The 194,834-nt window shown below is 72.3% G+C and carries 158 protein-coding genes and 2 pseudogenes; 85 read left to right on the forward strand and 75 right to left on the reverse strand.

All coding sequences use genetic code 11. From position 1 onward, the window contains the following. Positions 1-6 precede the first annotated feature (6 nt). Positions 7-873 carry a GntR family transcriptional regulator gene (locus tag ACGF0D_RS04830; protein WP_392878402.1) on the reverse strand — a complete coding sequence of 289 codons (867 nt, stop codon included), beginning with the start codon at positions 871-873 and terminating at the stop codon, positions 7-9. Between the two features lie 341 nt (positions 874-1,214). Between ACGF0D_RS04830 and ACGF0D_RS04835 the strand changes: the two genes are divergently transcribed. The 11 genes from ACGF0D_RS04835 (at position 1,215) to ACGF0D_RS04885 (ending at position 10,158) form a co-directional block, all read left to right on the forward strand. After that, complete coding sequence (locus ACGF0D_RS04835; RefSeq protein ID WP_392878404.1) at positions 1,215-2,384, forward strand: ABC transporter substrate-binding protein; 1,170 nt, start codon at positions 1,215-1,217, stop codon at positions 2,382-2,384. Between the two features lie 43 nt (positions 2,385-2,427). Continuing rightward, a complete protein-coding gene (locus ACGF0D_RS04840; RefSeq protein ID WP_392878406.1) occupies positions 2,428-3,408 on the forward strand; it encodes an ABC transporter permease in 981 nt (326 codons plus the stop codon). Beyond that, positions 3,396-4,241, forward strand: a complete 846-nt coding sequence (locus tag ACGF0D_RS04845; protein ID WP_392913996.1) for an ABC transporter permease — start codon at positions 3,396-3,398, stop codon at positions 4,239-4,241. The genes ACGF0D_RS04840 and ACGF0D_RS04845 overlap by 13 nt, the downstream gene beginning before the upstream one ends. Before the next feature lie 21 nt (positions 4,242-4,262). Next, entirely contained in the window at positions 4,263-5,348 is a 1,086-nt protein-coding gene (locus ACGF0D_RS04850; RefSeq protein ID WP_392913997.1) for an ABC transporter ATP-binding protein, read from the forward strand. A gap of 72 nt (positions 5,349-5,420) precedes the next feature. Continuing rightward, entirely contained in the window at positions 5,421-6,137 is a 717-nt protein-coding gene (locus ACGF0D_RS04855; protein ID WP_392878412.1) for an HAD family hydrolase, read from the forward strand. A 1-nt stretch (position 6,138) separates the two neighbouring features. Beyond that, positions 6,139-6,462, forward strand: a complete 324-nt coding sequence (locus ACGF0D_RS04860) for a DMT family transporter (RefSeq protein ID WP_392878414.1) — start codon at positions 6,139-6,141, stop codon at positions 6,460-6,462. A 128-nt stretch (positions 6,463-6,590) separates the two neighbouring features. Next, on the forward strand, positions 6,591-7,082 hold the full coding sequence (locus ACGF0D_RS04865; RefSeq protein ID WP_392913998.1) for a hypothetical protein: 492 nt from the start codon (positions 6,591-6,593) through the stop codon (positions 7,080-7,082). Between the two features lie 170 nt (positions 7,083-7,252). Continuing rightward, positions 7,253-7,549: a hypothetical protein gene (locus tag ACGF0D_RS04870; RefSeq protein ID WP_392878418.1), complete on the forward strand. Its 297-nt coding sequence runs from the start codon at positions 7,253-7,255 to the stop codon at positions 7,547-7,549. Next, positions 7,546-8,868: a putative T7SS-secreted protein gene (locus tag ACGF0D_RS04875; protein ID WP_392913999.1), complete on the forward strand. Its 1,323-nt coding sequence runs from the start codon at positions 7,546-7,548 to the stop codon at positions 8,866-8,868. The genes ACGF0D_RS04870 and ACGF0D_RS04875 overlap by 4 nt, the downstream gene beginning before the upstream one ends. Beyond that, on the forward strand, positions 8,861-9,532 hold the full coding sequence (locus ACGF0D_RS04880; RefSeq protein ID WP_392914000.1) for a hypothetical protein: 672 nt from the start codon (positions 8,861-8,863) through the stop codon (positions 9,530-9,532). The genes ACGF0D_RS04875 and ACGF0D_RS04880 overlap by 8 nt, the downstream gene beginning before the upstream one ends. Further along, on the forward strand, positions 9,529-10,158 hold the full coding sequence (locus ACGF0D_RS04885) for a hypothetical protein (protein ID WP_392914001.1): 630 nt from the start codon (positions 9,529-9,531) through the stop codon (positions 10,156-10,158). The genes ACGF0D_RS04880 and ACGF0D_RS04885 overlap by 4 nt, the downstream gene beginning before the upstream one ends. Before the next feature lie 99 nt (positions 10,159-10,257). Here ACGF0D_RS04885 and ACGF0D_RS04890 read toward each other — a convergent pair whose 3' ends face one another. The 4 genes from ACGF0D_RS04890 to ACGF0D_RS04905 all read right to left on the reverse strand — a co-directional run bounded on the left by ACGF0D_RS04890 (position 10,258) and on the right by ACGF0D_RS04905 (position 13,678). Further along, complete coding sequence (locus ACGF0D_RS04890; RefSeq protein ID WP_392914002.1) at positions 10,258-10,932, reverse strand: phosphonatase-like hydrolase; 675 nt, start codon at positions 10,930-10,932, stop codon at positions 10,258-10,260. 11 nt (positions 10,933-10,943) lie between these two features. Then, positions 10,944-12,065 (reverse strand): TIGR03364 family FAD-dependent oxidoreductase, encoded by a 1,122-nt coding sequence (locus tag ACGF0D_RS04895; RefSeq protein ID WP_392914003.1) that lies wholly within the window; start codon positions 12,063-12,065, stop codon positions 10,944-10,946. Between the two features lie 276 nt (positions 12,066-12,341). Next, positions 12,342-13,010: a phosphatase PAP2 family protein gene (locus tag ACGF0D_RS04900; RefSeq protein WP_392914092.1), complete on the reverse strand. Its 669-nt coding sequence runs from the start codon at positions 13,008-13,010 to the stop codon at positions 12,342-12,344. Continuing rightward, complete coding sequence (locus tag ACGF0D_RS04905) at positions 13,010-13,678, reverse strand: DedA family protein (protein ID WP_392914004.1); 669 nt, start codon at positions 13,676-13,678, stop codon at positions 13,010-13,012. Before ACGF0D_RS04905 ends, ACGF0D_RS04900 begins: the two co-directional genes overlap by 1 nt. Before the next feature lie 115 nt (positions 13,679-13,793). Here ACGF0D_RS04905 and ACGF0D_RS04910 point away from each other — a divergent pair, with 115 nt between their 5' ends. From ACGF0D_RS04910 to ACGF0D_RS04920, 3 genes are all read left to right on the forward strand, one after another. Further along, the gene (locus tag ACGF0D_RS04910; RefSeq protein WP_392878431.1) at positions 13,794-14,222 is read left to right on the forward strand and encodes a BlaI/MecI/CopY family transcriptional regulator; all 429 of its coding nucleotides are present in this window, start codon (positions 13,794-13,796) and stop codon (positions 14,220-14,222) included. After that, complete coding sequence (locus ACGF0D_RS04915) at positions 14,219-15,490, forward strand: M48 family metalloprotease (protein ID WP_392914005.1); 1,272 nt, start codon at positions 14,219-14,221, stop codon at positions 15,488-15,490. The genes ACGF0D_RS04910 and ACGF0D_RS04915 overlap by 4 nt, the downstream gene beginning before the upstream one ends. Positions 15,491-15,682: 192 nt before the next feature. Beyond that, positions 15,683-17,119, forward strand: a complete 1,437-nt coding sequence (locus ACGF0D_RS04920) for a GAF domain-containing protein (protein ID WP_392878435.1) — start codon at positions 15,683-15,685, stop codon at positions 17,117-17,119. A gap of 34 nt (positions 17,120-17,153) precedes the next feature. Here ACGF0D_RS04920 and ACGF0D_RS04925 read toward each other — a convergent pair whose 3' ends face one another. Further along, positions 17,154-17,657 (reverse strand): SsgA family sporulation/cell division regulator, encoded by a 504-nt coding sequence (locus ACGF0D_RS04925; RefSeq protein WP_392878437.1) that lies wholly within the window; start codon positions 17,655-17,657, stop codon positions 17,154-17,156. Between the two features lie 327 nt (positions 17,658-17,984). Between ACGF0D_RS04925 and ACGF0D_RS04930 the strand changes: the two genes are divergently transcribed. The 4 genes from ACGF0D_RS04930 (at position 17,985) to ACGF0D_RS04945 (ending at position 22,394) form a co-directional block, all read left to right on the forward strand. Then, positions 17,985-19,274 (forward strand): hypothetical protein, encoded by a 1,290-nt coding sequence (locus tag ACGF0D_RS04930; protein ID WP_392914006.1) that lies wholly within the window; start codon positions 17,985-17,987, stop codon positions 19,272-19,274. Between the two features lie 172 nt (positions 19,275-19,446). After that, on the forward strand, positions 19,447-20,757 hold the full coding sequence (locus ACGF0D_RS04935; protein ID WP_392914093.1) for a TerD family protein: 1,311 nt from the start codon (positions 19,447-19,449) through the stop codon (positions 20,755-20,757). Positions 20,758-20,881: 124 nt separating this feature from the next. After that, entirely contained in the window at positions 20,882-21,847 is a 966-nt protein-coding gene (locus ACGF0D_RS04940) for an SGNH/GDSL hydrolase family protein (protein ID WP_392914007.1), read from the forward strand. Positions 21,848-21,905: 58 nt separating this feature from the next. After that, a complete protein-coding gene (locus ACGF0D_RS04945; RefSeq protein WP_392914094.1) occupies positions 21,906-22,394 on the forward strand; it encodes a GNAT family N-acetyltransferase in 489 nt (162 codons plus the stop codon). Between the two features lie 5 nt (positions 22,395-22,399). On the opposite strand, the gene ACGF0D_RS04950 is transcribed toward ACGF0D_RS04945, so the two are convergent. After that, positions 22,400-23,092 (reverse strand): RraA family protein, encoded by a 693-nt coding sequence (locus tag ACGF0D_RS04950; RefSeq protein WP_392914008.1) that lies wholly within the window; start codon positions 23,090-23,092, stop codon positions 22,400-22,402. Between the two features lie 149 nt (positions 23,093-23,241). On the opposite strand from ACGF0D_RS04950, the gene ACGF0D_RS04955 reads away from it, so the two are divergent. Beyond that, on the forward strand, positions 23,242-23,835 hold the full coding sequence (locus tag ACGF0D_RS04955) for a Uma2 family endonuclease (RefSeq protein WP_392914009.1): 594 nt from the start codon (positions 23,242-23,244) through the stop codon (positions 23,833-23,835). A 66-nt stretch (positions 23,836-23,901) separates the two neighbouring features. On the opposite strand, the gene ACGF0D_RS04960 is transcribed toward ACGF0D_RS04955, so the two are convergent. After that, on the reverse strand, positions 23,902-24,831 hold the full coding sequence (locus ACGF0D_RS04960) for a proline dehydrogenase family protein (RefSeq protein ID WP_392878447.1): 930 nt from the start codon (positions 24,829-24,831) through the stop codon (positions 23,902-23,904). 212 nt (positions 24,832-25,043) lie between these two features. Continuing rightward, positions 25,044-26,672, reverse strand: a complete 1,629-nt coding sequence (gene pruA / locus ACGF0D_RS04965; protein ID WP_392878449.1) for an L-glutamate gamma-semialdehyde dehydrogenase — start codon at positions 26,670-26,672, stop codon at positions 25,044-25,046. A gap of 486 nt (positions 26,673-27,158) precedes the next feature. Here pruA and ACGF0D_RS04970 point away from each other — a divergent pair, with 486 nt between their 5' ends. Next, positions 27,159-28,760, forward strand: coding sequence for a PucR family transcriptional regulator (locus tag ACGF0D_RS04970; protein ID WP_392878451.1), 1,602 nt, complete (start codon positions 27,159-27,161; stop codon positions 28,758-28,760). A 53-nt stretch (positions 28,761-28,813) separates the two neighbouring features. On the opposite strand, the gene ACGF0D_RS04975 is transcribed toward ACGF0D_RS04970, so the two are convergent. Further along, a complete protein-coding gene (locus tag ACGF0D_RS04975) occupies positions 28,814-30,304 on the reverse strand; it encodes an alkaline phosphatase PhoX (RefSeq protein WP_392878453.1) in 1,491 nt (496 codons plus the stop codon). Between the two features lie 227 nt (positions 30,305-30,531). After that, on the reverse strand, positions 30,532-31,860 hold the full coding sequence (locus tag ACGF0D_RS04980) for a hypothetical protein (protein WP_392914010.1): 1,329 nt from the start codon (positions 31,858-31,860) through the stop codon (positions 30,532-30,534). Between the two features lie 136 nt (positions 31,861-31,996). On the opposite strand from ACGF0D_RS04980, the gene ACGF0D_RS04985 reads away from it, so the two are divergent. Beyond that, positions 31,997-32,470 (forward strand): VOC family protein, encoded by a 474-nt coding sequence (locus ACGF0D_RS04985; RefSeq protein ID WP_392878456.1) that lies wholly within the window; start codon positions 31,997-31,999, stop codon positions 32,468-32,470. A gap of 56 nt (positions 32,471-32,526) precedes the next feature. On the opposite strand, the gene ACGF0D_RS04990 is transcribed toward ACGF0D_RS04985, so the two are convergent. Next, entirely contained in the window at positions 32,527-34,176 is a 1,650-nt protein-coding gene (locus tag ACGF0D_RS04990) for a hypothetical protein (protein ID WP_392914011.1), read from the reverse strand. Positions 34,177-34,535: 359 nt separating this feature from the next. Here ACGF0D_RS04990 and ACGF0D_RS04995 point away from each other — a divergent pair, with 359 nt between their 5' ends. Together ACGF0D_RS04995 and ACGF0D_RS05000 are read left to right on the forward strand one after the other, a co-directional pair. Then, complete coding sequence (locus ACGF0D_RS04995; protein ID WP_392914012.1) at positions 34,536-35,870, forward strand: MFS transporter; 1,335 nt, start codon at positions 34,536-34,538, stop codon at positions 35,868-35,870. A 412-nt stretch (positions 35,871-36,282) separates the two neighbouring features. Further along, a complete protein-coding gene (locus ACGF0D_RS05000; protein WP_392914013.1) occupies positions 36,283-36,759 on the forward strand; it encodes a GNAT family N-acetyltransferase in 477 nt (158 codons plus the stop codon). Positions 36,760-36,821: 62 nt separating this feature from the next. On the opposite strand, the gene alaS is transcribed toward ACGF0D_RS05000, so the two are convergent. Beyond that, positions 36,822-39,482, reverse strand: a complete 2,661-nt coding sequence (gene alaS, locus ACGF0D_RS05005) for an alanine--tRNA ligase (RefSeq protein ID WP_392914014.1) — start codon at positions 39,480-39,482, stop codon at positions 36,822-36,824. An 832-nt stretch (positions 39,483-40,314) separates the two neighbouring features. Beyond that, positions 40,315-40,788 carry an NUDIX domain-containing protein gene (locus ACGF0D_RS05010; RefSeq protein ID WP_392914015.1) on the reverse strand — a complete coding sequence of 158 codons (474 nt, stop codon included), beginning with the start codon at positions 40,786-40,788 and terminating at the stop codon, positions 40,315-40,317. Positions 40,789-41,064: 276 nt separating this feature from the next. On the opposite strand from ACGF0D_RS05010, the gene ACGF0D_RS05015 reads away from it, so the two are divergent. After that, positions 41,065-42,093, forward strand: a complete 1,029-nt coding sequence (locus ACGF0D_RS05015) for an NAD-dependent epimerase/dehydratase family protein (protein WP_392914016.1) — start codon at positions 41,065-41,067, stop codon at positions 42,091-42,093. On the opposite strand, the gene ACGF0D_RS05020 is transcribed toward ACGF0D_RS05015, so the two are convergent. Next, positions 42,090-43,430 (reverse strand): hypothetical protein, encoded by a 1,341-nt coding sequence (locus tag ACGF0D_RS05020; protein WP_392914017.1) that lies wholly within the window; start codon positions 43,428-43,430, stop codon positions 42,090-42,092. The two genes, ACGF0D_RS05015 and ACGF0D_RS05020, sit on opposite strands and share 4 nt — an antisense overlap. Positions 43,431-43,682: 252 nt before the next feature. Here ACGF0D_RS05020 and ACGF0D_RS05025 point away from each other — a divergent pair, with 252 nt between their 5' ends. From ACGF0D_RS05025 to ACGF0D_RS05055, 7 genes are all read left to right on the forward strand, one after another. Further along, positions 43,683-44,129, forward strand: coding sequence for an ATP-binding protein (locus ACGF0D_RS05025; protein WP_392914018.1), 447 nt, complete (start codon positions 43,683-43,685; stop codon positions 44,127-44,129). A 28-nt stretch (positions 44,130-44,157) separates the two neighbouring features. Next, the gene (gene fxlM / locus ACGF0D_RS05030) at positions 44,158-45,384 is read left to right on the forward strand and encodes a methyltransferase, FxLD system (protein WP_392914019.1); all 1,227 of its coding nucleotides are present in this window, start codon (positions 44,158-44,160) and stop codon (positions 45,382-45,384) included. 64 nt (positions 45,385-45,448) lie between these two features. Next, a complete protein-coding gene (locus tag ACGF0D_RS05035; RefSeq protein ID WP_392914020.1) occupies positions 45,449-45,595 on the forward strand; it encodes an FxLD family lanthipeptide in 147 nt (48 codons plus the stop codon). 86 nt (positions 45,596-45,681) lie between these two features. Next, positions 45,682-48,744 (forward strand): lantibiotic dehydratase, encoded by a 3,063-nt coding sequence (locus ACGF0D_RS05040; RefSeq protein ID WP_392914021.1) that lies wholly within the window; start codon positions 45,682-45,684, stop codon positions 48,742-48,744. Beyond that, positions 48,741-49,919: a lanthionine synthetase C family protein gene (locus ACGF0D_RS05045; protein WP_392914022.1), complete on the forward strand. Its 1,179-nt coding sequence runs from the start codon at positions 48,741-48,743 to the stop codon at positions 49,917-49,919. Before ACGF0D_RS05040 ends, ACGF0D_RS05045 begins: the two co-directional genes overlap by 4 nt. 7 nt (positions 49,920-49,926) lie before the next feature. Beyond that, positions 49,927-50,907, forward strand: coding sequence for a thiopeptide-type bacteriocin biosynthesis protein (locus ACGF0D_RS05050; RefSeq protein ID WP_392914023.1), 981 nt, complete (start codon positions 49,927-49,929; stop codon positions 50,905-50,907). A gap of 106 nt (positions 50,908-51,013) precedes the next feature. Further along, entirely contained in the window at positions 51,014-51,868 is an 855-nt protein-coding gene (locus ACGF0D_RS05055) for a hypothetical protein (RefSeq protein ID WP_392914024.1), read from the forward strand. A 192-nt stretch (positions 51,869-52,060) separates the two neighbouring features. Here the strand turns inward: ACGF0D_RS05055 and ACGF0D_RS05060 are convergent, their stop codons facing one another. Then, positions 52,061-52,720 (reverse strand): Uma2 family endonuclease, encoded by a 660-nt coding sequence (locus ACGF0D_RS05060; RefSeq protein ID WP_392914025.1) that lies wholly within the window; start codon positions 52,718-52,720, stop codon positions 52,061-52,063. A 328-nt stretch (positions 52,721-53,048) separates the two neighbouring features. Here ACGF0D_RS05060 and ACGF0D_RS05065 point away from each other — a divergent pair, with 328 nt between their 5' ends. After that, the gene (locus tag ACGF0D_RS05065; RefSeq protein ID WP_392914026.1) at positions 53,049-53,510 is read left to right on the forward strand and encodes an NUDIX domain-containing protein; all 462 of its coding nucleotides are present in this window, start codon (positions 53,049-53,051) and stop codon (positions 53,508-53,510) included. 226 nt (positions 53,511-53,736) lie between these two features. Here ACGF0D_RS05065 and ACGF0D_RS05070 read toward each other — a convergent pair whose 3' ends face one another. The 8 genes from ACGF0D_RS05070 to ACGF0D_RS05105 are packed head-to-tail and all read right to left on the reverse strand — an operon-like array spanning position 53,737 to position 60,537. Then, positions 53,737-54,135: a metal-sulfur cluster assembly factor gene (locus tag ACGF0D_RS05070; protein ID WP_392878480.1), complete on the reverse strand. Its 399-nt coding sequence runs from the start codon at positions 54,133-54,135 to the stop codon at positions 53,737-53,739. Between the two features lie 22 nt (positions 54,136-54,157). Next, the gene (gene sufU / locus ACGF0D_RS05075; RefSeq protein WP_380455912.1) at positions 54,158-54,610 is read right to left on the reverse strand and encodes a Fe-S cluster assembly sulfur transfer protein SufU; all 453 of its coding nucleotides are present in this window, start codon (positions 54,608-54,610) and stop codon (positions 54,158-54,160) included. 20 nt (positions 54,611-54,630) lie between these two features. Continuing rightward, positions 54,631-55,890, reverse strand: a complete 1,260-nt coding sequence (locus tag ACGF0D_RS05080; protein ID WP_392914027.1) for a cysteine desulfurase — start codon at positions 55,888-55,890, stop codon at positions 54,631-54,633. After that, on the reverse strand, positions 55,887-56,651 hold the full coding sequence (sufC, locus tag ACGF0D_RS05085; protein WP_392878485.1) for a Fe-S cluster assembly ATPase SufC: 765 nt from the start codon (positions 56,649-56,651) through the stop codon (positions 55,887-55,889). Before sufC ends, ACGF0D_RS05080 begins: the two co-directional genes overlap by 4 nt. A 6-nt stretch (positions 56,652-56,657) precedes the next feature. Then, entirely contained in the window at positions 56,658-56,975 is a 318-nt protein-coding gene (locus tag ACGF0D_RS05090) for a bifunctional 3-phenylpropionate/cinnamic acid dioxygenase ferredoxin subunit (RefSeq protein ID WP_063349526.1), read from the reverse strand. A gap of 5 nt (positions 56,976-56,980) precedes the next feature. Then, a complete protein-coding gene (gene sufD / locus ACGF0D_RS05095; protein WP_392878488.1) occupies positions 56,981-58,213 on the reverse strand; it encodes a Fe-S cluster assembly protein SufD in 1,233 nt (410 codons plus the stop codon). A 56-nt stretch (positions 58,214-58,269) separates the two neighbouring features. Beyond that, complete coding sequence (gene sufB, locus ACGF0D_RS05100; protein ID WP_392878490.1) at positions 58,270-59,685, reverse strand: Fe-S cluster assembly protein SufB; 1,416 nt, start codon at positions 59,683-59,685, stop codon at positions 58,270-58,272. Positions 59,686-59,694: 9 nt separating this feature from the next. Continuing rightward, on the reverse strand, positions 59,695-60,537 hold the full coding sequence (locus ACGF0D_RS05105) for a helix-turn-helix transcriptional regulator (protein WP_392878493.1): 843 nt from the start codon (positions 60,535-60,537) through the stop codon (positions 59,695-59,697). A gap of 163 nt (positions 60,538-60,700) precedes the next feature. Here ACGF0D_RS05105 and ACGF0D_RS05110 point away from each other — a divergent pair, with 163 nt between their 5' ends. Next, the gene (locus tag ACGF0D_RS05110; protein ID WP_392914028.1) at positions 60,701-61,627 is read left to right on the forward strand and encodes an ABC transporter ATP-binding protein; all 927 of its coding nucleotides are present in this window, start codon (positions 60,701-60,703) and stop codon (positions 61,625-61,627) included. A gap of 20 nt (positions 61,628-61,647) precedes the next feature. Next, positions 61,648-62,424, forward strand: coding sequence for an ABC transporter permease (locus ACGF0D_RS05115; protein ID WP_392878851.1), 777 nt, complete (start codon positions 61,648-61,650; stop codon positions 62,422-62,424). Positions 62,425-62,500: 76 nt separating this feature from the next. Here the strand turns inward: ACGF0D_RS05115 and ACGF0D_RS05120 are convergent, their stop codons facing one another. Continuing rightward, positions 62,501-63,190: an LAETG motif-containing sortase-dependent surface protein gene (locus ACGF0D_RS05120; protein WP_392914029.1), complete on the reverse strand. Its 690-nt coding sequence runs from the start codon at positions 63,188-63,190 to the stop codon at positions 62,501-62,503. A 321-nt stretch (positions 63,191-63,511) separates the two neighbouring features. Continuing rightward, positions 63,512-64,855 carry a choice-of-anchor A family protein gene (locus ACGF0D_RS05125; protein WP_392914030.1) on the reverse strand — a complete coding sequence of 448 codons (1,344 nt, stop codon included), beginning with the start codon at positions 64,853-64,855 and terminating at the stop codon, positions 63,512-63,514. Positions 64,856-65,108: 253 nt separating this feature from the next. Between ACGF0D_RS05125 and ACGF0D_RS05130 the strand changes: the two genes are divergently transcribed. After that, on the forward strand, positions 65,109-66,080 hold the full coding sequence (locus tag ACGF0D_RS05130; protein ID WP_392878504.1) for a heme A synthase: 972 nt from the start codon (positions 65,109-65,111) through the stop codon (positions 66,078-66,080). Positions 66,081-66,164: 84 nt separating this feature from the next. On the opposite strand, the gene ACGF0D_RS05135 is transcribed toward ACGF0D_RS05130, so the two are convergent. Further along, positions 66,165-66,503, reverse strand: coding sequence for a hypothetical protein (locus tag ACGF0D_RS05135; protein WP_392914031.1), 339 nt, complete (start codon positions 66,501-66,503; stop codon positions 66,165-66,167). Positions 66,504-66,652: 149 nt separating this feature from the next. Between ACGF0D_RS05135 and ACGF0D_RS05140 the strand changes: the two genes are divergently transcribed. Continuing rightward, complete coding sequence (locus ACGF0D_RS05140; RefSeq protein ID WP_392914032.1) at positions 66,653-67,294, forward strand: DUF2461 domain-containing protein; 642 nt, start codon at positions 66,653-66,655, stop codon at positions 67,292-67,294. Between the two features lie 50 nt (positions 67,295-67,344). On the opposite strand, the gene ACGF0D_RS05145 is transcribed toward ACGF0D_RS05140, so the two are convergent. Continuing rightward, the gene (locus ACGF0D_RS05145) at positions 67,345-68,292 is read right to left on the reverse strand and encodes a heme o synthase (RefSeq protein WP_392878511.1); all 948 of its coding nucleotides are present in this window, start codon (positions 68,290-68,292) and stop codon (positions 67,345-67,347) included. Positions 68,293-68,765: 473 nt separating this feature from the next. Here ACGF0D_RS05145 and tkt point away from each other — a divergent pair, with 473 nt between their 5' ends. From tkt to pgl, 5 genes are all read left to right on the forward strand, one after another. Next, on the forward strand, positions 68,766-70,865 hold the full coding sequence (gene tkt / locus ACGF0D_RS05150) for a transketolase (protein WP_392914033.1): 2,100 nt from the start codon (positions 68,766-68,768) through the stop codon (positions 70,863-70,865). Between the two features lie 89 nt (positions 70,866-70,954). Then, positions 70,955-72,097: a transaldolase gene (tal, locus tag ACGF0D_RS05155; protein WP_392914034.1), complete on the forward strand. Its 1,143-nt coding sequence runs from the start codon at positions 70,955-70,957 to the stop codon at positions 72,095-72,097. Positions 72,098-72,158: 61 nt separating this feature from the next. Next, positions 72,159-73,715 (forward strand): glucose-6-phosphate dehydrogenase, encoded by a 1,557-nt coding sequence (gene zwf, locus ACGF0D_RS05160; protein ID WP_392914095.1) that lies wholly within the window; start codon positions 72,159-72,161, stop codon positions 73,713-73,715. Next, positions 73,712-74,821: a glucose-6-phosphate dehydrogenase assembly protein OpcA gene (gene opcA / locus ACGF0D_RS05165; protein WP_392878518.1), complete on the forward strand. Its 1,110-nt coding sequence runs from the start codon at positions 73,712-73,714 to the stop codon at positions 74,819-74,821. Before zwf ends, opcA begins: the two co-directional genes overlap by 4 nt. Continuing rightward, the gene (gene pgl, locus ACGF0D_RS05170; protein WP_392878520.1) at positions 74,818-75,606 is read left to right on the forward strand and encodes a 6-phosphogluconolactonase; all 789 of its coding nucleotides are present in this window, start codon (positions 74,818-74,820) and stop codon (positions 75,604-75,606) included. The genes opcA and pgl overlap by 4 nt, the downstream gene beginning before the upstream one ends. 89 nt (positions 75,607-75,695) lie before the next feature. On the opposite strand, the gene ACGF0D_RS05175 is transcribed toward pgl, so the two are convergent. The 11 genes from ACGF0D_RS05175 to uvrA form a co-directional block, all read right to left on the reverse strand. After that, a complete protein-coding gene (locus ACGF0D_RS05175) occupies positions 75,696-75,983 on the reverse strand; it encodes an RNA polymerase-binding protein RbpA (RefSeq protein ID WP_223245297.1) in 288 nt (95 codons plus the stop codon). Positions 75,984-76,188: 205 nt separating this feature from the next. Next, a complete protein-coding gene (secG, locus tag ACGF0D_RS05180) occupies positions 76,189-76,425 on the reverse strand; it encodes a preprotein translocase subunit SecG (RefSeq protein WP_392878522.1) in 237 nt (78 codons plus the stop codon). A gap of 87 nt (positions 76,426-76,512) precedes the next feature. Next, on the reverse strand, positions 76,513-77,298 hold the full coding sequence (gene tpiA / locus ACGF0D_RS05185) for a triose-phosphate isomerase (RefSeq protein ID WP_392878524.1): 786 nt from the start codon (positions 77,296-77,298) through the stop codon (positions 76,513-76,515). A gap of 5 nt (positions 77,299-77,303) precedes the next feature. Beyond that, the gene (locus ACGF0D_RS05190) at positions 77,304-78,515 is read right to left on the reverse strand and encodes a phosphoglycerate kinase (RefSeq protein ID WP_392878526.1); all 1,212 of its coding nucleotides are present in this window, start codon (positions 78,513-78,515) and stop codon (positions 77,304-77,306) included. Between the two features lie 154 nt (positions 78,516-78,669). Continuing rightward, entirely contained in the window at positions 78,670-79,677 is a 1,008-nt protein-coding gene (gap, locus tag ACGF0D_RS05195; protein WP_392878528.1) for a type I glyceraldehyde-3-phosphate dehydrogenase, read from the reverse strand. A 371-nt stretch (positions 79,678-80,048) separates the two neighbouring features. Further along, on the reverse strand, positions 80,049-81,029 hold the full coding sequence (gene whiA / locus ACGF0D_RS05200; RefSeq protein WP_360340925.1) for a DNA-binding protein WhiA: 981 nt from the start codon (positions 81,027-81,029) through the stop codon (positions 80,049-80,051). After that, complete coding sequence (gene yvcK, locus ACGF0D_RS05205) at positions 81,020-82,117, reverse strand: uridine diphosphate-N-acetylglucosamine-binding protein YvcK (RefSeq protein WP_392878855.1); 1,098 nt, start codon at positions 82,115-82,117, stop codon at positions 81,020-81,022. The genes whiA and yvcK overlap by 10 nt, the downstream gene beginning before the upstream one ends. 63 nt (positions 82,118-82,180) lie before the next feature. Beyond that, complete coding sequence (gene rapZ, locus ACGF0D_RS05210) at positions 82,181-83,065, reverse strand: RNase adapter RapZ (RefSeq protein WP_380455137.1); 885 nt, start codon at positions 83,063-83,065, stop codon at positions 82,181-82,183. 118 nt (positions 83,066-83,183) lie between these two features. Then, the gene (gene uvrC / locus ACGF0D_RS05215; protein ID WP_392914035.1) at positions 83,184-85,235 is read right to left on the reverse strand and encodes an excinuclease ABC subunit UvrC; all 2,052 of its coding nucleotides are present in this window, start codon (positions 85,233-85,235) and stop codon (positions 83,184-83,186) included. An 84-nt stretch (positions 85,236-85,319) separates the two neighbouring features. Beyond that, positions 85,320-85,757: a Rieske (2Fe-2S) protein gene (locus tag ACGF0D_RS05220; protein ID WP_392878535.1), complete on the reverse strand. Its 438-nt coding sequence runs from the start codon at positions 85,755-85,757 to the stop codon at positions 85,320-85,322. A 126-nt stretch (positions 85,758-85,883) separates the two neighbouring features. Further along, positions 85,884-88,796 (reverse strand): excinuclease ABC subunit UvrA, encoded by a 2,913-nt coding sequence (uvrA, locus tag ACGF0D_RS05225; RefSeq protein ID WP_392914036.1) that lies wholly within the window; start codon positions 88,794-88,796, stop codon positions 85,884-85,886. Positions 88,797-89,065: 269 nt separating this feature from the next. On the opposite strand from uvrA, the gene ACGF0D_RS05230 reads away from it, so the two are divergent. Together ACGF0D_RS05230 and ACGF0D_RS05235 are read left to right on the forward strand one after the other, a co-directional pair. Then, positions 89,066-89,818, forward strand: coding sequence for a maleylpyruvate isomerase family mycothiol-dependent enzyme (locus ACGF0D_RS05230; RefSeq protein ID WP_392878541.1), 753 nt, complete (start codon positions 89,066-89,068; stop codon positions 89,816-89,818). Positions 89,819-89,863: 45 nt separating this feature from the next. Next, a complete protein-coding gene (locus ACGF0D_RS05235) occupies positions 89,864-90,517 on the forward strand; it encodes an MBL fold metallo-hydrolase (protein ID WP_392878544.1) in 654 nt (217 codons plus the stop codon). Positions 90,518-90,601: 84 nt separating this feature from the next. Here the strand turns inward: ACGF0D_RS05235 and ACGF0D_RS05240 are convergent, their stop codons facing one another. The 4 genes from ACGF0D_RS05240 to zapE form a co-directional block, all read right to left on the reverse strand. Further along, a complete protein-coding gene (locus ACGF0D_RS05240) occupies positions 90,602-91,582 on the reverse strand; it encodes a TerC family protein (protein WP_392914037.1) in 981 nt (326 codons plus the stop codon). Positions 91,583-91,773: 191 nt separating this feature from the next. Further along, complete coding sequence (locus ACGF0D_RS05245; protein WP_392878548.1) at positions 91,774-92,352, reverse strand: TerD family protein; 579 nt, start codon at positions 92,350-92,352, stop codon at positions 91,774-91,776. Between the two features lie 266 nt (positions 92,353-92,618). Next, on the reverse strand, positions 92,619-94,709 hold the full coding sequence (gene uvrB / locus ACGF0D_RS05250) for an excinuclease ABC subunit UvrB (protein WP_392914038.1): 2,091 nt from the start codon (positions 94,707-94,709) through the stop codon (positions 92,619-92,621). A 36-nt stretch (positions 94,710-94,745) separates the two neighbouring features. Continuing rightward, complete coding sequence (zapE, locus tag ACGF0D_RS05255; protein ID WP_392878857.1) at positions 94,746-95,789, reverse strand: cell division protein ZapE; 1,044 nt, start codon at positions 95,787-95,789, stop codon at positions 94,746-94,748. A gap of 171 nt (positions 95,790-95,960) precedes the next feature. Between zapE and ACGF0D_RS05260 the strand changes: the two genes are divergently transcribed. From ACGF0D_RS05260 to msrB, 4 genes are all read left to right on the forward strand, one after another. After that, on the forward strand, positions 95,961-96,746 hold the full coding sequence (locus ACGF0D_RS05260) for a pyrimidine reductase family protein (protein WP_392914039.1): 786 nt from the start codon (positions 95,961-95,963) through the stop codon (positions 96,744-96,746). Between the two features lie 57 nt (positions 96,747-96,803). Then, entirely contained in the window at positions 96,804-97,265 is a 462-nt protein-coding gene (locus ACGF0D_RS05265; RefSeq protein WP_392878555.1) for an indole-3-glycerol phosphate synthase, read from the forward strand. Between the two features lie 111 nt (positions 97,266-97,376). Further along, positions 97,377-98,807, forward strand: a complete 1,431-nt coding sequence (gene murC / locus ACGF0D_RS05270; RefSeq protein ID WP_392878557.1) for a UDP-N-acetylmuramate--L-alanine ligase — start codon at positions 97,377-97,379, stop codon at positions 98,805-98,807. A gap of 56 nt (positions 98,808-98,863) precedes the next feature. Then, positions 98,864-99,268 (forward strand): peptide-methionine (R)-S-oxide reductase MsrB, encoded by a 405-nt coding sequence (gene msrB, locus ACGF0D_RS05275; protein WP_392878559.1) that lies wholly within the window; start codon positions 98,864-98,866, stop codon positions 99,266-99,268. Between the two features lie 48 nt (positions 99,269-99,316). Here the strand turns inward: msrB and ACGF0D_RS05280 are convergent, their stop codons facing one another. The 7 genes from ACGF0D_RS05280 to ACGF0D_RS05310 all read right to left on the reverse strand — a co-directional run bounded on the left by ACGF0D_RS05280 (position 99,317) and on the right by ACGF0D_RS05310 (position 105,863). Beyond that, positions 99,317-100,510: a cytochrome P450 gene (locus tag ACGF0D_RS05280; RefSeq protein ID WP_392878561.1), complete on the reverse strand. Its 1,194-nt coding sequence runs from the start codon at positions 100,508-100,510 to the stop codon at positions 99,317-99,319. Then, positions 100,507-101,073: an ATP/GTP-binding protein gene (locus ACGF0D_RS05285; protein WP_392914096.1), complete on the reverse strand. Its 567-nt coding sequence runs from the start codon at positions 101,071-101,073 to the stop codon at positions 100,507-100,509. Before ACGF0D_RS05285 ends, ACGF0D_RS05280 begins: the two co-directional genes overlap by 4 nt. A 70-nt stretch (positions 101,074-101,143) precedes the next feature. Further along, positions 101,144-101,506 carry a DUF742 domain-containing protein gene (locus ACGF0D_RS05290; protein WP_392878563.1) on the reverse strand — a complete coding sequence of 121 codons (363 nt, stop codon included), beginning with the start codon at positions 101,504-101,506 and terminating at the stop codon, positions 101,144-101,146. Then, complete coding sequence (locus tag ACGF0D_RS05295) at positions 101,503-101,934, reverse strand: roadblock/LC7 domain-containing protein (protein WP_392878565.1); 432 nt, start codon at positions 101,932-101,934, stop codon at positions 101,503-101,505. The genes ACGF0D_RS05290 and ACGF0D_RS05295 overlap by 4 nt, the downstream gene beginning before the upstream one ends. Beyond that, positions 101,931-103,673 carry an ATP-binding protein gene (locus tag ACGF0D_RS05300; protein WP_392914040.1) on the reverse strand — a complete coding sequence of 581 codons (1,743 nt, stop codon included), beginning with the start codon at positions 103,671-103,673 and terminating at the stop codon, positions 101,931-101,933. Before ACGF0D_RS05300 ends, ACGF0D_RS05295 begins: the two co-directional genes overlap by 4 nt. Positions 103,674-103,755: 82 nt before the next feature. After that, positions 103,756-104,766, reverse strand: coding sequence for an MBL fold metallo-hydrolase (locus ACGF0D_RS05305; protein WP_392914041.1), 1,011 nt, complete (start codon positions 104,764-104,766; stop codon positions 103,756-103,758). A 152-nt stretch (positions 104,767-104,918) separates the two neighbouring features. Further along, a complete protein-coding gene (locus ACGF0D_RS05310; RefSeq protein ID WP_392914042.1) occupies positions 104,919-105,863 on the reverse strand; it encodes a GNAT family N-acetyltransferase in 945 nt (314 codons plus the stop codon). 287 nt (positions 105,864-106,150) lie between these two features. Here ACGF0D_RS05310 and ACGF0D_RS05315 point away from each other — a divergent pair. From ACGF0D_RS05315 to ACGF0D_RS05330, 4 genes and pseudogenes are all read left to right on the forward strand, one after another. Further along, positions 106,151-107,580, forward strand: a pseudogene (locus ACGF0D_RS05315) (DUF692 domain-containing protein). A gap of 30 nt (positions 107,581-107,610) precedes the next feature. After that, entirely contained in the window at positions 107,611-108,681 is a 1,071-nt protein-coding gene (locus tag ACGF0D_RS05320) for a TIGR04222 domain-containing membrane protein (RefSeq protein ID WP_392914043.1), read from the forward strand. A 113-nt stretch (positions 108,682-108,794) separates the two neighbouring features. Continuing rightward, positions 108,795-109,577 (forward strand): TIGR04222 domain-containing membrane protein, encoded by a 783-nt coding sequence (locus tag ACGF0D_RS05325; RefSeq protein WP_392878575.1) that lies wholly within the window; start codon positions 108,795-108,797, stop codon positions 109,575-109,577. Between the two features lie 61 nt (positions 109,578-109,638). Beyond that, on the forward strand, positions 109,639-110,193 hold the full coding sequence (locus ACGF0D_RS05330) for a hypothetical protein (RefSeq protein WP_392914044.1): 555 nt from the start codon (positions 109,639-109,641) through the stop codon (positions 110,191-110,193). 57 nt (positions 110,194-110,250) lie between these two features. Here ACGF0D_RS05330 and hemQ read toward each other — a convergent pair whose 3' ends face one another. From hemQ to ACGF0D_RS05345, 3 genes are read right to left on the reverse strand one after another with little or no spacing between them, the layout of a single operon-like run. Further along, entirely contained in the window at positions 110,251-110,976 is a 726-nt protein-coding gene (gene hemQ, locus ACGF0D_RS05335) for a hydrogen peroxide-dependent heme synthase (protein ID WP_392878580.1), read from the reverse strand. Further along, entirely contained in the window at positions 110,973-112,403 is a 1,431-nt protein-coding gene (hemG, locus tag ACGF0D_RS05340; RefSeq protein ID WP_392878582.1) for a protoporphyrinogen oxidase, read from the reverse strand. The genes hemQ and hemG overlap by 4 nt, the downstream gene beginning before the upstream one ends. Before the next feature lie 21 nt (positions 112,404-112,424). After that, the gene (locus tag ACGF0D_RS05345; RefSeq protein ID WP_392914045.1) at positions 112,425-112,565 is read right to left on the reverse strand and encodes a hypothetical protein; all 141 of its coding nucleotides are present in this window, start codon (positions 112,563-112,565) and stop codon (positions 112,425-112,427) included. A gap of 44 nt (positions 112,566-112,609) precedes the next feature. Between ACGF0D_RS05345 and ACGF0D_RS05350 the strand changes: the two genes are divergently transcribed. Then, the gene (locus ACGF0D_RS05350; RefSeq protein WP_392878588.1) at positions 112,610-113,050 is read left to right on the forward strand and encodes a DUF523 domain-containing protein; all 441 of its coding nucleotides are present in this window, start codon (positions 112,610-112,612) and stop codon (positions 113,048-113,050) included. Positions 113,051-113,085: 35 nt separating this feature from the next. On the opposite strand, the gene hemE is transcribed toward ACGF0D_RS05350, so the two are convergent. Then, the gene (gene hemE / locus ACGF0D_RS05355; RefSeq protein WP_392878862.1) at positions 113,086-114,099 is read right to left on the reverse strand and encodes a uroporphyrinogen decarboxylase; all 1,014 of its coding nucleotides are present in this window, start codon (positions 114,097-114,099) and stop codon (positions 113,086-113,088) included. Positions 114,100-114,335: 236 nt separating this feature from the next. Here hemE and ACGF0D_RS05360 point away from each other — a divergent pair, with 236 nt between their 5' ends. From ACGF0D_RS05360 to ACGF0D_RS05380, 5 genes are all read left to right on the forward strand, one after another. Further along, complete coding sequence (locus ACGF0D_RS05360; RefSeq protein ID WP_392878591.1) at positions 114,336-114,998, forward strand: DUF3000 domain-containing protein; 663 nt, start codon at positions 114,336-114,338, stop codon at positions 114,996-114,998. 320 nt (positions 114,999-115,318) lie between these two features. Beyond that, positions 115,319-116,035 carry a LuxR C-terminal-related transcriptional regulator gene (locus ACGF0D_RS05365; RefSeq protein ID WP_392878593.1) on the forward strand — a complete coding sequence of 239 codons (717 nt, stop codon included), beginning with the start codon at positions 115,319-115,321 and terminating at the stop codon, positions 116,033-116,035. A gap of 313 nt (positions 116,036-116,348) precedes the next feature. Beyond that, positions 116,349-117,608: an HRDC domain-containing protein gene (locus tag ACGF0D_RS05370; RefSeq protein WP_392914046.1), complete on the forward strand. Its 1,260-nt coding sequence runs from the start codon at positions 116,349-116,351 to the stop codon at positions 117,606-117,608. 271 nt (positions 117,609-117,879) lie between these two features. Next, on the forward strand, positions 117,880-119,124 hold the full coding sequence (locus ACGF0D_RS05375; RefSeq protein WP_392878599.1) for a thiolase family protein: 1,245 nt from the start codon (positions 117,880-117,882) through the stop codon (positions 119,122-119,124). Between the two features lie 2 nt (positions 119,125-119,126). Further along, positions 119,127-121,274 carry a 3-hydroxyacyl-CoA dehydrogenase NAD-binding domain-containing protein gene (locus ACGF0D_RS05380; RefSeq protein ID WP_392914047.1) on the forward strand — a complete coding sequence of 716 codons (2,148 nt, stop codon included), beginning with the start codon at positions 119,127-119,129 and terminating at the stop codon, positions 121,272-121,274. Positions 121,275-121,450: 176 nt separating this feature from the next. On the opposite strand, the gene ACGF0D_RS05385 is transcribed toward ACGF0D_RS05380, so the two are convergent. The 3 genes from ACGF0D_RS05385 to ACGF0D_RS05395 all read right to left on the reverse strand — a co-directional run bounded on the left by ACGF0D_RS05385 (position 121,451) and on the right by ACGF0D_RS05395 (position 126,504). Continuing rightward, positions 121,451-122,977 carry an ArnT family glycosyltransferase gene (locus tag ACGF0D_RS05385; protein ID WP_392878604.1) on the reverse strand — a complete coding sequence of 509 codons (1,527 nt, stop codon included), beginning with the start codon at positions 122,975-122,977 and terminating at the stop codon, positions 121,451-121,453. Positions 122,978-123,126: 149 nt separating this feature from the next. Next, positions 123,127-125,034 carry a 1-deoxy-D-xylulose-5-phosphate synthase gene (gene dxs / locus ACGF0D_RS05390; RefSeq protein ID WP_392878607.1) on the reverse strand — a complete coding sequence of 636 codons (1,908 nt, stop codon included), beginning with the start codon at positions 125,032-125,034 and terminating at the stop codon, positions 123,127-123,129. A 291-nt stretch (positions 125,035-125,325) separates the two neighbouring features. Continuing rightward, entirely contained in the window at positions 125,326-126,504 is a 1,179-nt protein-coding gene (locus tag ACGF0D_RS05395) for an ROK family protein (RefSeq protein ID WP_392878609.1), read from the reverse strand. 470 nt (positions 126,505-126,974) lie between these two features. Here ACGF0D_RS05395 and ACGF0D_RS05400 point away from each other — a divergent pair, with 470 nt between their 5' ends. Continuing rightward, positions 126,975-128,663, forward strand: coding sequence for a PQQ-binding-like beta-propeller repeat protein (locus ACGF0D_RS05400; RefSeq protein ID WP_392914048.1), 1,689 nt, complete (start codon positions 126,975-126,977; stop codon positions 128,661-128,663). Between the two features lie 160 nt (positions 128,664-128,823). Beyond that, on the forward strand, positions 128,824-131,403 hold the full coding sequence (pepN, locus tag ACGF0D_RS05405) for an aminopeptidase N (protein ID WP_392914049.1): 2,580 nt from the start codon (positions 128,824-128,826) through the stop codon (positions 131,401-131,403). 178 nt (positions 131,404-131,581) lie between these two features. On the opposite strand, the gene ACGF0D_RS05410 is transcribed toward pepN, so the two are convergent. From ACGF0D_RS05410 to ACGF0D_RS05460, 11 genes are all read right to left on the reverse strand, one after another. Then, positions 131,582-131,809: a hypothetical protein gene (locus ACGF0D_RS05410; protein WP_392878616.1), complete on the reverse strand. Its 228-nt coding sequence runs from the start codon at positions 131,807-131,809 to the stop codon at positions 131,582-131,584. A gap of 20 nt (positions 131,810-131,829) precedes the next feature. Beyond that, entirely contained in the window at positions 131,830-133,932 is a 2,103-nt protein-coding gene (malQ, locus tag ACGF0D_RS05415; RefSeq protein ID WP_392914097.1) for a 4-alpha-glucanotransferase, read from the reverse strand. Positions 133,933-134,134: 202 nt separating this feature from the next. Next, complete coding sequence (locus ACGF0D_RS05420; protein ID WP_392914050.1) at positions 134,135-134,518, reverse strand: hypothetical protein; 384 nt, start codon at positions 134,516-134,518, stop codon at positions 134,135-134,137. A 735-nt stretch (positions 134,519-135,253) separates the two neighbouring features. Beyond that, entirely contained in the window at positions 135,254-135,937 is a 684-nt protein-coding gene (locus ACGF0D_RS05425; RefSeq protein ID WP_392914051.1) for a hypothetical protein, read from the reverse strand. Next, on the reverse strand, positions 135,937-136,302 hold the full coding sequence (locus ACGF0D_RS05430; RefSeq protein WP_392914052.1) for a hypothetical protein: 366 nt from the start codon (positions 136,300-136,302) through the stop codon (positions 135,937-135,939). Before ACGF0D_RS05430 ends, ACGF0D_RS05425 begins: the two co-directional genes overlap by 1 nt. Before the next feature lie 231 nt (positions 136,303-136,533). Beyond that, positions 136,534-136,929 carry a DUF5959 family protein gene (locus ACGF0D_RS05435; RefSeq protein ID WP_392914053.1) on the reverse strand — a complete coding sequence of 132 codons (396 nt, stop codon included), beginning with the start codon at positions 136,927-136,929 and terminating at the stop codon, positions 136,534-136,536. A gap of 12 nt (positions 136,930-136,941) precedes the next feature. Next, a complete protein-coding gene (locus ACGF0D_RS05440) occupies positions 136,942-137,388 on the reverse strand; it encodes a DNA/RNA non-specific endonuclease (protein ID WP_392914054.1) in 447 nt (148 codons plus the stop codon). Between the two features lie 168 nt (positions 137,389-137,556). Beyond that, positions 137,557-137,808 (reverse strand): hypothetical protein, encoded by a 252-nt coding sequence (locus tag ACGF0D_RS05445; protein ID WP_392914055.1) that lies wholly within the window; start codon positions 137,806-137,808, stop codon positions 137,557-137,559. Next, positions 137,808-138,155 (reverse strand): hypothetical protein, encoded by a 348-nt coding sequence (locus ACGF0D_RS05450; protein ID WP_392914056.1) that lies wholly within the window; start codon positions 138,153-138,155, stop codon positions 137,808-137,810. The genes ACGF0D_RS05445 and ACGF0D_RS05450 overlap by 1 nt, the downstream gene beginning before the upstream one ends. Positions 138,156-138,349: 194 nt before the next feature. Continuing rightward, positions 138,350-139,597: a helix-turn-helix domain-containing protein gene (locus ACGF0D_RS05455; RefSeq protein ID WP_392914057.1), complete on the reverse strand. Its 1,248-nt coding sequence runs from the start codon at positions 139,595-139,597 to the stop codon at positions 138,350-138,352. 605 nt (positions 139,598-140,202) lie between these two features. Next, positions 140,203-141,288 (reverse strand): GntR family transcriptional regulator, encoded by a 1,086-nt coding sequence (locus ACGF0D_RS05460; RefSeq protein ID WP_392914058.1) that lies wholly within the window; start codon positions 141,286-141,288, stop codon positions 140,203-140,205. Positions 141,289-141,474: 186 nt separating this feature from the next. Here ACGF0D_RS05460 and ACGF0D_RS05465 point away from each other — a divergent pair, with 186 nt between their 5' ends. The 7 genes from ACGF0D_RS05465 to ACGF0D_RS05495 all read left to right on the forward strand — a co-directional run bounded on the left by ACGF0D_RS05465 (position 141,475) and on the right by ACGF0D_RS05495 (position 147,822). Beyond that, complete coding sequence (locus ACGF0D_RS05465) at positions 141,475-141,807, forward strand: hypothetical protein (protein ID WP_392914059.1); 333 nt, start codon at positions 141,475-141,477, stop codon at positions 141,805-141,807. Positions 141,808-141,841: 34 nt separating this feature from the next. Next, a complete protein-coding gene (locus ACGF0D_RS05470; protein ID WP_392914060.1) occupies positions 141,842-143,236 on the forward strand; it encodes a cell division protein FtsK in 1,395 nt (464 codons plus the stop codon). Positions 143,237-143,277: 41 nt separating this feature from the next. Next, a complete protein-coding gene (locus ACGF0D_RS05475) occupies positions 143,278-144,030 on the forward strand; it encodes a DUF2637 domain-containing protein (protein WP_392914061.1) in 753 nt (250 codons plus the stop codon). Positions 144,031-144,171: 141 nt separating this feature from the next. Further along, complete coding sequence (locus tag ACGF0D_RS05480) at positions 144,172-145,617, forward strand: replication initiator (RefSeq protein ID WP_392914062.1); 1,446 nt, start codon at positions 144,172-144,174, stop codon at positions 145,615-145,617. Next, positions 145,617-145,823: a helix-turn-helix domain-containing protein gene (locus ACGF0D_RS05485; RefSeq protein WP_392914063.1), complete on the forward strand. Its 207-nt coding sequence runs from the start codon at positions 145,617-145,619 to the stop codon at positions 145,821-145,823. Before ACGF0D_RS05480 ends, ACGF0D_RS05485 begins: the two co-directional genes overlap by 1 nt. Beyond that, positions 145,823-147,151, forward strand: a complete 1,329-nt coding sequence (locus ACGF0D_RS05490) for a tyrosine-type recombinase/integrase (RefSeq protein WP_392914064.1) — start codon at positions 145,823-145,825, stop codon at positions 147,149-147,151. Before ACGF0D_RS05485 ends, ACGF0D_RS05490 begins: the two co-directional genes overlap by 1 nt. A 218-nt stretch (positions 147,152-147,369) precedes the next feature. Continuing rightward, positions 147,370-147,822 (forward strand): DUF5959 family protein, encoded by a 453-nt coding sequence (locus tag ACGF0D_RS05495; protein ID WP_392914065.1) that lies wholly within the window; start codon positions 147,370-147,372, stop codon positions 147,820-147,822. Positions 147,823-147,974: 152 nt separating this feature from the next. Here ACGF0D_RS05495 and ACGF0D_RS05500 read toward each other — a convergent pair whose 3' ends face one another. Further along, positions 147,975-155,255, reverse strand: coding sequence for an RHS repeat-associated core domain-containing protein (locus tag ACGF0D_RS05500; RefSeq protein WP_392914066.1), 7,281 nt, complete (start codon positions 155,253-155,255; stop codon positions 147,975-147,977). Positions 155,256-155,664: 409 nt separating this feature from the next. Between ACGF0D_RS05500 and ACGF0D_RS05505 the strand changes: the two genes are divergently transcribed. After that, positions 155,665-159,984 carry a ricin-type beta-trefoil lectin domain protein gene (locus ACGF0D_RS05505; protein WP_392914067.1) on the forward strand — a complete coding sequence of 1,440 codons (4,320 nt, stop codon included), beginning with the start codon at positions 155,665-155,667 and terminating at the stop codon, positions 159,982-159,984. A 190-nt stretch (positions 159,985-160,174) separates the two neighbouring features. Continuing rightward, entirely contained in the window at positions 160,175-164,128 is a 3,954-nt protein-coding gene (locus ACGF0D_RS05510) for a beta-N-acetylglucosaminidase domain-containing protein (protein ID WP_392914068.1), read from the forward strand. A 312-nt stretch (positions 164,129-164,440) separates the two neighbouring features. On the opposite strand, the pseudogene ACGF0D_RS05515 reads toward ACGF0D_RS05510, so the two are convergent. Next, positions 164,441-164,944 (reverse strand): annotated as a pseudogene (locus tag ACGF0D_RS05515) (HNH endonuclease); the annotation flags it as partial. A 495-nt stretch (positions 164,945-165,439) separates the two neighbouring features. Between ACGF0D_RS05515 and ACGF0D_RS05520 the strand changes: the two are divergent. The 9 genes from ACGF0D_RS05520 (at position 165,440) to ACGF0D_RS05560 (ending at position 176,313) form a co-directional block, all read left to right on the forward strand. Continuing rightward, complete coding sequence (locus ACGF0D_RS05520) at positions 165,440-166,615, forward strand: mechanosensitive ion channel family protein (protein ID WP_392878623.1); 1,176 nt, start codon at positions 165,440-165,442, stop codon at positions 166,613-166,615. A 261-nt stretch (positions 166,616-166,876) separates the two neighbouring features. Then, entirely contained in the window at positions 166,877-168,067 is a 1,191-nt protein-coding gene (locus ACGF0D_RS05525; RefSeq protein ID WP_392914069.1) for an ROK family transcriptional regulator, read from the forward strand. Positions 168,068-168,210: 143 nt separating this feature from the next. Continuing rightward, positions 168,211-169,566 carry an ABC transporter substrate-binding protein gene (locus ACGF0D_RS05530; RefSeq protein WP_392914070.1) on the forward strand — a complete coding sequence of 452 codons (1,356 nt, stop codon included), beginning with the start codon at positions 168,211-168,213 and terminating at the stop codon, positions 169,564-169,566. A gap of 27 nt (positions 169,567-169,593) precedes the next feature. Further along, positions 169,594-170,610, forward strand: coding sequence for a carbohydrate ABC transporter permease (locus ACGF0D_RS05535; RefSeq protein ID WP_392914071.1), 1,017 nt, complete (start codon positions 169,594-169,596; stop codon positions 170,608-170,610). Positions 170,611-170,630: 20 nt separating this feature from the next. Next, the gene (locus tag ACGF0D_RS05540; RefSeq protein ID WP_392914072.1) at positions 170,631-171,539 is read left to right on the forward strand and encodes a carbohydrate ABC transporter permease; all 909 of its coding nucleotides are present in this window, start codon (positions 170,631-170,633) and stop codon (positions 171,537-171,539) included. Next, positions 171,539-172,828, forward strand: coding sequence for a 6-phospho-beta-glucosidase (locus ACGF0D_RS05545; RefSeq protein ID WP_392878632.1), 1,290 nt, complete (start codon positions 171,539-171,541; stop codon positions 172,826-172,828). Before ACGF0D_RS05540 ends, ACGF0D_RS05545 begins: the two co-directional genes overlap by 1 nt. Positions 172,829-173,000: 172 nt before the next feature. Next, entirely contained in the window at positions 173,001-174,020 is a 1,020-nt protein-coding gene (locus ACGF0D_RS05550) for an N-acetylglucosamine kinase (RefSeq protein ID WP_392878634.1), read from the forward strand. 124 nt (positions 174,021-174,144) lie between these two features. Beyond that, on the forward strand, positions 174,145-174,870 hold the full coding sequence (locus tag ACGF0D_RS05555; protein ID WP_392914073.1) for a hypothetical protein: 726 nt from the start codon (positions 174,145-174,147) through the stop codon (positions 174,868-174,870). A 342-nt stretch (positions 174,871-175,212) separates the two neighbouring features. Continuing rightward, positions 175,213-176,313, forward strand: coding sequence for a hypothetical protein (locus ACGF0D_RS05560; protein ID WP_392914074.1), 1,101 nt, complete (start codon positions 175,213-175,215; stop codon positions 176,311-176,313). Between the two features lie 74 nt (positions 176,314-176,387). Here ACGF0D_RS05560 and ACGF0D_RS05565 read toward each other — a convergent pair whose 3' ends face one another. Both ACGF0D_RS05565 and ACGF0D_RS05570 read right to left on the reverse strand, forming a co-directional pair. Next, entirely contained in the window at positions 176,388-177,044 is a 657-nt protein-coding gene (locus ACGF0D_RS05565) for a response regulator (RefSeq protein ID WP_392914075.1), read from the reverse strand. Further along, complete coding sequence (locus ACGF0D_RS05570; RefSeq protein ID WP_392914076.1) at positions 177,041-178,324, reverse strand: sensor histidine kinase; 1,284 nt, start codon at positions 178,322-178,324, stop codon at positions 177,041-177,043. The genes ACGF0D_RS05565 and ACGF0D_RS05570 overlap by 4 nt, the downstream gene beginning before the upstream one ends. A gap of 134 nt (positions 178,325-178,458) precedes the next feature. Here ACGF0D_RS05570 and ACGF0D_RS05575 point away from each other — a divergent pair, with 134 nt between their 5' ends. Continuing rightward, positions 178,459-179,370, forward strand: coding sequence for an ABC transporter ATP-binding protein (locus ACGF0D_RS05575; protein WP_392914077.1), 912 nt, complete (start codon positions 178,459-178,461; stop codon positions 179,368-179,370). Further along, positions 179,367-180,224 (forward strand): ABC transporter permease, encoded by an 858-nt coding sequence (locus ACGF0D_RS05580; RefSeq protein ID WP_392914078.1) that lies wholly within the window; start codon positions 179,367-179,369, stop codon positions 180,222-180,224. The genes ACGF0D_RS05575 and ACGF0D_RS05580 overlap by 4 nt, the downstream gene beginning before the upstream one ends. Before the next feature lie 52 nt (positions 180,225-180,276). On the opposite strand, the gene ACGF0D_RS05585 is transcribed toward ACGF0D_RS05580, so the two are convergent. Together ACGF0D_RS05585 and ACGF0D_RS05590 are read right to left on the reverse strand one after the other, a co-directional pair. Next, the gene (locus tag ACGF0D_RS05585) at positions 180,277-180,840 is read right to left on the reverse strand and encodes a DUF4291 domain-containing protein (protein ID WP_392914079.1); all 564 of its coding nucleotides are present in this window, start codon (positions 180,838-180,840) and stop codon (positions 180,277-180,279) included. Positions 180,841-181,420: 580 nt separating this feature from the next. Then, positions 181,421-182,176 carry a tyrosine-protein phosphatase gene (locus tag ACGF0D_RS05590; RefSeq protein WP_392878651.1) on the reverse strand — a complete coding sequence of 252 codons (756 nt, stop codon included), beginning with the start codon at positions 182,174-182,176 and terminating at the stop codon, positions 181,421-181,423. Between the two features lie 379 nt (positions 182,177-182,555). Here ACGF0D_RS05590 and ACGF0D_RS05595 point away from each other — a divergent pair, with 379 nt between their 5' ends. The 6 genes from ACGF0D_RS05595 (at position 182,556) to ACGF0D_RS05620 (ending at position 193,945) form a co-directional block, all read left to right on the forward strand. Then, positions 182,556-183,671 carry a PucR family transcriptional regulator gene (locus ACGF0D_RS05595; protein WP_392914080.1) on the forward strand — a complete coding sequence of 372 codons (1,116 nt, stop codon included), beginning with the start codon at positions 182,556-182,558 and terminating at the stop codon, positions 183,669-183,671. A 338-nt stretch (positions 183,672-184,009) separates the two neighbouring features. Further along, the gene (locus tag ACGF0D_RS05600; protein WP_392914081.1) at positions 184,010-184,768 is read left to right on the forward strand and encodes a hypothetical protein; all 759 of its coding nucleotides are present in this window, start codon (positions 184,010-184,012) and stop codon (positions 184,766-184,768) included. Between the two features lie 111 nt (positions 184,769-184,879). Then, the gene (locus ACGF0D_RS05605; protein WP_392878657.1) at positions 184,880-186,910 is read left to right on the forward strand and encodes a flotillin family protein; all 2,031 of its coding nucleotides are present in this window, start codon (positions 184,880-184,882) and stop codon (positions 186,908-186,910) included. Positions 186,911-187,064: 154 nt separating this feature from the next. Further along, a complete protein-coding gene (locus ACGF0D_RS05610) occupies positions 187,065-191,837 on the forward strand; it encodes a DNA repair ATPase (protein WP_392914082.1) in 4,773 nt (1,590 codons plus the stop codon). Positions 191,838-191,988: 151 nt separating this feature from the next. Next, positions 191,989-192,843 carry a class I SAM-dependent methyltransferase gene (locus ACGF0D_RS05615; protein ID WP_392914083.1) on the forward strand — a complete coding sequence of 285 codons (855 nt, stop codon included), beginning with the start codon at positions 191,989-191,991 and terminating at the stop codon, positions 192,841-192,843. 7 nt (positions 192,844-192,850) lie between these two features. After that, positions 192,851-193,945 (forward strand): aromatic ring-hydroxylating dioxygenase subunit alpha, encoded by a 1,095-nt coding sequence (locus tag ACGF0D_RS05620; RefSeq protein WP_392914084.1) that lies wholly within the window; start codon positions 192,851-192,853, stop codon positions 193,943-193,945. A gap of 444 nt (positions 193,946-194,389) precedes the next feature. On the opposite strand, the gene ACGF0D_RS05625 is transcribed toward ACGF0D_RS05620, so the two are convergent. Beyond that, on the reverse strand, positions 194,390-194,834 hold a 445-nt coding region (locus ACGF0D_RS05625; protein WP_392914085.1), incomplete at its 5' end, for a transposase.

Raw genomic sequence — 194,834 nt, forward strand, 5'->3', positions numbered from 1 at the left:
AGGAGCTCAGTCCAGCTCCCGCGCGTGCCGCGAAAGCGCCGACGTGGCCAGGGAGTTGTGCACGCTGAACGCCACCGTCCCGGGCAGGTAGCGGTCCTGGGACCACTCCACCGGCGTGCCCGTCGGGTCGGTCGTGCGGCGCCGCTCGCGCAGCAGCGGGCCGCCCCGGCGGCAGCCGAGCAGCCGGGCGTCCTCGGCGTTGGCCGGGACGACGTCGATGGTGTGGTCGGCGTCGGTGAACAGGATGCCGTGCTCGCGCAGCACTTCGGTGTGCGAGACCACGTCCGGCGGCAGTTCGGCGACGATCTCGCCGACCCGCGGCGGGTAGACGGTGCGCTCGACCATCACGGGCGTGCCGGAGAGCGTCCGCAGCCGGACGATGACGTACACCTCGGCGCCCGGCTCCAGCCGCAGTTGCTCGCGCTCGGCGGCGTCGGCCGGGCGGCGCACCAGCGAGTCCAGGATGCCGCCGGGCTCCTCGCCCATCGAGTACGCCCAGTGCGTGAAGCTGAGCAGTTCGGAGAAGCTCTGCACCCGGGCGCCGCCGAGGACCACCCGGCGGGTGCCGCGGCGGGAGGTGACCAGTCCGTCGGAGCGCAGCACGGCGAGCGCCTGGCGGACGGTGCCGCGGGAGACGCCGTACTGCTCGGCCAGCGCGCCCTCGGCGGGCAGCCGGCCGGCCTCGCCGAACGCGCCGGTGGTGATCGCCTCGCGCAGGTCGGCGGCCACCTTCCGGTACAGCGCGCCGGGGCGCTCGGCCGGGGGCTCGCCGGCGGTCGGGCGCCCCCCGGCAGCCGAGCGCTCCCCGCCGGCCGAGTGGTCCCCGGCGGCCGGGTGCCCCTCGGTCTCGGGGCGCTGGGGCTCAGTTGCCACGTCAGTCAATGTCCCTCCTGGGGCGGTGTCCTGCGCAGCCGTACCGGCGCGGACAGCCCGACCTTATCCCGCTGCGCCTTCGAAGCATCGCACCGAACGGTTCACGCTCCGATGGCCGGATTCCACCGTTCCCGCAGCCGACCCCGGTTCTGGCCCGTCCGTTCACCTTCCCGTCACCGGGCTCCGGCGTACTTACTGCTGTCAGCGAAGTTGGCTAGTCAACTCGGACGACGTCGATCGATCGCCCACCCGGCCGGTCCGCCGCCCTTCGCGAGACGCAAGCCCGCGGAACCCCCCGCGAACGCCCCTCGCAGTACGCCCCCTTAACAGGAGACTTCCCCGTGACCGTGCACCGCGCCCGCGCCGCCGCCTTCGCGGCCGTACTGACCGCCGCCGCGCTCTCCCTCACCGCCTGCGGCTCCGCCGGTTCGAGCGCCAAGTCCGGCGACGCCGCCAAGGGCGGTGCCAAGGACGCCAAGACGGCCACCTCGGTCGCCGACTTCGGCGGCATGGACGGCCTGGTCGCCGCCGCCAAGAAGGAGGGCAAGCTCCACGTCATCACGCTGCCCCGGGACTGGGCCAACTACGGCAAGATCATCGACAGCTTCAAGGCCAAGTACGGCCTCGAGGTCGAGGAGGAGAACCCGGACGGCTCCAGCCAGGACGAGATCAACGCGATCAACTCCCGCAAGGGCCAGGACCGCGCCCCCGACGTGGTCGACCTGGGCAGCGCCTTCGCCCTCCAGGCGGTCAAGGACGGCATCCTCGCCCCCTACAAGGTGTCCACCTTCGACAAGGTGCCGGACACCATGAAGGACGCGAACGGCGCCGCCGTCAACGACTACGGCGGCTACGTCTCCATCGGCTGCGACGCCAAGAAGATCGCCGTCTGCCCGACGACCTTCGCCGACCTGCTCAAGCCGGAGTACAAGGGCCAGGTCGCCCTCAACGGCAACCCGACCAAGTCCGGCTCCGCCTTCGGCGGCGTCTACGCGGCCGCGCTCGCCAACGGCGGCTCGCTGGACAACATCCAGCCCGGCATCGACTTCTTCGGCAAGCTGAAGCAGTCCGGCAACTTCAACCCGGTCGAGTCGACCCCGGCCACCATCGAGAAGGGCGAGACCCCGATCTCGATCGACTGGTCCTACCTGAACGCCGGCTACACCGACGAGTTCAAGGACAAGGGCGTCGACTGGAAGGTCTCCATCCCGGTCGACGGCTCCTACGCCCAGTTCTACAACCAGGCCGTCAACAAGTGGGCCCCGCACCCGGCGGCCGCCCGCCTGTGGCAGGAGTACCTGTTCAGCGCCGAGGGCCAGAACCTCTTCCTCGGCGGCTACGCCACCCCGTCGACCTTCGAGGCCCTGAAGAAGGACGGCACCCTGGACGCCGCCGCGGCCGCCAAGCTGCCGACGGTCGAGAAGCCGTTCACCACCTTCCCGACCGTCGACCAGATCAACGCGGCCAAGAAGATCGTCACCGAGAACTGGACCAAGGCCATCGCGGGCTGACACCCCGGCCACGTACCGTAATTCGGGCTGAGAAAAGGCACTCATGACCACGGCTCCCACCCCGGTGCCGACCACCCCCGCCGCCACCTCCCCCGGTGGCGGCGCGGGGGCGTCCGCCACCGCCACGACGTCCTCCCCCACCATCACCGCCCCCGCCCCGCGGCGCCGGCCGCTCGCCCGCCTCGGCGGAGCGTCCTGGCTGGCCGCCGTGCCGCTGCTGCTGTTCTTCCTGATCGGCTTCGGACTTCCCACCGTCGCCATCGTGATCGGCGCGTTCACCACCTCCAGCGACGCGGAGACCGGTGCGGGGCAGTTCACCTTCGACAACCTGACGGCCTCCGTCCAGGGCGGCTACCAGACGGCCATGCTGAGCAGCCTCAAGCTCTCCGCGCTGACCGCGCTGCTCGCCACCGCGCTCGGACTGCCGCTCGCCCAGGCCGTCGTCACCTCCCGGCGCGGCTGGCTGCGCCAGGCGGTGCTCACCGCCTCCGGTGTGCTCGCCAACTTCGGCGGCCTGCCGCTCGCCTTCGCCTTCGTCGCCACCCTCGGCAACGCCGGCGAGATCACCAAGCTGCTGCACCTCACCGACCACGGCTGGTCGCTGTACTCCTTCACCGGCCTGACGGTCGTGTACCTGTACTTCCTGATCCCGCTGATGGTGCTCACCATCACCCCGGCCCTGGACGGCCTGCGGACCCAGTGGCGCGAGGCCGCCCAGAACAACCGCGCCACCGGCCTGCAGTACTGGATCCACGTCGCCCTGCCGATCCTGGCCCCCTCCCTGCTCGGCGGCTTCGTGCTGCTCTTCGGCAGCGCCTTCGCCGCCTACGCGACGGCCGCCGCCATGGTCGGCGCGACCGTCCCGCTGGTCAGCCGCTCGATCGCGGACGCGCTCTCCGGCAACGTGCTGGTCGGCCAGGGCAACCTCGCCCTCGCCCTCAGCCTCAACATGATCGTCGTGGCCGTCCTGGTGATGGCCGTGTACCTCCCCCTCCAGCGCCGGAGCGCCCGATGGCTCAGCTGACCACCCCCGCCCGCCCCGGCCGACGCACCGTGCGCTGGTGGCGCGGCGCCGTGCTGGCGCTCGCCGGCGTCTACTTCGTCGTCCCGCTCGCGGCGTCCTTCTGGTTCTCCATCGACGACCCCAAGGGCATCTCCTTCGAGGCCTACACCGGGCTGCTCTCCGCCCCCGGCTTCCTGGACAGCCTCTGGCTGACCCTCGGCCTGGCCGTGGTCACCGTCGTGGTGCTGCTGCTCCTGCTCGTCCCGGCGCTGATCTCCGTGCGGCTCGGCTCGCCGAAGCTGCGCCCGGTCATCGACGTGCTCTGCACCCTGCCGCTGGTCGTCCCGCCGGTCGCGCTGACCGCCGGCCTGATCGGCGTGCTCCGCTGGGGCCCGGACTACCTGATGGACTCCCCGTTCTTCCAGACCTTCGTGTTCATCCAGGACCCGGACTTCCCGCTGGTGCTGGTCATCGCGTACGTGCTGATGGCCCTGCCGCTCGCCTACCGCGCCCTGGACGCCGGCCTGCGCTCGATGGACGTGCGCACGCTGGTCGAGGCCGCCCGCAACTGCGGCGCGAGCTGGCCGCGCGCGGTGTTCACGGTCGTCCTGCCCAACCTGCGCGGCGCCCTGCTGAACGCCTCCTTCCTCACCCTGGCCCTGGTCCTCGGCGAGTTCACCACCGCGTCGATCCTCGGCTTCCAGCCCTTCCCGGTCTGGATCTACTCGGTCGGCAACAGCCAGGCCCACATGTCGGTCGCGGTCTCCATCCTGAGCCTGCTGCTCACCTGGCTGCTGCTGCTCCTGCTGGCCACCGCCGGGCGCGAGCGCCACGCCAAGACCGCCACCTCCTGAAACCCCCCGGAGTCACCAGTCATGACCACGGCCACCGCCATCGCCAACGGCGTCTCGCTCTCCCCCGGCAGCGCCACCGTCGAATTCCGCTCCCTGCGCCGCGCGTTCGGCACCACCACCGCCCTCGACGGCCTGGACCTGACCGTCCACCCGGGCGAGCTGCTCGCCCTGCTCGGCCCGTCCGGCTGCGGCAAGACCACCGCGCTGCGCATCCTCGCCGGCTTCGAGCAGCACGACTCCGGCGAGGTGCTGGTCGACGGCCGGGACATCACCGCGATCCCCGCGCACAAGCGCGACGCGGGCATGGTGTTCCAGTCCTACAGCCTCTTCCCGCACCTGACCGCGCTGGACAACGTCGCCTTCGGGCTGCGGATGCGCGGCACCGGCAAGGCCGAGCGCCGCAAGCGGGCCCAGGAACTGCTGGAGCTGGTCGGCCTGCCGCACCGCGCCGACCACTACCCGCACCAGATGTCCGGCGGCCAGCAGCAGCGCATCGCGCTCGCCCGCGCGCTCGCCCTCCAGCCGCGCGTCCTGCTGCTGGACGAGCCGCTGTCCGCGCTGGACGCCAAGGTCCGCCTCCAGCTGCGCGAGGAGATCCGCCGCCTCCAGCAGGAGCTGGGCATCACCACCCTGTTCGTCACCCACGACCAGGAGGAGGCCCTGTCGATGGCCGACCGGGTCGCGGTGCTGCGCGCCGGGAAGCTGGAGCAGTGCGCCACCCCGTCCGAGCTGTACGGCCGGCCGGCCACCGCCTTCGTCGCCGAGTTCGTCGGCACCATGAGCCGCATCCCGTGCACCCGCGCCTCGGACGGCGTCGAGGTGCTCGGCCGCCGCCACGCGGTGGACGGCGAGATCCCGGCCGACGGGGAGCTCCAGGTGCTGGTCCGCCCGGAGAACGTCACCCTGACCCCGGCCGAGGACGGCCCCGCGCTGGTGGTCACCGCCTCCTTCCTGGGCGCCGTCACCCGGCTCACCGTCCGCCTGGACGACGGCACCGAGGTCAAGGCCGACCTGCCCACCGAGGCCGCCGCCGCGCTGCCGGCCGGTGCGCGGGCCGCGCTCACCCTGCCGGAGCGCCCGGTCCTGGTGGACCGCCGCGCGGCCTGAGAGCCTCGTACCTCCCCGCTCCGCCCGACGGAGCACCGCCGAACCACCGAAGAGCCACCCGAAGGTACCGCCATGCCTGACTCCGCCATGCCCGGATCCCCCGCCCTGGCCGATTCCCCCGCCCTGCCCGCCGCCGTCCTGTTCGACATGGACGGCACCCTGGTCGACACCGAGCAGCTGTGGTGGCAGGCCGCCGCCGAGCTCGCCGACGAGCTGCACCGCCCGCTCACCGACCAGGACGCCCCCGAGGTGCTCGGCCAGGCCGTCGAGCACACCGCCGCCCACCTGCACAGGGTCAGCGGCACCGCCCTCGGCGTGGCCGAACTCGCCGCCCGGCTGGACGAGTCCTTCGCCGCCAAGGTCGCCGCCGAGACGGTGCCGCGCCCCGGCGCGCTCGCCCTGCTGGCCGCGCTGCGCGACGCCCGGGTGCCCACCGCGCTGGTCTCCGCCTCCCCCCGCGGGGTGGTGGACCTGGTGCTGTCCGCCATCGGCCGGGACTGGTTCGCCGTCACCCTGGCCGCCGGGGAGACGGCGCGCACCAAGCCCGCGCCCGACCCGTACCTCGCCGCCGCCGAGCGGCTGGGCCTGGACCCGGCCGACTGCCTCGCCGTCGAGGACACCCCGACCGGGGTCGCCTCCGCCACCGCGGCCGGCTGCGCGGTGCTCGCCGTGCCGTCCACCGCGGTGCCGATGCCGCAGGGCGAGCGGATCACCCTGCTCGCCAGCCTGGAGCAGGCCGACCTCGCCCTGCTCGGGAAGCTCGCCGGAGCCGGCGCGGTTCGACCCTGACATGCCCTATCTCCTGCTCGCCCTCGCCATCGCCAGCGAGGTCTGCGCCACCAGCTGCCTCAAGCTCACCGAGGGGTTCACCCGGCTCTGGCCGAGCCTCGGCGTCGGCATCGGCTACGCACTCTCCTTCCTGCTGCTCGGCCGCGCGCTCAAGCACATACCGGTCTCGGTCGCCTACGCGGTCTGGTCCGGGGCCGGCACCGCGGCGGTCGCCGGGATAGGCGTGGTCGCCTTCGGCGAGTCGCTCGGGCGGCTCCAGTGGCTGGGCATCGCGCTGGTGATCGTCGGGGTGGTGGTGCTCAACCTCAAGGGCGGCCACTCCTGACCGTCCCCGAGCACCACTGACGGTTTCTGACGGACCGTCAATTCCACCCAAGCCTTTCAACTCGCCTGTCGGGGCGGGAAGTCGGACGCGCCGACCTCCCGCCCCGAGGGCTTCGCTACGGTGTCCCCATGACGGACCCCCGGCCCCACCACTACCGCTTCGTCCACCGCGAGCTCGCCCGCCAGGTGCTGGAGTTCGGCCCGCGCGTGGCCACCCCGACCCCGGACGGCGGCAGCCTGCTGCCCGTCGTCACCCAGATCTGGGACGACCTCGGCGCGTCCCTGCCGCCCGAGGACCGCCTGCCCGGCCACGGCCTCGACTGCCGCCACCTGTCGGTCGACGGCCACCACATGCTGCTGGTCACCCTGCCCACCCCGGTCGGCGCCACCGAGGCCCACTTCGTCGCCGCCGTCCAGCCCAAGGGCGCCAGGGCCGTACGCTACGTGACCCTCGAGCACGCGCTCAGCCCCCTCGACGGCAGCCCCGGCACCGTCCTCGGCGAGTGGACCGCCGAGAGCCACCTCAACCACGGCTCCGGGCCCTCCCCCGTCGCCGAGTTGTTCGTGGCGGCCGTGGTGCAGCTCGTCGGCCAGAAGAAGCGCGGCTTCTGGCGCCGCTGAGCCCCCGTCGCGGATGTCCGCCCCAGGGCCGGGCCGCCGGCGTCAAGAAGGCGTCGACGGCCCGTAAAAGTCCCGTGATGACGGCCCCCGGCGCCGGTTCCCGCGATCACCGGCGCGTCCCCGAGGACTATGCTCGCCCGGTTCGACAAGCGACGCATCGGGGGGCGACAGTGTCCGACTTCAAGGTCAGTACCGAATTCCTCGCCAAGTTGGCCCAGGACCTCAGAGGCTGCGGCGACGAACTGGAGCAGGGGCTCAAGGCGTTCGAGGCGGCCGGCCACACCGGCACCGGCTACGACTTCCTGGACGACGCCTGCGGCCACTTCAAGGACAAGTGGCAGTTCGGTCTGAAGAAGGTCCGCGAGTGCGTCAAGGTCCTGGACGAGGGCCTCGCGCAGGTGCAGAAGAACTACGACGGCACCGAGCAGAGCATCGTCAAGGTCCTCGCCCCGGCGGGGCAGTCGTGAGCGCCCCCGCGCCGGCGGCGCCCGACTGGTCCGGTCTCGGCTTCGACCCCACCCCCGGCGACTCCGGCGCCGTCACCGCGCTCAGCAACGGCCTGCGCCGGGTGGGCCAGCACCTGAGCGGCGTGCACACCACGCTCGCCCAGCTCTCCGCCGACCAGGGCGAGTGGACGGGCGAGGCCGCCAAGCAGTTCGCCCAGCAGTTCGGCAAGCTGCCCGGCTACCTCCAGGACGCCTCCGAGTCGATCACCGCCGCCTACACGGCGCTCGACGTCTGGTACAAGGCGCTGACCGAACACCAGCCCAGGGCGGCCGAGTTGGCCGCCTCCGCGGTCGCCGCCAAGAAGAAGAAGGACGAGGCGGACCGCGCCCACAGCGCCGCGGCCGCCGCCCCCGACCTCCAGCTGGCCGGGCGGTACTTCCCCGACGACGCGAGCCTCGCAGCCGCCGAGCAGCGCTACAACACGGCGAAGGGCCACCTGGACTCGGCCGCCGAGCTGCTCACCAGCGCCACCAACGAGCTGGCCGGCCTGCAGAAGCAGGCCCACGAGCTGGCCGGCACCCACGAGGCGGACGCCAGGAAGACCGCCGAGGCCGTCCGCAAGGCCGCCGACAGCAAGGCCCCGCCGGAGCCGGGCTGGCTCAGCAAGGTCGGCGACTGGTTCGGCAAGCACGGCGGGGACCTGTTGACGGTCGCCTCGGGCATCTGCGGCGTCGCGGCCATCTTCTGCCCCGCGTTCGCGCTGCCCGCCATCCTGCTGAGCGCCGCCGCGGCGGGCTGGCACGCGCAGCAGTACGGCATCAAGGGACTGCTGCCGACCAGCATGGCGAACCTCGGCAACGACCTCACCCTGGCCGGCGACCTCCTCGGGGCGCTCCCCGGAGGTGCCCTCGTCAAGGGCGGGGTCACCGCGTTCCGGGGTGCCCGCGCCGCCGAGGGCGGGGTCAAGGCCGTGAGCGCCACGGCCAAGGAGGTCCGCACCGCCGCCCGGGCGATCGACCCGGCCAACCCGGTCTTCACCAACCTGGTCGAGAAGCCCGCCGTCAAGCTCGGGCTCTCCAAGGCCGCCGCGATGAACGTCTCCGACGGCGTGCAGGCGACCGGCGGGCTCGCGCTGACGGCCCCCACCGCGATAGGCCTCACCACGGACGACCCGAGCCCGGGACTGGGCGCCGCGATCAACTACACCACGGGCGGCGGCACCGCGCTCAACGGTGCCGGAGGCGTCATCGGCGGCAGCGGCAAGGGCCGCATCCTGCCCGCGCTGCTCGGCGGCGGCAGCGCGATCGTCACCGGAGTCTGGGGAGTGGGACATGACTGACACGACCGCCCCGTCCCTCTGGCTGTCCCTGCCCGAGGGCTTCACCGACATCGACCTCGCCGAGGACCCGGGCGACCGGATGTGCCGGATCGTGGACGGACTCGACGCGCTCACCGACGCCGGTCCGGAGCAGAAGCTCGGCATCGCCGTCTCCGCCGAGCTCGCCCTCCAGGCGCAGCTGCGCGAGGGCGCGGTCCACATCTCCAACTGCCTGGTGCAGACCGAGGAGGGCGCGATCGTCCAGGGCGTGTTCAGCCTGTTCCTGCGCGAGCAGGAGCAGGGCGCCCCGGGCGGCTACCCCCAGCGCGCCGCCCGGGAGCTCGCGGCCGCCTGGCCGGACGCCGACGTCGCCGTCCTCGACTTCCCGCTCGGCCGGGCCGCGGTGACCGTCCGCGACCTGTCCGTCCCCGTGCCCGGGACGGCCTACGGCCTGCCGGGATCGGGCGTCGCCCGGGTCCGCCAGTTGGAGGCCCTGTTCGCGCACCCGTGGAGCCCCCACGTGCTCGCCGTCGTCTTCACCACCCAGCACCCGGACTACTGGGACGGCTGGTCGGTCCTGGTGGGCGCCGCCATCGGCGGGATCTCCTTCCACCCACCACGCGACGACACCCGCGACGCCCTGCCGCCCGAGCGGCAGGACAACATCCGGAAGGCCTTCGGATGACACTCGACCAGCCGGCCGAGGAGGGGCGCAGCGGGCTCCGCCGGTTCGGCGGGGCCCTGGGCCTCGTCGCCGTCACCACCGCCGTGCTCCTCGGCGTCATGGCGTTGAACGTCTACGTCAACGCGTACCTCGCCGCTGTGGTGGGGCTCGTCTACCCGCTGGTCGTGCTGTACGCGTTCGCCGTGCGCCGTGACGCCGACAGCAACCCCCGGTTCCGGAAGAACATGGTCGCCTGGGGACTGGGCATCTCCGCCGTCGGCTTCGTCGCGTACCTGGCGGGCGCCGAGGCCTGGGCGAACCTGATCCTCGGCTCGGGGCGGACGGTGCAGGCCGTGGTGACCGACTCGGAGGTGACCAACGTGCTGCACGACTCCGGTCGGGCGTACAGCCTGGTCGCGTCGGGGTCGGCCGACGCGGTGCCGGGCGGCCCCCTCAAGGAGGACTCCCACCGGTTCAAGCGCGGTGACGTGGTCACCGTCCGGATGGACCCGGCCGGGCGGGTCGCCCCCAAGCTCCCCGGCGAGGCCGACTCCCCCGGCTACCTGCTGCTGTTCCTCGGCTGCAACGTCCTGATCGACGGCACCGTGCTCTGGTCCGTGCGCAGGCCCGGGGCGTCGTTGGCCTGAGCCGGCCGCTCGCCACCCCTGCCGCCCGTCCCGGCGGACCGCGGCGGGCGGGCGTCGCACGCTTTCGTCGCGACACCCGCCCGCCCCCGGAACGCCCGGTCAGCCCAGCAGCGCGGGCAGTTCGGCGATCGAGCCGAGGACGTGGGTCGCGCCGTCGGCCCGCAGGCGGGCCTCGTCGTGGGCGCCGGTGAGGACGCCGGCGACGACCGGGGCGCCGGCCCGGGTGCCGGTCAGCATGTCGTAGCCGGTGTCGCCGGCGACGGCGATCTGGCGGACCGAGTCGGTGCCGGTGCGCAGCAGCGCGGTGAGCACCATGTCGGGGTACGGACGGCCGCGGCCGGCGTCGGCCGGGCAGAGCGTCAGGTCGGCGACGGACTGCCAGCCGAGGGCGCCCAGGATGCGGTCCTGGGTGGTCCGGGAGAAGCCGGTGGTGAGGACCACCTTGCGGCCCTGGCCGCGCAGTTCGGCGATGGCCTCGGCGGCGCCGGGCAGCGGGGCGCAGTGGCCGGCGTCGACCAGCTCGTCGTAGGCGGCCTCGAAGGCGGCGTTGGCCAGCCGGGCCTTCTCCTCCTCGCCGAACAGGTGGCGGAAGACGGAGATCTTGGACTCGCCCATGGTGGCCCGGACGTGGGCCAGCATCGGGTCGAACTCCGGGCTGCCGGCCTCGACGCCGAGCTTCGCGGCGGCCGCGGTGAAGGCCTGCTCGACCAGGCCGTCGTCGGCCACGGTGGTGCCGGCCATGTCGAGGACGACCAGGCGGATGTCGTTGGTCATGACAGCGTTCCTTACAGGTTGGCGAGTTCGGCGGTGGTCTCGGCGATGGCGGGCGAGCAGGTCATGCCGCGGCCGCCGGGGCCGGTGACCAGCCAGACGCCGTCGCGCACGCGCTCGCGGTGGACCACCCGGGTGGAGTCGACGCACTGGGCGTACACCCCGGCCCAGCGGCGGCGGATCCGCGGCATCGGACGGCCGAGCAGCTCCTCGACGACGCCGACCAGGTGGTCGTACGGGTCCTCGACGACGTCGAAGCCGAACGGCTGGTCGTACTCGTGGGTGTCGCCGATGGTCAGGCCGCCGTCGCGGCGCTGGACCATCAGCAGCTGCATCTTGTGCTCGGCGGCGACCGGCGGCTGCGGCTGGGTCTCGCGCAGCCGGTCCAGGGCGGTGCCGGCGAAGGCGGGGTAGTAGCGGAAACTGTCGCCGTCGGCGACGGAGGTGGTCAGGGTCTCGCCGAGCGGGTCGGTCTGCATCATCTGGAGCCGCACCCGGCGGACCGGCAGGGCGGGGGCGAGTTCGCGGACCAGGCCGCCGAGCCAGGCGCCGGTGCAGAGGATCACCAGGTCGCCGGTGTGGACGTCGCCGTGGTCGTCGCGGACGGCGTTCTCGCCGACCACCTCGCGCACCTCGCGTCCGGGCAGGAAGGTGTACCGGCCGGTGGACTCCAGGTACCCGCGCAGCGCGCGCTGGGCGGTGCGGGGCTCGACGGCGGCATCGCGCTCGCACCACAGGGCGCCGAGCAGCTTGCCGCGCAGGGCCGGGTTGACGGCGCGGGTCTCGTCCGGGTCGAGCAGCTTGTAGCCGCGGGCGGCGGCGTCCGGCAGGGTCAGGGCCTGCTCGGCGACGGCGAGTTCGGCCTCGGTGCGGATGGCCGTGAGCGAGCCGTTGGCCCGGAAGCCGAGGTCGGGGACGCGGGAGCCGATGGACTCCCACAGTTCGCGGGCCCGCAGCGCGGTGTCCAGCTCCTCGCCCTGTGCCCGGCCGCTGACCCAGACCAGGCCGAAGTTGCGCACCGAGGCACCGCGCGCCTCGGTCTCGCGCTCCAGGTGGATGACCTCGTGGCCGCGCTCGACGGCCTGCCAGGCGTGCATGCTGCCGAGCACGCCTGCTCCTACGACGATGACTCTCATGCGTCCAGGCTGGTGCGCCCAGGTGTCCCAGGGGCGTCGACCCGCCGTCCCGCAGATGAACCACCTGGGAAGTTGTACAGACAACCCGCGCCGGGCCGGTGGGGGCCACGACCGCACCACCCGCGCCCGGACACGAATGAGCCGGGCGGGCGCCCCCGGAGGAGGCTCCACACCCGGCTCACATGCCCCACCCGTCGTCCGAGGCCGGACAAGGGGCGGAGGAGGACTACGGAACGGCGGCGGCCCAACGGCCGGCCGCGGCCCGGATCACCCGGATCAGCGCCCCTGCGCCCGGTACCCGGAGTAGCCGTGGGCGACCACCGGCAGCTCCCCCGCGCCGAGCAGCGGGCGCAGCGCACCCGCCCGCATCCGGTCCACCAGCGGCCCGCAGCGTCCGGCGAGCGGCGCCAGCAGCACCGCGACCAGCAGCCCGACCAGCGCGCCGACCGCCACGTCGTGCGGATAGTGCACGCCGACCCAGACCCGGGAGGCGGCCATCAGCACCGCGAACAGGCCGGCCACCCAGCCGAGCCGCCGGTTGACGAACCAGAGCGAGGCCGCAGCGGCGAAGGCGATCACCGAGTGGTTGCTCGGGAAGGACCAGTCCCCGGTGCCCGGGCAGGTCTCCAGCGCGACGCTGCCGGGGATCTGCGCGCACGGCCGGAGTTCCTCGACCGCGCCCTTGAACACCGAGTTGACGCCGTACGCGACGACCACGATCAGCGGCGAGGCGAGCACCCTGGCCATCACGGCCGAGTCCGCGCCGCGCGCCCGCCACCAGGCGTAGACCATGAAGACCGCGAACAGTCCGAGGCCGAGCGCCGACCAGACCTTGATCAGCTCGTCCAGCCAGTGCGGCGCCGACTGCGCCCAGCCGTTGACCCGGCTGTACAGGCCGCCGTCGATTCCGCTGCCGTCGTACACGGCGAGCGCCCGGGAGGACATCACGCGTCACCTCCGTGACGTCGCGCCTTACGGGCGCGGAACAGTTCGAGAACAATGGGGAGCACGGAGACAACTACTACCAGACCGATGATCGGCAGCAGGTACTGGTCGATACCGGGGATGGACGAGCCCAGCCCGTAGCCGGCGAACACCACGCCGACCGTCCAGAGCACGCCTCCGGCCACCTGCCAGAAGGTGAACGAGCGGACCGGCACCTCGAGCACGCCGCAGAGCGGATTCAGCACCGTACGGACCACCGGGATGAACCGGGCGAGCACGATCGCCTTGCCGTGGCCGTACTTGGCCAGCAGCTCCTCGGCCCGCGCCACGCCCTCCAGCAGGCTCCTGCGCCTGGTCCTGGCGAGCAGCGCCCGGCCGCCGCGCCGGCCGATCAGGTAGCCGACCTGCGCCCCGCCGAGCGCGCCGACCAGGGCCGCGGGCAGCACCTGCCACAGCTCCAGCTGCGGCCCCTGGGTGGCGCCGGGCACGCAGAGCAGTCCGGCAGTGAACAGCAGCGAGTCGCCCGGCAGAAAGAAGCCCACCAGCAGGCCTGTCTCGGCGAACAGCACCACGGCGATGCCGAGCGCGCCGAAGGCGGCGAGAAGTGAGGACGCGTCCAGCGGGTTCACCGCGAGGTGAACGGCCGGATCGGCGAGGAACTGAAGCAAGGCCGACGGACCTCCCGTACGTTGGAGGGCGGTTCGCACCGGAACCCGCCCTGATCGTCTACAGTCGCGTAGACGGTCTACATGACTGTAGACGAAACTTGGAGGAAGCGCCGCCATGCCCGACGTACCGTCCGCCCGCCGGCCCGCCGGGGAGCTGGAGGCCGAGGTGCTGGCCGCCCTCTGGTCCACCCGGCAGCCGATGACGCCGCAGGACGTCCAGGCCGCGCTCGGCGGGGACCTCGCCCGCACCACCGTCGCGACGATCCTGGCCCGGCTGTTCGACAAGGGGACGGTCGAGCGCACCCGGGCCGGCCGCGCCTACGCCTACGTTCCGACCGTCCAGGACACCGCGGGGCTCGCCGCCCGCCGGATGCACACCGAGCTCGGCCGCGAGGCCGACCGCTCCACCGTACTGGCCCGCTTCGTCTCCGACCTCTCTGCCGAGGACGAGCAGCTGCTGCGCGACCTGCTCGGCGACGGCGCCCCGGACGCGCCGGAGGCGGACCCGACGGGGCCGGGCGCACCGGGAGCGGCCGGCCGATGATGCTCGCCGTCTGGGTCCCGCTGCTGCTGCCCTTCCTGGCCGCCCCGCTGGCCCGCCGCCTCGCCGAGGCGCTGCCGCCGCGGGCCGCCGCCTGGATGCTGGCCGGCAGCGCCGCCGTCCTGGCCGGCGGCACCCTCTGCTCGCTCGGCCTGCTGGCCGTCGACGGGCTGCTCCAGCTCCCACCGGTCGCCGCCCTCGGCCACCTCTCACTGCCCTGGCTCACCGCGGCCTCGCCCGACGCGCCGTTCGCGGCCGTGCTGGCCGCCCTGGCGCTCCTCGCGCTCGGCGCGCTGGCGGTGCGCACCGCACGCCGGCAACTGCGGGAGCTGCGCATCGCCAGGGCCGCGCTCCCGGCCCACGACGCGCCCCGCACGGAACCCTCCGGCGGCACCGACGGCAGCCTCGCCGACCGCGCCGGCGCCGTGGGTGTCGGGGGTGCCCTCGGTGCCGTGGGTTCCGCGGCTGCCGACGATCACCGTACGGACCGGACCGGCGCCCACCACCCGCTCCGCGAGCGCTCCTCCGTCCAGCATCCGGACATGCGCCCCCCACACGCCTCCGTGCGCCGGTCACGCCTCCCGGCCTGGCCGGCCGCCCTGCCACGGCCCGCCGCACTGCTCCGGACGGCCACCCGCCTGCGGCCCGCCGCACTGTTCCGGACCGCCGACCACCCGCTCACCGTCCTGGACGACGAGTGCGCCGACGCCTTCGCCCTGCCCGGCCGCCTGGGCCGCCCCGGCCGACCGGGCGAGCCCGGCCGGATCGTGGTCACCTCCGGCATGCTGCGCGCCCTCAGCGCCCCCGAGCGCTCCGCCCTGCTCGCCCACGAACGGGCCCACCTGACCGCCCGCCACCACGTCTTCCTCGCCCTCGCCGAGCACGCCGCCGGCATCCACCCGGCCCTGCGCCCGCTGCGCGCACCCCTCGGGTACCACCTGGAGCGCTGGGCCGACGAGGTGGCCGCGACCCGGGTCGGCGACCGCGCGGTGACCGCCCGCGCGGTCGGCCGGGCCGCCCTGGCCGCGAGCCGTTCCCCCTGGCCGGGCCGCCCCCGGCTGGTCGCCGCCGCCCACTCGGGACCGGTCCCGCGCCGGGTCGCCGCCCTGCTCCAGCCCCGCCCGGCCGGCGCCCCCGGCACCTGGCTGCGGGCCGCCGCCGTGGCCCTGGCCGCCTGCCTGGTGCTGAGCACCGGCGCCACCCTGGAGGCCACCGCCGACCTGCACCACACCGTGGAGGCGGCCCAGCAGGGCACCGGCGCGCGGCACTGATCCCGCCCGGCCCCCGGGCCCCGCCGCCGAACGCCCGCCGGGCGCCGCCGGGGCCCGGGGGCCGACCACGGTTCCGTACCGCCCGGTAGGCGGAGTTGCCGGACCCCGTCCCCAGCGGCCCACCGCCCCCGTACGCTTTCGTCAGCGCGTCGGCCCCGGCGCGTCCTCGAACGGTGGCGAGGAGCGAAGCGCGTGCGGCAGACCGGACGGCAGTCCCGACGACCAGAGCGCCGCACCCCGCCGACCACGACGGAACTGGCCAAGGTCCACGACCGCACCCTCGCCGACGCCGCCGCCCGGGAACTGGCCGCCCCCGCCCTCACCGCGCAGCCCGCGGGCCCGGGCCTGCTCGAACCCCGGCCCGAGATCGGCGACTCCTGGGCCCGGCTGCGACGCCTCGGCCTCGACCCCGACAGCGGCGCCGCCGCCGTCCTGCTCGGCCCCGGCGAGATAGAACAGCGCCGCCGCACCAGCGGGCTCGACACCGTCCTGCCGGTGCTGCGCGAGACCCTGCTGGAGGTGGGCGGCGCGGCCCCGCTGCTGGTGGCCGTCGCCGACGCCGAGGGCCACGTGCTCTGGCAGGAGGGCGAGCGCGGCCTGCGCCGCAGCGCCGACCGGATCGGCTTCATCACCGGCGCCCGCTGGACCGAGGAGCGCGTCGGCACCAACGGCATCGCGGCCGCCCTGCGCATCCGGCGCCCGACGCACGTCCACTCCGCCGAGCACTACCTGCGCAGCCACCACGCCTGGACCTGCGTCGCCGCGCCGCTGCGCGACCCCGGCACCGGGCAGCTGGTCGGCGCCGTCAACCTGAGCGTCCCGGCGCACAGCGTCCGCCCGTACCTGCTCCAGCTCACCGCCACCGCCGCCCGGCTCGCCGAGACCGAGCTGCGCGCCCGACGGCTGGAGGCGCTGCACGAGCTGCGCGCCCTGGCCGCCCCGCTGCTCGCCCGGGTCGGCGGCCCGGCGCTGGTGGTGGACGCGGCCGGCTGGACCGCCGCCGCGGCCGGGCTGCCGCCGGTCGGCCGGCTGCGGGTGCCCAGCGGGGGCTGGACCCCGGCCGCCGTGCACTGGGTGCCGGGCCTGGGCGAGTGCGTGCTGGAGCCGCTCGCCGACGGCTGGCTGGTGCGCCCGGTGCGGTCACCCGAGGACGGCGGCTCCGGCGCGGTGACCGCCGAACAGGCCGAGGGCGCCCACCTCCGGCTCGACCTGCGGCGCCCGGACCGTCCGGAACTGTCCGTCCGGAGCGCGGCCGACAGCTGGTCGCACCCGCTCAGCCCGCGCCACGCCGAACTGCTGCTCCTGCTCGCCACCGGACGCGAGGGCAGCACCGCCGCCCAGCTCGCGGAGGCCCTGTTCGACGACGCCCGCCGGACGGTGACGGTCCGCGCCGAGCTGTCCCGGCTGCGCCGCTACCTGGGCGGACTGCTGGCCCACCGGCCGTACCGGTTCGCGGAGTCGGTGTTGGTCACCGTGGACGGGCCGGACGACCCGTACGACCTGCTGCCCGCCTCCTCGGCCCCGGCCGTCCGGCGGCTGCGGGCCGCGCTGGCCGCGGGGACGGCCCGGCTGCCCGGTACGCCGTCCCTCCCGCCGCCGCGCGCCGCCGGTCCGGCGGGGCGTCGCTGACGCCGCGGCGCCGCGGCACCGGCCTCGGTCGGCCTCAGCCGTCCGCGAGCAGGGCGGCCAGGTCGGCGTCGGTGGGGCCGCAGACCCGCTCCTGACGCTCGGAGACCAGCGCGTAGGTGCGGTCCAGCCAGGCCTGCACCCGGGGCCTGGGAGCCTCCAGCAGCGCGCTGCCGTGCGGGGACTCGAGCGCCAGGTGCAGCGTCGCCCCGTGGCACGGGCAGTACGCCGGCCACAGCTTGACGTCGCCCTGGCCGCTCAGCGCGCGCAGGCCGTCGCGCAGCAGTTCGCGGGAGAACACCCAGTCGGCCTCGTCGGGCCGCCCCAGGTGGAAGGTCAGCAGCACCTCGTACGGGCGCGCGGCGTCGAACCGGAACCGGGTGAGCACCTCGCCGACCACCTCCTCGCCCAGCGAGATTCGCAGGATCAGCACCTCCTCCTCCACCGCCGCCGGAGCGGCGGTGGAGCCGTCCCCATCGCCGCCCGTGGGGGTGGCGGCGAGGGGTGCACTGGAGGCTGCGGACAGCGGGTCGGGCGGCATGACGGTCTCTCCGGGGCGGCTTGGGATGCCCTCAGCGTGCGTCACACCCGGCGCACCGGGCAAGGGTTGCAAGGGGGTTGCAACGCCCCCCGTCCGGCGCGGCCACTCCTTACCGCGCTTGTCGGACGGAGTGTCAACTTCCGTGTATCGAACGGGTGTCCACGAAGTGGATGGGAACCGACCGGGGCGCGGTCGCCCGCTGGTACGCTCTCCCCCTCCCCGCGCGGGCCCGCGCGGAACCGGTCCTCGGCGGCCGGAGCCGGGCCCGGCGGCGACGCGTGGGAGAATACGGCGACGCGACGGCGGCTTCGGGGAGGGAGGGGTCCGGTGGCTGTGCGCGAGGACACCGCGCGAGACGTGCAGCACGAGCCCGCACGGCACGGCCGGCACGGGCGGCCGCGCCCGTTCGGCGGGCTGTTCCGACTGCCCACCCTGCGCTTCTCCGGCGCCGCGATGGCGATGTCCACCGTGGTCGGCATCAGCATCGCCACCACCCTGCTGCTGAACGAGCAGCAGGGGATCGGCCGCCGGGCCGGCGTCGCCCGGGTCGGCACCACCCCGCCGCCCACGCCGGGCACCACCGACCAGACCGAGGCGGCCTCCGCGCAGACCCCGACCGACGGCCCGTCGCCCGGCTCCTCCTCCGGCCGCCCCGTCGGCGGCCGGCCCTCACCGAACCCCTCCTCGCGCCTCTCGGCGCACCCCACGGGGCCCGCGCCGGTCGCCGCCTCCCCGTCCGCGCCCCACGGCGGGAGCCCCGGCGCGCCCCAGACCGGCGGCCAGGCCTCGGCCGGGCAGGACGCGCCGGCCTCCGGCACCCAGCTCGCCGGCACCGAGGCCCGCGTCCAGGTCGACCCCTCGCCCTCCCCTTCCGTCTCCGTCCCCCCGGTCCCGAACGCCAAGCAGCCCGGCTACGCCCCGGGTCCGGCTCCCGCCCCGGGCGCCGGGCAGCCCGACCAGGGCGCGGCCGCCACCGGCCCGGCGCCGAACCGCCCCGGGCTGCGGCCGACCGCGCCCACCCGCCCCGTGCCGCCGCCGCTCGCTCCCCTCCCGGCCGCCGGGGAGGCCCCGGCCGACACGGTCGACGGCAACGGCAACGGCCCGGCCGGCCCCCGGCCCTCCGCGGACACCGACCAGGCGCTGACCGGCGCCGCCCGGCTCTCCCCGCTCGGCCGCGACGGCCTGCGCCACCGGCTCACCCTCGCGGTGGCCGAGCCGGTCACCGCGTTCCAGGCCGAGTTCCGGCTCGCCCCGGGCGAGTCGGCCCCCGGCAACGGCACCGCCTGGACCGACCTGCCGGGCGCCGTGGTGACCGCCCAGCAGGAGCGCGGCACCCTCGTCTACCGCTTCACCACCCCGCCGGGCACCGACGTCCGGCCCGGCACCTACACCTTCGGCGTCCTCGGTGCCCGGCCGGCCGCCGACCCGTCCGCCGGGGTGCGCAGGGCGGCCCCGGTGGAGGGCTGGAGCGTCTCCGCCTTCGCGCTCGACCACCCCCGCGCGGTGGCCGCGCTCGGCACCTTCGGCCCGGTGCAGCCGCTGCCCGCACCGGCCTCCGGGACGACCCCCGGGGCGGGTGCCGGGGTGGCCACCGCCCCTGCCGCCACGGCACGCTGACCTGCCGAAGGCCGCCCTGTAACGGTCGTTCGACGATCCGGCAGCAGGCCGTTCCGGACGGGCGCATCCCCGTACCCCCGTTCGTTACTGTGGGCAGCACCCGGCCCGGCGCCCCCGACGGCCCCGGCCGGGCCGCCGATCCGCACCCGAGGAGGAGTCCGTGTCCACCGTCCTGACCCAAGGCGGCAACGCACCGCTGACCGCCGCGCGAGTGACCGTCGAGGTCACCGCGCCCAAGGCGCTGGACGTCTCCGGCCTGCTGCTGACCGATGCCGGAAAGGTCCGCTCGGACGACGACTTCGTCTTCTTCAACGCCCCGAACGGCCCCGGCGTCAGCCACCGCCCGGCCACCGCCGGCTCCCCCGACGCGATCACCGTCGACACCCGGGCCGTCCCGGCCGGCATCACCAAGATCGTGGTGACCGCGAGCCCCGCCGACCAGGTCTCCACCTTCGCCGGGATGGAGCCCACCGCCACCGTCCGCGACGCCGACACCGGCCAGGCGCTGGTCACCTTCACCCCGCCGCAGCTGGGCCTGGAGACCGCGCTCATCGTGGTCGAGGTCTACCTGCGGGGCGGCGTCTGGAAGGTGCGCGCGGTCGGCCAGGGCTACGCCGACGGCCTGGCGGGCATCGCGACCGACTTCGGCGTCACCGTCGAGGACTCCCCGGCTCCGGCCCCGGCCCCGGTTTCGACCCCGGCGCCCGCCGCTCCGGTCGCGCCCTCGGTCGCGCCTCCGGTCTCGGTGGACCGGACCGTCCAGCTCCCGGCCCCGCCGGCCGCCCCGCCGATGCCGCCCGCACCGCCGACCGCCCCGGTCGACCCGCGGATCGCGCTCGCCACCGGCCAGACCTCCGCTCCGGCTCCGGCTCCGGCTCCGGCTCCGGCTCCGGCTCCGGCTCCGGCCAAGATCACCCTGGACAAGGGCCGGGTCAACCTGGTCAAGGGCAGCTCGGTCTCCCTGGTCAAGAACGGCCGCCCCTTCCTCTCCTCCATCCGGATGGCACTCGGCTGGAAGTCCGCCGCCCGCGGCCGCGCCGTCGACCTGGACGCCTCCTGCCTGGCCTTCGACTCCCGGCACAAGCGGCTGGAGACGGCCTGGTTCATGAAGCTGAACATCTTCAACGGCGCGATCTCCCACTCCGGCGACAACCTGGTCGGCGGCGAGGGCGGCGACGACGAGGTGATCACCGTCCACCTGGAGGGCCTGCCGGCCGAGGTCCACGGGCTGGTCTTCGTGGTGAACTCCTTCTCCGGGCAGAAGTTCACCGACGTGCGCGACGCCTACTGCCGGCTGCTGGACGCCCGCACGGAGGAGGAGCTGGTCCGCTTCGATCTCACCCACTCCGAGCCCCACACCGGTGTGATGATGTGCAAGCTGGTCCGCCGCCCTGGCGGTGAGTGGGAGATGACGGCGCTCGGCGAGTACGTCGACGGCAAGACCGCGCGGGCGATGATCGAGCCCGCCGCCGCGGCGCTCTGACCCCCGGCGTCACCGCGACGCCCGTGGATTCACCCCCCTGAGGCATCAAGTCGTCCACACGGCGACTCGATTGACTCTCAGGGGGGTGAACCGCACTCTCCCCCGCACCCCGAGGAGGAGAGCCGTGCCAAGCTTCCTGTCCCGCCTCGCCGTCGCCGGCACCGCCACCGTGCTCGCCGCCGGGCTGATCACCCCGACCACCGCCCAGGCCGCCACCCGGCCGAGCGACCGCGCCGCCGCACTGCGGTGGACGGCCCTCGGCGACTCCTACACCGCCGGGGTCATCGAGGCCACCGGCGACGAGACCGACCCGCGCGACGGCTGCGCCCGTACCGTCGAGTCCCACCCCGAGATCGTCCGCCGCGACCTGGGCTCCCTGGTCGACCTGCGCAACGTCAGCTGCAGCGGCGCCACCACCGACGGTGTCGACGTGACCGCCCAGGCCCCGCTCGGCCGCCCGCTCCCGCCGCTCGGCACCGACCCGAACGGCCCCTACCCGGCCGTCCCGCCGCAGATCGACGCCGTCGACGCGGCCACCGACCTGGTCACCGTCGGGGTCGGCGGCAACGACCTCGGCTTCGCCGAGATCCTCAAGAGCTGCATCGAACTCGGCGCCGTCCGGCTCGGCCAGGGCACCCCCTGCAAGGACAAGTTCGACGCGAGCCTGCCCGACCGCTTCGACCGGCTGCGGAACGGCTACGACCGGATGCTGACCGCGCTGCACGCCAAGGCGCCGTCCGCCAAGGTCCTCGCCGTCGGCTACCCGCACCTCGTCCCCGAGAACGCCGCGCTCTGCCAGTACGGCAACCTCCTGCAGTTCGGCACCTTCACCGCCGGCGACCTCGGCTGGGCCCGCACCGCGCTCCTGGAGCCGCTCAACGCGCTGATCGCCGGGAGCGCCGCCGCCCACGGCGACACCTTCGTGGACCTCTACCCCGCCAGCGCCGGCCACAGCGTCTGCGACGCCGACCACTGGCTGGACGGCGTGCTGACCAGCGTCCTCCCCCTCGAGTACGCCGTGGTGCACCCCAACGCGACCGGCCAGGCGCACACCGCCGCCCTGGTCGAGAACGCCGTCCTCGGTGGCTGACCCGGCCGGAAAACCGTTCGCCCGCCCGCCCGTCGGGGGCCATCCTGGTCCGATGCCCATCGAGATCCGCGAGGCCACCCCCGAGGACTGGCCGGCCGTCTGGCCGTTCTTCCACACCGTCATCGCCGCCGGCGAGACCTTCCCCTTCCCGCTGGACATGGACTCCGAGCTGGGCCGGGAGTGGTGGATGCTCACCACCCCGGACCGCACGGTGGTCGCGGTGGACGAGGACGGGCGTGTCCTCGGCACCGCCAAGATGAACCGCAACCGCCCCGGCAACGGCTCGCACGTCGCCAGCGCGAGCTACCTGGTCGACCCGGCCCACCACGGCAGGGGGATCGGGCGGGCGCTGGTCGAGCACTCCCTCGACTGGGCTCGCCGGAGCGGCTTCCGCGCCATGCAGTTCAACGCGGTCGTCGCCAACAACCACCACGCCGTGCGGCTCTACGAGTCACTCGGCTTCGCGATCGTCGGCACCGTCCCCGAGGCCTTCCACCACCCGGTGGACGGCTACGTCGGCCTGCACGTCATGCACCGGCCGCTGTAGGGCCGTCACTCCTCGATCGCCCCGCCGACCCGCCGCAGGTGCTGCCGGAAGCTGTACGCCGGGTCGGCGGCGCGCCGCTCCAGGTACTCGTCGAAGCCGGTCTGCCGGCGCAGCGTGTCCCCGGAGACGATCCGCGCGGCCTGCTCGCGCTCGGTCCGGGCGATCGCGCCGGCCGTCTCCAGCACCTGCGCGACCCGGTCGGCGGGCACGAACAGCACCCCGTCCGGGTCGGCGAACACCACGTCCTCGGCGCTCACCGGGTGCGGCCCGAACTTCGCCGTCAGCAGCGCCTGCGGCTCCCGGGCGTCCAGCCGCACCGGGCCGAGCGGCAGCGCCCCGTAACTGAACACGGGCAGCCCGATCTCCCGCAGCTCGGCGGTGTCCCGGTGCAGCCCCCACACCACGATCCCGGCCACCCCGGAGGCCCGCGCCTCCAGCACCGCGAGGTCCCCGATGCAGGCCTCGTCGGTGCGCCCACCGTTGTCGACCACCAGCACGTCCCCGTCCCGGGCCGACCCGTACGCCTCCAGGAACACGTCCACGCTCCCGTAGTGCCGCACCGGCAGCGCCCGCCCCGCCACCCGGGCCCCGGCCACCACCGCCGCCACCCCCGTCGGCGCCGCCCGCAGCCCCACCCCGAGCCGCACACAGGCGTCCGCCACCAACGGTGTGGACAGCTCTGCGAAAGCCTTCAGCATCCCCAACTCCTCCGCTCGAAAAGCCAGTTCACCAGCAGGGGAATCCTAGGCGAGACCTCAAACTCACACCATCGAGTGAAACTCCGCCGTATACGGCACAGCCCGGCCGGGCCGCGAATAGCGTGACGGTCCTCTGAAGGAGGGGCATCATGAGTGCTGTGGCGCATGAGCAACCGATCACGGGCTCCCCATCGCAGGCCGACATCCTGCTGGAGAGCTTCCTGAGCCTGCACTCCCCCGAAGGCTTCCGAGCCGAGCTCATCGAGGGAGAGATCATCGTGGCACCACCGCCGGACGGCGATCACGAGGACTACATCGACCTTCTCATCGATCAGGTGAAGGCCAAGTCCAAAGTCCACATGCAAGTGTCCGGAGGCAAGGGCCTGCGGCTTGTCAGCGGCGGTCTCTGTCCGAAGAACCACGTCATCCCGGATGCGACGTTCGCTCCGCGAGAACTCCGACTCTTCCGCGGTGCACCACCGTGGATGGAACCCGACGGCGTGGCCATGGTCGCAGAGGTCACATCGAGCAAGCCCGACCATGACCGCATCACCAAGCGACACTGCTACGCCCGCGCCGGCGTCCCGCTCTACCTGCTGATCGACCGCGAAAAGTCGCAGGTGAGCCTTTTCTGCAAGCCCCACCGCGAGGAGTACACGGAGGTGCATCTCGCCGCCTTCGGCGAACCGCTCGCCGTCCCGGCCCCGTTCGAGTTCGAGTTGGACACCAAGGACTTCCTCTAGGGCCGAGTACGCGGACGGCCCGCACCCCCCGTCAGGGGTGCGGGCCGTGGCCTGGGGCGCCGGAGGTCAGCCGCGGGTGGCCATGGCGCGCAGGAAGAAGGTCAGGTTGGCGGGGCGCTCGGCGAGGCGGCGCATGAAGTAGCCGTACCACTCCTGGCCGTACGGGAGGTAGACGCGCATCGTGTTGCCCTCGCCGGCGAGGCGCAGCTGCTCCTCGGGGCGGATGCCGAACAGCATCTGGTACTCGAAGGAGTCCCGCTTGCGGCCGTTCCACTGGGCCAGCTGGCCCGCGATCTTGATCATGTTGGGGTCGTGCGAGGCGATCATCGGGTAGCCCTCGCCCGCCATCAGGACCTTCAGGGCGCGGACGTACGCGAGGTCGACCTCGTGCTTGCCCTGGAAGGCGACCGACTCGGGCTCCTTGTAGGCGCCCTTGCACAGGCGCACGCGGGAGCCGGCGCCGGAGAAGTCACGGCAGTCGGCCTCGGTGCGGCGCAGGTAGGCCTGGAGCACGACGCCCAGCCAGGGGAAGTCCGCCCGCAGCTCGCGCGCGATGGCGAGGGTGGAGTCGGTGGTGGTGTGGTCCTCCATGTCGAGGGTCACCGTGGTGCCCGCGTCGGCGGCGGCCTCGCAGATGCGGCGGGCGTTCTCCAGCGCGATCTTCTCGCCGTCCACCGGGAGGAACTGGCCGACGGCCGACAGCTTGACCGACACCTCGGCGCCGGCCGCGAGGCCGGTCTCCTTGAGGGCCTTGAGCAGGTGCTCGTAGGCGACGGCGGTGTCGGCGGCCTGGGCGGCGTCCTTGGTGTCCTCGCCGAGGTGGTCCAGGGTGACCTTGCGGCCGGTGGCGATCAGGTCGTCGGTGGCGGTGACCGCGTCGTCGAGGACGTCGCCGGCGACGAAGCGCTCGACTATCGCGTGGGTCGGGGGGAACTTCTCGACCACGGTGCGGACCTGCGGGGACCGGGAGGCCGCGAGAAGGGCGGAACGGAGCATCGTGACTCCTGGTGCTGGTGTTTCCAAGGGTGGCAGAAGGGCCGGGACGGCGGCATCCGGGGCGCCGCGCGCAGCGCGTCCCAAGAAGGGTGGCGGCGGGCGACGGGTGGGAGGGGCCGCCGCCCCGGCGGGCGACGCCCGGCTGCGGGACCGGGCGTCGCGGGTGACCGGTGGCTACTGGGCGAGCCGTGCGATCGGTGGTGCGGGGCTGGTCAGCCCATGTGCGGGTAGCGGTAGTCCGTCGGCGGGACGAAGGTCTCCTTGACCGAGCGGGTGGAGGTCCAGCGCGCCAGGTTCTGCTTGGCCCCCGCCTTGTCGTTGGTGCCGGAGGCCCGGCCGCCGCCGAAGGGCTGCTGGCCGACGACGGCGCCGGTCGGCTTGTCGTTGATGTAGAAGTTGCCGGCCGCGAAGCGCAGCTTGTGCATCGCGTCCTGGGCCGCGGCGCGGTCCTGGGAGATGATCGAGCCGGTCAGGCCGTACGGCGACACCGACTCCATCTGGGCCAGCATCTCCTCGTACTTCTCGTCCTCGTAGACGTACACGGCGAGGATCGGGCCGAAGTACTCGTCCTTGAAGTACTCGCTCGACGGGTCCTGGCAGACCAGGACGGTCGGGCGGACGAAGTAGCCCACCGAGTCGTCGTAGGTGCCGCCGGCGAGGACCTCGACCTGCGGGTCGGCCTGGGCGCGGTCGATGGCGGCCTTGTTCTTGGCGAAGGAGCGCTCGTCGATGACGGCCGACATGAAGTTGGCCAGGTCGCTGACGTCGCCCATGGTGAGGCCGTCGACCTCGGCGGCGAACTCGTCCTTGAGGCCGGCCCAGATCGACGCCGGGACGTAGGCCCGCGACAGCGCCGAGCACTTCTGGCCCTGGAACTCGAAGGCGCCGCGGGTCATCGCGGTCTTCAGGACCTTCGGGTCGGCGGACGGGTGGGCGACCAGGAAGTCCTTGCCGCCGGTCTCGCCGACGATCCGCGGGTAGGTGCGGTAGCCGGCGATGTTGTTGCCGACCTCGCGCCACAGGTGCTGGAAGGTGGCGGTGGAGCCGGTGAAGTGGATGCCGGCGAGCGCCGGGTGCTTGAGCGCGACCTCGGAGACGGCCAGGCCGTCGCCGGTCACCATGTTGATGACGCCCTTGGGCAGGCCGGCCTCCTCCAGCAGCTGCATCAGCAGGTGCGCGGAGAACTGCTGGGTCGGGGACGGCTTCCACAGCACCACGTTGCCCATCAGCGCGGGCGCGGTCGGCAGGTTGCCGGCGATCGCGGTGAAGTTGAACGGGGTGATCGCGTAGACGAAGCCCTCCAGCGGGCGGTGGTCGCTGCGGTTCCACACGCCGTCCGAGGAGATCGGCTGCTCGGCCATGATCTGGCGGGCGAAGTGCACGTTGAAGCGCAGGAAGTCGACCAGCTCGCAGGGGGTGTCGATCTCGGCCTGCTGGGCGGTCTTGGACTGGCCGAGCATGGTGGCGGCGGCCAGGGTCTCGCGCCAGGGGCCGGCCAGCAGGTCGGCGGCCTTGAGGAAGATCGCGGCGCGGGAGTCGAAGGAGAGCGCCTGCCAGGCCGGAGCGGCGGCCAGGGCAGTGTCGATGGCGTCCTGCGCGTCGGCCTGGGTGGCGTTGCGCAGGGTGCCGAGCCGAGCCGCGTGGTTGTGCGGCTGGACGACGTGGATCTCGGTGCCGCCGCCCATCCGGCGCTCACCGTTGATCGTCATGGTCAGCTGGACCGGCTCCTGGCCGCCCAGCTCCTTCAGCTTGGCCTCCAGCCGGGCCCGTTCCGGGCTCCCGGGGGCGTAGCTGTGGACCGGCTCGTTCACCGGCGCGGGGACCTGGGTCACAGCGTCCATAGAGCGCACGCTCTCCTTCGTTCAGTGCGGGGGATCGGCCGGCGCGGGTTGCACACCGACCACAGCACGAACGCTATTCCTGGCCACCGGGCCACATGATTGGCCGGGCGGCTAAATTCCCCCGTACGGCGTTGTCCGGACCGACGAATCGGGTCACGCCGCGGTCACGAACCGCCCTCGGCCGCCCCACTGTTCACACCCCCTCGCACCACCCCGGCCCACCTCGCGCCCCCGGGCTCACGCCCCCGGCTCGCCCGACCGGCTCACGCTCCGGCGCCGGCCTTCTGGGCGTTCACCACCTCGGCCCGGCCGCGACCGCCTCCACCACCGGCCGCCTGGCTCCCCGAGCTGCGCGACGAGGCTCTCGGTGTAGCGCCGCTCGGCGTCCGGCAGCGCGAGGGCACAGTCGTCCTCGATGTCGAAACTCTGTCCGTCCGGCTAAAATCGACCACAAAACGTTGTCCGAGCGGATGAAGGAGGACCGACGTGACCACCTCCGGCCTGCCGCTCCGTCAACTCCTGATGTCCCTCGGCGAACCGCTGGTCGAGCTGCAGGCCGCCCCACAGGGGCTGGACGTCCCGGTGCGCGACGTCGCCATCCTCGACCCGGAGGACCCCCCGACCGCCGCCCCCGGCGAACTCGTGCTCGCGATCGGTGCCCGCGGCCGCGCCGCCCTGCCCGCCCTGCGCGCGGCCGGCCGGTCCGGGGCCGCCGCCGTCGCGGTCAAGCTGGACGGCCCCGGCCAGGCCGACGCGCTGCGCGAGGCCGCCACCGACGCGGGCGTCGCCCTGCTCTCGGTGCGCCGGGAGACGCGCTGGGAACACCTCGACTCGCTGGCCCGGGCGATCATCGCCGGCCCGGACGCCCCGGACGCCGCCGGCGCCCCCGAGCCCAACGCGGGCGACCTCTTCTCCCTCGCCCAGACCGTCGCCGTGCTCACCAACGGCATCGTCTCGATCGAGGACACCTCGAGCCGGGTGCTGGCCTACTCCCGCTCCTCGGACTCCGACGAGGTCGACGACCTGCGCCGGCTGTCCATCCTCGGCTGGCAGGGCCCCGAGCCGTACCTGTCCAAGCTCCGCGAGTGGGGCATCTTCCAGCACCTGCGCAGTTCGGACACCCCGATCGCGGTCGAGCCGCACCCCGAGCTGGGCCTGCGCCGCCGCCTCGCGGTCGGCATCCGGGCCGGGGCGCAGCCGCTCGGCACCATCTGGGTCCAGGAGGGCTCCCGGTCGCTGGCCCCGCTGGCCGAGCAGGCCCTGGTCGGCGCCGCCCGGGTCGCGGCCGCCCAGCTGGTGCGCCGCCGCCGGGAGCTGTCCGCCGACGTCCGGCTCACCCAGACCCTGCTGACCGGTCTGCTGGAGGGCTCCACCGGCCCCCAGTCGCTCGCCACCCACCTCGGGCTGGACCTGCGCCGCCCGGCGACCGTGCTGGCCTACAGCGCGCACACCACCGACGCGCTGCACCGCTCCGACGTCACCGGCCTGATCTCGGTGCACACCGCCGCCCGGCACCGCGCCGCGCTGCTCGCCCCGATCGACTCCCGGGTGTACGTGCTGCTGCCCGAGCTGCCCCCCGGGCTGCCGATGACCACCGTGCGCGACTGGGCCTCCGAGGTGGTGACCGCCGCCCGTGAACACCTGGGGGTCCCGCTGCGCGCCGCGATCGGCTCGACCGTCGACGGCCTGGCCCAGGTCCCCGACTCCCGGGCCCAGGCGGACCGCATCCTCGACGCGATGGGCCGCGGCGGAGTGGACCTCGACGTCGCGGCGCTGATCGACGTCCAGGCGGAGGTGCTGGTCAGCGAGATGCTCGCGCTGCTCCAGGAGCGCACCGGCCTGCGCGACCCACGACTGACCGCGCTCACCGAGTACGACCGCCGGCACGGCACCCGGCTCGCCGAGTCCGTACTGGCCTGGCTGGACGCGCTCGGCGAGGTGCGGGTGGCCGCGGACGCCCTGCACATCCACCCCAACACCCTGCGTTACCGGGTGCGCCGCGCCGAACAGTTGACCGGCATCGACCTCGCCCAGCCGCAGCAGCGCCTGCTGGCGATGCTGCAACTGCGACTGCCCGCGGACGAGTAGTCCGCGGGCAGTCCACCGGTCAGCCGGTTCCGTCGGTCACACCTGACCGCTCATCACTCGCCGTAGCCCTGGCCGCGCTTGTGCTCGTTCAGCCGGCGCCACGGGCCGCTGACGGCCAGCTGGATGCCCGGGGTCTGGATGTTGGCGAACAGGGTCTTGCCGTCGTCCGAGAAGGTCACCCCGGTGAACTCGCTGAACTCGGGCTTCTCGGCGGTGCCGATGTTCAGCTCGTTGCGGGCGATCGGGAAGACCAGGCCGTCCTCGGTGGCGCCGAACAGGTGCGAGACGCCCTCGCCGTCCTCGGCGATCACGATGCCGCCGTACGGCGAGACGGTGATGTTGTCCGGGCCGTCGAAGTTGTCGTGGTCGCCCCAGACATCGCTGTTGACGCCCAGCAGCACCTTCAGGGTGATGGTGCGGCGGTTCGGGTTGTAGAACCAGACCTGGCCGTCGTGCTGGAGCGGGCTCTCCGAACGGGCGAAGCTGGAGACGAAGTAGAAGCCGCCGTCACCCCACCACATGCCCTCCAGCTTGCGGGCGCGGGTGACCTCGCCCTCCTTGAACTGCTTGCGCACCGAGACGGTCTTGGCGTCGCGGTCCTGGACCTTGACCCAGTCCACGCCGTAGGTGGTGCCGACCTTGGTGGCGCGGGAGAGGTCGTCGATGAACTTGCCCTGCGCGTCGAAGACCTTGAAGGCCTCCAGCACACCGGCGTCGTCGGCGAGCTTGCGCAGCTTGTAGCGGCCGTGCTTGAAGTCGGCCGGCGGGGTCCAGCGGAACAGCAGGCCGTTCGGGTTCGAGGCGTCCTCGGTCAGGTAGACGTGGCCCTTCTTCGGGTCCACCACGACGGCCTCGTGCGCGTAGCGGCCGAAGGCCTTCACCGGCTGCGGGTCACGGTTGTAGTCGTCGTCGAACGGGTCGACCTCGAAGATGTACCCGTGGTCCTTGGTGAAGCCGTTCTTGCCGGCCTTGTCCTCGGTCTCCTCGCCGGACAGCCAGGTGCCCCACGGGGTCACGCCGCCGGCGCAGTTGGTGGCGGTGCCGGCGATGCCGACCCACTGCTCGACCGAGCCGTCCCGCTTGGCGTGCACGACGGTGCAGCCGCCGGCCGCGCCCGGGTCGTAGACGTGGCCCTCGATCAGCGGCACCGGGTGCGGCCAGTTGGCGCGGGCACCGGCCAGCTCGTGGTTGACGACCATCAGGTTGCCGCCGTGCTCGTCCTCGAAGGCGGAGGTGCCGTCGTGGTTGCTCGGGGTGAACTCGCCGGTGCGCAGCTTGGTGACGCCGGCCCGGTTGAGGACCTTGTACGAGAAGCCCTTCGGCAGGGAGAGCAGGCCGGCCGGGTCCTGGACCAGCGGGCCGTAGCCGACGGCGGTGCCGGCGGCCGAGTTGGTCCCGGCGGCCGCGGCGACCGGCGCCTCGCCGCCGACCGGGGCGGCGATCGCGCCCGGGGCGCTGGCCAGCGCCTCGGCGCTGCCGGCGATCAGCACGCCGGCCCCGACGAGGGTGGAACGGTTGACGAAGTCCCGGCGGGACAGCGACATGGCAGCAACTCCTGAGGATGAGCGGGGGCGTCGGTGCGGGATGCCGACGCCCAGCAGGCTCCGCCGAACGGGTTAACCCGACATGACGCCCACCTCACACCCAGGCGGCCATTTGCCGACCGATGACTGTCACATGACCTCGGCTTTACACATGTCCCCGTCAGACAGTCAGACAGTCAGACCCGGAACGCCGCGGACCCACCCGGCCACACCCGCCCGACACCCCGTCAGCGCCGCGCCGCCCGCCACTGCTCCCAGGCCGACAGCCACAGCTGCTCGGCCAGCCGCTGCTCCTCCCAGACCCCCGCCCCGCCGCCGCCCGGCCGCTCCCGCCACAACTGCGCCCACGCCCGCTGCGCCGGCAGGCTCGCCACCTCGCTCGCGAACACCGTGTACCGGACGACCTCCTCGACGGCCGCCTCGCCCTCCGCCGTGCCGACGAGCCAATGCGTCTGCTGGGAAAGCCGGTTGAGGTGGTTCACCATCGAGGTCACCGCCGCCGCGGCCTCCTCCCGGGTCTCGGTGGCCAGCCGCATCTGCTGGCGCACCGCCGCCTCCCAGCGCACCGCGCCGACCTCCCCGCGCAGCCCGCGCGGCAGCCTCGGCGTGCGCCCGACCCGCACCTGCGCCTCGATCGCGGCGGACTCGGCGACGCTCTGCTCGATCAGCGCCCGGTGCGCCTCCATCCCGACCACCGGCGGCAGTTCGCGCTCCTCGACCGGAACGTGGCGGGCCCGCCGGGCGGCCAGGTCGCGCAGCAGCTCGGTGCGGCCGCGCAGGCAGCGCTCGAAGTCGCCGATCGACCCGAGCTCCAACGCCCCGGGGGCCACCCCGCGCCCGCACACCGTGACGGTCAGCCCGCCGACCCGCAGCCGCCCCGCCCACACCGGCTCCGGCCCGGCCGCCGCCGGGGCACCGGGCGCCGGCACCGGCCGGTCCTCGTGCACCTCCACCGCGCAGGGCTCGCCGTCCACCGTGATCCATGCGCGCAACGCCCGCACCCGGCCCGGCCCGTCGCCCTCGTCGACACCCAACTGCTCGTAGACGCGGTCCCGTTCGTCCTCGACCAGGTCCTCCAGCTCGGGTAGCTGCTCACCCCGGTCGGCGCCGGGCCGGTAGGTGCGCACGGTCACGTACGGGCCGGCCGCCGAACGCCAGTCACCGCACTGGACCTCGACCCAGCACAGCTCGCCGCCGGAGGTCTCGAAGGCGGCCAGCGCCTCACCGGCCGACGTCCCACCCGTCGGTGTCCCGTCCGCCGGTGTCCTGTCCACCGGCGTCCCGCCGGCCACGCCGTACACCGGGAAGTCGGCCGCCGCCAGGGTCCTGCGGGAGAACTCCTCCTGAACGGCGAACCGGTCGGCGTGCTGCTCCGCGGGCTGATCCCCGGGCTGATCCGCGGACCGCCCGGCCGACCGGTCCGGTGCCCGGCCCGCGGGCCCACCGACGAAACGGTCCTCCCGGACCGGCCGGTCCGGAGCCGGGGCGGCCCCCGGGGAGCCGATGTTCCGCTTCTGGTGCCCGCCGCCGCTCTCCCGCACCATCCTGTGTCGCACCCCCGAGTCCTCGCGCCCGCACCGCTGACGCCACCTTACGTGGCCGCAGCTGCCGGGTCATCAGCTCCGCTCCCGGACCGGGGTGGTGGCCGTGTCAGGAGGCCCGTTGTCAGCCGCCCTCCCTAACCTGGGCGGCATGACAGCACAGAACGACGCAGCACAGGACCGGACCGGACAGGGCACCTTCCCCGCCCGGATCAGCATCGTCACCCTCGGGGTGACCGACCTCGACCGCAGCGCCCGCTTCTACGAGGCGCTCGGCTGGAAGCGCTCCGCCGCCTCCAGCCCGGAGATCGTGTGGTTCCGCACCGCCGACTCCGCGCTCGGCCTCTTCCCCACCGAGGAGCTGGCCGCCGACGCGGGCCTGCCCGTCACCGGCGAGCCCTCCTTCCGCGGCGTCACCCTCGCGGTGAACCTGGAGTCCCCCGCGCTGGTGGACGCCGCGCTGCGGACGGCGGTGGAGGCCGGCGCCGTGGTGGTCAAGCCGCCGGTCCCGACCGACTGGGGCGGCTACTCCGGCTACTTCGAGGACCCGGACGGCCACCTCTGGGAGCTGGCCCACAATCCGTTCTTCCCCTTCACCGAGGACGGCTCGCTGGACCTTCCCTGACCGGGGCCCTCGGAGCACACCGTGGGGCCCCGTCTCCCGGAGCGCACCGTGAGGCCTCAGTTCCTGGAGCGCGCCTTGAAGGCCGCCTTGCGCGCCTCCTTGGCCAGCGCCCGGTCCGGGTGCAGCTCCCCGATGGCCTCCAGGACGTCCGCCGTGTACGGGTGGTCGACCCGCCACAGCTCGCCGAACCACCCGGCCGGATCGCCGTTCACCGGCAGGTCGGTGATCAGTTCGCGCAGCAGCTCGGCGTCCCCGCCGTTGTCCAGCAGCTGGGCGGCGAAGGTGTCGACCACCGTCCACAGCGCCATCGCCCGGTCCGGCACCGGCACGTCCGTCGCCCCCTGCGCGGTCAGCCAGGCCCGTGCCGCACCGCCCAGCTCCGGGTCGTCCATGACCTCCCGGACGGCCGGCGCCGCGTCCGGCCCGAGCAGGTTGAGCGCCGAGACGCAGAGCATCCGGCGCAGCGGGCCGTAGCCGTCGGCGCCGCGCGCCGCCGCGAGCAGTTCGCGCGCCGCCGCCACCGGCTCGCGGTCGGCGGTCCACACCCGCAGCTCCTCCTCGGGGAGCACGTTGGCCGACTCGCACACCCCGCGCAGCAGCTCGGCCGCGTCCCCCTTGGCGAGGTCGCCGACCAGCGGCGCGTCGTAGCCGTCCTCCAGCAGCCACTGCCGGATGCCGTACTGGCCGAGCGGGGTCAGCCGGACCAGCCCGAACCGGGCCGACTCCTCCTCGTCCAGCGGCTCCTCGCCGACCACGGCGGGCTCCTCGCCGTCCTCCTCGTCGAACAGCTCGGGGTCGATCGGGCGGTACTCCAGCAGGCCGAGCTCGGCGAGGTCGCCCAGCATCGGGTCCAGCGCGACCATCACGTCGGTGATGTCACCGAGCAGCTCCTCGCTCGGCTCCTCGCCCTCCGGGACCACCAGCAGCGCGGCCAGCACGCCCAGCGGCACGGTCTCGTTGCCCGGCTCGGCGAAGGCGGTGGTCTCGTAGAGCACCTGCAGGGCCTCGTCCAGCAGTTCGGCGGCCTCGTCGCGGGCCTCCTCGACCTCGGAGAGCGCGTCCTCGTCCTCCTCGACCTCCCCGGCGGGCTCGGCGCCCTCGCCCGCCCCGCCGAGCCCGGCCGGCTCGCCCTCGGCCTCCTCCGGGACGGAGTCCGCCTCGACGGCCAGCTCCCGGACGATCCCGGCGGCGGTCAGCCACAGCTCCAGGACGGTCTCCGGGTCGCCCTGCTCGGCGGGCTCCAGGTCCGGGCCGGGGACGGCGACGTGCTCGCCCTCCGCGGTCGTGCCGAGTTCCACCAGGTCCAGGTCGCAGGCCAGCGACCAGGCCCGCAGCGCCTCGACCTCGGCCTCCTCGGGCACCTCGCCCTCGGCCGGGGCCAGGCCCAGCAGCCGGGCCGCGGGCGCGCGGTCCTCCTCGACCAGGTCCCCGAACTCGTCCACCGCCCGGTGCGGGGCGGCCCAACGGGCCAGCGCCAGCGCGTACCCGAACATCGGTACGGCCTTCGCCTGCTCGGCCAGTTCGCGCTCGGCGGGCAGCTTCACCGGCGGGACCAGGACGGCCGCGTCGTCCAGGTCCTCGTCGTCCAGCCCGTGCGCGGCGAACGCCCCGTAGAGGTCCTGCAGCTCCAGGTCGGCCGGCAGCACGGCCTCGGTGCTGCCCTCACCCGCCGGAGCCCCGGTGTTCTTGCGACGTCGTCCGGCCATCGTTGTGCGCTCTCCCTCAGCCAGCGGTCAGCCAAACAGCGCCGCGTACCGATCCACCACCTCAGCGTATAGGTCGGGCACCCCCGATGCCCGGCCGTGTGGGGCGCGTCCAGGGGCGCGCGCCGTGGGCGTACGCCTACCCTTTATCCTTCGGTCTGGTACCGCGCACACCCCGCGCGTGCCACCGGGGCAACGAAGCCCACCGCCCTCCACCCGACCCCGGGCCGGAGGGGCCCTCTTCAGCTCACCTCGCCCCACCAGGGAGCCCTCACCCGCGGCCACCACCACAGCGCCTCCGGACGGGCGCGCCGGCACACCCCGCCGACCCCGGTGGTGCCCGGCCACAGGAGACCCCTGCCATGGCGGACCTCTCCCCCGCCGGCTCCGGCCTGCGCACCGCGCAGCTCGACGGACGCCGACTGTCGGAGGCCCTGCTTCCCCTGGAGCTCGCGCCTCGCGCCCAGCTCCAGCTCGCCACGATCAGCCGCTGGAACGCGCTGCGCGGCGTCCGCGTCGGCCTGGTGGCCGCCGCCCTGCTGCTGATGCTGATCGGCGCCAACCTCGCGACCCCGATCTACTCGCTGCTCCAGCAACGGCTGAACCTCACCGCGCTCGACACCACGGTCCTCTTCGCGGTCTACGTGTTCGCGCTGATCCCGGTGCTCGCCGTCGTCGGCCACTGGTCCGACCACCTCGGCCGACGCGCCCTGATCCTGCCCGCCGTCGCGCTGTCCGCCATGGGCGACGTCGTGTTCGCCACCGCCGGCAGCTTCTGGCAGCTCGCCGCCGGGCGGGCGGTCCAGGGCATCGCGGTCGGCCTGGCCACCGGCGCCGCCGGAGCCGCCCTCGGCGACCTGCTGCCCGACCGCCCGACCCTCGCCGCCAAGATCACCCTGGCCTGCTCGGCGGGCGGCGTCGCGCTCGGCCCGGTCGTCGGCGCCCTGCTGGCCGGCGGCTCCGACCCGCTGCTGACGCCCTTCCTGCTGCACGCCATCGCCCTGGTGGCGCTCTGCGTGCCGCTCGCCCTCCTCCACCCCCGGATGCCCGGCCGCAACCGCCCGCCGGCGTCGCCGCCCCGGATCACCACCCCGGCCCACCTGCGCCCGCAGCGCCTGCGCCTGCCGCGCACCGGCCGCCGGGAGTTCCTGCTCGCCGCCACGGCCGGATTCGTCTCCTACGCGGTCTTCGGCGTCTACCTCAGCCTCGCCCCGGCCTTCGCCGCCAACCTGCTGCATACCGACTCCAAGCTGGTCGGCGCGATCGTGGCCGCCCTCCTGCTCGGCTCCTCGGCCGCCACCCAGCTGGTCGTCCCGCCCACCTCGGACCGCGTGGTGACCGCCCTCGGCATGACCGGCCTGGCCACCGGCCTCGGCCTGGTCGTCGCCGCCGGGTACACCGGCACCCCCGCGCTCCTCTTCATCGGCAGCGTCCTCGGCGGCATCTCCCAGGGCGTGGCCTACCGCTCCCTGTTCACCGGCGCCGTCGCCGCGATGAACCCCGAACGCCGGGGCTCCGAGCTCAGCTCCCTCTGGGTCATCGTCTACCTCGGCAGCTCCGGCCCGATCATCGCCCTCGGCGCCCTGGTCCAGCGCTACGGCCTCCTCCCCGCCGTCAGCGGCTTCACCGCCCTCGCCGCCGCCCTCTGCGCCGCCCTGGCCCTCGCCATCGCCCGCAAGCCCAAGCCGACGGCCTGACCCCACCCCACGAAAAACTGCCCGGGACTTCCGAAGAAGTCCCGGGCAGCGTCGTTCGTCCATCCGCGGCGCCCACCCATCCCCACTTCGCCCGCCGCCGGGTGAACACCCGCGCGCGATCTGCTTCGCTGAACAGGTTCACCGCCGTTCCCCACCGTCCACCCCCCACCCGCTACCGGCGGGTGCCCGCCCCGGGCCTGGCCGCGCGCCGCCCGGCCGGGCGGCGCGCGGCACAGATGGATCTGACCTCCCCGGCCAGTGACCCTATTTGTGCCATTTCATTCCAATATGGAGGAGTGCAGGGGCGGCGCAACCAGGGCTGGTCGGCCACGACAGGCGGTGAGCGATGGAACGTGTGACAGGCCCACTGGCCAGCGACGTCACGGTGAGACGCTTTGCTGCCGGTGACTCCGTGGAAGAGCTGACCACCCTGCTCCATCGCGCCTACGCTGATCACGCGGCTGCCGGCAGGGTCTTCTTCGCGTCCTACCAGTCCGTGCAGGACACGGCCCATCGGCTGGGTGCGGGCGAGTGCTGGGTTGCCTGCAGAGGCACGGAGCTCGTGGGATCGGTGACGGTGGCGGCCCCGTACACGATGCCTACCGGATATCCGGTACCAGCGGGAGCCGGCTCGTTCTGGCAACTGGCAGTGGATCCTACGTACCGCGGAACGGGGCTTGGGCAGCGTCTGCTGGCGCTGGCGGAAGAGCGCGTCGCTGGTCTCGGGGCCAGGACGGTAATCATCGACACATCGGCCGACGCGGTCGAGTTGGTCGGCTGGTACCGCCGGCGGGGGTACGTGCCGGTCGGGACGTGGCGGTGGGATGTCACCAACTACCAGAGCGTGGTCCTGCTGAAAGACCTCGCGGAGGTCGGGCGCGAGAGGTGAAGCGAGCGGCCGATGCTCTTCCGAGCTGGAAGGAGATCAGCCGCCCGCGCGAAGGCTCCGAGCTACTGGCCGAGCACTCGGGCAGCGTCCTGGGCAGCGATGGCGAGCGCCTCGTCGAGCGCTCCGGTGTGGCGTCCGCCGGCGCTGGCGGCGGGGCCCTTGCCGCCGGCTCCGCCACCGACCGTGCGGGCAGCCGGGATGAGGATCTGGCTGGCGTGGGTGCCGGTGTCGTGGAGGCTTCGGGTGATGGCGGCGGCGAGGAGGGCCTTACCGGCGTGTTCGGTGCCGAGGATGACCACGGCCTGGTCGTCGCCCAGGAGGTCGGCGATGTTGGTGGCCAGCGTGCGGAGCTCGGCGGGGCCGAGGCCGGTGACCTTTTCGGTGACGATCCGGCCGCCGGGGACGGTGTGGGCGGAGGCGGCGAGCTGCTGGGCGCGGGTGTGGAGCTCGGCCTCGCGGAGGCGGGCGAGTTCCTGGTGGGCGGTGGTGAGGGCGTCGAGGCGCTTGCGGAGGGTGTCGGGGGCGTCCTGGGGGCGGGTGCCGAGGAGGGTGGAGAGTTCGTCGAGGAGGCGGCGCTCGGTGTCGTAGTACTTCAGGGCGTCCCGGCCGGTGAGGGCTTCGATACGGCGGAGGTTGGAGCCGACGGAGGCTTCGCCGAGGATGCGGACAGGGCCGGCGTTGGAGCCGTGGCCGATGTGGGTGCCGCCGCAGAGTTCGCGTGAGAAGTCGCCGATGTCGACGATGCGGACGTGGTCGCCGTACTTCTCGCCGAACAGGGCGGTGGCTCCGGCAGCCTCGGCTTCGGAGCGGGTGGCGTGCCAAATGCGGACTTCGGGGTCGTCGAGGAGGTGGTCGTTCACGAGGGCCTCGATGGCGGCGAGCTGGATGCGGTCGACAGACGAGAAGTGGGCGAAGTCGAAGCGCAAGCGACCGGCGTCGACGAGGGAGCCGTGCTGGCGGGCATGGTCGCCGAGGGTGCGGCGGAGCATGGCGTGCAGGACGTGGGTGGCGGAGTGGGAGCGGGCCACCGCGTCGCGGCGCGGGCCGTCAACGAGGGCTTCGGCCTGCTCGCCGGTGCGGATCTCGCCCTCGCGGACGCGGACGGTGTGGACGTGGAAGCCCTCCAGGCCGAGCCTGGTGTCCAGGACCTCCAGGAGCGCGCCGCCAGCGGTGCGGATGGTACCGGTGTCGCCGACCTGGCCGCCTGACTCGGCGTAGAACGGGCTGCGGTCCAGGACCAGTTCGACGGTGCTGCCCTGGTCGGCGCCGGGCACGACGGTGCCATCGGAGACGAGGCCGAGGACGGTGGCCTCGGTGTCGAGGCGGTCGTAGCCGGTGAAGTCGGTGCGGCCGTGGCGGGCGGACAGCTCGCGGTAGGCGTCCAGGCGGCGCAGGGCCTCGGCGGTCTTGGCCTTGCCGCCCGCCTTGGCACGCTTCTGCTGTTCGGCGAGCAGGGCGGTGAAGCGGTCCTCGTCGACGCTCAACCCGGCGTCGCGGGCGGCCTCGATGGTCAGCTCGACGGGGAAGCCGTAGGTGTCGTGCAATTCGAAGGCGGTATCGCCGGTGAGGGTGATGGAGCGGCCCTCGCGGCTGCGGGTGATGGCGGCGTTGAGCAGCCGGGTGCCTTGGGCGAGGGTGCGGGTGAAGGACTCCTCCTCGGCGGTGACGACCTGCTCGATGAGGGAGGCCTGGCCCACCAGTTCGGGCCAGACGTCGCCGAGGTTGGCGATGACGCTGGCGGTGACCGGGGCCAGGACGGGCTGGTCGATGCCGAGCAGCCGGGCGTGGCGGATCGCGCGGCGCATCAGACGGCGCAGAACGTAGCCGCGGCCGTCCTTGGAAGGCAAGACGCCGTCCGCGATGAGGTAAGCGATGGAGCGGGCGTGCTCGGCGACGACCTGGAAGGAGACCTTCTCCTCGCTGCCCGAACCGCTGCCGGGGTAGTCGCGGCCGGCGAGTTCCTGGACGGTGGTGAGGGTCGGCAGGAGGAGGTCGGTGCCGCAGACGTTCTCGACGTCTTGGAGGATCGCGGCAAGGCGGTCGAGGCCGAGGCCAGTGTCGATGCTCTGCCGCGCGAGGTCGCCCAGGATCGGGAAGGTGCCGTTGTCGTCGTCCTCGCCGCGCAGGGACTGCATGAAGACGAGGTTCCAGATCTCGACGTACCGCTCGCCGTCGACGGCCGGTCCGCCTTCGCGGCCGAAGGCCGGACCACGGTCGTAGTTGAGTTCGGAGGAGGGGCCGCAGGGGCCGGGAACGCCCATGTCCCAGAAGTTGTCCGCGCCCAGGCGCTGGATGCGGTCGGCGGGGACGCCGATCTTGCGCCAGAGCTGTTCGGCCTCGTCGTCGTCCTGGTGGACGGTGATCCAGAGGCGGTCCTTCTCCAAGTTGTAGCCCTGGGTGAGGAGTTCCCAGGCGTAGGCGATGGCGTCGGCCTTGAAGTAGTCGCCGAAGGAGAAGTTGCCCATCATCTCGAAGAACGTGGCGTGCCGGTTGGTGCGGCCGACGTTCTCGATGTCGGAGGTGCGGGCGCACTTCTGGATGGTGGTGGCGCGGGGGTACTCCGGGGTGACCTCGCCCAGGAAGTAGGGCTTGAACTGGTTCATGCCGGCGTTGGCCAGCAGCAGGGTCGGGTCGGAGGGGATGAGCGGGCTGGACGGGACGTGGCGGTGGCCGCGCGAGGTGAAGAAGTCCAGGAAAGTGGAGCGGATCTGCGTCGAGCGCATGGCGGTATGGCCCTCACGGAAGAGTCGCGGAGAGGTGGGGGGTGATCACACGCCGAGCCGGGCCGAGAACGAGGACTGAGTGGTTCTCAGTTCTCCAGCTCGGCGCAGATAGCTCGCGCCCCCACGGTGTAGACCATGACTCCGGCATCCGTCGCTCTGAGGTAGCGCAGCCGACAGCGACGACGCAAACGGTCCGCTGCGACTGCGCCACCAACAGTAGCGGGTTCGGAGTCAAGATCGCTTGGAGTTGTCCTCCTGTCGGCCGATGCCGACCAGGAGGGGCAGGACGAAGGCGGCGTGGTCAGCGCCATTGCCCGCAAGCCCGGGCCGACGACCTGACCCGTACGAGAAACGCCGCTGCCTGGGACTACTCCAGTAGTCCCAGGCAGCGGCGCTCGTCCACGAGCGGCGCCCACCCATCCCCACTTCGCCCACCGCCAGGTGAACACCCGCGCGCCATCCGCTGCGGTGAGCAGGTCTACCACCGTTCCCCACCATCCACCCCACACCCGCCTGCCGGCGGCTGCCCGCCCCCGCCCTCGGTGCGACAGGCACCACCGCGCAACCCCTTCGTCCGAAGGAGAGGTTCGCTCGGCAGCAGGTTGACGGCCTCTCCTCAAGAAGGGCGAGCTTGGAAGCCGGCCCAGCTGCCCTGGACCTCCTCCGCTGGTGGGGCATACCGCACTTGGCCGCCCATGCCTCGGCCCGGTTCAGCAGGACGAGCCCCTCTCCGGCCGTCGCACGGTCGCTCGTCCTCGCACTGACGGACCGGTTCGGCGTCGACTCCCCTGCCGGGGGCGGGAAGTCGGTGCGGGCGGAGTGCGGCATGGCCCTACAGCCGGGCCGCTCCGTGCTCCAGGTAGACGGTCTCGGACCGGGTCCTGGCCGCGCAGGCGGCGTGGACGCGGCGGGCGAGGCGCGGGATGAGGAGTTCGTCGAGCTGGTCGGTGGCGTGGAAGGCGTACTCGCCGATCTCCACCTGGTCGACGGTGATGTTGTCGAGCTCGTCGGCGGAAAGGACGTCGCCGTCGAAGACGAAGAGGAGCTTGTCGCCCTCGGTGGGGTGAGGTGCCCAGTCCGCAACGAGCAGGCGGCCGATCGGCGGGGTGATGCCAAGCTCCTCCTTGACCTCCCGGGCCGCACCCTCGCTCGGGGTCTCCCCGGCGTGCAGGTAGCCACCGGGGATCTCCCAGCCCGGCTTGTACGTCGGCTTCACCAGGAGGACGCGGTCGTCCTCGTCGAAGAAGAGCACGCCGGCGGCGGTACGGGGCTTGGCCACGACCTCATGGGACTGGGAGTCGCTCATGGCGACGACTGTAGCCACCCAGCCGCGTCACGCGACGATCTGGAGCCGCTGGGCGACGCCTGCCAGCAAATAGCTTGGTTTGCCGCACTGTTGGCGGACCCGGTCGGTCACCAGATGTCGGGGGATGAAGTGGTAGCGGACTTGCTCGGGGGCCAGCTCCTTGGCGACCCGCCAGGCCGGAAAACCGTCAGGCCGAACGGCTCTTCCACGCACTGATGCGAAAAGCCTGATCTCGCACAGCTGCGGACGGAGACGCCCGGCTGGCAGGATCGGCGTATGAGGATTCTCGTGCTGGGTGGCGGCTGGTTCCTGGGCCGCGCGGTCGTGAGTTGCGCGTTGGAACGAGGTTGGGAGGTGACCACGTTCACGCGTGGGCAGTCTGGCATCCCGGTGCCTGGAGCGGTCGCCGTGCACGGCGACCGGGAACGCCCTGAAGACCTGGCACGTCTGACCGATCACGGCCCGTGGGACGCCGTGATCGACACCTCGGCCTCGGAGCTGTCGCCGCGTGTTGTCCTGGCGGGCACCCGGGCCCTGGAACCGGTCGTCGGCCGGTACGTCTACATCTCCACCGTGTCGGTGTACGAGGGGTGGCCCAATGAGCCCCTGACCGTGGATTCGCCCGTGCTGGAGGCACCGGCCGACGCCGGCCCGGAATACGGGGAGCTGCCCGAAGGATGGACCGGACCTAACGCCCACTACGGACAGCAGAAGGCCGGTGCTGAGCGTGCGGTGACCGAGGCCTTCGGTCTCACCCGTACGAGCCTGCTCAGGCCCGGAGTCATCCTCGGGCCCGGTGAGTACGTGGGCAGGCTGCCGTGGTGGCTGCGCCGTGCCGAACGAGGAGGCCGCATCCTCGCACCCGGCAATCCAGCGAAGTCGATCCAACCTGCCGACGTGCGAGACGTAGCTGCCTTCGCGCTCGACCAAACCCAGGTGGTCGGTCACCAGGTGCACAACGTCACCGCACCGGTCGGCCGCGAGACGATGGGCGGATTCCTTACTGCCTGCATGGATACGACCGGGAGTTCCGGCGAGCTGACGTGGGTCACGGATGACGTCCTGCTCAACAGCGGTCTCCGTCAGTGGACGGAGATCCCGCTCTGGCGCACGCACCCAGGCGTCTGGGCCATCGATTCCTCGTCGGCGCTCACGGCAGGCTTCCGCTGCCGACCGCTCGCCGAAACCGTCGCGGACACCTGGACCTGGCTCCAGCAGGGAAACGTGCCCGTGCCGCACCAGCGTTGGGACGAGCACGGGATCTCCCCGGAGAAGGAGAAGGCCATCCTGTCGACAGTTGACTAGCTACCGGACCCGTTGATGGCAAGCCGCACCGCGCCCGGCCCCGTGATGCGCGGTGCGGCAACCAGCGTGAAGTCGTCGATCCTCTCAACCAGGTCACGGGCGACAACGGCGTCCCGATAGGTCGGTGAGACCAACTCGACCCGGACTGCGTTCACCCGGTTGACGAGACCGGCACTACGCCACTCCCTTGGCATGGACAGCACCCGTCCCATCTCCTCGGCAGCACCGTCGAGATCACGACGCATCAGCAATGCAGCCGCCAGATCCGCACCCGCCTTTGCGGCGACCGCCAGCGGAGTAGAGGACGATGCCTGGCCGGCGATCAACTCCAGCGACTTCCGGGCGGACGCTTCCGCCCCGGCTCCGTCCCGGAGGACCAACAGCGTCGAGCTGTTGCTCATCGCGACGCGCTCCACGCTGAAGTGGAACTCGCCGCCGATCCCGTCGTGGAGATCATCCGTCGCAGGCCCCCGTTCTGCCAGGCTGAGCTCAATCGCCGCATGGGCCTCTTCCCGCCGCCCGAGGTGCGCGTGCGAACGAGCTGCGATCGCTGCGAGCCTGGCCCGCCCGGTGGCTCCGACACCGGGAAAGGACTGGGCCAACGTGATCTGGCGCACCGCCTGAGCAGGATTGCCATCCCAGTAGTACAGCAGCGCCAGGTAGCCACGGGTGTACGCCTGCAACGGCCCGTGTTCTGCCACTTGACCGTAGAGCGCGGCGGCCCGCATCAGCTCGACAGCCGTCGGCATGGAACCGAGGTCGAACGCACAGCCCCCGAGGATCGCCGATGCCTGGCCGGCTACGACGTAGAGACGGCTCCGTTGGGATGGCAGCTGAGTGCGGTCAAGCATGACGGTGGCGAGACCGAGCAGTTCCTTGACCCGCATGAATATCTCGTGGGGTGGAGTGCTGGTGTACGCCTGCGCCGTGGTCACCAGGTCGTCCTCAAGTTGGTCGAGGGTGAGGTCAGGCAGAAGCTGTGAGGCCGCGTCGGCGGCGTGGGCTCGGACATCGCGTGCAGTCATAACAAGTTCTCTTTCATCGAACACAGGAGTCGGTACCGCGCGCAGCAGCTGCTCCTGCTCGTCGCTGTAGGGCGCGAAGAGCTCCTCCACCGGCCTGCCGAAGATCTGCTTGAGGATCGCGGGCGCCGGGTGGTGGGGCCGGGCGACCTGACCGGAGCGCCACCGCGTGAAGCTCTTGTCCGTCAGGTCGACGTTCCTGAAGGCGAGATCACCGGTCCGCTCGTGGAGCAGCGCGGCAGCCCGCCTGTACTCGGCCAGGAAACCGCGGAAGTCCATGCCGGACTCAGTGACCAGGGCATCGAACAGGTTCATCGCGGTTCCCTTCGCCGCAGCCCGGTGCGGACTGCGTCTGCTCCCTGCCTACCACCGCCGGGCCACAGCTCGTACGGGTGATGCGGAAGTGTCTACGAACTGTCCGCGGATTGTCTCTACCCATCACCCCAAAGGAGAGCAAGTGTCCAAGGTCTGCCCGTAGTTCTGTCCTCGCCACCAGGCCAAGGTTGGTCCCCGCAGGCAAACCAAGACCGGAGCGTTCAAGCGCTCCTGCCGATCGGAGCGATGCACATGGTGGCCATCGGACGAGAGAGGTCTCTCCGCCGCTGGGAGGGCTCTTTCCCGGCGGAGGTGACCGCGGTTCCCACGGCACGCCGCATCGCGCGTTCCAAGCTCGGGGAGTGGGGGTGGGACGTCGACAACGAACGGGTTCGCGATGTCCTGCTCATCCTCGCCGAGTTGACGACGAACGCGATCCGGCACGCCAGCGAGTCGGGCGACGTCGTCAGGGTGCAGATCGACGAGGCCGACGGCTACTTCCGCATCGAGGTCCTGGACTCCCGGCCCGACCTTCCGCTGAAGAAGGTTCAGGCCGCCCGCAACGACGAACATGGTCGCGGACTCCTCCTCGTCCAGGGTCTGGCGCACGCCATGGGTGAGGAGCTGGCGGCCACGACCAAGAAGGTCTGGGCGAGCGTTCGAGTCGCCGACGCCCTTGCTCGCCCCCGCTGTCTGTAGCGAACGGCATCAATACCAAGGAGACATCGTGAACACCGAACCCGCCCCGGAGACCCTGCGCGCCGCCATGGTGGCGGCGCTGCGCGAGGACGGGACGATCCGTACCGAGCGGATCGCCGAGGTCCTGGGCCGTGTCCCACGCGAGCGGTTCGCCCCCGAGGCGCAGCCCACCGAGGCCTACGACCCGGAACGCGCCGTGGTGACCAAGCGCGACACGGACGGGCTCGCCATCAGCTCCGTCTCCGCCGCGCGCATCCAGGCGTTCATGCTGGAGCAGGCGGCTCCCAGGCCCGGAGAGAACGTCCTGGAGATCGGATCCGGCGGCATGTTCGCCTCCTACCTCGCCGAACTCGTCGCTCCCGACGGTGCGGTCACCACCATGGACATCGACCCGGAGGTCACCGGCCGTGCCCGCCGGCTGCTCGATGACGCCCGCTACGAGCACGTCCGGGTCGTCACCGCCGACGGCGCGTTCGGTGTCCCGGAGCACGCTCCGTTCGACCTGATCGTCGTCACCGTCGGGGCTCCGGACGTTCCGCCGGCCTGGGTGGAGCAACTGGCCCCCGGTGGACGGATCGTCGTGCCGCTGCGCGTTCGCGGCTTGATGCGTTCGCTCGTCCTCGTCCGTGCGGGCGACCACCTGGTGAGCATCGGTTACGAGCTGTGCGGGTTCGTGCCGATGCAGGGAGCGGCGGAGAACCGCGAGCGCCTGGTGCTGCTGCACGACGAGCCGGGCGAGGAGGTCGGGCTGCGGCTCGACGACGGCGATCAGGTCGACGTCGAAGCCCTGAGCGCGGCACTGGCCACGCCTCGCCAGGAGGTGTGGTCGGGGGTGACGGTCGGCGGCGAGGAGCCGATCGACGACCTGGACCTGTGGCTGGCCACCGCGCTGGACGGTCACACCCGGCTGACCGCCACACCGGCCGCCCGGGCCAAGGGGATCGTCGCGTCCGCCTCCCCCCTAGGCGTGGCCACGGTCGTGGTGGGCGGCACCCTCGCCTACCGCACCGTCCGCCCCACCGACGAGGCCCGCACCCGCTTCGAGCTCGGCGCGTACGGGCACGGCCCGGCCGCCGGCACTGCCGCCGCCCGCCTCGTCCACGAGATCCACGTCTGGGACCAGGAGCACCGGGGCGGCCCCGGCGCCCGCTTCGAGATCCACCCCGCCGGTACTCCGGACGACCGACTGCCCGCGGGCCGTGTGGTCGACAAGACCCACACCCGCATCACCATCTCCTGGCCCGGAAAGCCGTGACCGGCCCCGACGTCAGGTGAAGCACCACCTCACCCATCCCCAACTCCGCCAGGAGGTAGGAGACATGGCCCAGACCCAGGAAAACGACTTCGAGCTGGACGTCACGATCATCGAACAGGGCCCCGTGATCGGCGAGCTGATGAGCAGCACCGATGACGGCTGCGGGCAGACCTGCCAGTCGGCCTGTTCCAACAGCGGCTGCATCGCCTGACCCACATCCGCAGCCTGGCGCCGGGGCCCGCACGGCCCCGGCGCCAGGCCGGACACGACCCCACCGGCCCCGAGATGGAGGCGCGCATGTACCGGGCACTGGATGTGGCGCTGTTACGCGCCGCCGCGCACACCGGCACTCCCACGGTCCGGCCGTGGCCCGACCTCGACGCCGCCCCCGGGTCGGCGGAGGTGTGGCGGTCCTGGATCTCCGACACCTGGGCCGACCTGCGGCTCGCCGAGGCCGTCCACCTGGCCAACCCCGCGTACGCCGCACGCATCGAAGAGGTCGTCGACGGCCGCGTGCGCACTCCTCGCACCGTCCACAAGGCCGGTCGGACGCTCGTCCGCTACCTACTGCGGCAGCGTCACCGCGCCACACCCTTCGGCCTGTTCGCCGGCGTCGCGCCGGTACGGATCAGCGCTGCACTGAACGGCACTTGGGGCTCGGAGCACCACGCCATCGCGCGACCGGATGCCCATTGGCTCGCCGAGGTACTGAACCGGCTGGAGCACGACCCCGCACTGCTGCTGCGCCTGCCGGTGACGGCCGAACAGACCTGCACGACGCGCGGCGACCACCTGGTCGTACCGCTTCGCCGCCCCAACCACCGCCAGAGCTCCGAGGCGCCCGCCGAGGTCGCCCTACGCCTCACCGGACCTGTTCGTACCGCTGTCGATGCGGCCCAAGAAGCGATCCTGCTCGGCCACTTGGCCGAGCTCGTACTCGACGCCCATCCCGACGCCGGCCCCGCGCAGGCCCACCGGATGCTCGCACAGCTGGTCCACCACGGCGTCCTGATCACCGCCCTGCGGCCTCCGATGACCGCGCGCGACCCGCTCAAGCACGTCCTGGACCGGCTCATCGAGGCCGAGGCCGAGTCGATTCCCAGCATTGCAGGCCTTGTCCGGCTGCTCGGCGATGTCGACCGCAGGGTCGCCTTACACAACCTGACCCCGAGCCGCGAGCAGCGCCAGGAGCGCGCCCGCCTAAGGGAGTTGACCGACGGAGCCGATCGTCCCGGTCTCGCCGTCGACCTCCGGCTCGGTGCCGACCTGGTCATCCCGCACACGGTGGCCCGCGAAGCGGAGACCGCCGCTGCTCTGCTCGCGCAGGCGAGCCCCCACCCCAACGGCTCTCCGGCCTGGCGTGACTACCATCTCCGATTCCTGGAGCGGTACGGCATCGGCGCGCTCGTGCCGCTGCTGGACCTGGTGAACCCCGACACCGGGCTGGGCTTCCCGGCCGGGTACCGCACCAGTGTCCTGGAGCCGCCGACCGCCACGGCCACGGCCACGGCCCGTGACAGGCAATTGGTCCAGGCCGCACAGCTCGCCGCCCTCGACGCGGCGGACGCCGTCGACCTCCCCGAGCTGCTGCCCCGGCTCGGCGCGGAACAGGCCGACCACCTGCCGCCCCACCTCGACCTGTGCGTCCGGATCCACGCCGCCAGCCGACAGCACCTCGACGACCGCGACTTCCGCCTGGTGGTCACCGGCCTGTCACAGGGCGCGGGCACCACCATCGGCCGGTTCCTTCACCTGCCTCATGCCGACCTAAGCCGCCTCGCGGCCGGGCTTCGCGACGCCCCCACCCTGAGTGCCGACGCCCGCCGTGCCCAGGTCTCCTCCCCGCCGTTGTGGACCGGGACCGACAACGTCGCCCGCACACCGCAGGTCCTGGACGACGTGATCACCGTCGCCGAGCACACGCCCGGGACACTGCCGCTGCGGGAGCTGCTGGTGACCGCCGATGCCCGACGGATCCGCCTGCTCTCCCGGACCACCGGGCAGGTGATCGAGCCGGCGGTGTTCAACGCCGTCGAGGCGGTGAACTTCACCCACCCGCTGGCCCGGTTCCTCGCCGAGCTGCCCCGTGCCCGCGCCGCCGTCCTCGCCCCGTTCTCCTGGGGCGCGACGGCCGAAGCCCTGCCCGTGCTGCCGGCCGTCCGGCACGGACGCATCATCCTGGCCGCCGCCCGGTGGCGGCTCAACGCCGCCGATCTCCCCGCCCGAGGCCACAGCCCCGCGGAGTGGGAGCGGGCTTTCGACCGCGTACGACGCCGTCTGCGGATCCCCGCGCACGTCGACCTCGGTGCCGGTGACCAGCGCCTGCGGCTCGACCTCGACCAGCGCTCACACCGGCAGCTGCTCCGCGCCTACCTGAGCCGCAGCGGCAAGGCCGTCCTCCGGCAGGCTCCCGGCCCGGAGGAGCTCGGGTGGGCGGACGGCCGTGCCGTGGAGATCGTCCTGCCGCTCGTCTCTCTCCAGGAACCGCTCCGGCCGCCGGCAGCGGACCTGCTGGCCGTCGCCGAGTCTCCCGGCGAGCACCCGGCCGGCAGGCAGGACCGCTGGGCGTTCGCCAAGGTCTACGCCCAGCCGGCCCGACACGGCGCGATCCTGGCCCGTCTGCCCGAACTGCTCGCCACCCTCGACGGCCCGGACTGCTGGTTCGTCCCCTACCGCGACCCGGAACCGCACCTACGCCTGCGCATTCGCCGGAGCGGCCCGTTCGAGAACCTCGCCCGACAGGTCGCCGCCTGGACCAACGGCCTGCACGCCGCCGGCCTGGCCACCGGCCGCGTCCAATGGGACACCTACCAGCCCGAGACCGGACGTTACGGAACCGGCCCCCTGCTGGAGCAGGCCGAAGCCGTCTTCGTCTCCGACTCGGCCGCCGCGCTCGTCCAGCGGCGCCACACCAGCTCGGGCCATCTGCACCCGCAGGCGCTGATCGCCGCCAGCTTCCTCGACCTCGCCGCCGCCTTCACCGGTGACACCACCTCCGGGGCGGCCTGGCTGGCAGAGCGCATCACCCGCACCGATGGCGCGCCGGCCCTCGACCGGGCCGTCCTCGCACAGAGCCTGCGCCTTGCCGACCCGTGCGGCACCTGGGCCGAGCTACGCGCCGAAGCCGGAACCGAGATCGCCCACGCGTGGGCGATACGCCGCACCGCCGTACAGGCCTACCGTGCCGCCCTGCGCGCCCGGACCGGGCCCGAGCCGGACTCCGTCCTCGCCTCGCTCCTGCACATGCACCACATCCGTGCCGCCGGGATCGACCAGGACAGCGAGCGCGACTGTCTCCGCCTCGCCCGCGCCGCCGCGCTCACCTTCACTCACCGACACCGAGGACACCGCCCCCGATGAGCCCCGCCACCGCCCGCAGTGCCGAGCCGTGCGGCTCCGCCGGCACAGACGCCGCCCAGTCCCTGGCCACTGGCGCCGTGGGCATCACCCTGCTCCACGCCGAACGCGCCGCGCTCGGACACACCGTCTGGAGCACCGTCCAGGACTGGCTGACCGGCATCACCAGCCAATCCCTCATCGGCTCCGACGCCGCCGCCCTGTTCATCGGCGCACCGGCCCTCGCCTTCACCCTCCACACCGCCGCCGCAGGCAGCGAGCGCTACACGAAAACACTGCTCACCCTGGACGAGACCGTCCATCGGCTCGTCCACCGCCGCCTCGACCAGGCCCACGCCCGCATCGACTCCGGCGAGTTCACCCGCGCCGCCGAGTACGACCTGCTGTACGGGCTCACCGGACTCGGCGCCTACCTGCTCAAGCGCGACCCGCATGGCGACGCCCTGCACGACGTCCTCGCCTACCTCATCCGCCTCACCCAACCGCTGCCCGGCACCGACCTGCCCGGCTGGTGGGTGCGCTACGACCCTTCCGGGCGCACCTCCGCCGCGTTCCCCGGCGGCCACGGCAACCTCGGCCTCGCCCACGGCATCACGGGCCCCCTGGCCCTCCTGGCCCTCGCGAAGCGCGCGGGCGCCACCGTCCAGGGCCACACGGACGCCATGCTGCGCGTTCTCGACTGGCTCGACGCCTTCCGCCAGCCCGGCCCTTCCGGCTCCTGGTGGCCCCAGTGGGTCACCGCCGACGAACACCGCCTCAGTGCCGTCCTCCAGGACGGCCCGCCCCGACCCAGCTGGTGTTACGGCACCCCCGGTCAGGCCCGCGCCCAGCAGCTCGCCGCCATCGCCCTCGGCGACACCCACCGCAAACGCATCGCCGAGAACGCCCTGCTGCGCTGCCTCACCGACCCCGCCCAGCTCGACCGGATCACCGACGCCGGACTGTGTCACGGAGCCGCCGGTCTCCTGCACACCGTCCACCGTGCCGCCCACGATGCCACCCACCCGGACCAGTTCACCGCTCACCTGCCCGCCCTGCGCGCACTCCTCGACGCCCGACTTCCCTCTCGCGAAGCGAGATTCCTCGACGGCAGCGCCGGAGTACGGCTGGCCCTGCACGCGGCCGATCGTGGCGGCGCACCCGCCACCGGCTGGGACGCCTGCATGCTCCTCGCCTGAACCACCCATGGCCCACCACAGCGAACACCCGCGCTTGGAACGGGCGGTCCTCGCCGTCCTCATCGGAGCCGACACCGCCCGAGCCGCCGCCCGCTTCGGCATCGACGCCGCCGAGCTGGCCGCCGCCTCCGAGACCTACCGCGCCGCCGGACGCTCCGCCATCTCCGCCCCGCCCGACACCTGGGTCCACGTCAACATTCAGCCGGTCGACTGGCACAGCGCCGAAGCCACCCTGGCCGCCCATCTCGCCCCCATGCTGTGTGACGCCGAAGCCCGAGGCGCCCTCGCCTCCTGGTGGTACGTCCGCAAGCACCCGTACTGGCGGGTGCGCCTGCAAACCGCTCACCCCGCACTTCGCGCCCACCTCGGTGATCAGTTGGACCGACTCCAACGCCAACACACGATCGCATCCTGGTCTCCCGGCATCTACGAGCCCGAAACCGCCGCCCTCGGAGGGGCGTTGGGCGTCGACGCGGCCCACGCCCTCTTCCACACCGACAGCCGCGCCATCCTGACCGAAGACCGCCGGCCGACCACCCAGCGCGTCGGGCGGCGAGAGCTGTCCGTCCTGCTGTGCAGCACGATGCTCCGCGCCGCGGGTCAGGAGTGGACGGAGCAGGGCGACGTCTGGGCCCGGGTCGCCGCCATGCGCCCGGCGCCGGCCGACCTACCGCAACCGTTCGCCGACAAGATCCGACCGTTGCTGTCCGCCGACACCCTCGCCATGACCGAACCTGGCCAAGCCCTCCACGCGGAAGCCGAGCGCATCCAAGCCTTCGCACGCGCGGGCCGCGAACTCGCCGACCTCGCCCTGCACGGAGGCCTCACCCGTGGGCTGCGCGACGTCCTCGCGCACATGATCGCCTTCCACGGGAACCGCGCGGCGATCGCCACTTCACATCAGGCTGCCCTCGCCCACGCCGCGCGCAACCACATCCTCGGCGCCCCTACTTCACCCATAAGGGGCGAAGTTGCGGAAAACGTCTGACGCCACGTCAACCGCAGTGGTACGTTCCGCACGCAAACCGAAGAACAGGCGACCCCGGCGGTGCTACCAACACCCCGGGGTCCGGCAACAGGAGCTCGAACTCCCGATGCGCGTCCATCGTAACGCCCACGTGCGCGACTTCACCGTGCTGCCCAACCGCGTGCTGCAGTACCGGCGGCTGTCCTACACCGCCCGCGGCCTGCTCGCGGACCTCCTCTCCCGCCCGGACGGCTGGCGTGAGGACGGCCGACACATGGCCGACACCAGCCCCCAAGGGCGCGGCGCCGTCCGCAAGGCCCTGAAGGAGCTGACCGAGGCGGGCTACTACCGCGTCGAGAAGATCCGCATGCCGGACGGCACGATCCGCACCGAGACCCACGTCTACGACACCCCGCAGCTCGCGCGGCCGAGTGCCACCCCTCCGGCGTCCGGTGGAGCGAGCACCGGTCGCGCAGTCGGCTCTGTAGTAAAGAACCGGCAGCAAGAACCCACCCTCCCACCACCTCCGGATTCCGAAGAGGTCCGCGAAGCGGTCGCCACCCTGTTCCGGGTGATCCGGCCCGAGCCGCGTCTGCGCCTCGGCGAGGCCGAGGCCCGGGAGTTGGCTCCCCTCGTCGCACAGTGGCTGCAGCGCGGCGCGACCCACGCCGACCTCGCCCACGCCCTGCTGCCGGGCCTGCCCGTCCCGATGCACTCGGCGGCCTCAGTGCTCCGCTACCGCCTGGAGCACAAGATGCCTCCCGCCCAGCCCACCACGCGGCCACCGGCCCGGTACGCCGAGTGCGCCACGTGCCACGACCCCGTGCCCCGACCGGGCATCTGCCGCCCGTGCGCCGGCCTGACAGCCCGAACCCCCACGGTCGGCCAGGGCGCGGACGTGGCGGCCGCAGGTGCCGCCCGAGTCCGAACCGCCCTGCGCTCCGCACTGGCCGGCAGTCGGCCCGCACAACTCGCCGCCTGAGACACGCTGTCCCCACCGGTCCGAAGGGGCTACACAATCAGCGCCGCGTGCCGCCCACCTCGGACCGCATGGTCACCGCCTCGGCATGACCGGCCTGGCCACCGGCCTCGGCCTGGTCGTCGCCGCCCGGTACACCGACCGGCACCCCCGCGCTCCTCTTCATCGGCAGCGTCGTTCGTCGTCCGGCGGATCTCAGACGCTCCAGGACTTCCAGGCCCCGGTCACGATCTCGACGCCGAACGGCTCCGGCAGCCGGACGGACTCGCCGAACTTCCACTCCCCGAGCACCTCGTACGTCCCCTCGCCCCGGTCCGGCTCCCCAAACAACGTGACACCGGACTGCCGCGGGTCCCGGTCCACCAACAGGTAGTACGGCACCCCGCCCCGGGCGTACCCGTTCCACTTGGTGGACCTGACCTGCCTTCCGAACGCCGGGCGGCGGTCGTCACGGGCGTTGGACGAGGAGGTCACCTCGACCACGAGACCGATCTCGTGCGCGTGAAGGTGCAACACCTCTTCGGCACGCTTCGCCGCATCGGTGTCCCGGTCCACGATCACCATGTCGGGGATGTAGCCATCGCCGATCTCGACCAAGTCCAGGTTGACCGCCTGAACCGCCCTCCACCGGAATCCCGCATCAGCGAGCCGGGCGGCCAGGAACGCTTCCTGGATGTCCGAGAGAATCCCTCCATGGGCGTAGACCGGCGCCGGTGACACGACGAACTCCCCTCCGACGACCTCGACCCGCGTGCCGTCGTCGGGCAGTCGCAGGTGGTCGGCCAGCTCTCCGCGGACCCACATGGCGTACGCCGAGTCGGGCAACGTCCAGTGTCCGATCGCTTCCACAGCCATCACGTCGCTCCTTCCGAGGTCGCGGCACCAGCCTGGCCGCCTGGTCGCAGATATACCACTGCCGCGCAAACGTTTCCCTCGAAGGAGAGGTTTGCACAGCAGCAAGTTGACGGCATGGTCTGCGGACGATGGCGCGCGACTGACCGGGCCGGCGCATCAGGCTTCTCACGCCGGGTGGCGGCTGGAGCCATCCGGGTCGAGGCGGAGAACGACCTGCCGGTCCCAGCGCGTCCTTCATCACCGGTCAGTCGTTGCACGTCAACGGCGGCGGGCTCCTCCACTGACCCACCCCACACCACCGAGACCATCGCGACAGGAAGAGACCACCATGCAGCACCGCGTCCGCGCCATCCTCCTCACCCCGAACAACACCACGCTGCTGATCAAGCGCATCCGCCCCGGCATCGACCCGTACTGGGTGATCGTCGGCGGCAAGATCGAGCCGACCGATGCCAGCCCCGAAGAGGCCCTGCTGCGGGAGGTCCGCGAGGAAATCGCGGGCGAGGCGGAGATCGTCGGCCTCCTCCACACCATCGAGACGGACGACGAACGTCAGGACTTCTACCTCGCCACCATCGAGAAGTGGAGCTTCGAGAACCGCACCGGCCCCGAGTTCAGCCAAGAAGGCCGAGGCGAGTACATCCTCGAAGAGATTCCCCTCACCGCCGGATCCCTCGACGCGATCAACCTGCTCCCCCAAGAGATCGATGCGGTCCTCCGCGAGGTGGTCGGACGAGGGAATCGGACCGGTGGCTTCATCAGTGCACCGACCTACTGCCCGGAGCCCTGAGCGGCTGTCGCCGCGCGCCGCCGGGCCAGGCGGCGCGCGGCGAAGGCAGGGGCGGGCACCCGCCGGCAGGCGGGTGGGGGGTGGACGGTGGGGAACGGCGGCGAACCCGCGCAGCAAAGGGGATGCCGCGCGGGTGTTCCCTGCAACAGGCGAAAGGGACCCGGACACACCACTGCCGCGCGACCCCGTGGGTGTCGCGCGGCAGCAGGTTGACGTCAGAAAGACCTCAGACGTTGAAGCCGAGCGCGCGGAGCTGCTCGCGGCCGTCGTCGGTGATCTTGTCGGGGCCCCACGGCGGCATCCAGACCCAGTTGATGCGCAGGTCCTGCACCAGGCCGTCGGTGGCGGTCTTGGCCTGGTCCTCGATGACGTCGGTCAGCGGGCAGGCCGCCGAGGTGAGCGTCATGTCGATGGTGGCCACGTCGGACTCGTCGATGTGGATGCCGTAAATCAGGCCCAGGTTGACGACGTCGATGCCCAGTTCGGGGTCGACGACGTCCATCAGGGCCTCGGTCAGGTCCTCGACCGAGACCGTGCCGGCGGTGGTGCCGACGATGACGCCGGGCTGCTGCTCCTCCGCAGCGGAGGCCTCGGTGCCGGCGGTGGTGGTGCTCTCGTCACTCATGGTCTTGTCCTCCTCTACGGGTTCAGTCGTTCACGGCGGGGTTCTGGGCGAGCGCCTGGGCGGTGGCGTCCTTCCAGGCCATCCAGCTGAGCAGGGCGCACTTGACCCGGGCCGGGTACTTGGAGACACCGGCGAACGCGACCGCGTCCTCCAGCACCTCCTCGTCGCCCTCGCCCTGCCCCTTGCTCTGCATCAGCTCCAGGAAGGCCTCCTGGACCGCCTGCGCCTCGCCCACGGTCTTGCCGACCACCAGGTCGTTGAGCACCGAGGCGCTCGCCTGGCTGATCGAACAGCCCTGCGACTCGTACGAGACGTCGGCCACGGTGGCGCCGTCGAGCTTCACCCGCAGGGTGATCTCGTCGCCGCACGTCGGGTTGACGTGGTGCACCTCGGCGTCACCGTCCCGCAGCCCCTTGCCGTGCGGGTTGCGGTAGTGGTCCAGGATGATGTCCTGGTACATCGAGTCGAGCTTCATGGTCGTCCTGCCCCGTCCCGTCAGCCGAAGAAGTTCCGGACGTGGTGCAGGCCGTCGATCAGCGCGTCGACCTCGCCCGGCGTCGAGTACAGATAGAACGACGCCCGCGTGGTCGCCGGAATTCCGTACCGCAGGCAGACCGGCCGCGCGCAGTGGTGGCCGACGCGCACGGCGATGCCCTGCTCGTCCAGCACCTGGCCCACGTCGTGCGGGTGGATGTCGCCGAGGGTGAAGGAGATCGCCGCGCCGCGGTCCACGGCCGTGCGCGGGCCGATGATCCGCAGCTCCGGGACCTCCAGCAGCCGCTCGACGGCGTACTCGGTGATCGCGTGCTCGTGCGCCGCGATCTTCTCCATGCCGATGTCCTGGAGGTAGTCGATGGCCGCGCCGAGTCCGACCGCCTGGGCGATCGGCGGGGTGCCGGCCTCGAACTTGTGGGGCGCCGGGGCGTAGGTGGACGAGCCCATGGTGACGGTCTCGATCATCTCGCCGCCGCCGAGGAACGGCGGGAGGTCCTCCAGCAGCTCGTGCCGGCCCCAGAGCACGCCGATGCCGGTCGGGGCCAGCATCTTGTGGCCGGTGAAGGCGACGAAGTCGGCCTCCAGCGCCTGGACGTCCAGCACCATGTGCGGCGCGGCCTGCGAGGCGTCGATGACGACCAGCGCGCCGACCGACTGGGCCTTGCGGACGATCGTCTCGACCGGGTTGACCGTGCCCAGCAGGTTGGAGACCAGGGTGAAGGAGACCACCTTGGTCTTCTCGGTGATCAGCTCGTCGATGTTGGACAGGTCGAGCCGGCCCTCGTCGGTCAGCCCGAACCACTTGAGCTTCGCACCGGTGCGCTGCGACAGCAGCTGCCACGGGACGATGTTGGAGTGGTGCTCCATCTCCGTGATGACGATCTCGGAGTCGGCGTCCACCCGGTAGGGCTCGTCGGCCCAGCCGAGCATGTTGGCGACGAGGTTGAGCGACTCCGAGGCGTTCTTGGTGAAGATCACCTCGTTGCGGCTCGGCGCGTTGACGAACGCCGCGACCTTGTCCCGGGCGCCCTCGTACAGCGCCGTGGCCTCCTCGGCGAGCACGTGCACGCCGCGGTGGACGTTGGCGTTGTGCCGCTCGTAGTAGGCGGTCAGGGCTTCCAGCACCTGGCGCGGCTTCTGCGAGGTGGCCGCGTTGTCCAGGTAGACGAGCGGCTTGTCGTCGTGCAGCACCCGCTGGAGGACCGGGAAGTCCTTGCGGATGGCGTCGGTGTCGAGCAGTCCCGTGAACGGATGGGTCACTCGGACGCGCCCCCCTTCACATACGCCTCGTAGCCCTCTTCCTCCAGCTTGTCGGCCAGCTCGGCGCCGCCGGACTCGACGATGCGGCCGCCCGCGAAGACGTGGACGTGGTCGGGCTTGATGTACCGCAGGATGCGGGTGTAGTGGGTCACCAGCAGGGTGCCGACCTCGCCGGTCGAGCGGACCCGGTTGATGCCCTCGGAGACGATCCGCAGCGCGTCGACGTCCAGGCCGGAGTCGGTCTCGTCGAGGATCGCGATCTTCGGCTTGAGGAGCTCCAGCTGGAGGATCTCGTGGCGCTTCTTCTCACCGCCGGAGAAGCCCTCGTTGACGTTGCGCTCGGCGAAGGCCGGGTCCATCTGGAGGGCGGCCATCGCCTCCTTGACCTCCTTCACCCACAGCCGCAGCTTGGGGGCCTCGCCGCGGACGGCGGTGGCGGCGGTGCGCAGGAAGTTGCTGACCGAGACGCCGGGGACCTCGACCGGGTACTGCATGGCCAGGAAGACGCCGGCCTTGGCGCGCTCGTCGACGGACATCTCCAGGACGTCCTCGCCGTCCAGCAGCACCGAGCCGCCGGTGACGGTGTACTTGGGGTGGCCGGCCAGCGAGTAGGCCAGGGTGGACTTGCCGGAGCCGTTCGGGCCCATGATGGCGTGGGTCTCGCCCTGCTTGACGGTCAGGTCCACGCCCTTCAGGATCTCGCGCGGGCCGTTCTCGGCGTCCACGGAGACGTGCAGGTCGCGGATTTCAAGGGTTGCCATGTGTACTCAGGACTCCTGGTTGACGGAGACGAGCACATCGTCCCCTTCGATCTTTACGGGGTAGACAGCGACCGGCTTGGTGGCGGGCAGGCCGGACGGCTTGCCGGTGCGCAGGTCGAAGCTGGAGCCGTGCAGCCAGCACTCGATCATGCAGTCCTCGACCTCGCCCTCGGAGAGCGAGACGTTCGCGTGCGAGCAGGTGTCGTTGATCGCGAACACCCCCTCGTCGGTGCGGACGACGGAGACCGGCACGCCGTTGAGGTCCACGCGCTTGGGAACGTCCTCCTGGAGGTCGCTCAGCGCGCAGGCACGGAGGAAGGTCATCGTGCTCAGACCGCCGATTCCAGCTCGGCGTCGATCTTCTCCATGAGCTGCTCCTGGACCTCGGCCACGCCGATCTGCTGGAGCAGCTCGGCGAAGAAGCCGCGGACCACCAGGCGGCGGGCCTCGTCGGCCGGGATGCCGCGGGCCATCAGGTAGAACAGCTGCTCGTCGTCGAAGCGGCCGGTCGCCGAGGCGTGGCCGGCGCCGACGATCTCGCCGGTCTCGATCTCCAGGTTCGGGATGGAGTCGACCCGGGCGCCGTCGGTGAGCACCAGGTTCCGGTTGAGCTCGTAGGTGTCGGTGCCGAGCGCGGCGGCGCGGATCAGCACGTCGCCGACCCAGACCGCGTGGGCGTCCTGGCCCTGGAGCGCGCCCTTGTACGCCACGTTCGACCGGCAGTGCGGCGTGTCGTGGTCGATGACCAGGCGGTGCTCCAGGTGCTGGCCGGCGTCGGCGAAGTACAGGCCGAACAGCTCGGCCTCGCCGCCGGGGCCGGCGTAGTTGACCCGCGGGTGCAGGCGGACCAGGTCGCCGCCGAAGGTGACGACCACGGACTTGAAGGTGGCGTCCCGGCCGACCAGCGCGTTGTGCTGGGCGACGTGGACGGCGTCGCGCTCCCAGTCCTGCACGGAGACGAAGGTGAGCTTGGCGCCCTCGCCGACCAGCAGCTCGACGTTGGCGGCCCGGGTGCCGGTGCCCTCGTGGTTGAGCACCACGACGGCCTCGGCGAACGGCTTGACGTCGATCACCACGTGGGCGAAGCGGACCCCGCCCTCGGCGTGCACGTCGATCTTGACCGGCTCGGTCAGCACCGCGTCCTTGGGGACGGTGACCACCAGGGCCTGCTCGAAGGCGCTGAACGCCTGAGCGGCGACCCGGTCGACCGGCGTGCCGGCCTTGCCCAGGCGGGCGTCGTCCCGGCCGACGGTCTCGGCGGTGACGCCGTCCGGCAGCGCGAGCTCGACCTTGTCCTCGCCCTTCTCCGCGGCGGCGGCGGTGCCGTCGTGCAGCCCGCCGAGGCGGTGCAGCGGGGTGAACCGCCAGTCCTCCTCGCGGCCGGTGGGCGCCGGGAAGTCGTTCACGTCGAAGGACGGCTTGACCGCGACGCGCGCGTCGATCGGCTGCTGGACCGCGGTGCGGCCGGTGCCGGGGCCGGCGAGCTGCGCGCCGGCGCCGGCGGTGCCGACCTCGATCGAACCGGCGGTGGTCGCCCCGGTGGTGTTCTGAACGTCAGCCATGGCTGTCGTGGTGCTCTCTTCCTCGAAAAGTCGGTGGGCGGTAGGCGGCCGGCAGGTCAGCCGACCGAGCCCTCCATCTGCAGCTCGATCAGCCGGTTGAGCTCCAGCGCGTACTCCATCGGCAGCTCGCGCGCGATCGGCTCGACGAAGCCGCGGACGATCATCGCCATCGCCTCGAACTCGGTCAGGCCGCGGCTCATCAGGTAGAAGAGCTGGTCCTCGCTGACCTTGGAGACGGTCGCCTCGTGGCCCATGGACACGTCGTCCTCGCGGACGTCCACGTACGGGTAGGTGTCCGAGCGGGAGATGGTGTCGACCAGCAGCGCGTCGCACAGCACGTTGGACTTGGCGCCGTGCGAGCCCTCGCCGATCTCGATCAGGCCGCGGTAGGAGGTCCGGCCGCCGCCGCGCGCCACCGACTTGGAGACGATGTTGGAGGAGGTGTTCGGCGCCATGTGCACCATCTTGGCGCCGGCGTCCTGGTGCTGGCCCTCGCCCGCGAAGGCGATCGACAGGGTCTCGCCCTTGGCGTGCTCGCCCATCAGGTAGACGGCCGGGTACTTCATGGTGACCTTGGAGCCGATGTTGCCGTCGATCCACTCCATGGTCGCGCCCTCGTACGCCACGGCGCGCTTGGTGACCAGGTTGTAGACGTTGTTCGACCAGTTCTGGATGGTCGTGTAGCGGCAGCGGCCGCCCTTCTTGACGATGATCTCCACGACCGCCGAGTGCAGCGAGTCGGAGGAGTAGATCGGGGCGGTGCAGCCCTCGACGTAGTGGACGTAGGCGTCCTCGTCGACGATGATCAGCGTCCGCTCGAACTGGCCCATGTTCTCGGTGTTGATCCGGAAGTAGGCCTGCAGCGGGATGTCCACGCGCACGCCCTTCGGCACGTAGATGAACGAGCCGCCGGACCACACCGCGGTGTTCAGCGCGGCGAACTTGTTGTCGCCGGCCGGGATCACGGTGCCGAAGTACTCCTTGAACAGCTCCGGGTGCTCGCGCAGCGCGGTGTCGGTGTCCAGGAAGATGACGCCCTGCTCCTCCAGGTCCTCGCGGATCTGGTGGTAGACGACCTCGGACTCGTACTGGGCGGCGACGCCGGCGACCAGGCGCTGCTTCTCCGCCTCCGGGATGCCGAGCTTGTCGTAGGTGGCCTTGATGTCCGCCGGCAGGTCCTCCCAGGACTCGGCCTGCTTCTCGGTGGAGCGGACGAAGTACTTGATGTTGTCGAAGTCGATGCCGGTGAGGTCTGAGCCCCAGGTCGGCATGGGCTTCTTGCCGAACAGCTTCAGGCCCTTGAGACGCAGGTTGAGCATCCACTCGGACTCGTTCTTCTTCGCGGAGATGTCGCGGACGACCTCCTCGCTGAGCCCGCGCTTGGCCGCGGCACCGGCGGTGTCCGGGTCGGCCCAGCCGTACTCGTAATTGCCCAGGCCGTCGAGCTCCGGGTGCGAAACGGTGTCAGTCATGCGAGCTTCCTAACGCGCGGACGCAGAATCTTCGGTGGACGTACCGGCAGTCGGCGCTGCATCGGAGCCGCGGCCCGAGGGCACCCGGGCGGACGACGATGCGGCACCGGATGCCGGCACATAGGTGGTGCAGACCCCGTCGCCGTGGGCGATCGTGGCCAGCCGTTGCACATGGGTGCCCAGGAGCCGGGAGAAGACCTCGGTCTCCGCCTCGCAGAGCTGCGGGAACTGCTCGGCGATGTGCGCGACCGGGCAGTGGTGCTGGCAGAGCTGGGCACCCGCCGGGGCCTGGGCCGCGGCCGACGGGACACGCCGCACCGTGGCAGCGTACCCGTCCGCGCTCAGCGCCTGGGCCAGCGCCTCGGTGCGCTCCCCGGCGGCGGCCAGACGCAGGGCCTCCAGGTACTTCTCGGCCTGCTTGCCGAAGCGGGCGCGGGCGAAGGCGGCGACCGCCTCCTCGCCCGCCTTGCCGCCGCCCACCGAGTCCGCGATCCAGCGCAGCGCGTCGGCGGCGAGCTGGTCGTACGCCTGGTAGAAGGCGTCCCGGCCGGCGTCGGTGAGCACGAAGACCTTGGCCGGGCGGCCCCGGCCGCGGCTTCCGTAGACCCGCTGTTCACGGGACTCGACCAGGCCGGTGGCGGCCAGCCCGTCGAGGTGGCGGCGGACGGCGGCGGCGGTGAGGCCGAGCCGGTTCGCCAGGTCGGCGGCGGAGGAGGGGCCGTGGTCCAGGATCGACCGCGCGACCCGGTCCCGGGTGGCCCGGTGGCCCTCCAGCAGCACCTCGGCCGCCGTCACGGGCACGTCACAGGAGGAGGCCGACTCGGCCTCCTGCTGCTGAGCGTGCTCGCGCATGTTTTTCACAACACCAGTGTTGCGTAATTCCTTCCGCCGGGACAAGCCGTGATCCATGCCTCACCGGTGTCATCGATCACGCAGGCAAGCCTTACCTGGCCTGGGAAAACGATCACCGAGCCGCCGGGCGGCCCGCGCGTCAGGCCCTCTTACACTCGCCGGTATGCACTCCGAACCCGCGGTCCAGATCGCCGGGCTGGTCAAACGCTACGACGACAAGCTCGCGGTGGACGGCCTCGACCTCACCATCCCGGCCGGCGCGATCACCGCCGTCCTCGGCCCCAACGGCGCCGGCAAGACCACCACCATCGAGACCTGCGAGGGCTACCGCCGCCCCGACGCCGGCACCGTCCGCGTCCTCGGCCTCGACCCGGTCACCCAGAACGCCGCGCTGCGGCCCCGGATCGGCGTCATGCTGCAGTCCGGCGGCGTGTACGCGGGCGCGCGCGCCGTCGAGATGCTGCGGCACACCGCCAAGCTGCACGCCCACCCGCTGGACGTGGACGACCTGGTCGAGCGCCTCGGCCTCGGCTCCTGCGGCCGCACCACCTACCGGCGGCTGTCCGGCGGCCAGCAGCAGCGGCTCGCCCTGGCGATGGCCGTGGTCGGCCGCCCCGAGCTGGTCTTCCTGGACGAGCCCACCGCGGGCCTGGACCCGCAGGCCCGCCGGGCCACCTGGGACCTGGTGCGCGACCTGCGCCGGGACGGCGTCACCGTGGTCGTCACCACGCACCACATGGACGAGGCCGAGCAGCTCGCCGACCGGGTCGCCGTCGTCGACCGCGGCAAGGTCATCGCCGACGGCACCACCGAGGAGCTGTGCCGCGGCGGCGCCGAGAACGCGCTGCGCTTCGACGGCCCGCCCGGCCTCGACCTCGGCCCGCTGCTCAAGGAGCTGCCCGAGGGCGCCACCGCCACCGAGACCACCCCCGGCAGCTACCGGATCGAGGCGCCCGTCGACCCCCGGCTGGTGGCCACCGTCACCGGCTGGTGCGCGGCCTCCGGCATCCTGCCCGAACGGCTGTCCGTCCAGCGCCGCAGCCTGGAGGACGTCTTCCTCGACCTGACCGGACGGGAGCTGCGCTCGTGAGCGAACGAAGCGAGGGAACCATGGGCGCCGTCACGACGGACTACTCCCCCCAGCCGGGCCCCGCGCCCGTCGGCCGGATGCTGCTCGCCCAGACGGCGTTCGAGACCAGGATGCTGCTGCGCAACGGCGAGCAGCTGCTGCTCACCGTGGTCATCCCGACCGTGCTGCTGGTGCTGTTCTCCGCCGTGGACATCGTCGCAGTCGAGGGCCCCGGCAAGCGGGTCGACTTCCTGGCCCCCGGCCTGCTCGCACTGGCCGTGATGTCCACCGCCTTCACCGGCCAGGCCATCGCCACCGGCTTCGAGCGCCGCTACGGCGTGCTGAAGCGGCTCGGCGCGAGCCCGCTGCCGCGCTGGGCGCTGCTGACCGCCAAGACCGGCTGCGTCCTGGTGACGGAGGCGCTGCAGGTGGCGCTGCTGTCGGTGATCGCGCTGGCCCTCGGCTGGTCCCCGCACGGCGATCCGCTGACGGTCGCCGCGCTGCTGGTGCTCGGCACCGCCGCCTTCTCCGGCCTCGGCCTGCTGATGGCCGGCACCCTGAAGGCCGAGGCCACCCTGGCCGGCGCCAACCTGGTGTTCATCCTGCTGCTGCTCGCCGGCGGGGTGATCGTGCCGTTGAGCAGGTTCCCCGACGCCGTGCGGTCGGTGCTGGAGCTGCTGCCGATCTCGGCGCTCTCGGACGGCCTGCGGTCGGTGCTCCAGGACGGCGCCGGGGTGCCGTGGTCGGACCTCGGCATCCTGGCCGGCTGGTCGGTGCTCGGCCTGGCCGCCGCCGCCCGCTTCTTCCGCTGGGAGTGAGCCGGCACCCGACCGACGCGCGACGCCCCCGGCCTCACCCGGCCGGGGGCGTCGCGGCTTTTCGGCCTACGGAGCGTCAGCTCTCGTTGCCGCCACGGCGCTTGCGGGCGAGCAGGACGAGCGCGCCGCCGAGCAGCAGCACGCCGCCGCCGGCCGCCGCGATCATCGGGGTGGCGTCACTGCTACCGGTCTGGGCGAGCGCCGGCGCGCTGGTGGTGGGCGCCGGGACGGGGGTCCTGCTCGGGGTGGGCGTGGCCGACGGGCTCGGGCTGGCCGGGGGCGTGACCGGCGGGGTCGGGGTCACGGTCGGCGTGGGGGTCGGCGTCGGCGTGGGGGTGGGCGTGGGTGTGGGTGTGGGGGTCGGGGTGGGCGTGGGGGTCGGAGTCGGCGTGTGGCACGGCTCGATGGTCTTGGTCTCGTTGATGTTCCAGCCCTTCTCGTTCGGGTTCTCCGTGGTGGTGACCACCAGGTTCGCCTTGATCGGGGCATCGTGGTCCTTCACCGGGAAGGTGCCGTGGAACTCCTTCGGGAAGATCTTGCCGTCCAGGACCTTCTCACCGTCGATGGTGAGGCTGACGGTGTTCTTCACGGTCTCGTTGCCGCTGTAGTTGATCAGATCGACCACGACCTTGTCGCAGGTCACCGTCCACGTCGGCACGTGTGCCGAGGCGTTGGACGCCAGCGCCAGTGGCAGTAGAAAACCGGCCGCAGCCGTCCCGGCGAGTGCCGTGGCGCCGATCGCGAAGTGCCGCTGCTGTCGCACCATTACCTTGTTCCCCTCCGAACGGTCCTGTGCAGCAGGCGTGTTGAGTGTTTCGCGGTGGCCCGCTACGACTGTCCGGGGGACTCTACCGGCACTTCCGCACCCTGCCACACCCCGCCGTACGACCGGATTTCGACTGTCCGTCCGTCTTCCGATGTGCACGACCAGCCCATCACAGCCGCCACCTCGCGGAACACGGATTCGGCAAAGCCGAATGAACTTGGTCACTTTCAAGACAGAACGGCGCCCCCGGTGATCGAGTCGAGTCACCGAGGGTGCCGTTTCAGTCAGTTGACGAACTCACGTCGGCCGGCTCGGCCGGTTTCAGGCCTTCCGGGCCGCCTTGCGCCGGGCGGCCACCACGATCGCCCCGCCGGCCGCGAGCACGACCGCACCGCCGACGGCCAGCGGCAGCACCGGACCGGAGCCGGTGTGCGCCAGGTCGCCGCCCGCGTCCGGCCGGGCGGACGGACTGCCCGAGGCCGCCGGAACGGCCGTCGAACCGCCGGCCGACGCACTGGCCGAGCCGCTCGCCCCGGGCGTGCCGGTCACCGGGGCGGACGGGCCGCCCGAGGGGCTCGCCGAACCGCTCGGGGAGGCCGACGCGCTCGGAGTGGCCGACGGCGAACCGCTCGGCACGGTCGGCGGCACCGTCGGCGTGCCGGACGGCGTCGGGACGGTGGTGCCCGGCAGGCAGCCGGTGAAGGGGTAGTGGTGCGTCTCGGCACCGGAGGTGCCGGTCAGCGAGGCGGCGATGACCGAACCGTTGATCGGCGCACCACCCGTCCCGGGCCCGCCGTTGACGCCCGGGGTGTTCAGCGAGACGGCGGCGTTGGGCGCCAGCACCGTCCCGGCCCAGGCGGCGTCGCCCTTCTTGGTCACCTTGGTCGCGGTCGGGAAGTTCCAGAGCAGCTTGGAGCGGATCGCCCCGCCCGACGCGCTCTGGCTCTTGTCGTCCAGCACGAAGGCCGACTTGCCCTGGTCCCAGAGGAGGAAACCGCTCGTCCCGGCCGCCGCCATGTCGTACGAGCCGCCGGTCACGTTGATCACGGTCACCGCCCCGACCGGCACCTTGACGTACACCTCCTTGGCGCCCTGCAGCTTCGCCGCGTCGACGGTGAAGCTGTTGTACTTCGCGTCCCCGCCGGTGAACGTCAGCTTGGCGCCCTCGGCCTGGACGGTGGCGCCGGCGGTCTGCGGGACGGCGGCCAGCGAGGTGGAGGCGGCGCGCAGCTTGGCGAACTCGGCCTTGAAGTCGATCGGCGAGGGCCCCTGGGCGACGGTGCCCTGGTGGGCCTGGACCACCGCGCCGTCGGCCTTGGAGCCGTAGACGCCGTTGCCCTTCATGACCTGGGTGTTGTGGCCGGTGATCTTGCCCGCCACGACCAGGGCGTTCTTGCCCGGCAGGGCGTCGACCTCGGCCGGGGTGAGTTCCTGGCCGACCGAGAAGCCGCCGGTGAAGTCGGCGTTGCCGCCGACCGCGACCGCGCCCTCGGCGTCGGGGGTGTGGGTGTCGTTGCCCTCGATGAACTCGCCGTAGAGGTTGGCGACCCCGAGGCTGCGGCACTCCTGGTCGGCGCCGACGGCCTGGGCGGCCGGGGCGACGAGGCCGGCCAGTGCGAGGGAGCCACCGACGGCGAGCGCGGCGGCGGAAGTGGATATGCGCATGTACAGGATCTCCGCTTACGTGCGGGAGGAGTGGGGAATGGCCCGAAAAAGGTATGGACCAATCCGCACTCTTTCGGCCAAACGGGTGATTGGTCAAGACCAATTCACTCCTTGACCGAACCGCCCTGGTTTGTCCGCGTGTCGCTCCCCCGCGTGTCGGCGGCCGCCCACCGCCGCACCGCCCACACCCGGCCGCCACCACCGCCCGCGCCCCGCCCCAAGATCGCCTGTAAGGCCGCCTACGATTGACCCCGTGCCTAACCCCTTCTCCCTGCTCGCCGAGCGCTGGCAGCCATCCGCCGAGATGGTCCGGCGCGCCACGTTCGCCGCGCTGGTGATGAGCGTGGTGATCGTCGTCACCGGCGGCGCCGTCCGCCTCACCGCCTCCGGCCTCGGCTGTACGACCTGGCCCCGCTGCACCGACGAGAGCCTGACGCCCACCGCCGAGATGGGCTTCCACGGCGTCGTCGAGTTCACCAACCGGATGCTCACCTACGTGCTGAGCGCCGCCGTCGGCTGGGCGATCCTGGCCGCCCGCTGCCACCGGCCCTGGCGGCGCGGCATGACCAAGCTCGGCTGGGCGCAGTTCTGGCTGGTGATGAGCAACGCCGTGCTCGGCGGCATCACCGTGCTGACCGGCCTCAACCCGTACACCGTGGCGCTGCACATGATCGCCGCGATGGCCCTGGTCTGGGTCGCGCTGCTGATGTGGGAGCGGTCCAAGGAGGGCGACGGCCCGGCCAGGCTCTCGGTGGCCCGGCCGATCCACCAGCTCTCGTACGTCCTGGTCACCGTGATCGGCCTGCTCGTCGCGGCCGGCACCCTGGTGACCGGCGCCGGCCACCACCCGGGCACGCCCAAGGACAACAAGATCGTCCCGCGCATCCCGATCGACTACGACCGCCTCGCCCAGTTCCACGCGGACTTCGCGTTCGTCTCGGTCGGCCTGGCCATCGCGGTGATCTTCGTCTTCGCCGCCGTCAAGGCGCCGCAGCCCGCCCGCGCCCGGGCCAAGGAGCTGCTCGCCGTCCTGCTGCTGCAGGGCGTGCTCGGGTTCATCCAGTACTTCACCGACGCCCCCGAGCTGATGGTCGGCCTGCACATGCTGCTCGCCGCCCTCACCTGGATCGCCGCCCTGCGCGTCCCGCTCGCCCTGCGCGTCCGTGAGGACGTGGCGGCGGCCGACCAGCTGCCCGCCCAGGCCCCGCAGACCGCCTCGGTCTGACCCCGGCAACACACCGACGGCCCGGTTCCCCCGCACGGGGGAACCGGGCCGTCGCCGCGTACGGGGCCGGGCTCCGGGCCGGGCTCAGCCGCCGAGCTGGATGCCGGCCATCCGCTTCCACTCGTACTCGCCGGTCTTCACCTTGAGACCCAGCTCGCCCTCGAAGTTCTCGTGCAGGGTCAGCCCGGCCAGCTCCGCGGCCCGGCGGCCGACGGCGTAGCTGGGGGCCACCTGGTCGCCCCAGGCGCCGTCCGCGCCCACCACGACGATCCGGGTGGCCACGGCGCCGACGTACTCGACGACCGCGTCGGCGCTGCCTCCGTGCTCCCGGGCGAAGCTGGTCAGGTTCTTGGCGATGCGCTTGGCGCGGCGCTCGGTACGGGCGTCCGGCGCGGCGGCGGTGGCGGTCTCTGCGCTGCTCATGCGCCTGCCTCGCTTCGCTCGGCAGGGGCATTCGCCCATGCGCACCTCTTGATGACTCGCTCGCTTCGCTCGCTCATGCCCGCATGCTACCCACCGGTAGGCGACCTGGCGACGGGAGCGCCCTGTGCACCGGGCCACATACTGGAGGCGTGACGTTCACAGGCTGGCCGGCCGAGGCGCTCGACTTCTACGAGCGCCTGGAGGCCGACAACTCGAAGACCTTCTGGCAGGCCCACCGGGAGCAGTACGAGGACGCCGTGCGGGCCCCGATGGAGTGGCTGCTCGCCGACCTGGAGCCCGAGTTCGGGCCGGGCAAGGTGTTCCGACCCAACCGCGACATCCGGTTCAGCGCCGACAAGACCCCGTACAAGACCCACATCGGCGCGCACCTGGAGAGCGGCGGCTACATCCAGCTCTCCGCCGACGGCCTGGCCTGCGGCAACGGGATGTACCAGCTCGCCCCCGACCAGCTGGAGCGCTACCGCGCCGCCGTCGCCGAGGACGTGAGCGGCACCGAGCTGGAACGGGTGATCGCCCGGGTGGAGCGGGCCGGCCCGCGGGTGCACGGCCGGGACAGCCTCAAGTCGGCCCCGCGCGGCTACCCCAGGGACCACCCCAGGATCGAGCTGCTGCGCCACAAGGGCCTGGTGGCCTGGCAGGACTGGGAGCCCTCGAAGTGGCTGGGCACCCGCGCCGCGTACACCCGGATCACCGGCTTCCTGCACGCCTCCCAGCCGCTGCGGGACTGGCTGGACGGCCACGTCGGCCCCTCCGAACTCCCGAGCCGCTGAACGCGAAGGAGCCCCGGTCCACCTGGACCGGGGCTCCTTCCTTGCCGGCTTTACTTCACGAACGGGTCGATCGCGCAGACCACCATCAGCAGCGACAGGTAGGTGATCGACCAGTGGAACAGCCGCATCTCCTTGAGCTTCGCGCCCACGATCCCGGCCTTGGCCCGCCCGTACAGCGCGTGCGCCTCGCGCAGCCAGGCCCCGCCCAGCAGCACCGCGGCGACCGGGTACAGCCAGCTCATGTGGCCCAGCGGCCAGAGCGCCAGCGAGACCGCCACCATGACCCAGGAGTAGACGACGACCTGCTTGCCGACCGCCACGTTGCCCTTGATGACCGGCAGCATCGGAACGCCGGCCCGCGCGTAGTCCTCGCGGACCTTCATCGACAGCACCCAGGTGTGCGGCGGCGTCCAGAAGAACACCACCAGGAAGAGCACCACCGCGGCCCAGGAGACCGAGTTGGTCACCGAGGACCAGCCGACCAGCACCGGCATGCAGCCGGCGATGCCGCCCCAGACGATGTTCTGCGAGGTGCGCCGCTTGAGCCCGAGCGTGTAGACGAACACGTAGAACAGCAGCGCGCCCAGCGCCAGCCAGGCGGACAGCCAGTTGACCCCGATGCCCAGCAGCAGGGTCGAGACCACCGCGAGCACCACGCCGAAGACCAGCGCCTCGCGCGGCGAGACCATCCCGGTGACGATCGGGCGCCGCTCGGTGCGCGACATGACCGCGTCGATGTCCCGGTCGATGTACATGTTGAGGGCGTTGGCGCCGCCCGCCGAGAGGTAGCCGCCGACGACGACCTTCAGCACCAGCAGCATGTTCGGCACGCCCTGCTGGGCCAGGAACATCACCGGCACGGTGCTCATCAGCAGCAGCTCGATGATCCGCGGCTTGGTCAGTGCGACGAACGCGCCGACACGGGCCCCGAAGGGCCGGCGCGCAGGAGTCGCCCCGGTGACCCCGGCGGGACGGGTTTCGACGGCGGTCACTAACACCCCAACTGAAGATGAATCTTCGCAGGCGTCCACAGGAACGAAGGGTCCCAAATCGTCCGCTCTGCGCGTACCACGACACCATAGACGCTCCATATATCGCATCCGGCTCCGGGGTCCCCCGGCGAGGCGGAACGCACACCCCCGGGTGAACCGCCCGGACGGGGCCGTCGGGGCCCTTCGGGGGCCTCTGCCGGGGCCCGCTCGCCCGTCCTGACCACCGGAGCGGCGCGGAGCCGCGAATCGGGAGAGTCTGGGACAAATCCAGTCCGACCGTCCCAGTGGGAATCTGCGTGCGGAATTGCCGGTTGTCCCAGCACGGAGGGTGAGCCGTGACCCGGACGGTAGGCTCGCACGCAGAAGCGGGATCTACCCTCCGTGACCGGCACCACCCAACGTCGGGACCACAGCGCCGTGGCCGACCCGGTCCCCATTCACGGGGTCACTCTTCACAACGGAAGGAGCCCTGAGACAGGGTGAGCACTGCGCCGACGAACGCATTCGAGTGGACCGATCTGGACGAGCGCACGGTCGACACCGCGCGGGTCCTGGCCATGGACGCCGTCCAGAAGGTCGGCAACGGACACCCCGGGACGGCCATGTCGCTGGCCCCGGCGGCGTACCTGATCTTCCAGCGGTTCCTGCGCCACGACCCGACCGACCCGTCCTGGGTCGGGCGCGACCGCTTCGTCCTCTCCCCCGGGCACACCAGCCTGACGCTCTACACCCAGCTCTACTTCTCCGGCTACGGCCTGGAGCTGGACGACCTCAAGGCCTTCCGCGTCGCGGGCAGCCGCACCCCCGGCCACCCCGAGCACGGCCACACGGCCGGCGTGGAGACCACCACCGGCCCGCTCGGCCAGGGCATCGCCAACGCGGTCGGCATGGCGATGGCCGCCCGCTACGAGCGCGGCCTGTTCGACCCCGAGGCCCCGGCCGGCGAGTCCCCGTTCGACCACACCATCTGGGCCATCGTCTCCGACGGCGACCTGGAGGAGGGCATCTCCGCCGAGGCCTCGTCGCTGGCCGGCCACCAGAAGCTGGGCAACCTGGTCGCCCTCTACGACGACAACCACATCTCGATCGAGGGCGACACCGACACCGCCTTCTCCGAGGACGTCCTCAAGCGCTACGAGGCGTACGGCTGGCACGTCCAGCGGGTCACCCCGAAGGCCAACGGCGACATCGACGTGGCCGCCCTCGCCGAGGCGCTGGCCGCGGCCAGGGCCGAGACGTCCCGGCCCTCGATGATCGCGATGCGCACCATCATCGCCTGGCCGGCCCCGGACGCCCAGAACACCGCCAAGGCGCACGGCTCCGCGCTCGGCGCCGCCGAGATCGCCGCCACCAAGAAGGTCCTGGGCTTCGACCCGGAGAAGACCTTCGAGGTCAGCGACCAGGTCATCGGGCACGCCCGCCAGGTCATCAACCGCGGCAAGGCCGCCCGCGACCAGTGGCAGCAGGGCTTCGACGCCTGGCGCGCCGCCCACCCGCAGGCCGCCGCCGAGTTCGACCGGATCCAGGCCGGCGAGCTGCCCGAGGGCTGGAAGAAGACCGTCCCGTCCTTCCCGGCCGGCAAGGACGTCGCCACCCGCAAGGCCTCCGGCGACACCCTCAAGGCCCTCGGCGCGGTGATCCCGGAGCTGTGGGGCGGCTCGGCCGACCTCGCCGAGTCCAACCTCACCACCATCGACGAGGACAGCTCCTTCCTCCCCGAGGGCAACCCGCTGAAGTCGGCCAGCCCCTACGGCCGGACGATCCACTTCGGCATCCGCGAGCACGCCATGGGCTCGACCATGAACGGCATCGCCCTGCACGGGAAGACCCGCGTGTACGGCGGCACCTTCCTGGTCTTCGCCGACTACATGCGCCCGGCCGTCCGGCTGGCCGCGCTGATGAAGCTGCCGGTCACCTACGTCTGGACGCACGACTCGATCGGCCTCGGCGAGGACGGCCCGACCCACCAGCCGGTCGAGCACCTGGCCGCGCTGCGCGCCATCCCGGGCCTGGCCATGGTCCGCCCGGCCGACGCCAACGAGACCGCCGTCGCGTGGCGCACCGTCATCGAGCGGCAGACCAGCCACCCCGGCCCGGTCGGCCTGGCGCTGACCCGCCAGGGCGTGCCGACCTTCGACCGCGAGGTCTTCGGCTCCGCCGAGGGCACCGCGAAGGGCGGCTACATCCTGGCCGAGGCCTCCACCGGGGCCCCGCAGGTGATCCTGCTCGGCACCGGCTCCGAGGTCCAGCTGGCCGTCCAGGCCCGTGAGGTGCTGGAGGCCGAGGGCATCGCCACCCGGGTGGTCTCGCTGCCGTCCTTCGAGTGGTTCCAGGAGCAGGACCAGGCCTACCGTGACAGCGTGCTGCCGCCGTCGGTCAAGGCCCGGGTGTCGGTCGAGGCCGGCATCGCCCAGGGCTGGCGCGAGCTGGTCGGCGACCACGGCCGGATCGTGTCGCTGGAGCACTTCGGCGCCTCCGCCGACTACAAGGTGCTGTTCGAGGAGTTCGGCATCACCGCCGAGCGCGTGGTGGCCGAGGCCCACAACGCCCTGCGCTCCCTCGAGGCCGTCAGCCGCTAGCGGCTCCGGGCCGCGTGCCCGCCCGCACGCGGGCACGCGGCCCCCTCCGACCACCCCACGAAGCAAGAAGAACAAGGGACTGAAGCACCATGACTGACGCACTGAAGCGCCTCAGCGACGAAGGCGTTGCGATCTGGCTGGACGACCTCAGCCGCAAGCGGCTGAACTCCGGCAACCTGGCCGAACTGGTGCAGAACAAGCACGTGGTGGGCGTGACCACCAACCCGACCATCTTCCAGAAGGCCATCGCCGGCGCCGGCGACGACTCCTACGACGGCCAGCTGCGCGACCTCGCCGTCCGCAAGGTCACCACCGACGAGGCGATCCGCATGATCACCACCTCGGACGTGCGTGACGCGGCCGACGTGCTGCGCCCCGTCTACGACGCCTCCAACGGCCGCGACGGCCGGGTCTCCATCGAGGTCGACCCCCGCCTGGCGCACGAGACCGCCACCACCGTGGCCGAGGCCAAGCAGCTGTGGTGGCTGGTCGACCGCCCGAACGTCTTCATCAAGATCCCCGCGACCAAGGCCGGCCTGCCCGCGATCAGCGAGGTCATCGGCAAGGGCATCAGCGTCAACGTCACGCTGATCTTCTCGCTGGAGCGCTACAAGGCCGTCATCGACGCCTACCTGACCGGTCTGGAGGCCGCCAAGGCCAAGGGCCTGGACCTCTCCCAGATCGAGTCGGTCGCCTCCTTCTTCGTCTCCCGCGTGGACACCGAGATCGACAAGCGCCTGGACAAGATCGGCGGTGAGGCCCGGAACCTCCGTTCCAAGGCCGCGCTGGCCAACGCCCGCCTCGCGTACCAGGCGTACGAGGAGGTCTTCGGCAGCGTCGACGGCAAGACCGCCGGCAACGCCCGCTGGGCCGCCCTGGAGGCCGTCGGCGCCAAGCCGCAGCGTCCGCTGTGGGCCTCCACCGGTGTCAAGGACCCGGCCCTGTCGGACACCCTGTACGTCACCGAGCTGGTCGCCCCCGGCACCGTCAACACGATGCCCGAGGCCACCCTGGACGCCACCGCCGACCACGGCGTGGTCACCGGCAACACCATCGTCCCCAACTACGCCGACGCCAAGGCCGTGCTGGACGCGATCGCCGCCGCCGGCGTGGACTACGACGACGTCGTGCAGCTCCTGGAGGACGAGGGCGTCGAGAAGTTCGAGCAGTCCTGGAAGGAACTGCTCGACACCGTCACCGCCTCGCTCGCCTCCTTCGCCGACGAGAAGTGACCCCTGCTCACAGCCAGCGCACGAAAGCGGAGCCCATCAAGTGAGCACTGATTTCCCCGAGTTGACGCCGGAATCGGACGCGGACGATCTCCCGCCCGCGGCCGTCAACCCGCTTCGTGACCCCTCCGACCGACGGCTCCCGCGCATCGCGGGGCCGTCCGGTCTGGTCATCTTCGGGGTCACCGGCGACCTGTCCCGCAAGAAGCTGATGCCGGCCATCTACGACCTGGCCAACCGCGGTCTGCTTCCCCCGGGCTTCTCCCTCGTCGGCTTCGCCCGCCGCGAGTGGGACGACGAGGACTTCGCCAAGGAGGTCCACGACGCCGTCCGGGACCACGCCCGCACCCCGTTCCGGGAGGAGGTCTGGCAGCAGCTCGCCAAGGGCATGCGCTTCGTCCACGGGACGTTCGACGACGACGACGCCTTCGACAAGCTGCGCGAGACCATCGAGGATCTGGACAAGGCCCAGGGCACCGGCGGCAACTTCGCCTTCTACCTGTCCGTCCCGCCGAAGTTCTTCCCGACCGTCGTCCAGCAGCTCAAGAAGCACGGCCTGGCCGATCCGCCGCAGGGCTCCTGGCGCCGCGCGGTCATCGAGAAGCCCTTCGGCCACGACCTGGAGAGCGCCCAGGAGCTCAACAAGGTCGTCCACGAGGTCTTCCCCCGGGACGAGGTCTTCCGGATCGACCACTACCTGGGCAAGGAGACGGTCCAGAACATCCTGGCGCTGCGCTTCGCCAACCAGATGTTCGAGCCGATCTGGAACCGGTCGTACGTCGACCACGTGCAGATCACCATGGCCGAGGACATCGGCATCGGCGGCCGGGCCGGCTACTACGACGGCATCGGCTCCGCCCGTGACGTCATCCAGAACCACCTGCTGCAGCTGATGGCGCTCACCGCCATCGAGGAGCCCGCCTCCTTCCACCCGAAGGCGCTGGTGGCCGAGAAGCTCAAGGTGCTCAGCGCCGTCAAGCTCCCGGCCGACCTCGGCCTGCACACCGTGCGCGGCCAGTACGCCTCGGGCTGGCAGGGCGGCGAGGAGGTCGTCGGCTACCTGGACGAGGACGGGATCGACCCCGAGTCCAAGACCGACACCTACGCGGCCATCAAGCTGGAGATCAACAACCGCCGCTGGGCGGGCGTCCCGTTCTACCTGCGGACCGGCAAGCGCCTGGGCCGCCGGGTCACCGAGATCGCGGTCGTCTTCCAGCGCGCCCCGTACCTGCCCTTCGACTCCTACGCGACCGAGGAGCTGGGGCAGAACGCCCTGGTCATCCGGGTCCAGCCGGACGAGGGCGTGACGGTGCGGTTCGGCTCCAAGGTGCCGGGCACCTCCTTCGAGGTCCGGGACGTCACGATGGACTTCGCCTACGGCGAGTCCTTCACGGAGTCCAGCCCGGAGGCGTACGAGCGGCTCATCCTCGACGTGCTGCTCGGCGACGCCAACCTGTTCCCGCGCCACCAGGAGGTCGAGCTCTCCTGGCAGATCCTCGACCCGATCGAGAAGTACTGGGACAGCCACGGCAAGCCCTCCCAGTACGCGGCGGGGACCTGGGGCCCCGTCGAGGCGGACGAGATGCTCGCACGAGACGGCAGGAGCTGGCGCCGGCCATGAAGATCGACCTCACCAACACGACGTCCAGCAAGATCAACGCCGCGCTGATGGAGGCGCGCCGGGCCCGCGGCTCCGGCGCCGCCGGCATGGTGCTCACCCTGGTGATAGTGACCGACGAGGGCAGCGCCTACGACGCCCTCAAGGCCGCCAACGACGCCTCCCGCGAGCACCCGATGCGCACCCTCGCGGTGATCAAGCGCGCCGGCCGCTCGCCCCGGGCGCGGGCCGAGACCCGGCTGGACGCCGAGATCCTGGTCGGCTCGGACGCCGGCTCCGGCGAGACGGTCGTCCTGCGGATGCACGGCGAACTCGCCTCGCACGCCCAGTCGGTGGTCCTGCCGCTGCTGCTGCCGGACGCCCCGACCGTCGTCTGGTGGCCGGACAACGCGCCGCACCACCCGGCGCAGGACCCGCTGGGCTCGATCGCCCAGCGCCGGATCACCGACGCCGTCACCGCGGAGTCCCCGGTCGGCCAGCTCGCCCAGCGCGCCCAGAGCTACACCCCGGGCGACACCGACCTGGCCTGGACCCGGATCACCGGCTGGCGCTCGATGCTGGCCGCCGCGCTGGACCAGCGGCCGTCCACGATCGTCTCCGCGGTCGTCGAGGGCGAGTCCTACAACCCCAGCGTCGAGCTGCTCGGCCTCTGGCTGACCAACCGGCTGCACGTGCCGGTCGAGCGGGTCGTCACCAACGGCCCCGGCATCACCGCGGTGCACCTGCGCACCAAGGACGGGGACATCACCCTGGACCGCCCGGACGGCCTGCTGGGCACGCTGTCCATGCCCGGCTCGCCGGACCGCCAGGTGGCGCTCAAGCGCCGCGAGACCTCGGAGCTGATCGCCGAGGAACTGCGCCGCCTGGACCCGGACGACATCTACGCGACGGCCGTGCGCACGCCCGTCGAGCGGCTGCAGGAACCGGTCAACGCCGAGACCGCGGCGGCCGAGAAGGTCGCCCGCGAGGTCGCCGAGGAGGCCGAGGTCGCCGTCGAGGAGGCCGCCGAGGCCGCTGTGGCCAACCCGGATCGGGTGACCGCCGAGGCGGCGGAGCGCAAGCCCGCGCGCAAGGCCGCCGGCAAGCGCACCACCAAGGAAGGCGCATGACCAACGCGACCCCGCAGCTGGTCGTCCACCGGGACAAGGAGCTGATGGCCCAGGCGGCCGCGGCCCGGCTGATCACCCGGATCGTGGACGCCCAGGCCGCCCGCGGCAGCGCCTCGGTGGTGCTCACCGGCGGTCGCAACGGCAACGCCCTGCTGGCCGCGATCGCCGCCTCCCCGGCGCGCGACGCGGTCGACTGGGGCCGGCTGGACCTCTGGTGGGGCGACGAGCGCTTCCTGCCCGCCGCCGACCCGGAGCGCAACGCCGTCCAGGCCCGCGCCGAGCTGCTGGACGCCGTCCCGCTCGACCCGGCGCGGGTGCACGAGATGCCCGCCTCGGACGGGGTGGACGGCTCGGACGTGGAGGCCGCCGCCGCCCGCTACGCCGAGGAGCTGGCGAAGGCGGCCGGGCCGGGCGACCGGCTCGGCGTCCCGGCCTTCGACGTGCTGCTGCTCGGCGTCGGCCCGGACACCCACGTCGCCTCGCTCTTCCCCGAGCACCCGGGCGTGCGGGAGACCGAGCTGACCGTGATCGGCGTTCGCGGGGCCCCCAAGCCCCCGCCGGTGCGCATCTCGCTCACTCTCCCGGCGATCCGCACCGCCCGCGAGGTCTGGCTGCTGGCCGCCGGCGAGGACAAGGCGGGCGCGGTCGCGCTGGCCCTGTCCGGCCCCGGCGAGCTCCAGGCGCCCGCCTCCGGCGCTTACGGCCGCAGCCGCACCCTGTGGCTGCTGGACCGCGCCGCCGCGGAGCGGATCCCGCCGCAGCTCTACCCGCCGGCCTCCGCGTAACCGGATCCGGCAACGCCGAAGGGCGCCACCGTCGTTCGACGGTGGCGCCCTTCGTGCTGTTGCCGCTGTCCGGGCCGAAGCCGTTGCGCTCAGATCTCGCCGCGGAGCTTCGCCAGCGCCTCCGCCAGGATCGCCTCGCCGTCGGCGTCGGTGCGCCGCTCACGGACGTAGGCGAGGTGGGTCTTGTACGGCTCGTTGCGCGAGGGCGCCGGCGGATTGTGCTGGTCCTGCCCCGCGGGGAAGCCGCAGCGCGGGCAGTCCCAGGTCTCCGGGATCGCCGCTTCGGCGGCGAAGCTGGGACGGGTCTCGTGCTTGTTCGCGCACCAGAAGGAGATCCGGTTGCGCGGGGCGGACTCGCCGCGCTCCGCCTCGCCCATCGGGCCGGCCCCGACCCTGCTGCCACGGATGGCATTGCCACTTGCCACGGTCTGACTCCCTGCGTACTGGTGCGCCGACCCGCCGCGGTGCGCGTCGGTGGCGAAAGTCGTCCTAGTGTAAGCAGGTGTTAAGCATCCGCCACCATCGCCTCCGCACCCGACCGTCCCAGGATAGGCGCTCGGGCGACGGGGCGTCAGGGATACGTCAGCTCTGGTACTTCAGCACCAGGCCCAGGATGATGATGGACGCGAACCACCCCGCGCCGACCACGATGGTGATGCGGTCCAGGTTGCGCTCGGCCACCGCCGAGCCGCCGCCGGTGGACATCGCGCCACCGCCGAACATGTCGGACAGGCCGCCGCCCTTCCCCTTGTGCAGCAGCACCAGCAGGATCATCAGCAGACTGAAGATGATCAGGGCAATCGAGAACCCGAGAACCACGACGGGACCAACTCTCTCGTATCTTCGGCGAAGGGGCCGGGCCGCGTACGGCGGTCCGGCCCCAAAGCCTACGTTGCTGCGGCGGCGTTAGCCTACTGCCTGCTCACGGTAGCGCACGATCTTGACGAACTCGTCGGCGTCCAGCGAGGCACCGCCGACCAGGCCACCGTCGATGTCCGGCTTGGCCATCAGACCGGCCGCGCTCGACGACTTCACCGAACCGCCGTACAGCACCCGGACCTTGCCGGCCAGCTCGGCGTCGTACAGCTCGGCGATCCGCGCGCGGATGGCGGCGCAGACCTCCTGCGCGTCCTCCGGGGTGGCCACCTCGCCGGTGCCGATCGCCCAGACCGGCTCGTAGGCGACCACGATCGACTCGGCCTGGTGGGCCGGGACGTCGGCCAGGCCGCCGTCCAGCTGCGCCAGGGTGTACTCGACGTGGGTGCCGGCCTTGCGGATCTCCAGCGGCTCGCCGACGCACAGGATCGGGGTGATCCCGGCGCGGTAGGCGGCCTTCACCTTGGCGTTGACGATCTCCTCGTTCTCGCCGTGGTACTGGCGGCGCTCGGAGTGGCCGATCACCGCGTAGGTGCACTTGAGCTTGGCCAGCATCGGGCCGGAGACCTCGCCGGTGTAGGCCCCGCCGTCGTGCTCCGAGATGTCCTGCGAGCCGTACTTGATCTTCAGCTTGTCGCCGTCGACCAGGGTCTGCACCGAGCGCAGGTCGGTGAACGGCACCAGGACGGCGACCTCGACGGCCTCGTAGTCCTTGTCGGCCAGCGCGAAGGCCAGCTTCTGGGTGTGCTGGATGGCCTCGAGGTGGTTGAGGTTCATCTTCCAGTTGCCCGCCATCAGCGGGAGACGGTCGGTCATGTGTTTCAGTCCTCCAGAGCGGCGAGACCGGGGAGGGTCTTGCCCTCCAGGTATTCGAGGCTGGCGCCACCGCCGGTCGAGATGTGTCCGAAGGCGTTCTCGTCGAAGCCCAGGATGCGGACGGCCGCGGCGGAGTCTCCGCCGCCGACCACGGTGAACGCGTTGCTGTCGATCAGGGCCTGGGCGACGGCCTTGGTGCCGTTCGCGTAGTCCGGGTGCTCGAAGACGCCCATCGGACCGTTCCAGAACACCGTGCCCGCGTCGGCCAGCTTGGCCGCGTACAGCTCACGGGTCTTCGGGCCGATGTCCAGGCCCTCCTCGTCGGCCGGGATCTTGTCCGAGTCGACGGTCGAGGGGTTCGCCGGGGCCTTGGTCTTGAGGTCCGGGAAGTCGGCGGAGACCAGGACGTCCGCCGGCAGCACGAACTCGACGCCGCGCTGCTCGGCCTCGGCCAGGTAGCCGAGGACGGTCGGGATCTGGTCCTCCTGCAGCAGCGAGATGCCGACCTCGTGGCCCTTGGCCTTGAGGAAGGTGTACGCCATGCCGCCGCCGATCAGGATCCGGTCGGCCTTCTTCAGCAGGTTGTCGATCACGCCGAGCTTGTCGGAGACCTTGGCACCGCCGAGCACCACCACGTACGGGCGGGCGACGTCCTCGGTGAGCTTCTTCAGCACGCCGACCTCGGTGGCGATCAGGTCGCCCGCGGCGTGCGGCAGCAGGGCCGGCAGGTCGTACACCGAGGCGTGCTTGCGGTGCACGGCGCCGAAGCCGTCGCCGACGTACAGGTCGGCCAGCGCGGCCAGCTGCTCGGCGAAGGACTTGCGCTCGGCGTCGTCCTTGCTGGTCTCGCCGGCGTTGAAGCGCAGGTTCTCCAGCAGCGCGACCTCGCCGTCCGCCAGCGCGGCCACGACGGCCTTCGCGCTGTCGCCGACGGTGTCGGCGGCGAAGGCGACGTCCTTGCCGAGGATCTCGCCGAGGCGCTTGGCCGCCGGGGCGAGCGAGAACGCCGGGTCCGGCGCGCCCTTGGGGCGGCCGAGGTGCGAGGCGACGACGACCTTCGCGCCGGCCGCGGCCAGCTTGGCGATGGTCGGCGCGACGGCGCGGATCCGGCCGTCGTCGGTGATCGTGTCGCCGTCCAGCGGCACGTTCAGGTCGGCGCGCACGAAGACGCGCTTGCCTTCGACACCGGCTTCGATGAGCTCTTCGATGGTCTTCACGGGGATTCGGTTTCTCCTGGGGAGATGGTTGATGCGCAGTGAGGCGGCACGGCGCAGGGGCCGCCTGAGAAGTCCTTGAGCGCGGAGCGAGGGCCCGGTCGGCACCGTACGCCGCCCGGGCCCTCGCCCCTACATCACGTCAGCTCCCGCAAGGTCAGAGCTGCCCGCCGACGAGGGCGACCAGGTCGACGACGCGGTTCGAGTAGCCCCACTCGTTGTCGTACCAGCCGAGCACCTTGACCTGGTTGCCCTGGACCATGGTGAGGCTCGAGTCGAAGATGCAGGAGGCCGGGTCGTTCACGATGTCCGAGGAGACGATCGGGTCCTCGGTGTAGGCCAGGATGCCCTTGAGCGGGCCCTCCTGCGCGGCCTTCTGGAAGGCCGCGTTGACCTCGTCCTTGGTGACCTCGCGCTCCAGGGTGACGACCAGGTCCGTGATGGAGCCGGTCGGGACCGGGACGCGCAGCGAGGTGCCGTCCAGCTTGCCCTTCAGCTCCGGCAGGACCAGGGCGGTCGCCTTGGCGGCACCGGTCGACGTCGGGATGATGTTCTGCGAGGCCGCACGAGCACGGCGCAGGTCCTTGTGCGGGAAGTCCAGGGTGACCTGGTCGTTGGTGAACGCGTGGACGGTGGTCATCAGACCCTTGACGATGCCGAAGCTCTCGTTCAGCACCTTCGCCATCGGCGCCACGCAGTTGGTGGTGCAGGAGGCGTTGGAGATGACGTGGTGGTTGGCCGCGTCGTACTTCTCGTCGTTGACACCCAGGACGATGGTGACGTCCTCGTCGGTGGCGGGCGCCGAGATGATGACCTTCTTCGCGCCGGCGGCGAGGTGCTTCTTCGCGGCCTCGGCCTTGGTGAAGATGCCGGTGGACTCGACGACGATGTCGGCGCCCAGGGCGGCCCACGGGAGGTTCGCGGGGTCACGCTCGGCGGTCACCTTGAAGGTGTGGCCGTCGACGGTGATGCTGTCCGCGGTGTGCGAGACCTCGCCCGGGAAGGTACCCAGGGTGGTGTCGTACTTGAGCAGGTGAGCCAGGGTCTTCGTGTCGGTGAGGTCGTTGACACCGACGATCTCGATGTCCGCGCCCTGGGCCTTGACCGCGCGGAAGAAGTTGCGGCCGATGCGGCCGAAGCCGTTGATGCCTACCCGGATCGTCACGAACCGATCTCCTCGTTAGGTACGCCGGGCGCGAGGCCCGGCGGGGGTGAGATTTGGGAAGTCCCCGACCGCCTACGACCCTACCCCTCCGGGGCCTCGCACGGCACATCGCGCCGCCTGCCGAGACCGGGCGTGGCGCGGCCGAAACCCGATTTCAGGCCGTCCGGCCTTGCTCCGCCGGGCAGTTGGTCCCGGGCCAGTGGTCTCTACCAATTCGGGTGTGCCGGCGGGTCCGGAAACCCGTTCGGGACGCCGTCCGCGACACCGTCCGGAACCCCCTCCGGGAAGCGGCCGGACGACGGTCCGCAGACGCCGACGGCCGGCGCCCCGGATCGGGGCACCGGCCGTGTGTTCGTCACGGAGCGTGAGCGTCAGTTCAGCGCCATCTCGTCGGTGAGGCTCGCCTCGGTGCTCGGCAGGCCGAGCTCGGAGGCCCGCTTGTCCGCCATCGCCAGCAGCCGGCGGATCCGGCCGGCCACCGCGTCCTTGGTCAGCGGCGGGTCGGCGAGCGCGCCCAGCTCCTCCAGCGAGGCCTGCTTGTGCTGCATCCGCAGCTGGCCGGCCGCGGCCAGGTGCTCAGGCACCTCGTCGCCGAGGATCTCCAGCGCGCGGGCCACCCGGGCGCCGGCCGCCACCGCGGCGCGGGCCGAGCGGCGCAGGTTGGCGTCGTCGAAGTTGGCCAGCCGGTTGGCGGTGGCCCGCACCTCGCGCCGCATCCGGCGCTCCTCCCAGGCGAGCACCGACTCGTGCGCGCCGAGCCGGGTCAGCAGGGCGCCGATCGCGTCGCCGTCGCGGATCACCACCCGGTCCACGCCGCGCACCTCGCGGGCCTTGGCCGGGATGCCGAGCCGGCGGGCGGCGCCGACCAGGGCGAGGGCGGCCTCGGAGCCGGGGCAGGTGATCTCCAGCGAGGAGGAGCGGCCCGGCTCGGTGAGCGAGCCGTGCGCCAGGAAGGCCCCGCGCCAGGCCGCCTCGGCGTCGCAGGTGGCCCCGGAGACGACCGCCGGGGGCAGGCCCCGGATCGGGCGGCCGCGGCCGTCCACGAGCCCGGTCTGGCGCGCGAGCAGCTCGCCGTCCTTGACCACCCGGACCACGAAACGGCTGCCGCGGCGCAGCCCGCCGGGGGCCATCACCACGAGGTCCGAGGAGTGCCCGAAGATCTCCAGCAGGTCCTTGCGCAGCCGCCGTGCCGCCGCTCCGGTGTCCAGCTCCGCCTCGATCACGATGCGGCCGCTCACGATGTGCAGTCCGCCCGCGAACCGCAGGATCGCCGACACCTCCGCCTTGCGACAGCAGGCCCGGGTGACCGGGAGCCGGCTGATCTCGTCCTTCACCGCTGGAGTCATCGCCATGGCCCGATCCTTCCATGTGTCCGGAAAATCCGGTCGTACGCTGCCGCCAACAGCTCGGGGTCGTGTCGCGGCGTCCCGTCGGTGCGGGCCACCGAGCCGAGCACCAGAGCCGCACCCATCCGCTCGGCGGCCTTCTCCAGGCCGTCCAGGTCGGCCTGGCCGAAGGCCCCGCCGGTGACGGCACGCTCGTCCACCAGGATCGCATCCACCACGAGGTCCGGAGCGTGGTCGGCGATGACCTCCAGGTGGCGCTGGGGGGTGAAGCCCTCGGTCTCGCCGGGCTGGGGGGCCAGGTTCAGGGTGAGCAGGCGGCGGGCGCGGGTCTCGGTGAGCGCCTTGGCCAGGTCGGGCACCAGCAGGTGCGGCAGCACGCTGGTGAACCAGGAGCCGGGGCCGAGCACCACCCAGTCCGCCTCCCGGACGGCGGTGACCGCCTCCGGGACGGCGGGCGGCCCGTCCGGCAGCAGCCGGATCGACTGCACGGTGCCCGGGGTCACCGCGACGTCGGCCTGGCCGCGGACGGCCGTGACCTCGGTGGGGTGCCGCGGGTCGTGGCCGCGGACGGTCGCCTCGATGTCCAGCGGCACCGCCGACATCGGCAGCACCCGGCCCTGCACGTTGAGCAACCGACCGACCCAGTCCAGCGCCGCCACCGGGTCGCCGAGCTTCTCCCAGAGCGCGACGATCAGCAGGTTGCCGACGGCGTGGCCGCCGAGCTCGCCGTTGCCGGTGAAGCGCTGCTGGATCACCTCGGACCAGGTGCGGCCCCAGTCGTCGTCCCCGCACAGCGCGGCCAGCGCCTTGCGCAGGTCGCCGGGGGGCAGCACGCCGAGCTCCTCGCGCAGCCGACCGCTGGAGCCGCCGTCGTCGGCGACGGTGACCACGGCGGTGAGGTCGGTGGTGAGCCGGCGCAGCGCGGACAGCGAGGCGGACAGGCCCTGCCCGCCGCCGAGCGCGGCGATCCTGGGCGCCGGATTGGCGCGGGCGGGACTGCTGCGCGGGCGGCCCGGCGCCGTGGGCCGGGCCGGGCTGCCCGCCCGGTCACCGGTCCTGCTCTGCGGCTGCCGCCCGGGCACGTATCCCGCCACAATCACCTCGTGTTCCTCGGCCCGCCGACCACTCCGCCGGCGGGCCCGGCAGGGAGGCGGCGGTTACTCCCGTCCCATGTCACGGTGGACGAGCACCGTCTCGACTCCGTCGGCGATGAGACGCTTGGTCAGACGCTCGGACATGGCGACGCTGCGGTGCTTGCCACCGGTGCAGCCTACGGCAAGCGTCATGTAGCGCTTCCCCTCGCGGCGGTATCCCTCGGTGATGACGCGCAGCAGCTGGGCGTAACCGTCCAGGAACTCGTTGGCTCCGGGCTGCTGGAAGACGTAGTCGGCGACGTCCGCGTCGGTGCCGGTGCGGGCCCGCAGTTCGGGCACCCAGTGCGGGTTGGGCAGGAAGCGGCAGTCCACCACGAGGTCGGCGTCGACGGGCAGGCCGTACTTGAAGCCGAAGGACATCACGGTGGCGCGCAGCTCGGGCTCGTCGTGGTCGGCGAACTGGGCGTCCAGCTTGGCGCGCAGCTGGTGCACGTTGAGGTTGGAGGTGTCGATCACCAGGTCGGCCTCGCCGCGCAGGTCGCGCAGCAGGTCGCGCTCCTGGGCGATGCCGTCCACGATCCGGCCGTCGGCCTGCAGCGGGTGCGGGCGGCGGACGCTCTCGAAGCGGCGCACCAGCGCCTCGTCGGAGGAGTCCAGGAAGACGACCCGGAGCCGGACGCCGCGCTTCTCCAGCTCGTCCAGCGAGGTGAGCAGGTCGTCGAAGAACTGCCGGCCGCGGACGTCCACGACCACGCCGATCCGGGCGACGTTGCCCTGGGAACGGGCGCCCAGGTCGACCATGGTCGGGATCAGGGCCGGCGGCAGGTTGTCCACCACGAACCAGCCGAGGTCCTCCAGGCACTTGGCGGCGGTGGAGCGGCCGGCTCCGGACATGCCGGAGATGATCACCAGCTCCGGCGCGTTCTCGGCCACGTCTGACACGGTCACTTCGGTTCCCCGCTCTCGGTCTTTCTGCTGGGGAGAACGCGTACGGCTCGGCCGCCCTTCCCCGGCCCGGGCAGGCGGGCGGGGCCGGGGCACACCGGCTGACGGGCGGCGTCGGCCGTCATGGCGTCTCCTGGGATGGTGCGGTCTGGGGTGCTGCTGCCACCGGCTCGGTAGTCTCGTCGACCCCGTCCTCGATGATCTCGCCGGTCGCGGTGTTGACCGCGGGTGCGGCGGGTGTACGGGACGACAACGCCTCCGCAACAGTCTGCGCGGTGCGGCGTCCGATGCCGGGTACCTCGCAGAGCTCGTCCACGGTGGCGGCCCTGAGCTTCTTCAGCGAACCGAAGTGCTTGAGCAGCGCCCGGCGGCGAGTCTCGCCGAGGCCCGGGACGGAGTCCAGTTCCCCGGCGGTGAGTCGCTTGGAACGCTTGTTGCGCTGATAGCTGATCGCGAAGCGGTGCGCCTCGTCGCGGACCCGCTGGAGCAGGTAGAGGCCCTCGCTGGAGCGGGGCAGCACCACCGGGTCGTCCTCGCCGGGCAGCCAGACCTCCTCCAGGCGCTTGGCCAGGCCGCACAGCGCGACGTCGTCGATGCCGAGCTCGTCCAGGGCGCGCCTGGCGGCGGCGACCTGCGGCTGTCCCCCGTCGACGACCAGCAGCTGGGGCGGGTAGGCGAAGCGCTTGGGGCGGCCGTCCTCGGTGCGCTGGCCGTCCTCGGGCCGGTCGTCCTCCAAGGGGCCCTCCTCGGGCTCCGGGACGGCCCACTCGCCGGTCTGCTCGCGCTCCTGGAGGTAGCGGCGGAAGCGCCGGCTGATCACCTCGTGCATGGAGCGGACGTCGTCCTGGCCCTCGAAGCCCTTGATCTGGAAGCGCCGGTACTCGCTCTTGCGGGCCAGGCCGTCCTCGAAGACGACCATGGAGGCGACCACGTCCTCGCCCTGGAGGTGGGAGATGTCGTAGCACTCGATGCGCAGCGGGACGGAGTCCAGCTCCAGCGCGTCGGCGATCTCCTGGAGGGCGCGGCTGCGGGTGGTGAGGTCGGAGGCGCGCTTGGTCTTGTGCAGCGCGAGCGCCTGCTGGGCGTTGCGCTGCACGGTGGCCATCAGGTCCTTCTTGTCGCCGCGCTGGGGGACGCGCAGGTCGACCTGGCTGCCGCGCAGGCCGCCGAGCCACTCGCGGACCGGCTCCACCGGGTCGGGCAGGGCAGGGACGAGCACCTCGCGCGGGACGGACTCGCCGCCGCCGTAGAGCTGCTGGAGGGCGTGCTCGACCAGGCCGGCGGTGTCGACGTCCTCGACCTTGTCGGTGACCCAGCCGCGCTGGCCGCGCACCCGGCCGCCGCGGACGTGGAAGATCTGCACGGCGGCTTCGAGTTCGTCCTCGGCGACGGCCAGCAGGTCGGCGTCGGTGGCGTCGGCGAGCACGATGGCGTTCTTCTCCATCGCGCGCTTGAGGGCGCCGATGTCGTCCCGCAGCCGGGCCGCCTTCTCGTACTCCAGGTCGGCGGCGGCCTCGCGCATCTGCTCTTCCAGCCGGCGCAGGTAGTTGCCGGTGCGCCCGGCCATGAAGTCGCAGAAGTCCTCGGCCAGCGCCCGGTGTTCGTCCGCCGAGACCTTGCCGACGCAGGGCGCGGCACACTTGCCGATGTAGCCGAGCAGGCAGGGCCGGCCGACCTGGCGGGCGCGCTTGAAGACGCCGTTGGAGCAGGTGCGGACGGGGAAGACGCGCAGCAGCAGGTCGACCGTCTCGCGGATCGCCCAGGCGTGGCCGTACGGGCCGAAGTAGCGCACGCCCTTCTTGTGCGCCCCGCGCATCACCTGGACCCGCGGGTACTCCTCGTTGAGGGTGACGGCGAGTTCCGGATAGCTCTTGTCGTCGCGGTACTTGACGTTGAACCGCGGGTCGAACTCCTTGATCCAGGAGTACTCCAGCTGGAGCGCCTCGACCTCGGTGCCGACCACGGTCCACTCCACCGAGGCGGCGGTGGTGACCATGGTCGCGGTGCGCGGGTGGAGGCCGGCCAGGTCCTGGAAGTAGGAGGACAGGCGCGGCCGCAGGCTCTTGGCCTTGCCGACGTAGATGACCCGGCCGTGGGCGTCACGGAACCGGTAGACGCCGGGGGACGTCGGGATCGCACCGGGCGCGGGGCGGTAGGTGCTCGGGTCAGCCATGGGTCCACCGTACCGACTGCGGCCGGGGCCGCGGGGCGGAGATCGTCAGGGGGGACCGTGACGGTCGTGAGGCGGTCAACTCGGTCAGCTCGGGGTCACCTTGAGGTTGCCGCCCTCGACCGTGACGGTGTAGGCGGGCAGCGGGGTGGAGGCCGGTCCGTCCTGCACGGCGCCGTCGGCGATGGCGAAGCGGCTGCCGTGGCAGGGGCACTGGATCTGGGCGTTCTTCACCTGGTCCACAAGGCAGCCGGCGTGGGTGCACCGGGCGTTGAACGCCTTGTACTGGCCGGCGGTGGGCTGGGTCACCACGATCTTCTGCTCGCGGTAGACCTTGCCGCCGCCCTCCGGCACGGCCGAGGCCGGGCCGAGGTCGACCGGGCTCTTGGGGGCGCCCTTGTCGGAGGAGGACGAGGAGGAGCATCCGCTGACCGCCACGGTGCCGCCGGCCGCCAGGACGGCCGCGGCCCCGCAGAGCAGGGTGCGGCGGGAGGCGGCGGGGCTGGTCTCGGGGGCCTCGGACATCGGTGCGCTCCTACGGTTGCTGCTGCTGCGAGGGACCACGGAAGTCTATGCGGCGCCCGCCCCGCCGTTCCCGGGGTGCCCCTGGCTGTCAGGGTGGCCCGGGACGGGCGGGGCGGGCGGGCGGAGCTACTTCTTCGCGGCGGCCGCGCGCTTGCGCGGCGCCTTCTTCACCGGGGCGGCGGCCGGGGCGTCCGTGAAGCCGGCCGGCAGGATGTCCCGCAGGAACTTGCCGGTGTGGCTCTCGGGGACGGCGGCGATCTGCTCCGGGGTGCCCTCGGCGACCACCGTGCCACCGCCGGAGCCGCCCTCGGGGCCCATGTCGACGACCCAGTCGGCGGTCTTGATCACATCGAGGTTGTGCTCGATGACGATCACCGTGTTCCCCTTGTCGACCAGCCCGCTGAGCACCTTGATCAGCTTGCTGATGTCCTCGAAGTGCAGGCCGGTGGTGGGCTCGTCCAGCACGTAGACCGTCCGCCCGGTGGAGCGCTTCTGGAGCTCCGAGGCGAGCTTGACGCGCTGCGCCTCGCCGCCGGACAGGGTGGGCGCGGACTGGCCGAGCCGGACGTAGCCGAGGCCGACGTCGTTGAGCGTCCGAAGGTGCCGGGCGATCGCCGGGACGGCCTCGAAGAAGTCCAGTGCCTCCTCGATCGGCATGTCCAGCACCTCGGCGATGGACTTGCCCTTGTAGTGGACCTCCAGCGTCTCCCGGTTGTACCGGGCGCCGTGGCAGACCTCGCACGGCACGTAGACGTCCGGCAGGAAGTTCATCTCGATCTTGATGGTGCCGTCGCCCGAGCAGTTCTCGCAGCGGCCGCCCTTGACGTTGAAGGAGAACCGGCCGGGCAGGTAGCCGCGGACCTTGGCCTCCTGCGTCTCCGCGAAGAGCCGGCGGACGTGGTCGAACACCCCGGTGTAGGTGGCCGGGTTGGAGCGCGGGGTGCGGCCGATCGGCGACTGGTCGACGTGCACCACCTTGTCCACCTGGTCGGTGCCGGTGATCCGGGTGTGCCGGCCGGGCACGCTGCGGGCGCCGTTCAGCTCCCGGGCGAGGTGGGTGTACAGGATGTCGTTGACCAGCGTCGACTTGCCGGAGCCGGAGACGCCGGTGATCGCCGTGAAGGTGCCGAGCGGGAAGCCGACCGTGACGTCCTTGAGGTTGTGCTCGCGGGCGCCGTGGACGGTCAGCTGGCGCTTCTTGTCCCGCTCGCGGCGGGAGCCCGGGATCGGGATGGACCGCTTGCCGGAGAGGTACTGGCCGGTCAGCGACTCCTTGTTGGTGAGCAGCTGCTTCAGCGAGCCGGAGTGCACCACCTTGCCGCCGTGCTCGCCGGCGCCCGGACCGATGTCGACCACCCAGTCCGCGGTCTTGATGGTGTCCTCGTCGTGCTCCACGACGATCAGGGTGTTGCCGATGTCGCGCAGCCGCACCAGCGTCTCGATCAGTCGGTGGTTGTCCCGCTGGTGCAGGCCGATGGACGGCTCGTCCAGCACGTACAGCACGCCGACCAGGCCGGAGCCGATCTGGGTGGCCAGCCGGATGCGCTGGGCCTCGCCGCCGGACAGGGTGCCGGCCGCGCGGTCCAGCGAGAGGTAGTCCAGGCCGACGTCGACCAGGAAGCGCAGCCGCTCGTTGACCTCCTTGAGGACCCGCTCGGCGATCTGCTTGTCCCGGGCGTTCAGCTTCATCGCGCCCAGGAACTCGGAGCAGTCGCTGATCGACATCGAGGAGACGTCGGCGATCGACTTGTCCTGGACGGTGACCGCGAGCACCACCGGCTTGAGCCTGGTGCCCCGGCACGTCGGGCAGGGCACCTCGCGCATGTAGCCCTCGAAGCGCTCGCGGCTGCTGTCGCTCTCCGCCTCGGTGTGCCGGCGCTGGATGAACGGGATCGCGCCCTCGAAGCCGGTGCTGTACGAGCGCTCCCGGCCGAAGCGGTTGCGGTAGCGGACCTCCACCTGGTGCTTGTGCCCGTGCAGCAGCGCCTTCTTGGCCCGGGCGGGCAGCCCGGCCCAGGGGATGTCGGTGCGGAAGCCGAGTTCCCCGGCCAGCGCGTCGATCAGGCGCTGGAAGTACTCCTTGGCGTGCCCGGCCGACCACGGGTGGATCGCGCCCTCGTCGAGCGAGCGCTCGACGTCCGGCACGACCAGCTCCGGGTCGACCTCCATCCGGTTGCCCAGGCCCGAGCAGTCCGGGCAGGCGCCGAAGGGCGAGTTGAAGGAGAACGAGCGCGGCTCCAGCTCCTCGAACGACACGTCGTCGTACGGGCAGTAGAGGTGCTCGGAGTACATCCGCTCGCGCTCCGGGTCGTCCTCGGGGAGGTCGACGAAGTCGAGGACGACCATGCCGCCGGACAGCCGCAGGGCCGTCTCCACCGAGTCGGTGAGCCGCCGCTTGGCGCTGTCCTTGACGGTGAGGCGGTCGATCACCACCTCGATGGTGTGCTTCTCCTGCTTCTTGAGCTTCGGCGGCTCGGCGAGCTGGATCGTCTCGCCGTCGACGCGGGCGCGGGAGTAGCCCTTGGACTGGAGGTCGGCGAAGAGGTCGACGAACTCGCCCTTGCGCTCGCGCACCACCGGGCTCAGCACCTGGAAGCGGGTGCCCTCGGCGAGCTCCAGCACCTTGTCGACGATCGCCTGCGGCGACTGCTTGGCGATGGGGCGGCCGCAGTGCGGACAGTGCGGCTTGCCGATCCGGGCGAACAGCAGGCGCAGGTAGTCGTAGACCTCGGTGATGGTGCCGACGGTCGAACGGGGGTTGCGGTTGGTGGACTTCTGATCGATCGAGACGGCCGGGGAGAGGCCCTCGATGAAGTCCACGTCGGGCTTGTCCATCTGCCCGAGGAACTGACGGGCGTAGGAGGACAGCGACTCGACGTAGCGGCGCTGGCCCTCGGCGAAGATCGTGTCGAAGGCGAGCGAGGACTTGCCGGAGCCGGAGAGGCCCGTGAAGACGATGAGGGAATCGCGGGGCAGGTCGAGCGAGACGTTCTTGAGATTGTGCTCACGAGCACCGCGGACGATGAGGCGGTCGGCCACTGCTTCTGGCGCCTTTCTCCGGGGCGAGACGGCTTGCGGTGAGTATCGGTACTTCTTCCAGGATGCGGCAGCAAGCCTATAGCTCAGACGTTCGAATCTCGACTCTGTCCAGCGGGGACCACCCGAACGAGTGAGGGTCACCCCGGGACGGTCCGCACCCGGACCGAAATACCCCCTGCTCAGGGCCCCGATTCGGCGGTAGCGTCGCCTGGTCAACGAGCGAAGCCCCGCATGGGCAACGCGCCGTCTCGTCACAGAAGGCAGATTCGATGACCGACCCACAGCCGACCGACCCGCAGTCCGCCTCCGCCTCCGCCACCCGGCACCTGGCCCAGGTCGAGGAGAGCACCCGGCACCTGCTGCACACCGCAGCCGAACTGAAGCCCGAGGCCCTCGCCGAGCCCTCCGCGCTGCCCGGCTGGACCCGCGGCCACGTGCTGGCCCACCTCGCCCGCAACGCCGACTCCCTGGTCAACCTGCTGAACGGCGCCCGCACCGGCACCGACATCCCCCAGTACGCCAGCCACGAGGCCCGCGACGAGGACATCGAGCGCGACGCGCCGCGGCCGCTGGAGGTCCAGCTCGCCGACCTGCGCGACTCCCACGCCGGCTTCGCCGGGGCCGCCGCGCTGCTGGGTCCCGAGGCCTGGGCCGCCGAGGTCAGGCACCGCTTCGGCTACGTCTTCCCGGCCTGCGACATCCCGGCCAAGCGCGTGGTGGAGCTGGAGTACCACCACGTCGACCTGGACGCCGGCTACACCCCCGCGCACTGGCCGGAGCCCTTCGCCGTCGCCCAGTTCCGCAAGCTCGCCGAGGGGCTGGCCGAGGAGGCCGACCTGCCGGCCGTCGAGCTGGTCTCGGACGACACCGGGGACCGCGCCGTGATCGGCACCGGCGAGGTGTCCCTGACCGTCGAGGGCCCGGTCCGCGCGCTGACCGCCTGGCTCTCCGGCCGCTCCGCCGGGGACGGCCTGCGCCGCACCCCCGACACCGCCCTCCCCCAGCTTCCCCCGATGGGCTGACGGAGCGAGGATGATCCCAGGAGCCACTGCAGAGGGAGCGAACGGATGACGTACCACGGAGCGGTCAAGGTCGGCGGAGCGCCGGACGTGCGGGAACTGGCCCACCTGATCATCACCAAGGTGGCCGTCGGCCCGTACGACAACAACGCCTACCTGCTGCGCTGCCGGGCCACCGACGAGCAGCTCCTGATCGACGCGGCCGCCGACGCGCCGGTGCTGCTGGAGACCGTCGGGGACGACCTCGAGACGGTGGTCACCACCCACCGGCACCACGACCACTGGGGCGCGCTGGCCGAGATCGTCGCTACCACCGGTGCCCGGACGGCCGCCGGCGAGCACGACGCCGAGGGCATCGACGTCCCCACCGAGCTGCTGCTCGCCGACGGCGACAAGCTGCGGGTCGGCGACGTGGAGCTGACCGTCCGGCACCTGGTCGGCCACACCCCCGGCGCGATCGTGCTGGTCTACGACGACCCGCAGGGCCACCCGCACGTCTTCACCGGCGACTGCCTCTTCCCCGGCGGCGTGGGCAACACCTGGGGGGATCCGGAGGCCTTCAGGTCCCTCTACCGGGACGTCACCGGGAAGATCTTCGACGTCCTGCCGGACGAGGCCTGGGTCTACCCCGGCCACGGCAACGACACCACTCTCGGGGCCGAGCGCCCGCACCTCGAGGAGTGGCGCGAGCGCGGCTGGTAGCCCGCCCCGCCGAACGGCCCGCCGGACGGCCGAGGCCCCCGCGACCGGTAGCGGTCGCGGGGGCCTCGGCGTGCTCCCGGCGGATCAGGCGTCGAGCTTCTCGTGCTCCTCGCGCTCGGCCTTCTTCGAGGCCCGCAGGCTGGTGAAGGTGGTGATCGCCAGCACCACCACGATGAAGCCCAGCGAGAACGGGATGCCGATCTCCGGGGCCCACGCCGCGCCGGCCTCGTGGGCGGCGTGCAGCACCAGCTTCACGCCGATGAAGCCGAGGATCACCGACAGGCCGTACGACAGGTGGACCAGCTTCTTCAGCAGGCCGCCGATCAGGAAGTACAGCTGGCGCAGCCCCATCAGGGCGAAGGCGTTGGCGGTGAAGACGATGTACGGGTCCTGGGTCAGGCCGAAGATCGCCGGGATCGAGTCCAGCGCGAACAGCACGTCGGTGGTGCCGATCGCCAGCATGACGATCAGCATCGGGGTGATCAGCCGGCGGCCGTTCTCCCGGACGAACAGCCGGGTGCCGCGGTAGTCGTCGGTGGCCGGGAAGCGGCCGGTGATCGACTTGAGGACGCGGTTCTCCTCGAACTCCTCCTCGCCCTCCTCCTCGGCGCGGGCCTCCTTGATCAGCTTCCAGGCCGTCCAGATCAGGAAGCCGCCGAAGATGAAGAACACCCAGGAGAACTCGGAGACCAGCGCGGCGCCGCCGGCGATGAACACCGCCCGGAGCACCAGCGCGATGATCACACCGAACATCAGCACACGCTGCTGGTAGATCCTGGGCACCGCGAACTTGCCCATGATCAGGATGAACACGAAGAGGTTGTCGACACTGAGCGACTTCTCGGTGATGTAGCCGGCGAAGAACTCACCGGCGGGCTGAGCGCCGGAATGCCACCAGAGGAAGCCGCCGAAGAGCACCGCCAGGGCGACCCAGACGGCCGTCCAGATCCCGGCCTCCTTGATCGAGACCTCGTGCGGCTTGCGCCCTCCGATGAAGAAATCGGCCACGATCAGTGCGATCAGCACCAGGATCGTGGAGACCCACATGGTCACGGAAACGTCCACTACTGCTCCTCCGGCAGGTAGGCGAGACAGACATCGTCACTGCCGGAGGTCTCTTCCGCCCATCGGGCCAGCGCCCCGGGATGCCGCGACGGGCATCCGTGATGACGGGGTCGGCTGTCGAGGAATACTCCCCTCCGCTGCCAACGAGAGTAACAGGAAGGGCAAAGAAAGGTAAAGAAGGTAAAGAACCGTCAGAGGAACGGCTCGATCGCCGGCAGCAGGTCCTGGAAGGTGCGCCCCTTGGCCGGCGCGCCGATCGCCTGCATCTCCCAGCCGCCGTTGCCGTCCCGGACCACCTTGGCCATGATCTGCCCGGTGTGCGGCCCGCCGCCCGCCAGCTCGTAGCGGGCCAGCTCCAGCCCGGTGGTCTCGTCCACCAGCCGGCAGTGCGCCCGCTGCACCTCGGCGAAGGTCTGCCCGGTGTACGAGCTCACCGTGAACACCACCTGGGTGATGTTGACCGGCACGTGCACCAGGTCGACCAGGATCGCCTCGTCGTCCTCGGCCCCCGAGCCGCCCTCCAGGTTGTCGCCGGTGTGCCGGACGGAACCGTCGTTGCTCTCCAGGTGCGAGAAGAACACCACGTCGGACGGGGTCTTCTCGGCGTACAGCAGCGCCGAGGCGTCCAGGTCGATCTTCCGGGTGCGGCTGCCGAACAGCCCGCGCTTGGGGGCCGCCTGCCAGCCCAGGGCCATCCGCACCACGGTCAGGGTGCCGCCCTGCCCCTTCTGGAGGCTGACCTTCTGGCCCTTGGCCAGGTTCACCGACACGACGTTGTCCTCTCTGCCGGCCGCGCGGTCACACCCGCGCGGCTCCACGGTGGAACACCCCGTCGCCGTCCCCCGGCTGAGGCCCCCTCTGCGTACGGCCCGCGATCCCGTCCCGCGGGCACGGTGCCGCAGGCCAGCCTAGGGCCTGCGACACCCCGCCCTTCCCCGGGTTTCCCCGTTTGTGGCAAGGCTGAGACACCCGTGGTCTTGACCGGTGCCATTCCGGCCAAGACCGTTCGCCGCGCGGAGGCTTCCCTCCGACGTACCTACGCCACACCGGCCTCGCGCATCTGCCGCAGTTCCCTCTTCAGCTCCTTGACCTCGTCGCGCAGCCGGGCCGCGACCTCGAACTGGAGGTCGGCGGCGGCCGTGTGCATCCGGTCGGTCATCTCCTGGATCAGGTCCGCCAGCTCGGCGGCCGGCAGGGACTTGCCCGGCTTGCGCTCCGCGCCCAGCGCCGGCACCGGGGCCTTGCCCTTGCCCTGGTTGCGGTAGCCGGTGGAGAGCAGCTCGTCGGTGTCGACGTCCTCGCGGGCGAGGGTGTCCAGGATGTCGCCGATCTTCTTGCGCAGCGGCTGCGGGTCGATCCCGTGCTCCTTGTTGTAGGCCTGCTGCACGGCCCGGCGGCGGTTGGTCTCGTCGATGGCCTTCTCCATCGCGGGGGTGATCCTGTCCGCGTACATGTGGACCTGGCCGGAGACGTTGCGGGCCGCGCGGCCGATCGTCTGGATCAGCGAGGTGCCGGAGCGCAGGAAGCCCTCCTTGTCCGCGTCCAGGATCGCCACCAGCGACACCTCGGGCAGGTCCAGGCCCTCGCGCAGCAGGTTGATGCCGACCAGCACGTCGAACCGGCCCGCCCGCAGCTCGCGCAGCAGCTCCACCCGGCGCAGGGTGTCCACGTCGCTGTGCAGGTACCGGACCCGGATGTCCAGGCCGAGCATGTAGTCGGTGAGGTCCTCGGCCATCTTCTTGGTCAGCGTGGTGACCAGGACGCGCTCGTCCCGCTCGACCCGCTTGCGGACCTCGTGCACCAGGTCGTCGATCTGGCCCTCGGTCGGCTTGACGATCACCTCGGGGTCGATCAGGCCGGTCGGGCGGATGATCTGCTCGACCTGGCCGTCGCCGCGCGACAGCTCGTACTGGCCCGGCGTCGCCGAGAGGTAGACGGTCTGGCCGATCCGCCCCAGGAACTCCTCCCACTTCAGCGGGCGGTTGTCCATCGCGGAGGGCAGCCGGAAGCCGTGCTCGACCAGGGTGCGCTTGCGCGAGGCGTCGCCCTCGTACATCGCGCCGATCTGCGGGACGGTGACGTGCGACTCGTCGATGACCAGGAGGAAGTCCTCCGGGAAGTAGTCGAGCAGGGTGTTCGGCGGGGAGCCGGGCTCGCGGCCGTCGAAGTGCATCGAGTAGTTCTCGACGCCCGAGCAGGTGCCGATCTGGCGCAGCATCTCGATGTCGTAGGTGGTGCGCATCCGCAGCCGCTGGGCCTCCAGCAGCTTGCCCTGCTTCTCCAGCTTGGCGAGGGTCCGCGTCAGCTCCGCCTCGATGCCGTTGACCGCGCGCTCCATCCGCTCGGGGCCGGCCACGTAGTGCGAGGCGGGGAAGACGTAGACCGAGTCGTCCTGGCTGATGATCTCGCCGGTGAGCGGGTGCAGGGTGTACAGCGCCTCGATCTCGTCGCCGAACATCTCGATCCGGACGGCCAGTTCCTCGTAGACCGGGAAGATCTCGACGGTGTCCCCGCGGACCCGGAAGGTGCCGCGGGTGAAGGCCACGTCGTTGCGGGCGTACTGGATGTCGACGAAGCGGCGCAGCAGGTCGTCCCGGTCGATCTCCTGGCCGACCTTCAGCCGCACCATGCGGTCCACGTACTCCTGCGGGGTGCCGAGGCCGTAGATGCAGGAGACCGAGGCGACCACGACGACGTCCCGGCGGGTGAGCAGCGAGTTGGTCGCCGAGTGCCGCAGCCGCTCGACCTCCTCGTTGATCGAGGAGTCCTTCTCGATGTAGGTGTCCGTCTGCGGGACGTACGCCTCGGGCTGGTAGTAGTCGTAGTACGAGACGAAGTACTCGACCGCGTTGTTCGGCAGCAACTCGCGGAACTCGTTGGCCAGCTGGGCGGCCAGCGTCTTGTTCGGCGCCATCACCAGGGTGGGCCGCTGGAGCTTCTCGATCATCCAGGCCGTGGTGGCCGACTTGCCGGTGCCGGTGGCACCGAGCAGCACGACGTCCTTCTCCCCTCCCCTGATCCGCCGTTCCAGCTCGGCGATCGCCGCCGGCTGGTCGCCGTTCGGCTGGAAGGGGCTGACGACCTCGAAGGGCGCCACGGACCGCTCAATACTCGTGATGGGACGCACCACTCAACGGTACGACCCACCACCGACAAGCGGGTCCTACTTGGCGCTGTCCCGGGCGAGGGCGACCAGGCGGGAGATGGCGCGCAGGTACTTCTTGCGGTAGCCGCCGCGCAGCATCTCCTCCGGGAAGACCTGGTCGAAGGGCAGGCCGGAGGCGGTGATCGGCAGCTCGCGGTCGTACATCCGGTCGGCCAGCACGACCAGGCGCAGCGCGGTGGACTGGTCGTCGACCTGCTTGACGCCGCGCAGGCAGACCGCGGTGACGTCGTCCAGCAGCGCGCCGTAGCGGCTGGGGTGGACGGCGGAGAGGTGGGCGAGCAGGGCGTCGAAGTCGTCCAGCGAGGCGCCGGGGGTGCGGACCGCGACGGCCGCGACGGCCTCGTCGGTGTACGGCGGCGGGGCGTCCGGCAGGCCGCGGTGGCGGTAGTCCTGGCCGTCGATGCGCATCGGGCGGAAGTGCGCGGACAGGCCCTGGATCTCGCGCAGGAAGTCGGCGGCGGCGAAGCGGCCCTCGCCGAGCTTCTCCGGCAGGGTGTTCGAGGTGGCGCACAGCTTCACGCCGTTGTCGACCAGCCGGCCGAGCAGGGTGGAGACCAGCACGGTGTCGCCCGGGTCGTCCAGCTCGAACTCGTCGATGCAGAGCAGGGTGTGCCCGGAGAGGGTCCGCACGGCCTGCTGGAAGCCGAGCGCGCCGACCAGGTTGGTCAGCTCGACGAAGGTGCCGAAGGCCTTGGGGCCGGGGGCGGAGTGCCAGAGCGAGGCGAGCAGGTGGGTCTTGCCGACGCCGTAGCCGCCGTCGAGGTAGACCCCGGCCGGGCCGGTGGGCGCGGGGGCGGAGCGGCGGAACCAGCTGCGCTTGGGTGCGGAACCGTTTCCTCCACCGAGGGTGGCCGCGAACTGCTCCAGGACCTGGACGGCCTCGTACTGGCTCGGCTGGGTCGGGTCCGGGATGTACGTCCCGAAGCTCACGTCGGCGAACCGGGGCGGCGGGACCATCTCGGCGACCAGCCGCTCGGCGGGCACCACGGGACGGCGGTCGGTGAGCGCGATCGGGGAGCCGGACGCGGGTGCGGCGGCTATCGGCTCGGTCGCGGTTGCGGGGTGGGAGGCTGCGGGCACATCAGTAGAGGGTACGCCTGCCGGGTGAGCCGTCCGAACGACGCACGGGTCCGGACGCGGGGCCCGCGGCCCCGGACGGCCCTCGGCCCGCTGCCCCGGACGGCGCCGGGGCCGCGGTGGAAGACTGAGGACATGCAACAGTTGATCAGCCCGCTGGACGGGCGGCTCGAGGATCCGGCCGCACTGGAATCGCTCGCCGCCGTGTACGCGTACCCCGAACAGGTGAATCAGGGGCGCCCCTGGCTGCGCGCCAACATGGTGTCCGGCCTGGACGGCGGGGCCAGGCTGGACGGGCTCTCCGAGGGCCTCTCCGGCGACGCCGACAAGCGGATCTTCGGGGTGCTGCGGGCGCTGTCGGACGTGGTACTGGTGGGCGCGGAGACGGTCCGCGCCGAGGGCTACCGGCCGGCCAGGGCGCGCAAGGAGTTCGCGGCGGCCCGGGCGGCGGCCGGGCAGGCGCCCGCCCCGGTGATCGCCGTGGTGAGCCGCTCGCTGCGGCTGGACCTGACGGCTCCGCTGTTCACCGAACCGCTGGTCAGGACGGTGGTGATCACTACCGAGGACGCCCCCGCGGAGCGCCGCCGGGCGGTCGCCGAGGTGGCCGACCTGGTGCTCGCCGGCACCGGCGCGGTGGACCTGCGGGCGGGCGTGGCGGCCCTGGCCGCGCGGGGCTGGACCCGGCTGCTGACCGAGGGCGGCCCGCGCCTGCTGGGGCAGCTCGCGGCGGCCGGCCTGCTGGACGAGTTGTGCCTGTCGCTGGCCCCGCTGCTCACCGGCGGCGACGCGCCGCGCATCCTCCACGATGCGCAAATGCCGGACGTGCAGCGGATGCGGCTGGTCTCATTGATCGAGCAGAAAGGTTTCCTCTTCACCCGCTACCTGCGTCGCCCGGGTTCGGATGACCCCGTGACCCCCTGATCGTGAGCCCGTTATGCGATGCCGGGGCCCGGGGGCCGGCCACTGGAAGGGACTCACGTGTTCAAGACGGTACTGATGATCGAAAAGGCTCTCTCGGACGCGGACGTGGAACTCGTCACCACGCTCCACGGCGAGGAGGAGGTGTCCTTCGTCGTCCTGATGCAGCCGCGCGGCAGGCAGGACGAACTGCTGCGGGCGCTCGACGACGTCGCCCTCGGCCACCTCGACAAGGTGGTGCACGAGCACGACGAGTCCGAGAGCGGCCCGACGGTGGCCACCGAGTCGCTGGAGCACAGCCTGCGCCACCTGCGCACGGCCGGGGCCGCGGCGGTGGGCGAGCTGGTGGAGGAGAAGCCGCTGGAGCGGCTGCGCGCGGTCGTCGAGGAACAGCGGGCGGACGAGGTGGTGGTGCTCACCTCGCCGCACTTCGTCGAGGAGTTCTTCCACCGCGACTGGGCCTCCCAGGCCCGGCACAAGGTCGGGGTCCCGGTGCTCAGGCTGTTCGCCAGCGACTCCTAGCCCCGCCCGGTGGTGGTGCAGAATCGTCCTTGCGGTCCGCCCGCGAGGACGATTCCGTCTTCCCGTCCCGTCCGCCCGACCTGTCTGCCCCCGCCCGTACGGAGCCACGCCTTGAACGACGCCGCGCACGACCTGCACGCCCCGCACTTCATCGGCATCGGCGGCGCCGGGATGTCCGGCCTGGCGAAGATCCTCGCCGTGCGCGGGGCCGGCGTCTCCGGCAGTGACTCCAAGGAGTCCGAGACCGTCCTCGCGCTGCGCGCCCTCGGCGCCACCGTGCACGTCGGCCACGCCGCCGAGCACGTCCCGGACGGCACCAGCAGCGTGGTCGTCTCCAGCGCGATCCGCGCCGACAACCCCGAGCTGGTCGCCGCCCACGAGCGCGGCATCCCGGTGGTGCACCGCTCCGACGCGCTGGCCGCGCTGATGGGCGGCCGCCGGGCGCTGGCGGTGGCCGGCACCCACGGCAAGACCACCACCACCAGCATGCTCGCCGTCGCCCTCGGCGAGCTGGGCCTGGACCCGTCCTACGCGATCGGCGGCGACCTCGACGCCCCCGGCTCCAACGCCCACCACGGCACCGGCGAGATCTTCGTCGCCGAGGCGGACGAGAGCGACCGCAGCTTCCACAAGTACGCGCCCGAGGTGGCGATCGTGCTCAACGTGGAGCTGGACCACCACGCCAACTACGCCTCGATCGAGGAGATCTACGAGTCCTTCGAGACCTTCGTCGGCCGGATCGTCCCCGGCGGCACCCTGGTGGTCTCGGCCGACCACGACGGCGCCCGCGAGCTCACCTCCCGGGTGGCCGGCCGCGAGGGCCTGAACGTGGTGACGGTCGGCTCCGCCGAGGACGCCGACCTGCGGGTGCTCTCGGTGGTCGCCCACGGCATGACCAGCGAGGTCACCGTGCTGCTGGACGGCGCCGAGCTGGCCTTCACCGTCTCGGTGCCCGGCCGGCACTACGCCCACAACGCGGTGGCCGCGCTGGCCGCCGGCGTCGCGCTGGGCGTCCCGGCCGCCGACCTGGCCAAGGCGCTCGGCGCCTACACCGGCGTGCGCCGCCGCCTCCAGCTCAAGGGCGAGGCCGGCGGGGTCCAGGTGATCGACTCCTACGCCCACCACCCCACCGAGATGACCGCCGACCTGGAGGCGATCCGGGAGGGCCTGACCGGCGACGGCCGGGTGCTGGTGGTCTTCCAGCCGCACCTGTTCAGCCGCACCCAGCAGCTCTCCGAGGAGATGGGCCGCGCCCTGGCGCTGGCCGACGCCTCGGTGGTGCTGGACATCTACCCGGCCCGCGAGGACCCGATCCCCGGCGTGACCAGCGAGCTGATCATCGACGCGGCCCGCCGGGCCGGCGCCGAGGTCACCGCCGAGCACTCCTTCGCCGCCGCCCCCGCCGTGCTGGCCGGCCTCGCCCGCCCGGGCGACCTGCTGCTCACCATGGGCGCGGGCGACGTCACCAACCTCGGCCCGGCCATCCTTGACCATATTGAGGGAGGCCTGGCGCACCTCGCGAACGTTGCATCCAACGTCTGACCCACGTCCGCCTGACCCACGTCCGTCCGACGTACGCCGCGACCGGGAGCCGTGAGATGAGTTACGAGATCGAGAAGACCGAGGCCGAGTGGCGCGCCCAGCTCAGCCCCGAGGAGTACCACGTGCTCCGCGAGGCGGGCACCGAGCGCCCGTTCACCGGTGAGTACACCGACACCAAGACGGTCGGTGTCTACAGCTGCCGGGCCTGCGGGTCCGAGCTGTTCAGCTCCGAGACCAAGTTCGACAGCCACTGCGGCTGGCCGTCCTACTACGCTCCGCTGGCCGGGGACCGGGTCCAGTACATCGAGGACACCTCGCTCGGCATGCGCCGGGTCGAGGTGCGCTGCGCCAAGTGCGGCGGGCACCTCGGGCACGTCTTCGAGGGCGAGGGCTACGGCACGCCGACCGACCAGCGCTACTGCATCAACAGCGTCTCGCTGACGCTGAAGCCGGCCGAGTAGCGGCGTACGCGAGGGCCCGGGCACCCCGAGGGTGTCCGGGCCCTCGCGCTACCCCTCGACCGGCTGGAAGCGGACCGGAAGGCGCGTCAGCGCCCGGTGGAACGGGCCCGGGCGCCAGAGCAGGTCCTCGGCGGGAGTGGCCAGTTCGAGGTCGCTGAGGCGGCTGCCCAGCTGCTCGATCGCGGTGATCGCGATCAGCAGGGCCGGGTCCCGGGCCGGACAGGCGTGCGGCCCGGCCGCCCAGGCCAGGTGGGCGCTCTCGCCGCTGCGCGGCCCGCTGTCCTCGGCGGGCGGCGCGGCCTGGGAGTTGGCGGCCGCGTACGAGACCAGCACCAGGGAGCCCGCCTCGATCTCGCGGCCGTGGAAGGTGATGTCGTACCGCGGGTAGTGGGCCGAGAAGTTGGCCATCGGCGGCGCGTGCCAGAGCACCTCGTCGATCGCCTGGTGGGCGGTCATCGCGCCGCCGAACAGCGAGCCGGCGTAGCGGGCGTCGGTGAGCAGGCGCAGCAGGGCGTTGCCGATCAGGTTGGTGGTCGGCTCGTGTCCGGCGATCAGGGTCAGGGTGATCTGCCGGATCACCTCGTCGTCGTCCAGCCCGACCGGGTGGGTGACGTACCAGGAGGTGAGGTCGTGCCGGGGGCGCTCGCGGCGCTCGGCGACCATCGCGGTGACCACCGCGAGGAGCTTCCCGTACGCGGCGCCCGCCTGTTCGGTGGACTCGATCAGCCCGGTGATCGCGGCCACCATCTCGGCGTGCTGCGCCTCGGGCACGCCGAACCAGGTGGTCAGCACGAAGGCGGGCAACTGACGGGCGTACTCGGCGATCAGGTCGGCCCGCCCGACGGCGGCGAAGCGGTCGATCAGCCGGTGCGCGGTCTCGGCGACCTGGCGCTGCAGCCGGTGCGGTTCGAACAGCGCGAGGGCGTCGGTGATCACCGCCCGGTAGCGCGCGTGCGTCTCGCCGTCGCTGAACAGCGCGGTCGGGCGGTAGCCGAGCATCGGCATCAGCGGGGAGTCCGGCGGCAGGTTGTGCTGCCAGACCCGGGAGTCCTTGGAGAAGGTGTCGGTGTCGCGCAGCAGGTCCAGCGCGGCCTGGTAGTCGGTGACCAGCAGGGCCTCCACGCCGGGGGCGATCTCCACCGGGGCGACCGCGCCGTGCCGCCGCAGCCGCTCGTAGACCAGCTGGGGATCGGCGGCGAAGACCGGGCCGTGGATCGGGGTCGGGCGGGACTCGGCGGTCACGGCTGCTCCGGTGTGACGGGGGCGGCGGGCGCCGCGGGCAGGGAGTCCAGGACGTGCTCGGCCAGCGCGATCAGCGCGTCCAGGCTGCTGTCGCGGTCCCGGGCGTCGCAGAGCAGCAGCGGGGTGGCGGCGTGCAGGTCCAGGTGGGTGCGCAGCACGTCGACCGGGTGGTCCGGTGCGTCCGGGAAGCGGTTGACGGCGACGGCGTACGGCAGGCCCTGCTCCTCGACCATGTCCATGATCTCGAAGGAGTCGGCCAGCCGTCGGGTGTCGGCGAGCACCAGGGCGCCCACGGCGCCGCGGGCGATGTCCCGCCAGAGCGGGAAGAAGCGGCGCTGGCCGGGGGTGCCGAACATGTAGAGCACGACGTTGCCGGGCAGGGTGAGCCGGCCGAAGTCGACGGCGACGGTGGTGGTGACCTTCTCGGGCACGCCGGCCAGGTCGTCCACCGGACGGCCGGTCTCGGTCATCGCCTCCTCGGTGTGCAGGGTGGCGATCTCGGAGAGGGTGCGGATGAGGGTGGTCTTGCCGACCCCGAACGGGCCGGCCACCACCAGTTTCATCAGCGTCTGGTCCTGGTCGGGCAAGTAGCCCACCCGGCTCTGGTCTTCCGGGCCCGGCCGGCCGGCCGGGTCACCGGAGCGCACGGAGTCCAACGAGGAGCCTCTCGACGATGGAGCGGTCGGTCTGCTGGGCGCGCGGGATCGGCGCGCGGGCGTGCAGGCAGCCCGCCTCGACCAGGTCGGCCGCGAGGAAGACGGTGGCGCTGACCGGCAGCCTCAGGTGCGCGGCGGCCTCCACCACGGTGAGCGCGCCGGGGCGCAGCAGTTCCCACAGCCGGCGGTGTTCGGGTTCGAGCGCGTTCGGCGGGTCGGCGCAGTCGGCGCGGTCGGCGAACAGCACGGTCAGCCGCTCGAAGCCCTTGGTGCCGGGGCGGCTGCGGCCGCCGGTGGCCAGGTAGGCGGGCACCATCCGCCTGCGGGGGGCGGCGGTCATGACCGCTCGTCGTCGTCCTGCCGCCGGGTCGGGCTCGCGAGCGCGCGACCGAGGGCGGCGACCTGCAGCTGCATCTGGTAGGCCACGTTGCCGAGTTGGGCTTCCGGCGAGGTGAAGACGGCGAGCGAGGTGTTCTCCCCGGCGGGCACCACGACGGCGTAGCCGAGGTCGGACTCCACCACGGTCTGGGCCAGCCGGGGCCGCTCGACGTCGGTGAACGCGGCGGTGAAGGCGCGGGCGGCGGCGTGCACGGTGGCGGTCATCGCGGCGACCCGCTCGGCCGAGGCCCGCTCCAGGCCGTCCGAGGCGCCCTCGACCAGGCCGTCCCCGGTGGCGATGACCGCGTGCAGCACCCCCGGCAGCTCCAGCAGCGGGGTCAGCACCCACGAGATCTCGTCGGTGGTGGTCGGGCTGGGCGTGCTGCTCACTGCTCTGCTCCTTCTAAGGTCGGACCGGCGCTCCGGGCGCCGGGGTCGTGGTCGGCGGCGGTGTCGCCGGAGGTGCCGGTGCTGCCGGTGCTGCCGGTGCTGCTCGTACGCGTGCCGGTCGTGCCGGTGGTGCTGCCGGTGTTCGTCGTGCCGGTGGTGCTGTCGCTGTGTCCGGGAGCGGCCGGGCCGGGTGCGGCGCCGGCGGCCTCCTCGCGTGCGGCCCGGGCCACGGCGGCCCGGCCGGAGTCGGTGCCCCGCTGCAGCGCCTGCCAGTGGGCGGCGGCCCGCTCGGGGGTGCGGTCGGCCATGGGGGCGGGCCCCGCGGCGGGGGCCGGGCGCTCCGCGGCCAGCGGACGGCGGCGGCGCCGGGTCGGCAGGCCGGTGCCGTCGTCGACCGCGGGTGCCTCGGCCACGGGTGCCTCGTTCGCGGGGGCGTCCACCGCGGGCGCACCGGCCGCCGGCTCGTCGCCTTCCGGGCCGTCCGCGACCGGGTCCGGCACCACCCGGATCGCGGGGACCGGGTGCGGGCCCGGCCGGTTGTGGCGGTCGGCGAGCCGCGGGCCGTCCTGCTCGTCCGCGTCGCGCATCGGCGGCACGGCCGCGACGGTGGGCGCCGGCGCCGGGCCGGGCCGCAGCGGCAACGGGGTGAGCACCGACAGCTGCCGCTCGTCGTCCACGACGGTCACCAGCGCGGCCGGGATGCGCAGGATGGTCCGCATGCCGCCGTACGGCGAGGGCTCGATGTGGCAGGAGAAGCCGTACTGGCGGGCCAGCTTGCCGATCACCGCGAAGCCGGTCTTGGGCGGGTTGCCGAGCTCGGTGAGCAGCATGTCGGGCGGGCCGGCCAGCAGTCGGCGGGCGCGGCGCAGCTGGTCCTCGTCCATGCCGATGCCGCTGTCGTCGATGATCACCAGCGCGCCGCGGCCGCCCTGCTGGACGGTGACCGGGACGTCGGTCTCCGGGTGGGAGTAGGCGGTGGCGTTGGCGAGCAGTTCGGCGATGCTGACGGCGATCGGCTCGGCGGCCCGGGCGACCACGGCGAGGTGCTGCTCGCGCAGGTGGTTGGCGACCTTGATCCGGGCGTACCCGGGCACCCGGGAGAGTGCGCCGACGACCACCTCGGCGAGCGGCGAGTCGGTGCGGGCCAGGCCCGGCCAGGCCTCGCAGAGCACCGCGACGGTCTGGATCCGGCGCAGCGCGACCTCGTTGCGGAAGTCGACCTCCAGCAGCCGGGGGTCGTCGTTCTCGTGCTGGAGCTGCTGGACCAGGCTCTGGATCTGGTACAGCAGGGTCTGGATCCGGGAGGTGGCGCCGCGCATGGCGGCACGGGCGGCGGCGTCCACCCGTTCGCGCTCGTCGGCGAGGGCGGCGAGGGCGGCGTCCAGGACGGCCTGCAGCGCCCGGACCGCCTCGGGGCCGACGGCCTGCGGGTCCAGCGGGCCGACCAGCGGGGCGTTGGCGTGGGTGAGCCGTACGGCGGTGGCGGCGACCCGCTCCTGGGCGAGGTGGCCGATCTCGGCGAGCAGCGCGGCGCCCCGCGCCTCGGCGGCGGCGAGCGCGTGCTCGGCCCGCTCGGCGCGGGCGAGCCCGCCCTCGGCGGCCCGGGCGCGCTCCTCGCCCCGGCCGAGCGCGGTCTCGGCGGCCGTCGCCCGGGCGAGGGCCCGGGCCCGGCCGCGGGCGAGCACGGCCGCGGCCACGGCGGCGACCAGCGCCAGGACGATCAGCGCGATCAGCGTCATCGAAGTCCTCGGGAGTGCTTGCGGGGTAGACCGGGTGGTACGGCGGGGCCGGGGGGAGGTGGGGCGGCGGGGCCGGGCGGGGTCAGTTCCGGACGGTGCGCGGGCGCGGGGCGCGGGCGGAGTCCTCGGCCAGTTCCCGGGCCACCATGGCGACCTGGCCCAGGGCCTCCAGGGCGCCGGGGGCCGCCGAGCCGTCCAGGTGCCGGTACTCGGCCGCGATGGTGAGCACCAGCCGCTCGGGCAGGCCGAGTTCGGGGTAGCGCTGCTCGGCGATCACCCGCCGGGCGGCGTCGAGGGCGGGTATCCCGGCGGCGTGCAGGACGTGGGCGCGCTCGCGGACGTAGGCGAGGTAGCCGATGTGCTCCCGGACGCCGTCGCGGTCGAGCACCGGGCCGTGGCCGGGCACGAAGATCTCCGCGCCGGTGGCGAGGGCCTGCTCGCAGGCGGCGATGACGTTCTCCAGCGGTCCGGCCCAGTGCGAGGGGTGGTCGCCGGGCTGCTCGGGGGTCGAGGAGAAGATCACGTCGCCGGTGAACACCACGCGCTGGTGCGGGAGGTGGACCAGCAGGTCGCCGCCGGTGTGGGCGGCGGGCAGGCTGGTGATCCGCACCGGGTAGCGGCCGACGGTCAGTTCCAGCTCGCCGGTGAAGACGGTGTCGGGGCGCACCGGCTCGGTGTCGGACCAGTCGAACCGCCCGAAGTGCTCCTTCAGGTAGCCGCCGAGCGGCGAGTCCGGGTCGCTGTTGGCGACCAGGGCGTGCTGCTGCTTCGGGGTGGGCTCCCAGTGGATGTGCTCCAGCGCCTCGCGGGTGGCGATCACCTCGGCGTCCGGCAGCACCCCGGCGCCCCACAGGTGGTCCCCGTTGGCGTGGGTGACGACCACCCGGTCGATCCCGACCCCGTCCGGCAGCAGGCGCCGGCTCGCGGCGAGGAACTCCCCGGCCATCGAGGGGTCGTACGGCGTGTCGATCCAGAGCGCGGTGGTCTCCGAGGCCAGCAGCCCGCAGTTGGCCAGGCCCCAGCCCCGCTTCGGCGGGAGCCACACGTACAGGTCCTCGGCAATCGCGCTCACGTTCGCACGGCTGATCGTCATGTGCGCGATTATGCCCATGCGGTGACAGGAATGGAGCAAAACTATTACAGTTCAAGCCACTTCGCGCCCGAAGAGGGATGGTCTGTCCCGTTTCACGCTACGTGGTCTGGACCACATCTGGCCGAAGTGCCCCCTGCCCCGGTTCCGGAGCGTCAGATCCCCTGCTCCGGGGGCTGCTTCGGCTGCTCCAGCCGCTTGATCCCCTTGCGCTCCCCCGCGCAGCGCTCGTAGCCCAGCCACGCGTTGATCGCCAGCATCGGCGCGTTGGTCGTGTCGTTGCTGGTGTACGCGTGCCGCAGGCCGGCCGCGGCGGCGAGCCGCAGGGACTCGAGCTTGGCCAGCTTGGTCAGACCCCGGCCGCGGAACTCCCGGCGGCAGGCGGTGAACGCGGACCAGTAGCGGCCCAGCCCGTCGGTCTGCGCCATGCTGAACGCGGCCGGGCGGCCGTCCACCACGGCGACCACGCTCAGGGCGAGGTCCCGGTCCGGCCGGGTCCAGTCGTTGCGCAGCCAGTCCTCGTACTCGTAGGCGTCCATCGGCACTTCGCTGCCGGGCTCGTCCAGGATGGCGTCCGCCTCGACCAGGAACACCGGGTGCGGGTCGGCCGCCCAGTCGGCGGCGGGGCGCAGCTCGACACCGGCGGGCCGTACGGGCGCCACCGGCAGCGGCAGCGCCAGGTCCCGTCCGGCGAACTGCATGGTGCGCCCGAGCCGGTAGCCCCGGGCGGTGGCGAAGGCCAGCGAGGCGGGCTCGTCGTCCACCCAGGTGTGCAGCTCCGTCACCCCGTGCCCGGTCAGGTGCCGTTCGGCCGCGGCCAACAGCCCGGTGGCGGCGCCGTGCCGCCGGAACGCGGGCAGCACGCTGCCGTTGGCGTAGCCGATGCCCCGGGCCGTCGTCCCGAGCACCACCCCGCAGCGCACCGCGCCGACCACCCGGCCGTCCAGCTCGGCGACGAAGGTGCGGAAGTGCTCCTCGGGGCTCGGCTGGGCGTTCAGCCAGATCAGGGTCTCGGCGGAGAGCACCAGGTGCTCGCGCCCGGCCCGGTGGGCCGCGGCCACGGCCTCGGCGTCCTCGGGGCGGAATTCACGGATCGTCATGTGTGCGTTCGAAGAAGTCATGGACTCCCACGCTAGCCGCGCCCTCCCGTCCGGCGCCCGCGATTTTCCCGCCGGCCGGACACCCCGACCGCGGGCCGGCCCGGACCCGGGGCCGGGGTCCCGCACTCCCGGGGCGGCATGCTCAAATAATGCTCTGAGAAGACCGGGTGAGGCTTGGCAGCCACCCCGCCCGGGGACATTCTCAGCAGCACGGCCGCGCGGTTCCGGCGACGACGCCCGCACCGGTCGACGGCCCTCCCACCCGGCCCTCCGAAGGGGGCGAACCGATGACCTCCCCTGCCCTGGAACTGCCCGCCTCCACCACCTCGACCCCGGCAACCGCGCCCCGAGCGGCCGCGGGCCCGCAAGCCCCGCCCCGCCTGGGCATCGGCCTCGGCTGGCGCAGCGAGATCGACACCGTGGTCGAACGCCAACCCGGCCTGGACTGGGTCGAGGTGGTCGCCGAGAACGTCTGCGCCGACCACCTGCCCGAATCCCTGACCGTCCTGCGCGGACGCGGCGTCACCGTCGTCCCGCACGGCGTCGGCCTCGGTCTCGGCGGCGCCGACCTGCCCGACCCCGGCCGCCTCGACCGGCTCGCCGAGGTCGCGCTGGCGCTCGGCTCCCCGCTGGTCACCGAGCACCTCGCGTTCGTCCGGGCCGGCGGCCTGGAGGCCGGCCACCTGCTGCCCGTCCCCCGCACCCGGGACTCGCTGCGGGTGATCGCCGAGAACGTCCGGATCGCCCAGGACCGGCTTCCGGTGCCGCTCGCCCTGGAGAACGTCGCCGCCCAGCTCGCCTGGCCGGACGACGAGTTCACCGAGGGCCAGTTCCTCGCCGAACTGGTCGAGCGCACCGGCGTCCGGCTGCTGGTGGACGTCGCCAACCTGCACACCAACCGGGTCAACCTCGGCATCGACCCGGCCGCCGAACTCGACCGCCTGCCGCTGGAGGCGCTCGCCTACGTCCACGTCGCGGGCGGCACCCTGGTCGACGGCGTCTGGCACGACACCCACGCCCACCCCGTCACCGCACCGGTGCTGGAGGTGCTGGCCGAACTCTGCGCCCGGGTCGCCCCGCCCGGGGTCCTGCTGGAGCGGGACGCCGACTTCCCGCCGCCCAGCGAACTCTCCGGTGAGCTGGACGCCATCCGCCGGGTGCTGGAGGGGAGCACCCGGCGATGACCGACACCACGACACCGGAGCACGAAGGCCGGACCGCCCCGGCGCGGGAGGACACCGGCCGGACCGCCCCGGCGCGGGAGGACACCGGCCGGACCGCCGCCGACCAGGACCTCGCCGCCGCCCGGCGGCGCCTGGCCCGGCGCCAGGAGGAGCTGCTGGCCGCCCTGGTGGCCGGCGGCCCCGTCCCGCCCGGCTTCGACCGGCACCAGGTCCGCGCCCAGTCGGCCGGCCTGGCCGCCAAACGGCGGTCCACCACCGCCAAGGTGGCCCCGGAGCTGCCCCGCGCGCTCGGGGAGCAGTACGGACCGCTCTTCCTCGACTACGCCCGCTCCCACCCGCAGACCGGCGGCTACCGCGCCGACGCCCGGGCCTTCGCCCAGTGGGTGCTCACCGACGGCGGCCCGCTCGCCGACGAACGGAGCCGGGCCCTGGAGCAGTGGCTCCACCCGGCCCCCGTACGGCCGCCGGGCCCGCTCGCGCGCCTGCGCCGGGCACTGCGCCGACGGCGGCCGACGGCCTCCGCGACGCCCTGACGAACCATCACCACCTCGGGGGAAAAATCCATGTGGCACAACAGCTACTTCATCGTCCCGGCCCTCCTGCTGGCGGCCGCCGCCCTGTACGCCGCCCAGACCCGCCAGCGGATCGGCCGGGTCCGGTACGCCAAGGGCCTGCCCGGCCGCGGCCTGCCGCTGCTCGACGCCGCGTTCCTGTCCGGCGGACCGGGGCGGGTGTTCGACACCGCCGTGGTCCGGATGCACATGAGCGAGCAGGCCGTGATCAGCCGCTCCGGCCTGGTCACGCTCACCGGCGCCAAGCCGTACGACGCCGTGGACAAGGCCGTCCACGACGCCGTCGGCCCGACCGGGAGCCGAGGACTCGGCGAGCTGCGCCACACCGTGATGCGCTCCGCCGCCGTCCAGGAGATCGGCGACCGGCTCGCCGACCGCGGCCTGCTGCGCCGCCCCGAGCGGCTGCGGCACGCCCGCACCGCCCGTCGGCTGCTCTGGCTCGCGCTGCTCGTCGTGGCCGCCTCCGCGGTGGTCGCCCTGGTGCTCGACGACGGCGCCGCCGGGCACCAGCGCCCGAACCTCTGGACTCCGGGCCTCCTGCTGCTCGGCGGCTTCACCACGCTGCTCGCCACCCGGCCGGTCAAGGGCCGGATCACCCCGGCCGGGCAGCGCCAGCTCTCCCTGATGGGGGGCACGCCGTGGACGCCCAACTCCGGAATGCCGGCGCGGCTGGCCGGCGGCGCGCTGCTGGGCGCACTGGCGCTCGGCGGGCTGGCCGCCGCCGGGCTGGACGACCAGCAGCTGGAGGCCGCGATGCTGGCCGCGGCGGCCGAGGAGGAGGCCGTGCGGCAGGCGGTCTCCGCGAACGCCTCCGGGGCGTCCTCGTCCTCGACGTCGAGCTCCTCGTGCTCCTCCGGGTCCGACGGGGGCTCCGCCTCCTGGTGCGGGTCCTCCGACTCCGGCTCCTCCGGTTCCGGCTGCGGTTCGTCCAGCTGCGGCTCCTCGTCCTCGTCCGGCTGCAGCTCCGGTTCGTCCGGCTGTGGGTCCTCGTCCTCGTCCAGTTGCGGGTCGTCGTCCTCGTCCAGCTGCGGGTCCAGCTGCGGCGGTGGCTGCGGCTCCTGACGCCCCGGACGCGGGTGCGCGGACCGGCCCCGGGGCACCGCCGGACGTCACAGTTCGGTATCGCGGGCCGGGAAGCGTTCCGCCCGCCGTCGACACAGGCATAGAACAAGCCCATGTGGTTGCTGTTCCTCATTCCGGCCTGTGTCGCGGCGGTCCTGTCCTGCCTCCGACTGGTCCGGATGACCGCCACCGCCGACGCCCTCGCCGAACGGAGCGGCCTGCGGCCCCCCGAAGCCGTCGGCATCGGCCTGTACGAGACCGCCTACCTGGCCGGCGGCCCGGACCGGGTCGTCGAACTCGCCCTCGTCCTGATGGCCGGCCGCGGACGGCTGCACCTGGCGCACACCGGCTGGACCACGGTGGTCGACCCCAAGGGCCGCAGCCGCCTGGAGCGGGCGGTGATCGCCACCGTCGGCCGCGAGGGCCAGTGCCGGACCGACGGGCTGCGCCGGGCGATGGCCGAGCACCCCACCGTGCTGGAGATCGGCGCCCGGCTCGCCCTGGCGGGCCTGGCCACCCCGGCCCCGGTGCAGCGCGACACGGTGGCGGTGATCCGGCAGGTCCGGCACGCGCTGTTGCTCACCGTGATGCTGCTGGCCGCCTCGCTGACCCTCGGCGGCTTCACCGGCGGCGACACCCTCGCCCCGCTCGCCTGGTTCTCGCTGCCGCTGGTGCTCACCTCCGGCACCCTGCTGATGGCGCGGGTCGACGTCTACCCGTACACCCGATGGGCCTCCCCGATCGGCCAGGAGGTGCTGCGCGAGGTCCGTCCGGCCCGCCAGCGCGGCCTGGCCGACGACGAAGAGCGCGAGCTGCTCACCGCCGTCGCCATGAACGGCCCGGCCGTCCTGCCCGACGCCCGGCTCCGCGCCGCCCTGCGCCCGCACCGGAACTGAGCCCGAGCCCCGAAGGAAAAGCGGCTGCGCCGACCCCTGTGACCAGGGCAGACTTCCGCCCATGGACAACCGGGACCGCGCCGTGCTCGACCGCGCCCAGGCCGAGGGGCGGCTGGTCCGGCTGCGCCGCACGCTCCCCGGCGCCGACCGGCTGGAGGGCTTCGTCCTCGGCACCGGCCCGGTCTGGACCCTGCTCGCCAACTGCGTCGACCACCGACTCGACGGCTGGACCGCCGTCCTCACCTGCACGCTGCACAAGGTCCGCGACCGGGGCGGCCCGGAGACCCTGACCGTGCGCGCGCTGCGCGGCCGCGGCCTGTGGCCGGTCCCCGTGCCCGGCGCCGAACTACCGCTGGACGACCTGTCCGGCCTGCTCGCCACCGCCTCGGCGGAGTACGGCCTGATCGCCCTGCACGCCGAGGTCCTCGATCCGGACGTCTGCCGGGTCGGTACGGTCACCGAGCTGCGCCCCCGCTCGCTCCGGCTGCACGAGGTCGATCCGGAGGCCCGCTGGTACCCGAAGCCGATCAAGTACCGTGTCCGCGACGTCACCCGGGTCGACCTCGGCACCCACTACGTGGACGTGCTGCGCGAGTTCGCCGGGCCACGCCCGTGACAGGCCGGAGGCCGGCCCCCCGCGGGGGAACCGGCCTCCGGGAACCGCTCGGACCGCTCAGACCAGGCCGTTCAGCAGCTCGCTCACCGGCTTGCGGCGACCGGTGAAGAACGGCACCTCCTCGCGGACGTGCAGCCGGGCCCGGGAGGGGCGCAGGTCGCGCATCAGGTCGACGATCCGGTGCAGCTCGTCCGCCTCGAAGGCGAGCAGCCACTCGTAGTCGCCGAGCGCGAACGAGGCCACCGTGTTGGCCCGCACGTCGGGGTAGCCGCGGGCCATCTGGCCGTGCTCGGCGAGCATCGCGCGCCGCTCGGCGTCCGGCAGCAGGTACCACTCGTAGGAGCGGACGAACGGGTACACGCAGACGTAGTCGCGCGGGCGCTCGTCGGCCAGGAACGCCGGGATGTGCGACTTGTTGAACTCGGCGGGGCGGTGCAGCGCCATGTTCGACCAGACCGGCTCCAGCAGCCGGCCGAGGCCGGTGCGGCGGAAGCGGTTGTACGCCTCCTGGAGGTCGTCCGAGTCGGCGGCATGCCACCAGACCAGGATGTCGGCGTCCGCGCGCAGACCGGAGACGTCGTACGTGCCGCGCACGGTCACGTCCTTGGCGGCCAGCTGGGCGAACAGCTCGTCCACCTCGGTGGCCAGCGCGGTGCGGTCCTCGGGCAGGGCGCCCTTGAGCTTGAACACCGACCACATGGTGTAGCGGATGACCTGGTTCAGGTCGCGCGCCTTCTTCTTCTCGGGCTGCTGCTCCGGCTCCCGCTCAACACTCTCAGTCATGCGTCCATTGTCCTCTCCGTGGAACCTGCCCCGGTCTCCGGGGTCAACAGTCTGTCGACGAGCGCCGCCGCGGCGGCCGCCGATCCGATGCACGCCGGAATGCCCACCCCGTCGTACGCGGCGCCGCACAGCGCCAGCGCGCCCACCCGCCCCGCCGCGGCCCGCACCCGGGCCACCCGGTCCAGGTGCCCCACCGGGTACTGCGGCAGCCCGGCCGAGAAGCGGGACACGAAGGTGTCGTACGGCCGGGCGGTCAGCCCGATCGCCTCCTCCAGGTCCGCCAGCGACCGCGCCACCAGCTCCTCGTCCGGCAGCCCCAGCGCCTCGTCCTCGCGGTACCGGCCCAGCGAGGTGCGCAGCAGGAACGCGTCCGGCGCGGAGCGCTCCAGCCACCCCCACTTGTTGGAGGAGAAGGTCGAGGCCTTGATCCGCCGCCCGTCCACCGGCGGCACCAGGAAGCCGCTGCCGCTCGGCGGTTCGGCCAGGTCGGCGCGGCGGAAGGCCAGGGTCACCAGGGCCATGCCCGCGTACTCGACGGCGTCCAGTTCGGTGGCGGCCACCGGGGCGTCCTCGCGCAGCAGCCGGGCCGCGGCGGGGGCCGGGACGGCCAGCACCACGGCGTCCGCGTGCAGCACCTCGCCACCGGTCACCACCCGCCAGCCGTCGGGGGTGCGGCGCAGCTCGTCCACCGGGGTGTCGGTGCGCAGGTCCACGCCCGCCCCGACGCAGGCCGCGGCGACCGCGCCGGGCAGCGTGCCGAGGCCGCCGCGCAGGCCCTGGAACACCGGGGTGCCGACCACCTTCGGCCGGGAGGCCAGCTCGTGCACCCCGTCGACCAGCGAGCCGCCACCGCGGGCGATCGACAGCAGCTGCGGTACGGCGGCGCGCAGCGAGATCTCGTCGGCGCGGCCGGCGTAGACGCCGCCGAGCAGCGGCTCGACCAGCCGGTCCACCACCTCCTGGCCCAGCCGGTCGGCGACGTAGCGGCCGATCGCGACGTCCTCGCCGACCTCGCCGGGCCGCTCGTGTCGGGCCCGCTCCAGCCCCTCGTCGGTCAGCACCCCGGAGGCGGCCAGCGCCTCCAGGTCACCGGGGACGCCCATCACCTGCCCACCGGGCAGCGGACGCAGCGCGCCGCGGGTCCAGATCGCGGCCTTCGCGGTGGTCGGCGGCTCCAGGTCCTCGCCGAGCCCGACCGCCCGCGCCAGCTCCACCGCCTCCGGCCGCCGGGCCAGCACCGACTCGGCCCCGAGGTCCACCCGGACCCCGCCGACCTCCCCGCCCCACAGCTTCCCGCCGACCCGCCCGGACGCCTCCAGCAGCGTCACCCGCGCCCTCGCCGGCCCCCCGGCGGCCCCACTCAGGAACGCGGCCGCGGCCAGCCCCGCGATCCCACCACCGACGACGACGACCCGTGCTTGCGACATGCTCCGCAGTCTCGCAGGTCTTTACACGGATGCCTCAATCCCCTGCACGCCCGAGGTCGATCGCAGCTCGATGTACTCGGGCGCGTCGGGCAGGTGGTCGAGATCCTCGGCGTACCAGCCCTCGGCGCGCGGCGGGTACATCCGTTCCGGAAGCTCGTCCATGGGGTCAAAGTATCGGAAATGCCGTGTCCCGTAGGCTGATTCGCATGGAACCGATCGTGGTGAGTGCGTGTCTGGCCGGGATCCCCTGCCGGTACGACGGGCGGGCGAAGACCTCCGAGGGCGCCGTGCGCCTGGTCGAGGAGGGGCGGGCCGTGGTGGTGTGCCCAGAGGGGGCGGGCGGGTTGCCGACGCCGCGGCCGCCGGCGGAGATCGTGGGCGGGGACGGCGCGGACGTGCTGGACGGGCGGGCCCGGGTGGTGGACGCGACTGGGGCGGACTGCACCGCGGAGTTCCTGGCCGGAGCCCGGGCGGCGCTGGCCGCCGCCGAGGAGGCGGGGGCGCGGCGGGCGGTGCTGATGGCGCGCAGCCCGTCCTGCGGCTGCGGGCAGGTGTACGACGGGACGTTCACCGGGGAGCTGCGCCCCGGTGACGGCGTGACGGCGGCGCTGCTGCGCCGGGCCGGGATCGAGGTCACGGCCGGGTAGCGGGCCTCCGGCTCCGGAGGCCCGCCACCGGGAGGTCAGCGGGCGCTGGCCTCGTGGACGAAGGCGACGAGGCGGCTGAGCGCGTCCGGGTCCATGGACGGCAGCACGCCGTGGCCGAGGTTGAAGATGTGGCCGCTGGTGCCGAGCGCCTGGGCGGCGTGCAGCACCTCGCGGGCCTTGGTCTCCACGACCTTGGTGGGCGCGAACAGCACGGCCGGGTCGAGGTTGCCCTGGAGGCCCTTGCCCTGGCCGACCCGCTCGGCGGCGACGTTCAGCGGCACCCGCCAGTCGACGCCGACGATGTCGGCGCCGGCCTGGCCCATCAGGCCGAGCAGTTCGCCGGTGCCGACGCCGAAGTGGATCCGCGGCACGCCGTACTCGGCGACGGCGTCGAAGACCTTGGTGCTGGACGGCATCACCGAGCGGCGGTAGTCGTCCGGCGCGAGCGCGCCGACCCAGGAGTCGAACAGCTGGACCGCCGAGGCGCCGGCCTCGATCTGCACCTTGAGGAAGGCCGAGGTGATGTCCGCGAGCCGGTCCACCAGGGCGGCCCACAGCTCGGGCTGCCCGTACATCATGGCCTTGGTGTTCTCGTGGTTCTTGGACGGGCCGCCCTCGATCAGGTAGCTGGCCAGCGTGTACGGCGCTCCGGCGAAGCCGATCAGCGGGGTCCCGCCGAGTTCGTCCACCAGCAGGCCGACGGCCTCGGTGATGTAGGGGACGTCGTCCGGCTCCAGCGGGCGCAGCCGCTTCAGGTCCTCGAAGGTGCGGATCGGGTCGGCGATGACCGGGCCGATGCCGGGCTTGATGTCGACGTCGATGCCGACGGCCTTGAGCGGCACCACGATGTCGCTGAAGAAGATCGCCGCGTCCACCTTGTGCCGGCGCACCGGCTGGAGGGTGATCTCCTTGACCAGCTCGGGCCGCATGCAGGACTCCAGCATGGGGATGCCCTCGCGGACCTTCAGGTACTCGGGCAGCGAGCGGCCGGCCTGGCGCATGAACCACACCGGGGTGTGCGGCACGGGCTCGTGCCGGCAGGCGCGCAGGAACGCGGAGTCGTACGCGGCGCCGCGGCGCCCGGGGGTGCTCGGGCCGTCGTGGGTGGCCGCCGTGGTGTCTGCCGTAGTCTCGCTCACGCGTCAAATCTTCGCACGCGTGCGGCGCCCGGTTCCCCGGTCGGTCTCGTCGGTTCCTCCAAGATCTGTCCGGGTTTGCCGTTCCGGCACGCCGCTGGGAGAGAAGTTGCGGCGATAACCCCGTTCTTCGACCTAGTCTTCGGGACATGGCAGCGGTCGGAGGGCACCCCGCGCAGGGTGGCGGAGCAGGTGGCGGAGCGGGTCGCGAGGGGGCGCCGAGCGAGTTCAGGGCGGCGGTGGCGGCCCTGGACGGGGCCCGGCTGCGACCCGAGGTGCAGCTCTCCCCCGCGCCGGCGCCGCGCCGGCTGGCCCCGTACTCCTTCGCGGTGACCGCCTCGGTCGAGGTTGACGGCGAGGAGCTGGCGGACGGCCGACTGGTGCTGCTGTACGACCCTGCCGGGCAGGAGGCCTGGAACGGGGAGTTCCGGGTGGTCACGATGACCCGGGCCGAGCTGGAGCCGGAGATGGCCGGCGACCCGATGCTCTCCGAGGTCGGCTGGGCCTGGCTGCTGGACGCCCTGCAGACGCACGGCGCCGGGTACGCGGAGCCGTCCGGCACGGTGACCCTGGCGTCCTCCCAGTACTTCGGCGGTCTGGCGGACCGCCCGTCCTCGACCGAGGTCGAGATCCGGGCCTCCTGGACGCCGGCCGACGGCCGCTTCGAGCGGCACCTGGCGGCCTGGGGCGACCTGCTGTGCATCAGCGCCGGCCTGCCGCCGGCCTCCCCCTCCCCGCAGGGGCCCGCCGAGGTTCCTTCACTCGGTGGGGTGGTCCCGATGCCCGCCCGGCGACGCCCCCGGTCGCACTGACGGGTGGTGCGGGGCTCCGGCGCCGCTCCGGGGCCGGACGCCACCCCCAGGGCTGACGGAGTGTGACTTCGGACCCGCTCTGCGTCAATTCACCGGTCGATACCGACCGATCGGCATCGAATCTGATCGATTTTGTGCGAATCGCGGGCATGTCGCATCAATCATTTGCGCGATTTGTCCGTATTGTTACTCACTAGATCGTGATCTTTCGCTAAAGCCGGGCACGGTTGCTGCCGAAGCAGACTGTGACCCTTTCCGAACGCGGAACACTCCGACCGCCCCCATCGGGGTTCCGTCCGCCACTCCCCGCAGGAGGCCTGGTGTCGGTCCTTCTTGAGCACCCCGCAAACGTGGTCGCCTACCGGCCGACCAAGCCCACCGCCATGGTGGTCATCGCCGATCCCCGCGTCCGTAACACCGTCACCCGCCACCTGTGGGCACTCGGCGTCCGGGACGTGATCGAGGTGTCGTCGATCGCCGAGGCCCGCCCCAGGGTCTCCACACCACGCGACATCTGCGTCGCCGACGTGCACCTTCCTGACGGCTCCGGACTGACCATCCTCGCCGAGACCCGCGCCGCGGGCTGGCCCAACGGCCTGGCGCTGTCCGCCGCCGACGACATCGGCGCGGTCCGCAGCGCGCTGGCCGGCGGCGTCAAGGGCTACGTGGTGACCGGTACCCGGACGAACGTCGCGATGCCCGGCCGCCCGGGCCTGCCGCTCGGTGCCGCCGGGCTGGCCGGCCGGATGCGCCGCCCCGGGATGCCGGGCATGCCGGGCGCGGGCGGTGCTCCGGGCGCCCCCGGAGCACCAGGTGCGCCGGGCGCGCAGCAGGCCGCGTACCGCGAGCTCTCCGGCCGCGAGGTCGAGGTGCTGCGGCTGGTCGCCGAGGGGCAGTCCAACAAGGCGATCGGCGTGGCGATGGGCCTGTCGGCGCTCACCGTCAAGAGCCACCTCGCCCGGATCGCCCGGAAGCTGGGCACCGGCGACCGCGCCGGCATGGTCGCGGTCGCGCTGCGCACCGGCATCATCCACTGAGCCGGGCACTCCGGACCGCTGCGGCGGCCGAGGAGGAACGTTTCCTCCTCGGCCGCCGCCGAGCTGTCTCCCCCTCGGCCGCCGGTGCGCCGTCCCGGTGCCCGCGGCGCGTGGACCCCGCCCCGCGGGCGGGCGGTCCCGGCCCCGGCAGCGCGCCGGGCGCGGTCCGGGCACGACCCGGTCACCGGCCCGTTCGCCGACCCGTTCGCCGACCCGATCACCGGCCCGGTCGCCCTCCCGGGTGAGCGGGCGATCAACAGTCTGACCAGTCCGACAACACTCCCGGCCGCGAGGACCGTCGTACCCTTGGGGGGTGACCGACGCCGTAGCAGCCATCCCAGAAGAAGCAGCCCCGGTCCCGCTCCTCGAACCGAGGGAGGGGATCCCGCCCGTGGTGGCGGACGAGCACACGCTGGCCGACATCGTCGCCGCCTTCGCCTCGGGCACCGGACCGGTGGCCATCGACGCCGAACGGGCCTCCGGCTACCGCTACGGGCAGCGCGCCTACCTCATTCAGCTGCGCCGCGAGGGTTCCGGCTCCGCCCTGATCGACCCGATCGCCTGCCCGGACCTCAGCGCGCTCGGCCGGGCCGTCGAGGACGCCGAGTGGGTCGTCCACGCGGCCAGCCAGGACCTGCCCTGCCTGTCCGAGGTCGGCATGAGACCCCGGCGCCTGTTCGACACCGAGCTGGCCGGGCGGATCGCCGGCTTCGCCCGGGTCGGCCTCGGGCCGATGACCGAGAACATCCTCGGGCTGAGCCTGGCCAAGGAGCACTCCGCGGTCGACTGGTCCACCCGCCCGCTGCCCGAGCCGTGGCTGCGCTACGCCGCTCTGGACGTCGAGGTGCTGGTCGAGCTGCGCGACGCACTCGAACGGGAGCTGGACGCCCAGGGCAAGCTCGGCTGGGCGATGGAGGAGTTCGCCTCGATCGCCGCCGCGCCCCGCCCGGCCCCGCGCACCGACCCGTGGCGCCGCACCTCGCAGCTGCACAAGATCCGCCGCCGCCGTCAGCTGGCCGTGGTGCGCGAGCTGTGGCTGGTCCGCGACCGGATGGCCCAGGAGCGCGACGTCTCTCCCGGCCGGGTGCTGGCGGACGCCGCGATCGTCAACGCCGCGCTGGCCATGCCGCTGAACATCGCCTCCCTGCAGGCCGTCCAGGGCTTCGGCCCCCGGGTGCACCGGCGCCAGCTGGAGCAGTGGCTGGCGGCCGTGCAGCGCGGCCGGGAGATCCCGGAGAACCTGCTGCCGCCGGCCACCGCGCCGCACGACGGACCGCCGCCGCCGCGGGCCTGGGCCGAGAAGGACCCGGTGGCCGCCGCCCGGCTCACCGGCGCGCGCGGCGCGATCGCCGAGCTGGCCGAGCGGTACCACGTGCCGGCCGAGAACCTGATCACCCCGGACCTGGTCCGGCGGGTCTCCTGGCAGCCGCCGACCGAGCCGGACCTGGAGCACGTGGCCGCCGCGCTGCGCGGGCTCGGCGCCCGGCAGTGGCAGGTGGACCTGGTGGCGCCGGCGGTGGCCGCCGCGTTCGCCGCGGCCGCGACCGCGACCGCGACCGCGCCCCAGGGCTGATCGCGGCGCCGGCCGGTCCGCGACCCGATCCGGCAACCGGTGGAAGGGGATGTCGTCCGTACGGGCGACATCCCCTTCGTCGTACCCGGGACGGACGCTCCTGGTCGGACGGGGCGGGGAACGTGTCGGGGGACACATGGTCAGATCCCTCCGAGGGGCCTGGGCAGGTTGGTTACCGACGGGTAGCATGACCGTGATGCGGCGCCGCTCGGGTCTTCGACGGCGGCAGCCTGCCCACCTGGAAATGTTGGTCCCTGGGAGGAGAGCCCCCGTGCCTCGTACCGCGAGGGACGTCGTCTTCGTCGATGGCGTCCGCACCCCGTTCGGCAAGGCCGGCCCGAAGGGCATCTACCACGAGACGCGCGCCGACGACCTGGTCGTCAAGTGCATCCGGGAACTCGTGCGTCGTAACCCGAACCTGCCCGTCGAGCGCATCGACGAGGTCGCCGTCGCGGCCACCACGCAGATCGGCGACCAGGGTCTGACCATCGGGCGCACCGCCGCCCTGCTGGCCGGCCTGCCGAAGTCCGTCCCGGGCTACGCGATCGACCGCATGTGCGCCGGCGCGCTGACCGCCGTGACCACCACCGCCGGCGGCATCGCCTTCGGCGCGTACGACGTGGTCGTGGCCGGCGGCGTCGAGCACATGGGCCGCCACCCGATGGGTGAGGGCGTCGACCCGAACCCGCGCTTCGTCTCCGAGAAGCTGGTCGACGAGTCCGCCCTGTTCATGGGCATGACCGCGGAGAACCTGCACGACCGCTTCCCGCACCTGACCAAGGAGCGCTGCGACGCCTACGCCGTGCGCTCCCAGGAGAAGGCCGCCAAGGCGTACGCCAACGGCGACATCCAGCCCGACCTGGTGCCGATCACGATCCGCAACACCAACCCCGAGGTCGGCGAGACCGGCTGGGGCCTGGCCACCGTGGACGAGCCGATGCGCCCGGGCACCACGATGGAGAACCTGGCGGGCCTCAAGACCCCGTTCCGCCCGCACGGCAACATCACCGCGGGCAACTCGGCCGGTCTGAACGACGGTGCCACCGCCTCGCTGCTGGCCGCCGAGGACGTCGCCGAGGAGCTCGGCCTCCCGGTCAAGATGCGCCTGGTCTCCTTCGCCTTCGCGGGCGTCGAGCCCGAGGTCATGGGTGTCGGCCCGGTGCCGGCCACCGAGAAGGCGCTGGCCAAGGCCGGTCTGACCATCGACGACATCCAGGCCTTCGAGGTCAACGAGGCCTTCGCCGTCCAGGTCCTGGCCTTCCTGGACCACTTCGGCATCGCGGACGACGACGAGCGCGTCAACCCGTACGGCGGTGCGATCGCCTTCGGCCACCCGCTGGCCTCCTCCGGCGTGCGCCTGATGAACCAGCTGGCCCGCCGCTTCGAGCAGCGCCCGGACGTCCGCTACGGCCTGACCACGATGTGCATCGGCTTCGGCATGGGCGGCACCATCATCTGGGAGAACCCCCACTGGAGCGGCGAGACCCGGAACACCGAGCTCGAGGGTGGTAAGTGACCATGGCCGACACCACTGAGCTGCTCACCCGCGGCGCCGAGCTCTTCCCGGGCGAGGTCGTCACGACCGCGCACGTCCGCCACCTCGACCTGCCGCTGCAGGCCGGCAAGCTGGCCCTGATCACCCTGGACAACGGCTTCGACCACACCAAGCCGACCACCTTCGGCCCGGGCTCGCTGCTCAAGCTGAACGCGGCGCTGGACCAGGTCGAGGCCGAGGCCGCCGAGGGCAGGATCGTCGGTGCCGCGATCACCGGCAAGCCGTTCATCTTCGCGGTCGGCGCCGACCTCAAGGGCGTCGAGCTGCTCAAGGAGCACGCGGACGCGCTGGCCATCGGCAAGGGCGGCCACGACGTCTTCAAGCGGATCGCCTCGCTGCCCGTCCCCACCTTCGCCTTCTACAACGGCGCGGCGATGGGCGGCGGCGTCGAGGTCGGCCTGCACTGCGACTACCGCACGGTGTCGGCGGGCGTCCCGGCCTTCTCGCTGCCCGAGGTCTTCCTCGGCCTCGTCCCCGGCTGGGGCGGCTGCACCATCCTGCCGAACCTGGTGGGTGCAGGCAAGGCCGTCAAGGTCATCATCGAGAACTCGATGAACCAGAACAAGCAGCTCAAGGGCAAGGACGTGTTCGAGCTGGGGATCGCCGACGCGATCTTCGAGCCGGCCGACTTCCTGGAGCAGTCGCTGCTCTGGGCCGCCAAGGTCGTCAAGGGCGACGTCGTCGTCGAGCGCGAGGCGATCGACCGCGGCAAGGCCTGGGACGACGCCGTCCTCTGGGGCCGCATGGTCGCCGACGGCAAGGTGCACGGCGCCGCTCCGGCCGCCTACAAGGCGCTGGACATCATCGCCGCCGCCAAGGACTTCGACCTGGCGGACAAGGCGAGCCTGCAGGCCGGCTTCGACGCCGAGGACGCGGCCCTGGCCGACCTCATCATGAGCGGCGAGCTGCGCAGCGGCATCTACGCCTTCAACCTGGTGCAGCGCCGGGCCAAGCGCCCGGTCGGCGCGCCGGACAAGTCGCTGGCCCGCCCGGTCACCAAGGTCGGCGTCGTCGGCGCCGGTCTGATGGCCTCGCAGCTGGCGCTGCTGTTCGCCCGCCGTCTGGAGGTGCCGGTGGTCCTCACCGACATCGACCAGGAGCGCGTCGACAAGGGCGTCGGCTACGTCCACGCCGAGATCGACAAGCTGCTCGGCAAGGGCCGGATCAGCCCGGACAAGGCCAACCGCCTCAAGGGTCTGGTCTCCGGCTCACTGGACAAGGCCGCCGCCTTCGGCGACGCGGACTTCGTCATCGAGGCCGTGTTCGAGGAGATGGGCGTCAAGCAGACCGTCTTCGCGGACCTGGAGAAGGTCGTCTCGCCGACCTGCGTGCTGGCGACCAACACCTCGTCGCTGTCGGTCACCGAGATGGCCTCGAAGCTGCAGCACCCCGAGCGGGTCGTCGGCTTCCACTTCTTCAACCCGGTCGCGATCCTGCCGCTGCTGGAGATCGTCCGCGGCGACAGCACCGACGACGCCTCGCTGGCCACCGCCTTCGCGGTGTCCAAGAAGCTGAAGAAGACCTCGGTCCTGTGCAAGGACCGCCCGGCGTTCGTGGTGAACCGGATCCTGACCCGCTTCATGGGCGAGATCCAGAACATCATCGACGAGGGCACCCCGATCGCCGACGTCGAGAAGGCCGTCGAGCCGCTCGGCCTGCCGATGTCCCCGATCGTGCTGCTGGAGCTGGTCGGCCCGGCCATCGCCCTGCACGTCTCGGAGACCCTGCACGGCGCCTTCCCGGAGCGGTTCACCGTCTCCGAGAACCTCGCCAAGGTGGTCAAGGCCGGCAAGCGCGGCTTCTACACCTGGACGGACGGCCAGCAGGTCCTCGACCCCGAGGTGCTGGAGCTGCTGTCCTTCGGCGACTCGGTGCTCACCGAGGAGCAGGTCCGCGCCCGCGCCCTGGAGGCCGTGGCGCAGGAGATCGGCCTGATGCTGGAGGAGGGTGTCGTCGCCGAGGCGCAGGACATCGACCTCTGCATGATCACCGGTGCCGGCTGGCCCTTCCATCTGGGCGGGATCACCCCGTACCTGGACCGTGAGGGCATCTCCGAGCGGGTGAACGGCAAGCCGTTCCTCGCCGTCGGTGTGGCCTCGGTGCCCGCCTAGGCAAGGCCCGTACCCGGAACACGGAGGAGCCCCGGTGACCAGCTGGTCACCGGGGCTCCTCGGTGTGTACGGGGTTCCCGCCCGATGTCTTGTGCATGGAGTTGTCGGGCGTTTACTCCGTGTACAGGGGCCTCGGGGTCTCGGTGCTCTCGGTACTCTCGGTACTCTCGGTGCTCTCAGTGCTTGAGGCGGTAGACCACGGTGTCGGCGAAGACGCCGACCATCTCGTAGTGGGTGTCCAGCAGGTTCTCGATCCTGGGGACCATGACCGGCTGGTACGGGGCGATGCCGGAGTCGTCGACCACGACCTCGGGCAGGCCGTTGGCGAGCTCCTTGTCGAAGGTCTGCCAGGCGTTGGAGACGCTGAACTGCTCGCCGACGTTCTGGTTGCCGTCCTTGCCGCCGCTGTAGTTGGTCAGGAAGCCGGCGGTCAGGTAGCGGGTGGCGGGCTTGCGGTCGGCCAGCCAGTAGAGCTCGGGGTGCATGCCCCAGACCAGCACGGTGTCCTTGGGGGTGGTCTGGGCGGCGACGGCGGTGGCCACCTCGGTGGTGCGGTTGAGCCGCTCCCCCGGCCAGGCCAGTGCCAGGCACCAGAACACCGTGGCGGCGGCCGTGGTGTACAGCAGGACGGGCTTCCAGCGGATCGCCGAGGTGGCGACCGCCCCGGTGCCGAGCAGGACCAGCGGCGGCATCAGCTGGAGGTAGTAGTGGCCGAAGAAGTGGAAGCCCACGCTGACCGCGACGACCGAGGAGAGCAGCCAGACCCACAGGTCGGTGGTCGAGCCGTGCTCCTCGCCGGCCACCGGCAGCGGGCGGTGGCGGTACTTGAGCCAGAGCCGTCGCCCGACCGGGAGCAGGAAGCCCAGGCCGGCCGCGGCCAGGATGGCGGAGTTGCCGAACGCCCGGCCGAGCATCTGGAGCCAGGCGCCGCCGAAGGAGGCGTAGTCGCCGCTGCCGGTGACCACCCAGAACAGGAAGCCCTTGGGCTTGGTGAGGATCACCGCGACCAACGCTATCGGCAGGGTGAAACCGAACCCGATCTTGAACAGCGCGGGCGGCCAGCGCACCCCGCGCCGGCGGGCGTCCTGGAACAGCATCCAGAGCACCGGCAGCAGCACCGCGCCGCCGGTCTGCTTGGTCAGTGAGCACAGGGCGACGGCGATGCCCGCGGCCAGCCAGCGGCGCCGTTCGGCGTACCGGAAGGCGGCCACCATGGCGGGCAGCATGAAGACCTCGAAGGTCGCCGCCTGGGTGTCCTCCGGGGAGAGCCCGATGGAGACCAGCAGGTAGAGCAGTCCGGCCCCGGCCCCGGCCCGGTTGCCCCAGCGGCCGCGGGCGATCGAGGCCAGCAGGATCGCGGTGACCAGGTGGGCCACCACCGCCAGGGTGCGCAGCGGCCAGAGCGAGGCGGAGCCGAAGACCGCGAAGCAGGCCTGGTAGAGCCAGGGCAGCAGCGGCGGCTTGCGGTCGACCACGGTGTCGTACAGCACCCCGCCGTCCGCCAGCATCCGGGCCTGGGTGGCCAGGAAGCCCTCGTCCGGGCTCCAGACGGGCCGGGCGAAGGAGGGGATGTGGGTGAGCAGGGCGACCAGCGCGAGCACCGGCACCAGCCTGGTCCAGTACCCGCTCAGCACACGGGTACGGACGCGCTCGGGCAGGCGCTCGGCCAGTCCGGTGAGGCGGGGGCGGGTGGGGGTCGACACGGGTGACAACCTACCGGGCGGGACCGGCGCCGGTGGCGCCGGTCCCGCCTTTCGGTGCGATTGTCAGCTTGTCTCGCGACGAACTGTTACGGAGCTACGACAAACGGTCGTCGGTGGAACGGGGAGCGGTCCACGGGGACCGAACCCGGTCAGGCCTTGACCGGCGCGGCGTCCAGCTTGGCGACCAGCGCGGTCACCTTCCGGGCGATGTCCGGGGCGTTCAGGCCGATCTCGGCCAGGATCTCGGCCCGGCTGGCGTGGTCCAGGAACTCCTGCGGGATGCCGAAGTCGCGCACCGGCAGGTCCACGTCCGCGTCCCGCAGCGCCTGCGCCACGGCCGCGCCGACGCCGCCCACCCGGCCGTTGTCCTCGATGGTGACGACCACCCGGTGCTCGGCGGCCAGGCCCGGCAGGGCCGGGTCCACCGGCTTGACCCAGCGCGGGTCCACCACGGTGGCGGTGATGCCCTGGGCGGCCAGCAGGTCGGCGACCTCCAGGCTGGTGAGGGCCATCGCACCGACCGAGACGATCAGCACATCGGCGCGGTGGGCGCCGGAGGGCTCCTCGGCGGCGCGCAGCACGTCCATGCCGCCGACCCGGCCGACCGCGGGGACGGCCGGGCCGACCGTGCCCTTGGAGTAGCGGACCACGGTCGGGGCGTCCTTGACCTCGACGGCCTCGCGCAGCTGGGCGCGGACCTGGTCGGCGTCGCGCGGGGCGGCCAGCCGCAGGGTCGGGATGATCTGCAGCATCGACATGTCCCACATGCCGTTGTGCGAGGCGCCGTCGTCACCGGTGACGCCGGCCCGGTCCAGGACGAAGGTGACACCCAGCTTGTGCAGGGCGACGTCCATCAGGACCTGGTCGAAGGCGCGGTTCAGGAAGGTCGCGTAGACCGCGAACACCGGGTGCAGGCCGTTGGTGGCCAGGCCGGCCGCGCTGGTGACGGCGTGCTGCTCGGCGATACCGACGTCGAAGATGCGGTCCGGGAAGGCCTCGGCGAACGGGGCCAGGCCCACCGGGTGGAGCATGGCGGCGGTGATGCCGACGATGTCCTCGCGCTCGTGGCCGAGCGCGACCATCTCCTCCGCGAAGACCGAGGTCCAGCTCTGCCCGCCGCCGCTCTGGATCGGCAGACCGGTCTCCGGGTGGATCTTGCCGACCGCGTGGAAGCGGTCCTCGTCGTTGTTCTCGGCGGCGTGGTAGCCGCGGCCCTTCTCGGTGAGGCAGTGCACGATCACCGGGCCGCCGAAGCCGCGCGCCTTGGTCAGCGCGGACTCCAGGGCGGTCAGGTCGTGGCCGTCGATCGGGCCGATGTACTTGAGGCCGAGGTCCTCGAACATGCCCTGCGGGGCGATGAAGTCCTTGAGGCCCTTCTTGGCGCCGTGGAGCGTCTCGAACAGCTGCTGGCCGACCACCGGGGTGCGCTGGAGCGCGTCCTTGCCCCAGGACAGGAAGCGCTCGTAGCCCTGGGTGGTGCGCAGGGTGGCGAGGTGGTTGGCCAGGCCGCCGATGGTCGGCGAGTACGAGCGCTCGTTGTCGTTGACGACGATGACCAGCGGACGGTCCTTGGCGTCGGCGATGTTGTTGAGCGCCTCCCAGGCCATGCCGCCGGTGAGCGCGCCGTCGCCGATCACGGCGACGACCGGGTCGTTCTTGCCCAGCAGCTGGTTGGCCTTGGCCAGGCCGTCGGCGTACGACAGGACGGTGGAGGCGTGCGAGTTCTCGATCACGTCGTGCTCGGACTCGGCGCGGGACGGGTAGCCGGACAGGCCGCCCTTCATCCGCAGCCGGGAGAAGTCCTGGCGGCCGGTGAGCAGCTTGTGGACGTAGCTCTGGTGGCCGGTGTCGAAGAGGATGCGGTCACGCGGTGAGTCGAAGACCCGGTGCAGCGCGATGGTGAGCTCCACCACGCCGAGGTTGGGGCCGAGGTGGCCGCCCGTCTTGGAGACCTCGGTCACCAGGAAGGTCCGGATCTCCTGGGCCAGTGCGGCCAGCTGTCCGGGCGTGAGCCGGTCGAGATCGCGCGGTCCCCGAATGCGGGTCAGCAGGGCCACCCGTTCCTCCTCGTTCAGTGTTCGCGGACCACGGACGGTCCGACGGGCGTCGCTGCCCGGTCCGGTGGCACGCCGACGGTCCCGGCCGGTGCCGACCGGTCGAGTCTAATGTCCGCCTGCCGAACACCGAGCGGCGCGCCCGGTCCCACTGTTCGGTCGTGCCGTTCCGGGAGGTCGGGCAGGGGAAGCGGGTCATCTCAGATTGACGCACGCGCGTTCGAGCATGCTTATGCGGTCGCTCGGGATCGACCGTCCGGAGCCGACCGCTCGGGACGGCCCCGGACGGCGGCGTCACGCGCGGCCGAGCGCGCCGGACTCCCCCATCTCGCTCATCACCAGGGCCAGCGCGCCGAGCACCTCGGCCCGGCCGCCGAGGGTGCCGGGGACGACCGAGAGCTGACGGGCGGCGCTCGGGATCGCGTAGCGGGCCACCGAGTCCCGGATCGGGGCGAGCACCAGCTCGCCGGCCTCGGCGAGGTCGCCGCCGAGGATGACCCGGCGGGGGTTGAGCAGGTTGCACAGGGTGGCGACGCCGGTGCCGATCTGCCGGCCCGCGTCGGCGATCACCCGGCGGCAGCCGAGGTCGCCCTGCTGGGCCAGCTCGACCACCCGGGGCAGGCTGAGGTCGGGGCCGAGGGTGGAGACCAGCAGCGAGAGCAGGTAGCGGGAGCCGACGAAGGTCTCCAGGCAGCCGCGGTTGCCGCAGCGGCAGACCGGCCCGGCCTCGTCCAGGGTGATGTGTCCGATCTCGCCCGCGGTGCCGCCCGGCCCCCGGTAGATCTGGCCGTTCACCACCAGCCCGGCGCCGACACCGCTGGCGACCTTGATGTAGGCGAGGTCGCTCAGCCCGCGCCCGGCGCCCCAGACCAGCTCGCCGAGCGCGCCCAGGTTGGCGTCGTTGTCCACGTGCACCGGCATGCCGAGCCGCTCGCCCAGCTCCCGGCCCGGGGCGATGCCCGTCCAGCCGGGCAGGATCGCGGTGGAGCCGAGCGCGCCGGTCTCCACGTCGATCGGTCCTGGCACGCCGAGGCCGACGCCGATCACCTTGTCGGAGCGGAACCCGGCCTGCGCCAGCAACCGCTCGACCATCGCCTCGGCGCGGTCGAAGCCCTGCTGGGCGGAGACGTCCACGTCGATCGGTGCGCTCTCCTCGGCCAGCACCCGGTGGGCCAGGTTGCCGACCGCGACGCGCAGGTGGGTGTGGCCGAAGTCGATGCCGACCACGATGCCGGCGTCCCCGCTGAGCGAGACGCTGCGGGCGCGGCGGCCGCCGGAGGAGGTGTCGGCGACCACGACGGTGCCGCTCTCCTTCAACTCCCGCACGATGTTGGAGACGGTGGCCGCGGACAGGCCGGTGCCGCGGGCGATCTCGGCCTGGGTGAGCGACCCGGCCATCCGCACCGCGCGGAGCACCCGTTCCAGGTTCGCCCGGTGCAGCGACGACTGCGAGCCCGGTGTGTCCGTCGACATGATCCACCCTCCCAGGGCGGGGACCCCTCCGCCGGGTGTCCCCTTCAACTCCTGAAGGGTACGGCCCGGGGGCCCTGCCGGGGATCCCGGCCGGAAGGCACCGGAGTGGAAGGGAGCGCGGAGGGCGGCGGGACGGCGCGGGCCCGGACACCGGGCGCCGGCGTGGGGGCGCGGTGATCGGCGGGTGAAGGTGTTGCACGGCCTGGACCTGCGGGGACGGGGAACCGCGGTCCTGGCGGCGGCCGAAATGCGCACACCACTAGCATGGTGCCCAATTCTCACCGTCCCACCGGCGCCGTCGACGGCGCCGACAGGGGACGCTTCCAGACATGACGGGGAATCAGATGGCAGGGGATCACCCTACGCCGGGGGCAGGCGAAACGCCCGGCAGCGGTCCGCAGGACAACCGGGGCGTCTCGTTCGGGCGCCCGCCGGGCGGCGGTGTGGATCCGGCCGCCGTCGCGGACCAGATGACGCAGCTCGACGGCGCGGCCGTCCCCGGCCCGGCCGCGCCCGCGGGCCCGCCGCCCGCCCAGCCGCCGGCACCGCCCGTACAGCCGCCCGCGCAGCCGCCGGCACAACCGCCCGTCGGCAGCCCGGAGTACGCGGCGTACGCGCCGACCGCGACCGGGTTCCCCACCCAGGCCCCGCCGCCGCCCGGCGCCGCACCGGTCGGCCCGTACGACCCGGTCCCCGGCGCGTACGGCGCCCCGGACTCCGGGCAGGCCTACAACGCGGGCGGCTACAACTACCAGCAGCAGCCCGGCTACAGCTACCCCGTCGCGCCCGTCGCCCCCAAGCAGCGCAACCCCGTGCTGCTGTGGGGCGGGATCATCGGCGGCGTACTGGCGATCTCGATCGTGATCGCCCTGGTCGTCCTACTCAAGGACCCCAAGCACGACCCCGACCCGACCCCTGGCCCGGTCGCCGGCGACAACGGCGGCACCGGCGACGGCGGCACCGACGACGGCGGGACCAGCAACGGCCCCACCCCCGCCCCCAAGGGCGGCACCTTCAACGTCGCCTGGAGCGCCCCCAAGCCGGCCGGCGCGGACAGCTCGCCCCAGATGCTCGGCATCTGGGGCACCGACAAGCTCGCCGTGCGCGTCGACAGTTCCGGCATCAAGGCCTACAACCTGGCCGACGGCAAGGAGGCCTGGACCATCCCCGTCCCGAGCGGCAGCAAGGAGCTGTGCACCGCCTCGTACGGCGCCAACTCCAAGGGCGTCGCCGCCGTCTCCTTCAACACCGGTGACAGCGACTGCTCCACCGTCGGCGCCGTCGACCTGGCCCAGGGCAAGCTGCTCTGGAGCGTCAAGGTCTCGGCCGACCGGATGTCCTCGCCGACCCTCAGCGTCACCGAGAACGTCGTCGCCGTCGGCGGCAACGCGGTCGGCGCCCTGAACATCGCCAACGGCCAGCCGGCCTGGCAGTACCAGCCGCGCGACAAGGACTGCGTCCTGCGCGGCAAGGCGGCCGGCGCCCAGATCGCGGTCAGCGACCGCTGCTACGGCAACAGCGGCCCGAAGTCCCAGCTGGTCATCGTCAACGCCGAGACCGGCAAGCCGGCCAGCACCCCGGTCACCCTCACCGGCAACATCGAGCAGGTCGACTCGGTCATCCAGGACAAGCCGCTGGTGCTGCTGATGTCCAGCGGCCCGCAGGGCGACTACATCCTGCCGTTCGACAAGGACAACAAGCCGGGCAACCAGATGTCCGTCAAGGAGCCCGGCGCGGACAGCCTGCGGCTCTCCGGCCAGGACGAGGCCGTCACCCACAACGTGGTCAGCGGCACCACGCTGTACGTCCAGGTCAGCGGCAGCAAGGCGGGCATCAACGCCTACGACCTGACCACCGGCAAGCGGCTGTGGGCGGCCAACTCCGGCTCGGCCGGCAACGACATGCGCCTGGTCGCCGGGACGGACAAGGACGGCAAGGTCCGCGCGATCGTCGACCAGGGCTACAACAAGCCGGCCCGACTGGTGACGCTCTCGCCGACCGACGGCTCGATGACCGACCTCGGCACCATGACCATGCCGAGCAGCATGAACATCGGCAGCAGCAGCAACGAGTACATGATCTCGGCGGACGGCGCCGCGGTCTACGCCTTCCGCCGCCTCAGCTCCAGCGACGGTCCGCTGACCAAGTGGAAGAAGTGACGCCGGGGTGACCCCGGGGGTATGACCCCACGTCGTGACCGACCCGGGCGGGGCGGGAACGGGCAGAGCGCCCGGGCCCGCCCCGCCGTGATTTTCCGGCCGCCCCGTACGTTGGACGTGCGAGGATTCGGACCATCAGTCTGACAAAGGAGTGCAGCGAGTGCCCGGCACAAACCTGACCCGTGAGGAGGCCCGCACCCGGGCCGACCTCCTCCACGTGGACGCGTACGACATCGAGCTCGACCTCGGTTCGGCCCGCGAGGGCGGCACCTTCCGGTCCACCACCGTGGTCCGGTTCACCGCCACCACCCCCGGCGCGGAGACCTTCATCGACCTCGTCGCCCCGAGCGTCGAGGAGATCACCCTCAACGGCGTGCGGCTCGACCCGGCGAGCTTCGCCGACAGCCGGATCCCGCTGCCGGGCCTGGCGGCCGAGAACGAGCTGCGGGTCGTCGCGAACTGCGAGTACACCAACACCGGTGAGGGCCTGCACCGGTTCGTCGACCCGGTCGACGGCGAGACCTACCTGTACACCCAGTTCGAGGTGCCGGACGCCCGCCGGGTCTTCGCCAACTTCGAGCAGCCCGACCTGAAGGCCGCGTTCGCGTTCACCGTGACCGCGCCCGCGGGCTGGGTCGTGGTCTCCAACTCGCCGACCCCGGAGCCGGTCGGCGAGGGCGACACCCGGGTCTGGACCTTCGAGCCCACCGGCCGGATCTCCAGCTACATCACCGCGCTCGTCGCCGGCCCGTACGTCGGGGTCTTCGACACCTACGAGAACGGCGAGCAGAAGGTGCCGCTGGGCGTCTACTGCCGGCCCTCGCTGCGCGAGTTCCTGGACCCGGAGGCCGTCTTCGAGGTCACCAAGCAGGGCTTCGACTACTTCCAGGAGAAGTTCGACTTCCCGTACCCGTTCGCCAAGTACGACCAGCTCTTCGTCCCGGAGTTCAACGCCGGCGCGATGGAGAACGCGGGCGCCGTCACCCTGCGCGACCAGTACGTGTTCCGCTCCAAGGTCACCGACGCCGCGTACGAGGCCCGCGCCGCGACGATCCTGCACGAGCTCGCCCACATGTGGTTCGGCGACCTCGTCACCATGGAGTGGTGGAACGACCTCTGGCTCAACGAGTCCTTCGCGACCTACGCCGAGGCGGTCTGCCAGGCCGAGGCCCCCGGCTCCAGGTGGCCGCACTCCTGGACCACCTTCGCCAACCAGATGAAGACCTGGGCGTACCGGCAGGACCAGCTGCCGTCCACCCACCCGATCATGGCGGACATCAACGACCTGGAGGACGTCCAGGTCAACTTCGACGGCATCACCTACGCCAAGGGCGCCTCGGTGCTCAAGCAGCTGGTGGCGTACGTCGGCCAGGACGCCTTCTTCCAGGGCGTGCAGGCGTACTTCAAGCGCCACGCCTGGGGCAACACCCGGCTCAGCGACCTGCTCGGCGCCCTGGAGGAGGCCAGCGGCCGCGACCTCAAGGCCTGGTCCAAGGCCTGGCTGGAGACCGCCGGCATCAACGTGCTGCGGCCCGCCGTCACCGTCAACACCGACGGCGAGATCGAGTCCTTCGCGGTGCTCCAGGAGGCCCCCGCGCTGCCCGCCGGCGCCAAGGGCGAGGCCGTGCTGCGCCCGCACCGCATCGCGATCGGCCTGTACGAGCTGAACGGCGACGCGCTGGTGCGCACCGACCGGATCGAGCTGGACGTCGACGGCCCGCGCACCGAGGTGCCCGAGCTGGTCGGCCGCCACCGCCCGGCCGTCGTGCTGCTGAACGACGACGACCTCTCGTACGCCAAGATCCGGCTGGACGAGGACTCGATGGCCGTCGTCACCGAGCACCTCGGCGGCTTCGCCGACTCGCTGCCGCGCGCGCTGTGCTGGGCCTCCGCCTGGGACATGACCCGCGACGGCGAGCTGGCCGCCCGCGACTACCTGTCGCTGGCGCTGTCCGGCATCGGCCGCGAGAGCGACATCGGCGTGGTGCAGTCCGTGCACCGCCAGGTCAAGCTCGCCCTCGACGCCTACGCCGACCCGCAGTGGCGCGAGCAGGGCCTCGCGCGCTGGGCCGCCGCCGCGGAGGAGCACCTGCGCGCCGCCGAGCCCGGCAGCGACCACCAGCTGGCCTGGGCCCGCGCCCTCGCCTCGGTGGCCCGTACGGACGGTCAGCTGGACCTGCTCGCCGGGCTGCTGGACGGCACGGTCGAGGTCAAGGGCCTCGCGGTGGACACCGAGCTGCGCTGGACGCTGCTGGTGCGCCTCGCGGCCACCGGGCGGGCCGACGAGGCCGCCATCGCCGCCGAGCTGGAGCGGGACAACACCGCGGCCGGCCAGGAGCACGCGGCCACCTGCCGCGCCGCCCGGCCGACCGCCGAGGCCAAGGCGCAGGCCTGGGCGTCGGTGGTGGAGTCCGACAAGCTGACGAACTATGTGCAGGAAGCGGTCATCGCGGGCTTCCAGCAGTCCGACCAGCGCGAGCTGCTCGCGCCGTACGCGGCGAAGTACTTCGCCGCGGTGAAGGGCATCTGGGAGACCCGCAGCCACGAGATCTCGCAGCAGATCATCGTCGGGCTGTACCCCGCCCTGGAGGTCACGCAGGGAACGCTGGACGCGACCGACGCGTGGCTGGCCTCGGCCGAGCCGGCGCCGGCCCTGCGGCGCCAGGTCGTCGAGTCGCGGGCGGGCGTCGAGCGCGCGCTCAAGGCCCAGGCGGTCGACCGTGCGGCGGGGGCCCGCTGACGGTGCGCGAATAGCCCGAAGGGGCGCCGGACGGGATCGTCCGGCGCCCCTTCGGGGTTGGTGCGGGTCCTGGGTGGACGCGTACGGGTTCGGTGGACGCGTGTGTCCGTGGTGGACGCGTGCTTCCGTGGCGAACGCGGGCTCAGGTGGCGGTCGCGGCGCTCGCCTCCACGCGGAGTTACTTCTTCTTGCCCTTGCCGTACGGCAGACCGGCCAGACCGGCGATCACCGCGAAGGCGACGAGCGGGAGGAACACGAACAGGCCGAGGGTCTCGCCGACGCTCAGGCCGGAACCGGGGTCGTCACCGTCGTCCCGGGTGAAGGCCATGGCGGGCGACGACAGCAGCATCATCAGCGTGACCGTTGCGCTAACCGCGCCGGCTCGCAAAGCGTTCCTCTTGTCCACGTTTCCAACTTACTCGCTGCTTATGGGAGGGCGCGCGTCGGGGTCCGCCTGACGGAGCCGGGCAGGGCGAGGAGCTGCGCGAGCAGGCCGGCGGCGGGGGCGGTGGCGAGGCGTTCGAGGGTGACCGGGTCGCCGGCGCCGTCGGCGACCGGGAGGCGCCAGTTCGGGTACTGGTCCCAGGTGCCGGGCAGGTTCTGCGGGCGCGGGTCGCCGACCAGGTCCGGCAGCCAGACCCCGACCAGCTCCGCCGGGGTGGCCCGCAGGAAGCGGTACAGCACCGGCATCGACAGCGGCTCGTCCGGGCCGATCAGCCCCAGCCGGGCCAGTTCGGCCCGCCAGTCCGCCAGCTCCGCCGCCGCCCGCTCCTGTTCCTCCCCCAGCGGCCTGGCCAGCAGGCCCAGCCGGTGCCGCAGCTCGACGTGCTCGCCGGAGAGCCGGGCCGCGGTGCTGGGCAGGTCGTGGGTGGTGAGGGTGGCCAGGCAGCCCGGCCGCCAGCGGTCCGGGTCCAGGATCGCGCCGTCGGCCTGCCAGTCCCGCTCGAACCAGAGCACCGAGGTGCCGAGCACCCCGCGCGCCGCCAGCTCCTCCCGCACACCCGGCTCCACCGTGCCGAGGTCCTCGCCGATCACCGCCGTACCGGCCCGGTGCGCCTCCAGCGCCAGCACGCCGAGCATCGCCTCCGCGTCGTAGCGCACGTACACGCCCTCGGTCGGCGGGTGGCCGTTCGGCACCCACCAGAGCCGGAACAGGCCCATCACATGGTCGATCCGCACCGCCCCGGCGTGCCGGGCGGTGGCCCGCAGCAGCTCCGCGAACGGGGCGTAGCCGGCCTCGGCGAGCGCGTCCGGGCGCCACGGCGGCAGGCCCCAGTCCTGGCCGTGGGCGTTGAAGGCGTCCGGCGGGGCGCCGACCGAGATGCCGCCGGCCAGCACGTCCTGCAGCGCCCAGGCGTCCGCGCCGTCCGGGTGGACGCCGACCGCCAGGTCGTGGATCAGCCCGACCGGCATGCCCGCCTCGCGGGCCGCGCGCTGGGCGTGGGCGAGCTGCTGGTCGACCTGCCAGGCGAGCCAGCGGTGGAACTCGACCCGCGCCCCGAGCTCCTTCTCCGCCCGCTCCACCTGTGGGCCGTCCGGGTGACGCAGGCCCTTCGGCCAGTGGTGCCACACCGGTCCGTGCTCCTCGGCCAGGGCGTTCCACAGCGCGTGCCGGCGCAGCCACTCCCCCTCGCGGCGCCGGTACGCCTCGTACTCGGCCTCCCGCCCGGGCCCGCGCGGCACCTCGTGCAGCAGCTCCAGGGCCTCGCGCTTGAGCCGCCAGACGGCGTCCCGGTCGATCAGGGCGTCGTGGCCGAGGACCTCCTCGCGCAGCCGGGCGGCGCGGCGGGTCAGCTCCTCGGCGTGGTCGCGCTGGTCGCCGCCCAGGTAGGCGTACTCGGGGACGGCCTCGATCCGCAGGTGCACCGGGTCGGCGAAGCGGCGCGAGGACGGGCGGTACGGGGAGGGGTCGGAGGGGGTGCCGGGAAGAGCCTGGTGCAGCGGATTGATCTGAACGAAGGCCGCGCCGAGCCCGGCCCCCGCCCACCGGGCCAGCTCGACGAGGTCGCCGAGGTCGCCCATGCCCCAGGAGCGCTCGGACAGCACGGAGTACAGCTGGGCGAGGAACCCCCAGCCGCGGCCAGGGAGTTGCGGCAGCCGCTCGGGGGCGACGACCAGCGCGGCCCGGGCGGTCCTGTCCGCGCTCTCCGCCGTAAGTACGTGGCGGCCCAGCGGAAGGTCCCCCGGCACCCAGTGCGAGTGCCCGCACGGCAGCTCCCAACTCCCGCCGTCCTCCAGCTCCACGAGCAGCCGGGCGTCCGCCGGCAGGTCCAGCGCCGTCCGCCTGCCCTGCCGCACCACCACGCACGGCGGCAGCAACCGGCCCCGCTGCTCGGCCCGGTGACGCTCCAGCGCCTCCCCCACCTCCTGCGGCGACCCGGCCGCCACCCCCATCGCCCCCAGCACCGCCACCAGCGTCCGCGCCCCCACCGCCTGCCCGCCCGGCCCCGGATACCGGGTGTCCACCCCGTACGCCTGCGCCAGCGCCACCAGTTCGGCGGGCGGCGGCGGGGCATCCTGCGCCGGCACCTGCTCGGCTCCGTCACTGTCGTGGTAAGCGGCCACTCGCGGCTCCTGCGATGTCTCGGCAACGCCCGGTCAGGACAGCCACAGTCCTACCCGCGTGACGCCTCGATCACCCAGCGCGACACAGCGTCAACCGCTCCGGACACGACGAAGGGCCCGGTTCGGAACAGCCGAACCGGGCCCCTGCCACTCGAACCGGACCTCCTCAGGCCTGGACCTGAGGATCACCGAACCGGTGGAACTCCACCGCGACACCCCGCCGACGGGCGAAGTTCGCGACGCCCTCCACGGCGGCCTCCAGCGCGGCTCTGAGCTTCTCGAGCTCGGAGTTCCGCTGCTCCTTGTCGGGTGCGGCCTCCAGCTCCTGCCAGGCCGCCCGACAGTCCTCTTCCAGCGGACCCATCTCCTCGTCGTACTCGATGAGGTCGTCCAGCACACAACCGGGCCGACGGCCCTGTGCGGCGGCCATGTCCAACTGGGCGGTGACGGATACGAGATCACCCACCAGCTTCACGTGAGCCGGACCGACCCTCCGGCTCACCAGAATTGCGGCCAGGACAGCGTTCCAGTGCTCTTCCTTGTCCAGCATCAGCTCCCCGACTCCCTCGCCATCCGACTGAGTCTCGCAGCTCCGGCCAGACCGAAAAGTACGCCGACCCCGCCCGGAGGGCCTGGAGCCACAGCCCCGTCTCACGTCCCTTCTTGGAACCAACGCCAGGGATCCCGCGGGCCTACGATCGATGAGCGCCGAACCTCTCGAGCAACCCGCGGAGCCTCGTCGACGGGCGAGGTCCGCGACGACTGCCGCCGCTATCGTCCGCAGGACCGCCTGGAGCTTCAAGACGTCCCGCGACCCGCGACCTCTCACCACGACGGTGCCACACCAGTGCTCGGCCCCTGGTCCCTCGGAGGGAGGGCAAGGGTTGAGGTAGAGCCTTGCGGACTGCGCTGCTCTCGCTGGTGTTGCGCGCCTGGACGGGCGGGGCCGGCGCTGAGCGGGGCGGAGACAGGAGCGGGCGGCGGCGCCGCCGGGCCGGAGCGCGCGGCCCGCGGTAGCGGGCCGCCTTGATGCAGTAGAGAAGCTTTGAACAGCTCGATCCATCATGCTCCTGCTGGCCGGTCAGGCGACGTCGCTCCGCGCGCCAACGACCGCGCACGCTGCCGTCAACTACTGCCGTCAGAACGACCAGGAGCCCCACGGGATCGTGATCCCGCGGGGCTCGGGCTCCTGACTGCAACTACTGGCTTTCTAGGTATTTGTCGATGATTTGACGGGATATTCCCATCCAGGCGGACTCCTTACGACCCTAAGGCCGCTTCCCCCTTAAGTGTCCGCCCTCTTGTTCCTCCCTTTTTCATTCCACCTCCGAAGCATCTCAGATGATGCGACATCACCCAGTTCGAATCGACCCTCCAGATCGAACCAAGCGCCAATCTTGAGGCGCAGATCTGGGTCAACCATCAGAGCCGACAAGGGTCGAAGAGCCACCAGCATCTCTTCGATTTCGACCAGGCGGAGAATGTCCTCATCCTCGGGCAATTCGCATGGCACCGTCGGGTCTCCGGGCCAGTGGACGGACTCTTCCAGGTTTCGTCCTTCCTCGCGCCTTCGGTCAGCCGCGGCCAGAGCCGTCTCCGGAGTCAAAGAGATGGCACCCAATGCCGACCTGATCACGCTGTCGACCTCGCCCTCGATGGGAATATCCAACACCCCTTTGAGCAGCGATGCCCGGACCAAGAGTCCCGCGGTCAACACGACACTCCTAGCCTCGGAGAGGCTGCCAATTGAGGCAGCGAAGACTGCCGTCTCGATGCCGCGCCCCAGCGCCTGCTCCCGTTCCTCCGGCAGAGCCTCCGAGAAGCGGCTGAGCCGAGATTCCAGCGATTCAATAACGAAGAACCACCAGTGGACAGGAGCGCCCTCCGGGAACCTCGTTTGCAGCCAGCCGGTGCGCGCATCGTGATCCAAGGCGCAAAAGTCGAGAAAATCTCGTTGGGTAAATTCCACTACTTGCCTCCCAGATTCGTGATTCCCCGACGAAGAACTGGGATTCCCGCCCTCTCGAACGCACGAACACCATTCATCAGGAACTGTTCAGAACATGCCTGACAGGGCGTGTAATGACCAGTGTGATTGTTGATGTACTCGACGATTCCACGCTCGTTGATGTGCGCTTCGCCCGCCCCAACCACCGCCCTTCCCTCCGTCAGGATAGGGTGTTTAATGCCCGGCATCGCGGGTGCTATCCGGAGAGTCCCAGCAACGTCCACCGACCAGATGTGGCGGCCACCAGCAGAGACGGATTCAGCGAAGGCGCCTGTGCCCGCAGTAGCGGGGGAAACACCTGAAAATTCCGCCTCGAGCATCTCCATCGACAGCTTCTCTGGCTGATTGTTCTCAACCGGACCACAGTTGTGGACGAGTACCGGCGTCGCACCCGCGAGCACATAGTACGTGTGACGCTGGTCGACCAGGGGGTTTAAAAGTCCCGGTGATCACGTGATTCCGCAGGCCCACACGATACAAGGAGTGTAGGCCGGACCGTCACGAGCGCGGCGAAGCTCCGCCCGACATCGCAGGCGGAGCTTCGCCGTTAGATATAGTCACCCAATCAGTTCGATGAAACGATTCACGCGCGCTTGATGCTCAGCAATCCACCCCTCCTCCAGGGCGATGGGGATGCGGACCGTCACCATGGAGATCGACTCGTCCTCCACGATAATGTCTGGGCAGTCCCGCTCACCGTCCAGCTGGACACTCACCGTTGGGCCACGATCGGTCTGCATCCAGATGATGTCATGCCCCAACTTCAAGGACTCTAGTGCCTGCTGCCAGGCTTCGAGTTTGGCCCGAGAAAGCATGAGTAGAGTACTTCCCTTGACGAACATGCTGGTCACCGCAATCTCAGCCTCCCAGAAAGCGGAGCCTTCCGATGACAGCACGGTAATCCTGACCTCATTCTCGAAGTCAGTTAGCCGCACGAGCTCGAACGGGAACATCCTTTCAACCTCTCACTCGACCAGAAATTGAGCTGCGGTGGACCATCCATTGTCATCGAAAGCTCTGATGTCTATCCGGAATGGCACGCTGGACCCGGACATGTAGCGTGGTATCGCCTGGAATAGCACGGTATTGCCCTCCCCCACATGCGCTGCGATTGAGTCACCGAACGCAGACATTGCACCATTGTCAACCTTCGACGCAGTCCTGACGATATTTGACTCGACCTTGCCGTCACCGCCGAGTACTTGAGGAAGGAGATGACCTCGCGTGTTACCGGGCACATTTTTCACGAAGCCGGGCGGTATGATCCTGCGGCCCGCCTTATTCCCAGTTCTGAGATCCGCCGGAGTGACAATGGCTGTTACTCCTGTTCGCCTGCCATCGGGGAGAACCTGACCATAGTCAACATCGCCACAGGTGTTATGCACCAGGACCGGCGTGGTACCCGCCAGCACATAGTACGTGTGCTACGCGGCCCCTCTCCACCTGCTTTTTCGCAGGTCAGCGGCGGTTTGACGGTCCGTCGGTGTCCATGGATGTGCGCCGAAGTCCGTGGTTGTTGCCGTCGCCACTGCCGTCAGAGGTATAGACCAGTAGTGCTGTCGTCGGCCGCGCGCGTGATCCTACTGCCAAGCTCCGCGCTCGGCGCGGACGATGGTGCGCGTGGTCTGCTCGTACGACTGGTGACCGGTCTGCGCGCAGTGTCCGGCGATCCAGCGCGTCAGCTCCTCGGGGGTGTGCAGCTCGCCGGACGCGGCAGCACAGTCTCGTTCTTCGCCGGTGACGCAGACAGCCTCGAAGGTCGGCAGCGCCATGGGGTCGGTCACGGCGGTCACGCTGTACTCGCGGAAGCGGTAGCGGGTGGCCTTGGCCATCAGCCTTCCTCCTGCCCAGCAAGGGGGCTGACGCTCGTAGGTTCACCCTCCTCGGCCACCTCCTCCTGCGGCGCCGGGATGCGCCCTCCGCGCGACTCGGCGACCCTGAGTGCGTCCGACAGGGCCTCGGTCAGCCGGCAGGCGAGCCAGCGGTACTCGATCGCCGACTGCGCTTCGGCTCCGGGGGCCAGGATGCCCCGGGCGTACTCCAGTAGCTCCTGGCCCATGCCGAGCTGCACGGTTTCGATGCCGTCGGCGAGTGTCGAGATGTAGCCCTTGCCGTCGGTGCTCAGGTAGCAGGGGCGCCCGTCCTCGGTGGTCCATGGCAGCAGGCGGGGTCCCGCCATGCCCGACGACGCTTCGTACAACTCCCTGCGACGCAGACGGTCCGCGTCGCTCCTCGGCATGCCCACAGTGGATCTCCGGCCTCGGTCGCTGGAACAGGACACGGCGACCGTAACGACCTGACAACCCATCAATCCACGGACCCAGCAGGTCAGATCGCAACGCAAGGTCCGCAAACTGCCACGCTACGTAGCAGCTATCCGACGACCCCCAGGTAGCCGGCCATCTCGCGCATGTCGCTGGTCAGGGTGCGCTTGCGCTTGCTCAGGATCTCCTGCATCGTCTCGGCCGCCGAGTTCTGGTGCCTCAGCCACTCGGGGGCGGCTTCACGAGCGCGGGTCAGCTCGTCCATGGCTGCCGAAAGGTCTCCGGTTCGCGTGTGGGCGCGCGCCATGTCCAGGGTGAAGCGGTTGCCGTCGTTCGTGCTGGGCCTGCCCAGTCGCTTCCACGCCTTCGGCGACAGCTCGACCTCCTCGCCCGCCTTGCGCACCACCGCGCGGGCGTCCCCGACGACCATGGAGTCTTCGAGTGCCTTGATGGCAGCGGTCACCGGTCCGAAGACGGACCAGTGCCGGGAGACGTTGCGGTGCGCCGTGCCGACGGCGGTTGCCGCCATCCGCGCCGCCCTGCGGTACTCCTTGGCCTCGTCCGGGCGGTTGTTGCGTGCCGCCGCGGCTGCGGCCTCCATGGCCAGACCGCCCCACACCGCGTAGTGGTCGGGCTCGGCGCCGGTGATCTTCGGCTCGACCACGTCCATGCTCTGGGCGGCGATTCGCTCCGCCTCCTCCAGTCGGCCTTGCCGCACCAGCAGCCAGCACATGCAGCCGACTCCGGACCCGGCGGCGAGCAGGTCCCCGCCCTCCCGGGCGTCCGCGATGGCTCCTCGCAGGGCCGTGTAGGCGATGTCGTACTGCCTCACCTGCGTGAGGTAGGTGCCAGCCAGGCGCAACGCCTCGGCGCGGGCGAGCAGGGCTTGGTGGTGCTCTTCGCCGCTGTCGTAGTGGGCGACGGCCCGCGCGGCGTCCCGCAACAGGCCGGGCAGTTGGGTGGCGACGCTCTTGTAACTGTCGGAGAAGTACAGCACCCGCGCGTCTCGAACCGTTCGCGCGTAGGCGCGCAGGTTCGGTTCCTCGCCCACGGCCTGGGCGTCCTGGTCCACGAGCCCCACCGCCGGGGTGAGCGCGGCGCGAAGCTGGATGAGGTTGAGCCGGTTCGACTCCTCCGCCCGTCCCACGGGCTCCGGTGCGTCGGACGCGACGAGTGCCGCCGTGGGGATGCCCAGAGCGCGGGCCAGAGCGTGAAGCGTCTCCATGCGGACCGTTCCGCCCTGCTCGACCTTCCGGACGGTCGCCGGGGACAGGCCCGCTGCGTGGGCAAGTTCCTCCTGGCTCATCCCGGCGCGGCGCCGGTACTTCCGTACGTTGTCCGCGAGTTCCATCGTCATCTGCTCACCACCTCCAGCGCCACGGTACGCCGGGTGGGCGAACTGACCGGGCTCTCTGGGCAGATACCCACCCGAGACGGTGACCCACCGCCACGCGCAACGTCGGGCACCCGGTTGACTGGAACGGCGCGGCGCCGGGGCCTCCGGCAGGCTGCGGGCCTGAGCGGGACGGGTCCCTCGTCGGTCGGGCAGCTTCGCCGTACCAGGGTTCTCCGGGGGCCGCCAAGGCTCACCAGGTGACGCTTGCGCTCGGCCTTGGCGGTCCCCGGGGGTTCCTGGTACGCCTCCGGGGCCCGGCCGGCGAGGGGCACGACCCGCAACCCGCGACCATTCACCACGACGGTGCCGCGCCAGTGCTCGGCCCCCGGGTCCCTCGGAGGGAGGGCCTGGGTTGAGGTAGAGCCTTGTTGATCACGCCCGCTCTCGCTGGTGTTGCGCGCCCGGTTCGGCGGGGCCGTCGCTGAGCGGGGCGGAGACAGGAGCGGGCGGCGGCCCCGCCGGGCCGGAGCGCGCGCGGCCCGCGACAGCGGGCCGCCTTGATCCAGTAAAGAAACTCTGAACAGCTCGACAGCTCAGCCGTCGGCCCTGTTCGTCCTTGGCCTGGCCTACCCTCGCTGCTCAAGTTCCTTGGTCAGACGGCTGACTTCGGCTTCCAGTTGATGGCGCGTCTTCTGGAGCTGTTCCACCTGCTTCCGCAGGCGGATGACCTCCTCGGCATCGTCTTCTGCTGTCCGGGGCTCCTTGACACGTTCGATCGGTGCGTCAGGGTCCGGGGCCTTGCCCGCCTGCGTCTTGCGGACGTAGCTGCCCCGGCCGAGGACGGAGTAAATCAGACCTTCGCCTTTGAGGAGACGCAGGGCGTTCTGGACAGTTGAGCTGGCAACTCCGAAACGCTCCTGGAGAGCTCGCGCGGCCGGCAGTTGGCTGCCTGGGGTCAGGTCTCCGTCGAGGATTTCCCGGCGCAGGATGTCGGCGACCTGGATGTAGGGCGGTCGCGAGTCCTCTTCCAGCGGCTCATCGAGTGCGTAGTCGTCGGCTAGGGCCTCTCCCTCACGCTCGGCCGCACGCCGCAGGGCCTCGACGCGCTCTCGCGCGAGCATCGTGCGCCGAAGGTCATGGCGCCCACCGATGAGGCCGACGATGAGGTTGCCTCGGGGGCCGCGGTACACGAGGCGCTCGTTCGTGAGGTGCCGCAAGGCCCGTTCGACGGTTTCGCTGTCGGTCGCGAACATCAGTTGGAGCCTGATGGGTTCGGGGATCGTGTCCTCGAACTTCAAGCGTCCTTCCATGATCGCTTCGCGAATGGCCCAGATCGCTTGGAGCACGGGCGGCTGGCCGGCCCCGGAGCCGACGGAGGCGTCCTGCGTGCCGTCCTTTGCCTGCTCCCTCTCCGCCTTGGCCTGGTCGGCGATCTGCTGGAGCTCCTCCAACAGTGCCTTCTCCCGGTACTCCTTCTCAAGGCCGCGGACGTAGCTGCCGCGCCCTTGGACGGAGTAGATGAGCCCTTCGTCCTTGAGTACGCGCAGGGCGTTCTGGACGGTTGAGCTGGCGATCCCGTACCGCTCCTGGAGCGTGCGTGTGGAGGGGAGCTTCTCCCCGGGCCGAATCCGCTCTTCGAGGATCTCGGCGCGCAGCACGTCGGCGGCCTGGAGGTACGGCGGCCGGGGGTCCTCTTCGAGCGGCAACGTCATACACCGAGGGTAGCGGCGGTTCCGCACAGATGACACGCCCGTGCGCTCGCCCGTAGCGGGTGCAGCGACCTACCCGTATCGGGCGTATCGCCTTGGCGTGCGCGCGGCCGTTGCGAGTGTGCGGGTGTAGCGCTATGGTCATGGCAGGTCGGAAACGCCGACCGAGTGAGGGGAACTCCCATGGCCATGGCCAGGATTCGCGTTGGGCTGCTGCCGTCTGCCGTCTGCATGGCGGGCACCGAGGCCACGCTGAAGATCAAGGATCCGCAGACCGGCGAGGTCGCCACCGACCGTGAGACGGGCGAGCACCTGTACACGGTCACCGTGATGCTCATGGAGGACGGGCGGGCGGACGTCCTGAAGATCACCGTCGCTCAGTCCGGCATTCCGGCCGGGCTCAAGCCGGGCGTGATGGTGCGACCGGTGGACCTGTTCGCCACCCCGTGGGCGCGGATCTTCAACGGTCAGCTCTCGGACGGCATCGCCTACCGCGCGGCCAAGTTGGAGCTCGTCAAGTGACCGGCGGATTCATCGACGACGTGAGGGGTATGAAGTGAACCCCGATCTGCTGCTGTGGGGCGGCGTCGCCCTCACCGTTCTCTGGCTCGTGGTGGCTCTCGTGCGCTACCTGCGGGTGGACCGTGAGACGCGGGCCAGTATCCGCCAGGGTGTGCGCATCCGGTTCGGGTGGGAGCGGCTGGCCAAGATGGCGGGCCTGTCGGTGACGGACCGGACGCCGACGTTCCTCGCTGAGCTGGTCAGCCGTGAAGGCGAGACGCCCAAGCCCCGGGTCCTGGTTCCTCGGATCAAGGTGAAGCCGGACCGGTTCGGCGTGGTGGTGCGGGCGAAGTGCCTGCCGAGGGTGGGCCTGGAGGAGTTCCAGCGCTCGGCGCGCTTCCTCGCCGACGCCTGGCGCTGCACACGGGTGTCCGTGCTGCCGGACGGTCCCGGGCGGGTGGTGATCCGGGCCGTGCGCCTGGACCCGCTCATCACGACGACCGAGCACGTCCCCACGGGAACGGTGCCCAAGAGCCTGGACACGTGGGGGCTCGGGCTGGACGAGTACGCCGACGACGTCAGCCTGCCCTTGGCGAACGTTCCCGGGGTGACCGTCGCCGGCCTGCCCGGCTTCGGCAAGACCTCGCTGATCAACAAGCTCATCTGCGACCTGGCACCCTCCGACGCGGTTCAGTTCGCCGTGGCGGACGGCAAGGTCTCCACCGCCCACGAAGGGGACTATGCCGATCTGACTCCCCGCCTGTTCGCCTTCGCAGGGGATGACCTGGCGGAAGCCAACGCGCTGTTCAAGCGCATGGTGAAGCTACGACGTGGCCGCTCCTCGTCCATCCGCGCCGTGCTCGGCGTGAAGAACATCTGGCACACCGGGCCGTCCCGCATCTGGCCGCTGACGATCCTGATCATCGACGAAGCGCACACCTACTTCCGCGAGTACAAGGGCAACGACGCCGAGACGAAGAAGCTGGCGGCCCTGTCGGCGGAGAACGCCCGGCTCGTCGAGGACCTGGTGAAGAAGGGCCGCAGCGTCGGAATCATGGTCATCCTGGCCACCCAGAAGGCCACCGGTGACGCCATCCCGACCTTCATCCGGGACGTGTGCCCGCTGGGGCTGTCCTTCGCGCAGAAGACGGCGGAAGCCTCCGTGGCCGCACTCGGCGACGACATCCGCAACTGGCCGGACGCGAACCCGGTCAACCTCCAGGACCCGGCCTACGTCGGCGTGGCCTCGATGGGGGTGCAGGGCCGTCCGGGCTTCACCCGCGTGCGCACCCCGTACGTGTCCGACGCCGACGCGGCCCGCATCGCCGACGACACCGCCCACCTGACCGAAGACCCGGCCGCGTACCTCGACGTCTACCCGGGCCCGGTCGACTGGAAGCCCGCCTTCATGGACGACGACGCCGGCACCCTGATCACCGAAGCGGCCTGACGCCTCCAGTAACTCGCTATCAAGAAAGGAGAGTTGGCCTGATGGCCGAAGATCGCCTCACACAGCGCACCGTGACCGTGGTCATGGCGGTCATCGCCCTGCTGGCGTTCGTCTTCTCCTTCGGCAACGTCTGGGCACTGGCCCTTCGCCTGGGGGTGCCGCACCCGGTCGCACCGCTGATCGCCCCCATGGTTGACCTGTCCGTGGTCGGCCTCCTGGTCGGTCTGCGCTTCCTGTCCCTGCGCGGCGTCCCACAGGACGAACTGACCGCCGCTACCCGCCTGATGCACCTGTGCGGCATGCTGACCCTGGCCCTGAACGTCGCCGAACCCCTGGTAGCCGGACACTACGGCCGCACCGCCGTCGATGCGGTCGCCCCGCTGCTGCTGCTCGGCTGGGGCCAGGTCGGCCCGCAGTTCCTCCGCCACTTCCACACCCTGAGCACCCCGAACCCGGCAGAGGCCCCCGTCCCGGTTCCGGCCGTGGAACACCTGCCGAACCCGCTCGCATCGCTCGACCCGACACCGGAACCGGTGCTCACCCCGTCCTCCGAGCTGGCGCCTGCCCCGGCTGTGGTCGTCACGGCTGAGCCCGCGGCTGCTCCCGTGCTGACCAAGAGGACCGCGTCCGTCGCGATCCCAGCCGTCCCCGAGGCCCTGCTGGCCGCTGCCCGGCGCATCGCCGAGACGCACCACGCCGAACAGGGCGAGCACATTACGCCCGGTCAGCTGAAGGCCCGCCTGGGCGTCACGCTGCCGCTGGCCACCGCCGCACACGCGCAGCTCTCCGCCTGAGCCCCGCCGGCCCATTCCCCACCCGACCAACCCCGCCCGACCGGGCTCGGTTCGCCATGCCCCGAGCAGCACCAACACGCCTTCCTGCCTTGCTGGTTGCTGCTCGGGGCCACCCCACCCGACAGAAGGGACACGCCCCGAATGGTCACCCTGGAGCTGCGCCACGTGGCAAGCCCCGCCCTGCGGGACCTGATCCACCTGGTCAACCTGCCCGACTTCGACCGCGCACACCAGCAGATCGACCGCCTCGGCGGCTGCACCGAACCCGTGCGCCTGCTCGGCCAGACCACCACCATCGACACGGCAACCGGTCAAGTCCTGCGCTCCTACAACACCGCCGACGAGCCCACCGGAAACCTGCTGACGGCCTGCGGCAACCGCCGCGCCTCACGCTGCCCGGCCTGCTCCCGCGTCTACGCCGCCGACACCTTCCACCTGATCCGGGCGGGCCTGACCGGCGGCAAGAGCGTGCCGGACACCGTCCGCACCCACCCCCGCGTCTTCGCCACCCTCACCGCCCCCTCCTTCGGCCCCGTCCACAACCGCCCCACCGACGCGGGCGGCGTCCTCCGGCCGTGCCGCTGCGGCAAGCGCCACGAACCCGCGGACGCGCTGCTCGGCACACCGCTGGACCCGAAGACTTACGACTACCCGGGCGCGGTGCTGTTCAACGCCCACGCCGGAGCCCTGTGGGCGCGCTTCACGATCTACCTGCGCCGCGAGATCGCCGCCCGGCTCGGCCTGACCCAGAAGGCCGCCCGCGCCGTGCTGCGCGTCTCCTTCGCCAAGGTCGCCGAGTACCAGAAACGCGGCCTGGTCCACTTCCACGCCGTCATCCGCCTCGACGGCCCCGACGGCAGCACCCAGCCCCCGCCCCCGTCCGCCACCGTGACCCTGCTCGCCGACGCCATCCGGGCCGCCGCCGCCCGCGTCTCCGTCAGCGTCGTCTCGGATGCGGTCGGGGAACGCGAACTCGCCTGGGGCGAACAGCTCGACGTGCGCGAGATCGCCGCCTTCGGCACCGACGCCGAGCTGACCGATCACGCGGTCGCCGCCTACGTGGCCAAGTACGCCACCAAGTCCGCCGACTCCTCCGGCGCTCTCGACCGCGCCCTGTTCTGCCGCCCATGCCAGGGACGCGGCATGACCCTGACCGGCCGCGGTACCCCGCTCACGTGCACTGCCTGCGGCGGCACCGGGCAGGCCCGGCCGCTGCCCCGCCTCGCCGTCGAACGCCACGTGCGGCAGATGATCCGCACCTGCTGGGAGCTGGGCAAGCGCCCGGAGTTCGCCGGCCTCAAGCTCTGGAAGTGGGCGCACATGCTCGGCTTCCGGGGCCACTTTTCCACCAAGTCCCGCTGCTACTCGGTCACCCTCGGCCAGCTGCGCGACGACCGCCGCGCCTGGCGTACCGAACAGGCCCGCGCACACGCCAGCCTGCCCGACCTCGACCCGAGCACGACCCTCGTCATCGGCCACTGGGCCTACCACGGCTCGGGCTACAGCCCCGGCGCGCAACTCCTCGCCGCTGCCGTGTGGCACCGCAGAGAACTGGAGCGGCAGTTCACCGCTGAGGGCGGCTGCTGATGACCACACGCCTCGGGCCAGGTGCGGGCGGGGACCTGTTGACGGTTCCCCAGGTCATGGCCCGCCTCCAGCTCGGCCGCTCCGCCGTCTACGACCTGCTCCGCTCCCGGCAGCTCGCCTCCATCAGCCTCGGCCGCGCACGGCGCATCCCCGTCCACGCCCTCACTGACTTCATCCGCACCCGCCTCGAACAGGAAGCCGCCTGATGACCACACCCCGCGACACCCCCGCCTCCCGCCGCGCCCGTGCCAACGGTGACGGCACCGTCTATCAGCGCAAGGACGGCCGCTGGGAAGCCGCCGGCTACGTCCTCGCCCCCGGCAACACCAGCAAGCGCGTCAGCGTCTACGGCAATACCCGCAAGGAAGCACTCGCCAAGCTCACCGAGAAGACCGCCTCCAGCAACCGTGGCGTCCCCGTCGTCACCGCCCAGGGCAGCCTGGCCGCCTATCTGACGTACTGGCTGGAGAACGTCGCCGTCCACCAGCTCCGCGAGACCACCCACACCCGCTACACCGCCTGCACCACCCAGTACCTCATCCCCGGCCTCGGCAAGAAGAAGCTCGCCAAACTCACCGCGAAGGACGTGCGCACCTGGCTCAACGGACTGCGGACCGTCTGCCAGTGCTGCGCACGCGGCATCGACGCCCGCCGCAAGCCCGACGCGCCGGCCAGCCGCCGCCCGCGCTGCTGCGCCATCGGGAAGTGCTGCCGCAAGTACCTCTCGCCGCTGACGCTCGCCTACATCCACTCCGTGCTCAAATCGGCGCTGGAGCATGCGGTGCGCGAGGAGGAGATCCCGCGCAACGTCGCCCGTAACGTCCGCACCGGCACACCCCGGCCCCGCCGCTTCACCCCCCTCACCACCCACGAGGCCCGCACCTTCCTCGCCTCTGCACGGAACCACCGCCTCCACGCACTATTCGAACTGGCCCTGCGCACCGGCCTCCGCAAGGGCGAACTCCTCGGCCTGCGCTGGGAAGACATCGACCTCGACAACGGCACCGCCAGCATCCGCCGCACCCTCCAGCGCACCCGTACCGGCGGCCTCACCACCCTGCCGACCAAGACAATCAGCTCCGAACGCCGCATCGCCCTCCCGGCCGCCTGCGTCGCCTCGCTCCACGAGCACCGTGACCAGCAGGCCGACGAGAAGCAGCAAGCCGGCGCCGAGTGGGTGGACAACGGCCTCGTCTTCACCCGCCCCGACGGCCACCCCATCGAACCCTCCACCCTCACACGACACTTCAACGCCCTGCTCCGATGCTCCCGCCTGCGAGCGATCCGATTCCACGACCTGCGGCACTCGACCGCGACGCTCCTCCTGGAACAGGGCGTCGAACTCGTCGTCATCAAGGAACTCCTCGGTCACGCCCACATCGGCGTCACCGCGGCCGTGTACGCCCACGTCCGCCTCCGCCTCCAGCGTGACGCCATCGACCTCCTCAGCCGCACTCTCGGCAAGCCCACCGTGGCCGGCACCGGCCCCGACGACAGCGACGACCCACCGCTTTGTGCAGCCCCCGTCCGCTGACGTTGCCGTCAACTACTGCCGTCAGACCGTCCAAAGAACCGCGGTGGCCCTGCCAGAATGAACTCCGTGCATCTACTATTGCCCCGGCTGTCGCACCAAAGAACTCACCGGGGCGCGTCCGAGGAAGCCGACCGTGCCGCCCCCTCGGACGCGCTACCGGCAGATAACGACGTAGTGAATGCGAAACTGTAGACGACTATGCACGTCAGGATGGCAACATGGATTTGATCAAACTGTCAGACGGGGACAACAGCGTCCGCGTGCATATTCTGGGCCGGCGAGGACCCGGGGTCCTTCCGGTGCACGACTTGCTTGATGCGGAGATCATCGTGGAGAGCAGTTTTATTAGAGGGAACCTCAGCATCTGCTTCTATCTCTCGGATCTGGAGGAGTGGTCTCTGGCGCTGGACGCCCTCAGCGCGGGTCAGAATGTCGAATGGCTGGACAGCGGCAATGGCCCAGCAATTAGGATCGAATTGCCCAGCGATGATTGCGATGTCCCGGCAGTGCTTGTCGAGGACGCGTCCGGCTCCGGCTCATCAGCAACCATCCCGATCGTCCTGGATGACGGATGGATCGAGGAACAGCGTGAGCACCTCCGCGAAGTGGTGCGAACTTGGCCAAGCGAGGTCCTGAAGACGTCACCAGGCGCTTACGAATGGCGTCGCTAAACGACCCTCTTCGAAGCCAACAGGCTTCGACTGGCCGAGACACGTACGGGCAGAGCTTCGATGAAAGCTCTGCCCGTACGTCATTTATCGGTTTGAGATTCGGACGGGCCACCCGCAGTCACTGCGCCAGCCACATTCATCATCGGTTGCCGCTATTGCATGAACGTCCTACCCATAAACCATCCTGTGTCATCGAACGCCTCAATTGACACAGCGAATGGAATATTGCTTCCTGGGCGGTAGTGCGGCGTCGCCGAGTACATGATGGTATTACCCTTTGAGACGTATTTGGCAACTTCCTTCTCGAACTCATTCATGGGACCGTTGTCGATGGCAGCTGTCGTCCTGACGAAGTTTTCCGGCGTATTTCCTGATCCGCCCAGCGCCTTCGGAAGAAGATGCCCACGCGCATCCCCGTTGGCACCGCTCACGAAACCCGGCGGCCGCATCCTGGTTGATGCTTTATTTCCAGTGTCGACCATTTGCGGCGTAACTTCTGCGACTATTCCGGAACGTCGCCCATCAGCATCGATACTTCCGTAATCGATTTCGCCGCAGTTATGCACCAGGACCGGTGTGGTACCCGCCAGCACATAGTACGTGTGGAGGAGGCTGACGGTGAGGTTGTGGGTGGTGACGGCGTAGGGGTAGTTGCGGACGGACTGGATGGTGAGGGTGGTGCCGTCGGGCTGGCGGAGCTGTTCGCCGGGGGTCAGTTCGCCGGCGTCAACCCACTGCTGGCGGGTCTCGCTCCAGTAGGGGTGGTGGTGAGTAGAGGTGATCTTCGCCTGGTCGTCGGCCGGGGGGCCGCGCGGGCTGGCGTCGTCGGTGAGGGTGAGGTCGGTGAAGTCCTTGTCGTCGGGGGTGGTGATGGTGGCGGTGACGGTCTCGGGGCGGGTCTCGCCGGTCTGGGGGTCGGTCGCCATGACGACGTCGCCCTGCTGGATGTCCTCGATCGGCTTGAGGGTGCCGTCCCCCATCAGGACCCGCGTCCCGGTCGGGAAGCTGTTCAGGCAGCTTCCGCCGACCGATTCCTCTTCCTTGGCCGCGATCCTGGAATCCGTTCCCGCAGCGTCCGCTGCTGATTCCTTTGCCGCTTTTTCTTCTGCTGCCTTGGCTGCGGCCTTCTCGGCCGCTCTGGCTTCCGCCGCGGCCGTCTTTGCGCCGACGTACGCGGCTTCGGCTTCCCTGGCCGCGCGTTCGCCGGAGCGGATGGCGGTGTAGACCTTCTCGATCTCCCGGTAGATCTTGAGGGCCTGGAGTCCGGCCTTGATGACCTTGACGACCTTGCCCCAGGGCACCACGTTGAGCGCGGTGTTGATGCAGCCCATCACGTCGCCCTTGGTGAAGCAGTCGCGGGCGTCGTTGAAGCCGATCAGGTCGCCGACGATGTCGACCACCTTGTGTACGAGCTCGTCGCGCTTGCGCTTGCTCTCGTTGAGGTTCTTGTGCGCGGTGTCGAGTGCCTGGCCCGCGGCCCGCTCTCCCGGCGTGGGCACCGGCGGCGGGGGCACCGTGGGCGGCGACCAGCTCGCGGGGGTGATCCAGGTGTAGCCGTGACCATTGTCCATTGCGGCTGTGAGGCCGTCACACTCTGCCTGAGTGTCACACGTGGGCTTCAGACCGTTGGCGTCGGACTTGTTGATCGGGCTGTTGTTGGCGTACGCGTACGCGTTCCACTGCTGGGGATCACCGGCGTCCACGATCGGGTCGGGGCTGATGAAGCGCCCCGTCCCGGGGTCGTACTCACGGGCGCCGAGAAGCGTGAAGCCGGTCGACTTCTCCTTGGTGCCGCCGACGAAGCCCTTGTCCCCGGCCCAGACGCCCGCCGCAGGCTGGGTACCGCGCTCGTTGCCGAACGGGTCGGTGGGACGGCGGACGTGGGCGAGGGTTGCCGAGTCGACCTGTACGCCGTTGGTGCCGTGTGGATCCGCCCCTTGGTACGCCAGCGTCGACGTTCCGCTGGTCGTGGTGCGCGTGATGGACAGGCCGTTGGGCGCCCCGTAGCTGCGGACGTCGGTGACGGCCTTGCTGGTGGTGTCCAGGGTGATCTGATCCGCGCCCAGGTTGAGCGTGGTCTTGCCGGGATCACGACGGATCAGCTGGTTGCCCGACACGTCGTAGAGGTAGCTGGTCGCGCCGCTCTCGCTGGTGCCGGTGATCTGGTCGAGCTTGCCCTGACCGTTCCAGGTCAGCGTCCTGGTGCCCGGGGTGTCGGTGATCGAGGTGGTGTTGCCCGCGGCGTCGTAGGTGTACGAGGTCACCGCGGTGCCGGCCGGGCCGGTCCGGGTGGACTTCATCAGCGCGTGCGGACCGCCCGTGCCGCCGCCCGTCTTCGGGTCGGTGGACGGGGTGTTGGGGCCGGTGCCGAAGGTCTGGGTGGTGGTGACGTCCTTGGCGGCGTCGCCGGTGACGTCCTTCTGGACCAGCTTCGTGCGGTTGCCGATGAGGTCGTACTCGTACTGCTGCCAGTACGGGGCCGGACCGCCGATGCTCGGCTTGCCGGCGGTGACGGCCGGGCCGTCGGTGTTGGTGCAGGCGCCGATGCCGGGAACGTTCGGCTGCGGCTTGGTGGTCTGGGTGCCGGAGTCGGTCCAGGCCTGGGTGAGCCTCCCGAGGTAGTCGTGGGTGAAGCACTGCAGGTCGGCGACCTGGCCGTCCTGCGCGTTGCGGGCCGAGGTGACCTGGCCCAGCGGGTTGTAGGTGTAGTCGACCGAGTCCACGTGAGCGGTCTCGGCGGTCTGCTTGTCCACGATCGAGCGCGTCACCCGGCCGGTGGCGTTGTCGATCACCATCGTGGCGACCACCTGCGCGCCCGCGCCACCCACTGTCGTGCGGTACGGCCGGCCGTACGGGTCGTAGCGGACGTCGGCCACGAGGGTCGACTTCGCGGCGCCGAAGCTGCTGGTGAGTCCGCCGAACTGCCCGACGGTGTCGGTGGCGAAAGTCAGCTTCTCCCTGCCCATGCCGGCCACTGCCGGCATGGTCGTGGTTGTCAGGCGGCCTGCGGCGTTGTAGGTGTTGTCGGTCTGGTAGACCCCCGCGAGTTCCTTCTCCGCCGTCGGGATGGTGACCTTGGCGCCGAGTTCGCGGTATCCGATGTCGTAGCCGGTGATCTCCGACGTGTAGGCGTCGTTGCCCACGTATCGGGTCGAGGAGGTCGGCTTGCCCTTGGCCAGGCTGTCGTAGGTCCAGGTGGCGACCTTCTTGGCCGGGTCGGCCGTCGTGCCCTCGTAGGCTGCGATGTTGCGGCCGAGCAGGTCGGTAACGCTGGTGGCGCTCTTGCCGCGGGAGTCCGTGACGGTGACGAGGCTCTTGCTGTCGTCGTACGCCGTCGTCCCGGTGCCCGAGTCCGGGTCGGTGGACTTCACCAGTCGGCCCAGAAGGTCGTACTCATACGTCCACCGGTTGCCGGCCGCGTCCTTGCGCCAGGCCTCCTTGCCCTCCGGCATGTAGCCGTAGGTGGTCTCGTCGTACGCGCCGGTCGGGGTGTTGGCCTTGTACTGGCGCAGGGCGACCGTGTTGCCGCGGGCGTCCGACACAGTCGCGGTGGCGTAGCCGCCGGCCGGCGGGGTGGTGCGGACCTCGTCGGCTCCCAGGTAGTCCGCGTGGGTGCGCCACTGCTCGATGCCGTACGACTGGAAGATCGAGTCGACGACCCGGCCGATGCCGTCGTACTTCTTGACGGTCTGGGACGGGATCTTGCTGTCCGGCTGGACCCCGCCGTTGGGTAGGAAGAGCTGACCGCTGGGCGGCGCCTGGTCGTTGTGGTAGGCGGCGCTGGTCTTGACCTGCCAGCCGTGCGAGTCGAACAGCGCGTCGGTGATCATCCGGCCGGTTGCCCCCGAGGGGGTGCTGGCCTGGGTCTGGCGGATTCGGCCGAGGCCATCGTAGATGGTGAAGCTGGAGGTGTAGGTCTCCTCCGTGCCCTCCATGTTGCCCATCAGGGCCTGGGAGAGTACCTGCGAGGGCGCGTTGGAACCGTTGACCGAGTACGAGAACTTGCGGTTGGGACGGGTGGGGTGTGTCGCGCGGTCGTTGCCGGGGCTCCAGCCCGCGACGGCGCGGCCGAGAGAGTCGAACTCCTGCTCGCTGATCCGGCCGTTCTCGTCCTTGATCTTGAGCGCCGAGCTACGGCCCACGTCGAGGGTGCTGACGGTCTGCCAGCCCATCGGGTTGGTGTGGGTCACCTGGGTCGGCAGCTGGCCGGCCGCCGGCGAGTAGGCGGTCTTGGTCTCGGCGCCGCCCGGGTGGGTGGCGTCGGTGCGGGTCGGGTCGACGGTGCTGATGACCCGGCCGTAGTCGTCGAAGCTCGCGCGGGCGGTGGCCCGGTAGACCGGCCTGCCCGCCTCGTCGTAGCGCTCCAGGACCTCGGACGAGGTCTGCTCGGCCTTGGCGCCGGCCTGGCCGAGCGACATGTTGTCGAAGTAGGACCGGGTGTCGGCGACCGTGTTGTCCTTGGTCGCGATCTGACCGCAGGCGCCCTTGAGGACCAGGGTGCGGGAGGCCAGCAGTGTCGGCGCCCCACCGGGGCCGGTGGCGTACTCGAAGGAGGTGCAGAGCAACTGCTCGGGGTGCGCGACGTCCCCGTTGTCGTAGACCGTCAGCGGACGGGCGAACGACGTCGAGTCGTACGTGGTGGAGCTCTCACGGGTGCGCCAGTCGCCGTTGGCGAGCTTCTCGCGGTTGGTCGCCTTCAGGGCGTTGACGGCCCGGGCCGTGATCGCGGGCATGCCGCCGGACTGGTTGCGGGTGGCCGTGATCGGACCGAGCCAGGGGTCGGTGACCACGGTGGAGAGCAACTCGCCGTTGTCACCGGTGTAGTTGGCGGAGTCGCGGACGAAACCGGCCAGGACGTTCTCGTCCTTGATGGTGCCGCCGTGGGCGTCCTTCACCGACACCTGGCGGGTGGTGCCGTTGGCGAGGACGTCGCCGTCCATGCCTCGCAGGAAGGTCGTCACCGACTTGGTGCGGGGCGCCTCGAGGTCGCTGCCGCTGCCGCTGCGGGTGGTGACCGTCGCGTACCCGCGGAACTGGTCCCAGGTGCGCGCCTTGGGGTCGGCCATCTCGGAGTCGTTGCGGTGCCAGGCCGCGCCGCCGCCGTACTCGTAGTCGGTGACGACCGCGGGCTGGCCGCCGGCGACCGAGTCCTCCTGGGTGACCGACTGCACGATGATCTTGTTGAACCAGTCGTTGACCGGGTCCGGCGCGGTCTGCCCGGGCAGGTACCACTTGACCGGCATGCAGGCCATCGTGTTGCTGTCCTCGGACGCCGGCATCTTCCCGCCGGCCTCGCGCGAGCACTCGGCGGCCCGGTACACGACGTTGATCAGGCCGCCGGTCTCGGTGGTGATCTTCTGGATGCGCGGACGCTTGTACGGCTCGATCGAGGCCGAGGTGCCGTCCGGCTGGACGATCCGGCCCGTGACGCGGTTGGCGATCTGCAGCGGCTGGAAGTACACCGCGGGCAGGGTGATCGGTGTGCGGTCGTTGCTGCCGGTGCGCTGGATCGAGTCCAGCCAGAGCGACGGCGAGGTGCCGTCGCCCGGTTCCTGGAAGGACTGGTTGAGGGCGTAGGAGTCGATCGGGCGGTACTTGGCGCCGTCCCAGACCTCGGTGTCGACCTTCGTCAGGCGCTTGGTGGTCCAGAAGGTCGGCGAGTAGACGGTGCAGTCACCGGTCGCGTCGCAGTTCTGGTCGACCGGGGTGTCCGGCCAGCGCTTGGCGTTGGCCTTGGTCCGCAGGGACGGATCGCAGCTGAAGTCCTTGTCCGGCAGGCAGCGTTCGGCGGCGCGGAACCACACCTGGGCGGCCGGGTTGGCCTTGCCCTTGGCCGCGATCTGGTCGGGCAGGCGCTGGCCGTAGCCGACCCAGGTCGGGTAGCTCGCCCGCTGGTACTGCGTCCGGGTGCCGTTGCCGTTGTTCTGGCCGCCGCCCCGGGCGTAGTAGTTCTGCTCCTGGTCGTACCGGTAGGTGATCAGGTTCTGGTGCGGGTCGACGACGTAGTCCAGCGACCACTGCCAGCCCATCTGGTTCCAGGAGTTGGTGGCCGGTGAACCGGTCTTCAGACACGGGTCCTGGCCGCCGGGCCAGTAGACCGGCACGGTGGAGACCGAGTTACTGGCCTGGTCGGTGCCGTCGCCGCCGGGCAGGTGGTTGGCCCCGAAGTAGTACTGGGTGCCCTCGGTGGTGGTGATCCGCCAGGCCTCGCCGTTCCAGGCACCGTTGTTCTGGCCGGTCAGCCGCTCGACCTTGGTGCCGTCCTCGCCCTGGAGGTGCCACTCACAGGACTTGTCGTCCTTGACCAGCTGGCCCGCATGGCCCGCGAGCGAGAGCTGGAGCAGGTCGCCGCCCCAGCACTGGTCGCCCGACTTGTCGATCCCCGCGTCCTTGCAGCCCTTGTAGGAGCGCACGATGGAGCCCGGGTTCCAGTCCCAGCCCTCGCCGACCCAGGACGGCTGGGCATTGGTGGAGGCGGTCTTGCCGTCCACCGCGGAGGAGTCGTAACCGAGCGAGACGTCGGGGGCCGGGCCAGCCAGCGTGGAGGGCAGTTCGGCGGTGTAGCCGTAGGTGAAGTTGCCCGCGTTACCGCCGGCCTGCCAGGAGGCGGACGGGGTGATCGGCGAGGCGCTGAAGTCACCGCCACTGCCCTTGGCCTCCGCCTCGACGGCGAGTGCCACGGCCGAAGCGGTGCCGGCCGGGCTCCCGGAGGCCCCGGAGGCGAAGGACTTGGCGGCGACGGAGGTGGTCGGCTGCGGAACGTCGACCTCGGCCACCAGACGGCCGGTCGCGGCGTCCCGATGCGACGGGACCGGGGTGCGCGTGCCGCAGCCGGCGGCTCCCGGAGTCGTCAGCGCGCAACCGGGCAGCTGGACGATCCGGGCTCGCGAGGCCCAGTTGGCGCCGGCGTTCTTCGCCCAGGCCTGGATGTCGATTCCCACCTGGACCCGACCGGCCTGAGCACCCTCACCGGTGTCGGTGACGCCCAGCAGGGCGCCGTTCACACCCGCGGCGTTGGTCCGGGCCTGGTCGGCCAGTTCGATCTGGAGCGCCGGGGATTGGGGCGCCGATGAGGCCTCCTGGGCCGCCGGCGCCGCGAGGGCGGCCGGCTTCGTGCCGGGCGCCGGGGCGACCCAGACCGGCAGCGAACCGGCCTGCACGGGGACGGAGGTCGGCGTCGTGTCGGTCGCCGACGGCGCCAAGGCGGCGCCGGCACCGGCACCGGCACCGCCGAGGACGGCGGTGGCTCGGCCGGCCGGCGGGCTGGAGTCAGCCGGCGGCGACCACTTCTTGCCCGGGTCCGGAGTGTGGCCGGCGGGCTTGCCGTCGGCGCCCTTCACCGGCTGGGCGTCCGGAACCGGCGTATTCGGTGGCACCCACACGTCGGGAGGGGCGGCCGCTTGGGCGACCGCCTCCACCGAAGGGAGTGTCACCACGGACATGGTGACGGCCAGAGCCGCCACCACGGCCACCCGCAAACTTCGCGGACGGGTGAACAGGCGGACAGAACGAGACAACTGATCCCCCCACAGATTGTCGGAGCTCGAATCGGGCCGACCGGACCGGCCCAGGCCCCCGGCACCTTAGGCGCACACGACCGATCAAAAGTAGGAAAGAAGTAAAAGCTTCCCCTGTGATCAATGTCACCCGGAGAGCAAGGCGTTACCACCCCGACAACTCGGACACCTCGTCGACAAAACGCTTTGACAGCGAAGCAAATGTGAAGGCAGCGTGCGTCCGATCTCTGCTCACATCACCAATGACGAGGGGGTCTTCATGTCGAGGTCACATCCTCCATCTCCGTCCTTTTCGCGACGACCTGCGGGAATCCGGACATTCCGAGTGGCTCTCCTGCCGCTCGCTTGCACGGCCGTCCTCTCCCTGGGCGCCGGGCTGCTGGCGGTACCCGGAATCGCGGCAGCGGCTCCCGCCGACCGCAACCACGGTCCCGCCGACGCCTCGTGGCCGACGCCACCCGCCAAGGGGCAGCCCGACTCCCGCTCGGCGCGGACCGAGGCGATACGCGCCGCCCAGGCGAAGGCGAAGAGCACCGGGAAGCCCATCGTGGTCGACTCCATGACCACGGGTGGCAGCCAGACCACGGCCAACCCGGACGGCACGCTGACCACCGACTCCTCGCCCGTGGTGGAGCGGGTCAAGAACGCCGACGGCACCTGGCGCGCCGTGGACGCGACGCTGCGGACCACCCCCGACGGGACGGTCACGCCCACCGCCGTGCCCTCCGGCCTCACCTTCTCCGGAGGCGGCACCGGCGCGCTGGCCACCATGGCCACCACGGACGGCAAGAAGCTGTCGATCAAGGCACCGTTCACTCTGCCAAAGCCCGAACTCTCCGGCAGCAGTGCCCTCTACCGCTCCGTCCTGCCCGACGTCGACCTGGAACTGAGCGCCACTCCCGCCGGTGGCTTGCGCCAGGTCCTGATCGTGCGCACCGCCCAGGCGGCGGCCGACCCGAAGATCCAGAAGCTGCACCTCGACACGGCCGTCGACGGACTGACCGTCAAGGCGGACGCCACCGGCAACCTGTCGGCCGAGGACGCCTCCGGCAAGGCCCGCTTCACGGCTCCGGCACCCGTCATGTGGGACTCGTCCACCGCTCCGGTCCCGGAGCCCAAGGCCGCGGCTCAGTCCGCCGCAGCACCCGCCGCGGACGGCACGGCGGAGGCCGTCGGGTCCGACAGCAAGGCTCCCGGCCCCGGCGCCCGGACCGCGCCGATCGCCACCTCCGTCAGCGGCGGCGGCATCGACCTGGTGCCGGACGCCTCGCTCCTCGGGCAGGGCACCGGCCCCTGGTTCATCGACCCCGGTTGGAACCCCAGTGTCGACAACGGCACCCAGGCCTGGGCCCAGGTGCAGTCGGCCTACCCGGGGACGATGGAGTACAACGGCACGCAGCTCGGCCAGGACACGCCTGCGGCCGGCTACTGCGGCTACATCGACACGAGAAACCGCTGTGAGAAGGAGGGCAAGGAACGCGCCTACTTCCAGCTGGGTCTGAACTCGGCGTTCTGGGACTCGACCGTTCTCACCGCCAAGCTCTACGCCACCGTCGCCGAGTCATCCAGCCCCTCGACCTCCACTCCGATGGGTCTGTACTCGACCGGGGCGGGCAACAGCAACCCGATCAACCAGTGGACGCGCTGGAACGCCCAGCCCTGCCCCGAGCCGTGGAACTGCTCCAAGGTCGGCATGAACTGGATCTCCGGCGGCGGCGGCAAGGAGTTCGACGTCTACAGCCAGATGGTCCAGGCCGCCCGCGAGCACTGGGACGGCTGGACCTTCATGTTCGCCCCCGACGACGAGGGCAACAAGTACTACCGCCAGCGGTGGGCCAACAACCCACACATCGTGGTGACCTACGACTTCACACCCCACGTCGGCGACCCCACCACCAGCCCGAACCCGGGCTTCGCGCGCGACGCGACCTCCGACCTGTGCCAGACCCGCGGCACCACCAACCCCTGGGACAACCCGGGCTGGGTCGGGATCAACACCGACATCACCCTCAGCGCGGACACCTGGTCGCCGACCGGCGAGCAGCTCTGGACCGCGTTCAAGATCTGGGATGACGACGACAACGGCTCCTCGAAGCTCTACGAGACCGGCTGGGCGGCGAGTTCGGGCCGCAAGTACGCGAGCGTCGGGTCGCTGATCGACGGCCACCAGTACGGCTGGTTCGCCGCCACCACCGACGGCACGCTCGCCAGCGGCAACAGCCGGATGTGCTTCCTGCGAGTCGACCGGACTCCGCCGACCGCCCGCATCACCTCGACGGACTTCCCCGAGTCGGGCACCCTGGGCGGGCACCCCAAGCGCGTCGGCGAGCCCGGTTCCTTCGTCCTGACCGGCACCGACCCGGCCCCGGCCACCGGTGGCCGTTCCTCCGGCCTGGCCTGCGCACGCTGGACCACCGACCCGATCCAGGCGTCGGCCACCGGCTGGAACTGCAACGACGGCGGCAACGTCGTCAAGATGAACGGCGACGGCAGCTTCGAGCTGAAGAACTTCATCGCCAACCACTGGGGGACGAACTTCCTCTACCTGCAGACCCAGGACAACGCCGGCAACATGTCCCAGCCGGTCGCGTACACCTTCTTCGTGCCGAGCAACCCCGCCGCCGGCGACCCGGTCATGGGCGACATCGACGGCGACCGGAAGGCCGACGTCCTGCTGCCCGACGGCACCGGCTCCTTGCGCCTGGTCGGCGCGAACGCCGACCCGTACGCGGCGCCGAACACCAAGCCGGCCTCGGCGCCGGGGGCGGCCGACAACCAGGACTGGAGCACCGTACAGATCACCCACCGGGGCTCGTTCAGCGACCGGAACGTCGACGATCTGATCGCCCACGCTCCCGGGGCCGGCAAGCTCTACCTGTACGCCAACGACGACACGGCCGGGCATCTCGACGGTCAGGCGGCCTTCGAGCTCTCGAAGAGCCGCGCGTGCATCCTGCCCGACTACACGCCGATCGACTGTGCGACGTACGACAACGGCGGCGACTGGTCCGCGGTGACCCAGATCGCGGCGTTCGGATCACCCACCGGCGACACTCCCAGGAACCCCGGGACCAACATGGCCGGTCTGCCGAACTCCTCGCTGCTCTTCGTCGAACACGGTCGGCTGTGGCTCGGCCAACAGGACACCAACAAGCACCTCGACGGCCCCACCATCCTGCTGTCGGAACCGGACCTGCTCAAGGACAAGCAGGACTGGGACTACTACGACCTGATCACCCCCGGTCCGGCCAAGGGGACGAACATCCCCACCCTGTGGGCCCGTTCGAAGACCGACGGCACCATCCACGCCTACCAGTTGGCGGCCGCTCCCGGGAACACCTTCGACGCTTCCGCGTTCTCCAGCCCCACCAAGGGCTGGCTGGCCAACGGCGTCGACCCCAAGCTGTACCCGAAGGTGGGTTCCAACGGCGACGTCACCGCTGACGGCGTCCCGGATCTCTGGGCCGTGGACACCAACAACCAGCTGGTCGCCTGGGCCGGCATCGGCACCAAGGCGCCCGCCGCCACCAGCGGCGCGACCGTGACCGGCCTGGAGAAGGCCCCGGTCGCGCTCGGCAACCTCAACCGCCCCGCCGGCAACTGGCTGGCCGCGCACGACGGCACCAACACCGTCCGCGACGGGCAGAAGCGCGCCGACGGGTGGGCCACGAACGTCGGCTGGGGCCCGGAGACCGTGGACGGCCGGCCGGCCACCGTGGGCTACTTCAACCCCGGCGTCGGCTCGAACGTCACCATGACGGGGCCGGTGGTCGACACCCGCAAGAGCTTCACCGTCTCCGCCTGGGCCTTGTCCGGATCGGCCGGCGGCGTGGTCGCCAGCCAGGAGACCGCGCACGGCAGCAACTTCCTGCTCTACAGCGACGGCGCGGGCAGGAACTGGCACTTCGCCCTGGCGACTTCGGACGACGACACCTGGTCGTACGACTACACCGACACGGAGAACGCCGCCGCCCAGACCCGGCTCGGTGTCTGGACGCGGCTGACCGCCTCCTACAACGCCGACACCGGGGCGATGGCGCTCTACGTCGACGGCGTCCTGGCCGGCACCAAGGTCCACCGGGCCGGCGCCAGCCCTGCGTCCTCGGGGCCGTTCACGCTGGGCCGGTACAGGTACCAGTCCAAGCCGTCCACGAGTTTCGACGGAGCCATCAGCAGCACCGCCGTCTACCCGTTCGCGGTGGCTCCGAGCGCGCCGGGCCTCACCAGCGTGGTCCGCTCGGGCGTCGACTCGAACATGTGCGTGGACGACGTCAACGCGAGCACCGCCAACGGCAACCCGATCATGCTGGTGACCTGCAACGGGAGCGAGGCGCAGCAGCTCGCCCTCGGGAACGACGGCACCGTCCGGGTCAAGGGCGGGTGCATCGCCACGGTGAACGCCGGCACGACCGACGGGACTCAGCTCGAGTACCGCACCTGCGACGGCACGGCGGCGCAGAAGTGGATCCCGCTGGCGAACGGCGCGCTGTTCCACCCGGTCTCCGGCAAGTGCTTCGAGATCCCCGGCGGGCCGGCGGCCAACGGCACACGGCTCCAGATCGCGGGCTGCGGCTACTGGGCGAACCAGCAGTGGAGCATCCCGACGCTGAAGTCGGCCGTGCTTCCCGCTCCGCCGCGCTCCTGACCTCCGGGTTCCGAGTGGGCGGCAGGGCCCGCGTCGCCGGTCGGCGGCGCGGGCCCTGCGCGTTGTCGGGTGCCCTTCGGAGAGGGAGGAATGGGGCAACTCAGGCATATCAGTCGACGGCGTTGACACCCGGGTTGGCCAGCTGGTGGGGTTGCCGGAGATGTGGTCGTGGCCTGGCGAGGAGGCTCCTGTGCAAGCCCGAGTGTCCGTTGCGGCCGGGCGGCGGCTGCGGTCGCAGTTGGAGCAGAGTCCCGCGTTGCGGGACGTCGTGCAGCACCCCGCGGCGGTGGCGGCGCGGCGGGCGACGGCGCGGACGTGCCGTCAGCTGGCGCCGCGTACGGCGGACCGGCTGATCGCCGATCTCAAGGGGACGGAGCCGTTGCTGGCGTCCGTGCGGGAGGAGCGGGCCGAGCGGGCCGCCGGGCGGCCGGGGCGGCGGGCGATACAGATAGCCGCCGGGGTCGCGGCCGCGGCGGTGGTCGGCGGGCTGCTGGCCGGCTCGGTGCCGTCGACGGCGTACGCGGCGCCCGCCGCGGCCTCGGCGCCGGACGTGGTGGGCGCCGCGCCGCAGACGCCGCTGGGCAGCGTGACCGACCCGAAGGTGTTCCCGAAGCCGCAGCAGCAGACGGTGACGGGCAGGCCCGTCGCGGTGCCGTCGGCCGTGACGCTGGTGACCGCGCCCAAGGTGGACCAGGGCGCGGTGCGGGCCGTCCACGAGGTGCTGGAGGTCGCCGGGGCGACCGAGGTGACGCCGCAGCCGGACGCCGGAACGCCGGCCGCCGGCACGCTGGTGGTGTACGTCGGCGGGCCCGCCGAGGGCGCCGGCGGCGAGACCGGCCGGGTGCTGCGGCAGTTGGCGGTCGCGGCGGGCGGCAAGGAGGATGCCGCGCCCTCGACCGCGGGGATGCCGGCCGGCGGGTACGTGCTGTCGGTCGGTCAGCTGCCCGCCCAGGGCGGCGGGACGTACGGCGTCGTGGTGCTGTCCGGCGTGGACGCCACCGGCACCTTCTACGCCGCGCAGAGCCTGCGTCAGCTGCTCGCCGCCGTACCGGCCGGGCAGGGGCAGGCGCCGGGTGCGGCCGGGCTCGGACTGCCCGGGATCACGCTGCGGGACTGGCCGACCGGCGCGCCGGTGCGCGGCACCGCCGAGGCCTTCTACGGCACCCCGTGGACCGCCCAGCAGCGGCTGGAGCAGGTCGACTTCCTGGGCCGCTCCAAGCAGAACTTCTACCTCTACGCGCCCGGTGACGACCCGTACCGGCTCTCCCGCTGGCGCAACGCCTACCCCGCGGCCCAGGCCGAGGAGCTGCGCGAGCTGGGCTTCCGGGCGCGGCAGAACCACGTCACGCTCGGCTACGCGATCGACCCGGGGCAGTCCCTCTGCTTCAGCTCCGGCAAGGACGTGGACGCGCTGGTGAACAAGCTGGACGGGCTGCGCAAGCTCGGCTTCACCGCCTTCCAGCTGCAGTTCCTGGACGTCAGCTACGACGAGTGGCACTGCGGCGACGACCGCGACGAGTACGGCACCGGGCCCGCCGCGGCCGCCAAGGCCCAGGCCGAGCTGGTGAAGAAGGTGCAGGACCGGCTGGTGGCGCGGAACCCGGGCCTGGCGCCGCTGTCCGTCGTCCCCACCGAGTACCACCAGCAGGGCGCCACCCCGTACCGCAAGGCGCTGGCGGCGGCGCTGCCGGAGGGCGTCCAGGTGGCGTGGAGCGGGGTCGGGGTGATCCCGGAGAAGATCACCGGCGCCCAGGCCTCGGACACCGCCGGGCTGTACGGGCACCCGCTGCTCACCATGGACAACTACCCGGTCAACGACGCCACCCCGGACCGGCTCTTCCTCGGCGCCTACGCCGGGCGCGACCCGGAGGTGGCCACCCGCTCGGCGGCTCTGCTGACCGGCGCGATGCAGCAGCCGGTGGCTTCCCGGATCGCCCTCTCGACGGCCGGCGACTTCGCCTGGAACCCGGCCGGGTACAAGCCGGAGGAGTCCTGGCAGGCCGCCGTGCGCTCGCTGGCCGGGCCGACCGGCGCCGCCCCGACGCCCGCCGGGACGGCGCTGTCGGCGGTCACCGCGCTGGCCGGGAACAGCACTTCGTCCCCGCTGTCCAAGCAGGAGTCCGGCTATCTGACGCCGCTGCTGGACCGCTTCTGGGCGGCCGCCGAGCCTACCTCGGGCGCCACCCCCGACGTCGCCCGACTGGTCGAGGCCGCCGCCCCGCTGCGGGAGGCCTTCGCCACCATGGCCACCGCCCAGCAGACCCTGGCCGGCACCCCGGCCACCGCCCAGCTGGCCGGCGAGGCCGCGCCCTGGCTGGGCCCGCTGCGCGACTACGGGCTGGCCGGGCAGGCCGCCCTGGACATGCTGCTGGCGCAGCGCGGCGGCGACGGCACCGCGGCCTGGAAGGCCCGGGTCGAGCTCAACCGGCTGCGCGAGCAGCTGGACCGGGCCCCGGCCACCGTCGGCGCCGGGGTGCTCGGCCCGTTCCTGGACCGCGCCGTGCGCGCCGCCGACAACTGGGCGGGCGTGGGCGGCGGCGCGCTCACCCCGACCACCACCATGGGCACCGCGCAGGACCACCTGCCCGCGCTGATGACCGACGGCGTGGCCGACACCTTCTACTGGAGCTCCGCTCCGCCGCAGCCCGGCGACGCGGTCGGCCTGGACCTCGGCGCGGGCCGCCCGGTCAGCGGCGTGACCGTGCTGATGGGCGGCTGGGGCAACGGCCCGGACGCCCGGACCGCCTCGGACGACTACATCCGCGACGGCGTGCTGGAGTACACGACCGGCGAGGGCGGCTGGAAGCAGCTCGCCGTGGTCAGGAACCAGAAGACGGTCAGCGCCCAGCTCCCGCCGGGCACCGTGGTACGGGCGGTGCGGCTGCGGGCCACCACCGCGCAGAAGACCGCCGTCGCGGTGCGCGAGTTCACCGTCACCGCCCCGGACGAGTCCCCGGCCAGCGTCAGCGGCGGTCCCGACGCGGTGCCCGGCTCCTCCGCCTCCGCCGTGCTGGACGGCAACCCGGACACCGCGTACCGGGCCGCCAAGGCACCGACGGCGATGGACGAACCGCTCGTCGTCGAGCTCGGCGCGGCCCGCCCGCTGGACCGGCTCACCGTGCTGACCGACCCGGCCGTGCACGCCACCGCCACCCTCGCGGTGCGCCGGGCCGACGGCACCTGGGCCGACCTCGGCACCGTGCAGCCCGGCTACAACGAGCTGTCGGCCGGTGGGCTGCCCGCCGACGCGTTCCGGCTGACCTGGCGGCCCGGCGGCGACCCGCCGGTGGTCAACCAGGTGATCCCGTGGTACGCGGACGCCCCGGCGGCCCGGCTCAGCCTCGCCGACCCGGCCCTGGACGTGGTCACCGGCGCCCCGGCCCCGGTGACGACCCGGGCCACCGTGGAGGCCGGCCGCCCCGAGGGCACCACCGGCGAGCTGCGCACCGAGGTGCCGGCCGCCGCCAAGGGCCTGACCGTGACCCCGGCCGGCCCGGTGAGCGTGCCGCGCGGCGGCCGGGTGGGCGTGCCGCTGCTGGTGAGCGCCGCCGCGGACACGCCGTCCGGGACGTACCAGGTGCCGGTGCAGTTCGTGGCCGGCGGCACCACCGTCCGGCAGGTCCTCCAGGTGCACGTGGTGCCGCCCACCGGCGGTCCTGACCTGGCGCCCGGCGCCAAGGCCACCTCCTCGGGCGACGAGACGGCGGCCTTCCCGGCCTCGGCGGTCAACGACGGCGATCCGAAGACCCGCTGGTCCTCGCCGGCCAAGGACGACGCCTGGGTGCGGCTGGAGCTGCCGCAGCCGACCAGGCTGGGCGCGGCGGTGCTGCACTGGCAGGCCGCGTACGCCGCCTCGTACCGGATCCAGGTCTCGACGGACGGGAACACCTGGACGAACGCGGCGACGGTGGACAACGGCAAGGGCGGCGACGAGACGGTCCGCTTCGACGCGCCCGGGGTCCGGTACGTCCGGGTGCAGGGCGTGGCGCGGGCGACCAAGTACGGCTACTCGCTGTTCGGCATCGAGCTGTACGCCGTGACCCCGCCGGCCGCGCCGCAGCCCCCGGCCGGCGGCCAGCCCGCGCAGCCCGGCGGCGTGCCGGGCGGCCCCGCGGCGCCTCCCGCGACGGCGCAGAAGCCGTAGCCGTGGCCCGTAGCCGTAGCCGTGGCCGCAGCCGTGGCCGTGGCCGGGCAGGGAGCCGGGCCGGGACCCGGAGAACGCGGCGGGCCGCCGGCTCCCCTGTGCGGGGGGCTCGGCGGCCCATGAGGCGCGTACCGACGGTGTGACGGGCGGGCCCTTGTGGAGCTGCGGTCAGGCGGAGAGCGGTTCGGGCTGCTCGCCGCGGCGGACGGGGGCTGGGTGGGCGGGGTGCGCCCGGCCGAGCGGGACGGGGTGGACCGGCTGCTCGGTATGGTCGTGGTGCTCGTACTCGCCCCACTGCGGGGCGCGCAGCTGGTCGCCGCCGCCGTAGGGCTCCAGGTAGGGCCGCCACCGCGGGTCCTTGATCCCGGTGCCGATGATGCGCCAGGCCAGGCCGCTGGGCGGCGCGGGTGGTCGCTTCATCCGCCAGCCGAGCTCGGTGAGGTGGCGGTCGGCCTTGGTGTGGTTGCAGCGGCGGCAGGCCGCCACCACGTTGTCCCACCGGTGCTGGCCACCGCGGCTGCGCGGGATGACGTGGTCGACGCTGGTGGCGGCGGCCCCGCAGTAGACGCAGCGGCCGTGGTCGCGGGCGAACAGCGCCCGGCGGGTGAGCGGGACGGGCCCGCAGAACGGGACCCGCACGAAGCGGGTCAGTCGGACGACGGACGGCGCCGGAAGGGCGCTGGTGGCGCTGTGCAGAGTGACTCCCGAGTCCTCCAGGCTGACCGCCTTGTGGTTGAGGACCAGGATGAGTGCGCGGCGCATCGATACGACGCCGAGTGGCTCGTAGGACGCGTTGAGGACCAGGACATGCGGCACGGATGCCTCCTTGGACGCCTGCGGCGCGTGGCTCGCGCCGGGACGAGCGGTTGGACCGCGCCACGCGTGCGCGATCTCCCCCAGTGTCGCCTTACGCCTTTGTACGGCGCCACCACTCCTGTGTAACGGACCTGACTTGAACTCCGGGTGTGGTCTCTGTCATAGCCGGTATGCCCGGGGGAAGGTCGGGTTGCACCCGGGTGGCGGTGCGGTGCGCCCCGGCGCCCCTGCCGGGTGGCCCTCCGAGGGCACGGTTCGGCCGTCCGGAGCAGTGCCCCGACTGCCCCGGGCGGCCTGGTGGTACTGGTGCGCGGGGAGCGTACGGGGGCGTTGACGGGGCGTTCGGAACGCTCCGTACGCCCTCGGGCACGCTCGTGGGAGGTTCCCGGCGCGTCAGGGCGGGCCGACGGTGGCGGATAGGCTGACGCTCTCGGTCCGCGGGCCGCTCGTCGGCGGTGCGGGCCGAACACGCACCCCCGTCAGGAAGGCCCGCACGTGTTCAGCTCCGGTGCAACCGGTCCGTCCGACGCGTCCTCGACGCTCTCCACCCCGACGCCGGCCCCAAGCCCCACCGCGCAGCTGCCCGAGCTCGACCTGCGGATACCGACCAGCGCGCAGGAGGTCTCGGACACCACCCGGCAGGCCGCCAGCTGGTTCGACACCCACTGGCAGGGCTGGCTCGCCGCGGGGCTGCGGATCGTCTTCATCATCATGCTGGCGCTGGTGCTGCGGGCCATGGTGCGCAAGCTCATCACCCAGCTGATCGGGCGGATGGCGCGCTCCTCGGAGAACCAGGAGGAGAGCCGGCTGGGCGGGCTGCTGGCCAACACCGGGGTGGTGAACACGGAACGGCGCCAGCAGCGCTCGGAGGCGATCGGCTCGGTACTGCGCAGCGTGGCCTCCTTCACCATCCTGGGCACGGCGGCGCTGATGGTGCTCTCCGCGCTGGGGGTGAACCTGGCGCCGCTGCTGGCGAGCGCCGGTGTGGCCGGTGTGGCGATCGGTTTCGGCGCCCGCAACCTGGTCACCGACTTCCTCTCCGGGGTCTTCATGATCATGGAGGACCAGTACGGCGTCGGCGACGAGATCGACACCGGGGTGGCCACCGGCACGGTGCTGGAGGTCGGCCTGCGGGTGACCAAGCTGCGCGGCGCCAACGGCGAGATCTGGTACATCCGCAACGGCGAGGTGAAGCGGATCGCCAACATGAGCCAGGGCTGGGCGACCGCCTCGGTGGACGTGCAGGTCGGGTACAAGGAGGACCTGGTCCGGGTCGAGGACCTGATCCTGGCGACGGCCGAGGGGATGGCCAAGGAGGCCCCGTACGACGAGCTGATCTGGGCGCCGGTGTCGATCCTGGGCGTGGAGTCGGTCGCCTCCGACTCGGTGGTGGTGCGGATCGAGGCCCGGACCGCCCCGGGCAAGGCGGCGGCCGTCTCCCGGGCGCTGCGCCAGCGGCTGAAGGTGGCCTTCGACCAGGCCGGGATCAAGGTCAAGGAGGAGGTCCCGGCAGCGACGGCCGGGGCGACCGGCGTGGTGATCGCCCCCTCGCCGGTGCCCGCCGCCGAGCAGGCCGCGCCCTCCGCACTGGCCGACCCGGGCTCACCGCGCTACCGGGCGACCGAGCCGATCCCGGTGGCGAAGGGGGCTGACGACCCCTCGAAGCCGTAGCGGTCCGGCGCCACGGACCCGTCCACGAGGCCCCGCTCCCACCCGAACACGGTGGGGGCGGGGCCTCGTGCTGTCCGGACACCGTCCGGTAACGCTTCGGCATCCTCCGCTCCGCCGACCATTGACACCCCGCTGACACGGCCCTTACGGTCCTTCCCAAGCGACTGGAAAGTTTCCTAACAGTTCTTCAAGTCTCTTCCAGGCCCCTCCCCGCCCTTCCCCGACCGTTCTCCCGACCAGCCGAACGAGGAGGATTCCGGCATGACCAAGAGCACCGCCAAGACCCCCCTCGCCGGCACCCCCAGCCTGCTGCGCGCCATCAACGACCGCGCCGCACTCGAACTGCTGCTGGAGAACGGGCCGCTGTCGCGCACCCAGATCGGCGCCCTCACCGGGCTGTCCAAGCCCACCGCCTCGCAGCTGCTGGCCCGGCTGGAGGCGGCCGGGCTGGTCCTGCCGGTGGGCACCACGGCGGGCGGCCCCGGGCCCAACGCCCGTCTGTACCAGGTGAATCCGGCCGCCGGGTACGTCGCCGGACTGGACGTCACCAACAGTGAGATCCGGGTCGCCGTCGCCGACATCACCGGCACCACGCTGGCCGAGCACGCGGTGCCGACCAAGGGGATCCCGGCGGCCGGGACCGTCCCGGCGGTCGCCGCCGCCGTCGCCGAGGCCGTGCGGGCCGCGGGGATCCCCGAGGGCGCGCTGCGCACCGCGGCGATCGGGGTCGGCGGCGCCCCCGATCCGGTCACCGGCAAGCTGCGCTACGCCTCCCACCTGCCGGGCTGGCACTCGCCGCGGCTGGTCGAGGAGCTGACCGAGGCGATCGGCGCGCCGGTGTCGATCGAGAACGACGTGAACCTGGCCGCCGTCGCCGAGCAGTCCTCGGGCGCCGCGGCCGGCTTCGAGGACTTCGTCCTGCTCTGGGCCGGGGCGGGGGTCGGCGCGGCGATCGTGATCGCCGGGCGGCTGCACCGCGGTTTCACCGGCGGCGCCGGGGAGGTCGGCTACATGCCGCTGCCCGACTCGCCGGTCGAGTGGGACGCCCGCCGCCGCAAGTTCGGCGGGTTCCAGGCCCTGGTCGGCGCACCGGCCGTGCGGGCCCTGGCCCGTGAGCACGGGCTCGGCGCGGCCACCGCGCAGGAGTCCGTCGCCAGGGCGCTGGTCACCCCCGGCACCGGCGACGCCTTCCTCGCCGAGCTGGCCGGGCGGCTCGCCGTCGGGCTGGCGGTGATCGTCGCCGTCGTCGACCCCCAGCTGGTGGTCCTCTCCGGCGTGGTGCCGAGCGCGGGCGGCGAGCGGCTGCGCGCGCTGGTCGAGGACGAGCTGGCCCGGATCTCCATCGCCCGGCCGGAGGTCCGCAGCAGCGGCCTGCCCGGGTCCCCGGTGCTGCTCGGCGCCCTGCAACGTGCCCTGTCCGACGCCCGCGAGGCGGTCTTCTCCACCCACTGACGCACCCACACTGACGCAGCCACCGACGCACCCCACTGACGCTCCCCCTGTCACCTCGCCACCTGCACCCACCTCTCCCCAACCCCCGAACGCGGGACCCGAGGCAACGAGGCCTGCCCGCGCACCCCCAGGAGGATCCCGAAGTGCACGCCACCACGTCCCGCAGAGGCCGTCGCACCATCGCCGCCGTCGCCGGCAGCGCCGTCCTGGCCCTGCTCGCCTCCGCCTGCACCGGTTCCAGCGACGCGGGCGGCAACGACGACTCGGCCAGCGGCAAGGACGTCACCATCACCTTCTGGCACGGCTGGAGCCAGGAGAACGAGGTCAAGGCGATCAACGACAGCATCGCCGCGTTCGAGAAGACCCACCCGAACATCCACGTCAAGGCGGTGGACAGCCTCTCGGACGACAAGGTCAACCAGGCCCTGCGGGCGGGCGGCGCGGACGCGCCGGACGTGGTGTCCTCCTTCACCACCAACAACGTCGGCATGTTCTGCTCGACCAAGGCCTTCGTCGACCTCAAGCCGCTGCTCCAGAAGAGCGGCATCGACCCGGCCAAGACCTTCCCGGCGACGATGCTCGACTACACCCAGTTCCAGGGCAACCAGTGCTCGCTGCCGCTGCTCGGCGACGCGTACGGCCTGTACTACAACAAGAAGGCCTTCGCCGCCGCCGGCATCGCCAACCCGCCGAAGACCTTCAGCGAGTTCGCCGACGCCGCCGCCAAGCTGACCGCCCCCGACGGCGACTCGTACAAGCAGCTGGGCTTCATGCCGCTGTACCACGGCTACGAGTCCACCACCGAGCACTACCTCGGCCAGTACGGCGCGAGCTACTTCGGCTCCGACGGCAAGTCGAACCTCGCCACCGACCCGAAGGTCGCCGCGATGCTCACGTGGCAGAAGGGCATGGTCGACCAGCTCGGCGGCTACGCCAAGCTGGAGAAGTACCGCGCCACCTTCGGTGAGGAGTTCAGCGCCAAGAACCCCTTCAACACCGGCCAGGTCGCGATGATCATGGACGGCGAGTGGCGCACCGCCTCGCTCGCCAAGGACAAGCCCGACTTCGAGTGGGCCACCGCCGCCTTCCCCGTCCCGGACGACCAGGCCGACACCTACGGCCGCGGCTACCAGACCGGCACCATCGTCGGCATCGCCGGCACCAGCAAGAAGCAGGCCGCCGCCTGGGAGTTCGTCAAGTACCTGACCACGGACACCGAAGCGGTGGTGAACTTCGCCAACGCGATCCACAACGTGCCGAGCACCTTCGCCGCGCTCGACTCGCCGAAGCTGGTCAGCGACGCGAACTTCAAGACCTTCCTGGACGTCGCCAAGAACGCCCACTCCAGCACCACCCCGCCGGCCGTCAACGGCGGCTCCTACATCACCACCCTGCAGAACCTCGGCTACGACTACGAGTCCGGCAAGCAGGGCGACCTCGCCGCGGGCCTGGCCGCCACGGCCAAGCAGATCGACACCGACATCGCCCAGGCCAAGTAAGGGCCGGGAACGGTCCACGGAGCTCCCATGTCACTCGCGTTCGGCACCCGCAAGGGCAACGGCGACCAGGCCGACGCGGGACCGACCGGCCCGGCGGCGCCCTCCACGCAGCACCTGCTGCGCCGGAAGCGCCGCCGGGCGGCGGCCCGCACCCTCGCCTTCCTCTCCCCCTGGCTGATCGGGTTCAGCGTCTTCTTCGTCTACCCGCTGGTCTCCACCGTCTACTTCTCCTTCACCTCCTACAACGGCTTCGGCAGCCCGACCTTCAGCGGCCTGAAGAACTGGGACTACGTCTTCAACCACCTGCCGACCTTCTGGCAGGGCCTGCGCAACACCCTGTGGCTGGTCGTCGTGATGGTGAGCCTGCGGGTCGCCTTCGGCCTGGGCATCGGGATGCTCATCACCAAGGTGAAGACCGGCGCCGGCTTCTTCCGCACCGCGTTCTACCTGCCGTACCTGGCCCCGCCGGTGGCCGCGACCGTCGCCTTCGCCTTCCTGTTCAACCCCGGCACCGGCCCGGTCAACCACCTGCTGGGCGAGCTCGGCCTGCCGCAGCCCGGCTGGTTCGCCTCCGAGGACTGGTCCAAGCCCGCGCTCACCCTGCTCGCCATGTGGGGCGTCGGCGACCTGATGGTCATCTTCATGGCCTCGTTGCTGGACGTCCCCAAGGAGCAGTACGAGGCGGCCGAGCTGGACGGCGCCGGCCCCTTCCAGCGGTTCCGGTACGTCACCCTGCCGAACATCTCGCCGATCATCATGTTCGCGGTGGTCACCGGGGTGATCCAGACCATGCAGTACTACACCCAGGCGATCGTCGCCGGGAAGGTCGCCAGCGGCATCGCGGGGGGCTCCGGCCAGCAGTTCGAGCCCGGCTACCCCGGCGGCTCCACCTGGACCCTGCCGCAGATGGTCTACAAGCTCGGCTTCCAGACCTACAACTACGGCGCGGCCTGCGTCGTCGCCGTGGTGCTGTTCGCCATCTCGATGGCCGTCACCTCGATCCTGCTCCGCCGCCGCTCCGGCTTCATGGCGAGCGACGACTAGCGGCCCGGGAGGACCCGATCATGACCCTTGGCACCACACTCACCAAGGGGCCGGCCACGGCCGTCCCCAACCGGTCCGGCGGCCCCGCCGCCCGGGCCGCCCGGCGCCGCGCGTTCCTCAACTGGGTGGCCGTGCACACGGTGGCGATCGCCGCCGCGCTGTTCTTCCTGCTGCCCTTCGTGTTCGTCTTCCTCACCTCGGTGATGTCGGACGGGCAGGCGCTCACCACCGACTACTGGCCGACCGACTGGAACTGGGGCAACTACGGCAAGGTCTGGGACACGCCCGGCTTCCTCACCTGGTGGCGCAACACCCTGCTGTACGCCGGTCTCGGCACCCTGCTGACCGTGGTCTCCAGCCTCCCGGTGGCCTACGCGCTCGCCAAGTTCCGCTTCCGCGGCCGCAACCTGGCGCTGATGGCGGTCATCGCGATGATGATGCTGCCCCCGCAGGTCACCGTCATCCCGATGTTCCTGTTCTGGTCCAAGCAGATGGGCATGGACGGCTCGCTGTGGCCGCTGATCATCCCGATGGCCTTCGGCGACGCGTTCTCCATCTTCCTGCTGCGCCAGTTCCTGATGACCATCCCCAAGGAGTACCTCGAGGCCGCCCGGGTGGACGGCTGCGGTGACCTGCGCACCCTGCTGCGGGTGGTCCTGCCGATGGCCAAGCCGGCCATCGCGGCGGTCGCGCTGTTCCAGTTCTTCTACTGCTGGAACGACTACTTCGGCCCGCAGATCTACGCCAGCAACAACCACCAGGCCTGGACCCTCAGTTACGGACTGGAGTCCTTCAAGGCCGCGCACCACACCAACTGGAACCTCACCATGGCCGCCACCCTGCTGGTGATGGCGCCGGTGATCGTCCTCTTCTTCTTCGCTCAGAAGGCCTTCATCGAAGGCGTGACACTGACAGGGGTCAAGGGCTGATGTCCGCACTGAAGTTGGCAATCGTCGGCGGGGGTTCGACGTACACCCCGGAGCTGATCGACGGCTTCGCCCGGCTGCGCGACTCCCTGCCGATCGGCGAGCTGGTGCTGATCGACCCGGCGGCCGAGCGCCTGGAGCTGATCGGCGGCCTCGCCCGGCGGATCTTCGCGAAGCAGGGGCACAGCGCCGTCGTCACCGTCACCACGGACCTGGCGGCGGGCGTCGCCGGCGCCGACGCCGTACTGCTCCAGCTGCGCGTCGGCGGGCAGGCGGCGCGCAACCAGGACGAGACCTGGCCGCTGGAGTGCGGCTGCGTCGGGCAGGAGACCACCGGCGCCGGCGGGCTCGCCAAGGCGCTGCGCACCGTTCCGGTGGTGCTGGACATCGCCGAGCAGGTGCGCCGGACCAACCCGGACGCCTGGATCGTGGACTTCACCAACCCGGTCGGCATCGTCACCCGCGCCCTGCAGACCGCCGGCCACAAGGCCGTCGGGCTGTGCAACGTCGCGATCGGCTTCCAGCGCAAGTTCGCCGGGCACCTGGGTGTGGACCCGGAGCTGGTCCGGCTCGACCACGTCGGGCTCAACCACCTGACCTGGGAGCGCGGGGTGACCCTGCTGGACGCCCCGGGCGCCGCGGGCGGGCGCGAGGTGCTCCCCGAGCTGCTGGCCTCGCACGGCAAGGAGATCGCCGAGGACCTCCACCTGCCGCAGGCCGTGATCGAGCGGCTCGGCGTGGTGCCGTCCTACTACCTGCGGTACTTCTACCAGCACGACGCGGTGGTGGCGGAGCTGAAGGAGCAGGGCTCGCGGGCCGCGCAGGTGGCCGAGATCGAGCGGCAGCTGCTGGAGCTGTACGCCGACCCGGCCCTGGACACCAAGCCCGAGCTGCTCGGCAAGCGCGGCGGCGCCTTCTACTCGGAGGCCGCCGTCCAGCTGATCGCCGCGCTGCTCGGCACCGGCGGCGGGACCTCCGTGCAGGTGGTGAACACCCGCAACGACGGCGTGCTGCCCTTCCTGCCGGACGACGCCGTGATCGAGGTCCCGGCGGAGGTGGACGCGCGGGGCGTGCGCCCGCTGCCGCAGCGGCCCGTCGAGCCGCTGTACGCCGGCCTGATCGCCGCCGTCACCTCGTACGAGCACCTCGCCCTGGACGCCGCCCTGCGCGGCGGCCGCGACCGGGTCTTCGACGCCCTGCTCGCCCACCCGCTGGTCGGCCAGATCGAACTCGCCGACCAGCTCACGGACCGGCTGCTCGCCCACAACCGCGAGCACCTCGCCTGGGCCTGACCTGCGCCCGCCGGCTGCCCGCCCGCCGGCCCGAGAAGGCCGCGGGCGGGCGCCGCGAGGAGACCGTCCACCCCCGGCCGGGGACCCTTCGGCCGGGCTCCCCGGCCGCGACCACGGCCGGGCACCCGGCCGACGACCACGGCCCGGGCCACGTACGAGCCGCGGGGACCTGATGACCCACCAGCCCGAACCACTCCTGCCCGGCGTCCTCGCCATAGACGCGGGGAACTCCAAGACCGACGTCGCCCTGATCGGCGCGGACGGCAGCATCCTCGGCACCGCCCGCGGCGGCGGCTTCGCACCGCAGAAGATCGGCGGCGCCGCGGCGGTCGCCGGCCTGGCCCCGCTGGTCGAGCAGGCCGCCGCCGCGGCCGGCCACCCGGCCTGGAGCGGCGTGCTCACCAGCCACGTCAGCGCCTGCCTGGCCAACGCCGACCTGCCGGTCGAGGAGGAGGCCCTGCGCGTGGCGCTGGAGTCCCACCCCTGGGGGGCCGGCAACACCGTCGTCAACGACACCTTCGGCCTGCTGCGGGCCGGCACCGACGGCCCGCTCGGGGTCGCGGTGGTCTGCGGCGCCGGGATCAACTGCGTCGGCCTGCTGCCGGACGGCCGCACCGCCCGCTTCCCCGCCCTCGGCGAACTCACCGGCGACTGGGGCGGCGGCTCCGGGCTCGCCGTCGCCAGCATGTGGCACGCCGTCCGCGCGGAGGACGGGCGCGGCGGCCCGACCGGGCTCGCCCGGGCCATCGCCGAGCACTTCGGCCTGCCCAGCGCCGGCGCCGTCGCCGAGGCCGTCCATCTCGGGCACCTGCCGAACGCCCGGCTGCACGAGATCACCCGGGTGCTGTTCGCCGTCGCGGGCGAGGGCGACGCGGTGGCGCTGAAGCTGATCGACCGCCAGGCCGACGAGATCGTCCGGCTCGCGGTGGTGGCGCTCCGGCGCCTGCAGCTGCTGGACACCCCGGCCCCGGTGGTGCTGGGCGGCGGCGTGCTCGCCTCCCGGCAACCGCTGCTGCTGGACAACCTGACCGCCCGGCTCGCCGAGGCCGCGCCGCTGGCCGAGCCGCGGGTCGTCGTCGCCCCGCCGGTGCTGGGCGCGGCGCTGCTCGGCCTGGACCACCTGGCGGCGGGCGCCGAGGCGCAGGCCCGGGTGCGGGAGGCGTACGAGGCGGGCCGGCCGGTCGCGGTCTGACACCCGCTCAACAGCTTCCCTCCCCCGCCGGATCCGCACATCCGACGGGGGAGGGAACCGCGGTCCCGGCCCCGGCGTGTCAGGTGATTACCGACCACCGCCACCGCCCGGGGAGACTGGTGCCATGGCCACGCCCCGCATGCTCCTCGCCGCCGCCCTGCTGGTCTGCGGCACCGCCGCCGCCCTCACCGGCTGCACGCCCGCCGACTCCGGCTCCACGGTGGCCGCCGCCTCCGCCGCCGCGCTGGCCGACGAGGGCGCGGACGACCTGCTGGACGAGGACGACGGGTTCCTCTTCGAGGAGGACGACGAGGAGGCCTACTCGCCCGCGGCCGGCCCGGTCGGGGGTGCCTCCTCCGCCTCCGCCGCCTCTCCCGACGGGGCCTCCGGTGGGGCCTCCGCCGCTTCGTCCGCCGCTTCGTCCGCCACTTCGTCCGCCGCGACCTCCGCCGTGGCCGAGTGCGCCGTGCCCACCGAACGCCCCGGCCACCAGGTCCTGCTCGTCGTCGCCGCCGGCCCGGCCGAACTCACCGCCGGCCCGGCCCGCTTCAGCTGCGGCTCCGCCCGCTACGAGCCCGCCGGCAGCCCCGTCCACTACGGCTTCGCGGCGGCGGGCGTGACGGCGACCCTCGTCGACGGCCCGCACGACGGCCCGCACGACGCCCCGCACGACGCCCCGGCCGCGGCCGTCCCCCTCGACGAGCTGATCGCCCACCTCGACGACTGCCTCGCCGAGCGCGAGCCGGCCGAACCGTACGGCTGCCACGGCAACGCCTACGACGTCGTACTGGACTCCCACGGCCGGATCATGCGGATCGCCGAGGTCGGAGGCCCCTCGGGCACGCCCTGACGGCGCTCCGCCGGCCCATACGGTGTAGAGCCGCCTCTCAACTGTTGGTATTCCGCTGCGCTACGCGCATCGACCGGGCCGCAACAGGGGGCTTTTGACGTTCTATACGTCCACGCGGGCCTTCCTTGGGGCTGGTCTTACCTTCTCCGTCGTTGACCCGGTTTCGGCGCCGATGCTTTGCTTCCGGCCTCGGCGGTGACCGGCCTCCGATCCCCACGCCACTGACGGTCCTTGGCGGACCGTCGGCTCGCCGGCCTGCCGCCGTCGCTCCTCCCACGTCGTCCCCCACAGTGCCGTCGCGCCGTACCCGGGCGCGGCCGACACCAGAGAGGAACCCTCACGATGGGCATCTCCACCACCTCCCGCCGGATGCGGCTGCGGGCCCTGACCGGGCTCAGTGCCCTCGCGCTGGCCGCCGCCGGCTTCGCCGCCGCCCCGGCCGCCCAGGCCGCCCAGGACGACCGGCCGGCCGGTGAGTTCGCCGGACAGCCGCACCCCTACCGGCACGGCGCGCACCCGACCAAGGAGGCCGGCAACTCGGCCAAGCCGGCGGCCGCCAACCTCCACTACGGCGGCGGCGTGGACGGCATCGGCGTCACCACCGGCGCGCCGAAGGTCTACCTGATCTTCTGGGGCTCCCAGTGGGGCACCCAGGGCACCAACTCCGCCGGCTACACCACGCTGTCGGGCGACCCGAAGGGCGAGGCCGTCCGGGCGCAGCAGCTGTTCAAGGGCCTCGGCACCAACAACGAGACCTGGTCCGGCGTCATGACCCAGTACTGCGAGGGCGTCGCCGCGGGCGCGACCAGCTGCCCGACCGGATCCACCCACGTCGGCTACCCGACCGGCGGCGCGCTGGCCGGCGTCTGGGTCGACGAGTCCGCCGCCGCGCCGAGCCAGGCCAGCGGCTTCCAGCTGGCCTCCGAGGCCGTGAAGGCCGCCGGGCACTTCGGCAACACCACCGCCGCCTCCAACCGCAACGCGCAGTACGTGGTGCTGTCGCCGACCGGCACCCACCCGGACGGCTTCAACACCCCGAACGGCGGCTTCTGCGCCTGGCACGACTACAACGGCGACACCACCCTGTCCGGCGGCGCCGCCCCCTCCCCGTACGGTGACGTGGCGTTCACCAACGACCCGTACGTGACCGACATGGGCACCTCCTGCGGCCAGAACTACGTCAACAGCGGCAGCGCGGGCACCCTGGACGGCGTGACCATCGTGTACGGCCACGAGTACTCGGAGACCATCACCGACCAGAACCCGGCGGGCGGCTGGACCGACTCGACCGGCTACGAGAACGCCGACAAGTGCTCCTGGAACGGCGTCGGCGGGACGGGCGGCGCGCAGAACATCACGTTCGCGACGGGCTCCTTCGCCATGCAGGGCACCTGGTCTAACGGCGTCAGCGGGTGCCAGGTCTCGCACGCGATCGTGCACTGACGACGCTGAGATCCTGAGCGCCGGAGATCCGGAGCGCCGGGGTGGGCCGTACGGGCCCGCCCCGGCGCTTGCCGTCACGGGGCGACCAGGCCGAACTCGTAGGCCTGGATGACCAGATGGACCCGGTCGCGGGCACCGAGCTTGGTGAACAGCCGGGCGACGTGGGCCTTGGCGGTGGCCACGCTGATGGTGAGCTCCGCGGCGATCTCGGCGTTGGACAGGCCCCGGCCGACCAGGGTGAGCACCTCGCGCTCGCGCTCGGTGACGGCCTCGGCGACGGGCCTGCGGGGCCGGGCCGGGCCCTGCGGGCGGGCGGCGAACTCGCCGATCAGCCGACGGGTGATGCCGGGGGCCAGCAGGGCGTCCCCGGCGGCGACCACCCGGATGCCGTCCAGGATGGTCTCCAGGGAGAGGTCCTTGACCAGGAAGCCGCTCGCCCCGGCGCGCAGCGCGCCGTACACGTAGTCGTCGTCGTCGAAGGTGGTGAGGACGAGGACGTGGGTGGGCAGGTCCGGGTCGGCGGTGATCCGGCGGGTGGCCTCGATGCCGTCCGTGCCTGGCATCCGGATGTCCATGACGGCGACGTCGGGGCACAGCCGGGCCACCAGTTCGACGGCCTCGGCGCCGTCGCCGGCCTCGCCGACCACCTCCAGGTCGGGGGCGTCGGCGATCAGCACCCGCAGGCCGGTGCGGATGAGCGGCTGGTCGTCGGCCAGGACGACGCGGATCACGGCGCCACCTCCAGGGCGGTCTCGGCGGGGGTCTCGGCGGGGGTCTCGGCGGGCCTCTCAGCGGGGGTCCCGCCGCGGGTCTCGGGCGTCCCACCGGGCGCCTCGGCGGGCACCTGCTCGGGGAGCGGCAGTCGGGCGGCGACCAGGAAGCCGCCCCCGGAGCGCGGGCCGGCGCTGAACTCGCCGTGCAGCAGGGCGACCCGCTCGCGCATGCCGGCCAGGCCGTAGCCGCTGCCGGGGGTCGTGGTGGGCACCCCGGCGCCCTGGTCGACGACGGTGACGGCGAGTTCCCGGGATCCGTACTCGACGGTGACGTGGCAGTCGCGGGTGCCGGCGTGCTTGACCACGTTGGTGACCGCCTCCTGGACGATCCGGTAGGCGGCCAGGTCCACCTCGGGCGGCAGGGTACGGGCCGCGCCGCGCCGGGTGAGCGCCACCCGCACCCCGGCGCCCGCCGCCCTCGCGACCAGCCGGTCCAACTCGCCCAGCCCGGGCGCGACTTCGAGTGGCGCGGACTCCCCCTCGCCCTCCCGCAGCGCGCCGAGCATCCGGCGCAGCCCGGCCAGGGTCTCCCGGCTGGTGGCCTCGATCGCGGTGAGCGCGTTGCGGGTCTCGGCGGGCTGGGTGTCCATGACCCGGCTGCCCATGCCGGCCTGGATCGCGATGATGCCGATGTTGTGGGCCACCATGTCGTGCAACTCGCGGGCGATCCGCAGCCGTTCGGCGGTGATGGCCTGCTCGGCGGCCCGGCCGCGCAGCGCCTCGGTGTGGGCGCGGCCCTGGTGCACGGTGTTGCCGACCAGCCAGGCGATCAGCACGGTCGCGGCGAAGCCCGCGTAGGCGAGCGGGTTGACGGGGTAGCCCTCGACGGCGCCCCAGGCCAGCAGTCCGGCGAGGGTGGCGAGCGGCAGGGCCAGGGCGCTCAGCGAGACCCGCCGGGAGCGGGTGGCCGCGCAGTAGCCGACCACCGAGTCGGCGATCAGGAACTGGAGCGGCCCGGTCTCCGGGACGCCCCACATCCCGAACGCGAAGACGGCACCCGCGAGCGCCACCGCGATGGCCAGCAGCGGCAGCCGGACCAGCAGCGCCGCGACCAGGGTGGTGACCACCGCGGTGACCACCAGTGGCATGTCCTCGGGGTTGCCGTGGTAGTCGAACAGGTGGCGCAGCTCGTCCTCGCGCGTGAAGAACCGGAACACCACCAGGGACGTCCACAGCGCACCCACCCACACGCCCGCGGGCAGGCGCCTGAGCAGCGGCGGACGGTGTTCGGTGATCATGACGCGATGGTAGCGGCGGGCCGGGAGACGGCACATCGGCCCGGGGGCGTAATCCCCGGGGCCAGTGCGGTGGCCCGCGGTTGTGTCCCGCGGCCCGATGTCCGGGGCGGGGCGCGGGCGGCAGCGTTGTCGCCGTGATCGAGATCGAGCGACTGACCAAGCGGTACGGCGCCACCACGGCCGTCGACCGGCTGACCTTCACCGTACGACCGGGTACGGTGACCGGCTTCCTCGGCCCCAACGGTGCCGGCAAGTCCACCACCCTGCGGATGATCCTGGGCCTCAACGCCCCCACCGCGGGCACCGTCACCGTGGCCGGGGTGCCCTTCGCCGGCCTACCGCGCGGCCTGCGGCACGTCGGCGCCCTGCTGGACGCGGGCGACGTGCACGGCGGACGCAGCGCCCGGGCGCACCTGTCGGCGCTGGCCAGGAGCAACCGCATCCCGCTCGGGCGGGTGGACGAGGTGCTGGCCGAGGTCGGCCTCGGCAAGGCCGCCGGGCGGCGGATCGGCGGCTACTCGCTGGGCATGAAGCAGCGCCTGGGCATCGCCGGCGCGCTGCTCGGCGACCCTCCGGTGCTGCTGTTCGACGAGCCGCTGAACGGGCTGGACCCGGAGGGCGTGCTCTGGGTGCGCGGGCTGTTCCGGCGGCTCGCGGACGAGGGGCGCACGGTGTTCGTCTCCAGCCACATGATGGCGGAGATGGAACACACCGCGGACCGGCTGGTGGTGATCGGCCGCGGCCGCCTCATCGCGGACGAGGGCCTGGCGGATTTCTCGGCCCGCGACGCGGCCTCCTCGGTGGCCGTACGGGCACCCGAACTCCCCTCGCTGGCCGAGGCGTTGCGCGCCGAGGGAGCGGAAGTACGGCTGACGGAGCCGCGGTTCGGGATCGTCACGGGGATGCCGGCCGCGCGGATCGGCGAACTCGCGCTGCGGCACGGCGTGGTGCTGCACGAACTGGCCGCCCGGACGTCGTCGCTGGAGTCGGCGTTCATGTCCCTGACCGCCGACAGTGTCGAGTACCCGGCTGGAGACGCCCGATGAGCACCACGACCCCTGGCCGCACCGCCGGTTCCACCGCGGACCCGGCGCCGCGTTTCCTCGACCTGCTCGCCGCCGAGTGGATCAAGCTGCGCTCGCTGCGCTCCACCTACTGGGTGCTGGCGCTGGCCTCGCTGGTGGCGATCGCGGTCGACGTGAACGCCGTCCACACCGACCTGACGTACATCGACCACCCGCCGCCGCGGATGCCCGGCCAGCCGCCGTACACGTACGACCCGCTGTTCCACGGCCTCAGCGGCATCGCGAGCGACCTGATGGCAATCGCGGCCGGCAGCCTCGGGGCGATCACCGTGTTCGGCGAGTACACCACCGGCCTGATCCGCACCACCTTCGCCGCCGTGCCGGACCGGCGTGCCGTGATCGCGGCCAAGGTGCTGCTGATCGGCGGGATCACCGCGCTCGCCGGGCTGGTGGTCTCGACGGTGTCCTTCTTCACCGTCAACGCGATGCTGGCCTCCCGGCACGTCGGCCTCTCCATCACCGACGACGGCTGCCTGCGGGCCGTGCTCGGCTTCGCGGCGATCGTGCCGGTCTGCGCGCTGATCGGGATGGCGCTGGGCGCGCTGCTGCGGCACGCCACCGCCTCGATCGTCTCGCTGGTGCTGGTGCTGTTCATCCTGCCGATGCTGTTCGGCGGGGACCGCTACCGGTGGCTGAAGGAGATCGGCACCCACCTGCCGACGGCCACCGTGCAGCGGCTCACCATCAACCCCGCCTCCACGGCCACGATGGGGAAGTACGCGCCGAGCGTGCTGGACTCGTGGATCACCATGGGGGCGTGGGGCGTGGCCGCGGTGGTGGTGACGGTGGCCGTGGTGCGGCGCCGGGACGTGTGAATCCGCCTGCTTGGCCCGGGTCGAGGCCTGCTTGGCCAAGGCCGAGCCGCCCTCAGCCCAGGCCGAGCCGCCGCGCGGTCGCGGCGGGCAGCCGGTACGGGCGCTCGGGCGGCAGCAGCCGCTGCGCCTTCGCCGCCTGCCCGCCGTGGACCAGCGCGGCGATCCGCCGCACCTGCGGGGTGAGGTCGGTGAGCCCGACGACCCACTCCTCGGCGTAGGCGCGGATCAGCCCACGGCCGATGCCCACCTGGATGCTGTAGTGGTTCAGCGCCGCCCCGCGCAGCGACCGCTCCGGGTCCCACTGCACGTGGACCTCGGCGCGGGCCACCTCGTCCGGGTGCGCGGTGGTCAGGACGGCGCGGGCGAGCGCCTCCTCCCAGCCCTCCCGGGTGATCCGGACGGCCAGCACCCTGGTCTGGCCGGACTTCTGCGCCCAGTTGCCGCAGTGCATCAGCCAGCGGAACGAGGGCTTGATCCACGTCATCCGGTGGAAGCCGAACGGCGCCACGAACCGGCCCGCCGCCAGCGCCGCGTCGGCGACGGCCGGCGGGTAGGCCTGGTAGAGCACGATCGTCCGCTCGTCGTGGTCGGCGCGGATCTCCCGCAGCACGGTCATCCCCCGGCACCCCCTTCGCCTCGCCGGCCCCTCCCCCGGCACGCTGCCAGCGCGGGGCGGGGCGGCACAACGGGATTACGGGGCGGCATGGGAGGCTGCCGGGCGGTGCGAGGGGCGCCGGGCGACGCAGGGGCTGCCGGGCGGTGCGGGGTGCGGGGCGCGCTGCCGCGCGATGGGGACCGCCAGCGGGCGCTACGGCAGGCCCTGGGCGCCGATCAGCCCGTGCCCGGCTCCGGGGAGGGCCCGCCGGAGCGGGAGAACGGCGTCGGAGAGGCCCCCGAGGTCCGCCGTCCTCAGCACCCGGCCGGTCCGCACCCGGGCCGACTGCCGCTGGGCCCCGTTCGGGCCGTCCGGGGCGTCCGGGTCGTCCCCGACAAGCCGACCGCCGGCCCCTCCAGTTCCTGCCCGTCCCGCTCCCGGCGCCGCCGCGGCTCCCGGTCGGCCGGTTCCGCGGCGTGCGCGTCGAGCGGCGCCCGCAGCCGCGGCCGTGCCGCTCGACGGCGCCGATGGGCACGGGGACCGGAAACCACATCGCGCGCCCGCCGACGTACGGCTCGGCAGGCAGCGGCGGGCCCTCGGCTCAGGCGGCGGCCGCCTTGGCGCGGAAGGCGCCGAGGGTGGCGGCCGGGACGCCGCAGCCGGGGAGGAACGACGCGGCGCCGCCGTGGTGGGTGCGGACGCGGTCGAGGAACACCGACATGGCCTCGGCCGGGGCCTCCAGGAGGGGCGCGGGGATGGTGAGGTTGCGGCCCTGGGAGTCGGTGACGCGGGAGGTGGTGTGGTTGTTGAGGGCGGTGCGGTGGCGCTCGGCGAGGCCGGCGAAGATCTGCGGGAGGGCGTCGGCGGTGCGGGTGTAGTCCGCGACGATGTGCTCGGCGGGGACGTCGAGGAGGTCCAGCAGCAGGGCGGTCAGCAGTCCGGTGCGGTCCTTGCCGGCGGCGCAGTGCAGCAGGACGGCGCCGGGACGGACGGTGGCGTCGACGGCGGCGGCCACCGCGTCGGGCGCGGACTCGGCCAGCAGGACGTAGAAGTCGCCCAGGTCGGCGGCCGTGGCCATGGTGCTCATCCGCGCGGTGAGGGCGTCGGTGGCGGGGTTCACCGGGGCGGCGACGACGGCTATGCCGGCGGCCTCGGCGGCGGCCCAGTCGGCGGGGTCGGTCTCCCGCGGGTCCCGCAGGTCCACGATGGTGCGGATGTCGCAGCCGCGCAGCTGGGTGACGGTGGCCTCGTCGGCGGCCGGGAACGGCTGGGCGGAGCGGTACAGCACACCGGGACGGACCCGCCGGCCCTCGGGGTCGCCGAGGGTGGCGGCGTCGCGGAAGTTGACCAGGGACATGCGGGGCCTTTCGGTGGGGCCGCACCCGGGCTCTGGACGGGGCTCCGGAGACGGGGGCTCCGGAGGCGGGGGCTCCGGAGGCGGCACGGCGGCGACGTCTGGATGTGTAACCCCTCCGGGGGCCGCCCGGCAAGCCCGGACCGGTACATCCCTCCATCCCACCCCCGTAGGCGGGCCACGGCGACCCGGCGCCGTACGGGCTGCGGCGGATCGACGGCGGATCGACGGCGGTGGCGCGCGCTCCGGCCGGGCCGTCCGGGACCGTTCGCCCGGGCCGCCCACGACCGGCCGCGGGGGCCGCCGCAGCCGTCCCGACCTGGGGCGTCCCTGATAAGTTCAGCGCCGAAACACCAGGCCGTACGGGGGATGGCAGGACACGGTGATCGAGGGTAACGACCACGACATACCCACCGAGCTGGCCGAGGTCTACCTCGTCCTGCTCGCCGACGTCTCCAGAACCGGCCGGCTGCTGCGCCGCGAGGAGCTGGAGCGCCTGCGCAAGCTGGGCGAGCACTGCGCGGAGGCCGGGTACGGGCTGCGTGAGGTGGTCGCGCACTGCCTGGCCGCGGCCCGGCGAGCCTGGCAGACCCTGCCCGGGACGACCGCCGCGAGCAGCGTCACCGAGCTGCGCCGGATGGGCGACGCGGTGCTCGGCGCCACCGACGCCGCGCTGGCCGCGCTGGGCGAGGGCCACGAGCGGGCGCAGCGCCTGGCCGTCCGCCAGGAGGAGGCGGCGCGGCGGGAGTTCATCGACGACCTGCTGTTCGGTCGCAGTGACCTCGGACTGCTCGCGGAGCGCGCGGAGCGCTTCGGGCTGCGGCTGGCGGGTGCGTACACGGTGGCCGTCGCGGTGGGCGACGAGCCGTTCGCGGACGTGCATCCGCTGGTGCACCGGGTGGAGCGGGAGCTGAGCGGGCGGTTCGGCGAGCGGGACGTGCTGCTGGCCAGCAAGGACGGCCGGCTGGTCTGCATCGCCCCCGACGCCGAGCGGGCCGTACTGGAGGCCTTCGCCGAGCTGGCGCTGCGCCCCGGGCCGGGCTACCGGCCGGTGCGCCGGGTGGCGACCGGCCGCCGGCACTCGGGGCCCAGCGGGGTGCCGCGCAGCTACGAGGAGGCGCTGGACGCACTGGACTACGCGCACCGGCTGGACCTGCCGGCCCGGCAGCTGCGGGCCGAGGAACTGCTGGTCTTCCCGGTGCTGATGCGCGACCGGGCCGCCATGGCCGACCTGGTGCGCAGCGTGCTCGGCCCGCTGACCGAGGCGCGTGGCGGCGCCCGGCCGCTGCTGGACACCATCGTGGTGCACGCGGAGGCGGCGTACGTGAACGCGGAGGCGGCCCGCCGGCTGGGCCTGAGCGTGCGCACCCTGGGCTACCGGCTGGAGCGGATCAAGACGCTCACCGGGTACGACCCGGCGGACGCACTCCAGCGCTTCACCCTGGAGACGGCGGCCATGGGGGCGCGGCTGCTGAACTGGCCGGAACGACCGCTGTAGTTCCGGCGCGGTCCGGAGACTACGGCTGTAGTACCACCCACTACGGTTGCAGTGTCGCTCACTACGGTTGCAGTCCCGCCGTCCTGCGGCACCGCCACCGCGGTTGCGGTACCGCCACTGCGCCCCCGCGGCGCCAAACCCGCGGGGCCCCGTTGCGGCCGTCCGACGGTCGTCCTGTTGCCCGGTTGTTGCAGTGTCACGCGGGCCGTGCGTACCAGGGTGTCAAGAGGGCGTAAAGATTGCCGGATCCTGGCAATGTGCGGCCGCGCCCGGCACTGCCATGATCTCCCCGGCGCCGAAGCGCGGTGCCGTCGGAAGGGCGGGGGAGGGCGGCCGGGATGGGGGGATTCTTCGCGGCCGCGCTGGCCTTTCCGACGGCGCTGTTCAGCTTCGCGCTGGTGGTGGTGGTCGGGTACTGGTTGCTGATGCTGTTCGGCGGTCTGGTGCCCGGCGCCGTGCACGGGGGGCACGGCGGCGGGCACCACGTGGACGTCGGGCACGCGGGGCACCACCTGGGTGCCGGGCACGGGGGACACGCCGGACACGCCGCGGACGCCGGTCACGGGGGACACGGTCACGGTGGGCACGGTGCCGGGGGGCACGATGCCGACGGGGGATCCGACCGGAGCGGCTCCGGCCACCACGCGGGCGTGCTGGACAGGCTGGGGCTGGGCGGGGTGCCCGTGACGGTGGCGGTGTCGCTGCTGGTCGCGCTCGCCTGGTTCGTCAGCCTGGCCGGCACCGTCCTCACCTCGGGGGCACCGGCGCGCGGCGGCGTGTTCGTCGTCGCGCTGGTCGCCTCCTGGGCGGGAACCCGGGCGCTCGTCCGGCCGCTGTCGCGGCTGTTCCCGCAGGACCGGCCGGCCACCCGGGGGGACTTCGTCGGCCGGGTCTGCGTGATCCGGACCGGCCGGGTGACTGCCGACTTCGGGCAGGCCGAGGTCACCGCGGAGGACGGCTCCACCGCGACCGTCCAGGTCCGCACGGCGGAGCCCGAACCGGCTCTGACGGCCGGGCGGACCGCCCTGATCTTCGACTACGACGCCGAGGGCGAGCACTTCCTGGTGGCGCCCTTCGATCCGCCGTCCGTCACCTGACGCCTCACCGGTTCACCGGTTCACCCTCCCCCTTCACCTCCGCCTTCAACGCACCTCTCTTCTTTTTTCTTCTCTTCGCACCAACTCGCCATCTCGTCAAAGGACTCCGTGATGGACACCATCGCCGTGGGTTTCGGCGTGCTCGTCGCCGTCGTGCTGCTCATCCTGCTCGCCATGCTGCTGTTCGTGGGCCGCCTGTTCCAGAAGGTCGAGCAGGGCAAGGCACTGATCGTCTCCCGGACGAAGAAGGTGGACGTGACCTTCACCGGCGCGATCGTCCTCCCGGTGCTCCACAAGGCCGAGTTGATGGACATCACCGCCAAGACGGTGGAGATCCACCGGGCCGGCCGGGACGGCCTGATCTGCCGCGACAACATCCGCGCGGACATCCGGATCTCGTTCTTCGTCCGGGTCAACAAGACCGTCGAGGACGTCATCAAGGTCGCGCAGTCGATCGGCACCGCCCGGGCCAGCGACCCGCAGGCGATCCAGGAGTTCTTCGCGGTCAAGTTCGCCGAGGCGCTCAAGACCGTCGGCAAGCAGCTGGACTTCACCGACCTGTACACCCACCGGCACGAGTTCCGGGACCAGATCATCGCGGTCATCGGCACCGACCTCAACGGCTACACCCTTGAGGACGCGGCCATCGACCACCTGGAACAGACCCCGATGAGCCAGCTGGACTCAGACAACATCCTGGACGCCCAGGGCATCCGCAAGATCACCGAACTGACCGCGATCGAGCACGTGCGCACCAACGAGTACCAGCGCAACGAGCAGAAGGAGATCACCCGGCAGAACGTGGACGCCCGGGAGGCCGTCCTGGAGCTGGAGCGCCGGCAGGCCGACGCCGAGATCCGCCAGCGCCGCGAGATCGAGACCCTGCGGGCCAAGGAGGACGCGGTGATCGCCCGGGTGCAGGAGGAGGAGCGGCTCAACGCCCAGACCGCCTTCCTGCGCACCGAGGAGCTGCTCGGGGTGCAGCGGGAGAACCAGGCCCGCGAGGTCGCGGTGGCGCAGAAGAACCGCGAGCGGGTGATCGCGGTGGAGAACGAGCGGATCGAGAAGGACCGTCTGCTGGAGGTCGTCGGCCGCGAGCGGGAGACCGAACTGGCCACGATCGCCAAGGCGAAGGAGGTCGAGTCCGCCAAGCGCGAGGTCGCCGACGTGGTCCGCGAGCGGGTCGCGGTGGACCGCACCGTCGCCGAGCAGGAGGAGGCCGTCAAGACCCTGCGCGCCACCGAGGAGGCCGAGCGCGTCCGCAAGGCCGTGGTGATCCAGGCCGAGGCCGAGGCGCAGGAGAAGCTCGTCAAGGACATCAAGGCCGCCGAGGCCGCCGAGCAGGCCGCCGCGCACAAGGCCCGCGAGGCGCTGGTGATGGCCGAGGCCCGGCAGCAGGCCGCCGAGCTGGACGCGGCCGCCAAGATCCGGATGGCCGAGGGCGTCCGGGCGGAGGCCGCCGCCGAGGGGCTGGCCCGGGTCCAGGTCCGCGAGCAGGAGGCCGCGGCGGTGGAGAAGGTCGGCCGCGCCGAGGCCGTCGTCCAGGCCGAGAAGGCGAAGGCCGCCGCGCTGGAGATCGGCGGGAAGCTGAAGGCCGAGGCCGAGGGCCTGACCGAGAAGGCCGCGGCGATGGCCAAGCTGGACGAGGCCTCGCGCGGGCACGAGGAGTACCGCCTGCGGCTGGCCGCCGAGAAGGACGTCCGGCTGGCCGGGCTGGACGCCCAGCGGCAGATCGCCGAGGCCCAGGCGGCGCTGGTCGCGGCCGGGCTGGAGAAGGCGAAGATCGACATCGTCGGCGGGGACTCGGTGTTCTTCGACCGGCTGGTGCAGTCGGTGACGGCCGGCAAGAGCGTGGACGCCTTCGTCGGCCACTCGCAGACCGCGCAGACCCTGGCCGGCCCCTGGCTGGACGGGCGGGCGAGCTTCACCGAGGACCTCACCCGGGTACTCTCCTCGGTCTCCACGGCGGACGTGCAGAACCTGACGGTGTCCGCCCTGCTGATGAAGCTGATCGGCTCCGGGGCCGGCGACCAGGCCGGTCAGCTGCGCCAACTGCTCGACTCGGCACGGAAGCTGGGCGTCGCGGAGACCCCGATCGGGGCACTGGCCGGCGGCCTCGCCGCGGCCAACGGCTCCAAGTGACCGGCCGAGCGGCCGCGTCAGCCGACCCACCCGAGCCGAGCGGCTCACCCGGGCCGACCGTTTCGCCCGAGCCGACCGTCTCAGCCGAGCCGACCGACTCGCCCAATCCGACCGACTCACCCGACTCAACCCGCTTCAACCGAGGAACGTGACCGTGACCGTGGACGCCCTCGACGCCCGGCTCGACGCCGGCACCTACGAGGTCCTGCGTGACCGGCTCGCCCGAGCCGCCGCCGAACTCGCCGACCGGGCCCAGGCGTTGAACGCCCGCCGGGTCGCCGAGTTCGGCGGCGGGGAGCTGCGGCTGGCCGGCACCGGGCGGCTCACCACCGCCCGGGCCTGCCTGCCGCAGGACCTCACCGCCGCCGGCGGGCAGCTGCTGCTCGGCACCCGCCCGGCCCAACCCACCGACGGCGACGAGGACTTCACCGATGTCCTCGGCCTGCACCACCCGGACCTCTCCCCCGCGCCCGCCGAGGGCACCCTGCTGGACGACCCCCGGCTGCGCCAGGACCTCGCCGACCTGCGCCGCTACTTCCGCGACGCCCGGCTGGAGCGGCTGCGCCCGGTGGACGGCCGGCTGCTCGCCGTCTTCCGCACCGGCCCGGCCGCCACCGACGTCCGGGTGCTGCGCTGGCGCCTGGACGGCGGCCTCACCGAGGGCGCCCGGCCGTCCTACCTGGACGGGCGCGGCGAGCGCGACCACACCCCCGCCGACGGCCGACAGCTGCCCTGGACCGCGCTCACCCGGGACGACCAGCTGCCCGCCGGCCCGGGCCGCCCGCCCCGCGCCGACCTGGCCGGCGAGCTGCTGGTCGGCGTCGACGGCGGCCGACTGACCATCACCACCCCGGACGGCCGGGAGTTGCACCGCGAGCCGCTCGCCGAGGCCCTCCAGACCCTTGCCGACGCCCGGATCGCCCATGCCCGGATCGGCACCCTGCTGCTGGTGCGCGTGCGCCCGTACCAGGAGGAGACCGAGCGGCACCTGGTGGTCCACCTGCCCACCGGCACCGTCACCCGGATCGACGCGCTCGGCCAGGCCTGCCTGCGGCTGCCCGCCGACCAGGGCGTCGCCTTCCCCGGCGGCTGCCACCTGGTGGACGGCACCGTGCGCACCTTCGACCAGCCGGTCGACGGCCTGGTGTACGAGCGCACCGTCCTGTCGCCCAACGGCGAGGACGTGCTGTACGAGTTCCGCTCCCCCGTCGACGGCCGCGCCCTGCTCCAGCCGTACAACAGCGTCCGCCAGGAGGCCGCCGCCCCGCTGCCGTGCCAGGGCTACGCGCTGCTCGCCGACGGCACCCTGATCGCCCTGCGCCCGGCCGAGGACGGGCCGAGCCGGCTGCACACCGTCCAGCTCTGGCAGACCCCGTTCACCAGCGAGCGCTTCGCCGCCGAACAGCCGTCCGGCAGCGGCCCGTTGGCCCGGATCGGCAACGCCGACCTGGTCCGCGGCCTGGCCGACTGCCTGGCCCTGGCCCGGCTGGCCGCGGCCGGCGCCGACACCCCGGCCGGCCACCAGGCCGTCCTCGCCGCCTGCACCCGCACCGCCGACCGGCACCACTGGCTCGGCCAGAGCGGCCTCGGCGACCTCGCCGCGCCGCTCGCCGAGATCCGCGACACCGCCCGGCAGGTCGTCGCCGAATACGAGGCCGTCGCCCAGCTCACCGCGCACGCCGCCCGGCGGACCGACGAGGCCGCCGAGCACGTCGAGGGCCTGCTGCGCACCGCCCGCGGCGAGACGCTGGCCGACGCCGCCGAGTGGGTCGACCGGCTGGCCGCTCTGCGTCGCGCCCAGGGGCGCGTCGAGGCGCTGCGCGAGCTGCCGCGCGCCGACGTCCAGCGGATCGACGCGCTCGCCGCGCACCTCGCCGAGGGGCTGGCCGAGGCCGCCGACCGCGCCGTCGTCCAACTCGCCGAACCGACCGCCTTCGAGCCGCACCGGCGTCGGGCCGGCGAACTAGCCGAGCGCTGCTCCGCCATCGCCACCGCCGCCGAGGCCGAGCCGCTGGGGCTCGAACTCGGCTCCCAGAGCGAGGCGTTGCAGACCGTCTCGGAGCTGGTCGGCACCCTCGACCTGGCCGACGCCACCACCCGCACCGCGATCCTCGACCGGCTCGCCGACGTCCTCGGCCTGCTCAACCGGGCCCGGTCCGTGCTGACCGTGCGCCGCCGCGAGCTGCGCACCCGCGAGGCCGCCGCCGAGTTCGCCGCCGAGACCGCCCTGCTCGGCCAGGCCACCACCGCCGCGCTCGCCGCCGCCGACACCCCCGAGGCCTGCGACGAGCAGCTCGGTCGACTGCTGCTGCGGATCGAGCAGTTGGAGACCCGCTTCGCCGACGCCGACCCGGCCCTCGGCGAGCAGCTCACCGCCCGGCGCACCGAGATCCACGACGCGCTCACCGCCCGCCGCCAGCACCTGCTGGAGGAGCGGGCCCGGCGCGCCGACCGGCTGGCCGGCTCCGCCGAACGCATCCTCGACACCCTGCACCGCCGACTGGCCGCACTGGACTCCGCCGAGGAGATCGAGGCGGCCTTCGCCGCCGACCCGACGGCCGTCAAACTCCGCGACCTCGCAGGGCAGTTGACCGCACTCGGCGACCGGGTCCGGGCCGAGGAGCTGACCGGCCGGCTGCGCGCCGCCCGCAGCCGCGCCCACCGGGCCCTGCGCGACCGCGCCGAACTCGCCGGAGACGGCCCCGGCACCCTGCGACTGGGCCGGCACCTGTTCGCCGTCACCACCCAGCGGCCCGAACTCGCCCTGGTGCCCTGGCGCGGGCGCCCAGCCTTCACCCTCACCGGCACCGACTACCGCTCCCCCGTCACCGACCCGGCCTTCGCCGCCACCGAGCGGTACTGGGACCGCCCGCTGCCCTCGGAGACCCCGCGGCTGTACCGCGCCGAGTACCTCGCGGCGAGCCTGCTGTCGGCCGCCGAGGCCGGGTCGCCGCCCGCGGACGGCGACCTGCTGGAGTACGTCCGGCGGGCTGCCGAGCAACGCCCGGACGAGGGCTACCAGCGCGGCGTGCACGACCACGACGCCGCGCTGCTGCTCCGCGCCCTGCTCCGGCTCGACGCCGAGGCCGGACTGCTGCGCCACCCGGCGGCCGCCCGGGCGGCCGCGCAGCTGTACTGGGCCCACGGCACCGACGAACGGCAGCGGCTGCTCTGGCACACCCGGGCCCGCTCGCTGGGCCTCGCCCGGGACGCCTTCGGCGGCGCCCCGGCGGCGGCCGCGCTGGACGCGCTGGCCTCGCTCGCCGACGAACTCACCGCCGCCGTCGCCGACTTCGTCCCGGGAGCGGAGCCCGCCGGGCCCTACCTGGTGGCCGAACTGGCCGCCGCCGCACCCAGCTTCGCCCACTCGGCGGGCGCCGCCGCACTGCTCGACAAGTTCCGCGCCGCCCCCGAGTCGGCCGGCCTCACCGAGGCGCTGGCCGCACTGCCCGAGGAGCCCGCGCTGCTGCCCGTACGGCGCCAACTCGCCACCACCTGGCTGGAGTCCGGATCCTCCGACGCCAATCCGGCCGACCTCGCCGAGGCCGCCGCAGCGCTGCTCTGCCCGTCCCTGCCGCGCCGGCCCGCCGAGGGGGCCGTGGGCGCCCGGGTCACCGGGCTGCTCGGCGACCACCCGCGAGTCACGGGCGGGGCGCTCGACCTGCGCCTGGACGAACTACTCGCCCGGGTAGCGGAGTTCGAGCAGGTCGAGATGCCCGGCTACCGGGCCTACCAGCGGCTGCGCGGCGACCTGCTGGCCGCCGAGCACGCCCGGCTGCGGCTCGACCAGTACCGGCCCGCCCCGCTCAACGGCTTCGTCCGCAACCGGCTCATCGACCAGGTGTACCTGCCGCTGGTCGGCGACAACCTCGCCAAGCAGCTCGGCACCGCCGAGTCCGGCGGGCCGGTCGACCGCAGCGGCCTGCTGCTGCTGGTCTCCCCGCCCGGCTACGGCAAGACCACCCTGGTCGAGTACCTCGCCGAGCGGCTCGGCCTGCTGCTGGTCTCCGTCAGCGGCCCCGCGCTCGGCCACCGGGTCACCTCGCTGGACCCGGCCGAGGCCCCCGACGCCACCTCCCGGCGCGAGCTCGAGAAGCTCAACTTCGCCCTGCACGCGGGCGACAACGTGCTGCTCTACCTGGACGACGTCCAGCACACCTCGCCCGAGTTCCTCCAGCGCTTCATCCCGCTGTGCGACGCCCAGCGCCGGATCGACGGCGTCTGGGACGGCGAGGCCCGCGAGTGGGACCTGCGCGGCAAGCGCTTCGCCGTGGTCATGGCCGCCAACCCGTACACCGAGTCCGGCCGCCTCTTCCGGCTGCCCGACATGCTCGCCAACCGCGCCGACGTGTGGAACCTGGGCGACGCCGTCGCCGGACGCGAGGACCTCTTCGCGCTCAGCTTCGTCGAGAACGCCCTGCCCGCCAACCCCCACCTCGCCCCGCTCGCCACCGCCGAGCGCACCGACCTGGACACCCTGCTCGCCCGCGCCCGCGGCCTGCCCGGCGGCACCCTGGCCGGCGCCTGGCCCGCCGCCGAGGCCGAGCGGATGACCGCCGTCCTGGCCGGCCTGCTCCACCTGCGCTCCACCGTCCTGGCCGTCAACCGCGCCTACCTCGCCTCCGCCGCCCAGGACGACCGCGCCCGCACCGAGCCCCCCTTCCTCCTCCAGGGCTCCTACCGCAACATGGCCAAGCTCGCCCAACGCCTCGACCCCGCCCTCACCCGCCCCGAACTCGACGCCCTCCTCACCGACCACTACCGCGCCGAGGCCCAGCCCCTGGGCGCCGACGCCGAGGCCCAACTCCTCAAGCTGGCCGAGCTCCGGGGCGTCCTCACCGAGGAACAGGAGGCCCGCTGGGCGCAGCTGAAGCGCTCCTGGCGGTCACGTCCGGACACGGGTGCCATCCACAAGTTCGAGCCATAGGTCGAGGCTTGGCGCTTCGCGCTTGAACAGTCGGGGCGATCCGACCGATCTTTCGCGAGCCATCTTCATCACATGACCACATGATTCCCTCCATCGGGGAGTCCGCCCCTGTCGTCGGATAGCGAGGCCGCTGGGCGGGTAGCCAGGTGCCATGGGTGCTGAGGGGCTCGATCTGGCCGGGCTGCGCAGGGTGTACGGGCGGGCGGGGAGTCGGTGGTTCTACACCCGGGTGGCGCGCAACGCGCGGCACTGGGGGTGGACGGAGCCGGGGCAGTCGAAGTGGCGGCTGTGGCGGGCGCAGCGGCAGTTGCAGGACGTGCTGGGGCGCAAGCTGGCGCTGCCCGCGGGGGCGCGGGTGCTGGACGCCGGGTGCGGGGCCGGGGTGGTGGCGCGGGCGATGGCCGTGCGGTTCGGGCTGGAGGTGACCGGGGTCGACGTCCTGGACTTCCACCTCGCCGAGGCCCGCCGGCTCAGCGCGCGGGCGCGGACGGGCGGGCGGACGGCGTTCCGCTTCGGGGACTTCCATCGACTCCCGTTCGGCGACGGGGAGTTCGACGGCGCGTACTCGATGGAGACGCTGGTCCACTCCTACGACCCGTCCCGGGCGCTGGCCGAGCTCCACCGGGTGCTGCGCCCGGGCGGCCGGCTGGTGCTGCTCGGCCCGATGAGCACCGGCCCGCTGGAGAAACTGGAGCCTGCGGCAAGGGCGTTGATCGAGCCGTTCCTGGACGCGATGACGATGACCGGCGCCAGGATCTACCACGCCGGCAACCTCCCCCGGCTGCTCGCCGGGGCCGGGTTCGAGGTCGAGGAGGCACTGGACGCGACGCCGCACTACCTGCCGACCTCGGAGGCGGTGCACGCGTACTTCCGACTGCCGTGGGAGCTGGTGCGGCGCTTCGGCGATCCCGCCAAGTGGATCAATCTCCGCTCCACGGTGGAGATGTACGCCGTGCGCGAGCACGTCGCCTGGTACGTTCACACGGCTGTCAAGCCATCGAGGTGAACTCCGCATGGACGAGCACGCCGCCCCGTTGCCGTACCCCACCGGCTGGTTCTGCGTCGGCCGGGCCCGGGACCTGCCGCCCGGGCGGGTGCGCACCGTCCGGCTGATGGGCGAGGACGTGGTGCTGTACCGGACGCGCCGGGGCGCGGTCCGCGCGGTCGGCCCGCACTGCCCTCACCTGGGCGCGCACTTCGGGGCGGGCGGGACGGTCCGGGGCGAGGAGCTGGTCTGCCCGTTCCACGGCTTCGCGTTCGGCCCGGACGGCTCGTGCACCGGTTCGCCGGACGGCGTCCGGTTCCGGGCCTCGCTGGCGCGGCGCCACCTGTGCGAGCGGGACGGCGCGTTGTTCGTCTGGTGCGGCCCTGACGGCGGCCCTGACGGCGGGCTGAACGGCGGACCGGACGGTGGCCGGGACACCGGTTCGCCCACCTGGGAGCTGCCGCCGGCTCTCGGGGTGCGGCCGCTGGCGTGGTGGAGCGGAGAGGTGGCCTCCCACCCCCAGGAGGTGATGGAGAACAGCGTCGACTTCCGGCACGTGCGGGTGCTGCACGGCCTGGACACCCGGGAGACCGCCCCGCCGGAGGTGGCCGGCCCGCTGTTCACCGTCCACCAGCGCACCACCACCCGGTTCCCGGGGCTGGGCGCGGTGAACCTGGAGCAGCCGGTGACGCTCGCCGGGCTCGGGATGAGCCGGCTGGAGGTGGAACTGCCGCAGGTGGGCGGCACCTTGTGGGTGTGGGTGCTGCCGACGCCGATCGCGCCGTGGCGGACCAGGGTGCGGTTCGCGGTGACCGCCACGGTGCCGGTGCCGGGGGTCGGCGCGGCGCGGGCCGTCGACCGGGCGGCTTCCTGGGCGGCGCTGCGGGCCTCGGTGCGGATCATCAAGCAGGACCGGCCGGTGCTGGCCCACAAGCGGTACCTGGCGCAGCCCCGGCTCGTGCCCGGGGAGCGTTCGATCGGGCTGTTCCGCCGCTGGACGCGGCAGTTCTATCCGGGGTTCCACCCCGAGCCCGCCGCCGGGGTCCTCCGCTCCGAACTCCAGGGCGAACCCCAGGCCGGACCTTCGAACGGTCTCCGGCCCGAGCCGGACACCGCCGACTGAGCCCTGGCCGGGGCGGCCAGCGACTCCCAGACCGGATCGGGCAGTCCGGGGACGGCTCGCCCCTCGGCCTGCCAGCGCCGGGCCAGCTCGGCGTAGATGGGCGCCTCCGGCGCCTCCGGCGCCTCCGGTGCGTCCGGTGCATCGGGTGCATCGGGTGCGTCCGGCCCGTCGGGGGCGTCGGGCACCTCCGGCGCCCGCGACACCTCCGCCCCCTTCGGGACCTCCGGCGGCCGGTCCGGGGCGCCGCGCAGGATCGTTTCCTCACCCGGTTGCCACTCCGGCCCCGGCAGCCGCCCAAAACCACTCACGCTCAACCAACGCCCCCGGCCGTACCGGGTCACGCTCCCGTCAACCCGGCGCGACGCAGGTCAGCCCTCTGCGGGGAGCGGCCGGGTGCGCAGGAAGTCGGCCCACCGACTCTGCTGGCGAAGTATTTGATCTGGGTCAGGCCGCTGCTGCGATGGCGTGTTGGGTGCAGAGTGTGTGGATGCGGGTGGGGTGGCGGTCTGGTCGGGTGGTGGTGTCGTAGTGGGTGCCGAGTCGGCGGATGTTGATCGCGATGCCGGTGAGGACGTTTTGCAGGTGGGTTTTGGTGAGCCCTCGGTAGCGGGATCGTCGCAGGCCGGGGCCTCGGACCGCTTGTGAGATGGTGCCTTCGATCCCGGCGCGGGCCCGGTATGCCTGGCGCCACTCGGGGGTGTCTTGTTCGGCCTGTATCCGTGTGCGGGCGGTGTGGACGGGTTCGGGGTGGATCTGCAGGGTCCGGCTCACGTGGGGGGCGGAGGTGGTGCACTGGGCGCGGATGGGGCAGGGCCGGCAGTCGGCGCGGGAGAAGCCGACGTGGATCAGGCCGTTCTTCTTCGGTCGCATGGAGATGCTGGTGGCTCCG

It is taken from the genome of Kitasatospora sp. NPDC048298, from assembly GCF_043201465.1.
In the GTDB taxonomy this organism is placed as follows: domain Bacteria; phylum Actinomycetota; class Actinomycetes; order Streptomycetales; family Streptomycetaceae; genus Kitasatospora.

Excerpts from the sequence above, each read along its gene's own strand:
- ACGF0D_RS05545 (WP_392878632.1), top strand. The coding sequence starts at position 171,539 with ATGTCCGCACTGAAGTTGGCAATCGTCGGCGGGGGTTCGACGTACACC.
- sufD (WP_392878488.1), bottom strand. The coding sequence starts at position 58,213 with ATGGCTGACGTTCAGAACACCACCGGGGCGACCACCGCCGGTTCGATC.
- ACGF0D_RS05550 (WP_392878634.1), top strand. The coding sequence starts at position 173,001 with ATGACCCACCAGCCCGAACCACTCCTGCCCGGCGTCCTCGCCATAGAC.
- ACGF0D_RS05055 (WP_392914024.1), top strand. The coding sequence starts at position 51,014 with ATGCGCGTCCATCGTAACGCCCACGTGCGCGACTTCACCGTGCTGCCC.
- ACGF0D_RS05045 (WP_392914022.1), top strand. The coding sequence starts at position 48,741 with ATGAGCCCCGCCACCGCCCGCAGTGCCGAGCCGTGCGGCTCCGCCGGC.
- ACGF0D_RS04950 (WP_392914008.1), bottom strand. The coding sequence starts at position 23,092 with ATGCTGAAGGCTTTCGCAGAGCTGTCCACACCGTTGGTGGCGGACGCC.
- ACGF0D_RS05320 (WP_392914043.1), top strand. The coding sequence starts at position 107,611 with ATGTGGCACAACAGCTACTTCATCGTCCCGGCCCTCCTGCTGGCGGCC.
- ACGF0D_RS05435 (WP_392914053.1), bottom strand. The coding sequence starts at position 136,929 with ATGTTCCCGTTCGAGCTCGTGCGGCTAACTGACTTCGAGAATGAGGTC.
- ACGF0D_RS05525 (WP_392914069.1), top strand. The coding sequence starts at position 166,877 with ATGACCAAGAGCACCGCCAAGACCCCCCTCGCCGGCACCCCCAGCCTG.
- uvrC (WP_392914035.1), bottom strand. The coding sequence starts at position 85,235 with ATGGCTGACCCGAGCACCTACCGCCCCGCGCCCGGTGCGATCCCGACG.
- ACGF0D_RS05455 (WP_392914057.1), bottom strand. The coding sequence starts at position 139,597 with ATGACGATGGAACTCGCGGACAACGTACGGAAGTACCGGCGCCGCGCC.
- ACGF0D_RS05540 (WP_392914072.1), top strand. The coding sequence starts at position 170,631 with ATGACCCTTGGCACCACACTCACCAAGGGGCCGGCCACGGCCGTCCCC.
- ACGF0D_RS05570 (WP_392914076.1), bottom strand. The coding sequence starts at position 178,324 with ATGATCACCGAACACCGTCCGCCGCTGCTCAGGCGCCTGCCCGCGGGC.
- hemG (WP_392878582.1), bottom strand. The coding sequence starts at position 112,403 with ATGTCGCAAGCACGGGTCGTCGTCGTCGGTGGTGGGATCGCGGGGCTG.
- ACGF0D_RS05555 (WP_392914073.1), top strand. The coding sequence starts at position 174,145 with ATGGCCACGCCCCGCATGCTCCTCGCCGCCGCCCTGCTGGTCTGCGGC.
- ACGF0D_RS05120 (WP_392914029.1), bottom strand. The coding sequence starts at position 63,190 with ATGGTGCGACAGCAGCGGCACTTCGCGATCGGCGCCACGGCACTCGCC.
- ACGF0D_RS05450 (WP_392914056.1), bottom strand. The coding sequence starts at position 138,155 with ATGGCGGGACCCCGCCTGCTGCCATGGACCACCGAGGACGGGCGCCCC.
- ACGF0D_RS04995 (WP_392914012.1), top strand. The coding sequence starts at position 34,536 with ATGGCGGACCTCTCCCCCGCCGGCTCCGGCCTGCGCACCGCGCAGCTC.
- ACGF0D_RS04885 (WP_392914001.1), top strand. The coding sequence starts at position 9,529 with ATGACACTCGACCAGCCGGCCGAGGAGGGGCGCAGCGGGCTCCGCCGG.
- ACGF0D_RS05305 (WP_392914041.1), bottom strand. The coding sequence starts at position 104,766 with ATGACGATCAGCCGTGCGAACGTGAGCGCGATTGCCGAGGACCTGTAC.
- ACGF0D_RS04845 (WP_392913996.1), top strand. The coding sequence starts at position 3,396 with ATGGCTCAGCTGACCACCCCCGCCCGCCCCGGCCGACGCACCGTGCGC.
- ACGF0D_RS05290 (WP_392878563.1), bottom strand. The coding sequence starts at position 101,506 with ATGACCGCCGCCCCCCGCAGGCGGATGGTGCCCGCCTACCTGGCCACC.
- opcA (WP_392878518.1), top strand. The coding sequence starts at position 73,712 with ATGAAGATCGACCTCACCAACACGACGTCCAGCAAGATCAACGCCGCG.
- ACGF0D_RS05460 (WP_392914058.1), bottom strand. The coding sequence starts at position 141,288 with ATGACGTTGCCGCTCGAAGAGGACCCCCGGCCGCCGTACCTCCAGGCC.
- ACGF0D_RS05010 (WP_392914015.1), bottom strand. The coding sequence starts at position 40,788 with ATGAGCGACTCCCAGTCCCATGAGGTCGTGGCCAAGCCCCGTACCGCC.
- ACGF0D_RS04985 (WP_392878456.1), top strand. The coding sequence starts at position 31,997 with ATGACAGCACAGAACGACGCAGCACAGGACCGGACCGGACAGGGCACC.
- ACGF0D_RS05420 (WP_392914050.1), bottom strand. The coding sequence starts at position 134,518 with ATGCTGGACAAGGAAGAGCACTGGAACGCTGTCCTGGCCGCAATTCTG.
- ACGF0D_RS04900 (WP_392914092.1), bottom strand. The coding sequence starts at position 13,010 with ATGTCCTCCCGGGCGCTCGCCGTGTACGACGGCAGCGGAATCGACGGC.
- ACGF0D_RS05115 (WP_392878851.1), top strand. The coding sequence starts at position 61,648 with ATGGGCGCCGTCACGACGGACTACTCCCCCCAGCCGGGCCCCGCGCCC.
- ACGF0D_RS05600 (WP_392914081.1), top strand. The coding sequence starts at position 184,010 with ATGGGGGGATTCTTCGCGGCCGCGCTGGCCTTTCCGACGGCGCTGTTC.
- ACGF0D_RS05485 (WP_392914063.1), top strand. The coding sequence starts at position 145,617 with ATGACCACACGCCTCGGGCCAGGTGCGGGCGGGGACCTGTTGACGGTT.
- ACGF0D_RS05605 (WP_392878657.1), top strand. The coding sequence starts at position 184,880 with ATGGACACCATCGCCGTGGGTTTCGGCGTGCTCGTCGCCGTCGTGCTG.
- ACGF0D_RS05380 (WP_392914047.1), top strand. The coding sequence starts at position 119,127 with ATGGCCGACACCACTGAGCTGCTCACCCGCGGCGCCGAGCTCTTCCCG.
- ACGF0D_RS04975 (WP_392878453.1), bottom strand. The coding sequence starts at position 30,304 with ATGTCGCTGTCCCGCCGGGACTTCGTCAACCGTTCCACCCTCGTCGGG.
- ACGF0D_RS05490 (WP_392914064.1), top strand. The coding sequence starts at position 145,823 with ATGACCACACCCCGCGACACCCCCGCCTCCCGCCGCGCCCGTGCCAAC.
- sufU (WP_380455912.1), bottom strand. The coding sequence starts at position 54,610 with ATGAAGCTCGACTCGATGTACCAGGACATCATCCTGGACCACTACCGC.
- ACGF0D_RS05070 (WP_392878480.1), bottom strand. The coding sequence starts at position 54,135 with ATGAGTGACGAGAGCACCACCACCGCCGGCACCGAGGCCTCCGCTGCG.
- ACGF0D_RS05400 (WP_392914048.1), top strand. The coding sequence starts at position 126,975 with ATGACGCAGCTCGACGGCGCGGCCGTCCCCGGCCCGGCCGCGCCCGCG.
- ACGF0D_RS04855 (WP_392878412.1), top strand. The coding sequence starts at position 5,421 with ATGCCTGACTCCGCCATGCCCGGATCCCCCGCCCTGGCCGATTCCCCC.
- ACGF0D_RS05110 (WP_392914028.1), top strand. The coding sequence starts at position 60,701 with ATGCACTCCGAACCCGCGGTCCAGATCGCCGGGCTGGTCAAACGCTAC.
- ACGF0D_RS05560 (WP_392914074.1), top strand. The coding sequence starts at position 175,213 with ATGGGCATCTCCACCACCTCCCGCCGGATGCGGCTGCGGGCCCTGACC.
- ACGF0D_RS05065 (WP_392914026.1), top strand. The coding sequence starts at position 53,049 with ATGCAGCACCGCGTCCGCGCCATCCTCCTCACCCCGAACAACACCACG.
- alaS (WP_392914014.1), bottom strand. The coding sequence starts at position 39,482 with ATGCGCTCGACGCAGATCCGCTCCACTTTCCTGGACTTCTTCACCTCG.
- ACGF0D_RS04890 (WP_392914002.1), bottom strand. The coding sequence starts at position 10,932 with ATGACCAACGACATCCGCCTGGTCGTCCTCGACATGGCCGGCACCACC.
- ACGF0D_RS05360 (WP_392878591.1), top strand. The coding sequence starts at position 114,336 with ATGGCAGCGGTCGGAGGGCACCCCGCGCAGGGTGGCGGAGCAGGTGGC.
- ACGF0D_RS04860 (WP_392878414.1), top strand. The coding sequence starts at position 6,139 with ATGCCCTATCTCCTGCTCGCCCTCGCCATCGCCAGCGAGGTCTGCGCC.
- ACGF0D_RS04850 (WP_392913997.1), top strand. The coding sequence starts at position 4,263 with ATGACCACGGCCACCGCCATCGCCAACGGCGTCTCGCTCTCCCCCGGC.
- ACGF0D_RS05090 (WP_063349526.1), bottom strand. The coding sequence starts at position 56,975 with ATGACCTTCCTCCGTGCCTGCGCGCTGAGCGACCTCCAGGAGGACGTT.
- ACGF0D_RS05495 (WP_392914065.1), top strand. The coding sequence starts at position 147,370 with ATGGATTTGATCAAACTGTCAGACGGGGACAACAGCGTCCGCGTGCAT.
- ACGF0D_RS05350 (WP_392878588.1), top strand. The coding sequence starts at position 112,610 with ATGGAACCGATCGTGGTGAGTGCGTGTCTGGCCGGGATCCCCTGCCGG.
- ACGF0D_RS05465 (WP_392914059.1), top strand. The coding sequence starts at position 141,475 with ATGGCCAGGATTCGCGTTGGGCTGCTGCCGTCTGCCGTCTGCATGGCG.
- ACGF0D_RS04915 (WP_392914005.1), top strand. The coding sequence starts at position 14,219 with ATGATGCTCGCCGTCTGGGTCCCGCTGCTGCTGCCCTTCCTGGCCGCC.
- ACGF0D_RS05060 (WP_392914025.1), bottom strand. The coding sequence starts at position 52,720 with ATGGCTGTGGAAGCGATCGGACACTGGACGTTGCCCGACTCGGCGTAC.
- ACGF0D_RS04910 (WP_392878431.1), top strand. The coding sequence starts at position 13,794 with ATGCCCGACGTACCGTCCGCCCGCCGGCCCGCCGGGGAGCTGGAGGCC.
- ACGF0D_RS04880 (WP_392914000.1), top strand. The coding sequence starts at position 8,861 with ATGACTGACACGACCGCCCCGTCCCTCTGGCTGTCCCTGCCCGAGGGC.
- ACGF0D_RS05310 (WP_392914042.1), bottom strand. The coding sequence starts at position 105,863 with ATGACGATCCGTGAATTCCGCCCCGAGGACGCCGAGGCCGTGGCCGCG.
- ACGF0D_RS05015 (WP_392914016.1), top strand. The coding sequence starts at position 41,065 with ATGAGGATTCTCGTGCTGGGTGGCGGCTGGTTCCTGGGCCGCGCGGTC.
- pruA (WP_392878449.1), bottom strand. The coding sequence starts at position 26,672 with ATGGACGCTGTGACCCAGGTCCCCGCGCCGGTGAACGAGCCGGTCCAC.
- ACGF0D_RS05395 (WP_392878609.1), bottom strand. The coding sequence starts at position 126,504 with ATGTCGACGGACACACCGGGCTCGCAGTCGTCGCTGCACCGGGCGAAC.
- ACGF0D_RS05230 (WP_392878541.1), top strand. The coding sequence starts at position 89,066 with ATGACCGACCCACAGCCGACCGACCCGCAGTCCGCCTCCGCCTCCGCC.
- hemQ (WP_392878580.1), bottom strand. The coding sequence starts at position 110,976 with ATGACTGAGAGTGTTGAGCGGGAGCCGGAGCAGCAGCCCGAGAAGAAG.
- msrB (WP_392878559.1), top strand. The coding sequence starts at position 98,864 with ATGAGTTACGAGATCGAGAAGACCGAGGCCGAGTGGCGCGCCCAGCTC.
- ACGF0D_RS05430 (WP_392914052.1), bottom strand. The coding sequence starts at position 136,302 with ATGGAGATGCTCGAGGCGGAATTTTCAGGTGTTTCCCCCGCTACTGCG.
- ACGF0D_RS05480 (WP_392914062.1), top strand. The coding sequence starts at position 144,172 with ATGGTCACCCTGGAGCTGCGCCACGTGGCAAGCCCCGCCCTGCGGGAC.
- ACGF0D_RS04925 (WP_392878437.1), bottom strand. The coding sequence starts at position 17,657 with ATGCCGCCCGACCCGCTGTCCGCAGCCTCCAGTGCACCCCTCGCCGCC.
- ACGF0D_RS05125 (WP_392914030.1), bottom strand. The coding sequence starts at position 64,855 with ATGCGCATATCCACTTCCGCCGCCGCGCTCGCCGTCGGTGGCTCCCTC.
- ACGF0D_RS05590 (WP_392878651.1), bottom strand. The coding sequence starts at position 182,176 with ATGTCCCTGGTCAACTTCCGCGACGCCGCCACCCTCGGCGACCCCGAG.
- ACGF0D_RS05585 (WP_392914079.1), bottom strand. The coding sequence starts at position 180,840 with ATGACCGTGCTGCGGGAGATCCGCGCCGACCACGACGAGCGGACGATC.
- ACGF0D_RS05035 (WP_392914020.1), top strand. The coding sequence starts at position 45,449 with ATGGCCCAGACCCAGGAAAACGACTTCGAGCTGGACGTCACGATCATC.
- ACGF0D_RS04955 (WP_392914009.1), top strand. The coding sequence starts at position 23,242 with ATGAGTGCTGTGGCGCATGAGCAACCGATCACGGGCTCCCCATCGCAG.
- ACGF0D_RS05235 (WP_392878544.1), top strand. The coding sequence starts at position 89,864 with ATGACGTACCACGGAGCGGTCAAGGTCGGCGGAGCGCCGGACGTGCGG.
- ACGF0D_RS05175 (WP_223245297.1), bottom strand. The coding sequence starts at position 75,983 with ATGGGCGAGGCGGAGCGCGGCGAGTCCGCCCCGCGCAACCGGATCTCC.
- ACGF0D_RS05040 (WP_392914021.1), top strand. The coding sequence starts at position 45,682 with ATGTACCGGGCACTGGATGTGGCGCTGTTACGCGCCGCCGCGCACACC.
- ACGF0D_RS05325 (WP_392878575.1), top strand. The coding sequence starts at position 108,795 with ATGTGGTTGCTGTTCCTCATTCCGGCCTGTGTCGCGGCGGTCCTGTCC.
- ACGF0D_RS05260 (WP_392914039.1), top strand. The coding sequence starts at position 95,961 with ATGCAACAGTTGATCAGCCCGCTGGACGGGCGGCTCGAGGATCCGGCC.
- ACGF0D_RS05620 (WP_392914084.1), top strand. The coding sequence starts at position 192,851 with ATGGACGAGCACGCCGCCCCGTTGCCGTACCCCACCGGCTGGTTCTGC.
- ACGF0D_RS05300 (WP_392914040.1), bottom strand. The coding sequence starts at position 103,673 with ATGACGCTGATCGCGCTGATCGTCCTGGCGCTGGTCGCCGCCGTGGCC.
- pgl (WP_392878520.1), top strand. The coding sequence starts at position 74,818 with ATGACCAACGCGACCCCGCAGCTGGTCGTCCACCGGGACAAGGAGCTG.
- ACGF0D_RS04895 (WP_392914003.1), bottom strand. The coding sequence starts at position 12,065 with ATGAGAGTCATCGTCGTAGGAGCAGGCGTGCTCGGCAGCATGCACGCC.
- ACGF0D_RS05285 (WP_392914096.1), bottom strand. The coding sequence starts at position 101,073 with ATGAAACTGGTGGTGGCCGGCCCGTTCGGGGTCGGCAAGACCACCCTC.
- ACGF0D_RS05020 (WP_392914017.1), bottom strand. The coding sequence starts at position 43,430 with ATGAACCTGTTCGATGCCCTGGTCACTGAGTCCGGCATGGACTTCCGC.
- ACGF0D_RS05050 (WP_392914023.1), top strand. The coding sequence starts at position 49,927 with ATGGCCCACCACAGCGAACACCCGCGCTTGGAACGGGCGGTCCTCGCC.
- ACGF0D_RS05615 (WP_392914083.1), top strand. The coding sequence starts at position 191,989 with ATGGGTGCTGAGGGGCTCGATCTGGCCGGGCTGCGCAGGGTGTACGGG.
- ACGF0D_RS05535 (WP_392914071.1), top strand. The coding sequence starts at position 169,594 with ATGTCACTCGCGTTCGGCACCCGCAAGGGCAACGGCGACCAGGCCGAC.
- ACGF0D_RS05475 (WP_392914061.1), top strand. The coding sequence starts at position 143,278 with ATGGCCGAAGATCGCCTCACACAGCGCACCGTGACCGTGGTCATGGCG.
- sufC (WP_392878485.1), bottom strand. The coding sequence starts at position 56,651 with ATGGCAACCCTTGAAATCCGCGACCTGCACGTCTCCGTGGACGCCGAG.
- ACGF0D_RS04960 (WP_392878447.1), bottom strand. The coding sequence starts at position 24,831 with ATGCTCCGTTCCGCCCTTCTCGCGGCCTCCCGGTCCCCGCAGGTCCGC.
- ACGF0D_RS04840 (WP_392878406.1), top strand. The coding sequence starts at position 2,428 with ATGACCACGGCTCCCACCCCGGTGCCGACCACCCCCGCCGCCACCTCC.
- ACGF0D_RS04990 (WP_392914011.1), bottom strand. The coding sequence starts at position 34,176 with ATGGCCGGACGACGTCGCAAGAACACCGGGGCTCCGGCGGGTGAGGGC.
- ACGF0D_RS05220 (WP_392878535.1), bottom strand. The coding sequence starts at position 85,757 with ATGTCCGAGGCCCCCGAGACCAGCCCCGCCGCCTCCCGCCGCACCCTG.
- tpiA (WP_392878524.1), bottom strand. The coding sequence starts at position 77,298 with ATGACCGACCGTCTCCCGCTGATGGCGGGCAACTGGAAGATGAACCTC.
- whiA (WP_360340925.1), bottom strand. The coding sequence starts at position 81,029 with ATGGCGATGACTCCAGCGGTGAAGGACGAGATCAGCCGGCTCCCGGTC.
- sufB (WP_392878490.1), bottom strand. The coding sequence starts at position 59,685 with ATGACTGACACCGTTTCGCACCCGGAGCTCGACGGCCTGGGCAATTAC.
- tal (WP_392914034.1), top strand. The coding sequence starts at position 70,955 with ATGACTGACGCACTGAAGCGCCTCAGCGACGAAGGCGTTGCGATCTGG.
- ACGF0D_RS05135 (WP_392914031.1), bottom strand. The coding sequence starts at position 66,503 with ATGAGCAGCGCAGAGACCGCCACCGCCGCCGCGCCGGACGCCCGTACC.
- ACGF0D_RS05105 (WP_392878493.1), bottom strand. The coding sequence starts at position 60,537 with ATGCGCGAGCACGCTCAGCAGCAGGAGGCCGAGTCGGCCTCCTCCTGT.
- ACGF0D_RS05445 (WP_392914055.1), bottom strand. The coding sequence starts at position 137,808 with ATGGCCAAGGCCACCCGCTACCGCTTCCGCGAGTACAGCGTGACCGCC.
- ACGF0D_RS05330 (WP_392914044.1), top strand. The coding sequence starts at position 109,639 with ATGGACAACCGGGACCGCGCCGTGCTCGACCGCGCCCAGGCCGAGGGG.
- ACGF0D_RS04865 (WP_392913998.1), top strand. The coding sequence starts at position 6,591 with ATGACGGACCCCCGGCCCCACCACTACCGCTTCGTCCACCGCGAGCTC.
- ACGF0D_RS05580 (WP_392914078.1), top strand. The coding sequence starts at position 179,367 with ATGAGCACCACGACCCCTGGCCGCACCGCCGGTTCCACCGCGGACCCG.
- ACGF0D_RS05345 (WP_392914045.1), bottom strand. The coding sequence starts at position 112,565 with ATGGACGAGCTTCCGGAACGGATGTACCCGCCGCGCGCCGAGGGCTGG.
- ACGF0D_RS05025 (WP_392914018.1), top strand. The coding sequence starts at position 43,683 with ATGGTGGCCATCGGACGAGAGAGGTCTCTCCGCCGCTGGGAGGGCTCT.